This window comes from Streptomyces sp. NPDC058371, from assembly GCF_042723265.1.
Classification (GTDB): Bacteria; Actinomycetota; Actinomycetes; order Streptomycetales; family Streptomycetaceae; genus Streptomyces.
On sequence record NZ_JBHXJC010000001.1, the window covers coordinates 1229886 to 1455918 of the forward strand.

Below are 226033 nucleotides of genomic sequence, written 5' to 3' on the forward strand. Positions count from 1 at the left end.
GGGGATGGGGGAGAAAAGGGGGAGGGCGAACACCTGCTAGGGGGGACAGGGCTCGAAGGGCTCCCGTCGCCCCCAGGCCTCCTCCCCCCCCCCCTCTCCCCCTCCCCGCTACGACGCGTACGGCGGCGGCCGTGGTCACGCCCTCTGTGCCGCGGCAGGGTCAGCCAGCAGGGCTCCGGAGATCAGCCCGCGCAGCGTGCCCGACCAGGTGACCACCCAGAGCAGGACGAGCAGTGTGAACAGGCCCACCGCGAGCCACTGGAAGGCGTCCAGCCCGGTGTGCCGGGCCAGCCCGGCCGTGGCCGTGACACAGGTGCCGATCGGGAAGGTGAACGCCCACCACGACATCGAGAACGGCATTCCGCGTCGCAGCGCCCGCACCGCGAGCAGCACGGACAGGGCCAGCCACAGCAGCGCGAACCCCATCACCGGTACGCCGTACACCACCGCGAAGGCACTCAGGGCGCGTGTGTAGGAATGGCCGACGGCCGTGTGCGCCACGTCCGCGAGCTGGCCCACCGCCGTGGTCGACTGGCCCAGCGGGCCCAGCACGATGAAGACCGCCGGCGTCAGGGCGAGCGGCAGCAGACCGTGCAGCATCAGCCGGCCGAAGATCAGCGGCAGCAGGGTGAGGGTGGCGAGCAGGCTCAGTCCGAACATCGCGTAGCAGCCGAGGAGCAGGGCCTCGCGCGGCTGCCCCGCGGGCAGATACGGAACCAGCGCGGGACCGACCGCCGACGCGACCATGGGCGGGATCACCGTCAGCACCCAGGCCGGCGAGGCGTCGGCCGGCTCCAGCCGGTGCCGTACGAGCATCAGATACAGGATCGTCGCGGTGACGGTCAGGCCGATCGCCGTGCCGGCGCTGAAGAGCACCGCGTCCACGACGACGGCGATGTGCTCGCCGAGAACATCGCGGCCCACCGAGAGCGTCGCGCCGCCGACCGACAGCAAGGCCATCGGGAAGCACCCGTAGTAGGGCGCGACTCCGGGGTCGAGGAGGTGGGCGCGCGCCTGGTCGCGGTGGTGCACCCAGTGCGCCACCCGGGCGGTGACCACGCCGGCGAGCATCACCGCCGACAGGGCCCACACCACCGTCAGGCCCGTCCGCAGACCCGGGATCCGGGGCAGCGTCGCCCCCGCGCTCGCGACGATCGCCGTCCCCATCACGGCCCCGTACCAGTTCGGCCCCAGATGTCTCAGCGGAGACGGCCAAGCGGTGGCGGTACGCATCACGTGTGGGGCGCGAGACGTGCTGGAGCGCGTAAGGATGACCATGGCACCATACTGGATTCCGTATACAACTCTCGACAGTCCCCTTGTTTCTATCGAGTCATCAGCACCGCTTATCAAAAGACGTCCCGGCGCTGAGCGACAACAACGAGGGGGGCGCGGCAGCTGTGGGTTCGCCCCACGTGCGGCCAACTGGTTACGGGCACGTTCCGATGGCCGCAAGGGCGATGGGCGGGCCGCGGCGACGGTGCGCCCTCGCGCCGAGTACGGAGCGAGGCCGGCTCCGGGAGACGAGGAGCCGCGTGTGACGATGATCTCGAAGGTCACGTGGGGGACGTGGACCTCGACGAGGATTCCGTGCACGTGGAGAGGCAGCAGAGATCATGACCGCCGTACAGGGCACAGCCGTTGACATCCCCACCCGGGACGGCACCGCGGACGCCTACCTGGTCCATCCCGGCGACGGAGTTCCCCGTCCCGCGGTGCTGCTCTACATGGACGCCTTCGGTCTGCGTCCCCATCTCAGGTCGATGGCCGACCGCCTCGCGGCGGCCGGTTACACCGTCCTGGTGCCGAACGTCTTCTACCGCCACGGGCGCGCACCCGTCGTGGAGCTGCCCGAGTTCATCGACCCGGCGGCCCGCCCCAAGATCTTCGAGAGCATCGGCCCGATCATCCGGGAACTGACATCGGACTTGGCGATGCGGGACGCCGCCGCCTATCTGGACTGGCTGGCCGCCTCCCCGTTCACCGCCGACGGTCCCGTCGCGCTCACCGGCTACTGCATGGGCGCCCGTCTGGCCGTCCTCACCGCCGGCACCTATCCGGACCGCGTCGCGGCCGCGGCCGGCTTCCACGGCGGACGCCTGGCCACGGAGACCCCCGACAGCCCGCACCTGCTCGCCGAACACATCACCGCGGAGCTGTACTTCGGCCACGCGGACCAGGATCAGTCCCTGCCCGAAGAGCAGATCAAGCGCCTCGACGAAGCACTCACCGCGGCGGGCGTCCGGCACCGCAGCGAGGTCTACACCGGCGCGCACCACGGTTTCACGCAGGCCGACACGGCCGCGTACGACAGTGCGGCCGACGAACGTCACTGGCAGGCGCTGCTCGCGCTGTTGGGCCGTACGTTCTGACGGGCGGGGCTTCACGGGCGGCCGTGGACTGTCCTGAGCGGTGAGGTGCGGCGCCCGTGAGGCAGCCGCGCCCGCTGCCCGGGTTCGCTACGGCGCCCGCCTCAACCCGACTGCGGCGCCGCGGCCTCCTGCACATGGCGCTCCTCGATGCTCGCGAGGACGCGCTGTCGCGCCAGCGTGCGCGCCGAGCGCAACTTGGCCTCGGCCGCGAGTAGCGGGATCCACAGCGACCAGCCCCAGAGGCTGAACGTGACCACTCCGGTCACCACCAGAAGGTTGTTCGTGGCGAGGGCCAGCGCGCAGGTCACCACGTACGCGGTAGTGCGGTGGGCCAGCAGGAAGCGCAGTGGCGCGTTGCGCCGGCCCTGCAACAGCGCGACCGCGGCCGCGAGTTCGGCGGCGCGCAGGTCGTCCCCGCCTGCCGCCGCCGGATCCACGCCGTCACCGCCGCGCCGCAGCGCGTCCGTGACCTGCTCGCTCAACTCGGCGGATTCGGCCCGTCGGGCCGCCCCTTGGCCGGCGGCGGCCCGGAAGTCGTCCCAGTAACCGCGGCCGGCCCAGGCGAGCGCCGCGTCGACCCGTGCGCGGGACGGCGACCCGGGCGGCGCCAGTTCGTCGACGCGGGCCCGCAACTCGACAGCACGCTTCGCGCGGCCCGGGTATTCGAAGGCGTCCGCGCGCAGGCAGAGTTCGAGATAGCAGGTGAGCAGTCCGAGGTCGTCCGGAGCAAGGGCGAGTCCCTTGCGGTACGCACTCTCCGCCTCGGCGTCGTGGTCGTCCTCGTCCTCGGCGGCGTGCGCCTGACCGAGCAGGCAATAGAGCACCGGTGAAGGCCCCACGTCGTCGAGTCCCGCCAGCGCCGTGCGTCGTACGGCCGCATGGCCGCCCGCCGCGAACAGCTCCGCGCACCGCTCCGCATACTGCTGCAGTTCCACGTCCCCACCCCTGATGTCCGGACCAGCACCCTGCGCGACGGCGGCGGCCGCTGTCAACGGTGCGAGGATCACGATTCACGCACGTCAGACGGGTGATGGGTCGCTCTGGAGGCCTCGGTGGAGGGCGCTCGCCCAGGAGGGGCGATGCGGGGGCGCCCGCGGGGACCCGCCGTACTCGTGGAGTTGGACTCTCGCCGCCAAGTCCCGCGCATGTGCGGCACATTGGGCCCCTGCGATCTTGAGGACGTAGGTTGACGGAATGCTGGAGGGGACGAAAGACATGGGGGAGACCCGGACATCGGGGCGGCGGGGGAGCGAGCGGCGCGCTGCCGGGCGGACGACGCCGGCCGGGGGAGGGCTGGCCCGGTCGTCCCTGCTGATGGCGATGGGTACGGTGGTTTCGCGGGCGACGGGACTGATCCGTCAGGTGCTGCAGGCGACCGCCCTGGGCACCGGCTTGCTGGCCAGTACGTACAACACGGCCAACACGGTGCCGACGAGCCTGTACACGCTGCTGATAGGCGGTGCGCTCAACGCCGTGCTCGTACCGCAGTTGGTGCGGGCCAGGGCCACCCGGCCCGACGGCGGACGGGCCTACGAACAGCGCCTGGTGACCCTCGTGGTGTGCGTGCTGGGAGTGGGCACGGCACTGGCCGTAGCGGCGGCTCCACAGATCGTGAGCCTGTACATGCGGGACACTCGCGGCAGCCACGAGGCGTTCGAGCTGACCGTGGTGTTCGCCCGGTTCCTGTTGCCGCAGATCTTCTTCTACGGCGTGTTCAGCATCTTCGGCCAAGTGCTGAACGCCCGCGAGAAGTTCGGCGCCATGATGTGGACCCCGGTCCTCAACAACGCTGTGCTGATCGGCATGTTCGGCGCCTACCCGGCACTGATGACCCTCCCCGGGCGCGTCGAGGACATCACGGCTGCCCAGGTCCGACTGCTGGGCATCGGGACGACTGCGGGCATCGCCGTGCAGGCCCTGGCACTGATCCCGTTCGCCAAGGCCGCCGGATTCCGGTTCCGGCCGCGGTTCGACTGGCGGGGCACCGGACTGGGCGCGAGCGTCCACGCGGCCAAGTGGACCCTGCTGTTCGTCCTCGCCAACCAGGTCGCCCTGACGGTGGTCACCAACTACGCCAACGCCGTGGACGCGAAGCTGCCGGACACCGGTGCCGGCTACACCGCCTACACCTATGCGCAGACCGTCTGGATGCTGCCCCAGTCCATCGTCACCGTCTCCCTGGTGACGGCGCTGCTGCCCCGTATGAGCAAGGCAGCCGCCGAAGGCCGCGTCGCGGACCTGCGAACGGATCTCTCCCGTGCGTTGCGGATCAGCGGTGTCGTCATCGTGCCGACCGGGTTCCTCTTCCTCACGCTGGGGCCGCTGATCGCCGTTCTGCTGTTCGCCCACGGCGCCGCCGATGCCGCTTCGGTCCAGCCGCTCGGGCACATGCTGCAGGCGTTCGGCCTCGGGCTCGTCCCGTTCTCCGCCCAGTACCTGCTCCTGCGCGGTTTCTACGCCTTCGAGGACACCCGCACCCCGTTCCTCATGGCCGCCTGCATCGCCGCGGTGAACATCGCGCTGGCCACCGGCTGCCATCTCCTGCTGCCCGTGCGCTGGTCCGTCACCGGGATGGCCGGCGCCTACACCCTCGCGTACTCGGTGGGCCTCCTCCTCACGGTGCGGCTGCTGCGCAGCAGGCTCGGCGGCCGTATCGGCGACGGGACCCTGCGCCGTACCTTCAGCAAGCTGGTGGCCGCCGCCGCACCGGCGGCGGCACTGGGCTGGGCCGCCGCCCACGCCTGTGCCGGCGCCCTGGGCACCGGCACCTGGTCCAACGCGATCGCGTTGACCGCCGGAACGCTCGTATTGGCCCTCGGGTATCTCCTCCTCGCCCGTCTGCTGAGGATCAGCGAGCTGCGACGCCTCCCCGGGCTGAAGTGAGAGATGCGATGAGTACGCGGCCGGCCGGGACGACGCCGGCCCGGGGGACGCGACCGATTGACTTGAAGCATCCCGAGGTGGAGCTGGAGCGGGACTCCTGGCTTCTCTTCGGCGGCGGCCGACTGATCGGATACGGCCTGGTGTGGGACGACTTTAGTGGCGAGCGGATCGACATGGACCTGCCGCCTGCCCCCTGTCTCTTGGTGCCTGACAGATCGGCGCGGGCAGAGGACACCCAGGCAGCCCCCTGAGTCCATCGACATCGGCCCCCATAGGCTGAACCCGCCGCATCCGAAACGACCCCACCGGGCCACATGACCAGCGGAAGGTTCCCCGCACCACACATGGACATCACTGTCACGCGCGACGTTCCCTGCATCGATCGGGCGGAGGCCACCCCGCAGCTTCTGGACGTCTACCAGCCGCGCACCGAGGGACCAGCCCCCGTCGCCCTGCTCTGGCACGGCAGCACCCCGGACGAGAAGGACGTGCTGGCCCCGCTGGCCGAAGAGGTGGCCCGCCACGGACTCGTCGTCTTCGTCCCGAACTGGAATCCCGCCGCTCCCGACCGCGGCCAATCCCAGCTCCTCGCCTCCCTCCGTCACCTGCGGAGCCGGGCCGCGCACTACAACGGAGACATCGACCGGTCAGTGGTGGCCGGCTGGTCCGCCGGAGCCGGTGCTGCCGTCGGTCTCGCCCTGGCACCCCGACCGGCCGACGACTGGAGCCCGTCGGCGGTCGTCGGACTCGCGGGACGCTACGACGTACCGGCGCGCAGCACCGGAATGGTGCCGCTCGACGATGTGAAGGGGCCGGCCTCCCCTGCGACGCCCGTGCACTTGGTGCACGGGACGATGGACGTCACGCTCTCCGGCGGGTACTCGCGGCACCTGCTGGAGGCGCTGGAGCACGTCGGCCGGCCGGTCACGCTCGCAGAGCCGGACACCGACCACGCGGGCGTCGTGATGACCGAGTTCGACCCGGCACTCGGCCGCTGCCGGCGCACCCGGTCCGAGCACGCTGTCCGCGCAGGACGGCAGACGGCACGCATCCTCGCGCAGGCGGTCTCGGCCACGTTCTGAACAACGCTGTCCTGCCTCGGCACACCCGTGTCCGTCCGCGCGGCGAGCGCCTGGGCGTCCCCGCGCGGACGCCGGGGTACGGCCTAGTTGTCCAGCAGGGCCAAGTTCACCGCGTTCGCGATGGCTTGGAGACCCGCCTCGTTCGGGTGCAGATGGTCTCCCGCGTCATACGCGGGCAGATAGCGCGTGGGGTGGGCCGGGTCGTGGGTGGCGGTGTCCTGGTCGACCACACCGTCACAGCCGCTGTCGGCGCTCCGGACGAACGCGTTGACGGCCTGTCTGCCGTTCTCGCCGTTCTGCGTCCAGTAGTTGGCGCCTTCGTAGGGGGTGAGGGTGGAGCAGAGGATGCGTATCCCGGCCTGGTGCGAGCGGGAGACCAACTGCTTCAGGCCGTCGATCAGTTGCGCGGCCGAGGGCGGATTGGCGTTGCCCAGATCGTTGATCGGGTCGTCGGAGAAGATCACCCAGCGGACGCCGGCCTGGCCCAGGACATCGCGGTCGAAGCGGTTGAGTGCGCTCTGCCCCGCACCGTCGGCGAGCAGCCGGTTGCCGCTGATGCCCTGATTGAGCACACCGACCGTGCGACCGCTGTCGGAAAGCCGCTTGGCCAGATCGTTGGGCCAACGGCGGTTGGAATCCTGTGCGGAGGCCACCCCGTCGGTGATCGAGGCGCCGAGTGCGACGACGGCGCCCGTCGCCGCCGGATTCTGGACGTCGAGGCCGGTCAGGAAGGCGTAACTGCCGGTCGTCGCCGCGCCGGGCAGGGTGGCGTCGTCACTGGCGTCACCGGCCACCACGTAGTTCGTCTGGGTGCCCTGCTGGTGATACGTCGCAGGACCGGTGTCCTCGGGCAGGTAGACGCTCACCGCGACATCCGAGAGCGCGCCGACCGCGAAGGCGGCCGAGTCACTGACCGCGGTCCCGCCGACCGGGACGGTCACCGCCGTCCGGCCACCGAACGTGACGACACGGTCGGTGGCGGTGTCCACACCGGAGCCCGAAGTGCGCTTGGCGATATGGACGTTGCCGATGACCAGAGGCTTGGTGCCGAAGACATTGGACAGCCGTACGCGGACGGCGCTGCCACTGATACTCGTGCGGGCCGTCTGCCGCAGCGTCTGCTGCTTGTAGCCGGGCCCACCGCTCTGCGGGGACACGGACCAGGTCCCGGTCCATGCGCCGTCGGCCTGCCCCGTGACATCACGAGCGGGGCTCACGCTCCTGGGCGTCGGCGTATCGGCGGCTGAGGTCGTCGGGTTGAGTGAGGGGATGAGCGCGCCGGTCGCCAAGGTGACCGTGAGCGCGGCGAGGCGGAGTATCGGGCGAGGCGCGCGAAGGCTGCTTCTCATGGGGGATCCTCAGATGTGGGGGGTCTGAGCGGCTCGGGGATCTCATCGGTGGGGTGATGGGATCGGGCGACAAATACCCAGGGAGACGCGGATCAACCCGGCGCGCCCGGCCGGTTGATGGCGGTGAGCAGAACTCCGCTGTTCGGCTGCCCGCGGCATTCCGCGTTCGTTCTTCCACGGTGCAGCGGAGAAACAGGACGATGCCCGCACAAGACGTCCAAAGGCGCCCGGCACAGCGTTCACACAGAAATGGCCCGCCGCCGGGGATTCCTGGCGGCGGACCATTGCCGTCGTTGTCAGTTGACCGGAGCGAGGTCCGTGATCTTGCGGGTCTGCAGGTCCGACTGGACCTTGACCTTGGTGACCTCGGCGGTGCTGCCGTCACCCCACGTCAGCGTGACCAGCGAGGTGGCGTGGCCCGCTCCTGAGCCGGTGTACTCGACCTTCCACTTCACGGGCACGTTCTGCGCGAAGAGGATCCCGTCGGCATGCTCCTTCGCCTCGAAATCGGCTACCTTCTTCTGCTCGGCGGCGCTCAGGTAGAACTTGCGCAGCGCCTTGGCGTTGGCGGCCGCCGTCGGGTCCTCGAGGTCCCAGACGGAGTCGATGTAGGAGCCGTAGAAGTCGGAGACGCGGGTCGTGACGGCGCGGGGGTCGCCCTGCACGGCGGTGGCGGCTGCAGTGCTCTTGGCGCTGGTGTGGGGAGTGGTGCCGGCCAGGGCGGGGGTGATCGCGGCCAGCGAGAGAGCGGCGGCGATACCGGTGGCGGCAAACAGCGTGGTGCGGGTACGAGAGTGCATTGCGAACGAACCTTCCCCGTAACGGCTTTCGCGGTCATTCCGCGAGTCATTGGTCACCGCATAAGAGCGCCGGGGCAGCGAAACAGTTGCGTTATTTCCCCGCTAATTCTGCGAACACACCAATGGCGTAATGGTTGTAGAGGGAAAAGGAAAGTAACGGCAAAGAGTTGTGTGCGCCGGGCGGACCGACGCCTTGCCCGAGCGCCGGGGGCGGCGCGCGCGACCGACGTGAACTCGGACCGGCGTTCGCCCGTGGCCGGCGCAGCGGCTGCGGGTCAGCCGTTGACGGCCTGGACGACGTCCTGCGGGTCAAGACCGGTGAGCTGCGCGATGCGCGGTGCCGGAATCCCCGCGGTGAGCGCACGGTGGATGAGGGCCTGCCAGTCCTGGGTGGTGGCCCGGAAGTTGATGAGTTCGCTCTCCATGTCCGTCACGGACTGCGGCGCGCACACCTGCTCCACCCGCACCGTCTCCTCCTCGGTGAGCGGGACGGGCAGTCGCTCGGCGTCCTCGGGAATGAGGATCTCGGCTCCGGCGGGGACGATCCTGACGCGCTCGGAGGACGCCGGAATCCCGTGCGCCTGGAGCCATCCGAGCACCGCGGGCGTCTCGGTGCACCCCAGTTCTCCGACCGCGGCCAGGGGCGCTCCCAGGCGCGGGTGACGGTCGGGGAGTACGAAGAGCAAGGCGTCGTCGGCCATCGTGGTGAGGTCACTTTCGTGGAGAAGCGGGGGGAGCAGGGACCCGATGCTAATCCCCCCGCGGGACGCACCGGGCCGGCACGAACCCACAACCCACCGATCGAGGCGGTGTTCGACTCCGCCCGTATGACTCCGTGACAAGACAGGGCGCTACGAGGCATGCGGTGGACGTTCCGGTCCCGCCGACGTCCGCTCGGGCTCGGGGCTCTCACGCGTCCTCGCCGTCCCGCGGGTGCTGCTGTTGCGGCACCGGCGCTGAGGGCGCGCCGCCGGAGTGCTCCCCGCCGTGGAGCGGAGGTGGAGGCCAGGCCGGGCGGTGCTCCGCCGGCAGGGCCAGCAGGGCCTGGCCGACCGTCGGTCGGGTGGGCAGCAACTCCGTGCTTCCTGTCTGCACCAGCAGATCCGTCAGGCGCCGCCCGGTTCCGGCCAGCATGAGCTGTCCGTCCCGCCGCTCCAGCAGCCACCGGACGGCAAGGAGGGCGTTGAGTCCCCGGGAGTCGCAGAAGACAAGGGCCGTCACGTCCAGCACCAGATGCCGATGACCGGCGTCCACACTGGCACCGAGCGTGGCCAGGAAGAGCGCCTCGCAGCTGTGGTCCAGTTCACCGCTGACCCGCAGGACCGCGCATTCGTCGCAGCTGGTGAGCTCGGTGATGGTCAGGCGGTCGGTCTGCGTGGACATCGCACCTCCTCCGTCCGGTCCTCGGGCGGGCCGCTCCGGCCGGCTCCGCGTACGGCGGCACCCCGGCGAGCCGAGGCAACACCCCGGCCATCCTCCCGAGGCCCTCGTGCGCGGATCGCCGTCCGCTTTCGGCGCTGTCGGATTCGGTACCCGTACGGGTGCGTGTGCCCCGCATCGCGGCGGGCAGCGGGGCAGGACACGATTTCTCGTCGGCCCGGCACGTGGGACGCAAGATCATCGCACCCGTGGAACAGGGCTGCGGCGTCGCCCGGCCGGTGGCGGTTCAACGGGCGCCGGCCGACGACGCGGCCGCCTCCGCAGCTCCCCTGTTCAGGCGTGAGTGCACGGCCGGACGGCGGATCGGCGCCTGCTTTCGGATGACCTCACAGCCTGTCGCCCGGGCCGACCGGTTCGGCGTACTCGACGATCGCAGTCGGCCCGGGGCACCTCTGCCCGCTCCGGCCCCTCGTCCGTCCGGAGGCAGCGGTGCACATCCTGCTCGTGGCCAGCGCGTTCAACAGCCTTACCCAGCGAGTCCACACCGCGTTGCGGGACCGCGGTCACACCGTCGCCGTGGAACTCGCCCTGCCCGGCGGGTCGTTGGAAGACGCCGTCCGGCGACACGCTCCGCGGCTGATCCTGGCGCCGATGCTGAAGACGGCGATCCCCCGGGAGGTCTGGTCGGCGCACACCTGCCTCATCGTCCATCCGGGACCCGTCGGCGACCGCGGGCCGTCCTCCCTCGACTGGGCGATCCACGAGGGCGTCGACCAGTGGGGAGTGACGGTGCTCCAGGCCGACGAGGAAATGGACGCCGGTGCCGTGTGGGCGTCCGTCCCGTGCCGGGTGCCACCGGTGGCGAAGAGCGACCTGTACCGCAACGAAGTCGGCGACGCCGCGCTCGCGGCCGTTCTGCTCGCCGTGGAGCGTTTTGCGGACGGCACCTATGTGCCCGTCGAACAGCAGGCGCAGGGTGCGGACGGCACCCCGCTGCGTACCCGGCCGTATCTCGACCAGAGCGTCCGGCGGATCGACTGGGCCGAGGACTCCACGGACACCGTCGTACGCAAGCTGCGTGCCGCGGACTCGCAGCCCGGTGTGCTGGACGTGCTCCTCGGAGGCGAGTGGTATCTCCACGGAGGCCACCCCGAGGACGAGCTGCGCGGCCGCCCGGGGGAGCTGCTCGCCACCAGGGCCGGCGCGATCTGCCGGGCGACGCAGGACGGCGCCGTGTGGATCCCCGAGCTGAGGCCCCGGCGTGGGCCGGGACAGCCGCCGACCTTCAAACTGCCCGCGGTGCGGGCCCTGGGCGACCGGCTGCCCCCCGTGCCCGAGCACACCGTGCCGCTGTACCCCGGCCCGCGGCACCGCACCTGGACGGACATCCGCTACCGGGAGAACGGGAACGTGGGCTTCCTGTCGTTCTCCTTCCCCGGTGGCGCGATGAGCACCGAGCAGTGCCGGCGTCTGCTGGACGCCTACCGGGAAGTGTGCGCACGCCCCACATCCGTGCTGGTACTGGGCGGCGAGCGCGACTTCTTCTCCAACGGGATCCACCTCAACGTGATCGAGGCCGCTGAGGATCCAGGGGCGGAGTCCTGGGCGAACATCAACGCCATCGACGACCTGGTCGAGGCGGTCCTGACGACGACGGACCGCCTGGTGGTCGCGGCCGTGTCGGGCAACGCCGCCGCAGGCGGGGTCATGCTCGCCCTGGCGGCCGACGAGGTGTGGTGCCGCGCGGGCGCAGTACTGAACCCGCACTACCGGCTGATGGGCCTGTACGGCTCCGAGTACTGGACGTACACCCTGCCGCGCCGGGTGGGTCCCGAGGCCGCCGAGCGGCTCATGCGTGAAGCCCTGCCGGTGAGCTCGTCGAGCGCCGGCCGCCTCGGCCTCGTAGACGAGGTGATCGAGTGCGGTCCTCAGGAGTTCGCCGCGGAGGTCGACCGGATGGCCGGCCGGATGGCGTCACTCACGGGAACAGAGGCCCGGATCGCCGCGAAGAAGGCGGAACTGGACCGGCAGACGGACATCGCCCCGCCGGCCGTCTTCCGGGCGCAGGAGCTGGCCCGGATGAGCCGGACATTCCGCGATCCGGACGCTTCGTACCACGCCCTGCGCCGTGCGTTCGTCCGGAAGGAAAGCCCGGCGGGCACACCGTCCCACCTCGACCTGGACGCGGCGGCAACGTCATCTCCGGTTGCGCGTGACGGCTCGGTGCCCACTGCCGATCTCGTCACTGAAACGGCCCTCGATGGTGTCTCACCGGGGCCGGATGGCTGGTACCAAGAAAAGTGATGGTCGAAATGGCATGCTTCGCCCCCACTCCTCCCTAGGAGGCGGTCCCATGACTGCGTCAACGCCGGACACGGTCGGCGCCGCGGACGCCGGAGATGCGCCCGCCGAAGAGACTCCCACGATCCACATCCTCTGGATCAACGCAGGCCTGAGCTGTGACGGCGACTCCGTCGCCCTGACAGCCGCCATGCAGCCGAGCATCGAGGAGATCGTGCTCGGTGTGCTGCCGGGCCTGCCGAAGATCGCCGTGCACTGGCCGCTCATCGACTTCGAGTGCGGTCCGGTCGGTGGCGCGGACACGTTCATCGAGTGGTTCTTCAAGGGGGAGCGGGGCGAGATCGATCCGTTCGTGCTGGTCGTCGAGGGGTCCATCCCCAACGAGGCGATCAAGCCGGAGGGCTACTGGAGCGGCTTCGGTGACAACCCGGAGACCGGCCAGCCGATCACGACCAGCGAATGGATCGACCGGCTCGCGCCCAAGGCGCTGGCCGTCGTCGCCATCGGCACCTGCGCCACGTACGGCGGAATCCACGCCATGGCCGGCAACCCGACCGGTGCGATGGGCGTGCCCGACTATCTGGGCTGGGACTGGAAGTCGCACGCCGGCATCCCCATCGTGTGCGTCCCTGGCTGTCCGATCCAGCCGGACAACTTCTCCGAGACGCTCACGTATCTGCTCTACCAGGCGGCCGGCGCCGCTCCGATGATCCCGCTGGACGACAAGCTCCGTCCGACCTGGCTCTTCGGTGCCACCGTGCACGAGGGGTGTGACCGGGCGGGCTACTACGAGCAGGGCCAGTTCGCGCTGACGTACGACTCGCCGAAGTGCCTGGTCAAGCTGGGCTGCTGGGGTCCCGTCGTCAAGTGCAACGTGCCCAAGCGCGGCTGGATGAACGGCATCGGTGGCTGCCCGAACGTCGGCGGCATCTGCATCGCCTGCACGATGCCCGGCTTCCCCGACAAGTTCATGCCGTTCATGGACGAGCCTCCCGGCGGAAAGGTGTCGAGCGCCGCCAGCGGTGCCTACGGCGCCGTGGTCCGCAAGCTGCGGTCCATCACGGCACGGACCGTGGACAAGGAGCCCAAGTGGCGCCACACCGGAGACCGGATCACCACCGGCTACCAGCCGCCCTGGTGACGCTCCGCCGCACGTAATTCCCTTCTGCACCCGTCCGACCCCGCACACCTCCTCCCGCGCAACGAAGGGCACGGCACACACGATGGCACCGACGACGAAGGCGGCCGGCGACGGCAGTGGCCTGGTGGAGATGGCCTGGGACCCGATCACGCGGATCGTGGGCAGTCTGGGCATCCACACCAAGATCGACTTCAAGCAGAAGCGGGTCGCCGAGTGCTACAGCACCTCGTCGGTCTTCCGCGGCTACAGCGTCTTCATGCGCGGCAAGGACCCCCGCGACGCCCACTTCATCACCAGCCGTATCTGCGGCATCTGCGGTGACAACCACGCCACTTGTTCCGTGTACGCGCAGAACATGGCCTATGGCGTGAAGCCCCCGCACCTGGGTGAGTGGATCATCAACCTGGGCGAGTCGGCGGAGTACATGTTCGACCACAACATCTTCCAGGAGAACCTGGTAGGGGTCGACTACTGCGAAAAGATGGTCAAGGAGACCAACCCCGGGGTCCTCGAACTGGCCGAGCGCACTGAGGCCCCGCACGCCGGCGAGCACGGCTACCGCACCATCGCCGACATCATGCGGTCGCTGAACCCCATCGAGGGCGAGTTCTACCGCGAGGCCCTCCAGGTGAGCCGGTACACGCGGGAGATGTTCTGCCTCATGGAAGGGCGCCATGTGCACCCCTCCACGCTCTACCCGGGCGGTGTCGGCACGATCGCGTCCGTGCAGCTCTTCACCGACTACCTCAGCCGGCTGATGCGGTACGTGGAGTTCATGAAGCGCGTCGTGCCCCTGCACGACGACCTGTTCGACTTCTTCTACGAGGCCCTGCCCGGGTACGAAGAGGTGGGCCGGCGCCGCGTCCTGCTCGGCTGCTGGGGAGCGCTCAACGACCCCGAGTACTGCGACTTCACCTACGCGAACATGACGGACTGGGGCCGGCGGATGTTCGTCACCCCCGGAATCGTCGTCGACGGCAAGCTCGTCACCAACGACCTCACCGAGATCAACCTCGGTATCCGCATCCTGCTGGGCAGCTCGTACTACGACGACTGGCAGGGCCAGGAGCAGTTCGTCACGCACGACCCGCTCGGCAACCCGGTGGACCCGCGGCACCCCTGGAACCAGCACACCATCCCCGCCCCGCAGAAGCGGAACTTCGACGACAAGTACAGCTGGGTCATGTCGCCGCGGTGGTTCGACGGCAAGGACCACCTCGCGCTCGACACCGGCGGCGGCCCGATCGCCCGGCTGTGGTCCACCGCCCTGTCCGGACTCGTCGACACCGGCTACGTGAAGGCCACCGGGCACAGCGTCGTCATCAACCTGCCCCGCACGATGACCAGGCCCGAGACCAGCTTCGAGTGGAAGATCCCGAAGTGGAGCAACGCGCTGGAACGCAACCGCGCGCGCACCTACTTCCAGGCCTACACCGCCGCCATCGCGCTGCACTTCGCGGAGAAGGGGCTGGAGGAGGTCCGCGCCGGACGCACCCAGACCTGGGAGAAGTTCGAGGTGCCGGACGAGAGCATCGGCGTCGGATTCACCGAGGCGGTCCGCGGTGTCCTCTCCCACCACATGGTGATCCGCGACGGCAAGATCGCCAACTACCACCCGTACCCGCCCACCCCCTGGAACGCCAGCACCCGGGACACCTTCGGCACGCCCGGCCCGTACGAGGACGCCGTGCAGAACACGCCGATCTTCGAGGAGAACACGCCGGAGAACTTCAAGGGCATCGACATCATGCGTGCCGTGCGCAGCTTCGACCCCTGTCTGCCCTGCGGCGTGCACATGTACGTCGGCGGCGGCAAGACCGTGCAGAAGATGCACGTGCCCACCGGCCTGAGCGGACTGGGCGGATGACCGCGCCGACGCACCCGGTGAACGCGGAGCAGACCGGCCGCCGTATCGAGGACGTCCTGGACCGACTGGCCACCCACGGGGACCCGGCGGCCGCCGCGGCGGCGGAGGAACTCGTCCGCTCCCTGATGGATTTCTACGGCTCCGGGCTGGCCCGCATCCTCCAGCTGCTGTCCGGTCCCGGCGGCCGGCGGACAGCGGGCGAACCTCTGTCTGCGCTGCTCGGCGACGAACTGGTCGCGAGCCTGCTCGTTCTGCACGATCTGCACCCCGAGGACCGCGACACCCGTATCGCCCGGGCCCTCGACACCGTCCGCGACCACGCCCTCGAACTCGTCGACTTCGACGAGCACACGGGGACCCTGCGGTTGCGGTCGGCGGGTGAGGGATGCGGATGCGCCGCCACCGGTACGGCCTCCCAGCAGGCCGTCGAGGACGCGCTCGCCTGCTTCGCACCGGAGGTCAAGACCGTCGACGTACAGGCCGCGCCCCCACAGGCCCCCCTGCTGCAGATCGGCACCGGCCCGCAGTCCGGCGCCGCCGTCGGCCCGACCGCGGCACGGACCCCGTGAGCGCCTCCCCGGCAGCTGTCCGGGCGCCCGGATCCGAGCGCACCCCGGGCCTGCGCAGGTTCCTGACGGAGCGTCCGCCCCAGCCCGAGCGATGCGAGCTGTGCGCCGTGGCGGTGGCCGAGGAGGACCACCGCCACCTGGTGGACATCGAGAAGCGCGCGCTCGTCTGCGCCTGTGTCCCCTGCGCCCTGCTCATGGAGCAGCCCGGCGCCGCCGCGGGCCGCTTCCGCACAGTGCCCTCCCGCTACCTCACCGACCCCGCCCACCGCCTCGACGACCGTGCGTGGGAGTCGCTGCAGATCCCCGTCGGCGTCGCCTTCTTCTTCCGAAACGCCGCGCTCGACCGGCTGGTGGCCCAGTATCCGAGCCCCGCCGGAGCCACCGAGAGCGAACTCGAACCGGCCACCTGGGACGAGGTCCTCGGTGCCAACCGGCTCGCCGAGCTGCTCGAACCCGACGTCGAGGCGTTGCTGCTGCGCCGTACCGACGGGCGCTGCGAGTGCTACCTCGTACCGATCGACATCTGCTACGAACTGGTGGGCCGTATGCGCCTGTTGTGGCAGGGCTTCGACGGCGGAGCCGAAGCGCGCGCCGCCCTCGACGCGTTCTTCGACAACGTGGTGCGACGCGCGCGGCCCGTGCCCGAGGCGGGCGTGTCGTGACGGAGTTCTCCTTCGCGTGCACGGGAGTTCGCGCCGACCGGTTCGCCGCCGGACCGACCCTCGTGTTCCGGCTGCGCGTCACCGCGGCCGGCGGGGCCCGGGTGCACGCGCTCGCGCTGCGCTGCCAGATCCGCATCGAGCCCGCCCGGCGCGGTTACGAGTCCGCCGAGGCCGAGGGGCTGGCGGATCTCTTCGGCGAGCGGTCGCGCTGGGGCAGCACCCTCCAGCCGGTGCAGTTCGCCCAGGTCCCGCTGATGGTCCCCGGCTTCACCGGCGAGACCGAGACCGACCTCGTCGTGCCCTGCACGTACGACATGGACATCGCCGCCACCCGCTATCTGGCCGCGCTCGACGGCGGTGAGGTTCCGCTGCTGATGCTGTTCTCGGGCACGGCGTTCACCGGAGCGGGCGGCTTCCGGGTGGAGCCGGTCCCGTGGGACCGGGAGGCGTCCTTCCGGATGCCGGTCACCGCCTGGCGGGAGATGGTCGAGCAGCACTTCCCGGGGTGCGGCTGGATCCGGCTGCCCCGCGACACCATGGACGCCCTGCTCGCCTACCGCTCCCGACGGGCGCTGCCCTCCTGGGAGGCCACTGTGCGGGCTCTCCTCGATGAGGAGACAGCCCCCGTGGAGGAGCCCCGCACCGATCCGTATCTCACCCTCACCACCGGAAGGACGGATTCGTGAGCGTGACCACGTTCGCCCCGGAGACGGAGGCCAGGTTCGCCCTGGCCCGGCAGGTGGCCGACGCCGTTCTCTTCGAGGGCTACGTGCTCTACCCGTACCGTGCCTCGGCGGCCAAGAACCGGTTGCGCTGGCAGTTCGGGGTGCTCGTCCCGCCCGACTGGGGAGCGGACAGCGAGGAACACGACTTCCAGCACACCGAATGCCTGATGGAACCGAAGGCCGGCGCGACCCTGTCCATCGAGCTGCGGTTCCTGCACGCCCGGCGGCGCACCGTGCAGCAGGCCCGGCCGGACGGCGGGTTCGACACGGTGCCCGAACTCCGCCTGGAGGACCGGGTCCTGGTGCCCTGGGACGAAGGCGGCGAGGAGCGCGTCGAGGTGGTCGCTGCGGTCGACGAACTGCTCGGTGACGGCGTCACGTTCCCCTTCGGGCGCCCCGCCCGGGAGGAGGCCGAGCCGGTCGTGGATGCGACGGGCCGGCCCGTCGGCCGACTGGTCCGGCGGTCCGAGGAGATCAGCGGTGTCGTACGGTTGTCCGCCCGCGAACTCGACGGCCCCTACCGGACCCTGCGGCTGACCGCCGTGGTCGAGAACACCACCGCCTGGACACCCGAGGACGGTCGCGGCGCCGACCGGGACGCCGCGCTGCCGCGGTCCCTGGTCGCCGCGCATCTCCTCATGGCGCTCAGCGCCGGGTCGTTCCTGTCGATGACCGATCCCCCGGAGTGGGCGAAGGGCGCGATCGCGTCCTGTCGCAACCTGCACACCTGGCCCGTCCTCGCCGGCGAGCCGGGCCGCGCCGACCTGGTGCTGTCCTCGCCGATCATCCTGGAGGACCACCCGGCGATCGCGCCGGAGAGCCCGGGCGCGCTCTACGACGCCACCGAGATCGACGAGATCCTCGCGCTGCGGACCGCGGCCCTCACCGACGAGGAGAAGCGCGAGGCCCGGGGCACCGACGAGCGGGCGGCCGCCGTCATCGACCTCGCGGACTCCATGCCCGCCGAGGTGCTGGAGCGGCTGCACGGGGCGGTGCGGAGTCTGCGCGAGATGACCGGCCCAGGTTCGGCTGCCACCGCTCCCGTGACCGAGGGCTTCCCCGACGAGTACGGGGTGCAGCGGCCGGACACCCCCTGGTGGGACCCCGCGAGCGACGCCGGCTTCGACCCGGCTCAGGACCGGGTCGTCGTGGACGGCCGGTCGCTCGGCGCGGGAAGCCGCGTGCTGCTGCGGCCCGGTCTGCGGCGGTCGGACGCGCAGGACCTGTTCCTCCAGGGGCGCAGCGCGAAGGTCGAGGCGGTCCTGCACGACGTGGACGGCGGGGTGCATCTGGCGGTCACGGTCGAGGGCGACCCCGGCGCCGACATCCGCCGGGAGCAGGGCCGGTTCCTCTACTTCCAGCCGGACGAGATCACGCCGCTGGAGGACGACGCATGAACGCTCCCCACCCGACGGGCCCCAGGACCCTGGTTGCCGGTATCGGAAACATCTTCCTCGGTGACGACGGCTTCGGCGTCGAGACCGTGCGCAGGCTCACCGAACGGCTGCTGCCCGCACACATCGAGGTCGAGGACATCGGCGTACGCGGTGTGCACCTCGCGTACCAGCTCCTGGACGGCTACGACACGCTCGTCCTCGTCGACGCCACCGCCCGCGGCGAGGCCCCCGGCACGCTCTACGTGATCGAGCACGACAGCCCCCTCGACGGAGGACCGCCGGCCGCCACTGCGCTCGACGGCCACCGGATGACGCCCGACACGGTTCTGGCGTTGCTGAACACGCTGTGCGCGGGGACCGGCGGGCAGCCGCCGCGGCGGATCCTGATCGTCGGATGTGAACCCGCCTCGGTGGACGAGGGCATCGGTCTCAGTCCGCCGGTGGCCGACGCCGTACCCCGGGCCGTTCGGCTGATCGAAGAGTTGCTGCCGGACGGTGAGCCGGCGTCGCGGGCCACGGCCGGCGAGGCCGCGAAGTGAGGAGAGACGGGATGAAGAAGACCATCATCGGCGGCGCGGCCGTGGCCGCCGTGGCCGCCCTTGTCCGGCAGGTGCTTCCTGACCTCAGGCGCTATCTGCGGATGCGCAGGATGTGAGGCGGGGCACCCGCCGGGGCGTTGGGTCGAACGGCGTACGCCACCGGCGGCCGGCGGCGTGCCTGGCCTTCGAAGCAGGCCCCCTCGCCTCTAATGAAGGCCGCCGGCCCACGCCTTCCCGTGCGGGCCGGGCGGCCGAAACCGGCCGCGGTGGCGGTCGGCGCAGGCCGGCCTCCTGGGAGGACAGAGACCGATGCACGAGATGTCCATCGCGCTGGCGGTGATCGGCCAGGTCGAGGAGGCCGCGCAGCGGGCCGGGGACGTGACGGCCGTGCGGTCGGTACGGCTTCATGTGGGCGAACTGGCCGGCGTCGTACCCGACTCCCTCACCTTCTGCTTCGAACTGGCCTGCGCCGGAACCCTCCTGGAGGGCGCCGGTCTGGTCACCGAGACCGTGCCGGGGCGGGCCCGCTGCGCCCCATGCGCGTTCGAATGGGCCGTCGGTATGCCACCCCGGCTGAGCTGCCCCGAGTGCGGCGGGGCGACCACCGACCTGCTCTCGGGCCGGGAACTGCAGATCCTCAGCGTGCACTGGGAGGACGGCCGGACGCACGCTCCAGCCCGCGAACCGATCTCCGAGGAGCGCTGAACCATGTGCCGTGTGGTCGACCTGCGTCAGGCCGTACTCGCCAAGAACGACGCGACCGCGCACACGCTGCGCGCCGAGCTGGCCGCCCGCGGCACCGCCGTCGTCAATCTGCTCTCCAGCCCCGGCAGCGGCAAGACCGCGCTGCTGGAACGTGAACTGCTGCTCGCACGGGAGCGGTCGGTTCCTGTCGCGGCGCTGACCGCCGACCTCGCCACCGAGAACGACGCGGCGCGCCTCGCCCGTTCGGGCGTTCCGGTCAAGCAGGTGCTCACCGACGGGCTGTGCCATCTGGAGGCGGACATGCTCGGCGGCCACCTCGACGGCTGGCTGCCCGACGACACGCGCCTGCTGTTCGTGGAGAACGTGGGCAATCTCGTCTGTCCGGCCTCCTACGACCTCGGGGAGACGCTGAGGGTCGTCCTCGCCTCCGTGACCGAGGGGGAGGACAAGCCGCTGAAGTACCCGACGGCCTTCGGCCTCGCCCACCTGGTCGTGGTCACCAAGACCGACATCGCCGAGGCCGTCGAATTCGACGAGGCCGCCTTTCGGGCGAACGTGCAGCAGGTCAACCCCGGAGTCGAGGTGGTCCTCACCTCGGCGCGCAAGGACCGAGGGCTCGGTGCGCTGCTCGACAGGGCGATCGCGGCCGCGGACGGAGCGCCCGTCCACTCACCCGTCATGGCCCGTCAGCAGGACGGCCACGGTCACACACACGCACACGGTCACGCACACGGCGATCACGCCGACCATGACGACGGCCATCCGCACGCCCACCCGGACGGCACCGGCGCGATGGCCCAGACCCGCTCGTGAGCAGTACGCCGCCTTCGACCGTCGTCGCCGGTGACACGCCGCGGCGCCGCCGGGTCACCGTCCGGGGCGTCGTACAGGGCGTCGGCTTCCGGCCGTACCTCTACGGCCTCGCCACCGAGCTGGCGCTGTCCGGTCACGTGACCAACACCCCGGACGGCGTTGTCGCCGAAGTCGAGGGCGCCGCCTCGGCCGTCGCGCAGTTCTGCGACCGGATCGCCGCGCACGCCCCGCCGCTGGCCCGTGTGGAGTCCGTCGACCACCGGGAGCTGCCCGCCACGGGTGGCAGCGTGTTCACGATCATCGCCTCCCGGACGGACGGACCGGCTCGCACGCTGGTCTCGCCGGACATGGCCACGTGCGGCGACTGTCTCGGGGAACTGGCCGATCCGTCCGATCGACGGCACCGTCACCCCTTCATCAACTGCACGCACTGCGGCCCGCGGTTCACGATCGTCACCGGAGTGCCGTACGACCGGGCGCACACGACCATGGCGGGTTTCGCGATGTGTCCCGACTGCGCCCGGGAGTACACGGATCCGGCCGACCGCCGCTTCCACGCACAGCCGGTCGCCTGCCCCGCCTGCGGACCGCGACTGCGTCTGCTCGTCGCGCAGCGGTCGTCCGGCGAGCCGCCGCGGAGTGCCGGGGCGGGGGACCCGGTCGCCGGGGCCCGCGCGCTCCTGGCACGGGGTGCGATCGTCGCGGTCAAGGGCCTGGGCGGCTACCACCTGGCCTGCGACGCCTCCCATGCCGCCGCGGTCGCCCTGCTGCGCCGCCGCAAGGCCCGGGGGGACAAGCCGTTCGCCGTCATGGTCAGGAGCGCGGCCGATCTCGAGGACCTCGTCCGGCTGAGTCCGGAGGAGCGCGCACTGCTGGAGGGCGGGACCAGGCCGATCGTGCTGCTGCGCCGGCGTACGGACCTGGCGCATGCGACGGGGTCGCCCGGGCCGGCGGAGGCCGTCGCGCCCCACAGCCCCGATCTCGGCGTGATGTTGCCGTACACGCCCCTGCACCATCTGCTGCTCGGTCTGCCCGGTGACGCCGACGGGCCCCGGATGCTGGTCATGACCAGTGGCAATGTGGCCGGTGAGCCGATCGTCACCGACGACGAGGAGGCGTTGGAGCGGCTGGCGCCCCTGGCCGACGCCTGGCTCACGCACGACCGCCCGATCCATGTGCCGTGCGACGACTCCGTGCTGCGCGTCTGCGACGGGGAGGCGCTGATGGTCCGCCGCGCCCGCGGCTACGCGCCGCTGCCCGTGGACCTCCCGGTGACCGTGCACCCGGCCCTCGCCGCCGGCGGAGACCTCAAGAACGCGTTCTGTCTCGGGGAGGGGCGCCGGGCCTGGCTGTCCGCGCACATCGGCGACATGGACGACCTCGGCACCCAGCGGGCCTTCGAGCGCGCCGAGACACAGCTGGAGTCCATCACGGGCGTACGGCCCCGGATGCTGGTGGCCGACCGGCACCCCGGCTATCGCTCCGCCCAGTGGGCCGGGCGGAACGCGTCAGGACGACCCGTCGTACGCGTCCAGCACCATCACGCCCATGTCGCCGCCGCGATGGCCGAACACGGGCTGGACGGCGGCCGACCGGTGATCGGCGTCGCCTTCGACGGGACGGGGCACGGCGACGACGGCGCGGTGTGGGGCGGCGAGATCCTGCTCGCGGACTACGAGGGCTTCGTCCGGTTCGGGCACCTCGCCTACGTCCCGCTGCCCGGTGGCGACGCCGCGGTGCGCCGGCCGTACCGGATGGCCCTGGCGCATCTGCGCGCGGCGGGGATCGACTGGTCGGACGCCCTGCCCTGCGCGGCCGCCTGTCCGGCCGACGAACGACGGGTGCTGGAACGGCAGTTGGAGCGCGACCTGAACTGCGTCCCCACCTCCAGCATGGGCCGGCTCTTCGACGCCGTCTCCTCGCTCGCCGGCGTGTGTCACCGCGCCGATTTCGAGGCCCAGGCGGCCGTCGAGCTGGAGAGCGCGGCGCTGCACGCGCCGGCCGACGACACCACCTCGTACGCGTTCGCCCTGCGGACAGCGCCGCCTGAGTCCGATGACCCGGTACGGGCCGACCCGGCACCCGTCCTCGCGGCGATCGTCGGTGATCTGCGGACGGGCACGGACCCGGCGCTGATCGCCGCCCGCTTCCACCGCGCGGTCACCGGCCTGGTGCACCGGATGTGCGTACGGGCGCGGACTCGGCACGGGCTGGACACGGTCGCCCTGACCGGGGGCGTGTTCGCCAACACCCTGCTCTCCTCGGCCTGCGCCGCGGCTCTGCGCGAGGACGGGTTCACCGTGCTGCGCCACCACCTGGTCCCGCCCAACGACGGCGGCCTCGCCCTCGGCCAGCTCGTGGTGGCCGCCCGTGCGGAGGACCGGACCGCAGTGCACGAGTGAGGAACTGTCCCGGCAGCACCGGGTGACGCACGATCCACAGCAAGGAGAGGCCCATGTGCCTGGCGGTACCCGGCAGAGTGCTGGACATCGAGGAACGGGACGGTACCCGTATGGCCACCGTCGATTTCGGCGGAGTGGTCAAGGAGGTGTGCCTGGAGTACCTGCCCGACCTCCAGGTCGGCGAGTACGCCATCGTCCATGTCGGGTTCGCCCTGCAACGTCTGGACGAGGAGTCGGCGAAGCAGACGCTCGAACTCTTCGCCCAGCTCGGCATGTTGCAGGAGGAGTTCGGCGACCCCTGGGAACTGGCCGCGCAAGCAGGCGGAACCACCCCGTTCCCGGACGAGGACGTCATCGAGGAGGCGCGGAAGTGAAGTACATGGACGAATTCCAGGACCCGGAACTGGCGCGGCGGCTCCTCGACGACATCCACGCCACCGTGACCAGGCCGTGGGCCCTGATGGAGGTCTGCGGAGGACAGACGCACACCATCATCCGCCACGGCATCGACCAACTCCTCCCCGATCAGGTCGAATTGATCCACGGTCCGGGCTGTCCCGTCTGCGTGACCCCGCTCGAAGTCATCGACAAGGCGCTGGAGATCGCCTCCCGGCCGGACGTGATCTTCTGCTCGTTCGGTGACATGCTCCGCGTCCCCGGCACCGGCCGGGACCTGTTCCAGGTGCGCAGCGAAGGGGGCGACGTACGCGTCGTCTACTCGCCGCTCGACGCCCTGCGGGTCGCGCAGCAGAACCCGGACCGCGAGGTGGTGTTCTTCGGCATCGGGTTCGAGACGACGGCGCCGCCGAACGCGATGACGGTCCATCAGGCACGCAAGCTCGGCATCCCGAACTTCAGCCTGCTGGTGTCCCACGTCCGGGTACCCCCCGCGATCGAGGCGATCATGAGTGCGCCGAACTGCCGGGTCCAGGGCTTCCTCGCCGCCGGGCACGTCTGCAGCGTGATGGGCGTGGGGGAGTACCCGGAGCTGGCCGAACGGTTCAAGGTCCCGATCGTCGTGACCGGGTTCGAACCGCTCGACATCCTGGAAGGCGTACGCCGGACCGTCCACCAGCTGGAACGCGGCGAGCACACCGTCGACAACGCCTACGCCCGGGCCGTCAGGCCGGAGGGCAACCCGGCTGCCCAGGCCATGCTGGAGGACGTCTTCGAGGTCACCGACCGTGCCTGGCGCGGTATCGGTGTGATCCCGGACAGCGGCTGGCGGCTGTCGCGCAAGTACCGCGACTTCGACGCCGAGCACCGCTTCTCGGTCGAAGGCATCCAGACGCGGGAGCCGGCCGAATGCCGCAGCGGTGAGGTCCTCCAGGGGATGCTCAAGCCGCACGAGTGCGAGGCCTTCGGCACCCTCTGCACCCCCCGCACCCCGCTCGGCGCCACCATGGTCTCCAGCGAGGGCGCCTGCGCCGCGTACTACCTCTACCGGCGTCTTGAGATCACCCCCGTGGCCCGGGAGGCGAGCCCCGTTGTCTGACACCACCGATCTCCGCGTGCCCGCGCCGGACCCCGAGGCCTGGACGTGTCCGGCGCCGCTGCGCGACCGGCCCCGCATCGTCATGGGCCACGGCGGTGGCGGCGCGCTCTCCGCCGAACTGGTCGAGCACGTCTTCGCGCCCGCCTTCGGGGGAGAGGTGCTCGCCCAGCTCGGCGACGCCGCCGCGCTCTCGCTCGGCGGGGTCCGACTGGCGTTCTCCACCGACTCGTTCGTGGTGCGGCCGCTGTTCTTCCCCGGCGGCAGCATCGGGGACCTCGCCGTCAACGGCACGGTCAACGACCTCGCCATGAGCGGGGCCCGGGCCGCCTACCTCTCCTGCGGCTTCATCCTGGAGGAGGGCGTCGAACTGGAGGTGGTCGCCCGGATCGCCGAGGCGCTGGGGACGGCGGCGCGTGCGGCGGGCGTCGAGGTGGCCACCGGCGACACCAAGGTGGTGGAGTCGGGTCACGGCGACGGGGTCTACATCAACACGGCGGGCATCGGGCTCATCCCGGCGGGTGTCGACCTGCGCGCGCAGCGGGTGGTACCCGGTGACGTCGTGATCGTCAGCGGCGCGATCGGCGTACACGGTGTGGCGATCATGAGCGTCCGCGAAGGCCTGGAATTCGGTGTGGAGATCGAGAGCGACTGTGCGGCGCTCGGCGGCCTGGTCGACGCCATGCTGGCCGTCACCCGGGATCTGCACGTGCTGCGCGATCCCACGCGCGGCGGGCTGGCCGCGGCTCTGAACGAGATCGCGTCGGCCTCCGGTGCCGGGGTGGTCATCCGTGAACGCGATGTGCCCGTCCCGCCGCCCGTGGCCAACGCCTGCGCGATTCTGGGACTGGACCCCATGTACGTCGCCAACGAGGGCAAGTTGGTGGCCTTCGTCCCGCGTGAGCATGCCGACGCCGTCCTGGAGGCGATGCGGGCCCATCCGCTGGGCCGGGACTCCGTGATCATCGGCGAGACCGTCGACGCGCACCCGGGCATGGTGGTGGCCCGCACCGGGCTGGGTGGAACGCGCGTGGTCGACCTGCCGATCGGGGAGCAACTGCCGCGGATCTGCTGAGTGTTGCCGCGGCCGACAAGACAGACGGGGCCGGTGCCGGGTGGACCGGTGCCGGCGGGTTTGGTCGTCGGTCGGGGTGCTAGCCCGGTCGTCGACCGGACGGCGGGTCCTGCGGGTCCACGCCCGTGGTCGCGGAGGCGTCCTTGGTCCCGCTGGGGCGCTGCGAGCGGCCCCTGCGACCGGTGTCCCGCATGCCCTTCTCGTCGTCGCCGGCGTACTCCTCGCCGCGCGCACCGGTGCTCTTGCTCGTGTCGCCCGGTACGGACTTGGTCTCCTCCTTGGACCTCGTCCGGCCGGGGCCGCTGTCTCCGGCGTGCTCGCCAGGGTGGAAGGAGCGGTGGGCGCTCGGGTTGTCCTGCTGGCGCGTCTCGTCCACATCGGGCGACCAGCCGTGCTGACCGGTGCCCTGGTGGCGGCTCGGGCCCTCTCCGTGCGAGGGCTCGGACGGACGTGGTTTCTTCGGCATGGGCTGACCTGCCTCTCGGTGAGAGGGCGCTGGTTGCGCATCTCCGGGATAGTCGAATTCTCCCACTTTGTGACAGGTGGGGCGCGCTGCCTCATGGCCCCGGTCTGCCGGTGCGGCTGTGCGCGAGCCGGACGGCGCTCGTCCCGTACCGCATAGGAAGGTGTGATCCCGTGGGTGGGCGGCATGGGTTTGCGGGAATGCGGCGCACGGTCGTATCGTTGTACATAGCAACAAGTTGTATTTGCCAACTAACTGGACTCTTTCATGGTCGTGGCTCGGGAGCGCCCCCGGCAGCTCGGGAAAGCTCCTGGCAGCTCACGAGAAAGAAAGGCGAGCCCGATGCGTGCTGAAGACGTCGTCAAGTCGCTGACCACCCCTCTCAACGCCCCCGCGTTCCCCGCGGGCCCGTACCGCTTCACCAGTCGCGAATACCTGAACATCACCTACCGCACGGACCCCGAGGCGCTCGCCGCCGTCGTACCGGAACCGCTGCGTGTCCCCGAACCCCTGGTGCGTTTCGAGATCATGCGGATGCCCGATGTGACAGGGCTGGGCGACTACACCGAGTCCGGCCAGGTCGTGGCCGTCGAGCACGAGGGCGAGCGGGGCGAGTACAGCCTCGCCATGTACGTCGACAGCCACCCCGCCATCGCCAGCGGCCGTGAGATCAGCGCCTTCCCCAAGAAGCTGGGGGCGCCCCGGCTGTACGTGGACTCCGACACCCTGGTCGGCACCCTCGACTACGGCACTCTGCGCGTCGCCACCGCCACCATGGGCTACAAGCACCGGGCCCTGGACTCCGCGCAGGCCCGCGCCGAAGTCACCCTGCCGACCTTCATGCTGAAGAAGCTGCCGGGGTACGACGCCAAGCCCCGCATCTGCGAACTGGTCCGCGCCCAGATCTCCGACGTGACCATCAAGGGCGCCTGGAGCGGGCCGGCCCGCCTGGAACTGTTCGCCCACGCCCTCGCCCCGCTGTCCGACCTGCCCGTACGCGAAGTGGTCGCGGCGAGCCACATCGTGGCCGACCTCACGCTGGGCCGCACGGAACTCGTGCACGACTACCTCGCTTGAGCCCCCTCAGTTCGCGTCCCACGGATCGCCCGAGCCGTCGTGCCCGGTCGGCCGCATCAGGAAGACCACCCGTATCTCGGAGAGGACCACCCCCATGACCGAACCCACCGAAGCCGCCGGAATCCGTCGTGTCACGGTCGTCGGCGCAGGCGTGATCGGCGCCTCCTGGTCCGCGCTCTTCCTCGCCCACGGACTCGAGGTCACCGTCAGCGATCCGCAACCCGGTGTCGACACGCATGTGCGTGAACTGATCGACGGCACGCTGCCGGTGCTCGAGGGCCTGGGGCTGCCGACAGCGGACCTCACCGAGCGCCTCCGCTTCGAGCCGGACCTGGCCACCGCCGTGCGCGAGGCCGACCTTGTGCAGGAGAACGGCCCCGAGCGGCTGGAGGTCAAGCACCAGATGTGGCGGACGATCGAGGAGAACGCACCGGCCGCCGCCCTGTTCGCCACCTCGACCTCCGGCATCCCCGCCACCGACATCGCCACCGCGCTGGACAGCCCGGAACGTCTGGTGGTGGGCCACCCGTTCAACCCGCCGCACCTGGTGCCGCTCGTCGAGATCGTGCCCGGCGAGCGTACGAGCGAGGAGACCGTCGAGCGCGCCCGTGCCTTCTACACCGCCCTGGGCAAGAGCCCCCAGGTGCTCCGCAAGGAGGTTCCCGGGTTCGTCGCCAACCGGCTGCAGTCGGCGCTCTTCCGCGAATGCGTCCACCTGGTCGCCGAGGGAGTCGTCACGGAGCAGGAGCTGGACGCCATCGTCACCTCCTCCATCGGCCTGCGCTGGGCGGTCGCCGGGCCGTTCCAGACGTTTCACCTCGGCGGCGGCGAAGGTGGCCTGCCGCACTTCGTCACGCATCTGGGCCCCGGCATGGAGAAGCGCTGGGATCAGATGGCCCGCGAACACGTCGCGTTCGACGACGCCACCGTGAGCACCCTGAACGAACAGGCGCGTGACTTCGGGGCCGGCATCGACCAACTGGCCGCCGAGCGCGACCGCAGGCAGGTCGCCCTGATGCGGGCCCTCGCCGAAACCCCCGACGCGCAGCGGGGATAGCCCCGCGACCGTGCGTTGCGTGCCCGGCGCGCGGCACGGTACTCGCCCCCGCCCCACCCACCCGTTCTCCCCTGGCGAAGGTCTCACCATGAACTCGCTGACCGAAAAGATCTCCCGGGCCGTGGCCCATCCGCTCACCGGCGACGACGACTTCGACATCCACCACGCACTGCACGACGTCCTGGCCGAGATCGGCATGCGTCCCGAGGACAGTGGCGGGCGGATCACCTTCCTCGGGGCGGACCCGATCGTCCCCTCCGTCATCCGGCTGGGAGCGGTACCTGCGCTGGGCATGACCGCCAAGTCGGTGGCGCTCGCAGCCCTTTGGCGCCACCGCGGAGGCGAAGGCCAGGACATCACCATGGACCTGCGCAAGGCCCCGCACCGCCTGTGCCCCTTCTACGACAGGAAGTGGGAGAAGCTCAACGGGTTCAGCCCCGGCCGCCCGCACGACCCCGACAACCCGTTCAGTCTGCGGTTCTACGAGACACGCGACAGCCGCTGGGTGATGCCGCTCAACCTGTATCCGAAGATCAAGGACGCCACGCTCCGGCTGCTGAGGACCACCCCCGACGAAGCCGCCGCCGCGGACGCCATCCGCACCTGGGACGCGGCCGACCTGGAACAGGCCGGTACCGAGGCCGGGATCGTGATGCCGATGCTGCGCACGACCGAGGAGTTCCTCGCCGAGCCGCAGTACCGGGACCACCTCGCCCACGAACCACTGATCAAGATCGAGAAGATCGGCGACAGCGAGCCCGAGCCCCTGCCCGCGGGTGTCTCCCAACCCCTCGACGGGCTGCGCGCGTTGGGCATGGGCCATGTGATCGCGGGCGCCGGCATCGGTCGTGACCTCGCTCAGCACGGCGCCGACGTGCTGAACCTGTGGCGGCCCACCGAGTGGGAGAACGACGTCACCTACTACACCGCCAACGTCGGATCCCGCTCCGCCACCGTCGATCCCTACTCGCCCGAGGGCCAGAGCCGCGTCCGCGGTCTGCTGCGTGAAGCCGACGTCTTCTTCGCCAACCGCCGGCCCGGCTTCCTGGAGAAGATCGGGTTGTCACCGGAGGAGGCCGCCGCCGTACGTCCCGGACTCGTCTACGCCACCGTCAGCCTGCACGGTGACAGCGGGCCCTGGGCCGACCGCGTCGGATTCGACCAGACCGCCGGCTGCGTCAGCGGCGTCATGCTCCGCGAGGGAACGGACGGACGCCCGGCCCTGCCGCCCATCGGCGTCGTCAACGACTACGTTCTGTCCTGGCTGGCCACCACGGGGATCATCCGCGCCCTGCTCCTGCGCGCCACCCAGGGCGGAAGCTACAAGGTCAGCCTCAGCCTCACCCGGGTTTCCGCCTGGATCCTCAGTCTCGGGCTCTTCGACCGTGACTACGCCCACGAGGTCGCCGGCACGGGCGGCCCCGACTCCGAGCATGCCTACCTCGACCCCGACCAGTTCTCCGCCCAGACCCCTTGCGGCCACTACACCGGAGTCACGGACCAGGTCGTCATGTCCGCCACGCCGGGCCGTTTCCGGACGATTCTGGTTCCCCGCGGCAGCGGTGCGCCGGTCTGGCTGCCCCGGGCCTGACGCGGCGGGCGTGACCGGCCGTAGGCGCCCGGTTTCCGGTCGCCAACTCGTGCGCTGAGGTGTCTCCGGCCGCCCGGTGCGCCTCAGGCCCCTGCCGTACCGCGGTCACGCCCTTGGCCGGCCGGGGCCCAGGACGGCGTACTACTCCGGCTTGCCCAAGGACCAGCCCGAGACATCCGTGAGCCGGCCCCGCCACAACGGCATCAGGACCTGCTTGCCCGCGCCGGTGACGGTGGCGGCGTCGCGCAGATGGATCCACTGCGGCAGCCGTTGCGCGATGTGCCCCTGCTTCTCGGCGACCGCCTGGTCCACCTGCTCCGGAAAGCGCTCCAGCAGCTTCGCCCCGGGACCGTCCGCGTCGCGGAGGCTGCGGGCCCAGTCGGACTTCCACGCCTCGTGTGCGATCAGATCCCCGTGGAGCAGACCGCCGGCGATGATCAGCGTCACCGGGAGCCGCGCCTCCGGTTCCTGCTCCACCAGCCGCACCAGCATCTGCAGCTGGAGGTCCGGCACTTGCTCCGTCACCACCGGATCGGCCGACTGTCGGATCTGGCCCTCGGCTTCGCTCACTGGCTTGTCTTCTCCTTCTTGAACCTGCGGACTTGAACCTGCGGATCGTCTACGCAACCGGACCTGGAACCGGAACCGGTCTCACACGGCGAGGAGCCCGGTCCGGAGCTTGGTGAGAGTGCGGCTGAGCAGGCGGGAGATGTGCATCTGCGACAGATTCAGCCGACTGCCTATCTCCGCCTGGGTCATCTCCTGCCCGAAGCGCATTTCGATGATGGTCCGCTCCCGGTCGTCGAGTTCCTGGAGCAGCGGACCGAGCGCGTGCAGATCCTCGAACAGGTCCATGGCGGGGTCGACATCGCCCAGGACGTCGGCGTACTTCGGCCCGCTGTCACCTGACTGATCGTCACCGGCCGCGGTGTCGATGGAACCGGCGACATAGCCGTTGGCCGCCACCAGGCCCTCGATGATCTCGTCCTCGGTGAGTTCCAGGTGCACGGCGAGTTCCTTGACCGTGGGCTCGCGGCCGAGGCGGGTGGCGAGCGCCTCCCTGCTCTTGGCGAGGGCGACCCGCAGTTCCTGGAGGCGGCGCGGAACGTGGACGGCCCAGGTGGTGTCGCGGAAGAAGCGCTTGATCTCGCCGACGATGTAAGGGATCGCGAAGGAGGTGAACTCGACCTCGCGGGACAGGTCGAACCGGTCGATGGCCTTGATCAGCCCGACGGTGCCGACCTGGATGACGTCCTCCATGTCACCGCTGCCCCGGTTACGGAAGCGCCGGGCGGCGAACCGGACCAGGGACAGGTTCATCTCGATCAGTGTGTTCCGCGCGTACTGGTACTCCCGCGTGCCCTCCTCCAGGACCTGCAACCGGTCCAGGAACAGCTTCGAAAGGGCCCGTGCGTCCTTCGGAGCGACCTTGCCCCCGTCCTCGACCCAGGGCAGGTCGGCCGTGTGCTCCGGCGATCCCGTGCCGAGCCGGACGGATGCTTCCTGGGCGTTCACGGAGGTAGTCACAGGGTCGCCTTAAATAGAAAGCAGGGTGACGGACGACTGCCCTCGTTGGCGGCATGCATGTGTCGGTCCGCCGGCCCACTTCTCCTCTTGTCCGATTGCCGACGGTCGAAGGCCGGTGAACGAGCGGGAGTTCACGGCCCGACGGCCCGCTCGCCGCCTCTCCGGAAGCGGCCTGACGAGCGGGCCGTACCGGGGGCGGTCAGCTCCCGGGAAGCAGGGCCGGAACTGAGCCTCGCGGGGTGGGCCGGGCGGGTGGCGCCACCGGGTCTGTCCGTCGTCGGTACGTCCGTGCTGCTCAGGCCTGGAACTCGGTGAGGTCGATGGCGTACACGTGCAGCGGGTAGCCGTACACCGGGTGTTCCGTCTCGAGCTCCGGCTCCATGCCGAGCTTGCGGATGACGTTCTCGGAGGCGTCGTTGCCCATCCGGTCGATGCAGATGACACGGTCCAGGCCACGATCCTGGAGCGCGAACTCCAGGGTGGCGTGGGCGGCTTCGGACGCGTAGCCCTGGCCCCAGAACTGCGAACCGAGCCGCCAGCTGATGGCGACGGCGGGCAGCACCTCCGGCAGGAACTCCGGTACGGACAGACCCGTGAAACCGGCCAGTTCGCCCGAGGCCAGCAGCTCGACGGCGAAGAGCCCGAAGCCCTCCTCGTCCCATTCCTCTTCCCACTGCTCGATGGCCTCCGCAGTGTGCTCCAGGTCGCGCACCGAGCCGTCGTCGATCCAGCGCATGACCTGGGAGTCCGCGTTGATGTCCGCCATGGGCACGAGGTCGTCGTCGTGCCAGCGACGGAGGATGAGACGGGGTGTACGGATCTCGATCATGGCGCCCATCCTGCCGAAGGGACGGCCGCATGGGTAATCGGCGCCGGATTCCCGTGCGGAGCACGCCGGTGCTGTCCAGTTTCTGGTGCGTTCGCGATATGGCGTGGGCCAGCCGTACGCTTTAATGGACAACTGTCAGTTTGTGATGTCGTTCCCTCGGCTGCGCCCCGCGCGCCGGACAGGGAACGGGCGTGATGATGTGCTGCCGCAGTCCAAATCCCCCCGGGTAGGTCAGATGTCTGTCGGTCAACGCAGCCCCTCGACGACGATCCTGTGGGTCGTCGTCACCGTCGCGGCGCTGGGGGAGGCGCTCAACTCGGTCATTCCTCATCCGGTCGGGGCGCTGGCCTCGTTCGTCACCATGATCTTCCCGTTGCTGCACGGGGCGCGGCGCTACGGCTGGCGGGCCATGGGCGTCTACCTGGTGCTGGTCCTGTTGGTCAGCAATGCTCTGGAAAACCTGAGCATCGCCACGGGATTCCCGTTCGGGAACTACCACTACACCGGCTCGGGCAAGATCTTCGAAGTGCCGTGGATCATTGGATTCGCCTACGCGGCCTACGGCTATCTCGCCTGGATCATCGGCAACGTGCTGTTCGCGGAAGTGCGCCGGGGGTCGTCCTGGCTGACCACGATCGGTACGCCGGTCGTCGCGTCGTTCGCCATGGTCGACTGGGACCTGTCCATGGATCCCAGCGCGTCGACGATCCACCACAACTGGATCTGGGAGGACAGCGGCGGCTTCTTCGGCGTACCGCTGGCCAACTTCCTGGGCTGGTCGCTGACCGTCTACCTCTTCTTCCAGATCTTCGCCCTCTACCTGCGCCGGAGCGGCCCACAGGCCGGCGAACGGCCCGCCAGCAGCGACGTACAGCCAGTGCTGCTGTACGCGGCGATCGCGGTGAACTTCTTCGCCGAGTACGCCCACGGGGACCGCAAGATCGTCACCGATGCCCTGGGACACACGTGGCGCACCGGCGACATCTACCAGACGTCCGCCCTCACCACGGTCTACGGCATGGTCTTCGTCGCCGTCATGGCGTTTCTGCGTATCGCGCAACGCCGGGCCACGGCAGCGGAGACGGCCCCCGCGACCACCAGCCGCGAGCGAGTGGACGTATAAGAAGCTCATCTCTCGGTTTTCGTGCCGCGGGGATTTCACAGCACAAGGTGCCCGCCTCCTGCGCAGGAGGCGGGCACCTTGTGAAAAATCAGGGACGAGCGTCGAGGCAAACCGCGTGGGCTGGGGCGCTGGACCTCACCGCCGCGGTTGCCGTCCCGCGGACAACGTCAGCACGTGCGGTTGACGTAGTGGGCACCCTGGATCCGGCTGGCCTTCCCCAGCCACGTGTCCCCGGGAACCACGCAGCGCTCGTAGTTGGGGCCGAAGACCTCGACCTCGATCACGATGTGTGAGCCGTCCCGGGTGCAGTGGTTGTAGAAGGCGTCGGAGCCGGTCTCGTAGAACCCGCACGGGTTCATCACCGCCGAACCGTGCCCGGAAGTGGCAGTCGCCGAGGGAGCAAGCCCCAGGGCGAGCGCGGCGGCGGTGGCAACGGCCAGCAGTGAATGACGAACGCGCATGGCGGTCTCCTCGTTGATCACGGTGTCCAGGCGGGCATGCAGCCAGGCACTTGATGATCACCGGGTTCGTCGGCGTGGCCGGCGGGATTGCCCCGTACAGCCGAGTGATTGCAATCAATCGGGGGATGGACGGGGGAGGGGCGTGAGACGCCCCCGGTGGTACGGACGCGCCCTAGGGGGACGACCGGCCTGCGAAGTCTTCGCGCCGGCTGTTGGTGAGGGCGATGAGTGCGGTGGTGCGCTTGCCCACCGGCTCCGGGTGTACGGCGTACTCGTGGCAGACCGCGAGGACGATTTCCAGGCCGTGCTGGCCGATGCGGGCGGGATCGGGCTCGCGCGGAGCGGGAAGGGCCGGCCCGGTGTCCCAGACGGTGACCTCCACGCTGTCGTCGACGATGCGCAGGTCGAGCCGGGACGGGCCCGGGGCATAGCGACAGGCGTTGGTGATCAGCTCGCTCACGACGAGCTGCGTCACGCTCAACGCCCGGTCGGACAACGGCACATGGTGGTCGGCGTGGACGCGGGTGAGGTAAGCGGTGGCGAAGCGGCGCGCGGCGGAGATGCACGTCGTGTCCCCGTTGTAGGCCGCGCACGCTGCCGGTGCGGAATGCGCGCCGGGAGCCGTCTGCTCACCGTCCTGCGCGATGTGGTTCATTGGTCCGCCTCGCGTCGCCTGGTCACCTGGCCCCGTAGCACACGTACCCCTGAAGTGCGCCTCCACGTGACCGCCCGGCCGGTCTGCGTCCGGGCGAATATGGCCGCAGATCAGTAAGGCGGATGTTGAGATTACCAAGCCGTCGGTTGACACCGACGCGATCAGTCCGTTTGCGTGGACCCAGCGTCAGCGGATCCCCCGCTGCCGGGCGCTGAAGGAGATGGCATGAGTGCCGCCCGCTTGGTCGTCTCCCGCCATGTCACTCCGGACGGCGTCAGCGTTCTGAAGCTGGCCGGCGAGATCGACTTCAACACGGCCGTCGGCTTTCGCGAGGCTCTCGCGGACCGGGACGGCGCTCCGGGGCATCGCACCGTCGTGGACTTCCGCGAGGTCACGTTCATGGACTCCAGCGGGATCAACGTCCTGGTGGCCGCCAACCGTGCCGCGGGTGAGGGCGGGGGCTGGGTCCGGCTGTCGAGCCTGCCGACCGCGGTCCACGACGTCCTGCGCATCGTCGGCCTCGACGAAGTGCTCTGCCTGTATCCGACGCTCGATCACGCCCTGGAGAGCCCTGCGCCACCCTCCTGATCAGCAGAACCGGGGTGCCGCGGAGTCCATCCCCGGCTCAACTCCCCGCGGCAGCTCACAACTTGGACACTCCTCGCCAGGTCCATCCTGCCGTGACGACCGCGTTCTGCAAGGGGCTGCGCATGTGCCGCGAGTCGAAGCGGAATTCGTCGACCCATCGCCGACGGCCGTCGGGCCCCCGCTCGTAGTGCCCACGCCAGGAAACCGTGATGATCCGGGGCCCGCGGCCCCACTGTCGCGACATGATCCGCCCTGGCGGCCTGCCGACCCGCGTCAACTCCAACTGCTCGTCGCAGACCCGTACTTCGTGCTGCGACGGTCCCAGACACATCCGCGTCTTGAAGGTGCGTTCGACTTGACTACGGGAGCGCCCGGAACCGACGGCAGGTTCCAGGACCCGCCATTCGGCCACCAAGTCGGCCTTCTCGGCGGGCAAGGCGTTCCGCACGCGGTAGGGCCTGTCCGGACCGTTGACCGCGAGCAACGCGGCCCGCACGTCCGCAACCGACAACGGGACGACCCCGCTCTCGGGGTACTTGGTGCCTGTCCGCCAGTCCCGAAAACGAGCCCAGCCGTCCCGAAGCCCACCCACTGCTGCCCCCACCCGAAAACTCCGGCACACCGTGCGCCCGAGACCCAGAGAGTCTTCCAGAACGATGTTGAGGAGGCGTTGGGGTGGTGGTCGGGGCGGGTGTGATCAGCGTGAGTTCGGGCCGATCACTGCGCGACCGGCATGACCCTGAAGGCTGTCCCGTTGTGGGTCTCCTCGACGGTGTAACCGAGTTGGTCGAGGAGGGCGGAGACGGCTGCCTGGACGATGGCGCGCATGCTGCCGTTGGTTCCTGATCCGTCCGCGCCGTCGGAGCCGCGGGACTGGTCGGCGAGTGCCTCGAAGCCGTGGGAGGCGGTCCAGCCGACCAGCACGCCGGATTCGTCCTCGCTCACGCGCAGGCCCGGTGAGTTCCTCTCGGTCTCGCCGACCACGGTGAAGCCCGCCGCGGTCAGGGCGCGGCGGATTTGCTCAGCGAGTGCGGTGGTTTGCGGTGGCACGGCGGGCGCCTTCCCCGTTTCGGTCAAATGATGCCCCGCAATTCGGCCCACGGCCCGCTGGGCCTGGATCCGACCCGTCGGACGGCGAAGTCTCCAGGTCAGGCTGACTACGGCTGAGATCCGTGGCGAAGGTCGGGGTCCGGGAGCCAGGCCTCTCGCCTCGGGCCCGCTGATGCCGCGGTTGCCTGCTGGGCGGGGTCGCGGTGATCACGACGACGGTGGGCAGGCTCCAAGGCGAGCGCGGCCGTGACCGCGCCCGTGGGGTCCGATGCGCTTGGCTACTCCCGCTGGAGGATGCTCGCGGCCGCTACTCCCGAGGGATCTGCTGCTCGAACCAGACCACCTTGCCCGTGCTCAGCCGCGTCGCTCCCCAGCGCCAGGCGAGTTGATCGACCAGGAACAGGCCGCGGCCGCCCTCGTCACCCGGTGCGGCCCGCCGCATTCTGGGCACCTGGGGCGAGTCGTCGGTGACCTCGCAGCGGAGTACGTCGGTGCGGAGCAGCCGCAGTGAGATGGGCCGGGTGGCGAAGCGAACGGCGTTGGTCACGACCTCGCTGACCATGAGTTCCGTGGAATCGACCAGGGATTCGAGGCCCCAGCGGTGCAGGGCTCTGCGGGTCACCCGGCGTGCTCGTCCCGCGGTCATCGGGTGGGGGTCCAGGAACCAGTACCCGACGCTCTCCGTGGGGAAGCCGTCGAACCGGGCGATGAGCAGCGCGATGTCGTCGTCCCTCGTGCCCGGGAGGACCGTACCCAGCACTTCGTCGCACAGCAGCTCCAGCGAGGGAGTCGTGTGCCCCTGCGCTCCGGCCTGGAGACGGGCGCGCAGGGCCTCGACGCCCGTTCCCACGTCCGTGACGCGGGACTCGACGAGGCCGTCGGTGTACAGCAGCAGGGTCGCCCCGGTGGGCGCGGGCATCTCCACGGACTCGAAGGCGACACCGCCGACGCCGATCGGAGCGCCCGGCGGGACGCTGAGGACCTCCCCGCGGCCGTCCGGGTGCAGCAGCACCGCGGGCGGGTGGCCGGCGTTCGCCATGAGCAGCCGATGGGATATCGGGTCGTAGATCGCGTACAGGCAGGTCGCGATGTGGTCGCTGCCGAGGCGCTGGGCCTGTTCGTCGAGGTGGTGCAGCACCTCGTCCGGAGGCAGGTCGAGGCCCGCGAGGGTCTGCACGATGGTGCGCAGCTGACCCATGATCGCGGCGGAGGTCATGGAGTGGCCCATGACGTCGCCGACGATCAGCGCGACGCGGTTGCCGGGCAGCGGGATCGCGTCGTACCAGTCGCCGCCGACCTGCGCCGTCTTCGAGGCGGGCAGATACCGGCTGGCCAGCCGGACGCCGGTGGGCTCGGGCAGCGACGTCGGGAGCATCGTGTGCTGCAGCGTGTCCGCTATGGACGCCTCGTGGCCGTACATCACCGCCTTCTGCACGCCCAGCGCGGTGTGTGTCGCGAGCTGGGAGGCGACGAGCAGGTCGTCCTCGGTGAAGGCGGGCCGGCCGGACTGACGCAGGAGTACGACGACGCCCATGACGTGATGGCGGCCGTGCAACGGAGCGATGATCACCCTTCGGCCCGCCGGCAGGGTTCCCGGCTCACTGGCGGCGGGGCCGAGCAGCTCCGCCACCGCGGACGCCGTCCCCGGTGCGTCGCCGAACGCCGGGCGGCCGGTCTGCACCAGCTCCGCGAGTCGCCCGGTGGCCTTCAGATGCACGCGCTCGGCGACGTTCGCGTGCGTGGGAAAGGGCTTCCGGGGCTGCTGACGGGCCCACTCGGCGTTCGGTGCGTCCGGCGTCCGGTCGATGCTGTGCAGGTGGAGGATCACGGGCGCGGAGGAATTCTCGTCGCCGACCGGCAACGGATCCGGCAGATGGACGATGATCGCGTCGGCGAAGGCGGGGACGGCCGCCCGGCGCAGTTCCCGGAGCGTCTCGTCCAGGTCCATCCCGCGGGCGATCCGCCGGGTGGCCACGTCGAGATACCGAAGCCGGTCCGTCTGGGGCCCGGGACTGTCCGCCACTGTGTCCCGGGAGTGCTGCGTGTCCCGGGAGTGCTCCGTCTCAGGGCCGTCGTCGGCCGACGCGCGCCGGCCTTGCGGCGGGGTCGGCCGGGCTGCCCGCGCGGTCCGCCGGCCCTGGGGCGGGGAAGGTGCGTCCTGCGCGGGGGCTGCGTCCTGCGCGGAGGGTGCGTCCGGCACCGGGGCTGCGTCCGGTGCGGAGGGTGCGTCCGGCCCCACCTCGCTCACCGGCCGTCGGGCAGCCTCGGCGGAGCCTTCGTGGGGGGTGTGGTGCTCCGTCACGCGTTTCGTCCCGTCCAATGGGTTCCGCGATCCGCGGTGATGACCCGTGCGTTCTCAGCCACGCCGCCTGCAGCAGAGGAAGACCTGCTCCTCGGGTGGGACGTCGGCGATCGCCGGGGCGTAGGTGTACGAGGACTCCTTGACGATCTCGAAACCCGCCGCCTCGATGACATGCCGCAGGTCCTCGTGCAGATAGCCGGAGACCCGGATCGTGTTGCCGAGGAACGGGATCGAGAAGTCGTCCACGTCGGCTTCGACCATCGAAAGGGCGAACAGGCCGTCAGGTGCCAGTAGGTGACGGATGGTCTGCAGCGCGTGGGGAATCTCGGCGCGCGGCAGCATCAGCAACGAGAAAAAGGCCGCGACGGCGTCGAATCGGCCGAGGTCGAGCCCACCGCCCGGTCGCAGGTCGGCGATGTCCGCCTGGTGGAACGTCGCCTCCGGAGCGTACTCCCGGGCAAGCTTCACCATCTCGCCCGACAGGTCGACCCCCACGGTCTCGAGGCCCGCGTCCGCCAGCTGGCGCGCGGTCGGCACCCCCGTTCCACAGCCCAGGTCCAGGACGCGGGAGCCCGCCTCCAGGGATTCGATCAGCCACTCGCCGGCGGAAACCTGGCCCTCCTTGTGCGGAAAGGCCTCGTCGTAACGGTCGCCGATGGCGTCGAAGGCCTCGGCCTGACCGCTGCGGTCAGGCCGGATGCTCTCGTAATCAGTCCCCTGGTTATCACTGTTGATCACGAAAGTAACCTTTCTTCGGGCAAATTGGATTATTCCACAATTGAGGGAACGGGGATTGTGCGGGAAGGTCGGGCCCGCCCTGCCCCCTGTGGACCGGCGTCGGCGGCCCGGTCGGCGACCCGGCCGGGGGGCGGCTCGGCTGCCGGACGAGGCCGGGAGTGCCCGGAGGGCGAACACGGGGAGTGACATCGGGGGCACGGTCCGCATCAGTGGGCCGGCCGCGAGCCGGATCGCCTGGGACCGATCAGTGAGGATGTCCGCTCACTCGATCGCCGCTGCCGGGGACGGGCCTGGCGGATTTTCCTGGGTATGTGCCCGAGTCGTAGCGGGTGACGTCATGCGTCCGCGCTGCCGCGTATGCGACTCGTTCCACGAGCACCGCTTCGGTGCCGACCTTGTCACTCGATGTGCTCTGTCCGCTTGCGTCGCATCACGCAAGTCGGCTTGCCGTTCCATGCGAAGCATCCAATACCAACATCGCGGCCTCGTGTGGGTGGTTTCAGGAAAGATTCAACTCGAAGCTTCTTTGGACCTGCTAAGGGCTGGGCAGCCCGAGAGACGCTCTGACGCCGATCCGCTGTGGGGTTCGTACGGCATCGGGGCGCCCGGGAACCTCCAGGTGCGGGCGGGGGTCGCGCGAGGCTCCGTGATCCGCGTTCCGCGCCGCCGTCCTTCAATGGCTCACAGGCGTGGCGGCGCGTGTCAGCGTTGCCAGAGGAACGCCGCCTCGCCGCAGGGCAGGCAGTGGAAGACGTAACCGCGCCCGCCGCCCCCGAAGTTCGCCGACGCGGCGGATGCGTAGCCCTCTTCGAGTTCGACCGTGAACGTCATGCGGGTGCCGCAGGAAGGGCAGTGGGGACTTCCCTGTCGTGGACCAGCAGCATGGTGACAGCCTGAGAAGTTGATGGCGAGTTGTGGGCGGCGGTCGAGCCGGTGATGCCCAAGGCCGAGCATCGGACCCGGCACCGCCGGTGCGGGACCTGTCTGCCGGCGGCGTCCGCACATTCTGCCGAGCGACGCCCTGAACCAGCGCCGCGTCAGGCGACGTTGGCGCTGTTCCGGTGTGACGCATGTCTTCCGTAAAGGCCGCTCAGGCTCGTGGTGCGATCTCTTCGAGGTCGTTGACGGTGCCGGACATGATGACCCGGATGTGTGCGGTGAGGTGTTCTGCGGGCCAGTCCCACCAGGCGAGGTCGAGCAGGCGGGCGATGTCGTCGTCGTTGTAGCGGGTGCGGATGACTCTGGCGGGGTTGCCGCCGATGATCGCGTAGTCGGGGACGTCGTCGACCACGACGCTGCCGGAGGCGACGATCGCGCCGTGCCCGATGCGCACTCCGGGCATCACCATGGTGTTGTATCCGAACCAGACGTCGTTGCCGACGACCGTGTCGCCCCTGCCCGGCAGGCCGGTGATCAGGTCGAAGTGCTCGGCCCAGGAGCCGCCCATGATGGGAAAGGGGAACGTGGAGGGGCCGTCCATGCGGTGGTTGGCGCCGTTCATGATGAACCGCACTCCGGTTCCCAGCGCGCAGAACTTCCCGATGACCAGTTTTTCCGGGCCGTAGTGGTAGAGCACGTTGCGGGTTTCGAACGCGGTCGGATGTTCCGGGTCGTCGTAGTAGGAGTAGTCCCCGACCTCGATCAGCGGTGAGGTCACCAGCGGCTTCAGCAGGACCACGCGCGGCTGGTCGGGAAACGGGTGAAGCATCGTCGGGTCCGCGGGAAGGTCGCTCATGGCAGTCGCTTTCGGTATCGGCAGTGACCTGCGAATGTTCCCATGCAGGCTTGGCCGACTGGCCGAAGCCCGAGGGCCGTTCGCCGGCGGAACCGCGCCGCGGCCGGTGCCTGGCCTGGCCGCGTCTTTCCGGGATGGTGTGCCGGATCCGGCGGCGCCGCGGGCAGCAGCGGGACGCGTCGGGAGGAGCAGGTGCGGTAGGCAAGGAGCAGGTGCGGTGCGGTAGGGAAGGAGTAGGCGCGGTGGGCAAGGATACGGTCGGTGCGTCTCAACAAGCGCAAATCCGGGGCGAGTCGGGAATGAAGCCGCAGCCGCTGCCTGTTGACCACCGCTGAGCGACTCTCCTCCACCGGGAAGAAAGCAGGCCCATGACGTCTTCGCCGACCACTATGCGCGCCGTCCAGCTCTCCGCCCCCGGTCCCGTGGACAATCTGCGGCTGACCACCCTCCCGCTCCCGTCCGAAAGGGACGGCTGGGTGCGCATCCGGGTCGAGGCGTTCGGCCTCAACCGCTCGGAGCTGAAGCTTCGGCTGGGTCTGAGCGTGGGCGTCAGCTTTCCCCGGGTGCCGGGTATCGAGGCCGCCGGCACCGTCGACGCTGCCCCGGCCGGCAGCGGCTTGGCTCCCGGGCAGAAGGTCGTCGCCATGATGGGGGACATGGGGCGCACCTACGACGGTGGCTATGCCGAGTACACGTCGGTGCCGCTGTCGCAGGTCATCCCCGTCGACACCGACCTGCCCTGGGAGGTGCTGGGTGCCCTGCCGGAGATGGTGCAGACCGCCAACGGCTCGCTCACCGTCGGCCTGGACCTGAAGCCCGGTCAGTCCTTGCTGATCCGCGGCGGCACCTCCTCGGTAGGGCTGGCCGCCGCCGCCCTGGCCGCATGGCGCGGCGCCACGGTGCTGTCCACCACCCGGCGGGCCGACCGCCTCGCTTCCCTGAAGGAGCACGGTGTCGACCACCCTCTGCTCGACACCGGCGAGGTCGCGCCCGCCGTGCGCGAGCTGTACCCGGACGGCGTCGACGCCGCCCTTGATCTCGTCGGCACGCCGACCCTGCCGGACACTCTGCGCGCAGTGCGCGTGCACGGCACGGCCTGCTTCGGCGGCAGCCTCTCCAACCAGTGGACGGTGCGGGACTTCTCCCCGAACGAGTACCTGCCGAAGGGTGTGCGCCTGGCGGGCTACTTCGGCGACGCCGCCGACCTGCCTCGGGAGGCTTTCCAGGAGATCCTCGACGCGGTCGCGGCCGGTCGGCTGGCCTTTCCCGTGGACCGCGTCTACGACGGACTGGAGCAGGTGCCGCAGGCCCACGACGACATGGAGCACGACCGCGCCACCGGCAAACTCGTCGTCCGCGTCCGGCCCCAGGCGTATTGACCCGCAGGGTTGTTGACGCGGGTGATGGCGGCCGGCCGCTGAGTGCGGTGCGGCACCCGTGCGTCCGCCGCCCTGGGCAACCCTGACGTACTGATCCGGCAGGGCGACACCCATCGCCCCCGCCGTCAGTCCCAGAGTGGATAGACGACCGTCTGCTCGAACCCGCTCGGCCTGCTGCCGGAGTAGACGAGGCTCATCTGCGCGTAGCGCTGCACTCGCGGGTGCTTCTTCCAGGACTGCGCGTGGTCGAGACGCACGGTGACGGGATACGCGTGGAACTTGCCCGCGGCGCAGTACGGCTTGCAGTCGTTCACCACGTTGACACCGCTGGCCACGGCGGAGTCCGGGCCCCACTGCGACCAGTGGAGCGTGGTGAGGCGGCTGTTGCCGTCACCGCAGGCCAGCATGAAGTCGCCGGGCCGTACGTGGGACTTCCAGAGGCAGTCGACGATCACCGGCTGCCCGGGCTGCTGTCCCGAAGCGGCGGGCGCGGACGAGGGCGTGCCCGTGGCGACGGACGCCGATCCCATGGCAGCTGTGAGTGCTACGACGGCACCGACCGTGGCCGCCGTCCTGACCGAATGTGTCCGCATGTCCGCTCCCGGGCCGCATCTCGAGGACCCACCCGAGCCCGTTTCTCCGCGCCTGCTCCGCTCGTCCCCGAAGCCCGCACGCGGAGCGCATCGACCGCTGCCGTCACCTGCCGGCGGGTGTCTCCTGTATCGACGCTACGACCGTGCAGGAGGAAATACCACTCGCCGGCGCCGACGCCGAGCGATTCGTACGGCGGCTGCCGTGGATCACGGCTCGCGGCGCAGCTCGGAAAGGACGCGGTCCGCGGTGAGCACCGTGTCGTCGCCGGACGGCGCCGCCGTCACGCTGGGCGGCAGCGGTGTAGTACCGAGGACGCCCGTGGTCAGGGCGGCGGTGAGCCGATGCCATGCCCGGGCGTCGCGGAGCATCGCGTGTCTGCCCCTGGGCATGGAGATGCCGCAGGTACGGGCACCCGCTTCCCGGGATCTGCGCAGGAACTCCCAGGAGCCCTGGGCGTCGGTGACGGGGTCCTGCTCGTCGTGGAGGAAGATCACGTCTCTGTCCCTCAGCTGCGTCACGGGTTCTCCCGGCGGACACCAGGGGGCGAGGGCGACGACTCCGCGGACGTGCCGGTGGCCGGCCGCTCGCAGCGCAGCGCGTGCGCCCATGGAGTGCCCGACGAGGACGACCGGCACGGACGGGGCCAGGAGCTCCAGCTCGTCGAGCGCCGTGAATGCGTCGTGCACGGGGTCGGTGCGCGATCCGTTCCAGCCGCGGTAGCGGTAGTGCACGGTCGCGAGCAGCGTGTCCTGTCCGGCTGTCGTGCGCAGGATCGCGCTGCCGAACGGTCGCATGCGGGCGCGGGGCAGGTTGAGCAGTGGCGGTGGAGTCAGCGCCTCCGATCGGCCGCCGTGGAGAAGCAGGACCGCTCCTCGGGGCTCCGCGGGGACGAAACGAGTGCGGAGTGCGTGAGGGGGTTCGACGCCTTTCGCGCCGTTCTGGCCGGCCAGTGCCGCGCATGGGCGCGACGACGACAGGCCGGTCCGTCCGTTGCCCACAGTGCCTCCGGAGTTCTCGGGAACCGGCCCCCTGTCGGTCGGCGGGACGGTCACCGGGTATCCGGCGCGAACCGGGTCGGCGGATTGGTCGAGACGGCAGCACGAGTCGCTCCGACCATGGGGGTACGAACTCCACATACTCCGTGTACCCGCTGTCCGATACTCCGCGTACCCGGTGCCCGCGTTCAAAAATGAACGGCTTATCCGTTGCCGAGGGCTTCAGGGATTGGTGTCTTCGGAGACTTGATTCTTTCGAGTGAGGCACCAATCCCGTAGGCGCCGGGGACCGGATTCCCCACGTGACGAAAGAACGGAAAGACCGGGAAACGCCCGCTCGTTGGGCACGACTCCTGCTGGGCGCGCTCAGCGGATTGCTGGCCGGGTTCGCCGCTCTCGCCGTTGCGGAATTGGTGTCCGCCGCGGTTCGGCCGCAGGCCGGCCCTGTCATCGCGGTGGGCGGCGCCGCGATCGATCGCACGCCCGCCGGTGTGAAGGACTGGGCGATCCGCCACTTCGGCACCGACGACAAACTCGTCCTCCAACTCGGCATCGTCGCCGTCCTGGCCCTGCTCGCGCTGCTGCTCGGTGTCGTGGCGACGCGGCACCGCCGCTCGGGGGCGGCCGGGGTGCTGCTCTTCGGTGTCGTCGGCGCGGTCGCGGCCACCAGCCGGCCCGACTCCACCGGACTCAGCGACGGGCTGCCTTCGGTCCTCGGCGCAATCGCGGGTGCGCTGCTGCTCCACGTACTCGTGGGAAGGCTGCGCGCTCCCGCGAGGGACGCGGCCACTGCCGCGGACGCCGGTCCAGCGGACGTCAGCTCGGATGACGCCGTGGCGCGGAGCCTGCGTCCCGGGGAGGACTCCGGTGGACGGCAGGGCTGGGACCGCCGGGGGTTCGTCATGGCGGCGACCGCCGCCGCGGCCGCGTCCGCCGGCGCGGGGCTGCTGGGCCGCTCGCTCAACGGGAGGGGAGGCGAGCAGGCGGTTGCCTCACGCCGCCGCGTGACCCTGCCCGCCGCCGCCTCGACGGCCGCACCGATCCCGAAGGGCGCACAACTTCGCGTCCCCGGTGTCAGCCGGTTCGTCACGCCCAACTCGGCCTTCTACCGCGTGGACACCGCGCTGGTGGTGCCCAAGGTCGATGCCACCACCTGGCGGCTGCGCATCCACGGCAAGGGCGTGGCCCGCCCGATGACCGTCAGCTTCGACGATCTGCTCCGCCGGGAGCTCATCGAACGGGACATCACGCTGACCTGTGTGTCGAACGAGGTCGGCGGCCCCTATGTGGGCAACGCCCGCTGGACCGGCGTACGCCTGGCCGACCTGCTCGCCGAATGCGGGGTCGAGCCACCGGCGCGGGGCGGTCCGGCCGATCAGCTGGTGGCGCGCTCCGTCGACGGGATGACGATCGGTACGCCGGTCGACGACGTGATGGACGGCCGCGACGCGATGCTCGCGGTCGGCATGAACGGCGAACCGCTGCCGCTCGACCACGGGTTCCCCGTCCGCATGGTGGTGCCCGGCCTGTACGGCTATGTGTCCGCGTGCAAGTGGATCAAGGACATCGAGCTGACGACGTTCGATGCGTACGACTCCTACTGGGTCAAGCGCAAGTGGGCCCGCAGGGCGCCCATCAAGACCGGGTCCCGGATCGACACGCCGAAGCCCTTCGCCCGGCCGGCGGCGGGCACGGTCATAGTCGCCGGCGTCGCCTGGGCGCAGCACCGCGGCATCGAGCGGGTCGAAGTACGGGTGGACGACGGGCCTTGGCAGACCGCCGACCTCGCGGCGAAGGACACCCGTGACACCTGGCGCCAGTGGTCCTTCCCGTGGCCGGCCGCCAAGGGCGGGCACAGCCTGACCGTGCGCGCAACGGACCGTACGGGCCGCACGCAGACCGAAAAGCGCACCCGGACCATTCCGGACGGGGCGAGCGGCCGGCATTCGGTGGTGGTCACCGTCGACTGACCAGGCGAATTCCCCGCCCGCGCATCACCTTTCACCTTTCACCTTTCCCCTTTCCTACCCCTTCCCCGGATCGAACACGACGTTCGCATCTCGCGTCTGACAGGAGAACCACCATGAACACTCGTATCCGCCGTACCGCTCTCGTCGTTGCCGCGGCCGCCATGCTGCCCCTGGCGCTCACCGCCTGCTCGGACGGCAGCAAGGACAGCGCCTCGTCGGACTCCAGCAAGGCGTCGGCAACCGCCGGCGACAAGGCGACCGACAGCTCGGGCGACATGGGCAGCATGGATCAGCCGTTCGGTCCGGGCTGTTCGACGGTGCCCAAGGACGGAGCGGGCTCCTTCGACGGTATGGCCAAGGACCCGGTCGCCACGGCCGCGTCCAACAACCCGGCCCTGTCCACCCTCGTCACCGCGGTGAAGAAGGCCGGCCTCGTCGACACCCTCAACAGCGCCGAGAACATCACGGTGTTCGCGCCCAGCAACGACGCCTTCGCCAGGATTCCCAAGGCCGACCTGGACAAGGTCCTCAACGACAAGGCCCAGCTGACCAAGATCCTCACGTACCACGTCGTGGGACAGAAGCTGGCCCCCAAGGATCTGGGGAACGGCTCCTACACCACGCTGGAGAAGAGCAAGCTCACCACCAGTGGTTCCGGCGAGTCCTACACCGTCAACGACTCCGCCAAGGTCGTCTGCGGCAACGTCAAGACCGCCAACGCCAACGTCTACATCATCGACACCGTGCTGATGCCCAAGAGCTGACAGCCGGCCCGCGCTCGGGGCAGCCGGAGCGCGAAGCGGTGAACCAGGTCTCCCGTGACGGGGAGCAAGGGGCGGCCAGGACAGGACAACGTCCCGGCCGCCTCACTCAATCGGGGCCAATCTGGGCGCGTATCGGAAGGCCACCGGTATCGAGCTCCCGGGGGACTCCTTCAGCACGTCGTCGAAAGTCGCACCAGTCCGAAGAGCGCTCGGCAACGGATTCCTTGGGACAGGGAGCAGGAGGGAGCCGTTCCCGGGCAAGGCCGGGGCCGCTTGGTTCGGCGATGATGACGGCATGGGCAAAGCAGTGTTCATCGGTCGCAATCCGGCGGACGAACCGGATCTTGCGACATTGATGAAGCGGGTCGCCGGTGGGGACGAGGCCGCGTTCGAGGGGCTCTACGACGCGGTGGCGGGGCGTGTCTTCGCCGTGGTGAGGGCGGTCCTGCGGGATGTGGCGCAGAGGAAGTGACGCAGGAGGTTCTGGTGGAGGTGTGGCGTCGTGCCGCCCGCTACCGGCCGGAACGGGGCAGCGCGATGAACTGGGTACTGACGGTGGCCCATCAGAGGGCGGTCGACCGCGTGCGCTCGGCTTCCGGGTCGCTGCGGCGCGAGGAGGCGGCCGCGTTCCGGGAGCGGATGCCGGAGTTCGACGTCACCGAGGCGGAGGTCGAGGCCCGGCTGGAGCGCGAGGACGTGGTGCGCTGTCTTGAGGCGCTGACCGTGATCCAGCGTGAGTCCGTCACGCCGGCGTATTACGGGGGTCTGACCTACCGCGAGGTGGCGGAGCACCTGTCCGCTTCCGTGGGCACGATCAAGACACGGATGCGCGACGGCCCGTTCCGGCTGCGCGACTGCTTGGGAGTGAGCGCATGAACTCCGCAGACCTGCACACCCTCGCGGGTGCCTACGCACTGGACGCGCTGGATCCGGACGAGCGTGCCGCGTTCGAGGCCCACCTCGACTCGTGCGCGGAATGCCGTCAGGAAGTCGACGAGTTCGCCGCCACCGCGGTCCGGCTCGCGCTCGCCACCAGCGTCACGCCGCCGCCCGCGCTCAAGGGGGCCGTCCTGCGCCGGATCACCGAGGTCCGCCAGGAGCCGCCCCGGGCCACCACACCCCGGACGCGCGGCTCAGGGCTCAGGTACTCGACGCGTGGGGCGGGTCGCTGGGCGCTGGCCGCCTGTCTGGCCGCTGCCGCGCTCGGCGGAGTCGCCACCTGGCAGCACCAGGAGGCCCGGCAGGCGCGCCAGGAGGTGGGCCGGGCCCAGGCCGAGGCGGAGCGACTGGCCGCCGTCCTCACCGCGCCGGACGCCCGCACCCACACCGCGCGGCTGCCCGACGGCGCCCGCGGCACCGTCGTGGTGTCCAAGAGCCTCAACCGTGCGGTGTTCACCGCGTCCGGCCTCGCGTCGCTTCCCGAGGGCAAGACGTACGAACTGTGGTTCAGCGAACGGGGAAGCATGCGGCCGGCCGGGCTCCTCGACGCACACCGCGCCGATCAGGCGGTCGTCATGGACGGTCCGGTCGGCGGGGCCGGCGGGATGGGCATCACCGTCGAGCCCGCCGGTGGCTCCGCGACCCCCAGCCTCCCTCCGGTCGGCCTGATCAGCTTCGCGGCATGAGGCCCGGCGTCTCCGCGCCGGCAACCACGGCGTCGGTCGTCCGCTCTGCGCCGCGTAGGGCCCGTAAGGCCCACGTGGGCAGCCGGGCAACCTCCTTGCAGCACCCTCGCCCGTCATCAACACCCGTGCAATGATGACGAGTTATGACTGAGGGGGAGGATGTGGCCACCCGTGCGATCCGGGTTCGCCTCGACGGGACCGCGAGCCAGGGCGACATAGGCGCTCTGAAGAAGTGGCTGGAGCGGGAGAAGCCACTTCAGGAGCTGGTCAGGGACGGCGATCTGCGGATCCAGGAGCGCGCCGGGACGGACGAGCAGGGGACGGACGAGCACGGCAGGCCCATGGGCGCCGGCATCGAGATCCTCCTGCTGCTCTCCGGAGCCGCCGCCCAATCCGCGTTCGACAGCGTGTACAAGCAGGTGGGGAGGGGCGTCAAAGCCTGGTACGAGAACCGCCGTTCCGTAGAGAGCGGTGATCCGCCCGATTACGACGTCGACCCGGTGGACCTCGACGAGAGGTAGTCCGGTGCACCGCTTCGACCCGCGTGGCGAGGTGAACCGGGCACTCCTGATCGGCGTGTCCGCGTACGACTCCACGCGGCCGAAGGATCTGCACGGGGTGCCCGGCGAACTGGCCGCCGTGGAGCACAACCTCTCCCTGCTGGAGGGGGCGTTGCTGCGCGGCGGCGTCTTCCGGAAGGGCGAGGTCGTCGTCTCCGGGTCGCCGTACCTGGACGCGTTCAGTGAGTCGCTGCGCACCGCCGCCGACGAGGCCGAGGGACTGCTCCTCTTCTACTTCGCCGGCCACGGAGCCGTGCCCAGCGCGGGCGACGAACTCTGGCTCCAGATGCGCAACGCGCGCGTCGTGCCCGGCAGTCGGGCGGTGTTCCCGGGCGCCGACCCGTTCTCGAGCGTGCTGACCGTGCTCGCCACCAGCCGGGCGCGGCACGTGGTCGTCGTCCTCGACTGCTGCAACGCGGGCAACGCCGCCCAGGTGTGCGAGGCACTCGCCGACCGACGGCGCTTCTCCGTGCTGATGAGCGTGCAGGCCAACAACCGGATCGACGCGGGGGACGACACGACGCCCACGCCGTTCACGGCCCGGGTCGTGCGGTTCCTGAAGGACGGCATCGACGGGGACGGCGGTGACGTGACCTTCCAGGACCTGTCGGAGGCACTCACCGCGCACATGTCCGCCCACCACACAACTCTGCGCAACGAGCCGTGGGAGCCGCAGCGATGGGGTGACGCGGACATTCTCCTCGCTAGCCCCGCCGCGACGCCGACGTCCACATCCACCTCTGCCGAGTCGGCCACGACCGCGCCTGTGCTGCCACCGGCGCCGCCGTCGGACCCGCACCGGCCCGCCGACAGTACGAGAGTGCCCGGCGAGGAACTCCACGTGCCACGGCGCCTGTTCACCCGTCTGCGCGACTCGTCCCTCGTCGTGGCGTCCCTGGCCGGGCTCAACCAGGTGCTGGGCCGGCTGCGGCGCAGCCCGGCCCGCGCGGTGGGCGCCGCGGCCGTCCTCGCGGCCGGGGCCGTCGGCGGCTATCTCGCCTTCTCGGGGTCCGGCCCCGACCAGTCGGCCTGCGGCCCGTCCCTGGAGCTGCGTCTGCTCACCGACCCGGACATCGAGTCCACCGTCCGCAAGGCCGCGGACACCTATCTCATGTCCGCGGCGAACTCGGCCTCCGGGGGCTGCCGGCGCAGCGGCATCACGGTGTACAGCGCGGGGACGGCGGACGCCGTGACCGGCTTTCGCGACCAGTCCGACCCCTGGCAGCGTCCCCTCGGCGAGGACCTCGACCCGCAGCGCGACATCGGGCCGCAGCCGGACATCTGGATACCGGCGACGTCCGCGAGTGTGGCCCGCGCGCAACCGGTGGAGCCGCCCCGCACGTACGTGACGCTGGAGCCGGACGGCGACCCGCTCGCGTACTCCCCGATGGTGCTGTCCGTACCGCAGAACATCGCCGAGGCCTCGATGGGCGACCGCACCGGCGGCTCGCTCGCCACGCTCAGGAAGAAGCTCACCGGGCAGCAGAACGACGCCGGCGTGCGGCGCACGGATCCCGAGTACACGGACTCGGCGCTGCTGGCCACCGTCGGGCTGTACGGCGCCGGTGCGGGCGTGAGCAAGGCCGAGGGAAGTGTCGCCCAGCCGGGGCCGCCCTCGCTCACGGGCTCCGACCTGTTGTGCGCGCTGCCCGACGACCGGCGTGTCGACGACCGCACCGCCGCACTCGTACCAGAGTTCCTGATGGTGAGCGGTACCGGCTGCGACCGGACGACGCGTACTCCGCGGATGGCCGAGTACCCCGCCGACGTACCGGCCCTGGACCCGACCTTCGTTCGGGTCCGCTGGGACGACGCCGAACGTGACAAGGCCGCACGGGACGAGGCCGTCCGGCGCTTCCACGACTGGCTCGTCAGCAAGGGCGGCGAAGGCGGCAGGAGCGAGACGTACCGCGGCGGTCTCGACGTCTTCGGCGGGGACGGTTTCCGCTCCGCGTCCGGCGCCCACGACTTCCTCGTCACCCCCGGCACCGACGCCGGAACCCTCGCCCTCCCGCGGCCGCTCCCGGGACCGGCGGACGCCGACGCCATGACGGCGGCCCTCAAGCAGTACCGCAACGCCAACGGCCCGGGCAGAGTCCTCTTCCTCCTGGACAGTTCCGGTTCGATGGGAGACCTCTGGGAGGGGCCGGGCGGTGCGCCGGGCATCCTGGAACAGTCCCTCGGCGGGCTCGGCGAACGGGACGAGTACGGCGTCTGGGCCGTGGCGTCCCGCAACGGCGGCCCGTACGGCGTCCTGCTGCCCTTCGACCGCCACCGGCGCGCGGACGCGGAGAAGACCATCGACCGTGAAGCGGTGGTCCACGACGTCGAGGCCGATCCGTACGGCGCGTTGAAGGCGGCGCTGGTGGACATGGCCGGGCGGGGCCGGGACGAGCGGCCCCAACTGATCGTGTACGTCACCGACGACGAGGACAACAACCGTCTCACCGCCGGCGGAAGGCTGGACGACCTTCTCAAGTCGGCCGAGGACAAGGGAGTTCCGGTGGTGATGGCGGCCCTCGACAGCGGTGGGTGCGACCGGGGCAAGCCCGACGCCCGCGTCACCGAGGCGAGCGGCGGCCGCTGTCTGGACACCAAGACCGACCTTGCCGCAGGCCTGCGCGACGAGGTGGCACGCACCGGAACGGGGGACGAGTGAGGCGACTGGGCACACCCGGAAGGCAGTTGGTCCTCGCCGCGCTGCTGACGGCCTGCGCCGCCTGCACCGACGGCGGCCCGTCCGCGCAGCCCGGTGCCACGCCCCCGCCGGGCGCCACGGGGGACATCATCGTGGCCAGCGGACGGGACGTGACCGGCAACGGAGGCGTCCGCCGGCAGCTCATCGACGCATGGAACGCGGAACAGGACCGACGGCACACCGGCCGGCACGCCCGCATCGTGGAACTCCCGGGATCCGCCGACGAACAGCGCAGCCAGCTGCTCGGTGCGCTCCAGTCCGACAGTGCGCAGTACGACGTGGTCAACCTCGATGTGACATGGGTGCCGGAGTTCGCCGCCGCGCGGCTGATCCGCCCGTTGCCCGGGAAACTCGTCGACGACGACATCATCAAGTCCGTCGCCGGTACGGCACGTTGGGGCGGCGAGGTGTTCGCGGTGCCGTTCAACAGCGATGTCGGACTGCTCTACTACCGGCGTGACTACCTGGACCGGGCGGGCGTCCAGAACTCCGACCTGAGCAAGGGGCTCAGCTGGGGACGGCTGCAGGAGCTGATGGAGACCCTCGGCGAGAAGACGGGCAAGGACCGGCCGGACGGCTATGAGAAGGGCTGGACCGCGCAGTTCGGCGCCTACGAGGGCCGTACGGTCAACGCCGTCGAGGCGTTCGCGTCGGCTCCGGAGGGCGTCCCGCTCACCGACGGCGACGGCCGCTACACCGCCTCCGTACAGGACCTGGAGAACGGTCTCGCGGAACTGCGCAACCGGACCCAGACCTCGTACCTCCTCAAGGACGCCCTGCACTCCGACGAAGCGGAGACGCTCACGGACTTCGCGGACGGCCGGACGGCGTTCCTGCGCCACTGGCCCTACGCGTACGGCACTCTGCATCAGTCCCTGAGCGGCGCCCGGCTCGGCGTGGCTCCGCTGCCCGGCAGCGCGGTGCTCGGCGGGCAGAACCTCGCGCTCACCCGGTCCTCCGGCCGGCAGGACGCGGCACAGGATCTGATCGAGTTCCTGACTGGGAAGGAGAGCGAACGGTGCCTGCTCGACGCGGGGTTCGCGGCCACCCGGGTCTCCGCGTACGCGGACGACGACGTGACCTGCCGGTCGGCGAAGTCGCCCGGCGCCGTGACGTCCTCCGGCACCCCCTCGGCGTCGGCGTCGGGGGAGAGCGCCGACCGTATGCCACGCGACAAGTACGGCCGCCCCGCGTACGCCCACGACATCCTGCTCCTCGCGCTCACCCGAGCCGTGTCGCGCCCCCGTACCCCGCTCTACGGCGCCTTCACCCAGACCTTCACCACCGAACTCGGCAAGCTCTTCACCGACGATCCGCCGAGCGACGCGGCACTGGCCCGGGACCTGGACAAGGCCCTTCGGGGCGTGCTGCCCGACGGCTGATCGGGTCGGGCGTGCGGGTACCGACAGAGGCGTGACTCCCTGCGATCATCGGGACATGGAGAAACTCGGCACTCAGGAGATCCTCGCGGCGATCACGGCCGGACTCGGCGAGTGGCGCAGGCTCGCTCAGCCTCTCGCCACCCGCTACCGCGTCGCCGGCCTCCGCGAGGGGGCCGCTTTCGTGGCGGCGGTCACGGACGCGGCGGTCGGCGCCGGCCAGGACCCGGAGCTCCGGCTGGGGCGCGGGTTCGTCGACGTGGCCGTGTCCACCGTCGACGAAGCCGGTGGGCGGTGGGTCACCGCACAGGATCTCGAACTGGCCCGCACCATCAGCGGACTTGCCCGGGAGCACGGTCTGACCGCCGCGCCCGGAGAGGTCGTACAACTGGAGCTGGCGCTCGACACCGCCGACTACACGGCGGTGGCCCCGTTCTGGTCGGCGCTGCTCACCGGCGAGCCCGGCCACGTGGTCGGCGACACGGTCCTCGACCCGACGAACCGGGTGCCCAGTCTGTGGTTCCAGGGGACGGACGCGCACGAGGTCCCGCGGCAGCGGTGGCACTTCGACCTGTGGCTGGCTCCGGAGGTGGCCGACGAGCGCATCGTGGCAGCCGTCGCCGCCGGAGGGACCATCGTGGACGATTCCGACGCGCCGTCGTTCACCGTGCTCGCCGACCCCGACGGCAACAAGGTCTGCGTGTGCACCGCCCTCACTCGCGACTGAGGGACGCGTTCGGCCGTGAGCTGAGAAGTCCGGCGACGTTGGCCCGGTGCCGGTGCCGGTGCCGGTGCCGGCACCGGCGGCGGATCCTCCTCTAACGGAAGGATCGTTTTCGTTTAGGCTGGGCGTATGCCCCGTCTGAGCGAAGCGCGCCGCGAAGAGCGGCGCCGTCACATCCTGACCAGTGCCTGGAGTTGCTTCTCACGCAACGGCTTCCACGTCACGTCGATGGACGACGTCATCGCCGCGACCGGGATGTCCTCCAGTGCGGTGTACCGGTACTTCCGGAGCAAGGACGAGATCATCGACGCGGCGGCCGATGAGGCGCTGGCCCTGGTACGGGACCTGTTCGCCCGGCTGCTGGAGCGGCAGCCCAGTCCTTCGCCGGCCGAGGTGGTGACGGCGATGGTCGCCGAGGTCGATGAGCGCAGCTCCCATCCGGACTACGACCTGACGCGGATCGCCATCCAGGCGTGGGGCGAGGCGCTGCGCAGTCCCGAGCTGGAAGCCCGCACCCGTACCTTCTATTCGGCCGTGCACGACCACGTCTTGGAGCTCGCCCGACGGTGGCGCGACGAGGACCGGATGCCGCCGGAGGCCGACGAGGCGCAGATCGCGACGGCCCTGATCACCCTCATGCCCGGCATCCTGGTCGGCCGGCACCTCGTGGCGCCGGTCTCTGCCGACCAGCTGATCCGTGGGCTCTCCGCCCTCGGCGCCCTCTCCTGGGACGCCTGACGGGGCGAGGCGATGACCCCTGTTCCGCGGTGTGCCGCGAAGGCGTTCGCGTGAACTGACGGCGGTCGGCGGGGGTGACGAGGCGCCGCGGTCGTGGCGGGCGCAGGCCGGTCAGGTGAACGGACGGGCATGCCACTCGTCCGGAAGGCCCGTCACCCGCAGCACTCGCGTCGGCCCGGACTCCTCGGTGCGCAACGCGGCCAGCGCGTCGAGGTCGTCGTCGACGTCCAAGTAGGCGCCGGACAGCACGTCGTAATGGCCCTCCGCCAACTCGGCGATCATCCGGGCGGCGGCCTCCGGCGGGTGCGGGAACCGCTCCCGTGGAACCAAGCCCCGGTTGATCTGCTCCTCGACCAGGGCACTGACGACCCCGCCGGGATGCAGGCTGAACACGGCGACGCCGGTACCGCGGGTCTCGGCGGCGATGTTCTCGCTCAACCTGACGGCTGCGGTCTTGGCCACCACGTAGTCGGCCGCTCCGGGAATCGCCGCCGTACCCGCCCTGCTGGCGACCGTGATGATGCGGCCCTGCTTGCGGCGCAGCATCGAGGGCAGGACGGCGCGTGCGAACAGATAGGGCCCGTAGGTGTCGGTGAGCAGGGTGTGAAGCCAGGCCTCCGGGTCGCTGTCGGCCACGGAGGTGGTGACGGACGAGGCTCCGCCGGCGTTGTTCACCAGGATCGTCACGGGGCCGAGCGTGTCGCTCGCCCGGGCGACCGCGTCGTCGACGTGGGCCGGATCGGTGACGTCACCTACCGCCACTTCGACCCGGGTCCCTCGCTCACGCAGCTTCCCGGCCACGTCGTCGAGTACGTCCTTGCGGCGCCCGGTGAGCAGGAGGGCGGCTCCCCGCGCACCGAGTTCGGCTGCGATGGCCCGGCCGATCGTGCCGGTCGCGCCCGTCACCAGCGCTACCTGGCTGCTTGACATGTGTTTCCTTCCCCAGCGCCCGGTCCGGACGATGCCCGGCGCGCCCGAGTGTGCCGGTCGGCGCATCCGGTCGTACGAGCTCTTCCAGGCCGTGCCGTCTGCAGTGGCCCGTCGTATGAAAACGAACGTTCCCGTTATCCGAGGCTAGCAGCGGCCGAGGCACTTCCAAAGAGGAACGATCGTTTGCGCTTGCGTCGATGGCCGTGCTACGTTCCAAAGAGAAACGAACGTTTCTATTTGGAGGTGACCGCACCGTCGTCGCTGCCGTACGCGGCAGGCCCACGGTGTACGTCATCGCCGTACATCACCGACCTGGAGGAGGCGCAATGGCGTCGGCACCAGATATTCCGGACCCCCTGCCGACTCGGACCGACGTGCTCATCGTCGGCGCCGGACCTGCGGGGCTGACACTGGCGGCGGGCCTCAGTCAGCTGGGTGTGGACCATGTGCTGATCGACCGCGGCAGCATGGTCCGGCCCGGGAGCAAGGCGGCCGCCGTACAGCCCCGCACCCTGGAATATCTCGAGCGGATCGGCGTCAGCGCCCGTCTGGTCCAAGCGGGCGCTCAAGGCCGGGGCTTTCGTCTGCACGACTGCGAAGACACCCTGCTCACCGCCACATACGAGGGCCTGGACACGCCCTATCCCTACGTGCTGCTGATCTCGCAGCAGACAACGGAAGAGCATCTGGCCCGACGCCTGGGGGAGTTGGGCGGTGTGGTCCACCGTGACCACACGTTCCTCGAGATGGCCCCCGACTTCCCCGGTGTCACAGCCACCATCGCCGGCCCGGACGGCGTGCTGCGCGCGCTCTCCGCCCGCTACGTGGTCGGTTGCGACGGCGTGCACAGCGCGGTCCGCACGGCTGCCGGGATCGGGTTCCCCGGCCAGGCGCACGAGCAGCTGTTCGCCATCGCCGACGTGCGGCTGGGCCCGGGCACGGACGCCGTACCCAAGGAGGACACCACGTTCTTCCTGTCACCGGACGGCATGTTGCTCGTATCGCCGCTGGCCGGCGGTCAACACCGCATCGTCGGCCGGGCGTCGGGTCCTGCCGCGCCCACGGCCGACGACGTGGAGATGATGCTCGCCGACCGGGGGCCGCGCACCGGCGACATCCGGGTCAAGGAGGTGGTGACGGCCTCGACGTACCGCGTGCAGGAACGGGTCGCCGAGCGTTTCCGTGACGGCCCGGTCTTCCTGGTGGGCGACGCCGCGCACACCCACAGCCCGGCCGGCGGCCAGGGCATGAACGCCGGCATCCAGGACGCGGGCAATCTGGCCTGGAAGCTGCATGCCGTGCTGACCGGCCTCGCGCCGTGCGAGCTGCTGGACAGCTACCACCGTGAACGGCACCCGATCGCGGCCGGACTGGTCGCCTTCACCAGTCAGTTCGCCAAGCTGGCCAACGTGCGCGACCCCCTGGCCGGTGGGCTCCGCAACCGCGTCCTCGCGGCGGCGGGAGCCGTCCCCGGGTTCGCCGGCTGGATCACCGCCAAGCTCTCCCAACTCGATCTCGGCTACAGCCAGGAGCCGGACCACGGGGCGCCCCGCGTCGGGGGACGTGTTCCGCCGCGGCTCGTGCCCTCGGCCGGGCTGCGCTGGACGCTGGCCCTGCCGGGCGGAGAGGTGCCGGAGCCGCCGACCGAGCACGGCGTACTGGCCGTACGACATGTCCCCGGGCTGGGGACACCGCTGCTGGTCCGTCCCGACGGCTACCTGGCCGCGCACGGCGTACCCGCCGCTTCCGCCGTGGTGCTCGATCGCCTCTCGCAGTACCTGCCGCTGAACCCCACTCGATGACCGTCTCTCCACTGGAGACAGAGACATCCGGAGACACAGACATGTCGACAACAACTCTCATCCGCAACGTCGCCGTATTCGACGGCACCCGCCTCAATCCGCCGCAGGACGTCCTGATCGACGGTGCCGTGATCGCCGCGGTCGGCGCCGGGACGGACGTACCGGCGGACGCCACCGTCGTGGACGGGACGGGGCAGACCCTGCTCCCCGGTCTCATCGACTCCCACACCCACACCACGAGCGCCGCTCAGCTGCGCCAGGCACTCGTCTTCGGCGTGACCACCGAACTCGACATGGGCGGCGACCCCGAGACCTCCCGTCAGGTGCGTGCCGTGGCCCACAGCCGCGATGACGTGGCCGACCTGCGGATCGCCACCACCGGCGCCACCGCGCCCGGCGGCCACCCCGGGCAGCTGATCGAGCACGGTCTCCTGGCCCCCTTCCCCACGGTCGCGGGACCGGAGCAGGCCGATGCCTTCGTGGCCGAACGGATCGCCGACGGCGCGGACCATCTCAAGATCTTCATCGAGGACGGCACGGTGGTCGGCAAGCCGATGCCCACGATGTCCGCGGAGACGGTCGTCGCGCTGGTGGAGGCCGCGCACGCACGGGGGCTGCGTACTGCCGCGCACACCTGGACCCGGAGCGCGGCGCGCCAGGCGATCGCCTGCGGGGTCGACATCCTGGCCCACTCGCCGTCCGACGGCCACTCCGACCGCGAACTGGTGGAAGCGGCGGCCGCCGCACGGAAGTTCGTGGTGCCGACCCTGACCACGCTGGCCGGCATGAGCCTGACTCCCGCGGAGTTCGAGCTCGCCGCGGACCCGAGGCTACGGCCCTTCGCGGACCCGGACTGGCTGAAGGACCTGGAGCGCATCCGCACCACCGACCCCGGCGAGCGGCTGGGGCCGAGGGCCGTGGAGACCCAGCACGGCGCGGACGCCGCCGTACGGATGTTCCGGCTCGGTGTCCCGCTGCTGGCCGGAACGGACGGCACGGGCGCGCCGGGCCATCCGACCACGCACGGCATCAGCTACCACGGCGAACTTGCCCTGCTGGTGGCCGCCGGGCTCACCCCGGCCGAGGCGCTGACCGCGGCCACCGCCAACCCCGCCGACGCCTTCGCCCTCCACGACCGCGGCCGTATCGCACCGGGTCTGCGCGCCGACCTGCTGCTCGTCAGCGGCAACCCCCTCAACGACATCACCGCGTTGCGCGACATCACCGCGATCTGGCGGCGCGGTGTCCGCGTTGACCGATCCGCCCACCTGCCCGCAGAGGAGTTGGTCTGACCATGCATACCCCAACCACCCCCGAAAACCCGGCACATGACGGCATTCACCACGTCAAGCTGCCGGTCAGCGACCTGGAGCGCAGCACCGACTGGTACTGCACCGTGCTGGGGGCGCGGCGGGTGACCGAGCTGGATCATCGTCGCCCCGACGGCACTCTGTTCGCGGTGATCCTCGACGTCCCCGGTCTGCCCGCTCGCCTTGAACTGCGGCTGGACCCGAGGACGGCCGGGGCGCTCAAGGACTACGACTTCCTGACGCTGTCCGTCGCCGACCGAGGCGTGCTCGACGCCTGGGCCGCCCGGCTCGATGCCCGCGGCATCCGCCACTCCCCGCCGGTCGTCGCGATGGTGGGCTGGCTGCTGGTGGTCCCCGACCCCGACGGGCTGCGGCTCCGCTTCTACACCACGCAGCCGCACGGACTCGGCGAGTCGGCCGTCGAGTTCGCATCGCCGTGGCTCGGCACCGGACCCGTGGCCGAGGCCGCCGAGGACGGGAGCAACTCCACCGTTTCCACTGTCTGTGCCGTGGCCAGGCTGAGCGCGCTGCCCGGCCAGGAGGACGAAGTGCGGTCCCTGATGGGGTCGGTGGCGGAGGCCACCCGTCAGGAAGACGGCTGCCTGGAGTACCGGGTGCACCGAGCCAAGGAGGCTCCCAGGACGTTCGTGGTCTACGAGTCGTGGAGCAGCCCGGAGGCCCTGGCCGCGCACCACAAGACGGCCCACATGGACCGGTTCAAGAAGTCGGCCGCCGCCCTCGTGGACTGGCCCCCGCAAGCGGAACTGCTCACGCCTGAAGCCTGATCGCTCAGCTGAAGCCCGGCCGGGGCCGCGGCGGCCCCGGCCGGGTGCGGCTCCCCGAACGCCGTCTCGCGGTGGCCACCGCAGTCCATGAGCGCACGGTAGAGGGCCGGCGGGTGGGGAGGTACGTCGTGGGCAGTGTGTCCGCTACGGCTTTGAGCGGGGAACGTACATCGCGTACGGCGCTGTTGACCTGGTGTCAGGAGCGCTGACGAGGCCGCCGAGGTGCACGATGGCCTCTCACCCACCGCGCACTACAAGGTCTTTGGCGACGTCGGGTGGGGGTTGGAGCACGGGCGCACTTGCTGTGCCGGGTGGGAAGGCTGGTCGCCCGGTCCTCCTCGGCGACTGAGCGATTCGCTACTGGTTGTCGCGCGTGGCGGACCGTTCGGTGATCCTGGTCTTGATCGTCTCGCGCAGCTCGTCCGGCGTGAAGCCGAGGTTGCGCAGGATCTGAGCGGCTGGGCTCTCCTCGGTACGGATCAGGCCCAGCAGTGTGTGTTCCGTACCGACCCAGTCGTTGCCGAGGTCGGCAGACGCGCGGCGTGCCTGCTCGATGGCCTCCTTGCTCTCCGGCCGGAACGCGATGTGACCGCGCAGCGCCTTCTCCCCGGCCGGCGCCATCGCTTCCTCGATCGCGTCGCGGATGCGTTGCTCCGACTCGGTCTTCGCGATCAGCACCTCGTATGCCAGTCCCTGCGGTTCGCCGAGCAGGCCGAGCAGGAGGTGTTCGGTGCCGATGAAGTCGTGCTTGTGCGTTCGGGCGGCTTCCTGTGCCAGCACGATGCTGTGCCGGTTCCGGTTGGTGTACCGCTCGAAAGGGCCGGGTGCATGGCGTTGCTGGGCGGCCTGTTTGGACACCCCGATGGCGTCGCCGATCTCGGTCCACGACGCGCCGGTTCGCTTGGCCTTGCTGACGTAGTGGTCGATGAGCTGGTCACCGAGGTCGGACAGGGTCTGGGCGCGCAGTCGCGCCTCGCTGATGCGGGCCAGTTCGTTGGCGTCGGGGAGTTCCTCGTCGAGGCGGGCGATCAGGTCGGCGAGACTGATGTCGAGTGGACTCATGCGTCAATCTTAAGTTGACGATCGAGGATCGTCAACTTGTAATTGACGCTGACTTTCGGGCTGCTTCCGGAGTGTCGTGCGAGGGTCCGGTCCAGCAGTCGGGCTCGGTCGCACTGGTGGCGGGGTCGCTGAGTGCGGGGCGGCGTAACGGAGTTCGCGGCGGCGTCACCGAGGTGGCGGCGGATCGCCGGCGCAGATCACCCCCGCGTTGCAGGCATGCCGATGGGAATCCTCGTAGGTGCGCTCGCCGGCTGCCTTCGCGCAGAACAGGATTCCGCAGACGACGATCAACAGCACGGCCTGACCGACCGCGACCGGGCGCACACGCCGGATCCCGGCCACGACCGCGGCGATCAACGCGGTGACCGGCACCACCGCGGCCTTCTCCAAGTAGGGGCCCGGCGGTTCACCGTAGTGCTGCGGGTCCCACGACCAGTAAGTCGAAGCCCAGGCCAGGCCGATGAAGGCAAGGACCACCAACTCGATGACGGCCAGGGCCACGGCCATGCCCCTGCCGGAGCGCTCAGCGTTCACAACACCGACCCTCGCCCGGACCGACGCGCCGAGTCCTGAGTAGCCGTACTCAGACCGGCCGCGCGAGGACACCGGCCTTCGCGGAGCCGGTGAGGCCGGCCGAAGTCCGGCAGTCACGCTTCCGGCGTGGACGGGGAGGGGCGCCGACCGCCGGTGTGCGTGGCGCGGACCGGTCACCTGCGGTGAAAGCGCATCCCCGCTTCGGCGGATAAGAAACACATAAACTTCCCATGCATGGCGGGGTGTTGCCGGGGCACTCGATGCTTCGGAGGTTGATAACTATGGTTCCCCTGCTTCTCGTTCTTCTGCTCGCTCTGGTTCTCTTCGGTGCCGGCTTCGCACTGAAGGCTCTGTGGATCGTCGCCGTGATCGTGCTGGCTGTCTGGCTGCTCGGTTTCGTCATGCGTTCCGCCGGAGCCGGTGGTAGCCGTGGCCGTTGGTACCGCTGGTAGAGATCAGTAGTCCCGTCCCCCTGACGCCGGGCGGCCCCAGACATCAAGGTCTGGGGCCGCCCGGCGTTCGTGTGCCTCTTGCGTGAACATATGGCGACCGGCGCTCGGGCGGCGCGGGGGTGGGGCAGGAGCACGGTGTGGCCGGGAGGCCTGTTGATCGCGCAGGGAACCGCGCACCTCCAACTCGGCGGGCTTCCCGGGCACGCCCAGGCACGGCCGCCGGACCCGTTTCGACCGCGATCACCTCGTCCCGCGCGCGTGTGGCGCCGGGTGCTGTGTCCGGGGGCCCGTATTGCCGCTGGTCCGCCGACTGCGTCGAGGCGCGGGACGTACGGCCGGCCGGTTCGGGGGTCGGCTGCCGTACGTCCCGCCGCTCCGGGCGCGCCGGCAAGATGAGCGCGCCCGGGTACACGGACCGGCTGCCCGGCAGCCCGGGCGGCATGCTCGGCCGAACGGCTGACGTCTGCCGTGGACGACCCGGGGAGGTGAGCCGGGTCCGCGCGCTGACGTGTTCCTACAGAAATCAGAGTTGACGCCCCGGTCACCGTCGGATCTCCTGCACCGATGTCTGACCTTCGCCTCGAGCAGCCGGACGCCGAGACCACCCTCAGGGACCTGCCCGGAGACACCATCCCTTGGATCGACTTGCGCCTGTCCGCAGCCGCAAGGTGATCCCTGGGAGTCCCGAGCGCCGCGACCAGCGGGTGGCAGCGCCACGGGGGTGTGCAGGTGTCAGGCCCCTGCCCGGCCTGACACAGGGAGGTGATCACGGATCGCCGCAGCGGAAACCACCGCCCCGGATGAGTGACACCCGAGGGTTGCAGCAGCACGTCAACGCACTTCACCGACAGTGACCGGATACGGGAGAGGCGGCGGGCGGGTCGTCCCTGGGAACGGCCGGCGTCCTCGGCCGTGGAATGGCGTACCAAGGGAGGCTTCCCCGGATGGCACCAACTAGGTACCATCACGGTATGCCATCACTGAACGTGTCCTTCACGGACGAGGAGCTCGAAGGGGTCCGGGCAGCAGCCGCGGCCGACGGGAAGAGCCTGAAGCAGTATCTGCACGACCTTGGCGTCCGTGAGATGCAGCGCAGGCAGTTCGTCGCCGGCGCCAGTGCGTGGGCCGACCGGCTGCGCGGCGAGTTCGACGACGCGTTCCCCGACGAGGTGCCGCCCTCGGAGCGGCGTGACGGGGCCGCGGCCGCCTGATGCACCTCACGGTTGATGTCGCCTGGCTGCTCGACGTCCAGGAGGCCGCCCTCCTCAGCGACGACATGTCGGTCTCGGACTACTCGGCGCTCGTGGCGGCCGTCGCCCGGCACAGGACCAAGCTGCCGACCCTGGCCGCGGCCGACCCGGACGCCGCCTGGCGGGCGGCCGCGCTGATGCACACCATCGTGCACCTGGAGCCGCTCCCGCACCGCAACAGTCTGTTCGCGGCGTTCGTCGCCGCCCAGTACATGGATCAGGCCGGCGAGGGCATCGACCCGCCCTACGGGGGCCTGTCCGACCTCGTCCGCAAGATCCACGAGACCGGGCTCGGCGTCCTCGTCGTCGCCGATCAGTTGCGCTCCTGGAAGGTCTGATCCGGCGGCCTCAGGTCAGAGACTTCTCCGAGGCGACAACGACCCCGTAGAGGTCGCCGATCGTCGCGAGTGCGCTGTGATGGATCTGGGAGGCGGGCAGGTCGATGCCCGCCGACGGCAGCGGCCGCGTCGCGCAGGCGTCGGCGACCACCGTGGGCCGGTTTCCGCGCAGGAACGCACCCTCCGCCGTGAACGTCACGCACATGTGCGTCATGAAGCCGACGACAATGACGTCCTTGTGGCCGGCGGCGTCGACGTACTGGCCCAACTCGGTGTCCACGAAGGCGTTGGGAACCTTCTTGACGACAACGGGCTCACCCTCGACGGGCGCCACCCTCGGATGGATCCGGCCGATCTCCGCCCGGATGTCGTACGGGGTGCCTTCGCCGCCGTCGTTGATGACGTGGATGACCTTCGCCCCCGCCTCGCGGGCCCTGCCCAGCAGCGCGGCGGCGGAGTCGAGCGCATCCTGCCAGCCCGCCAGCTCCATCACGCCACCGACGTAGGTGTTCTGGTAGTCGACCAGGATCAGGGTCGATTCGGCAAGCGTCGGGGGCGTCTCGTCGAAGCCGTTGAGTTCGCGCAGCGTCGTCGTGGTCGTTGTCATGGGAGTACCGCCTCAAGTCCGTTGCTCGGTAGCGCAGTTCACGCCGTGGTGAGCCGCGCTTCGAAGCTACGGCGCGCCAAGGCGTGTCGGCAATGTCGTCTAACATGCAGATCCGGACATCACTGTTGCCGACCGGGCGGAGACCCCGTGAGCACCGTCGAACGACTCGTCGTCGTCGTCCTCTTCGAAGGCGTCGACCTGCTCGACGTCACCGGACCACCGGAAGTGTTCTCCCTCGTGCAGCGCGAGACGGACGGCGCGGCGGGCTATCACGTCGTCCTCGCCGCCGAGACGCTGGACCCCGTCGCCACCTCCGCCGGCGTACGGATCCTTCCCGATGTCACCTTCCGCGAGGTGTCCGCGCGAAGCATCGACACCCTCCTGGTCCCCGGCTCCGTCGAAGTGGACAGCCAACGCCGTGTCCGGGCCCTCACCGACGCCTCGGTGGTCGGCCGGGTGAGAACACTCGCCGGCAGGTCGCGAAGGGTTACGTCCGTCTGCGTCGGGGCGCACATCCTCGCCGCCGCCGGACTGCTCGACGGCAAGCGCGCCACCACTCACTGGTCGACCGCACAACAACTCGCCGCCGATCACCCGGAGATCGAGGTCGACGCCGAACCGATCTTCATTCGTGAAGGCGATCTGTGGACGGGTGCGGGCATCAGCGCCTGCCTGGACCTGTCACTCGCGCTCGTGGCCGACGACTTCGGCGAGACCGTCGCGCTGCGCGTCGCCCGGCAACTCGTGATGTATCTGAAACGGCCGAGCGGACAGAGTCAGTTCAGCGTTCCCCTCGAACCTGTTTCCACGACTCGGCGCATCGAAGATCTCCGTCACCACATCATGCGCAACATCACCGAACAGCTCACCGTCGCGGATCTCGCCGCATTCGCGCACGTCGGCGAGCGGCAACTCACCCGTATCTTCAAGGCCGAACTCGGAACAACACCGAGCGCGTACATTGAATCGGCCCGCGTAGAAATGGCGCGCAACCAACTCGAATCCACCGATGCAACGCTCGAACGCATCGTGTCCACCTGCGGGTTCGGCACGACCGACACACTCATCCGGGCATTCCGCCGGAAACTCAACACCACGCCGACGGAATATCGCCTCCGATTTCGAACCGGCCCCGGCTGAGCAGGAAGACCAAACCCGGGACGGGGACGCCATTCGGTCAAGGCATACCCAGTACCCTTGCGGCGTGACCATGCACAAGGCTGTCGGCGTGAGTGTCGACGCGATGATCGAGGACCTCAGGACACTCGTGGAAGTCGAGTCTCCATCACGCCATCCGGACGCGTTGAGGGCATCGGCCAAAGCCGTCGCCGCCGTCATCGAGAGCCGCCTGGGCGGTCAGGCCACACTCGTCGAGAGCGAAGCCGGGCCGCACGTTCACTGGTCGGGCGGCGGCGATCCCCACGTGCTGATCCTCGGTCACCATGACACGGTGTTTCCCCTGGGCACCCTGGAGCGTCGTCCGTTCAAGGTCGCGGACGGGCACGCGACCGGCCCCGGCGTCTTCGACATGCTCGGCGGTGTGGTGCAGGCCGTCCACGGTCTGGCGACGCTCGACGACCGCTCCGGCGTCGAGATCCTGATGACCGCCGACGAAGAAGTCGGCTCCCTCTCCTCACGCGCGCTCCTCGAAGACCGAGCCCTTGCCTGCGGCGCTGTCCTGGTACTCGAAGGCGCCGCTGACGGCGGAGGCCTGAAGACCGGCCGCAAGGGCTGCGGCACGTTCCAGGTCACCGTCGCGGGCAGGGCGTCACACGCCGGCCTGGAGCCCGCGGCCGGGGTCAACGCCCTGATCGAAGCGGCACACCAGGTACTGGACATCGCAGGGCTGGGGCGACCGGAGATCGGCACGACCGTCACCCCGACCGTCGCCTCCGCGGGCACCCTGGACAACGTCGTCCCCGCCGAGGCCACCATCGTCGTCGACGTCCGGGTCGAGTCGACCGAAGAGAAGGAGCGCATCGAATCCGCGTTCGCGGCACTGGCTCCGCATCTCGCCGAGGCCGAGATCTCGATTCAGGGCGCGGTCAGCCGGCCCCCGATGCCCGAGTCGGCGTCGACCGAGCTCTTCGCCGTGGCCAAGCGGCTGCTCCCCGACCTCGAAGGCAAGGCAGTCGGCGGCGGAAGTGACGGCAACTTCACGGCCGCACTGGGCGTGCCGACGCTCGACGGACTGGGAGCAGTCGGCGGCGGCGCTCACGCCGACCACGAGTACCTGGTGATCGACTCCATGGCCGAGCGGGCCAATCTTGTGGCCGGACTGGTGAACGCGTTGCGCAACGCCTAGGAAGGCGGGGTGGAGGCACGACGGGGTCGCGCAGTCGCCGTTGCGGGCCGCTCATGGTCCGCCGTCAGAAGTCGTCGGCCGGCCGGCGCGGTCCCGGAATGCTTCGGCGGACGACCTGACGCGGATCCGCTTCACGGAGCCGGGACCGTTCGTCCTGCGGGGTGTTGGGCCGCTGCGCGCGTCGCCAGTCCGGCGTCGAAGAGCACGCGTCGCACCACTCGTCACGCCCTTCGTCCGCCAACTCCCCGCAGTTCTTCCCCGTGTGATGGATCGTCAACGCCAAGAAGGCGCTGCAGTACCGCCCCAGGGTGTATTCAAGTCCGATGAGGAATTTCATCCCTCTGTAGTGCTCGCCAGAGCGCGGGGCACACGCACCCAAACGGGTGCAAGACCGGGAAGGAACGCATAATCACATCGCATCCCCGCGCCACCTTCGAGATTTCCGGCCGGTCTACTCCTCGACAGCCATCTCGCCCAGCAGCGACCAGTCGTCCTGGGGGATCTTCATGTTCACGATGCGGGGTGTCGCGGCCAGGTGGCGCGGCAGGGTCTGCTGTGCGGTCTTGAAGTGGGCGGACTGGACATGGGCCGCGCCGGCCTCGTCGTCGCGGAAGGCTTCGACGAGGACGTACTCCGTCGGGTCCTCGATACTGCGGGACCAGTCGAAGGACAGACAGCCGGGCTCGGCGCGGGTGGCCGCCGTGAAGTCGGCGGCGATCTCCGGCCACTGGTCCGCGAACTCGGGGCGGACGAGGAACTTGGCGGCGATAAAGATCATGAGAACTCCCTGTGTACGTGTCGAGTCATTCTGCAACGCCCGTACGTCACCGGGTGCGGCGGAACGCCGAACGACGTGTGCCCGGGTGGAGTCCGCGATCACCCGATGTCGACCACGCGTGCCCACGCGGGCGGCGAGTCCGGGACGTAATCGGGGTCGTCCTCGTCCCACGACCCGTTCCCGTACTGCCGTGGGAAAAGTCCCACCACCGTCCGGCACGGTGGCTGCGTGGCCGGCCACGGTGTCTGGCCGTCGGTGAGGACCACGACGACGTCGGGGCGGGGCCGCGCGCGGAGGGACTTGGCGAAGCCCGCGCGCAGATCCGTACCCCCTCCGCCCATCAGCTGGATTCCCTCGGCACGGCACAAGGGCTGGGTGACCCGGGCCGCCGCATCGCACGACACCACGGTGACCAGGTCGCGACGGCCGCCCACGGCGCGGGAGATCGCGGCAACCTCCAGGAGCGCGCTGCCGAGTTCGGTGTCACTGACCGAGCCGGACGTGTCGATGACGACGGAGACCCGGGGCGGCCTGCGCCGCAGGCTGGGCAGTACCGCGCCGGGTACCCCGGCGGAACGTCGCGACGGCCGGCCGTAGGTGTAGTCCTCGCCGACGCCGGGACCGGAGGCGGCCGAGCGGATCGCCGCGCCCAGCAGCGCCCGCCACGGTTGCGGCGGGTGGAACGCCTCGTCCGCCCACCGCTTCCACCCCTTCGGTGTGTGTCCAGGGCGGGCGGTGATGCCTTGCGCCACCAGGAACCGGACCGCGTCCCGTTCCTGCTCGCTGAGGCCGTGCGCGCCGTCCGGCCCCAGCTCCCACTCCCGTGCCAGTCCGTCCGCGCCGCTGCCACAGTCCAGCCAGGCCATGGCCCGCGTCCGCGGCCCGAGCCCGAACCGGCGCAGGTAGTCCTCCATGAGCTGCCCCGCCGGCAGCCCCAAGGACTGCGGCTCGACGGCGCCTTCGGGCCGGAGCAACCCGTCTCCGAAGGCGTCGTCATTGATCTCGAAGTCCGCGGCGATGTTCATCCGCAGCCGTTCCCCGGGCCCGGTCAGCCCGCGCTCCCGCGCGACCCGGTCGCTGCGACCGTGGTGATCGCGCAGCAGGTGCGACACCTCGTGCACCCACACACCGGCCAGGTCCTCCACCGGCATCCGGTCCACGAACGCCGGTGAGACGTAGCACCGCCAGTGCCGGTCGACGGACATCGTCGGTACCCGCCGTGACTCGACGGTGTGCAGGGCGAACAGTGCCGTTGCCAAGTAGGGGCGGGCCCGGGCGGCGTGCAGTCGGGCGGCGAACAGCTTGTCGAGGTCCAGGGTCCCCGGCGCGTCGGTCATCGGCCGGCCTTCGCGGCGACGGCGGTTCGGGCGGCCGCCTGGTCCGCTCGCCGGGACAGCGACACCGCTCCGGCGAGTTTGTCGATCGACTCCGGGACGTCCCAGTCCTCCTGGCGAAGCGTGGCGAGGGTGTTCGCGGGGACGACCACCAGATCGGGGGCGCCGGTCTCCACCGCCCGGACCAGGACCGCCCATGCCGCGTCCCAGCGGGACTTCTCGGGGTTCTTGCGGACCGCCTCCACCACGCCGTCGAGCACGGCCTGGCGCAGATCCCCGCGTTGGGGCAGTTCGGCCGCCGCGGGGTCGGCGAGCAGCACCTCGGGGTCCGGCAGGTCCATACGATCCAGGCTCGCCAGTAGTTCGAACCCGGGACCGTCTCCCACCGTGCCCCTGACCAGCTGGGACAGTACGTCTCTGGAGGACCCGGCCGCGGTCGCGAAGGCGATCAGGCAGAGTGTCATCTCCCAGCTTCGGGGTGACGGCCAGGGACCGCCCCGGCGGGTCTCCGTGGTGGGCAGCTGGTGTACGAGCTTGGGGCGGGCGGCCAGGAGCCCGCACACCGCGCGGCGGGCGAAGCCCACGGCCTCAGAGAGCCTCCCCGGGTCGAGCATCGGCAGCGTGGCGCGGGGCCAGGTGCCGCCGAGTCCGCGTACGACGACGTCGTGGTCGTGGGTCCACTGGAGATGGACGAACCGGTTGGCCAGCGGTGGGCTCAACTCCCAGCCGTCGGCAGCCGAGGACCGCGGGTTGGCGGCGGCCACGATCCTTACCCCGGGCGGGAGTTGGAGGGCGCCGATCCGCCGTTCGAGGACGACGCGGAGCAGGGCGGCCTGAACGGCCGGTGCCGCGGTGGACAGTTCGTCCAGGAACAGCAGTCCCCGGCCGGCTCGAACCAGGCGTACGGCCCAGTCCGGCGGGGCCATCGGGACACCCTGTTCGGCTGGATCGTCGCCGACGATGGGCAGCCCCGAGAAGTCGGACGGTTCGTGCACACTCGCGATCACTGTGGTCAGCGGGAGGTCCAGGGCCGCGGCGAGCTGTGTCAGGGCCGCGGTCTTGCCGATCCCCGGCTCACCCCACAGGAGGACGGGCAGGTCGGCGGCCACGGCCAGCGTCAGGGCTTCGAGTTGGGTGTCGGGGCGCGGTTCGGTGGTCGCGTCGCGCAACAGGGTCAACAGGTCGCTGGCGACGTCGAGTTGGGACCCGTGTGTCGGGTCGGAGAGGGCGGCGGCAGGAGCGAGCGGGGCGTATGTGGGCATGTGTGATCACCTTTGGGTTCGTCGTGAGGTGCATAAGTGCATAAGTGCGTGAGTGCATGAGGGCGTACGTGCGAAAGTGCCGGCGGGCGCCGGAGGCGAGGGAGGCGAGGGAGGCGCGGGCCCGCCGCGTGCGGGACGCGGACCTCTTGGGTCGGTGCGCGATTGCGTGGGGCGGAGATGAACGGTCGCGGGAGGCAAGTCCCTTGGGTCAGCGCGTGATTGAAGGGGGCGGAGGTGAACGGTCGCGGGACGCAGGCCCCTTGGGTCAGCGGGCGATCGCGTGGCGCGGATGTGAGCGTTGGGTACGGGGACGGCGCCGGTCCAGGTGGGTCCGGTCAGGTCCGTTTCCGGTCAGTCCCGACCTGTACAGGCCGTAGGTGATCCGCCGAAGCGCGGCCGCCTCCAGTTCGTCCCGCAGCGCGCCGGTGCGCAGTAGCGCGTCGGGGCCGAGCAGGCCTTCGACGACGGCGAATGCCCCGGCGGTGTCGCCGTGGTCCAGGCGTTCGCGGACACCCGTGAGGCAGTCCGGACGGCGATGCGCCTCGTCGATGGCCCGCAGACAGGGGAGCGGGGTACCGGTCAGCGCGGCCAGCAGCTCCTCCCGGCGGACTTCGGCCGGGTCATGGTCCAGCGGGGCCAGTACCCCGTCGACCAGGCCGATCCGGTGCGCGGCTCCCCGGCACTCCACCAGGTGTGGCTGTCCCGCCCGCCCTGCTGTCCGGGACCGGCCGACGGCTGTACGGCCCCCGGCGCCGGCTGATTGATCCGGTACGAGTGCCGAGGCCACCAGCGGATGCAGCCGATCCGCCTCGATCGAACCGCTGCGGAGCAGTTCCAGGTCGGGCAGCACCCACGTCGCCGCATCCGGCAGGACGGGCAGCCTGACCGCTCCGCCGTCTGGGGGAGCCGCCGCGATCCGCAGGGTCGGCGGTCCTGCGCCGTCCCGGCCCCGATCAGGGTCGAGGTCCAGGGTCAGCCGGTGCCGCGCTCCGGCCCGCACGGCGACGGTACCCGCACGACGCCCGCCGGCGCGGAGGACAATCGCCGCCTCGGCCGCCCAGCGGTCAACGGCGCAGAGATGCCCCCACGGCGCCGATCCCAGCAACTCGGCATTCAGCAAAGGGTGTTCGTCGTCGGGCGGCCGATCGGCCCCTGACCGGTTCCGCAGCTCATCGGTCCTGCGCGCGTCCCACAGGTGCCGGTGCAGGTCGAGCCGGAACCGCCGGCTGGGGCGGGGGTGCGGGTGACGCGCGGCACCGGCCCAGGAGCCGGTTCCGTCCCACAGCGCGAGGCTGATCCGCTGACCGGCGTCCGCCCAGGCCGGCGGAGTCCGGACCACGAGCCACAGCGGACTTGCGCCCTCGGGCTCCCCGGCCTCGTACCGGGCCAGGGCGATGGTCAGTCCGGGGCGCAACAGCCCGTCGGGGCCGATCCTCGGCATGTGCCAGCGCAGCAGGTCGGGTGCCAACTGGCGTAGATCGGCCCGGAGTCGGGATGCCAGGGCCTGGCCATGAGTACGGGCCACGGCACGAAGGTTGAGATCGACGTCGACGCCTGCGGCGGCGCACGCCCCCGCCCAGTCCCCGGCACAACGGCGGGCGGTCGCGGTCTCGATCGTGGAGGGCGGCACGGCGAACTCTCGCACGCGCAGCCAGAAGGAAAGGCGGGAATCCCCATGCGCGGTCTCAGTGAGCATCAGCACTCACCTTGCGCGGACGGGACCCCCGATCTGTCAACAGAATGAGTCGTCATCGCGGCGAGCATAGCGTTCGGTCTCTTGGACTGCCAGAGGTTTCCGATCGAAGCGCCGATCACCCAACTCCGCGGCTCCGAGGGGACGTACGGAGTGAAGTTGCCTCTCGTCGTCGGCATGGGGCCCGGCGGCCGTAGATCGCCGCGCAAGTCGGGATCCGTCACGCCGTGGCACTACTCAACCACCTGGACGGCTCCCGCTTCGACGAGGAGGGCGACGGTCTCGGGATGGGGGCCGGCGGCCGCCCATTTCAGGGGCGAGAGGCCCGTGCCGTGATCTTCACGAAGGTCCGGATCGGCGCCGTACGCGAGGAGTACGCGAACCGTCTCGGTGTGTCCCCAGCATGCGGCCGCGCACAGCGGGGTGCCCTGGTCGCCGTGTCCGCTCTCCGTGTCCGGGCCTGCCCCGGCCGCGAGGAGCAGGCGGGCGATCTCGGCCGCTCCGTGCACGGATGCGGAATACAGCGGAGTGGTGCCTTCGCCGTCCGCTCGCTGGGGGTCGGCCCCGGCCCGCAGCAGCGCCTTCACACGAGTGATGTCACCCAGCAGTGCTGCGGTGACGAGGGCCCGGGAGAGCTTCTTGCGCTGCCGTTGGTTCATGGGTGTGGAGGTTAGCCATGGGGTGAGCGGCCGGACCAGCCATTTCCGCTTGGCGGGGGCTCAGGAGAGTCACAGGAGGCGTACAGCGATCTCACATGAACGGCTCGCACTCTTGAGTCAGCTGCCTGAGTGAGAGGTGTTCCCGACATGAACGACCACGACGTCACAGGCCCTGACGAGCCCACTCCGGCTCGCCCCGACGCCCCCGCGACGACAGGGCCGGCGGCCGCTGGAAGTCCAGCCGCCGCGAAGGTACGGCGATTGCTGCCGAACACGCGAAGGGGACGGGTCGCGGCCGCTGCGATGCTGTGTGCGGTGATCGGACTCTCCGCCGCCTGCTCCTCCACGTCGGCAACGGCCACATCGCCCTCGTCGTCCGCCACGTCGCCCTCGGCGACCAGCAGCGCGCCCGCCGGCGGCCCCAAAGCCGGCGGCGGGGGCTCCAACGCCCGGTCCGGACCGGCTGCCGGGGGAGCGGTCGGCACGGTCGACAGCGTCTCCACGTCGGGCTTCACCCTGTCGACGGCAACGGGTCAGAAGGTGACCGTCAAGGAGGCGTCCTCGACGACCTACAAGAACGGCACGAGCTCGACCACGGCGAGTGCGGTCAAGGCAGGCGACAGCGTCCTCGTGCTGGGGACGACCGACTCGACCACGATCACGGCCACGCAGGTCACCGTGCAGCCCAAGGGCGACGGCGGAGCCGCGACGTCCTCGGCGGCAGGGGTGGTCCCCTTCAAGCAGGGTTCGGCGTCCCAGTCCAAGCAGGTCGGTCAGATCCCGGCGAACTACAGCGAGGGCGACGGGACGGTCGTCAGCGGTACGGAGGCGAACAAGGCGACGGAAGCCGCCCTCGCCGCCTACCCGGGAGGCGTCGTCGACCGGGTCGTCAAGCTCAGCAACGGCGAGTACGAGGTCCACAACATCGGCGTCAACTGGCCCCACCACGTCTTCGTCGACCAGGACTTCAAGGTCGTCGGCGCCTACTAGCCGTGGGCTGGAGGTCGGCCCCAGGGGAGTAGCCGGCGTACCCGGTCGGCGAAGGGTGCCCGTAGGGACCTGCGTCACCTCACCGGCGTAACCGAGGCCGGTGAGGCGCCCGGCATCGGTCCCCGCTCCACGGTCCGATCGGCGGGCGCCGCCGTCCCCGGAAGGTCCGGCCCCCGGAGCTGACCGGGGCCTCCCGGACTACTGTGCTGAGGCATGAGGACCTGGTTGCCCCTCGATGCCGTGCCCCGCCTCATCGGCGCGGTGCTCCTCGGGGCCGCGGTCGGCGTGGCCGTCGGGGTGACGACCGACGTGGATCTGGGCGTGCTGGCCGGGATTGCCGTGACGGAACTGTTCTTCGTCGTGGCGGGCTGGACGGTGCTGTGGCCGATGGACGCCACGGCCACCCACCGCAACACGCGGCGGGAGGACTTCCGGCCCGTGACCGAGGAAATCGTCGTGGTCGCGCTGGCTCTGTGCGGGCTGTTCGCCATCGTGCTGCTGCTCCTGCGCAACGAGTCCGACAACGACCACGTCGCGGCCGCGACCGCCTTGTGCGGGGTCTTCATGGCCTGGGCCGCGTTGCACCTGATGTACGCCGCCCGCTACGCCTACGTGTACTACGAGATCGAGGGCGGGATCGACTTCAATTCGCACCACCCTCCGGCGTACCGCGACTTCTTCTACTTCAGCTACAACCTCGGCATGACGTATCAGGTGTCCGACACCGACGTCTCGAGTTCCACGATCCGCGCGATCGTGCTCCGGCACGCCCTGCTGTCCTACGTCTTCGGCACCAGCATTCTCGCCACGGCCATCAACCTCGTCGTGGGCATCGTCAGCGGCTGACGACACTCGGCAGTCCCCGCCCCTTTCCGGGGCTGGCGCTCCGGCACCGTCCTGCCTCGTTCTCGCGCGGTTCCCCACGGGACGCAGCAGGATGGGACGAGGACACCGGCGGCGGTCCTGCGCACGACAGACGCGGCGGCGCGGTCGGCTACAGCCCTGTCGGACACATCCGCGTCTCGTGAGGAGGCCGACTCGTGGTCGAGTCACAGACGGTGATCGCCCCACCGGCCAGGGCCACCATCTTCCTCGTGGTCACCGTCACGCCGGGTCACGAGGACACGGTCCGGGACCTGCTGGAGGACGTCTCGGGCCTGCGCCGTTCCGTCGCCTTCCGTGCACCTGGCGACGAGCTCAGCTGCGTCGTGGGCATCGGATCGGCTGCCTGGGACCGGCTGTTCAGCGGGCCGCGGCCACGGGAACTGCACCCGTTCGTGGAGCTGGCGGGTGAGCGCCACCGGGCACCGGCCACGCCGGGAGACCTCCTGTTCCACGTGCGGGCCCGCCGTATGGACCTCTGTTTCGAGCTCACCCGGCTGCTCGCCGAACGGCTGGGCGGCGCGGTCACGGTGGTCGACGAGGTCCAGGCGTTCAAGTACTTCGACGAGCGTGACCTGCTCGGATTCGTGGACGGCAGCGAGAACCCCGAAGGGCAGCTCGCGAGCGAGGCCGTGTACATCGGCCACGAGGACCCCGGCTTCGAGGGCGGCAGCTACGTGATCGTCCAGAAGTACCTGCACGACATGGCGGCGTGGAACGCCCTGCCGTCGGGCGAACAGGAGAACGTCATCGGGCGGACGAAGCCGGCCAACGTGGAACTCCCCGACGACGTCAAGCCCGCCGACTCCCATGTCGCCCTCAACACGATTACCGACGAGGACGGCAACGAACGGAAGATCATGCGCGAGAACATGCCGTTCGGCAGCATCGGCGAGGGGGAGTTCGGCACGTACTTCATCGGGTACGCCCGCACCCCGGACGTGACCGAGCACATGCTGAGGAACATGTTCCTGGGCGACGGCGAGGCCGCGTACGACCGCATTCTCGACTTCTCGACCGCGATGACCGGATGCCTGTTCCACGTGCCGACCGTCAACTTCCTGGACGACCTGCCCGCGGCTCCCCATGGGGCGAACGCGGCGGACGGCTCTCCTGCCGCTTGAGCAAGCAGCCCTCGGATTCAGCCGCGACGACGGTGATCGTTCGACGCGGACCACGCCGAATCGCGTGGCTCTGTGATGTGTGGAAGCGTGGATGGCCAGAGTCACCCTTGCTGCTCCATGTCCTGTATGCACGGGAGGTTGCCATGTCCTCGAAGCGACGCCGGAAGAAGAAGGCCCGCCGCAAGCACGCCGCGAACCACGGCCGACGGCCCCAGTCCTAGGTCCGCTCCCCAGTGCGCTCGTAGTCCAGCTTCCCAGGTCAAGAGGGTGGGTGCCTTGAACGCCTCCCACAACGTCTCCCCTGACGAGCAGGCCGGGCGGGAGCCCCGAGTGGGGCCCGACCCCAAGGGCGAACCCGACTTCCATCCGTACCGACACCCGGCCGCGGGCTGGGGCGCGGCCAAGAGCGTGAGCCGGGTTCTGGTGCGCGAAGGCGCCCTCGTGGACGGGCCGCGGTCGATCATGCGGATGAACCACGAGGGCCGTGGCTTCGACTGCCCGGGATGTGCCTGGCCCGACGACATCAAGGGCCTGCACCTGGACATCTGCGAGAACGGCATCAAGCACGTCACCTGGGAGATGACGCGCAAGCGGGTCGGCCGCGAGTTCTTCGCCGCCCACTCGGTCACGGAGCTGTTCGGTTGGAGCGACTTCGCCCTGGAGGACCAGGGCCGGCTCACCGAGCCGATGGTCTACGACCCGGAGTCCGATCACTACGTTCCGATCGGCTGGCACGACGCGTTCGAGCTGGCCGGCCGTGCGCTGCGCGAACTCGACCAGCCGAACCAGGCGTCCTTCTACACTTCCGGCCGCCTCGGCAACGAGGCCACCTTCCTCTATCAGCTGATGGCCCGTGAACTGGGCACGAACAACCTGCCCGACTGCTCGAACATGTGCCACGAGGCCAGCGGTCGCGCGCTGCACGCGTCCCTGGGAACGGGCAAGGGGACCGTCGACCTCAAGGACTGGGAGGCCACCGACGCCCTCTTCATCATGGGCGTCAACGCCGCCTCCAACGCGCCCAGGATGCTCACCGCGCTCGCCGAGGCCTACCGGCGAGGCGCGCAGGTCGTGCACATCAACCCGCTCGTCGAGGCGGCCGCCACCCGCACCATCGTGCCGCACGACTTCACGGACATGGCCCTCCTCAAGGCGACCCGGACCAGCACCCTGAACCTGCAACCCCGCATCGGCGGGGACATGGCGCTGGTGCGCGGTATGGCCAAGGCCGTACTGGAACAGGCGAAGACCGATCCCAAGGCCGTGGACCGGGAGTTCATCGACCGTCACACGGCGTACTTCGACGAGTACCGGGCGGTGTGCGAGGCCACGTCCTGGGTGGAGATCGAGCGGCAGTCCGGTGTCGGCCGCGACGACATCCTCAAGGTGGCGCGGGTGTACCGCGACGCCGACCGCAGCATCGTCAGCTGGTGCCTGGGCGTCAGTCAGCACGAACACGGCGTCGACACCGTGCGGGAGATCGTCAACCTCCTTCTGCTGCGCGGCAATCTGGGCCGGGAGGGCGCCGGGCCGTCGCCGGTGCGAGGGCACAGCAACGTGCAGGGCAACCGGACGTGCGGCATCGACCACCGGCCCGCCGAGGAGTTCCTGGACCGTCTGGCCGACGTCTGCGGGATCGACCCGCCCCGCGAACACGGTCTGGACACGGTCGGCACCATCCAGGCGATGCAGCGCGGCGAGGTGAAGGTGTTCGTCGGCATGGGCGGCAACTTCGCCCTGGCCGCGCCCGACACCCCGTACACCTACGAGGCGCTGCGCAGGTGCGACCTCACCGTCCAGGTGAGCACCAAGCTGAACCGCAGCCACCTCGTCCACGGCCGCCGGGCGCTCATCCTGCCGTGCCTGGGCCGGACCGAGAAGGACCATCAGCGCGGCGGCATCCAGAGCACCTCGGTGGAGGACTCGATGAGCATGGTCCACCTGTCCGTCGGCATGAAGCGCCCCGCCTCGAAGCACCTGCTGTCCGAGCCCGCCATCATCGCCTGTCTCGCCCGCGCCGCCCTCCCGGACAGCGCCACCCCGTGGGAGTGGTACGTCGAGGACTACGACCGGGTCCGCGACACCATGGCCCAGGTTCTCGACGGGTTCGAGGACTGCAATCGCCGGGTGCGCCTGCCGCTCGGCTTCCGTATCAAGCAGCCCGCCCGCGAGCTGGTCTTCCTCACCCCGTCGGGACGCGCCGAGTTCTCCACGGCGCCGCTGCCCGACGTGGTTCCGGCCCCGGGCACGCTGGCCCTGGGCACCATGCGCTCCCACGACCAGTGGAACACGACCATCTACTCCGACAACGACCGCTACCGGGGCATCAAGAACCTGCGCACGCTCGTCTTCATGAACCAGGACGACATGCGCGAACGCGGTCTCTCCGAGTTCGACCCGGTCGACATCACCAGCACGGCGAAGGACGGCAGCCGGCGCCACCTCGACGGCTACCTCGCCATCCCGTACGACATCCCGCGCGGCTGCGCGGCCGGCTACATGCCGGAGATGAACGTGCTGTGTGCGATCGGCGACTACAGCACCCAGAGCGACCAGCCACTGATGAAGCACGTCAAGGTCACGATCACCCCTGCCGCCTGAGCGGCCCCGCGGCTGCGGAGCCCCCGGAAGAGGGCGGTGACCAGGGAGTTTGCCGCCGCGCGCGGTGTCACAGGGCGTTCGGCCACCCGCCTGGCCGGGTGCGGCTCCGAGGTGTCCCGTACAGACGGCACCCCCTGCATGATCAAAAAGACGAGGGCGTTAACATCTGAGCACCGCCTAGCTCGAAAGATAAACCTGTGACTGTCAACGATGACTCGTTCACCAACTGGAAGAACCGCGAAGAAATCGCGGAGTCGATGATCCCCATCATCGGGAAGCTGCACCGTGAGCGGGACGTCACGGTCCTGTTGCACAGCCGTTCCTTGGTGAACAAGTCGGTGGTCAGCATCCTCAAGACCCACCGATTCGCCCGGCAGATGGCCGGTGAGGAGCTCTCGGTCACCGAGACGCTGCCGTTCCTGCAGACCCTCACCACGCTCGACCTCGGCCCCTCCCAGATCGACATCGGGATGCTCGCCGCGACGTACAAGGCCGACGACCGCGGTCTCTCGGTGGCGGAGTTCACCGCCGAGGCCGTCATCGGCGCCACGGGTGAGAACAAGATCGAGCGCCGTGAGCCGCGTGACGTCGTCCTCTACGGGTTCGGCCGCATCGGCCGCCTCCTCGCCCGTCTGCTGATCGAGAAGGCCGGCTCCGGCAACGGGCTGCGGCTGCGCGCCATCGTCGTCCGCAAGGGCGGTGGCCAGGACATAGTCAAGCGTGCCTCGCTGCTGCGCCGCGACTCCATCCACGGCCAGTTCCAGGGCACGATCACCGTCGACGAGGCGAACAGCAAGATCATCGCCAATGGCAACGAGATCAAGGTGATCTACTCCGACGACCCGACGGCGGTGGACTACACGTCGTACGGCATCAAGGACGCCATCCTGATCGACAACACCGGCAGGTGGCGCGACCGCGAGGGGCTGTCGAAGCATCTCCGTCCCGGTATCGCCAAGGTCGTCCTGACCGCGCCGGGCAAAGGCGACGTCCCCAACATCGTCCACGGCGTCAACCACGACATGATCAAGCCGGACGAGCAGATCCTGTCCTGCGCCTCGTGCACCACCAACGCGATCGTTCCGCCGCTGAAGGCCATGGCGGACGAGTACGGCGTCCTGCGCGGTCATGTGGAGACCGTCCACTCGTTCACCAACGACCAGAACCTGCTGGACAATTACCACGATTCCGACCGGCGCGGCCGCTCGGCGCCGCTCAACATGGTGATCACCGAGACCGGCGCCGCCTCCGCCGTGGCCAAGGCGCTGCCCGACCTCAAGGCCAAGATCACCGGCAGTTCGATCCGTGTCCCGGTGCCGAACGTCTCGATCGCGATCCTCAATCTGCGGCTCGCGCGCGAGACCACGCGTGAGGAGGTCCTCGACTACCTCCGCAACGTGTCGCTGACCTCGCCGCTCAAGCGCCAGATCGACTTCATCAGCGCTCCCGACGCGGTTTCGAGCGACTTCATCGGCTCGCGCCACTCCTCGATCATCGACGCCGGTGCACTCAAGGCCGAGGGCGACGACGCGATCCTCTACCTGTGGTACGACAACGAGTTCGGCTACTCCTGCCAGGTCATCCGCGTGGTCCAGCACGTCTCCGGGGTCGAGTACCCGACGTACCCGGTGCCCGTGGCCTGATTTTCGCCTCTCCGTCGTACGACTGCCGCTCCCGAGCTCGGCGGCCGCCGCGGTGCCTGCCCTGGTCGAGGGCGGGCACCGCGGCTTCGTCGTTTGCCGAGCGATTGCGGGCGACAGGGCGCCCTCGACTCGCTCCCGACGTCTGAGACCTCGTCCAGGTTGTACGCGAATAAGCGGATTGCGTGCTGTGTGGTGGTGCGCTTGTATCGCGGTGGGGCTCGGTGCGGGCCGGGGCGACAGGTTCTGGGGGAATCCATCGAGGGCTTCGGTCGCCAGGCCAACCGGGGCGCGTTGACAGGCGGTTCGGGCACCGCCGGCCTCGTACCGGACAGCTCGAACGGCGCACCGACGTCTCTCCCGCACGCTTCACACCGAGCCGAAACGGGGATCCACCATGCGCACCAAGCAGAGAGTCCTGACCGGGCTGTTCCTGTCCACCGCCCTGGGCGTGACGGGGTCGCTCCCGGCCCACGCGGAGGCGGACCCGGAGCTGCCCGTCACCGAGCGGGTCAGCACGACCTACGACGGCGCGCAGCTGGACTGGCCGTCCCACGACCCGGAGATGGGGGAGGGCCGGGTCACCTCCTTCACCTCCGACGAACCCGCCGGACCGAACGGCGCCGACACGAAGTCCGGCGTGTTCATCAACGCCGAGAGCCTCGGCGAGGTCAGCTACGGCGGGGACGGCCCGTCGTACGACGGTGCGCCCTGCTCCAGCGGCCGTATGGTCGGCTTCGTGTCCGAGTCCACGACGCTGGACTCCCGCCCGCACCCCGACCACCGGCCGCGCGTCTACATCCGCAACCGTTCGGTCGGCAAGCTGACGGGTCTGCACAGCTACCAGGGTGTGGAGTTCACGTCGATGGGCCGGCCCATGGTGGATCCCAGCTGCCAGTGGATCACCTTCACCGCCACACTGGCCGCCACCGACGCCGTCCCGGCACCACAACCCCGCGTCTACCGCTTCAAGTTCAACGGCGGCACGACCGACCTGGTGAGCGCGGCCTCGGACGAGCCGGCGGACAACGCGTCGATCAGCTACAACGGGCGGTACGTCGCCTATGAGCAGGGCGGCGACATCTACGTCCGCGACCTGGACACCGGCGGGCTGGAGAAGGTCAGTGTGGCCCGCAACGGCGGCTCGGCCAATGGTGACTCGTCGGCGCCCTCGCTCAGTGCCGACGGACGGCGCGTCGCGTTCGATTCGCAGGCCTCCAACCTCGCGCCCGGCGACAGGAACCGCGCCACCAACGTCTTCGTCCGTGACCTCGACTCGGGCACGACGACCCTGGTCAAGGGCGCACACAAGAAGGACTACACCGCGCAGGCGGCCCTCTCCGGTGACGGTACCCATGTCGCATTCACCTCGGGGAGGATCTCGCACAAGGGACCCGCGCCTGCCGTGTATCTGCGCGAACTGGCCACCGGTACTACCCAGTTGATCAGCGCCGACCGCAGTGGCCGACGCAACGATCTCGCCGCCGGGGAACCCTCGGTCAACGCGGACGGCACCGTCGTCGCGTTCGCGTCCGCGTCACCCGACCTGGTCGAGGGTGACAGCAACGGAGTGTCGGACATCTTCCTGCGGACGGTTCGGTAACAGGGCAACGGGGGCGGAACGCCGGAGACCGAACCGGCCAGGACGTCGGCCCGCGCGTGGGCCGACGCCCTGGCCGGCAGGCGTCTGCGTACCGTGCGGCAGCGGCTGAAAAGCGCCTGCGGGCGGGACGAACGTCCAGCAAGCAAGAGTCAATTCGAGCCGTTGTGTTGTTGCATCCATGACAAGGCGGCCTCCGTGCTGTCAGTCTGATCTTCGCGTGTTCACCCTTCCTTCACCCCCACCTCGTGCGTTGCCGAGTTCGGACGCCTCTCGGGCGCCGCTCGGGGCAGCGCTCCTTCTTGCTCAGCGCCCTCCTCCTGATCCCGCGCCCCTTCCTCGCCCCGTCGTCGGCGCGCCCCCTGGCCTGCACCACAGGCCTTCTGTCGTAGAAGGAGAAGCCCTTGCTCCCCCCTCACCGCTCCTCGCACCGGCGCAGATACACGGCAGCGCTGGCCCTCACCGCGGCCGGCACCCTGCTCGCAGCCGGCTTCCAGACCGGGGCCGCCTCCGCGGCTCCCAAGGGCCGTGACAACGCCAAGATCGTTGCCAAGCCCCGGGCCGGTGCGGCCCCGGCGAAGCTGTCCGCGGCCAAGCACGCCGCGCTGCTGAAGAGCGCGACCGCCGCGGTCGGCACCACCGCGAAGAGCCTCGACCTCGGCTCCAAAGAGAAGCTGATCGTCAAGGACGTGTCGAAGGACGCGGACGGCACCACGCACACCCGCTACGAGCGCACCTACGCGGGTCTGCCTGTCCTCGGCGGTGACCTGGTCGTCCACGTCAAGGACGGCCGCAGCACGGTCTCCGAGGCCGCCAAGGCCACCATCAAGGTGCCGACCACCTCGCCCGAGATCACCTCGAAGACCGCCGCGCGCAAGGCGGTTGACACCGCCGAGCGAGCCGAGGCGAAGCGTCCCGCCGTCGACGGCGCCCCACGCCTCGTCGTCTGGGCCGGCGGAACCAAGCCGGTGCTGGCCTGGGAGGCGGTGGTCGAGGGCACGCAGCACGACGGCACCCCGAGCGAGCTGCACGTCATCACCGACGCCACCTCGGGCAAGCACATCTTCGACTTCGAGGATGTGCGCACGGGATCGGGCACGGGTCAGTACAGCGGGACGGTGCCGGTCGGCTCGACGCTCTCCGGCGACACGTACCAGCTGGTGGACGGCGACCGGGCGGGCCACCGCACCTACGACCTGAACCAGGGCACCTCCGGCACCGGCACCCTCTTCACGGATGACAACGATGTCTGGGGAGACGGGACCACGAGCAACCGGCAGACGGCCGGCGTGGACGTCGCCTTCGGCGCCGCGGCCACCTGGGACTACTACAAGGACGTCTTCGGCCGCAACGGCATCCGCAACGACGGCGTGGCCGCCTACAGCCGGGCGCACTACGGCAACGCGTACGTCAACGCCTTCTGGTCCGACTCCTGCTTCTGCATGACCTACGGCGACGGCGCGAGCAACACCCATCCGCTGACGTCGCTGGACGTCGCCGCGCACGAGATGAGCCACGGCGTCACCGCCGCCACGGCCGGTCTCGTCTACTCGGGCGAGTCCGGTGGCCTGAACGAGGCGACCTCGGACATCTTCGCCTCCGCGGTGGAGTTCCACGCCAACCTGGCCGCCGACGTGCCCGACTACCTCGTCGGCGAGAAGATCGACATCCGCGGCAACGGCACCCCGCTGCGCTACATGGACAAGCCCTCCAAGGACGGAGCGTCCCGCGACAACTGGGACGCCTCCCTCGGCGGCATCGACGTCCACTACTCGTCCGGGCCGGCCAACCACTTCTTCTACCTGCTGTCCGAGGGCAGCGGCGCCAAGACCGTCAACGGGGTCTCCTACGACAGCCCGACCTCCGACGGCACGGCCGTGACCGGCATCGGCATCGAGAACGCCCAGCAGATCTGGTACCGGGCACTCACCACGTACATGACGTCCACCACCAACTACGCCGGTGCACGGACCGCGACCCTGCAGGCCGCCTCCGACCTCTTCGGCGCGTACAGCGACACCTACCTCGCCGTCGCCGCCGCCTGGGCCGGGATCAACGTCGGCGACCGGATCGCGCTCGGCGTCAACGTCGCCCCGATCGCCGACCAGACCAGTGGCGTCGGCCAGGACGTGTCGCTGCAGACCAACGCGTACACCACCAACTCCGGTGCCACGCTGACGTATGAGGCGACCGGCCTGCCGGACGGCCTGACCATCGGCGACACCGGCCGGATCTCCGGCGTTCCGACCACCGCCGGGACCAGCGAGGTGACCGTGAAGGTCACCGACAGCACCGGTGCGGCCGTCTCGGAGAGCTTCAACTGGCGCATCGCGTACATCTACGCCAACAGCACGCGCGTCGACATCCCCGACGCCGGTGCCGCGGTGGAGTCGCCGGTCGTCATCACCGGGCAGACGGGCAACGCCTCGGCCACCACCGAGGTCTACGTGAAGATCATCCACACCTACCGCGGTGACCTGACGGTCGACCTCGTGGGTCCGGACGGCACGGTCTACTCGCTGCTCAACCACAGTGGCGGCTCGGCCGACAACGTCGACCAGACCTTCAAGGTCGACGCCTCCGCGCAGCCCATCAACGGAACCTGGAAACTGAGGGTCCGTGACACCGCGTCCATCGACGTCGGCTACATCCAGCAGTGGCAGCTCACCCCCTGACCAATTGCTGAGCCGCTCCGCCCGTCCGGGTCACTTCCGTGGCCCGGACGGGCGAACCTGTCACCCGTACCAGCGGGTTCGGTGAGCGCGAACGAGGACGTCCGGCCAGGGCGTGACAGGCGTCCGGCTCAACCGACCTTCGCCTGAGCGGAAATGCCGCCGTCGACCGGCATCGCCACGCCCGTGACGAAGGACGCGCGGGGGCTGCACAGCCAGGCCGCCGCTTCCGCGATCTCCCGCGGCGCCGCCATCCGCTTCTGGATCTGCGGGGCGATGAACGCCTGCTCCAGGTGCGGGAACTGCCGTACGGCCTCGTCGATCATCTCGCTGCGCGTGGTGCCGACCACGAGCGCGTTCACCCGGATGCCCTTGTCGCCGTACTCGGCCGCCGACGCGCGCGTGATGCCGAGGATCGCGTGCTTGGCGGCGACGTACGGGACGGACGCGCCCGTCGCGTAACGGCCCGCAGTACTGCTGGTGTTGACGATGGAACCGCCCTTGCCCGAGGCCAGCATCACCGGCAGCTGGTGCTTCATGCAGTTCCAGACACCGCGGACGTTGACGTCCATGGTGCGGTCGTAGATTTCGTCGTCGGTCTCGTGGAGCGAGGGCTCGACGGTCGCGTAACCGGCGTTGTTGAAGGCGCAGTCCAGGCCCCCGAACCGCTCCACGGCCGCCTCGACCACCCGGCGGACATCACCGGTCCGCGTGACATCGCCCGGGACGGCCAGTGCCTGCCCGCCCGCGTCGTTGATCTCCTCGGCCAGCGCCCGCAGCCGGTCCGCACGGCGCGCCATCAGGACGACCTCGGCCCCCTCCTCCGCGAACAGCCGTGCAGCGGCCTCACCGATCCCGCTGGACGCCCCCGTGATCATCGCCACCTGCCCGGCCAGCAGGCCCTGGTGGCTCCCCTGTGTGATCTTCTGTTCGGTCATCGGGCGAGCATACGACGTGAGGTCACACGGCATGCCGGCCCGACCGCGAGGCCGGCTGTCGAGTGCGCGCTCTCGGAGAGCTGTCAACGCTCCTGCCGCAGAAGCGAGTTCACGATGACGTATCCGTCGCCATGAATCCGTGGGCGGTGATGGGTGAAAGCCGGGGTCCCAGCAATGTCTCAGGCCGCGGGCGCATGGGTCGGCGCCGAACAGTTCGGGCGGTTCGTGCGCATGTGCGCTGTTTTGGCCCGTTGTTTAGGCGCAGGTCGGACACAGTCCGCGGTAGGTGACCTCGACGCCGGACACCGTGAAGCCGAAGCGCTCCTCGGAGGGGAGGTCGGCCAGCGGATTGCCCGTCGGGTGTACGTCGCGGATGGTGCCGCACCTGGAGCACACCAGGTGCTGGTGGGCGTGGTGCGCGTTGGGGTCGTACCGCTTGGCGCGGCCGTCGGTGGAGACCTCCGTGACCTCGCCGAGGGAGAGCATCTCGCCCAGGGCGTTGTAGACGGTCGCCCGGGAGATCTCGGGCAGTTTCGCGACAGCACGGGCGTGCACCTCGTCGGCCGTGAGATGCACGTGGTCGCCGTCGAGGACCTCTGCAACGACACGCCGCTGGGAGGTCATCCGCCAGCCACGCCCTCGCAGTCGCTCCAGCAGGTCACTCATGTCGGTTCACCTATTCAAGTGGGTGGGAACGCGAAGTTTACCGGGAGAACATCCGGGTTCTGATTGGATATGGGTTTGGCGCTCTTCTTGACTTGGACTCTGTCCATCGTAGGATCGAGTTCGGCGCAAGCCAAGGGACAGGAAGACCCCAGTACGGCAGGAGACACAGACGTTATGGGACCACCGACGCGGAACTGCGCGGGGCCGGCCTGCGGATGACGGCCACCCACGCAGTGCCGCTCGAGACCGTCCGGGACCGTTACCGCCCGGGCGTCGAGGCGAGGGCCTCACGTCACCCGCGCGGCCCGCTGCTCGTTCCTGGCGGCGCGTCTCGTACGCAGTACCGCACCGGGCGTCGACCCCGCCCGGTGCCCGAGACACGTCGTGTCATCGCCCGCGTCTCCCGCGCGGTCGGCGAGGCCCATTGCCCGACCGCGTCCGGTGGCCACGGCCCCTGGACAGACGAGGCCGAGGTCGTCAACCGGGGCCCGCGTCCCACCTGTTCCACCACTCGCAGTTCCTGAGCACCGAGAATCGCCCCGTCCGGAAGGATTCCCATGTCCGAGAACCACGACGCAATCGTCACAGACCCGAAGACGGAGGGCGGAGGTGGCTGCCCGGTCGCGCACGAACGCGCCCCCCACCCGACGCAGGGCGGCGGCAACCGCCAGTGGTGGCCGGAGCGGCTCAACCTGAAGATCCTCGCCAAGAACCCCGCCGTGGCCAACCCCCTCGGCGAGCAGTTCGACTACGCCGAGGCCTTCAAGGGCCTTGACCTTCCGGCCGTGAAACAGGACATCGCGGAGGTGCTGACGACCTCCCAGGAATGGTGGCCCGCCGACTTCGGTCACTACGGCCCGTTCATCATCCGGATGGCCTGGCACAGCGCGGGCACCTACCGCATCAGCGACGGCCGCGGCGGCGCCGGCGCCGGCCAGCAGCGCTTCGCCCCGCTCAACAGCTGGCCGGACAACGCCAACCTCGACAAGGCCCGCCGTCTGCTGTGGCCGGTGAAGAAGAAGTACGGCCAGAGCCTCTCGTGGGCCGACCTCATGATCCTCGCCGGTAACGTCGCCCTGGAGTCGATGGGCTTCGAGACCTTCGGTTACGGCGGCGGCCGCGCCGACGTCTGGGAGCCCGACGAGGACATCTACTGGGGTCCCGAGACCACCTGGCTCGACGACCAGCGTTACACCGGTGACCGCGAGCTGGAAAGCCCCCTCGGCGCGGTCCAGATGGGCCTCATCTACGTCAACCCGGAGGGCCCGAACGGCAACCCGGACCCGCTGGCTGCGGCTCGCGACATCCGCGAGACGTTCCGCAGGATGGCGATGAACGACGAGGAGACGGTCGCCCTGGTCGCGGGCGGTCACACCTTCGGCAAGACCCACGGCGCGGGCCCGGCGGACAGCGTCGGCGACGACCCCGAGGCCGCCTCGCTCGAGGAGCAGGGCCTGGGCTGGAACAACACCTTCGGCACCGGCAAGGGGGGCGACACGATCACCAGTGGTCTCGAAGGCACGTGGACGAACACCCCGGTGACGTGGGACAACAGCTTCTTCGAGATCCTGTTCGGCTACGAGTGGGAGCTGTTCAAGAGCCCCGCCGGCGCGCACCAGTGGCGGCCGAAGGCCGGCGCCGGAGCGGGCACCGTGCCCGACGCCCATGACGCGTCGAAGAGCCACGCCCCGACGATGCTGACGACCGACCTCGCGCTCCGCATCGACCCGGCCTACGAGCAGATCTCGCGGCGCTTCCTCGAGAACCCGGCCGAGTTCGCCGACGCCTTCGCCCGGGCCTGGTTCAAGCTGACCCACCGCGACATGGGCCCGATCGTGCGCTACCTCGGCCCCGAGGTTCCCAGCGAGACGCTGATCTGGCAGGACCCGCTGCCGGAGTCGACGCACGAGCTCGTGGACGCCGGGGACATCGCCGCACTCAAGGGCCAGATCCTCGCCTCGGGCCTGTCGGTCTCCCAGCTGGTGTCCACCGCGTGGGCGTCGGCCTCGTCCTTCCGCGGCAGCGACAAGCGCGGCGGCGCCAACGGTGCGCGCATCCGCCTCCAGCCGCAGAGCGGGTGGGAGGTCAACGACCCCGACGAGCTGGCGTCGGTGCTGCGCACCCTGGAGGGCGTCCAGGAGTCCTTCAACTCCGGTGGCAAGCGGGTCTCGCTCGCCGACCTGATCGTGCTCGCGGGTGCCGTGGGTGTCGAGAAGGCCGCGAAGGACGCCGGCTTCGACGTCGAGGTCCCCTTCACACCGGGCCGCGTGGACGCGTCGCAGGAGCAGACCGACGTGGAGTCGTTCGTCGCGCTGGAGCCGACGGCCGACGGGTTCCGCAACTACCTGGGCAAGGGCAACCGGCTGCCGGCCGAGTACCTGCTGCTCGACCGTGCCAACCTGCTCAACCTGAGCGCGCCCGAGCTGACGGTCCTCGTCGGTGGCCTGCGCGTCCTGGGTGCCAACCACCAGCAGTCGCAGCACGGCGTGCTGACCACGGCTCCCGGGACTCTGACCAACGACTTCTTCGTCAACCTGCTCGACCTGGGTACGAAGTGGAAGGCGACGTCCGAGGACCAGAACACCTTCGAGGGCCGTGACACCGCCACCGGCGAGGTCAAGTGGACCGGCACCCGTGCCGACCTCGTCTTCGGATCGAACTCCGAGCTGCGCGCCCTCGCCGAGGTGTACGCGAGCGACGACGCCAAGGCGAAGTTCGTCAAGGACTTCGTCGCGGCCTGGGACAAGGTCATGAACCTGGACCGGTTCGACCTCGTCTGATGCGGCGGACGTCCCGGTCGACCCGCGAGGGTCGGCCGGGACGTTTCTGTTTCACAGGGGGCCTGTTGTGCGCCGGTGAACCCGTAGCGGAACCAACCGAGTTGGAGTTGTCCGCCCACTGCCCTGTGCGGAACAGCGCCCGCTGAGGGCGGTCAGAACAGACCGTGCTGGCCCTCGACATCGTCCGGCTTGGGGGCCGGGCGGCGACGCGGCGCAGCCGGCCGGGGATTTTCACCGAACAGAGCCGGGGTGCCGCAGGCGTCGGGTGTGGCGAGGATCCGCCTTGGCCCGGCGGATACGGCCAGCGTGTTGGGTGCGGCCGAGTCGAACTCGGCCAGTGACATCGCTGTCCACTGCGGCCGGCTGCTGTTCTCGTTCATCTCCTACTTCTGCCCCACTCAGGTCCGATACATAACAGACGCCGCCTCGGGGAGCTGGGACGAGTCCGTGTGCGCGATCCCGTCGAGCAGTCGCGCTTCTGAACCGGTCGGTGCCCCCGCCGCGAAGCTGCGGGCCCCTATTGCACGTAGACACGTGGACAGCCTCGACTTCGGACAGATCTCGGCAGTCGGACGTCCGTGCTACTCAGCCGGCGTGAAGGATCCGAAAGCGATCGGGTTCCGCCGGGTCTCGATCAACGACTTGGACGGGCGTCCAGGTCCATTGCCAGACGCTGATGCCTGGCGTGCGGGAGAACTGGATCTGCCCGCGGGTGCCTTCGACTGCGACGCGCGGCCACGATGCGGCGGTGCGCGCTCGGTCCGTGCCGTGAGAACGCAGTACATCGGCGAGGACGGCGACGGTGTCGTATCCCTCGAAGGCGACGAAGGAGGGCGCTTCGGCCAGCCGCTCGCGCAGGGCCGTCTCGACTCGTGCACCGAGTGGGCTGAGGCGCTCGGGCAGGTAGCGCAAGAACGGGATCGCGGCGCCGTCCTCGCCCAGCAGCGTCGCCCATTCGGCGAACTCCGGTTGCCCGGCCGGTGCGCCGATCATGATGTCGGCGAGGCGCTGGTCGCGGCGGACGGATTTGACGATCGACACTGCCGGTTCCGGGTGGCCGACCAGCAGGAGGAGGGCTGTCGCGCGATGGTCGACGAGTGCGTCGCACACCGCCGCGGGGGCGAGTGCGCGCATGTCGAGTTCGATGACGGTGCCGCCGCGCGGAGCGAAATACTCCCGCAGAATGCGGGCACCGGATGCCCAGTAGACACTCGGGTCGACCGCTACGGCGATTCGGCTGTGGCCCGCGCTGAGCAGGAAGTCTGCGTAGATCCGCCAGCCGTGGGACTGCGCCGGGGCGAGGCGCGCCACCCATTCCGTCGGCTGTTCGGTGAGTGCGTCGAGCACCGCTGACGAGCAGAGGAACGGCAGGCCGAGGGCGTCGGCCCGGGTGGCGGCGGCGCGAGCGACGACGCTGTGATATTCGCCCGCCAAGGCAGCCACGCCCAGCCGAGCCAGCTCGTCCACGGCCGCCGCGGCCCTCTGCGGATCAGCAGCGGTGTCTCGGACCACCAGCTCGAGCGGTCTTCCGACGATCCCGCCGGCGTCGTTGACTTCGCGAACGCCAAGCTCAAGTCCGGCGAGCAGGTGGTGGCCTGCCTCGACCCAGCCGGGCCGAGTCAGCGGAACGAGAGCGCCGATCCGGACGGACGATCCGTCGGTCCGCTCCGCTCCAGCTGACGATGGCGGCGTATTCATGTGTTGGCGTCTCCCGTGCGACGACTCGGTTGTGCATGGCCCGCACCGCAGAGTGGCGAGACCCGGTGGTACGCGTTCGACTCATCTCGCCGTGGCGGGCGCACCTGGGTGATCATGCCGGACATTGCATCCACCACCATCGCCGACGGGCAACCGACTTTCTGTTCGGCGAGCCGGCGGGCGCCGTGGGTCAGTGCTGGGAGACCGGGCCTGGCACCCGCCCAGGCCTGTGAACGTTGTCCAGTCCCTTGACATGGACCCGACCGAAGGAACACGCTCCCGAGAGCGCTCTCACGTCCACCCGCAGGGTCGCCGCCTGACGGAGCATCGGCATGTGGTCGCCCCTCGCCCCCCACGAGGGGAAGGAGTACGGATGTCCATCAACGGCATGCGCGTGCACTTATTCAGGCGTCGAAGAGGCAGGCGTCGTACGGGAGTTGGCCTGCTCGCGGCGGTATCGGCCGTTGCGACGGTCGCGTTGGCCGGTGCGCCGGCCGCTCAGGGAGCGACCGCGCAGGCCCCGGTGAAGGCTGTCGCGGCGCAGTCCGCCGCCGCAGCCGCCCCCACGGCCGTACCGACCGCTCCCGCCGGTTTCAGCACGACCTGGAGCGACGACTTCTCCGGCGCCGCCAACACCGGTCTGGACACCGGGACATGGCGCTACGACGTGGGCGAGGGCTGGACCTTCGGCACCGGTGAAGTCGAGACGATGACCGACAGCACCGCCAACGTCTACCAGGACGGCAACGGCCATCTGGTGCTCAAGGCCCTGCACTCGGGCTCCGACCCGGTCGCCGGCTGGACGTCGGGCCGGGTCGAGACACAGGCCGACGGCTTCGGCGCGCTGCCCGGCGGCGTCGTACGGATGCAGGCCTCCATCCAGCAGCCGAACGTCAACACGTCGAACGGGCTCGGATACTGGCCCGCGTTCTGGATGCTGGGCGCTCCGCTGCGGGTCGGCAAGGTCTGGCCCGGCTCCGGCGAGATCGACATCATGGAGGACATCAACGGCCGCAGCTCGACGTTCGGCACCCTGCACTGCGGGACCGCTCCAGGCGGGCCGTGCAACGAGAACACCGGCGTCGGCAGCGGCGAACGCGCCTGCTCCGGCTGCCAGACCGGGTATCACACCTACGCGGTGGAGCTCGACCGCTCGACCTCTCCCGAGCAGATCCGCTGGTACCTCGACGGCACCCTGTCCTACACGCTCAGCGCCAACCAGGTCGACGCCACCGCCTGGTCCAACGCGGTCGATCACAGCTTCTTCATCATCTTCGACCTGGCCATCGGCGGCGCTTTCCCGGCCGCGTACGGCGGCGGCCCCACCGCGGCCACCGTGTCCGGCGGTTCGCTGAACATCGACTACGTCGCCGTCTACAACAAGCCGCCGCCCGGCACCACGGGCACCAACATCGCCCAGGGCAAGCCCACGACGGCCTCGTCGGCGGAGAGCGCCTCGTTCCCGGCGTCCAACGCCACCGACGGCAACATCACCACCCGCTGGTCGAGCGCCTTCAGCGACCCGCAGTGGCTGCAGGTCGACCTCGGCACCACCTACAACCTCACCCACGCGTCGGTGATTTGGGAGGCGGCCGCCGCATCGGCCTACCAGCTACAGACCTCCGCGAACGGCAGTACGTGGACAACCGTCTACACCAACAACAACAGTCCACAGGACATCCAGGACACCGCCCTCTCGGCCTCGGCCAGATACGTCCGGGTCTACGTCACCGGCAGGGTCTCGACCTACGGAGCCTCGCTCTACGAGTTGAGACTCTACGGTTCGACCGGTTCCGGCGGGAACCCCGCGACGCTCCTGTCGCAGGGCAAGACGGCCACCGCCTCGTCCTCGGAGAACACCAGCTTCACCGCTCCGATGGCGGTCGACGGCAACACCGGCACGCGCTGGTCCAGCGCGTTCAGTGATCCGCAGTGGCTGCAGGTGGACCTGGGCGCCACCCACGCCATCAGCTCGGTGGGGCTCAACTGGGAGGGCGCCTACGGCACGGCGTACCAGATCCAGACGTCTGCCAACGGGACGACCTGGACCACCATCTATACGACCACGGCCGGCAGCGGTGGCAACCAGACACTGAACGTCACCGGTTCCGGGCGGTACGTGCGGTTGTACGGCACCGCGCGCTCGACCCAGTACGGCTATTCGCTCTGGGAGTTCCAGGTCTTCGGTACCTGATCGCACCCACTCGGTAGCTCTCGTCCCTTGGCCGCCCTGGTGCGCAGTCGGCGCACCGGGGCGGCCGCTCGTTGAGCGCGCCTTTGCCATGCGCTGCCCAGGTGAACAGGCAGCCCTCCAATTGCCGCACCGTCGGAAGATCCGCGGGCAACGAGCCCGCTCCGGCCCACGGCCACGGCTGAGATCGCGGAAGCACGGCTGCCGACCACTACTTATTCTCTCGGGGCTGCCGTGGGTCAAAGTTCCTCTCATGAGCCCCACCTGACCGGCTGTCACCATCCGTCACATCCCGGGGGCGTCTCCGCACGCCTGTGATCAGGCCGGACACCTGAAATGGGCAGCCGGAGGATCCGGCGGGCCAGAATAAAGGACCGGCGTTAGAACGTCAGTCCAGAACGAACAATCCATTGACCGCAGCTCAAGAGGGCGAGACCTTTCCAGGGAGCAGATGCTGCGCCCGGCCATGCGTCGGGTGGCTGACGCATCCGATGTGAGGGGGATCAGGCGAAGGCCTCACCTATGCCTCGCCGCCACAGCGATGCGCCCCGGCCCGAAGCTTCGGGCGGTGACGGAGATCGCCAACGTCCTCACCGGGTTCGCCTGTTGGCGACACGGCTGACACGGCCACTGCCGCACCTGCTTTTCGTTGGAATTGAGGGGGTGTTCGGTCATACCCGATAACGTTCTCCATTACGTAAATTCGCCCGGGTATGCGGACGATTTTCGGGCTGTCCGCGATATTTGGACATCGCCTCGAATGCTGGGGGGCGCGGGAATATTCATATTCGCCACATATGCCACTCTTCCGTCGCTGACCAGCGTGGGATCGGTTGACGCGAGCGGGGAAGCGCTGATGTTACGAAGAGCCGTCGGTGAGGGGCGGGAGAAAAGGACTCTGATACGCCTTCTCGGCATCGGTGATGACGCCGAACTGGCTGGCGGCCTCGCGAACCCCACGGTCCGTCGGATGCTGGCCGAACTCGGTGACCGCCATCGCAGTCTGCGCGGTATGAGAGCCGAGTACCTGGACTTCTTCGCCGGCGTGATCGCCCTCTCATGCATACGAATGAACGCCGTTCTGGGAACGGGGCTCGAAACCCGTGAGTGCCGCCGCTACTGGAGATACATGCGTCACTCTCTGGCCCTGCTCGGGGCTGAACTGGGTGACCAGGCGGAAGTTTCCGATTCGTGCGCGCATTTCGTCTCGTGTCACACCGGGGCCGGTCCGCGGACCAAGACCTACCTCGCGCAGCTGTTTGACGCCTATCCGGAACACATGTTGGCCTGTTCGAAAGCCTTGTTCCCGGAGACCAGGCGGGTCGTCGCCCATACTCTGGGCCTGGGCCCGGCGCTCCCTTCCGGATGGTCCGCCGCATGACGGCGCTACCACGAACGGGCGGCCGGACGCGTACGGCGCTCCGGCTGCTTCCCCTCTACGGGCGGCACCTGGCGTTCCATCCGTACCGGACGGGGCTCCCGCACCTTCCGGGCGGGAGAGCGCGCGAGATCGGCGCGTACGACGTTTTTCTCCATCTCCTGCTGTCGGGCTTCGCGGAGATCACGGGCCGGTCCGTCCGGCAAGGAACGGCGCAGTTGCTCATCCTGCTCAACCGCATCGCCTTCTTGATGGATGACGAATTCGAGCGTCGCGTCCGCAGGGAATCCGTGATCTTCGATGACCTCGCGGCGACGAAGGGCCTCAGCCGCGCGATCTCGGATATGCGAAAGCATCTGGACGCAACCTGCGATCCGGCGCGTAGTGACGGGATCCGGCAGGCCCTTCGCGCCACCGTCGAGACCGAATACCGCGGCTACGCCACGGCGGTCGAAAGCCGGCGGGCCGTGCCATCGGTCAGCGATCTGCTCCAGGACGCGTCCGTTGACTGCGGCGCCGTGATGCGACAGATGGCCCAGGTTGCCGCCTTGTACCAGGGGTTCGCCGCACCGCAGGCCGCTCTGGACGATTTCTATGCGCTCGGCCTCGCCTGCAGGTTCGCGGACGACTTGAGGGACTGGCACTGCGACAGGGAGACAGGAGCCGGAAACGTTCTCCTCTCGATTCTCACCCAGCACCCCGAGGAGGAACGGCGACTCACGGATGCGCACAGGTCAGGAACCCGGATGAACGAGAAGCAATGGCATCGGCTGTGCTCAGCGGGGTTCGGTGAGTTCACGGATCTGTACAGCGAGCATTACGCGCGAATACGCGCGAAAAGCCTGCGGATCGCCGCCGACTTGATGATGGAGACGGGACGGATCGGTCATGTTCCGAAGACCGGTCAACGAACTGCCGCACGGTCCTAGAGGGGGTTGCGTGGAGAGGCATTCGGCTGCGTTACCGGTGACCGTGGCGCTCACCGACGACCTGGCGACCGATCCCACGGTCAGCGGGCGTAAAGCGGCTACTCTGGCACGCTTGCTGAAGGCGGGCTTCCCCTGCGCCGGCGGCATGGTCATACCGGTCCGGTTGCACGAACACTTCCTGGCTCGGGACCCGGACGTGTCCGAACGGGACGACATACCGCCGCACCTCGAACGTGCCCTGGACGAGATCACGGACGTCTACCGGTCGGATCAGCTCGCCGTTCGGTCCTCGGGCGTCGCGGAGGACACGTCGGAAGCGTCCTGCGCCGGCCTCTACGCGAGCGTGCTGGACGTGCACGGCGTCGACGCACTGAGAACCGCCGTGCTGCAGTGCTGGCGCTCGGCCGCCACCATGGCCTGCTCGCAGAGCGGGGGCGCCGCCGATGTCCCGGCCATGGCCGTCCTCGTACAGCGCTTGCTCGCACCCGACGCGGCGGGCGCTGCGTTCGCCACCGACCCGATGGGCGGTGTCACCGATGCCGTGTCCATCTCCGCGGTGCGCGGGCGGGCGGACAGACTGATGCAGGGCGAGACGGGCGCCGACGAGTGGACCGTGACGTCCACCGCCGCCACCTGTATCCGGAGCCCGTACGACGCGATCACGAGTGACCAGGCCGTTGCGATCGCCGACCTGACCCGACGGGTGTCGACTCATCTGTCGTGTCCCGCCGAGGTCGAGTGGGCCCTGCTGGGCGGCGAGATCACCTTGCTGCAGGCCCGGCCGATGACCGCTGTCCCCGACCGGGAGCTCGTGTGGCCGAGGCCGGCACGCGGCGAGTGGCGGAGGGACATCCGCCTGGGCGAATGGCTGCCGGAACCGGTTACCCCGCTGTTCGCGACCTGGTTCCTGCCGACGATCGACCGCCGGTTCCGACGGGCACAGTGGCAACGCAGTGGAGTTCTGGTGTCAAAACCGTCCTACCAGCTCATCCATGGCTGGTACTACCACTCCCCGTTGGGCGACCGCCGCTCCTCCGTGCTCCTCCGCGGAATGCTGGCACGTCCCGGCTTCGCCTGCGCCATGCTGGCGGGCCGACGCCGGCCGTCGATCACGAACAGCTTCGTGGTGGACAAGGAGATCGCCGCCCTCGAGAAGTACACGTCGGGTATCGACGGTGCACTCCTCGCCACCGTCGACAAGGGCCTCGACTCGTTGTCCGAAGGGGCGTTGGTCGCATTCGTCAGTCACCTGGTCGACTTGGTCAGCGACTACGTCTGGCCGATGTTGCTCGTCGGCGGCGCAGCATGGCGGGCGGAACACGCGTTGGCCCGCTACTACCGGAGGATGCTTCTCCCCGACCTGGGACTGCCGCATCACGGCTTGTTGACGGCCCGGCAGCAGGCCGACGACATCGCTTCCCACGCAGTCTCCACTCTCGACTGGTGCCGCCCGACCCTCGGTGAAGTGTGGGACGGACCTCGCCCGGAGCCACAGCCCGATCCGCGCCCCGACGAGGCGGGCCGGCTCGAGGAGCTGTGCCTTTCGGCTCTCGCCCGACGGAAAGTGGACTCGGCACGGTTCACTCGCCTGTTGACGCTGACCCGGCAGAGCGCCCGTCTTCGGCGGCAGTACACGATGAACCTGACCCGGCCATGGCCGGCCTTCCGGCAGGCGTTGTATCGACTGGGTGCCGCGCTCACGGACAGGGGAGTGATCGGCCAACCGGAGGACGTGTACTTCCTGACCCACGGGGAGCTGCTCGAGTCATTGTCGGAACACCGTCCCACCCGGAGACACAGTCAGGTCTCCGCGAGAACGCAGGAGTGGAAACACCGGTGCACCCTCCGGCCGCCGCTGGCGCTCGGTACCCCGGCGTGCTTGTTGCCGCTCCTGCTCACCCGCCCCGCTGCGGAGGCCGCCGGGCGACATCCTGACGGTGCGTTGGTCGGGGTGGGGGTGAGCCCGGGGAGGGCAACCGGCCGGGTGCGTCTCGTCGATCACCTGTCGCGGGCGGAAGTGACAGTCGGCGAGGTTCTTGTCGTCCGTTCATTCGTCCCGGCACTGGCTCCGATGATCAGAAATGCAGGGGCGGTCGCAGCCGATATGGGCAGTGTGGCCGCGCACATGTCGGTCATCGCACGGGAGTGCGGCGTACCGGCCGTCGTTGCCCTGCATTCGATCACCGGAGCAGTCCGAGACGGCGACCTCATCACAGTGGACGGCACAACGGGCCACGTCTTTCCGAACGGACGAGCGCTGTAGCACAGCGGACCAGGAACGGAACTTCCTTCATGTTGGACAGCGCTTCGCCGTACGGCACAGGTTCGCGGATCGTGGCCACCTGCACGGTCGTGCGGCCGATCACGTGCTTGCTGGCCGCCCTGTCCGCCGCGTGCGGTGGCTTCCTGGCGTCGGACCTGTCCCGTCTCGCATCGGTGCGAGGTGTGCTGTCGATGCTGTGCATGGCGGGGTTGATGGGTGTGGCGAACGCCGTGAACGACATCGTCGACCTCCCCGCCGACCGCATCAGCAAGCCTCAACGCCCCATCGCTTCGGGGCGGGTGCCCGTATATACCGCCTGGTCCGTTGTCACGGCGCTGGCGATTCTCACCCTGGCGACTGCCGCCGCGCTGGGCCTCGCGGAGACACTCCTCGCCTCGGCGCTGCTGTTCCTGGCCTTCGCCTATTCCTACCGTTTCAAAGACACCGTGTTCGTCGGCAATGTCACTGTGGGCATTGTCTGTTGCGGCACCCTGGTATTCGGTTCGTTGACATCCGGACGGCTGACGCCGAGTTCAGGTGTCGCCGCAGCGGTCATCCTGCTGTTCGTGGTCGCCTATGAGATCGTCAAGACCCTGCAGGATCGCGAGGCGGACAGCGCAGCCGGCTTGCGCACACTCGCCACCGCATACGAACCCGGTGTGAGTGTCGCCGCCTTTACGGCCGTGGCCGCGGTCCTCTGCGTCACCGCACTCGGGGTGGGGTCGCCGTTCAGCTCGGAGCCGGTGCCCTGTCTCGTCCTGCTTCTTCTCTTCCTGATCGCGCCTGTGGGCCTGTGTGCCCACATCCTCCGGACATGGCCGGACCGGGCAGGCTCTACGGCACGATCACTGCTCATCCTGCGGTTGGCCTGGTTTCCGGGGCTGCTGTCTCTCACATTGTTGAAATGAGGCTTGTGGTGGGTGCCAGATGAATACCAGTCAACTCGTGCCGGGGACAGGGCTTGTCCTCGTGAGCTACTTCATCGGATGTATCTCGCCCAGCTACTACGCAACGAAGATTCGCATAGCTCAGGACATTCGTGACGTCGGTAGCGGGAACGCCGGCGCACAGAACGTCGGCAAGGTCCTCGGCCGTCACTGGTTCGTGATCATCCTGCTGCTCGACATGATGAAGGGGTACGCCGTCGTCTCCGGGGGCGTCGCCCTCGGCGTGGGAGACGTCGCCCTCACCCTCGCGATCGTGGCGGTCGTCTCCGGGCACATCTGGCCGGTGCAATTGGGCTTCCGCGGCGGGATGGGCATCGCCACGTCGCTCGGCGCCGTCCTCGCGTTCCATTGGCTCGTCATGGCCGGCATCGTGGCGGTCTTCGCCGTGACCTACTTCCCGCAGGTGTGGACAGGGCGGAGAGTGGCACGCAAGGCTGCGGCAGCCAGCGCGGTCGCCTCCATCAACCTGACCGCACTGTCGCTGGTCCTGCTGAAGCAGCCGTTGATGAGCTGGCTCTCACTGATCATTCTCGGTTTCGTCCACTACGCGGGGTACCGGTCACGGTTGGCCAGGGGCTGGCCGCGACCGGTCCAGAACAAGGCGGCGGCATGAGTGGCCTGCACGACCATTTCGCGGATGAACTCAGCGGTATCGGTGACCAGATGCGCGCCGGCTTCGAGTTCTGGCCCTGGGAGCACCGTGACCGAATGCGACTCCTGGTGGAACGGCAACTGGACCGGAAGGGCAAACGGCTCCGCTCGGTGTTCGCGCTGTTGTGCAGCGAACTCCTGGGAGGCGACACGAGGCGAGTGCAGCCATTGGCGGCTGCTGTCGAGCTGTACCATTCCGCGTCGCTGGTCCTGGACGACGTCCAGGACAACTCGACGTTCCGCGGCCGCGATCAGGCCGTCTACGTCAGCGAGAACGTGAGCAACGCGATCAATCTGGCGTGCATCGTGCGATCCTTCTCGCACTTTCCGATCCACTGCTCCGATCTCACGCCGGCCGAGAAGGACGGCGTGCGCCGCCAGTTGGACATGATGGCGACACTGGTGCCGCTCGGGCAGAGCATGGACATCGGCTGGCATCAGGGTTGGTACGACTTCACATCCGTTCCCTACCAAGAGACGATGCGATTGAAGACCGGCGCGCCTTTTGCGTGCGTAGCCTCCGGGGCCGCGGTGACCTGCGACGTGGAGAGCGAAATCCAAGAGCGAATGAAAAGCCTCGGCTACCGGGTCGGTGTTCTCTATCAACTGGTCGACGACTACAACGACATGTTCGTCAACGACCAGGGTGCCGTGCCCGCTGACCTCAGTGAGGGAAAGTTCACCCGGCCAGTTGAAATCCTCATCAAACTGCTGTGCGCGGACGGTCGAGAGGAACTCGCAGGACGTGTTGCCTCCCGGCTCAGGAACCCGGACGGTGTTGGCGGTGTGGAGTGGATCCTGGACCTCATGCTGGCCCATTCCGTCGCCCCCATCCTCGATGAGGAGATCTTTCTCGGCGCAGCCGACCTCGAACGGGACGTCGCGGCCCTGGCGTTCGGCGGCAGCGCGGCGGCAGACCGTATGGTGCAGTTCATTTACTCGCTTGCCGGAATGACGGGCAAGCAGCTCCAACAAGGGGCAGTCCCGGCCGGTCGTAGACCAGACGCTCCACATAACGAGCCAACGGCAGACTTCTCCGGACCTCCAGGCCGTTCCCGAGAATCCTCTTGGCCCACATAGGCACGAGGACGGCGACGGCAGCCAGGGGCAGAGCGGCACGGCGCTCCCGGGAGAGCAAGGCAACGGGTAGCAGCAGCAGTTGGGAAGCGAAGGAGCCCAACCCGGTCTCCCGGCAGAGGTAACCGACGGCCGGGCCGCCCAGGATCACCGCGGCTCCCCGCCAGTTGACGCCGAGCAGTGCGCCGGTCGCCGGCGTGATTCCGCGGCCGCCCGCTCCTCGCAGGAAGGGCGACCAGTTGTGTCCCGCGACAACCAGCCCGGCATTCAGGGCAACTGTGGGCCGGTGCTGACCGGCCAGCGTGACGGCGGCGTATCCCTTCGCCACGTCCAGTGCCGATGTGACCAGGAACGGTGCCAGTCCGGCCACGCGGTACACCCCGGTCGCCGACACGGATTCCGGATGGGCCACGCGCAGGTCCACCCCGCCGGTGAGCTTCGCGACGAGGTGCGCGGAGGGCAGCGCTCCTATGAGATACGAACACCCGGCCCGGCACAGCTCCCTGCCGACCGCCGCGACCCGCATCGCCTCACCTCGAGTTCGGGAATCCCGCTCCGCACTCCGACGCACGACAGCCAACTACAGTGGCACGACTTGCGCCACGGTGCCTGACATACCCGATGCAGGACACACGCCTGACGCAAGGCGAGCCGGTGCCATCGAAAATGAGGAATCCTCGTCAGTGGACCAATTCACAGTGCACCGCGAGGACTTATCAGTCGGCCACGACAGCGGTACCCTTCAACTGAAATCAGCAATCGCACCGTCTGGCGCGGCTCGCCTGAATTTCGTACGGGGGTCTGATGGCCAGATTACGCATCTTGGCTTGGCCTCTTGTTGTCCTGTTCCTTGGATACGGAGCGCTATTGGCCTTCTGGTCAAGGGGCACGTACACGTCTGCCATCCCCGGCCTGTTCGATTTCCGCAGTGCGACGTGGGGTGACGGTCTTCTCCTGCCGTTGTTGGCGCTTTGTCTGCGCGTCTCGACGCGGCGGCTGGCCGCGCAGTACACGCCGTCCCACCGGTGGCGCGCCGTCGTCATCGGTGCCCTCATGGGAGTTGCGGTGGGCGCCGCGGTGATCGTGGCATGGGCGCGGGACGAGCATCCGGTGGTGAACTGGACGATCCCGAGAGCCGGAGAGTTGACCGCCGCCGGCATCTGGCACGCGGCGTTCCTGGTGTCCGCGTGTGGCTGCTTCGCCGGGCTGGGCACTGACGTGGTGAAGCATCTGCGCGTCGCCGACGCGGCGGTCGTCCAGAAGACGTTGACGTCGTCGTGGGCGTGCGTGGCATTCGCGTGCATGGCAGGCTACGCGTGGCTGGCCGTCGCGGACGCGGAACGTGCGGACGCCACCGTCGGCGGGAGGGCCTCCCTGGTCGCCGTGACCATCGGCGCGGTCCTGGTGGCAGCGGCATTGGTGCGACTGCGGGTATGGCGTCATCTCGCGTACCTCAGCACCCTCGCCGTCTCCTCGGTGCTGACGCTGTTCACCGTGGTCTTCGTCGACGCACACCCAGACATGAACAGCCTTGCCTACGCCTCCCTGACCAGCGTGACGGCATCCGGCCTCGGGCTGGCGGCGACGACGAGAGAGGGCAGCCCTCTGTCGGTGGTGGAAGCACTGGGGGCTTGCGGTCTGTTCGGCACCGTTACGGTGTATGCCTCCACCTCACGCCCGGACCACCTCGGGATCACCTTGGCGTTACCGCTCCTGGCTGTTGCCGGTGCAGTGTCCTTGCGCTGGCTGAGAGGCCGCCTCCACATGCCCGGGCAGTCTCCCATCACCGGAGAGTACGGAGTGTCGGCCGGCATGTCGGCTTGCCTCCTGGTCGCCTCCCTGTTTGCGACGACCCTTGTCGGAAGGAAGGACGAGTACATCACCGGCGGCTTCATCCTCACCATCGCCGGTGCGGTTCTGGGCGGCGTCCTCTTCCAGTACTTCAAAGCCGACTACGTCGATCTCATGGCCATGGAGGGAGATGCGGCGCGCCGTTCGCCCGACGGCCGTCCCAGCAGGGCGCAGCGACGGGCGGCCACCAGGGTGTGGACACGGATGGCGAGCTACAGCGTCGCGGCCTTCTCAGCCATCCTGACGCTCACGATCGCCCTGGCCCCGTCCCTGAAGTGGAGCCCCGGTTCGGCGCAGGTCCCCTGGGAGATCCTGCTGTGCGTGGGCGGAGTCACTGCGGCCTTGGTGCCGGCCACAGGGAGAACTGTCGTCATCGCCTGGGCCACGGCAGACGTGTCCGTCCCCTCCGCTCCCGAGCGCTCTGCATGGCCGGCGTGGATCTGCGCCGGTGGTGCGACGGTCATCTCCATCGTCCTGCTCGTGGTGCTGGTGCGCGACGGTGCGCTGAACATCCTGGCGCTCCTCCAGGCTCTCGTGATGATGTTGTTCGCCTCGGAGGGCATCGCGGGCAACGGGGTGTGGCTGCACGCCAAGCGGCTGACGAAGACGTCGACGGCGACCCTTGTCTCCGTCGCCGTCGCGACGGGGCTCATCACCTACTGGTCCATGTCCAGTCTCGTCCGGCCCGAGGGGCGGTCGGCCAACGTCGGCTGGTCACTGCTCGCCTGGGCCTGCTGTGCGCTGGCAGTCCTCCTGCTCATGGTCACCGCGACCGCGACGGTCTACCGAGCCGGTGGTCGTCGCTACCGGACGGACTACCCACCCGTCAAAGGCGTGATGCAGGACGCCTTCCTCCTCACCATCCTCTGGATGGTTCTGGGCTGGCTGCCGCAAACCGTGCTGGCACATGTGCCTGCGTCGGTCGACGAACGGTGGGCCGCGATCGGAACCCTCCTGGCCGGGTTCATGCTCACGTTCTGTCCACCATTCCTGTGGACGCTCGAAAACAACGACACCCATGTCTGCCGACAGCGGGAGGTTCGCCACGCTACGGCGCCCACCCACGGGCCCTTCTTCGAAGAGTCCTCCTCGCATCGGATCAGCGCGCTGCCCGATCGCATCGCCCGCTACTCGCATGTCGTCGCGGCCGAGGAAGGAGAGGATACGGAGGAGCTGTCTGCCGGCGACTTCATGGACAGACTCAGCGGCCACACAGCGGTGCAGAACGCACTGGCCCTCGTCCTCGTCGTCATTTCCGTGGTCGGCGCAGTCGGCGTGTTGTCCGCCTTCTCCGGCCCGGGCGAACCACCAGCACCACCGCCGTCCTGAGCCACCGGAACCTCCTGTGCCCGGGCGGACTCGGCAGCGACGCTCCGCGCGCCATCAGGGACACCGCCGGACCACCGCACTCGGTGCACGAGGCGTAACGCGCGGCGGTCACGGCAGCGGCCCGCACCAGCGGTGCATGTCACCTCGAGGGCAACGGTCCCGCGCCCGTCACCCCTTGCCCCCGCCGCCGGCGGCCACCGTCCGCAGGTACGCGCCCAGGCGGGCGATGGCCGACGGGTTGCGGGGACTCTCGACCAGGTCGGCGTAGTCGAGGGTGAAGATCCGCCGGTGCTTGACGGCGGAGACGTTGCGCAGCGGAGCGTAGGAGAGGAGGAACTTCTTCTTCTGCTCGGCGCTGACGTCCCCGTAGTCGCAGATCACGATGACGTCCGGGTCCCGCTCGACGACGCTCTCCCAGCCGACGGTCGTCCACGAGTCGGCGACATCGTGCATGAGGTTGGTGCCGCCGGCCTCGGTGATGATCTGCTCGGGCGCCGCGTAGCGACCGGAAGTAAAGGGCTGGTCCTGGCCACTGTCGTACAGGAAGACGGTCGGCCGGTCCTCGCCGCGGGGCGCCTTCGCGCGCACGCCGGCGATCTGCTTCTTGAAATCGGCGATCAGCGCGGCCGCGCGCTGTTCGACGCCGAACAGTTTCCCGAGGTTGGTGAGGTCGGCGTACAGGGCGTCCAGCGGCGGCATGATGCCCCGCGAGGTCTTCGTGCGGCCGTTGCGGCAGGACTCGGTGAGGACGTACGAGGGGATGCCGAGCTTCTTCAGGGCGTCGGGAGTGAAGCCGCTGTCGTCGCGGAATCCGTAGTTCCAGCCGGCGAAGACGAGGTCGGCACGGGCGTCGAGGACGTTCTCCCTGGTGAGTTGGTCCTTCGACAGCCACTTCACCTTGTTGTAGCCGTCCTTCCAGGGCACGCCGCTCAGATCGCCCTTGTCGTCCGGCATCGCGAACCCGGCCATGCGGTCCTCGAGTCCGAGCGCGAACATCAGCTCGGTGATGCCGACGTCGTTGGTGACCACGCGTCGCGGGACTTTGTCGTAGGTGACCTTGTGGTCGCAGTTGCTGAGGGTGATCGCGGAGGATTTCGAGTCCGCCGGCGGCTCGACGGTGGCCCCGCAACCGGTGGCCGTGACGGTCGTGGCGAGGCAGAGGGCTGCGGTGAGCAGCTTGCGCATGGGAGTCCTTAGGCGGAGGGCGGGAGTCGGTCGAAGAGGATGTGGAGGGCGCCGGTCTCCGGATGCCGTACGGGATGCGCGCGGACCCCGAACACCTCGGCGAGCAGGCCCGACCGGAGGACGTCGTGCGGTGGCCCCGAGGCCACGATCCGGCCGTCCGCGATCACGTACAGGACGTCGCAGTGGGCGGCGGCCAGATTGAGGTCGTGCAGAGCGGCCAGCACGGTCAGACCGCTCTCGCGGACCAGGGACAGCACGTCCAACTGGTGCGCGATGTCGAGGTGGTTGGTGGGTTCGTCGAGCACGAGCACCCGGGGCTGCTGGGCGAGCGCACGGGCGACGAGCACCCGCTGCTTCTCGCCGCCGGACAGGGCCAGGAACCCCCGGTCGGCGAGGTGGCCGACACCGGTTCGGGCCATGGCCTGTGCGCAGATCGCGCGGTCCGCCGCGGCGGTCCGGTCGCGGTGGGGCAGGCGTCCCATGGCGACCACCTCGGCGACGGTGAAGTCGAACTCGGCCGACGACTCCTGCGGCAGCGCGGCCAGTACGCGAGCCGCCGCCCTGGCCGGCATGGTGTGCACGTCCTGTCCGTCGAGCCGCACCACACCGCCGGCCGGGCGCAGCGCCCGGTACACCGTGCGCAGCAGCGTCGACTTGCCGCTTCCGTTGGGTCCGACGAGACCGACGAAGGCTCCGCTGTCCGCCGTGAGCCGGATGTCGTCGACGAGCCGGGCCCCGCCGGCCTCGACCGTGATGCCCTCCAGATCAAGCCGCACGACTGCCGTCCTTTCCGTCCCCGGCCGTCATCAGTGGCCGCCGAACGCGTAGCCGCCGCGCCGCATGAGCAGCAGGAAGGCCGGCACTCCGACGACCGCGGTGATCACCCCGACGGGCAGTTCGGCGGGCGCGAGCAGCAGCCGGGAGAGCAGGTCCGCCCACACGAGCAGGACGGCACCCGCGAGGGGAGCGACAGCGAGCACCCGCCGGTGATCGGCGCCGACCAGCATGCGCACGACATGCGGCACCATCAGCCCGACGAACCCGATGGCCCCGCTGACCGCGACCACCGTCCCGGTCACGGCGGCGGTGACGAGGAACAGCTCCCGGCGCAGCCGGCTCGGCGGGACGCCGAGCGCCGCGGAGGTCTCGTCCCCCATGGCAAGGGCGTTGAGCGCCTCGGCCCGCAGGCGCAGCCACACCCACCCGGCCGCCACCGTGGCCGCCGCGAGCGGCACCTGCGCCCAGGTCGCGCCCCCCAGACTCCCCAGCAGCCACATCATCGCCGACCTCGCGGCCTCACCCCGTGCGGCCCCGAACACCATGACGGTGGTGACGGCCTCGAAGCCGTACGCCAGCGCCGTCCCGGTCAGGATCAGCCGCAGTGGAGTGAGCCCGTGCGGTGAGCGGGCCACGGCGTACACCAGCGCCATCGCGACGAGCGCGGACGCGAACGCCGACACCGACAGGGCCCACACCCCCAGCCCCGCGAACGCGCCGAGGAGGATCACCGCGTTGGCGCCCACCGCGGCGCCCGAGGAGATGCCCAGCACGAAGGGGTCGGCGAGCGCGTTGCGGACCATGGCCTGCACCGCCACGCCGACGGCCGCGAGTCCCGCCCCGACGACGGCGCCGAGCACGACACGCGGCAGCCGGATCTCCCAGACGATGGTGTACGAGGCGACATCACGGGTGTGCACGGTCCCGCCGGTGAACCCGGCCCACAGGAACCGCAGGACGTCCCCCGGCCCGATCCCCGCGGCTCCCAGGCCCACGCCGCACAGAAGTGACAGGAACAGCACGAGCAACAGCCCGAGGACCAGGGGAAGGAGAGGTGTCCGGGAGGTCCCGGACGGTGTCGAACTCCTGGCTCGACCGGGACTCTGGCCCGGGCTTCGGGTCGGACTTCGGCGCACGGTCAGGGCAGTCCTTGGCCTGGGGCCGCCTGATGAACGTCGAGCGAGGAGACAGCCCGTACGGCGGAACGGCCGCGCGGTCCCCTCTCGCAGTCCACGGCGAGCAGTCAACGGGTCGCAGGCCACCTACGGGTAATCGGACTCGCGCGGTGGACCCCTGGTCCCCACGCACACCGTTGCGGGTCAGCGCCGGAATCTCACCGGACTTCCCCCGCGGGAGGCTCCGGGAGCCTAACAAACGCGCCGGCACGCCCCTGACCTTGGGGCAGCACCGCCCGTGGTGGAGCCCGCCGCGTCTTCCGCCAGGATTATGATCATGCGACCGATTCGTGACGGACAGGAGGTCCAACGCCCATGACGGACAAGCGCGTTGTCATTGTTTCCGGTGGAGGTACGGGCATCGGTGCGGCCACCGCACGGGTGCTCCGGGCGGCCGGGCACGACGTCGTCATCTCCGGACGACGGCCGGAACCGCTGCACCGGGTCGCCGAGGAGACCGGCGCGCTGCCCTGCCCGGCGGACACCACCGACGCGGACGCCGTCCGTCACCTCGTCGACGTCGCGGTGGAGCGCTACGGCCGGCTCGACGGCCTGGTCCTCAACGCGGGAATCGGGCGCAGTGGTGCCGTGGGTGAACTGTCCGACGAGGACTGGGACTTGGTGCTGCGGACAAATCTCACCGGGCCCTTCCTGCTGATGCGGGCGGCCCTGCCGCACCTCCTGGAGGCCGGCGGCTCGGTCGTCGCGGTCGCCTCGGTCGCCGCACTCCGCAACGGAGTGGCCAACGCCGCGTACGCCACGTCCAAGGCGGCGCTGCTCCAGCTGTGCAGTTCGCTGGCCGTCGACTACGGGCCGCAGGGTCTGCGGGCCAACACCGTGTGCCCCAGCTGGGTGCGCACGGAGATGGCGGACGGCCGTATGGCCCGGTTCGCCGAGGAGGCGGGGCTGGCGGGCGGGGCCGAGGCGGCCTACCAAGAGGCGACCCGGCTGCTCCCGGCGCGCCGTCCCGGCGAGCCCTCGGAGGTTGCCGAGGCCATCGCCTGGCTGCTGTCGCCGGCGGCCTCGTTCGTCAACGGCGCGGCGCTGACCGTGGACGGAGGTGTGACGGCACTGGACCCGGGGACCCTTCCGTTCAACTTCCGGATCACCCCGCGCGACGGCGTGCGCTGACCCGGCGGAGGCTTCTGTGGAAGCCGGCGAGCTCGGCGCCCAGGGTTCGGGGCACTCCCCGAGGTCGCGGGCGTGGGGGCGTTCGAGGGCCGCCATGCGAATTGCCGAGTCCACCGGGAGCGCGGAGATAACCTCAGCACGCGAATCGTCCGACGGGGAGGGGCAGGACATGCCGGGGCAGGACTGGATAGACCGTGCGGGAGAGTTGTTCGAGGCGGCGATGTTCGGCGGGGACACGTCCGCGCTGGAGCGGTCCGACGACGCGCTGGACGCGATCGAGGCGCCACTCGCCATGGCACGGGGAAAGATATTGCACGTCCGCTTCCTGAACGACCGGGAAGAGAACAGCCAGGAGCTGGCGCTGTTCGAGCGCGCGGCCGAGTTGTACCAGCGTCTCGGGGACGCGTCGGGTGAGGCGGACGCCCTGTTCTGGGTCGGCTGCTGGCATCAGGTGGTGAAGAGTGACGGCGCCACCGGCAGGCCGTACTTCGAGCGGTCGTACGCGCTGGCGAAGTCCGTTGGCGACCGGATGACGATGTCCTACGCGATACGCCATCTCGGCTTTGCCGACAAGGACGCGGGCCGATTCGAGCCGGCCCGCGAGCGGTTGACCGAATCGGTGACGCTGCGCCGGGAAATCGGCTTCAGGCCCGGTGAAGCGGCCGGCCTGGTGGCGCTGGCCTACCTCTCGGCCGAGACCGGCGACCGATCGGCGGCGCTCGACCACCTCGATGAGGCCGAATCGGTCGCCGAGGAGTGCGGCGCCAAGGCCGTGTCGGCGTGGATCGTGCAGGCCCGCACGTTCATCCGCCCCTGAGGCCTGTGGACCATGCCGGTCACAGCCACTCGGTGAGGACTGCCACCGGCACGGTCGCCTCGTGGCGGACGGCAAGCTCGTCGTACCGCGGCGGCCGGCCCGGGAGCCCAGTTCTGGCGGCTGGCGGCAGGGGCAGCGCACGAGCGCGTACGCAAACTGCGCGAGCAGGGGGTCATCCGGTCCACGACCGTCGACGTCGACCCCATGGCGCTCGACCGCGGGGTCCTCGCCTTCGTACTGGTCGACTCGACGGCCTGGATGGGCGACCGGGCCGAGGACTTCGCCGCGGTGCCGGAGATCCAGGAGGCGCACGTCATCGCGGGCAGCGCGGCCGTCCTGGTGAAGGTGCGCACCGCGACCACCGGGCGGCTCCAGGACGTGCTGCGCCGCCTGTACGCGATCGACGGCGTGAGCGGGACGCAGGCAACGGTCGTACTGGAGACCTTCTTCGAAAGGCCGCTGGACGCCGGTTGGGCAGGCCACCCTCAGGGACGGCGGACGCGTCCGTTCCGTGCGCTCCGGGTCGAGTGAGCCGGTTCCGTGCGGCCGTTCGGCTCTGCCGTACCGGTGGCGCGCCGGGCATGGCGCACGCTGGGGGCGTCGCGCGGCGCTTACGGTCGGCGGCATGGACGGTGATCGCCGAGGGTGGCTCCAGTGTTTGCTCTGCGGGGCGGTGTTCGCCGTGTGCATGGCCGGCACCACACTGCCGACCCCTCTCTATGGCTTGTATCAGGAGAAGTTCGGCTTCTCCGAGCTGACGGTGACGGTCGTGTACGCCGTGTACGCCTTCGGGGTCATCGGCATGCTGCTGCTGGCGGGCAACGCGTCGGACGCCGTGGGCCGTCGGCCGGTGCTGTTCGCGGGCCTCGGATTCGCGGCGCTCAGCGCCGTCTGCTTCCTGTGTGCCACCGGGCTGGGCTGGCTGTATGCGGGGCGGCTGCTGTCGGGACTGTCCGCGGGCCTGTTCACCGGGGCCGCCACGGCGTACGTGATGGATCTGGCCCCGCGCGGCGGCTCGTCCCGGGCCACGTTCGTGGCGACGGCCACCAATATGGGCGGGCTCGGCTGCGGCCCGCTGCTCGCCGGCCTGCTCGCGCAGTACGCCGCCTGGCCGCTGCACCTGCCGTTCATCGTGCACCTCGTCCTGCTGGCCGGCTCGGTTGCCGTCCTGCTGCGCCTGCCGGAGACCGTGGCGGAGCGGCGGCCGCTGAGCACCGTACGGCCGCAGCGGCCCGGACTGCCCAGGCAGGTACGGGCCGTGTTCGCGCCCGCGGCGATCGCCTCGTTCGTGGGGTTCGCCATGTTCGGCGTGTTCACGGCCGTCAGCCCGACGTTCCTCGAGGAGTCCCTGAACGTGGACAACCACGCCGTGAGCGGGCTGGTGGTCGCGCTCGGTTTCTTCGCCTCGACCGCCGGGCAATGGGCGGCCGGCCGCGTCGGGCCGGAGCGGTCACTGCCGCTGGGGTGCGCCGCGCTCTTCGCCGGACTGGTGCTGCTCGCGGGCGCGCTGCGCTGGGACCTGCTGGTGCTGGTGATCCTCAGCGCGATCGTCGCCGGTGTCGGACAGGGGCTGGCGTTCCGCGGGGCGCTGTCCGCGGTGGCCGCCGCGTCCCCCGCCCACGGGCGCGCGGCGGTGATCTCGACGCTCTTCGTGGTGGCGTACGCGGGAATCTCGGTGCCGGTGATCGGTGTGGGCGTTCTGGCGCGTCCGCTCGGCCTGGAGGGCGCAGGGCTGACGTTCATCGCGTGCATGGCCGTCCTGGTCACGTCCGCGGGCGTCTACCTGGTCCGGCGGCCGGTGGGGGCGAGCACCTAGGACGGATGTACGTCGGTCGGCAGCCTCGGCGGCCCGCAGGCGTCTCGTTCTGCTCGCCTGCAACCAATACACTGCGGCGGCGCGTCCGTTCCACAGAATGACATCGGGGGAGAGACCGAGATGAGTGCCTGGAATCCGCAGGGGCCGCCGCAGCCGCCGCACCACCCTCACGGTAACCCTGTGCCGCCGCAGCCGTATCCGTACAACGTTCCTCCTCAACAGGGTGGCTACCCGCCGCAGGCTCCCTACCCCTACCAGCCGGGGTATCCGCAGCCGGTGCCACGCCGCGTCGGACTGTTCCGCCGGCTGTGGCGTTCCGTCGGCCCGACCGCCACCGCCCGCAAGGTGTTCAGGCCCTCCCGGCCGGGCCGGGTGGAGGACGAGGTGGTCGCCCGGATCCAGAAGATCCGGACGTACGTGGGCCTGGGCGCGATCGCCTGGGTGACGTTCTCCTACAAGCTGGTCGACTCCGCGAGCGACGTCGCCAGCGACCGACTCAACGACTCATGGATCAACGTCCTCGTCCTCTCCGTGACGTTCCCGGTCATCATCGGTGTGCTCGTCGCACTGGCGCGTCCGCCGGCCCGGCAGCAACTGCTGCGGCGTGCGGCCAAGCCGTTCGGCTCCGTGGTGGCGATCATCGGCGGTGTCGCCGTGTTCCCCGCCGCCATCATCAGCGGCCTCATCGACGGACGGCTCGCCACCAATCCCGCGATGTCCGTGGTCACTTGGCTGATCACGGTGTTGATCCTCGTGTGGGTCCTGCCGTTCATCCTCTACGGGATGGGGCTGTCCCTGGTCCACGTGTTCCGTACCGTGGACATCCACGAAACCGTGCCGCCCCTGCTCACGATGACACTGGTGTGGGAGATGGCAATCATCGGTCTGTTCACCGGCGCCTACGGAAACCTGCCGGGTGTCGTCCGCGTCGTCTTCATCCTCGGAGCTCCCCTGTCGGTCACCGCGGTGGCGCTGTGGGAACTGCGCCGACTGCGCGTGAACTACGGCCTCACACTGCGCGGCGCGCTGATGCGCTGACCCGTGCCGGGCGCCGCTCGCTCTCGACGTCCCGGCCTCGGCTGCGCTCCGCCGTCAGCCGGCGTAGTCCCGGATGACCTGGTGAGCCACGCGTTTGCGGGGAGCGGCCAGCTCCGCGGCGACTTCGGTGAGAGCATTGTCGTCGAAGCGGACCAGCGCGGGCCGATGCTTGCCCTCGCTCACGCATTGGCGCCGCGCGTGGGTCGGCGGATGGGTCGCATCCACGCTGTGTCCGCGCGCGGTGCTCGCCCGTCGCAGCCGTTCGTATTCACGCTCCGGTACGGATCCGACGTGGTCGGCGAGACGCTCCCACAGGCCCTGCCCCGCGTCACTGCGTGACCTCCCGCCGATGCCCGTCTGAGCCAGCACCGATTCCCGGCGCAGTTCCATGTCGACCGAGTCGAGGAGGAGGAGCCGGTCCAGCAGTTCGGTGGCTGCCTCGGTGGAACCGACCCGGGCGGCCGCGCGGTCGGCGAGATACTCAGCCCGCTGCGATGCCTGCATGGTCAGGCGGTCGAGCAGCATCAACACGCCGTGGGCGAGGGCTCGGGGGAGGAGCAGCAGCACGTTGGCGAGGCGCTCCAGGAATGTGGGTGACTGTGCGGGCGCCAGCACGTAGCACCACAGGGCGAGCGAACGCAGGGCACTGCCGACGATCTTCGCGTGACGCAGGTCCCCATGGGCGTAGTGGCCGAGTTCATGACCCAGGAGTGCCACGCGCTGCTGGGGCGTGAGGACTTCCCACAGTGCCAGGCCCAGGTACAGCACCCGCCGCTGGCGGACCCCCACCAGACCCACGCTCGCGTTGGACTCCGGTCCGATCACCACCGCATGCACTCCTGTCGTGCCGACAGCCGCCGCGACCTCGTCGACCAGCGCGAACAGCCGTGGTGCATCGGTCTTGTGCAGGACGGGCGCGTTGTCCGGCAGGGAGGCGAACCGTGGCCGCAGGGCGATGGCGAGGAGGATCAGCACGACACCGATCACGGGCTGACTCACCGTGCTCCAGCCCAGTACCACCAGCAGCGCTCCACCCACCGCGAGCGCCACCGTCGAACCGTGCACCGCCAAGGCGAGCGTGTGCGCGAGGACGCTGGACGCGTCGCGCCGCGGCGGGGCCGCTTCGTCCTTCGTCATCTCCGCGAGCAGCTGCTGCCCGTGCCGACGGGCCAAACGCCGGCGCAGAGCGTCGATCCTTCCGGGTTCCGGCTCCGCCGTCCCGGGATCGACGTTCCAGCCGCACTCGGCGCACCAAGCGCCGAAACGCGGATCCACCGGTACGTCCTCACGGCAGTCCGGACACGTCTGTGCCCGGCCCGCAGAAATCTGCGACCCCATATCCCCTGTCCCCACCCCTGTAGATCCTCAGCAACAGCCCACCGATCGCGCCGGCAGGGCGGGAGGGGACGTGCCTGCGCAGCGTAAGGGACAGCGGGCTCGAACGCCACGTCCAATGCTCCTCATGAGCGCCGCGCTCGCGCTCCACGGCGGAGCCGGCTACTCGGCCCGCCGGCCGACTCGGAATGCCTGGCGGTAGGCGGTGGGGGAGACCCCGATCGTGTGGGCCAGGTGCTGCCGGAGCGAGGCCGCGGTGCCGAAGCCCGCGTGGGCGGCCACCTGGTCGACCGGCAGGTCGGTGGTCTCCAGGAGCAGACGTGCGTGTTCCACTCTGCGCTGCGCGAGCCACTGGCCGGGCGGCATGCCCACTTCCTCGACGAACCGCCGGCAGAACGTCCGCACACTCATCCCGGCGTGCGCGGCCAGCTCGGCCAGGGTGAGCGGACGGTGCAGCTGCTGCTGGGCCCAACTACGGGTGGCGGACGTGGTGGCGGCGGTCGCCTCCGGGACCGGGCGGGCGATGTACTGGGCCTGGCCGCCCTCCCGCCACGGGGGTACGACGCAGAGGCGGGCCACCCTGTTGGCGGTCTCGCTGCCGTGGTCGCGGCGCACCAGATGCAGACAGAGGTCGACTCCGGCGGCGACGCCGGCTGCGGTGAGGACCTGGCCGTTGTCGATGAACAGCACGTTCGCGTCGACCTGCACCTGCGGGAAGGCGCGCTGGAAGTGCCCTGCCTCGTTCCAGTGTGTGGTGGCGGGACGGCCGTCGAGGAGGCCCGCGGCGGCCAGTACGTAGGAGGCCGTGCAGATCGAGACGATGCGGGCGTCGGCCGGCAGGAGGGCGAGGGCGCCGGCCAGTTCGTCGGGCAGCCAGTCCCGTGGCTCCTCGGGCCCGCAGGTGAACGGCGGGATGACGAGGGTGTCGGCCGTCCGCAACGCGTCACTTCCGTGGGCCACGGTGATGGCGAAGTCGGCGCTCGTGGTGACCGGACTGCCGTCCAGGCTGCACGTGATGACCTCGTACAGCGGCTCGCCCTCCTGCCCGGCGGCGGTGCCGAAGATCCTTACCGGGATGCTGAGTTCGAAGGGATAGACCCCTTCGAGGGCCAGGACGACAACGCGATGCATGGCAAGATCCTTGCACATGCTGGCAACCTTGCCACTCGTTCTCGCTCCTTGAATCCGAGAACCTTGATCCAAGCGGGCCGCAGGAGCCCGACAGGAACTGGGGGAGTTGTCATGCGTGCTATCGGCCAGGACGAGTTCGGCGGGCCCGAGGTGCTCAAGGTGATCGAGGTGGCACGCCCGGTGCCCGGACCCGCCGAGGTGCTGGTGCGGGTGCACGCGGCGGGCGTCAACCCGACCGACTCGTGGCACCGCGCCACCGGTGGGCTGGCCGGCGCCGTGATCCCGCTGGGCTGGGACGTCTCCGGTGTGGTCGAGGAGGTCGGCGCGGGCGTGACCACCCTCGCGCCGGGCGACGAGGTGTTCGGCATGCCGCGTCACCCGATCCCCGCGGGCACGTACGCCGAGTACGTGACCTCCTCCGCCCGCCACCTGGCTCGCAAGCCCGCCCGGCTCAGCCATCAACAGGCCGCCGCACTGCCGCTGGCCGGGCTGACCGCGTGGCAGGCGCTCGTGGAAACCGCGGACATCCGTCCAGGCCAACGCGTACTGATCCACGCGGCAGCCGGCGGCGTCGGCCACCTCGCCGTGCAGATCGCCAAGGCGCGCGGCGCCCACGTCATCGGCACCGCCCGTTCGGCCAAGCACGACTTCCTGCGCAGCCTCGGCGCGGACGAACTCATCGACTACACCGAGGCCGAGTTCGAGAACGCCATCGACCCGGTCGACGTGGTGCTCGACGCGATCGGCGGAGCCTACGGCCCGCGTTCCCTGCGCACCCTGCGCCCAGGCGGTGTCCTGGTTGCGCTCGCCTCCCCGGCCGAGGCATACCTGGCCGAGCAGGCGCGCCCGCTCGGACTGCGCGCCGGCTTCATGATCGTGGAAGCCGATCATGCGGGCATGCGGGAGATCGCGGCCCTGGCCGAGGCGGGGCTGCTCAGGGCCGAACTCGACACGGTGCTCCCCCTCGAACAGGCGGCCAAAGCGCACGAACTCGCGGACAGCCGGCGTACTACTGGAAAGATCGTTCTCTCCGTCGCCGACTGACCGACCGGTTGGGGAACGTCACGATGACGACCTTCGTCCTCGTATCCGGTGCCTGGCACGGCGCGTGGGCCTGCGAACCCGGTGCCGGCCGATGTCCGCGAGCCGGGTGTACGCGACCAGGTCGAAGGCCGAGCAGTGCCGGCTGAGGGTGCGGGCGAGTTCCCGTAGCCGGCTGCCGTCCGCGGTGCCGCGGGCCTACCCGTTGACCTTGACCGGGCGGGGGAGCGCCGGCACCTGCTGACCGCCTCCGTCAGCCTCGACGCCCACGTTGCCGATGGCGGCAACTTCCAGCTGCAGGAGCCTCGGCCGTGACGGGCCCCTTCCACTTGGCCGGCCGCGGGTGTCAGCCCAGCCCCAGCCGGGGGATCTCCCGTCCCGCTGAGCGGTCCATCACCATCCGCAGTCCGGCTTCACGCGTCCTGTCGTAGGCGGCCTCGTCCACGATCCCCAGCTGGAACCAGACCGCCTTGGCGCCGAGCGTCACGGCCTGGTCGGCGATGTCGCCGGCCAGCGCGGAGTTGACGAACACGTTCACCACATCCACCGGGAAGGGGATCTCCGCGAGCGAGGCGTAGCCCTGTTCACCGTGCACCGCCTCGGCCCTCGGGTGCACGGGCACGACCTTCTTGCCGATGCGTTGCAGCTTCAGGGCCACACGGTAGGCGGCCCGTTCCGGGTTGTCGGACAGGCCTACCACCGCCCAGGTGTCCCCGGTGTTGGTGAAGATCTCTCTTATCGTCGCGTCATCGCCATAGACCGTCATGCACGGTTCAACGCTGCCGAGGCCCCGCCAGTGGCCGCTCGCACCAGGAGACTGCGGCGGGGCACGGACGTCGCGTTGCGGAGAAGGCCGACGAGGAGGTCGGTCTGGAACATCCATTACGACTGCCACCGGCCGCACAGCGCCGCCGGAAACCGTCCGCCGGCATCACTCCTCCGCGCGAGCGTCACCAACGAGCACGTCACCAACGAGCACGTCACCAACGAGTGCGTCACCAGCGACATGGCCGGCAGCAACTAGGGGCGCGCGTAGGGCCGCGTCATGATCTCCATGTTGTGGCCGTCGGGGTCGTCGAAGTACGCGCCCTGTCCGCCGAACAGGCGGTTGATCCGGCCGGGTTCGGTGCGGCGGGGGTCGGCGTAGTAGGTGACACCGACCGCTTCCAGGCGGGCGATCATCGTGGGGAATTGCGCCTCTGGCACCAGGAACGCGTAGTGCTGCGACTGGATGGGCTCGTCCCGCTTCTCGTAGTAGTCGAGGGTTACGCCGTTGCCGAGGTCCACGGGGAGGAACGGCCCGAACGGAGCGCCGACCTTCAGCCCAAGAATGGCGGCGATGAACTCGGCCGACAGATGCCGGTCGCTGGCGTAGACGGCGGTGTGGTTGAGCTGGACGGCATTCGCCGCGAGCTCGGATTCGTGCGCGTGCGGCTGGTCGTACGACATCGGTGGTGTGTCTCCGGGTTTTTGGGATCCGCTGGGTGGGGGCGCCACACGGGGGCGCCGACGCGAAGTCGCGGAGGAGAGGGCGGCCCTCTGGCCCGCCTCGGGCTCACGCCGAGGCCGGGAGCCCCACTCGTGCATGGCCCATGGCCGACCCGGCAGTCACCCCACAGAGCCTAGTGTCCGGTCAGGGGACGGGCAACGTAGTTCCCGCGTGATCGGGTGGTCGGGTGGGTCGGGCGATCGGGGGCCGAGTCGGCGAAGGCCCCGGCGTACGCGCCGACCTTCGTGCCGATCGCGTAGGAGCCCCAAGAGGCCGGGGACCGGCGGCCTGCCACCCGCGGAGGCGTCACCGCCCGTGTCGGTTCCTGTGTGAATGGCGTTCTTCGTTGACGTGCACGGAACAGCGGAGGTATATACCAAGCACCCTCGTGAGAGCGCTCTCTGAAGGCATTCGGCGCCGAGCGAGGCATGCCAGGCACGTCAACATCCGCAGGTTCCCCACCCTGTTCAGGAGACACCATGCCGAGCAAGCCCCTCGCGTCGGCGCACATACGGCCAACGCTGCACCGACGCAAACCGCTCCCCGTTCTCGCGCTGCTGGTCGCCTTGCTGGCGGCCCTCGTTCTCGCGGTCGACCAGCCCTCCGCCCACGCGGCCGACGCCCTGCTCTCGCAGGGCAAACCGGCCACCGCCTCCTCGGTCGAGGCGGCGGGCACCCCCGCCTCGGCGGCCGTGGACGGCTCCACGACCACCAGATGGTCCAGCGCGTTCAGTGATCCCCAGTGGCTCCAGGTCGACCTCGGTGCCACGGCCCAGATCAGCCAGGTCGTGCTGCGCTGGGAGGCCGCCTACGGGACCGCCTTCCAGATCCAGACCTCCGCCAACGGCACCAGCTGGACCTCGATCTACTCCACCACCGCGGGCCCCGGCGGCGTACAGACGCTCAACGTCACCGGCTCCGGCCGGTACGTCCGTCTGTACGGCACCGCCCGGGCCACCCCGTACGGCTTCTCGCTGTGGGAATTCCAGGTCTACGGCACCGGCGGCACCACCCCGCCGCCCACCGGCGACTTCTGGGGTGACACCACCAAGATCCCGCCGGCCAAGAACGCCGTGGAGGTGGCGATCCTCAACCGGACCAACGGCGCCTACCCGGACAGCCAGGTGTACTGGAGCTTCAACGGCCAGACGCACTCCATCGCGGAGCAGCCCTACCTGGACATGCCCGCCAACTCCTCCGGCCGCATGTACTTCTACGTCGGCTCGCCGACCAGTCAGTACTACGACTTCATCGAATTCACCGTCGGCGGGGGCGTGTTCAACGGCAACACCACGCGCGTGGACGCCTACGGCCTGCCCCTCGCGATGCGGCTGCACTCCTCCGACGGCTACGACGTCCAGGTCGGGGAGACCCAGGCCTTCTTCAGCAAGTCCCGCACCCAGGTCTTCCAGGACTTCATCAACGCCGTCCCGCAGCAGTTCAAGGTGCTGGCACAGAGCCAGGCCCCGTACCGGATCATCGCCCCGGGCAGCGACGCGAGCTTCAAGCCGGGCGGCGTGAACGCGAACTACTTCACCTCGTACGCCCAGTCGGTCGGCGTCAACGAGACCACCCAGTACATCTTCGGCTGCGCCGGGAGCATGGCCGGCAACCCCAACATGTGCGCGGCGCTCAACCGGCACGTCGCCACGCTGCCGTCCTCGGGCCAGTCGGACCCGAGCCAGTTCTACAAGTCCGCACCCGCCAACTACTACGCCAAGTTCTGGCACGACAACAGCATCAACAACCTCGCCTACGGCTTCCCCTACGACGACGTCGCGGGCCAGTCCTCCTTCATCTCCCATGCCAACCCCCAGTGGCTGGCCGTGGCCGTCGGCTTCTGACCGAAGCAGGCACGTTCCGGTCCGTATGCCGGGCTGACCAGTCGGGCACCCCGTCACCCCCAGTGGGGCGGCGGGCGCCCGCCGCATCGGGGCCTCGGGTACGGCGCCGTCGGTGCACGTCACGAATCAGGGGGGTGAATGACGCAGAGGTCCGACGACTCGGTGGGCGCCGTCGACCGCTCGTGGGGGAGTGCGGGGAGGGCGACGCGGTAGAAAGGGGTCATGGCTGAGCGCGAGGTCTCCTCGGGGGGCGTGGACGATGTGGATGCGGTGGCCCGTGCGGTCCTGACAGCGTCCCGGCTGCTGGTCGCCGTGTCCGCGCGGTCGCTGGCCGAGGTCGAGGAGCGCGTGACGCTGCCGCAGATGCGGATGCTGGTGGTGCTGTCGGCGCACGGCGCCAGCAAGCTGGTCTCCCTCGCCGAGCAGCTCCAGGTCGCGCCGTCGACGGCCATGCGGATGGTGGACCGGCTGATCGCCAACGGTCTGGTGGACCGGCAGACCAACCCGGGCAACCGCCGCGAGACGATGCTGAAGCTCACCGAGGACGGCCGCCGGTCCGTCGAGGAGGTCATGGCGCGACGGCGCGCGGAGATCGCGGCGATCGTCGAGAGGCTCGCCCCGGATCAGCGGCTGGCGCTGATCGACGCGCTGAACGCCTTCAACGAGGCCGGCGGAGAGCCGCCCGCCCCGGAGGCGGATGATCTGGAACCGCATCCGCTGGGGTGAACGGCATCTCCTCGGCGTACAGGGCGGTGGCCCGTAGGCCCTGCAGCCGCCTTCCGGGGCAGGAACGTTGGTCAGCCCACCGTCGGGGTGGTGGTCGGGGAAGCCGAGGGAGCGCCGGGGGACGGGGTGAGGACGAGGATCGGCTCCCCGGGCGGCGGCGGGGGCGGGGTGAGGTCACTGGCAGGCAGCTTCGGCGGAGTCGTCTCCTTGAAGAGGACCGTGCCGAAGTCCACAAGACCGGTCTTCTCCATCACGGTGATGTGGTCGAGGACGGTGTCGTTGGCCTGGTCGGCCAGGGCTCGGACCAGGCTGTTCTCGGTGGTGGCGCGAATCTTGGCGACCGTCGAGAAGATCTGGCCGTGGGTGACGCGCAGGATGTTGGCGAAGTCGGTGTCGAACTGCTTCCCGCTGTCCGAGGACAGCGTGGATACGAAGCCCTGTTGCTGAGGGGACGCCAGATTGGGCAGGGTGACGCCCAGTTGGGGCGCGATCTTGCGGCAGGTGGCGTCGAGTCCGGAGTGGCCGTCGACCAGATGCTGGCCTGCGGACCGGACCGCCGCGGTGGTGCCCTTCTTCAGTGCCAGCTGGCCCACGGGGTACTCCCAGAGCCCGGCCGCGCGCACCTTGACGACGAAGTCACGGTCGGCCTCGGTCAGCGGGCCGGAAGGGGTGTTGGCGATGACGCGCGACGGGGAACTGGTCGTGTTCTGTACGCCGAGCATGGCCGGGTAGACGAGTGCGCCGAGGGTCAGGGCGACTCCGCCGCCGACGAAGAGGGTGCCGGCCTTGTTCCGCCAAATGCCCATGATGCCTCCCGGCTTGAGCCGTCGCCCGGAGCGGAACGCGCCCTGCGGCGAACGGCCTTGTCAGCTTGCTGTGATGAGTTACGACAGCCGGGAATACGGAGGCGCCGCCCGGGCAAACCTTTGCTGTAGGCAAAATATGCACCATCATTGAGACATCACGGTGGCGTGGTGCATCGGAGCCATCGCGTTGCGTGACGACTTGGGCCCCGGCGACCGCATGGGCGTGAACGAAAGGAGCGCGGGTGAGCCAATGATCAGCATCGAGAGCTACGGCCACCCGCTGCCGGTCCCTGGCGCGAGGATCCTCGTCGAACGGACGCTGCCCGAGGCGCCGATCGTCGGCGCAGCCCACCCGAGCGAGTGGATGCCGGTGCTCGCTCCCTCCGCCGCGCTCTCTCGCTGGTACGGCGACGAGCGGGCGAAGTTCGCCGACTTCGAATGCCGTTACAGGGCGGAGCTCGGGGAGCTCGATCGCGCCCAAGCCCTGCAGCGCCTTGTTCGGCTGGCGGCAGAGGGGCCGCTCGTCCTGCAGGTGGCTGTTCGCGACGCCCGAGGAGGCCATGAGGACATCCTGGCGCAGGAGTTGCGACGGGCGGTGGTCCGTGTGAGGCGGGAGACGGAAGGGGGCGACGCCGCTTGCTGGATGGAACGGGTGTGCCCCGAGTGCGGACGGTTCGCCGACACGGCGCCTCCGGTCACCTGTCTGGGCTGTGGCAGCCCCATCGCGGGCTGACGTGCTCCCCATCGTGGCCGACGTGCCGGCAGCCGGCCGGCGTGCTCGTCGCACGCGGCTGAGGGTCGGGCCGCAAGGCGTGGTCGACTCTGCACTTTGTGGAACCCCTCGCTCCGGCCCACTATTTATCTTTGCATCATGCAATGTTAAGCTAGGGCAATTGACGCTGGATGTGATGGTCATGAACGTGCGAGAGGGCAGTCCGAGTGTCCGCTCACGCTGTGCTCACGCCTGGGAAGGGGCAGGGAATTCGTCACCCCGCGGACCCGAAGGACAGGCGCGGCGCCCCGCGTCACGCTGGAGCGGTACGGCAGGTCCCCCTGTCGCTGACGCGCACGACGCAGCCGCTCCGCAGCCGCACGGCACGTCGGAGCCCGCGCTCCGCCCGGCCCGTGTCGGCGCCTCCTCACTCCGGCTGATCAGAAGACCCCCCGCCCCGGGGGCAGTTGTCGCTCAGCCGCCCTCCGCCCCGAGGGCGGCTGAACGGCACGGGGGCGCCAAGCCCCTGCCCCCTCACTGCGGTCGGCGCCATCCCCGGACCGGCTCGCGGGTGCCGGCTGCGGCGACTGCCATCGCCGAGCGCCGCGCGACTGCCATGATGAGGCCCCTTCCCGACAGCGGGAGTTCGTCAGCGAGGTGTCTGCGAGAAGGGGTCCGGCCATGAGTACGAGCGTGCGGTTCTGGCGCTGGCGCCGAAACCCCCTCCGGCGCGGCAGCGACCGTGTCCAGGCCTGGACTTTCCTCCTCTCGATCCTGCTGCTGGCGATCGGTGCACCCGTGGTCGGCGTGGTCACGGGAATGAGCGTCGCGGCGTCCGCATCCCGACCTCCCGCCGGCTGGCACTCCGTCTCCGCCACCCTCACTGCGAAAGCGCCGCCGCCCACAACTCCCTCGGAAACGAACAACGTCAACCGGGTGGAGGCCGCTGTTCAGTGGCATGACGCCGACGGACACCGGCACAGTGGATTCGCCTGGGTGAGGCCCAACAGCCCGTCCGGCAGTCGCACCACCGTCTGGCTCGACGAGAAGGGCGACCTGCGCAAGGACTTCATGCAGCCGGTCCAGACGCAGTCCCGAGCCCTGACCCTCGGCGCCCTGGCGGCCACGGGAACCGCGGTGCTGGTCGTCACCTTCTATGCACTCGTCCGCGTCCGCCTGGCCAGGCGCCGGGCATGGCAGCTGGACCTTGAGTGGAGCAGCATCGCGTGATTCCCGGGCAAACCAAGGGATGAGGACGGACTGACCGGGGGGTCACCGTTCCTTGAACTCCTCGATGGCTGCCCGGACCGTCTCCTGCATCGCCTCGCTACCGGCGTGCCCGGAGTCCTCGAAGATGTGGAGTCGTGCGTCCGGCCATGCCTTCGCCAGTTCCCATGCCGTCTGTACCGGGCTGCCCATGTCGTGGCGGCCGTGGATCAGCACGGCTGGGATTCCGGCCAGCTTGTGGGCGTCGCGCAGCAGTTGGTCCTTCTCCAGCCACGCCCCGTTGCTGAAGAAGTGGGCGCAGATCCGTACGAACGCGATCTGTGCGTCGACCTCGCGATCGCTGTACATGCCGGGCACGCCGTTGGGCTCGTCCGAGATGACCGCGTCTTCCCAGGCGAGCCAGGTGGCCGCTGCCTTCTCCCGGATCGTCCGGTCAGGGTTCTCCATCAGCCGTGCGTAGGCCGCGAGGAGGTCGCCGTCCCGCTCGTCCTCGGGGACGCCGTCGCGGAACCGGTCCCATGCTTCGGGGTAGAACCTCCCGGCGCCCCGGTAGAGCCAGTCGCTCTCGGTGCGGCGGGTCGTGGTCACCGCCTGGATGACGATCTCGCTGACCCGCTCGGGGTGCTGTTGCGCGTAGGCCAGGGCGAGCGTCGAGCCCCAGGAGACGCCGTTCAGCAACCACCTCTCGATACCGAGGTGTTGGCGCAGCCGTTCCATGTCGTCGATCAGGTGTTGCGTCGTGTTCAGGCTCATGTCCGTCGCCGGGTCGCCGGCGTGCGGGGTGCTGCGACCGCAGTTGCGCTGGTCGAAGCGGATGACGCGGTAGCACTCGGGGTCCCAGGCCCTCGTCGGCCGCCGTGGTGCGCCCGACCCCGGGCCGCCGTGGACATGGAGAGCGGGCTTGCCTTCAGGACTGCCGAGCTGCTCGTAGTAGATGCGGTTGCCGTCTCCGGCGTCGAGAAATCCGGAGTCGTAGGGACCGGTCGGAGGGTAGAGATCAACCATGACCGTCGATTCTACGGAGTGACCGTGGTGGAGCTCCGTGAGATGTGAGCCCAACACACGGGCAGGTCAGGCTGGTTGACGGGTGCGACCGGCGTCGACCCGCCTGCGGGCGGAGGCGGACGCGCGCTGGTTGCGGCCGCGCTTGGTCGGTCCCCAGGGCTTGAGGACCGAGATCACCGTCATGAAGACGTAGGCGGACAGCGAGACGATCGGCGCGAAAAGGATGTCGCCGGTGTCGGGGAGTGACTCGCCCGCGGCGACGGCCGCGACCGCGGCGTTCACCCCCTGGCGCAACGCGAAGACCGTGGCGGTCGTCGTGGCCAGCGTCAGCCAGAACTTCGTGTAGACCCAGCGATACCTCGCCAGTCCCCACGGGGTGCCCAGGGACAGCACCATGCCGCTGACGAACGTGGCGAACGCGACGGGAAGCAGGAGCCAGTCGGCGAAGAGCTTCATGGCTCGGACGGAGGCCTCCACGGTCACCGCGGACCCGGTGGTGGCCGCGGTGACGCCGAGCGCGAGCAGTCCGAGTGTGAGCCCGAGCCAGGCCGCCGAGGCGGATACATGAACGACGAGGGAGGCCCGGCGGGCGGGACGGCTCAGTTTCATACGAGACACCGTGCCGGGCGGGAGCGGCGAGGTCGTCTGACACCGGGAGTAACACCGACTACTCGCCTCGGCGTACACGGCGCTCACCCGGCACGATGTGGACCAACCCCTCCGTGTCCTGATCCCGCGGCGAGTTCTCGCGGGTACGTTTCGAAGGCGTTCGAAACGTGGTGCGCCGGTCTCGCACGCCGTCCACACTCTGCCTCAGCACGCCGATGACACCGGCCGACAGAGGGGATGTCGCCATGGACGGACCGGACCCGCGTTGGGTCCTCGCGTTCGACGGGTCGTGTGCGACCTGTCGCAAGATCTCCAGCGCAGTTTTTCATGCCTGCGACGGCAAGCTCGAAGTGCTGCCGCTGGACGACGAACGGGTGTGGGGCTGGCGGGAGTCGGCACTCGGGACGGACGCTCCCTGGACTCCGACGCTGCTCCGCATGGACGCCGGTCAGGTGCGGGCCTGGGCCGGCGCCGCGATGACGGTGCCGCTCGTGCGGCGCCTCGGCCCCCGCTCCACCATCCGGGTCCTGCGCGCCCTCGGCGAACTCCGCAGGGCGGACGCCGGCCACCATCAGGGCCGGCCGGCCACCGGACGGACGCTCGGGCGGGCGCAGTTCCTGCGCGCGTGCGCGGGGCTGTCGGTCGCCGCCGGTCTGATCATCCGCGGCAGCACCCCGGCCTTCGCCGAGAACGAGCACGAGGCCGCGAGCCGTTGGGTGCTCACGCATCGCGCCGAACTCCCCACGACCTACGACGACGTGGTGGCGTACCCGCTGAGCTACCGGCGGGCCATCCACGAAGCGCTGCCGGCGAAGACCCGCAGCGGCCTGTGGGCCGAACATCTGCGGCGCTTCAAGAGCAGCAGGCCGGAACTGACCGCGGCACAACACCGCGTCGTGGACCGGGCGTTGGACCTCGCCGCGGACCCGGCGACGTTCGAGGGCGAGCCGCCCGCCGAGCTCACGGAACTCGGCCGGACCGCGCGCGAGACGTTCGGAGTCGACGAAGCACGGGCGATGCTGGCCGTCCTCGGCCCCGCGGCGGACGCCTGGGCGCCGGCGCCCAACTGCGAGTGCAACAAGGTCGACGTGTACTGCGGCTGGTCCGGTGACTGCGTCGACGACGGCTGCCACCACACCAGTACCGGCTGCGGAAGCCTCTACATCTACCCGTGCAACGGCCTCTGTTACGACTGATGACGGCGACCGCGCCGCCGAGCCGCGACGCGGAGGACAGGAGTGTTCGCCATGGACAATTCCCGGGTGCGCTGGATGCTGGCCTTCGACAGCTCCTGCGGCGCGTGTCGCACCATCTCGTCGATCGTCTTCGGGGCGTGCGACGGCAAGCTGGAAGTGGTCCCGCTCGGACGCCAGGACGTACGCGACTGGCGGGAACGGGCTCTGGGCCGGGACGCGCCCTGGGCGCCGACGCTGCTGGCCGTGCGTCGCGCCGAGGGCGGCAGGAGCAAGGGGGACGATGCTCGGGTCAAGGCCTGGACGGGGGCCGGAATCGCCCTGCCGCTCGCCCGACGGCTGGGACCGCGCTCCACGCTGGCGGTACTGCGAGCCCTCGGGCAGGCGCGCGCCGAGGGTGCGAAGGCGAGTACGGGTGGCCGAGCCCTGATGGGGCGCGCGCAGTTCCTGCGGCTGGGCGGAGGCGTTGCGGTGGCCGCCGCCGTCCTGCTGAAGGGGACGACGCCGGCCTTCGCACAGGGCAAGGACCAGGCGACGGCGCGTGAGTGGGTGCGCGCGCACGCCGACAGGCTGCCGACCCGCTACGGCGATGTGGCCGCGCTGCCGCTCGCTCACCGCCGGGCGGTTTTCGCGGCGTTGCCCGCGAAGGCGCGCAGTGCCCTCTGGGTCGAGCACATCGAGCGGTTCCGTGCCGATCACCAAGGCCTCACGCCCGGGCAGGCCTCCGTCGTGGAACAGGCACACGCGCTCGCGTCGAAGGTGTCGACGTTCGAGTTCGAGCGCGGACGGCGGGGCGCCGAGGAGGCGCCCGACCTCGACGCCCGCGCCGTTGCCGCCTTCGGCGCCACCTCGGCACGGGCGCTGCTCGCCACACTGGGCCCGGCCGAGGCTCTGGCCCTGCCCGACTGCGAGTGCAACGTCTTCAGCGACTACTGCATCAACAGCGGCTGCGTCTACGTACAGAACACCTGCGAGTACGACTCCAGCGGCTGCGGAAAGCTCTGGACCTGGGCCTGCGACGGACTCTGCTACGGGTGAGGTCCGGGACGGGCCGGGACCAGGACGTCCCCGGTCCGTCCCCTGTTCGCCGCGGGCTGCTGCTCCCTGGACAGCAGCCCGCGGTCCCGGTTCGGCGGCTGCCGCTGCTTGGCGCGCGGTTCAGTGCTGGGAGGTGGCTTCCACCCAACTGCGCCGGATCGCCTGGGCCTTGGCCGGTGTCGTCGGCGTCATGCATGGCAACACCCAGAGCGTGCGCCGGTCGGTGGGGCCGTAGTCGGCACCTGTCGAACGACGGCTGCGCCGACCGACCTTCAGGGACCCGGGGGCCTCTCGCCCGCGGGGCCCTCACCGGGTCCCCGGCCGGGGCCGGGCCTGCGGAACGCCGGTCCCGGGGGCAGCGGGTCCGCGCCCTCCGGCTGTGTGCGCATCCCGTCCAGCAGCAGCCGCAGGTAGCGCCGCCACAGGTCGGGCTCGCCGGTGCGGTCGGTGACCGCTGCCACCATCAGCTGGATCATCGGGAGGTCCACGGGCTCCGCGTCGGCTCGTAGCGTTCCCTGCTCCTTGGCTCGGGCGACCAGCTGATCGACCAAGGGCTTGACCCGACGCCCGACGAGGGCGTGTCGCTGTGCGGCCTTGCCGGTGCCGAGCATGACCTCGCGCAACCCCCGGTCGTGCGCCTGGAGTTCGCACACCTTCTCCAGGCTGGTGGCCAGCCCGTGCCACGGGTCGGGGTCGGTGACGGCTTCCCGGGCGGACGCCTCGACGCGGTCGATCATGTCCTCGAAGACGGCGTCGACGAGCTCTTCCTTGTTGGCGAAGCGCCGGTAGGCCGTCCCCACACCGAGCCCCGCGTGGCGGGCGACGTCGTCGAGGGTCGCGCCCAGACCTCGGTCGCGGAACACCTCGCGGCCGGCGGCGATCAGGCGGCTTCGGTTCAGGTCGGCATCGCGCCGCAGCGGCGCCCTGCCGGGCTCAGCGGGCTCCGCCATGCCTATCGTCCCGCCTTCCGGAAGATGTCGGATCGTCCAGCGCATGCTACTGCCGGGAGATGCGGGGCCCTTGATCGGGTTCGGGCCCCGGCACGGTGATCTGCGTACCGGCGTCGGCCACGGCGTCCTGCCCGCCACCTGCAACACCGCGGCCGCCCGGCAGTGCTGACACATCGTCACCCCGAGGCGCCGGACGGTTTTCGCCGGCTTCGAGACTGCGGAACGGCTTCCGGTCCACAGGAAGCGGAGATACAGTCTCCGCGCGGAGACGCGGTCTCCGCAGTCAGGTGAATGCCGGTGGCCTGCCTCGCCACCGGCATGTTCAAGGCGTCCTCAGCAAGCCCGACGCCCCCTCCAACACCCCCCGGAGCACTCAGAGATGCCCACCTCCCTGCCGACTTTCCTACGGAGAACGGTCCTGCTCGCCGCGACCATCGCCTTAGGAGCGGCGACGCTCATGGCCTCGGGCGCAGAGGCGAGTCCCATCGCCGGAGCGAGCCTGCCGACCCCCGAAGCCACCTCGACCACGGCGGCCGGTATCGGCTACGGCACCTACTCCGACCTCGCCTATGTCGCGGGCGGCAACAGTCAGCAGGTCCTCGACCTGTATGTGCCGAAGAAGACCTCCCGTCCGACGCCCCTGGTCGTGTACGTGCACGGGGGCGGCTGGTCCGGCGGGAACAAGAGTGAACTGACGTCCCAGAAGGGCTGGGACACCCTGCTGTCCGAGGGCTTCGCGGTGGCGAGCATCAACTACACCCTGACCGGCACCGCGGTCTTCCCGCAGCAGATCTACGACGTGAACGCGGCCGTCCGGTATCTGCGTTCGGTCAAGGGCAAGTACCGCCTCAGCGGGAACATCGGCCTGATGGGCGAGTCCGCCGGCGGTCAGCTCGCTGCGCTGGCCGGCGCGACCTGCGGGGTGAGCTCGCTGCAGAACACCGCGGGGGTGACCAAGGGATCCAGCTGTGTGCAGGCGGTCTTCGACGGGATGGGCCCGACGGACTTCCTGGAGATGGACTCCCACCTCTACGACGACAAGTCCTCGAAGCACGATCCTCCGTCGTCGGGCGAGTCGCGCTACCTCGGCTGCACCCAGGGCCTGAGCGCGTGCCCGGCATCCACGGTCGAGCGGGCGAACCCGATCACGTACATCACCTCGGCCGGCAAACTGCCGCCGTACTACATAGTGCACGGTGACGCCGACACGGCCGTGCCGCACTACGAGAGCGAAATCCTCGTCGACGCCCTGACGTCGGTGTGCGCGGATGTCACCTTCGACACCATGCACGGGCAGAACCACTTCCTGTTCCTCGCCGGCGCGCTGGACCCCCCGTACCCGGCGCAGACCATCCAGTCGTCGAAGAACTGCTCACCCGTCACCTCGACCGACGACACGTCCCTGACCTGGTCCGGGATCACCTCATACTTCCGCAGTCACGTGCACTGACCCGGGGGCCGGACCGACAGAACCGGGCTGACGGACTCCTCGCTCCGTGACCCGCTGCCGAGGAGCCCCGAGGGTGGGCCCGTCGCGGGCAGGGCCCGGCCGATCCGTGTGCCGGATCGGTCAGGCCCACGGCCGTTCACCTCGACTCCCCGACGGAGAAGGGACGCTCCCCGCCCGCGCCCGTCACGCTCCGGAGGCCGCCTCCGACCAGGGTCGTCCGGCGTCGCCAGTCGCTACCCTCCAGGGCATGACCCCAAGGAGTGCACGGCCTGTGGAGATCGGTTCGGCGCACGTGGTCGTGACCGGAGGGTCCAGTGGCATAGGTCTTGCCACGGCCCGGCTACTGGCCGGGCGGGGCGCGAAGGTGTCGCTGATAGCGCGGGGGCGGGCGCGTCTGGAGGCGGCGGCCAAGGACGTGTCGGCCGCCGCCCGGGTGGCCGACGTGGCCGATCGCGCAGCCGTCACCCGCGCCATCGCGGAGCTGGAGGAGGAGCGGGAGCAGCCCTGCGACATCCTGATCACCTCGGCGGGGCTGGCCCGGCCCGGGCATTTCCTGGAGCTGCCCGACGAGATCTTCCGGCAGATGATCGAGGTCGACTACTTCGGGACGCTGTACGCCCTGCGGGCCGTCGTGCCGGGCATGGTGGAGCGCGGGCGGGGCAGTGTGGTCGCGGTGTCGTCCGCCGCCGCGCTGCTCGGGATTTTCGGCTACAGCGCTTACGGGCCGGCAAAGTTCGCGGTACGGGGGCTGATGGAGTCGGTGCGGGCGGAACTCGTACCGCACGGGGTGCATGTCGGTGTGGTCTTCCCGCCGGACGTGGACACCCCGCAGCTCGCCGAGGAGAACCAGTGGAAGCCGGCGCAGACCCGGGCGATCGGCGGCACCATCAAGCCGCTGACCGCGGAGAAGGTCGCGGCCGCGGTCGTGGCCGGCATCGAGCGGCGGCGCTTCGTGATCTGCCCCGACACGGGCACACGGGTGCTGGCGCGGTTCGGGAGTGTGCTGATGCCGCTGCTCAACCGGGAGTTCGACCGCAGGGTGAGGGCGATCGGGAAGGTGACCAAGTAGGTGCTGCACCGTTCATGAGGTCCGCGACGAGGTGCAGTCACCGCCGCCCGACGGTCAGAGTCGCTGGAAGAGCAGCGGAATCAGGGCGGGGATCGCAGGGACCAGCAGGTAGAGGGTGATTCCGGTCATCGCCTTGCGTGTCGTGACGGGCAGCACCGGATCGGCCCAGACCTGTGCTGTCGCCGCGTCGCACTCGTCGCGGGGGAGTCGTTGGTGCAGCTCTTTGACGTAGTCCTTTTTCACGGTGAGCGCGGAGTGATAGCCGATCGAGGAGGGATAGACGATGACGAACATGTCCACCACCATCACGCCCAGCACGATGAACACCATCCACGATGCGGCCGGCAGCCAGACCGTGAACAGGATCAGCAGGCCGGTCATGTGTGCCAGCGCCGAGCCGTAGGTCCACAACATGAACTGGCGCAGCGGGCGCAGCCCGTGGAAGCCGTCGCTGTCGAACTCCATGTCCGGTGTCACTCCGAAGCCGAGCGCTTCGGACCGGTAGAGGTAGACGGTGAAGACGACGCCCATGATCAGTTGCTTGGCGAGGAAGTAGAAGGCGTACGTGCCGGCGGTGCACAAGGCGATCGCCAGCCGGGGATGGGTGTGCCAGTTGGCCCACCAGCCGGCGTAGACCTCCGAACGCCAGACGGAGTCGGGAAGCTCGGTCGGGTTCCAAGTCTCCAGGAGACCATGGGTGTTGACGAAGGCGTACAGCGAGGTCGTGCCGATGGCCATGGCCACCATGATGCCGGCGGACACGGTCTTGAGGCCGAGCACGCGAAACCAGCTGTTGGCTCCGGAGATCAGGCGATTGAGCCGGCGTATCTGGTGCCGAGTCAGCTGGTGCGCGCCTCTGTTGCGCTCGTTCATCGACACGAAGTCGGCGATGGCCTGCACCTGCTGGCAACAGAAGACGGGCGTGATGAAGACGACCGCCAGCACGACCAGTCCGGCCAGGTCCTGGAGGAGGGTGAGACTGACGCCGCTCAGTTCGGTGTTGTCGGAGAACAGGTAGTCCAGTGCCCACCGTTTGTCCGCGTCGGCCGGTGCGCCCAGTACTCCATCCGCCTGGGCCAGCCCCAGTAACGTGACCGAGAACGCGAGGCTGACCAGCAGAATCTTGGTCTTGGCGGTCAGCGGCCAGTAGATCAGTCGGATCAGCAGGCGCGCCGCGCCCCGACGACGCTCCGGCAGCCGACGTACACGTCGCATCGCCCCGCGGTAGTTGAGGGGTTCGGTGGGACGGAACGCGGCACCCATCCGCTTCGGCTCCAGAGCCTTGAGCTGCTCCATCTCCACCCCCCCGATGGTGACATCACGCAATGTCTTTATAGCCATTGCGACCGGGAGCTGAACCTCGCTGGGCAGCGGCAGCCGCCGATGGGCGAGCCGCCGCTGGTCAGTCCTGCCGTCATCGCTACGAACGGGCCACCACCCGCGGCACGTTGTGGCCCTCGACCCGTAGCCCGGGCCTGCCCGAAGGGAGAGCCTCGGCCGGCCAGGAGAGGGTGACCTCGCGTGACTCGTCAGGGAGCAGCCACAGATAGTTGTCGCCGTACAGCGTCGGCAGCACCCGGTCGCCGCTCTTGCCGTCGCGCAGGGACAGCCGCACCATCGCCGCGACGGCGGAGCCGCGGTTGTGGATCCTCGCGGTAGCCGTGCGGCGCGTTCCCTGGCGCCGCACCGGGCCGATGTCGGCGGAGACCTTCACGGACCTGGCCGTGTTGAGAGCCTTCATGTCGGAGGCCTGCCGATAGCGCCAGTACGTGTTCTCCGACAGAAGTACGCCCCGGCTGTCCTTCAGGCTGAGGCGCAGCAGGTGGAAGTCCGGCAGCGAGTCCGTGAACGCGGCGGTGAACGCCTCCTCGGTGGTGGAGGAGGCGACGTCCACCGTGGTGCGCCGCGTGGAGCCGAGCTGCTTCCCGCCCAGGTCGTACGCGCGCGCGGTGACCGTCACGGCCTTGAGCGCTCGCGGGGTGTGGTTGACCGCGATGACCCGCCAGTTCTGCGCGTCGGCCTGGACGTGCACGGGTTCGCACGCCGCACGGGACCCGTAGTACATGCCGTTGACGTCGAAGTCGTAGTCGTAGGTCTGCCACACGGTGCTGTGCCACGCCGGGTGGGACATCCAGAGCATGAGGCCGCTGGCGTCCTTCCACAGGTGCTGGTTCCACGCCTCGAACATGGCGCGGGCGTTCTCATAGTTGACGAACTGCGCCTTGCGCGTGAAGTCGTCGAGGTCCTTGGCGGTGCCGAGCCGGGTCTCGATGGCGGCCCGGTAGTTCTGGGGAGCCTGGTTACCCCGCGTGCTCCAGTCGTGGTAGAGCCAGGCGCCGCCGATCGGCCACTCCGGCTCGTCGCCGACCAGGTTGCGCATGCTCTCCGCCGTGGACACCACGGGCATGCCGATCTCTGTGTGGAAGCCGAAGTTGCCGCTCCCGTAGGTGGAAGCGGAGAAGTATCGGTCGGGCTCCGTCCAGCCGTAGGGCCCGCCGCCGGTGACGATGCCGCCCGCAGAGTTGTTCTGGTAGAAGACGTCGGGTGCCTCGGCCCGGACCGCCTCGCCCATACCGGTGTTGATCGCCTCGGGCGGATTGCCCTCGTTGGCCCCGCACCAGATGACGACGCTGGGATGGATGCGATAGCGCCGTACGGTGTCCCGGGCCAGGTCGTTGTACGCCTTGTGGTCCGGCGGGTCCATCGCCCAGGCGTTGGGGAAGTCGTTCCACACCAGCAGGCCGTGCTCGTCGCAACTGGCGAAGAACTCCTCCCGGTTGCTGGACGCCACCCAGTTACGGATCATGGTGAAGTTCATGTCGCGGTGCATCCGCACCGCCGCGTCCATCCGGGCGGCCGGCATCCGGCGCAGCAGCTCGTCCCAGCCCCAGTTGCCGCCGCGGCAGAAGACGCGGACGCCGTTGACGCTGATCTTCAGCGGTTCCGGAGTGTTGTCCACCGACTTCACATCGGTCCAGGTGTCGCCGTCGTCGGACACCTGGATGACGTACGTCTTCGGGTACGCCTGCTCCCAGACGACCGCGACCCGGTCGAAGGAGACGGACGAGCCCAGGTCCACCCGGATCCACTGGTCGTCCTGATACTCCGAGGACCAACGGGAGTTGGGGTTGCCGTCGGTGGCATGGGAGGCGGGGTTCCCGGAATCCTGCGTGGAGGCGGTGGCCGTCTTGTGCAGGGCCAGGTCGGTACCGGGGGAGGAGCTGTCGACCACCGAAAGGGTCCACAGTGAGGTGCCCCAACTGGTGGCCCGGGCACCGCAGTTGAGCCGTACGTACCGGGCGGTGCGGGCAGTGAAGTCCACCGTCTGCAGGCTCGCGGCACCGCTGTTGAACGGCAGCGGAACCGCGCCGTTGTCCACCGTCCCGGTGTCGGTCCAGGCCGAGCCGTCACTGGAGACCTGCACGACGAACGTCTTGGCGTACGCCTGCTCCCAGGTCAGGTCGACCCGGTCGAAGGAGACGACGGACCCGAGGTCCACCTGGATCCACTGGTCGTCCTCGAAGGCGGAGGACCAACGGGACCCGGCGTCGCCGTCGGTGGCCTTGGCCGCGCTGTTCGAGGAGTCCTCGGTGGAGGCGGTGGCCGTCTTGTGCAGGGCCAGGTCCGTACCCGCCGAGGTGCTGTCGACCACCGCGAGGCTCCACAACGAGAACCCCCAATCCGTGGCCCTGGTCCGGCACTTGACGCGCACATACCGCGCCTTCTGTGCACCGAGGGGCACCGGCTGCGTGTACCGGTCACTGCTCCCGCCGAACGGCAGCGGCACCGCGTACTCGTAGCCGAACTGCCTGATCCCGAAGCGCGTGGTGCGGCGATCGCTCTCCTGGCCCTCGACCGAGGCGGTCAGCGTGAGGTCGTGCAGGTCAGGCCTGCCGTAGCCGTTGGGCCACCACAACTTGGGGTCGCGCAGCCGCAACGAGGCATATGTGGACGGCGCGAAGGTGACGTCGACGTTCTCGCCGCCGGCGATCGTGACCGTCCGGGAGACCCGTACGCCGTCGAAGGCCGCCGAGACGGTGACGCGTCTGCTCGCCGAGTCGGCGTTGCGCACCGGCACCACGATCGTCACCTCGGCGCTGGAGGTGTCCGGCAGATCGGGGAGCTTCGTGTCCACCCGGGGGTCGCCGATCACCGCGTGGCCGGTCGAGCGCAGCCGCACGTGGTTCCAGATGCCGGAGACGCGGTCGCGCACCGCCGGCATCCAGTCCCAGCCGGAAGCGGCCAGATACGTCGGCGAGTTCTGGTTCATCATGGTGGCGCCGGCGTCCACGAAGGCGAGCCCGGCCGGGCCCTTGTCGCCCGGGCTGCCGGGGAAGGGCATGGGGGTGATCCTGACGGCCAGGGCCTGCTCGCCGCTGCTGGTGAGCACCTTCGTCACGTCGTGGGAGGAACGAGCGAAGGGGTACGTCAGACCGCCCACCTTCTGCCCGTTGAGCCAGATCTCCGCGGTGTGGTTGACGCCGTCGAACTCCAGCCAGACGTGCCGGCCCGCACCCGTCCGCAGACCGCGCGGCAGCGCGAAACCGCGCCGGTACCACCACGAGTGCCGGGACAGAGCCTCCGGAATGTGCAGGTTGTTGAGCCCGGCGACGGGGTCCGGCAGATGGCCCTGGTCCACCAGGGAGGCCAGTACCGTCCCCGGGACGGTCGCCGGCAGCCAGCGGCTCGTGTCCACGTCCGGCCGGGACAGCTGCGCGCCTTCCCCGCCGGCCCAGTCGTCCATGGTCAGCGTCCAGCCGGACTCCAGCGGGACCGTGCCGTCGGCGGCCGTCCTGAGCGCGGGCGCCCGGTGGTCGTGGGTGCCCCAGTCGGTCCAGCCGGTGGCCGACGGGCGATGTCCCGGTGCGGAGCCGTAGACCTCGAAGCCGTTGAGGCCCAGCGGGTTGGCGTTGGAGCGCTTGGTCACCGTCATCCGCACCCAGCGCGCCGTGACCGGTTCGTCCAGAGTGATCTCCACGACGCCGCCCTTGCCGGACGTGGTCCGGTGGACGGTGATCCACGCGTGGTGATCCCGGGAGGTCTCGACGACGAAGTCCACCGCGCAACTGGACAGGATCTCCTGCCCTGTTGTGCGGTCCCGGGGATTGCCGCCGGTGGACGGCACGAAGACCGGGTCGTCCAACTTCGCCTCGAAGGTGAGCCGTACGGAGTCGACCGTACAGTCGGCTTGAAGATCCACCGCGATCCACTGCGGATCACCGTCGGCGGCACGCCAGCCGGTGCCCTTCACGCCCACGGAGCTGACCTTGTCCACGACGAACTCGCCCGGCGTGGGCGCGTAGTCGGTGGACGACACGGATATCGGGCGGTAGGCGGCGAGTTCACCCCGTGCGCCGGTGGACCCCGACTCTGTGGCCGCGTAGCTGCTCAGGGGGAGCGTGACGCCGAGTCCGAAACCTGCCAGCAGAGTTGAACCGCCGGTCAGGACCAGGCGACGGGAAGGGCGGGGCGGCTGAGTCGACATGTGCGGTGGGTCCAATCCAGACCAGAGGGGATGAAGTGACCTCTGAGATTGATGGGATGACAACGTTGCCAAAGGCTGCTGTCTCCTCTGGCCCCTGTCAAGGTTTCCGGCACGGTTCGCCTGAGCCGACCACGTGTTGACGGCTGGGAGCAGGTGCGTCGGACCCGGCGCCCCCGTCCTGACCTGTAACCCCGGCGGGTGCCTGGACCCCGCCGCCCGCTCCCTTCCCGGGCGAACCGGGCCGGTCGGCAGGGGCGGCTCAGGAGGGCCGGCTCAGCCGACCGGCCCGGGAAGCGTGGTTCAGGAGGCGGTTGCCGTGCTGCGCGCGCGATGGCGGCGGACCGCGTCACGGTTCGCGCAGAGTTGGGAGCAGTAGCGCTGTCGCCCCGTGCGGGAGGTGTCGGCGAAGATCGTGGTGCACTCGGTCACGGCGCAACGCCGGAGGCGGTGCATTCCGCGGCCCGCGAGGTGCAGCGCCGTGCCTACGGAGATCAGCGAGAACAGCACGGCGGCGAGCGGTTTCCGGTCGTCGCGGTAGTGGAGGTGCCAGCCGCTGCCGGAGTGGTTGGTCATCCGCGGGAAGGCGGCGGCCTCCGCCAGCATCCGGTTGAGCAACTCGGCGCGCTCGTGTTCGTCGGCGGCGTCGACGACCTTTTCCCATGCCTCCAGCGCGTCCAGGGTGCGAGCGAGGTCCCCCGAGGTGACCGGCCGCTCCAGCACGAGTCCGGCGGCACGGCAGCGGTCCGCGAGTTCCTCGGCGTCGACAGGGGGCCGGTTGGCCAGGTCCGCGGCCAGGTTCACGGCATCCGCGCCGTAAGGGTTGAGGTGCACAAGGTCATTACATCAGCCTGGTCGGCATGCAACAACGCATTGGAAACCCATCCCCCGTGCGGCAGGCGGTGGAGTACGACCTCGTGGAGCTCGTACGGCTGCGGGCGCTGCTGTTCGACGACCTCGGCGGTGACTTCTTCAACCCCGCGTCGACGGAGGACGACTGGCTGGACACCCTGGCCGTGGTGCTCAGGAAACAGCTGACCGAGGACGGCGTGCGCATCCTCGTCGTGGACGGCGACCACGACGACTGCCTCGCCGCCTGTGGCATCGGCACGATCGAGCAACGGCTGCCCGGCCCCCACCTGCGCAACGGCCGGATCGGGCACGTGATCGGCGTGGTCACCGACCCCGCGTACCGGCGGCGCGGTCACAGCCGCTCGATCATGCGGGGCCTGCTCGACTGGTTCGGGGACAGCGACGTCGCCCGAGTGGACCTGTATGCCTCCGCGGAAGGCGAGGGCCTGTATCGCGAACTCGGTTTCACCGACCACCCCGACCCCTCGCTGTACTGGCGTCCCTGATCGGTCGAGGCGCCGACGCGCCCGTAGCAGGTGGATCGTGGAAGGGACGGCCGGGCGGTGGTGTTCCCCCCGCCCGGCGGCCGGCCTCAGACCGTCGACGGCTGCGCGGGCAGCATGTGGTCGCCGATCTTGTCGGTGCTCAGGCACAGGGAGCAGATGACCGAGCCGTGGGTCTGGCAGGCGGCCAGGTCGGGGCGCTCGTACGGCTGGTGGCAGACGTGGCAGTCGTACGTCGTCGCGCTCGGGTTGCCCTCCGCGTCGAGCAGCGGCTCATCGATGCCGTCGTCGGTGCGGCGCAGGTAGTACTTGCCCTTGGTGACGATCGCCATCACCGGGGTGAGGACGAAGGCGATGGCAGCCGCGGCGACGGGGGAGTACGGCTGCAGGGTGTCGCCCAGGGCGTGGAAGTACATGGCGATGGACAGGCCGGAGGCGGCGACGAAGGCGACGACGCCGACCGGGTTGACCGCGTGGAGCATCCCGCGACGGAACTCGGGGACCAGCGGGGAGAGCTTCAGCAGGTACTTGTTGACGCCGATGTCGGTGGCGACGGTGACGACCCAGGCGATGGCGCAGTTCGAGTAGAAGCCCAGGATGCTGTTGAGGAAGCTGAACATGTCGGCTTCCATCAGGACCAGCGCGAAGCCCAGGTTGACCAGGACGAACACCATGCGGCCGGGGTAGGTCCTGGTGACGCGTGTGAAGGAGTTGGTCCACGCGAGCGAGCCGGAGTACGCGTTCGTCACGTTGATCTTGATCTGGCTGATCACGACGAGTGCCACGGCCAGGGGGATGACCATCCAGGACGGCATCATCGTGTCGAAGGCCCCACGGAACTGCTGGATGGGCTCGGTGGCCGAGTCCGGTCCGACCTTGGCCAGGATGTACACGGCGAGGAAGACGCCGATCGCCTGCTTGAGCGCGCCGAGTACGACCCAGCCGGGGCCGGCCATGACCACCGCGGTCCACCAACTGCGCTTGTTCGCCTCGGTCTTGGGCGGCATGAAGCGCAAGTAGTCGATCTGTTCCCCGATCTGCGCGATGAGGGAGAGACAGACGCCGGCACCGAGGAGGACGGAGGCGGTGTTGACGCCGCCGTCGCCGTCCGTGCCGGCGTAGGCGAGGAAGCGGTCGACGGTGCCGGGGTCGTCGGAGATGAGGTAGACCAGCGGGGCGACCATCAGAAGCAGCCAGACCGGGGTCGTCCACACCTGGAGTTTGCTCAGCGCCTTCATCCCGTAGATGACCAGCGGGATCACCATCAGTGTGGAGACGGCGTAGCCCAGCCACAGGGGGAGTCCGAGGCCGAGCTTGAGGCCCTGGGCCATGATCGAGCCCTCGAGGGCGAAGAAGATGAACGTGAAGCTGGCGAAGATGACGCTGGTGAGGACCGAGCCGTAGTAGCCGAAGCCCGAGCCGCGGGTGATCAGGTCCAGGTCGATGTTGTAGCGGGCGCCGTAGAACGCCAGCGGGAAGCCGGTGACGAAAATGACGACCGCGGCCACGGCGATCGCCACGAGCGCGTTGCCGGTGCCGTGGGCCAGACCGATGCCGGCGCCGATGGAGAAGTCGGCCATGTAGGCGATGCCGCCGAGCGCGGTGGTCGCCACGATCATCGGGGTCCAGCGGCGGTAACTGCGCGGCGCGAAGCGGAGGGTGTAGTCCTCCAGCGTCTCCTTGGTCGCCTGGCTGGTCGGGGAGTTGGGCTCTACGGCCGTCTGCGGTGACTGTGTGGCGCTCATGGTCAGCCCTTCGGGGGTGCGGGATGCGAGGCGCTGAGTGCGATGCGGTGAGCGGTGGGCATCCCCCGGTGGCGTCGTCGGCAGCCGGGGAGTCGTGATCCGGGGAGTCGCGGGGCGGGGATTCGTGATCCGGGGAGTCGTGGGGCGGGCGTCGTGGGGCGGGGCGGAGTCCCGGGGTTTCAGCGGCGGTTGGGGTGCGGGGCCTTCTGCGTCAGGGCATGCCGGGCGCGTCCCGGCGCTACGGCCATCGAGTCGCCGAGGCGGGCGTGCGGGGCGGCCGGGCAGCCGTCGTCGAGGCCGCGGCCGCGGACCGGTTGCAGGATCTCGATGCGCTCGGTGACGGCCGTCTCGCCCCGGCCCTGGGCGAGGAAGTCATTCACGCGGTCCGAACTCGCCGTCGAGGTCGAGCACGGCGGCACGCGGCCCGACGGCACGCAGCACGGCGCACGGAGTCCCGCGCAGGGAGGGCGCAGGCGGCGACTCCGGTGCGGCGGCTCTGTCCGGCTGCGTATACAACTTCGAATCCATGGGCGGCCACGGTAGAAACCGCGTGTTTCCCGGATGTCTCTTGCGTGGTGAACGGCTCGTTTCCGGGATCTCACCCTGGTCCGGGGCTGTGGGGGGTGAACCGAAGCGACCCGGAAGAGGCGCGGCTGGAGGGCGGTTGGGGTCCGGCCACCTGGTCCCGGCCCGGTCGGCGCGGGCACGCCGCCGGAGAAGGAGCGCATGGCGGCCTTCGCCGACAAGCGGTCGCCCGAGTTCCGCCGCCGGTAACCGGAGAGTGGCAGGTGATCCGGGCCACCCGGCGTGCGAGAGCGGGATCACGCCAGGTGACGCGGTATTGGCCATGCACCCGGCACACGGTACGGTCACTCTGATATCGACGACGGAGCCACGGAAGCCGGTGAGAATCCGGCACGGTCGCGCCACTGTGGACGGTGCCCCCCGGAAGGGGGCGCACCGCGAGTCAGACCCGGGGCCGTCGTCCTGTGCACCACCGAGATGGGACGCGAACTCCCAGAGGAGGCCCTGCCATGGCGCAGCATGTCGCCCAGCCGACAGCGAACACGCCGGTCATTCCCGCCAAGCTGCCGATCAGCGCGATCGCCCCCTGGGCGGTCTTCTTCGGCATCCTGATGCTGGTCCTGCTCTACTTCGTCGGCGCCGAGCAGGGCGCCACCTCGGTCGTCTCCGGCGAGAACGTCCACGAGTGGGTCCACGACGCCCGCCACCTCCTCGGCTTCCCCTGCCACTGACCTGAGGGACGCCGCACACCCCATGAACTCCGCAACAGTGAGAAACCTGCTCGTTCGGGGCATGCTCGCCGGTCTCGGCGCCGGCGTGCTCGCCCTGATCGTCGCCTACTTCCTCGGCGAACCGAACGTCGACAGCGCGATCGGCTTCGAGGAGGCCCACGCCCCCGCCCACGAGCACGAGGTCGAACTCGTCTCGCGCAGCCTGCAGTCCACCGCCGGCCTCGCCACCGGTGTCCTGATCTACGGGGTGGCGTTCGGCGGCATCGCAGCCCTCGCCTTCTGCTTCGCGCTCGGCCGCGTGGGCCGCTTCGGTCCACGGGCCACGGCACTGCTCCTGTCGGGAACAGCGCTGCTCGCCGTGTACGTCGTGCCGTTCCTGAAGTACCCGGCCAATCCGCCCGCGGTCGGCGACCCCGACACCATCGGCAAGCGGACCACGCTCTACCTCCTGATGATGCTGTTGAGCGTGCTCCTCGCGATCGCCGCGGTGATCGCGGGCAAGCGGCTCGCGCCGAAGCTGGGCACCTGGTACGCCACCGTCGTCGCCGTCCTCGGCTTCGCCGTCGTGATCGGCCTCGCGTACGAGTTCCTGCCCGCCGTCAACGAGGTGCCGAGCGACTTCCCGGCCACCTTGCTGTGGCGGTTCCGGCTGTCCGCCCTCGCCATGCAGATCACCCTGTGGGGAGGCTTCGGCCTCGTCTTCGGCGATCTGGCCGAACGGCTGCTGCACCCGAAGCCGGCCACGGTGACCGCGGGCACGGCGGTGGCCGCCCCGCAGTGACACGACCGGCACGGCGAGAGGGCCCACGGAACCATCCGCGGGCCCTCTCGCCGTGCGCGGGTTCACCGCCCAGGGGCACGCGACAGTGCGCGACGCCTCCTGAAGCCCAAGGGCACGTGCGGCACGGCGATCCGGACGACCTCCGAGCCGAACGCGCCCTTCCCGGTCCAACGGTCGCCGTGTCAGGACGCGGAGAGTTCCTCGCGGACGGTGCGGGCCGCGGTGACCAGGTTCTCCAGTGACGCGCGGGTCTCGGGCCAGCCGCGGGTCTTCAGGCCGCAGTCGGGGTTGACCCACAGCCGCTCGGCGGGGATGGCCGCAAGGCCCTTGCGGAGCAGTTCGGCCGCCTCCTCGGAGCTCGGGACGCGCGGGGAGTGGATGTCGTACACGCCGGGTCCGGCCTCGCGCGGGTAGCTGTGGGCGGCCAGTTCGCGGGCGACCTGCATGTGGGAGCGGGCGGCCTCCAGGCTGATGACGTCGGCGTCGAGGTCGTCGATGGCCTGCACGATGTCACCGAACTCGGCGTAGCACATGTGGGTGTGGATCTGCGTGTCCGGGCGCACGCCGCTCGTGCTGAGCCGGAAGGCCTCCGTGGCCCACGCAAGGTAAGCCGGGTGGTCGGCCGCTCGCAGCGGGAGCGTCTCGCGCAGCGCGGGCTCGTCGACCTGGATCACGGAACTCCCGGCCGCCTCAAGGTCGTTCACCTCGTCGCGCAGCGCGAGGGCGACCTGGCGGGCGGTGTCGCCGAGGGGCTGGTCGTCGCGGACGAAGGACCAGGCGAGCATGGTGACGGGACCGGTGAGCATGCCCTTGACGGGGCGTGAGGTGAGGGACTGGGCGTACGTCGTCCAGCGCACCGTCATCGGCTCGGGGCGGGAGATGTCCCCGACCAGGACCGGCGGACGGACGTAACGGGTGCCGTAGGACTGCACCCACCCCTGCTGGGTGGCGAGGTAGCCGGTGAGCTGTTCGGCGAAGTACTGGACCATGTCGTTGCGTTCGGCCTCGCCGTGCACGAGGACGTCCAGGCCGGTCTTCTCCTGGAAGGAGATCACTTCCTGGATCTCCGCCTTGATCCGCTCCTCGTAGCCCGCCGTGTCGATCCGGTGTGCGCGGAGATCGGCGCGGGCGGTACGCAGTTCGCCGGTCTGGGGGAAGGAGCCGATGGTGGTGGTCGGCAGCAGGGGCAGGCCGAGGTGAGCGCGCTGGGCCGCGGTCCGCTCGGCGTACGGCTGGGAGCGGCGCCCCTCGGCCTCCGTGACGGCGGCCGCGCGGGCCCGCACGGCAGGGTCGCGGGTGATCGGCGAGCTCGCGCGGGAGGCCAAGGCCGCGCGGTTGGCGGCGAGTTCGGTGGTGATCGGCTCGGTGCCCTCAGCGAGGCCCTTGGCGAGGGTGACGATCTCGGCCGTCTTCTGGCGGGCGAAGGCGAGCCAGCTCAGCACCTGCGGGTCGATGTCCCGCTCCAGGGCGGAGTCGAGCGGCACGTGGAGGAGGGAGCAGGAGGCCGCCACGTCGACCCGTTCCGCCAGTCCGAGCAGGGTGGCGAGGGTGGCCAGCGACCTCTCCAGGTCGTTCACCCAGATGTTGCGGCCGTTGACCACTCCCGCGACGAGGCGCTTGCCGGGGAGGCCGCCCACCGCGGCCAGGGCGTCCAGGTTGCCGGCGGCGGCCTCGGTGAAGTCGAGGGCGAGACCGTCGACCGGAGCCTTGGCCAGCACCGGGAGCGCGTCACCGAGCCGGTCGAAGTACGAGGCGACCAGCAGCTTCGGCCGGTCGGTGAGGGCACCGAGGTCGCGGTAGGCACGCGCGGCGGCGTTCAGCTCGCCCGGGGTGCGGTCCTGGACGAGGGCGGGCTCGTCCAGCTGTACCCACCGCGCGCCCGCGGCGCTCAGGTCGGCGAGGACCTCGGCGTACACCGGCAGCAGTCGGTCGAGAAGGGCGAGCGGGTCGAAGTCCGCGGGCACGCCCGGGGCGGGCTTGGCGAGCAGGAGATAGGTGACCGGGCCGACCAGGACGGGCCGGGCGGTCAGGCCAAGGGCGAGGGCCTCGCTCAGCTCCGCGACCTGCTTGGTCGAGTCGGTCGTGAACACCGTGTCCGGACCCAACTCGGGCACGAGGTAGTGGTAGTTCGTGTCGAACCACTTCGTCATCTCCAGCGGCGCCACGTCCTGGGTGCCGCGGGCCATGGCGAAGTAGCCGTCCAGGGCGTCCGCCTCGACGGCGGCGCGGTGGCGCGCGGGGACGGCTCCCACCATGACGGTGGTGTCGAGGACGTGGTCGTAGTACGAGAAGTCGCCGGTGGGCACCTCGTGGATGCCGGCCTCGTCCAGCTGCTGCCAGTTCGTGCTGCGCAGTTCGGCGGCGGTCGCGCGGAGGGTGTCGGCGCTGACGCGGCCCTTCCAGTAGCCCTCGATCGCCTTCTTCAGTTCCCGGTTCGGGCCCTGGCGGGGGTAGCCGTACACGGTGGCCTGTGCTGCCGCGGCTGCGGTCCTGGTGGTCACGGAGATCTCCTTCGCGAGATGGATCCCTGAGATCCCGGCGACAGGACGCGAGCGCGAAGGGGTGACGAACCCGACGGAGACAACCCCGCGCGGCAAGGCGCGGTCGTCCGTCTGAGATGTACGCCGACCCGCCCACGAGGTCACCGGGATGTCCGCGTACGCATCGTTCGTACGTGGGCAGTTGGCAGGTCTTCGGACTCGTGGGCGCGTCTCGTCGTACAGGACACCTACTGGCCGTCGCTTCCCAGACCCTGTTCGTCGGAGTCCAGTGCGTATGACGGCGGTCGTTCCCACTCACCGCTGCGGGGCAGTCCCGGATTCCCACCAGGTTCCCTCTTGCGACGCGTCCCGCCTGGCGGACGGGGCGAACCAGCTGCACCAGCCAGCCTAGAGGGTGGGGCAATCCGGCGCCTCACGGAGTCCAGGATCCGGATGGTGAGCTGGACCACGGAAGGCGCAGCCGCCACCGGGCGGGAAGCGCCGCACGCGCGCCCTCACCGTCACCCCGATCGGCAAGGGGTGCCGCCTCTGCGAACGCCTCGACCGCCCCGGCGCGCGGTGCCACCCCTCGGCCGCCCGCTGCGGATCGCCCCCAACAGCGGCGCGTTCGTGCCGTATCCGGTAGAGGTCCCGGCAACTGCGTGACGCGGTCCGGAACGGACCGCCGCCCCTGGGTGCCGGGGCGCCCGCTCCGGAGCGACTGCTCGCCTTCCTCGACGGGCTCGGCGCGATCGCCGAAGGCAACGCCGCCCTGCTGTCCGCGCACGGGCAGGCCTGCGCCGAAGGCAAGTACGCCGATCCCAGTTACCAGTTCTGGCACCGCCACCTCAGCGGCCTGTTCGCCGACGGTCGCCCCGATCTCGACGCCGACTTCCTGGCTCACGCCGTACTCGCCGTTTTCGAGGGCGACCTGATCCGCCACATGACACCGCCCGGCGACCCGCGGCGCTTCACCCGTTCCCTCCAGCGGATGGCCATGGTGCTGCTCGGCCGCGACTGACCGTCGGGGCGTTCGCGCGCCGCGCGCCGGTCTCTCCTCGTGATGTGGCTGCCCGGTTCGCGAAGGTCGCGGGCCTGGATGTGATCGGCGCACCCGCGTCCGGGCTGGTCATCGAGAGGAGGAGTAAGTTAGGTTAGGCAAACCTAAGTGTCCGTCTGTCATGGAGGGCCCGGATGCGACGTAACCCCACACGTCCCAGCGCGCCGACAGCAGTTGAGCGCGTCCGCTCGATCCTTGCCGCCGCTCATTCGCTGACAGTGGTGAGCGATGGCCGGCACACTGAAGTCCGCCGTCTCGAAGACACCGGGACCATGGGGCACTTCCACCTGCACGCTCCGTTCGAAGGCGCCGGCGCGCCGTCGGGCGAGCGGATCCCCGTCCGCTTGGAACTCACCGACATTGCCCCCACGCCCGTACGCGACCGGCTGCGCGCCCGGGTCACCCTGACCGGCCTGCTGGCGGCGCCGTACGACCCCGAGGCCGAGGAGAGCACGTGCGTGGAGTTCGGGCAGGGGGTGCTGGAGGACGCCGAGGGGCGCGCGTACGTGACCCTCCACGAACTGGAGGCGACCGAACTCGACCCGCTGGCCACGGTCGAGGCCGGCATGCTGAGCCATCTCATCGACGAACACGGCGAACTCGTACCGCTGCTTCTGCGTCTCGCCCGTCCGGTCCCGGACATCGGCGTGCAGCGTGTGCTTCCGGTGGGCATCGACCGCTACGGCCTGACCCTGCGTCTCGAATACCGGCACACCCACCGCGACGCCCGGCTGCCGTTCAAGACGCCCGTGGACCACATCGATCACGTCGGTCCCCAGATCCACGCCCTCCTGGCCGCGGCACGCCGCCTCTCCCACACGGGTCACCTGCTGACCTGAGCCGAGAAAGGCCGAAGTCCATGACGCAGTCCCGTATCGCCCCGTACCCCATGCCCACCGCGGCGTCGCTGCCCGCCGACGGTCCCTCGTGGAGCATCGACCCGCGTCGGTCGGCGATCCTGGTGCAGCACGTGCAGAAATACCTCCTGCGCTCCCTGCGTGAGAATGCGCCCATCGGTGAACTCCTCTCCAACGCAGGCCGGTTGACGCGATCCGCCCGGTGCGCGGGTGTGCCCGTCGTGTACGCGGTGGGGGCTCCGGGGCAGCGGGCCGGCGGAGCGGGTCACGTCGTTCTGGAGCCGCCCGCCGAGACCGAGGCCCGTGCCGTCGCGGACGTCGTTGAGCCGCAGGCCGGTGACAGCGTGCTCACCGCCAAGCGGTACAGCACGTTCGTCGGCACCCGGCTGCGGGCGCGTCTGAAGGAGCTGGGGCGGGACCAACTCGTGGTCGTCGGCGTGGGCGCGCGGACGGAGGTGCTGCTCACCGCGGCGGACGCCTGGATGCAGGACCTGGAGCCCTTCGTCGTCGGCGACGCCGTGGTCGACAGGACGGCCGCCGATCACGCGATGGCCTTGCAGTGGCTGGCCGCCACCTGCGCGGCGGTCGCGGTCACCGACTCCGTGGTGGAGGCGTTCCGCGGGCAGCGCGTCGATGCCGAGGCGGTCTGAGCGGAGACCGCGGGCTGCCGGCGAACGGCGTGCGCGAGTGTCGGCGGCCGGTTGTCGGCCCCCGGGGGTGATCGGCACAGCCGTGATCGAGGGACCTACTGGTGCGCCAGCCCGTGGCGGTCGGCCCAGGCGTTGATCGCTGCGGCCAGCTCCTCGGGTCGGTCCTCCGGCGAGTGGTGGCCGGCCAGACCATGGCGGGAGACCTCCAAACCCGCAATGTGCTCCTCGCACCAGGCCGCGGCCCCTCGGTCGGTCATCGCTCCCGGGCCGGGCTCGAACGCGGCGAGCAGTTTGGGGACTTCGGGGCTGGCGGCCAGCCAGGCGTCGTAGCGTTCGACGCGGGCCACGACGTCGGCGGGCTCGCCGTCCAGCGGCATCATGCGCGTCCACGCCAGCACCGGACGGCGGCTCCGTGGAGTCGGGAAGGGGCGGCGGTACACCTCCAGGTCGGCAGGGTCGAGCGCAGTGGCGAGTGTGCCCGGGAGCCCCTCTATGAACAGCGACTTCTCAAGGATCATCTCCTCGCCCACCCCGGGAGTGCGGAGCAGGGTGAACAACTCCCTTCCGGCTGCCGGGAATTCGTCGCCGACCAGCGGCTTGATGATCGTCTCGGTGAAGGCGAGGCCGCGGACGCGGCCCGGGAGGCGGGCGGAGCGGTCGAAGGCCAGCGCGCCGCCCCAGTCGTGGCCGACGAGGACGGCGTCGACAAGCCCGAGGGCGTCGAACCAGGCGTCGAGGTAGCGGGCGTGGTCGTCGAAGGAGTAGGCGAGGTCGGGCTTGCCGGAGTCGCCCATGCCGATGAGATCGGGGGCCAGCAGGCGGCGGCCGGGCGCGACCACCCCCGGCAGAACGTTCCGCCACAGATGGGAGGAGGTGGGGTTGCCATGGAGGAAGACGAACGGCACCCCATCGGGATCGCCGGACTCGCGGTAGTGGATGGTGGAGTCGAGGACGGAGACGGTCGGCACGGTGGTCTCACTTCGCTTTCGGTACGGGGATTCAGAGGTTGAGGCTCAGGACGCGGTCGACGGTGATCTCGACGACGACCAGGTCCCGTGGGGCAGGCGGGGCCGCGCGGTAGCGGACGGAGTAGCGGCGGACCGCCTCGGCCAGGCGTGCGGGATCATCGGTCACCGTGGCCCGGCCTTCGAGGGTGACCCAGCGGAAGCCGTCCGCCTGACAGAGCGCGACACGGGCTGTCGGGCCGCCCGTCGCCACGTTCCGGGCCTTGCGGGTCCCCGCCCGGGTGGTCACCCGGGCCAGGCCGGTGGCCGTGTCGTAGGTGAAGCGGACGGGGGTGACGTGCGGAGTGCCGTCGGGGCGGAGGGTGGTGAGGGTGGCCGGGTGGGGCCGGGTGAGGAACGCCCGCGTGGTGGAAGGGAGTTCGACGGTCGCCCGTCTCACTTCTTCATCACGCCCTCGTTCCAGATCAGTTTGGCGATGTTCGGCTTCTCGGCCGTGGTGATGACGCCCATGGCCGTGCGGACGTACCGCTGCTCTTCCAGTTCGTGCAGCATGCTCGCGGCGAGGTCGGCACGGGCGGTGAAGACGCCGTCGGCGCTGGTTTCGGCGGTGTGGTAGTCCGTGACGACGGAGTGCTCGAAGAGGCCCGAGGGCCGTACGAGGGTCCAGTCGAGGTCCGTGTGACGGATCACGGCCTCCATACGGCGCATGTCCTCATGGAGGGTGCGGCCCAGGCGTCGGTTCACCAGCGGGTCGAGGACCCAGTTGAAGAAGTGGGCGCCGGTGGGGCGCCAGTTCGGGTCGGCGATGCTGGAGCTGACGGCGAGCAGTCGCTTGATGCCGTGGTTGGCCATGGCCTCGGTGATGACCGTGGCGCTCGCCGAGTACGTGGTGACGGCCTCCTTGCTGAAGCGCGCGCCCAGCGCGGAGAGGACGGCGTCCGTCCCGCCGATCGCGGCGTCGACCGCGGCCGGATCGGTGGCGTCGGCGACGGCCACGGCGAGGCCGGGCCGCGCGGAGAGGGAGCCGGGGCGGCGGGTCACGGCGACGACCTCGTGGCCGGCTGCGAGGGCCTGGTCGGTGAGGTGGCGGCCGGTCGGTCCGTTGGCGCCGAAGACTGCGATACGCATGATGTCGGGGCATCCCTTTGGTGTGGTTTCCGGAACGCCCTTGACTGTGCCGATCATCGAACCCAGGCTCAACGCTGATGAATAACGCCGCTCCTGCCCCCGTCCGCACCCGGGGCCGCCCCCGCGGCAACCCGCCGACCCGCGAGTCGATCGTCTCGGTGGCCCGTGCGCTGTTCCTGGAGCGCGGCTACCGGCGCACCACCTTGCGCGCGGTGGCCGGGGCCGCCGGGGTCGACCCGGCACTGATCGCCTACCACTTCGGCTCGAAGAAGGGCCTGTTCGCGGATGTGATGCAGTTCCAGTGCGCCAATGCACTGACGGTGGAGGACGTCCTCGGCGGCGATCCGGCCACCCTCCCCGACCGCCTGATCGACGCGGTGACGAACCTGTGGGAGGACGCCGACTTCCGCCGGCTCACCGCCGGCGGCGACGAGGCCGCCGAAGTGATCCGCGAGTACCTGGAACGCGAGCTGCTGGACCGGCTTGTTGAATTTCTCGGCGGCCGGGACGCGACCGCCCGCGCCACGGCCGTGGTGACGGTTCTCGGCGGCCTCATCTACACCCGCTACCTCAACCCCCTCCCCACCCCCGCCGCCCTCACCCCGTCCGAGATCCGCCGCATCCTCACCCCGGCGCTGCGCGCGGCGCTGGCCCCGAGACCGCGCGCCACGGCAGCCACCAGGGCGGGCGTGATCGCTGACGGAAGGCACGCCTAAGGTGAGTTCGAGCGGGCGGTCGGCTGCCGGAGGTGTGTCTCGGCCTGCCCTCTGGCGGGGCGAGGAGGTCGTCGCGCGGCACCGACCGGCCCGCCCGGCATGGCAAGCTCCTGCCCGGCATCGCAAGGTCCTGCCCGACCGGCCGGTCGCTTCGGGCAGCGCCGGTCTGCAGGCTGTGTGGCCGAACTCAGCCCGTCTCGCCCTCGTCCGCCGTGGTGACCATCCCACCGGGCTGTTCCGGGAACACGAATCCCACGAAGTGCTGTCCGCGCTTTCCGAGGTGCCGGCCGAGGTGGCTACGGCCGGGTCGCGGATGCCTGTCATGCCGCCGCCGCGCGGAGAGTCACCGGTGTCGTCGACTTCCGGTACGGCGACGAGGTCGGGGACCGGGAGCGACGCGCGGCGGCGTTCCGGCCGGCCGTGCGGGTGGCGGCCGCCGTCCATCCGAGCAACCTGGACGCGGCCGTGTAGCGCGGGGCCTGCGCACGGGTGCCGCGGTCGGTGCCGGGGGCGCATGGTGCGGGCGGGCGCAAGGCGCGCGTGGGTCCGCTGACGCTCATCCCTTCCTGGGGCCTGCGGTACACGCGCATGTGCCGCGGGCGGCAACAGGCGTGAGGCTCAGTGGTCCGGTCCGGTCCGGTCCGGTCCGGTGCGTTCCGGTTCGGTCCGTTCCGGTCTGTTCCGGTCCGGTCGGGCCGGACGCGGGCTCGACGACACCCTTCCTCCGCCTGCAAGTTGATGGGCTGCGGTCAGCAACTCGTAGGCCTCGAAAATCCGCGAGCCTTTCACCCAGAGCCCAGGCAGGATGCCCTCTGTGAACCACGTCCTGTGCGGGCTCGCCGCCAACGCGGCCCTGCCGTCCGAGCTGGTCGACCGGCTGATCGCGGTCGCGGACGACGATGTCGCCGAGGGCGTCGCCGGTCGCGCGGACCTCAGCCATGCGCAGGCAGCGGCCGCCAACCCGTCGCTGCCGCTTGCCGTGATGACGATCTGGTGCCCTGACCCCGGGCCCGGTGACGGGAACCCGCAGGGAGCGAATCCGGTCAGGTAGTCCCCGCTACCCGAACCGGCCGGCGCGCGTCGCCGACGCGGCGGGTGTCGGCCGGGCAGCGCAGGCTGCTATGGATCGGCCCCGGGTTGCGCAGGTCGTCCTCAGGACACGAGGCCCTGGGCGAAGGCGAGGGAGTGGGTGAAGACTTCCTCCACGCGGGAATCGGGCAGGCCGTGCCAGCCGTGGTCGGCTCCCTTCACCGTGCACAGCTCCACCGGGGAGGGGGCCGTCTCCAGCGCCTCGGCGAGGGACTGGCTGTGCGAGCGGGCCACCATGGTGTCTTCGTCGCCGTGGACCAGGAGGAACGGCGGCGCGCCCGGGCGGACTTGGGCGAGGGGGCTGGCAGCGCGGGCGCGCTCCGGGACGGTGGCCGGGGCCGCACCGAGCAGGAGGGCCTCGGGACTGTCCGCGTCGTCGGGAGCGAAGGGACCGCGTGCGGTGGTGAGGTCGCTGGGCGCGTACCAGATGACCGCACCGGCCAGTGGCGGTTCGGCGTGGGTCAGGGCGAGGAGGGAGGCGAGATGGCCGCCGGCCGACTCTCCCCAGACCACCGTCCGTTGGGTGTCGATGCCGAGCTCTGCGGAGCGGCGGCCGAGCCAGTGCAGCGCAGCACGCAGATCGTCGAGCGGTGCCGGGAAGGTGGCCTCGCCGCTGAGCCGGTAGTCGACGCAGGCGACGGCGAAGCCTGCGGCCGCGATGCGCGCGAAGGGCGGAGGACTCCAGTCCCGCGTGCGCGGACCCATGTCGCCGCGCCGCCCCCGGCGCCAGGCGCCGCCGTGCACGAACAGCAACAGGGGGCGGAGTACGTCTCGGCCGGCATCGGGCAACCACAGGTCGAGTTCGAGTGGACGGCTGCCCTCGACGTCGGCGTAGGGGACTCCGCGTAGTTCGCGGACGCCGGACTCGTGCCGGGCGCCGGCCGGCAGGGGGCGCGGTCGGGGTGAGGTGCGGCGATCAACTCGCGAAGCGACGGCGCCCGGTCCGTCATCGGATGCGCCACTCGTGGTCGGGCAGGAAGCGCACGTCGTACTGCTCGGGGACACCGGCGAACTTCTGTGGCTCGGGGACGACAGGCCGCTGCGGCAGGCCGAGTTGCTCCGTGGGAGCGCCGAGGCTCTCGAAGAACCGCTCGAAGGTGCCGCTGGGGCCGGCGGCGACGCCGACCACCTGGCTGTGGTGGCGTTCCATGCGGTAGGCGTGCCGGCAGTTCTTGGGTACGAAGCCGAAATCGCCCGGCGTGAGCAGCCTTTCCTGCTGGTCCCCTTCGGTGTCCTCGACGAACAGGCGGACGGCGCCCTGGGTGACGTAGAAGACCTCGTGGGTGTCCGTGTGCAGGTGGGCCGGGATGAGGTCTCCCTTGGGGCCTTCGACGGTGAAGAAGTTGAAGGTGTTCTCGGTCTGCTCGCCGCCGGCGTAGATGGTGATCAGGTCGCCGAAGAGACGGGCGCGGTCACCTTCGCCCTTCTCGATGAAGTAGGGCTTGCCGGGGTCGGCGGGTATGCGTGAGGCCTGCCGGTAGCGGGTGGCGTACTCGATGGTCATGCGCGGTCCTCTGCTCGGCCTCCACCAGGAATGTCAGGTAGCCTGACATGAGACGCTGTCGGCAAGCAAGCGTCGGCCCGGCGCTCGGCCCTCTCGTGAGGAACAGATGCAGTCCAGCCGCCGTAATCTCCCTCAGTTGCTCGGTGACGCCCGGCGCTGGTTCGACGAGGGGTTGTCGGCGGCCATGGCGGCGGCCGGAGGCGCGCCGGTGTCCCCGACGCAGGTGCAGCTCTTCGCCGTGCTGGACCACGAGGGCACGACGGTCTCCGAGCTCGCCCGCCGCATGGGAGTCACCCGGCAGACCGCGCACCAGGCCGTGCACGGCCTGGTGTCCGCCGGTCTCCTCGAACAGGTCCCGGACCCCTCCTCCGCCCGCCAACGACTGATCCGCCGTACGCAGCAGGGGGAGCGCGCGCATCGCCGGGCGGGCGCCGTCCTGGAACGACTGGAAGCGCGGCTCGCCGAACGCATCGGCCAGGAGGCGGTCGACGACTTGCGGGCGACGCTGGAGGCGCCATGGGGCCGGCCGCCCGCACCGGACGCGGAGTGAGGCCCACGCCATGGCCGGCCCCGGCGGAGTCATCACTTCGGGGAAGCCGGCGTCCCGCGACACCTGCGCAGCGGGCCGAGAGCCGGTCCGCACCCTCCACCGGAGTGGAGCGGGTGAGCCGAACCGTCAGCGGGAGGGGATGAGCGGCAGGGCGTCCTTGTACGCGTTCCACGGTTTGGGGACCTTCTCGACCGTACGAACGTCGAGTGCGACCGGGGCGGACCTCGTGCCCAGGGTTCCGCCGGGATGCCAGGTTCCCGTGACGGACACCCAGGTGTCGGCGGCCGGCGCCGGGGTGCCGTGGACGCGCACCTGTACGGACTGGGCGTCCGCCGCGCAGCAGGTGAAGATGATCCGCGTCAGGTACCAGCCGTCACCCCGCTTGTCGGGCGTGACAAAGCCCGTCATCTGGATACTGCGCCCCTTGATGACCTGCCTGCGGTCCTGCTGTACGCGGGTGGTGAAGTCGGTGAGGGTCATCGGGAGCGGCGAGGCCGCGGGCAGCGGGTCGAAGTGCCGCTGCTGCGCCACGGCCTTCGGCGGCTGTCGGGAGGCGGTGTAGGCGCCGAGGGCCGGAGGGGCCCAGAAGAGGAGACTCAGCGCGGGGAGGAACAACAGCCAGGCGACCCGGGGTACGGCGGAGTGGTCGTGACCGTCATGGCTGTCGTCGTCGGGTGATGCCTGGTGTTCCGCGTGCTCGTCGGTCCCGTCCGAGCCGTGATGCGACCACGCCTCCGCCACGGCGAGTACGAGCAGCAGCGCCCCCGAGACGATCAGCAGGGGCCGCATCCCCGGCTTCACGTAGCGCAGGCACAGGTCGGTGAAGAGCGAGGAGTGCAGCAGGCCGAGGCCGCTGAGCGCGAGAAGGATGACCTGGAGTGGGCGCTTCACAGCAGGACGCCTCCGATCAGCACGCTGCACAGGACCGCGACGAGGGTGGTGGCCGAAGAGAAGCGAACGGCGAAGGCCCGCCCGAAGGTGCCCGCCTGAAGGGCGATCAGCTTCAGGTCGACCATCGGCCCGACCACCATGAAGGTCAGCCGGGCGAGGGGCGAGAAACCGGTGAGGGAGGCCGCGACGAACGCGTCCGCCTCGGAGCACACCGCGAGCAGGATGGCGAGCCCGGCCAGGAACAGCACCGAGAGCCACGGCGAGCCGGAGAACGTGTCGAGTACGGAGCGCGGGACCGTCACGTTGAAGGTGGCCGCGGCCATCGCCCCCAGGACGAGGAAACCGCCGGCGTGCAGAAAGTCGTGCTGGAAGCCGCGCCGGAACTCCGTCAGGCGGCTGTGCCCGGGCCGGTGTCCGGTGTGCCGCACGGCAGGCCGCAGCCATTCGTCGCGGCCCAGGAAGAGCCAGAGCCAGCCCATCACCGCGGCGGTGGCGAGCGAGGCCAGCAGCCGGGCCAGCACCATGGCGGGACTGCCGGGGAAGGCGATGGCCGTGGCGGTCAGCACGACCGGGTTGACCGCGGGCGCCGACAGCAGGAAGGCGAAGGCGGCGGCCGGGGGGACACCTCGGCCGATCAGGCTGTTGGCGACGGGCACCGAGGCACATTCGCAGCCGGGCAGGACGACTCCGGCGATTCCGGCGACCGGCACGGCGAGCGCGGGACGCCGGGGCAGGATCCGGCTGAACACCTGTGCCGGCACGAACGCGTTGATCGCGCCGGACAGGGCCGTTCCGAGGAGCAGGAAGGGGAGTGCCTGGATGGTGACGGCGAGGCAGACGGTCCGCCAGGCCAGTACGGCGGGTTCGTCCGACCAGGGGCCGAGGACGAAAAGCGCCGTACCGACGGCGGCGGCCGCTCCCAGCGGCAGCAGCGGCCAGGGCCTCGCCCGGCCGGGTGACGGGGGATCCTCGGCTGTCGCGGGGATCGCGACGGCCGTGTCCACCCTCTCGGCCAGTTCATCTGTCTTCTGCATGCGGCTCCGCTCGTCCGATCTTCCGGACGAAAGATAGCGGGCGCTGGGGCCTCATCTTCCGGAGGGCATGCCTGAAGGGCGGGAAGTCCGGTGGCTCTTCCCGCCCTTCGCGTCCTTTCCGTCCTTCAGAGGCCGAGTTCCGGAGGAACGGCCCCTCAGCACTGCCGGATCAGCGACTTCCAGGTGCCCGGGCCGCCGGTGTCCAGGTACCAGTCGTTCACATAGCCGCTGGCGCTGCCGGTGGAGACCTGCATCCAGTAGCGGTAGTTGTGGCCGTCCGCGTCCGGATCACCGGTGGTCCAGCAGTCGACCTCCAGCCACTGTCCGTTGCCGAAGCGGGCCACGGCTCCGGCGCTGTACCGCGGTGCGGTGCGCATCACCAAGGACGAGCCCGCGTTGATGCCGACGACTTGGGCGCAGCGGGCCGGATCACCTGCTCCGGAGCCGGGACACGGGCGCGGTGCGGCCTGGGCGGCGGTGCCCGCCAGGGTCAGCCCGCTCAGGGCCAGCGATGCGGCACCGATGACGGACATACGTACCAGATTCTTCAAGTGGTCCCCCAGGTAAAAGACTTCACGTGCCGACGAGAGCGCAGGTGCGCCCCGCACCCCGAGCCGAAGGCTGGCGCCAGTGTGCGCGGACGGCGGCCGAGACGGAAACATTTCAACGCTGTCCAAAGTGTGGGGACCGCGGCCGAACATCCGTCGATGTACAGAAGGCCTTTGATCCGGTTGGCCCAGTAAGTCGCCGGGAGGCGCTGCGGCGCGCTGATCGTGCCGTTGCCGCTGACTGACAGGGTCCGGCCGCTCGGTCACCCGACGGGCTTCGCGTGCCTGCGTCGAGAGACCGGCAGCCGCCGACGGGACGGGCAGGCCGGCGGTGACGGGCAGACGGGGTGGGTGTGGCTGGTTCTGCGTTCGCTGGTCGGCGAACAGCCCGGCAGCCCGGCCGTCAGACCGTGGGTTTCAGGGCCCGTGGGTCAGAGGTCGCGCGGCCCGTCCGCCGGCTCCGACGTCACGGTGCTGATACGGCGGTAGGCGGCGCGGGCCTGGATGCACCGAGCCATCGCCGTCCCGATGAGGGCCGCGGTACACAGACAGGCGAGCCAGAAGGTGTCGCGGTGGCCGGCCCAGGTGAGGGTGCCCGCGGGCGGGACGGCGAAGGCGTTGAGGATCAGCCAGCACAGCACGGCCGTTCCGGGGGCCGCCGTGAAGCGTGCGCACAGTCCCGACAGGGCGGCCAGCAGAGACAGGGCCGTCAGTGCGAGGCCGGGCCGGCCGGGCCCCGCGAGGGCGTTGAGGAGTGCCACGAGCGACAGGGCGCCGCCGAAGGCAGCGCCCCACACCAGCGGCGTAGCGACGGGCCGGGGAACAGGCCTGGCCCCGGCACTGACAGTCACCCACTCGATCACGCTGACGGTTTCCTTTCGGTCCTGCTCGGCGCCCGGCGAAGAGGAGCGTGAGACGTCGCCGCGCTCGTCGCGCGATGTCTCACGCTCGGGATCGTGATCGCCTTGCTCGGTCCGCGCAGCAGCGCCGTGGGCCGATCTCGGGCGCTCGTCAGAGTGCCACCAACAGGTGTTCGAGGAACATATCCAAATCAGACAGGGAGCGACCCTGGCCGTACTGTGCCGGACCAGGTAGAGGGAGGGCTCGCAGCCCACCCCGCACACCCCATCAAGCAAGATCGCAACCCGAGGGCGCTCCAGGTGCGGATGGAGGGTGTTGCGGTGAGAGTGGGAAGAGACGTCTTCCGTAGACAGGAGTCCTCATGTCCATGCTCGACAAGCTCAAGGGAATGCTCAAGGGGCACCCCGACCAGGCCCGCCAAGGCGTGGAAAAGGCGGGAGACGCCTTCGACGCGAGGACGGGGAACAAGTACCAAAGCCAGGTCGACACGGCGCAGGACAAGCTCAACCAGCAGATCGGCGAGCCGCCAGCTCGTGGCGACCAGAACCCGCCGCAGAGCTGAACGAGCGGCCCAGCGCCCCTGTGTGGACGGTCGGCGGGCTCGGCAGGTGCCGGGCCCGCCGACCGGCGTTCTTCACCGCATGCGCAGAACGTGACGAACCCCGGAGCACCGATCAGCCGAGGACGAGCGGCAGTTTCGCGGCCAGCTCACCCAGGTCGTCCTTTTCCGCTTCGTTCGGTGCACGCCGTCCGGTGCCGATCAGCAGTGCGTCCCTGTCGGAGAACGACGGGGGGAACGCCGCACCGGCGATCTTCTCCAGGAGCTCTCGCGACCGGGCGAGCGCCTCGGCCGGCGGTTCCGCCGCCTCCGTGAGGTGGGCGATCAGGTCGAGGTGGTGCAGCGTCCATTCCAGGACGTAGGCGGTGAGGTAGTCCTCCACGGTGAGCACCTCGTCCTGGGTGCCGACCCGCAGCGCGGGATCCGCGAGCTGAGCGGCGCGACCGGCCGCGGAACCGACGTCGTCGAGGTGGAACTTGAGCAGCCCCGGGTCTTCGTAGGCCGCGGCCAGCCGGACGATCAGCGCGTCGAGCGGGTCCTCGCCGGTCGGCGGCCGGTCGTCGACGTTCCAATACGTGACCGCGTCGACGGTCGGTTCCGCGTCGGCGGGGGTGACGAGGGTGATCAGGACGTCCTGAGCGTCGATGATCAGGTGACACACCAGGTCCTGCACCAGCCAGCCGGAGCAGCCGGACGGCCGCGTGAATTCCTCGTCCGGGAGTTCGGCGACCGCTGTGCGCAACGCTGTCCACGAGCGCGAGAAGAGATCCACTGCCGCAAGCTAACAGCGCGAGGTCTCCGCTGCGAGCGAATTCCCCTGCCGGCCACCGGAGAACTCGCTCTCGTGCAGCGGGAACCCGGGGGTCGGCACGGGCGCGGGCGATGGCGAAGCCGGGGATGCTCCAGGGCGGAGGCCGACGTCGGCCTGATCGCCGCGCGGCATAGAGTCGGGAAAGCGACGGCCCACCGCCCTCCGCCTTTGTCACCACGACCGATCAGAAGGAGCAGCCGTGACCGACCCGGCGTCCGACACCCTGCAGCAGGAGATAGCCCGGGATCTCCAGGTGTCCGAGAGTTTCGACCCGGAGCTGGAGATCGAGCGCCGGGTGGCCTTCCTCGCCGAGCAGCTGACCTCGGTGGGGCTGCGGTCGCTGGTGCTCGGCATCAGCGGTGGTGTGGACTCCACGACCACGGGGCGGCTGTGCCAACTCGCGGTGGAGCGGGCCCGTGCCGCCGGACACGACGCGACCTTCTACGCCATGCGCCTGCCGTACGGGGTCCAGGCGGACGAGAAGGACGCCCAGCTCGCCGTGGGGTTCATCAACGCCGATCAGGTCCTGACCGTGGACGTGAAGTCCGCCAGCGATGCCGCAATGGCCGCCCTGCTGGCCGGCGGAGTGACCTTCCGGGACGCGCACCACCAGGACTTCGTCCAGGGCAACATCAAGGCCCGGCAGCGGATGATCGCCCAGTACGCGGTGGCGGGCGCGCACCACGGTCTGGTCGTGGGCACCGACCACGCGGCCGAGGCGGTCTCGGGGTTCTTCACCAAGTACGGAGACGGCGCGGCCGACGTCGTACCGCTGACGGGGCTCACGAAGCGCCGGGTGCGGGCCCTGGCACAGACGCTGGGTGCCCCGGCGGAACTCGTGTGGAAGACGCCGACCGCGGACCTGGAGACGCTGGATCCGGGCAAGCCCGACGAGGACGCCCTCGGAGTGACGTACGACGCGATCGACGACTTCCTGGAGGGCAAGCCCGTGGGCGAGCAGGCCTACGAGTCGATCACCCGCCGCTATCGCCTCACCGAGCACAAGCGCCAGTTGCCTGTCGCGCCCTGAGTCCCGTCGCCAGGAGATCTACTTGCCGGCGGTCGCGATGAGCGCCCGTATCGGCCGTCGTGTGTGCGTGCCGCACCGGCTGGGCCCGTGAGGTCAGGTAGGCCCAGCCGGTACGCCCCGGACGGGGACAGAACACGGTGCTACAGGCCGATGTCCCGGCGGCTGATGTCGTCCAGCGACTCCCGGCGTACGACAACCCGAGCGATCCCGCCGGCCACCGCGACCACCGGAGGCCGGCCCACCAGGTTGTAGCCGGACGCCATGGACAGGTGGTAGGCGCCGGCCGCGGGAACGGCGAGGAGGTCGCCGGCCCGTACGTCACCCGGCAGTGCCACCTCGTCCGCGAGAACGTCGCCCGCCTCGCAGTGCCGGCCCACGACCGTGACCAGGCGGGGCGGCTCCGTCGACGGGCGGCCGATGAGGCGAGGCGCGTACCGCACCCCGTACAGCGCGGGCCTGGGGTTGTCGCTCATGCCGCCGTCGACGGCGACGAAGACGCGCCGCCCGGTGCGCTTCACGGCGAGGACCCTGTAGACGACGACGCCCGCCGGTCCGACGATCGCCCGGCCCGGCTCCAGGGTCAGCCGGGGCACGGGCAGGCCGGTAAGTGCGCAGCCGTCCTCCAGTTCGGCACGTACCCGGCCGGCGAGCACGCCCACGTCGAGGCTCTCGTCACCGGGCCGGTAGGCGATGGCGTGGCCCCCGCCGATGTTCAGCTGGGGGAGGACGACGCCGTGCTGGTCCCGGATCAGGGCCAGCAGTCCGACCATGCGCCGCACCGCGGTGACGTAGGGCTTCACGGAGTCGATCTGTGAACCGATGTGGCAGTGCAGGCCGAGGAGTTCCAGGTGCGGCTGGTCGAGTATCCGGGTGACCGCGTGCTGTGCGGAGCCGTCCGCGAGCGACAGGCCGAACTTCTGGTCGTCCGTGCCGGTGCGCACCTTCGCGTGTGCTCCGGCCGCGACGCCCGGCACCACGCGCACCATGACCCCCTGGCGGGTGCCGGAAGGCGTGAGCGCGGCGATGCGGGCGATCTCCGAAGTGCTGTCCACGACGATGCGGCCGACTCCGAGGCGCAGCGCGGTGCTCAGGTCCTCGGGGCTCTTGGCATTGCCGTGCATGACGATCCTCTCCGGCGGAAAGCCGGCGGACACGGCGAACAGCAACTCCCCGGCGGAGCACACGTCAAGCCCCAGGCCCTCCTCCTGGACCCAGCGCGCCATCGCCCGGCACAGGAACGCCTTGGCGGCGTAGACGACGTCGGCCTCGGGGAACGCCGTGCGGTATGTACGGCAGCGCTCCCGGACCTCCTGCTCGTCGAGGACGTACACGGGGGTGCCGAAGCGGTCGGCGGCCTCGGTGACGGAGACCCCGCCGACGGAGACGTCGCCGTCGGGCTCGGGGCGCGCCGAGCGGGGCCAGACGGACAGGCCGTCGGTGCCTGCGAGAAGCCGGGACAGCGCCTGGGGATCCGACGGCAGGGAGGACGGCGGGGACGAAGGAAGGGAAACGGTCATGGCAGGCGCCTCCTCAGCCGATCAGCAGGTGCGAACGGGCGGTGACGGCAGCGCCGCCGGTCGCCGGCTCGGGACGCCGTCCCTGCCGCGAACGCTCGCGTTCGCTTTCCGCGGCGAGCGCGGAGGAGACCGATGGGGCGGCGGACACGGACGCGGTTCGGAGAGCGGAGAGCTCCGGGTCGACGGTGAGGGTGGTGACGCCGAGGAGTGCGGCGAGCGCACGCAGCGCGGGTTCGGAGAGCCTGATACTCGCCTGGTCCGCGCCCAGGGTGGCGGTGAGCTTCGCTGCCGACGTGAATCCGATGGCCGTACGGCCGCCCAGGGGTGTGCGGAAGAACCGGGCCGCACAGACCGCGGGCCCCGACCGGACAGGGATGTGGAGAAGTCCGGCCGGGAAACGTTCGGAAGGCTCGGGATCCTCGGAGTGGTCGATCGCAGACATGCTGCTGCTCCTCGCAGAAGACGGCGTGCGCTGCCCGACCGGACCGGCCGGGCAGCGCCTTGAGGTTATGCCCCCGGCCGGGGGCCGGTCCCCCCACTGACGGATGCTTGACGAGAACCCCCCACCCGTAACGCGACGCTTACGGGGTGCCGTGTCAGCTGCGCAGGACCGTCACCTCCAGGGCCGGGTCGGCCGCGATCTCGGCTTTCGCGAAGCGTTCGATGACCCACTGTTTGCGGGAGAAGAGGCGGGTCTGGTCCGTGAAGTGGGGTGAGGCCGGGTTCGCCGACTGGCCGTAGGTGAGGAGCGTGTGGGTGCGGGGGCCGTCGGGGGTCAGTTCGACGGCCATGAGGAAGCTGGTGCCGAAGGCGCCGGCGGTCGGCGTCCCGGTGCCCGAGACGGGGCTCGCGTCCACGACGTCGAAGCAGCCCTTGTCGCCGCTGCAGCCGGGGAGTGGAATTCCGGCCCACTTCTGTACGGCGCCCAGCTCGGTGTCGACCGGGAGGTCACGGGCGGCGAAGTCCTGGACGGCGTCGGCAAGGGCGCGTTGGACCCGTACGTCGTCGCCCTTGATGCCGCGCGGTGTGGTGACGGGCTGGGCCGGGTCGTAGGGGACGCGGCGCCAGCCGTCGTCGGGCCCGGAGCGGAGGAGATGGTCGAAGAAGGCGACCCAGAGCGCGGCTCCCCGGCTGTCGGTGTCGGCGCGGGTGTCCCAACGGGCGAGGGTCGCGCAGGCTTGCCGTACGTCGACCTGCTCGCCGTCCGTGGTCTCCAGGCGTGGGTTGGCACGGCACATGGCGACCACGTCGTCGCGGCCCGTCTCGGCCGACAGGACGCGGTTGCCCAGCATCGACGCGCGCAGGGTGCTCTCGGTGAAGCCCGGAGCGCCGAGTCCGTCGGTGCCGTCCACCCGTTCCGCGATCATGCGCAGTCCGAGCTGGGCGCGCGGGCCGAGACCGGAACTGCTGTCGTACGCGGCCGGAAAGCCGGTCAGAGGTGCCGCGGGATTGGTGTGCCGGGGCCCGTTGTTGGAGTTGGCGACGTAGTCGGAGCGGCTCAGCTTCGGCTGGTGGGACGGCCCGTAGATGCCCTTCACGAGTGCGTCGGGATCGCTGCCCCAGGCGCACGCCGATGTGGAACCGTCCAGGGTGTCGGGGGCCTCCCCGCTCTCCGGGAGCGTGCAGCTCTTGAGTTGGTCATCGCTGAGGTGGGCGACGACCGAGGAGTCGGTGAAGTACGTGCCACCGCTGGTGTCGGCCGCGAGGGTGTAGGTCCACGGGATGCCCTGATAGGTGTCCTGCGCGGCGCGCAGCTGGTCGAGGTTCCGGGCCTTGCCCATGGCCAGCCAGGTGTTCATGGAACGCAGGTTGTCGGCGTTGGCGTCACGGACGGCGTAGGCGGTCTCCGTGGTCCAGCCGTTCGAGAGGACGGGGCCGAAGCGTGAGGTGTAGAGGGTGCGGTCGACGGTCGACAGCTTGCCGTTCTTGTCGCGGACGGTGACCGGGACCGTACGGCGTTTCATCTGCTCGGTCCTGCCGTCGACGACGTAGCCGGTCGGGTCGCCGGGGGTGAGCTTCAGGGCGTAGAAGGAGGCGTGCTGTGCGTCGCTCGCGGTGTGTGTCCAGGCGAGGTTCCGGTTGTGGCCGATCAGGACCAGGGGCGTGCCGTACAGACCGGCGCCCGACACGTCGAGGGTGCCGGGGATCGTCAACTGGACCTGGTAGAAGCGCAAGTTGCCCCCGGTCCACGGCAGGTGCGGGTTGGCGAGGACCATCGCGTTGTCCGTACGGGTGGCGTCCTGGCCCAACGCCCAGCCGTTGCTGCCGAAGTCGGCGGTGGGAGGGCTGTGCTTGCTTGGGGCGAAGGGCGTTGTGGTTGTCTTGCCGGAGGTTCCGGGGCCCATCGTGCTGGTGCTGGTGCTGGTGCTGGTGCTGGTGCTGGTGCTGGTGCTGGTGCTGGTGACGGCGCCGGTGCCGCTGTTGCCACCGGCCGCCGGAGGCTTCGCGTCGCCGATCTCCGGCGCCAGCGAGGCGGCCCCGGTCACGCCGTTGACCTCGTACACGACGCTCCACAGATCGAGGGCGGTGACCGGCCGCACCCAGGGTTTGCCCTTGCAGCGCGGGTCGGGCAGCTTCTCGACGCCGGTGTCCCGCAGATAGCGGTTGTACCCGGCGGCGTACCCCTCGACCATGCGCCGCAGTTCCGCCGTCGGACCCAACGGCGCCTTTCGGTCGAGCAGCCGTTGGACCGTGCCCGCCCGCTGCAGCCCGCTGTAGTACGTGTCGCTCGCCAGGTTGGCGCCGTCGCCACCCTCACCACCCTCGCCGGGCTCGCCGTCGGGCCCGAAGAACAGGGACCGCTGGCCCCGCAACGTCACCACCTGGTCGGCGAGTTCACAGACGTTGTCCTGCGCGAACGCGTAGCCGTAGCCGTATCCGAGCCCGTCGAAGTCCCGCGCCAGGATGTGCGGGATGCCGTACTCGGTCCGGCTGATCCGGGCCGAGAGGCCGCCCTCGGCCATCGTCTCGCCGTCCGGCGCGGTCGCGGCGGACGAGGGCGCGGGGACCAGGGCCACGGCGGCCGAGGTGAGGCAGAGGGCGGCCGCGACCGCGGTCAACTTGCCTAATACGGAAGTTCTATGACGCTTCGTCACCAATCCGGATTGACTCATGGCCCCACCTTGCAGGGCCGACCGACGGGCGGCATCGGGCCCTCGGCGGATATACGAGAGGGGTGTCAGTCCGGGGGCGTACGCCGGGAGGTCCATCGCGGCTACCCGAGTTCGGCGATGTCCTCCGGGCTCAACTTCACCGCACCAGCGGCGATGTTCTCCTCGAGGTGGTCCGGTGAGCCGGTGCCAGGGATGAGGAGGATGTTCGGCGAACGGGCCAGCAGCCAGGCCAGGGCCACCTGCGGCACGGTCGCGCCGTGGCGGGCGGCGACAGCGTCCAGCTGCTCGGCCACGATGGGCTGGAAACCGCCGACCGGGAAGAAGGGGACGTACGCGATGCCGGCGTCGGCGCAGGCGTCGATGAGCGGGTCGTCGTCGCGTCGGGCGAGGTTGTAGAGGTTCTGGACGCACGCGATCGGGGCGATCTTACGAGCCTCGTCGAAATCGGCGGCTGTGATGTTGGAGATGCCGATATGGCGGATCAGGCCCTCCTCCCGCAGTGCGAGCAGGGTTTCCAGTGGCGCGGTCAGGGACGTGTCGGCCGGGTCGAGGTCGCCCATCCGAAGATTCACCACGTCCAGTCGGTCCACACCGAGCGAGCGCAGGTTCGCCTCGATGCCACGGCGCAGGTTGTCGGGGGAGAGGCCGGTCTTCTCCACGTCCGGCAGGGCGATGTCGGAGCCCTCGACCAGCGCGCCCACCTTGGTCACGATCACCAGGTCGTCCGGATAGGGGTGCAGTGCCTCTCGGATCAGTTCATTGGCGGCCACCCCGTCACGCGAGTAGTAGTGCGAGGTGTCGATGTGGTTCACGCCGAGCTCCACGGCCCGGCGCAGGACCGCCAGCGCCGTCCCCCGGTCGGGCCGGTCGCCTTTCGGCCAGCCGGTCAGCTTCATCGCGCCGTACCCGATTCGCGCGACGCTCAAGTCGCCGCCCAATGACCATCGTTGTGTTGTCACGGTTCATCACCTTACTGCTTTGTGTCCCCAGGTGATCTTGTTCGTGACGCCTGGGCAGGGGTGGGGACGGGAACCGGTATGGGACGGCCTTCTTCGAGGAGCAGGTGGCCATCTCGCGGGAAATCACCGCAGGCCTGGCGCTGGAAGCTCCGTGCGGGCGCCCCGACCTCGCGGACCGGAATCTGCGATGGGTCCTGCTCCACATGATCGAGGAGACTGCCCGGCACGCCGGTCACGCGGACATCATTCGAGAGGGCATCGACGGTAGTACCGGTATCTACTAGTGTTCCGCCGCAAGACTTGATCTTGCCCCAGGGGCCGCCTGGCGATTGCGCCTGGTCCGCGCGGGTCCCGGTCCAAGAACGGCGTCCTGGTCGAGCAAGAGGAGACAGCCGCGTGAGCGAGGCCCTTGGCCCCGGCAGCCGTCGTCACAGCGTGGAACTGCAGATTGACCGGGTCATCGTCGCGTCCTTCGAAAAGGCCGCTGTCACCGTGCGCTGCCTGCGAGGGCCGGTCCGTCGCGGTGCCCGCTTCAACTGGCTCAGCGGTTCAGCACACGCGATTGACCTGACGCTGACACAGGCCGTTGTCTACGGGCATCGGGTGGCAGAACTCGACACTGGTCTCACCGCCTTCGTGTCTCTCCGAGGGGATGGCGTCCCACGTCTCATGTCGGGCACCTTGGCCTCCGGATGGCAGGTAATCCAAGGCGCCAACCCGTTGCGCTGACCCAGCGATCCGCTGGAATTGGCAATCGCTCCAAGCGAGGATCACAAGCGAGGCCCGCTACGGCCATTACTGGTGTCCGGTGTCGGAGCCGGCCGCCACCAGCGAGAGCATGCTCAGGCCGCCCTACCGACACCACCGCTACGGCCAAGGCACCTCATTGCGTTGGCCGTTGTCAGCCGGAATGCGTCACCACCCTTGAAGGGCAACGGTGCAGTCGCAGATCTGCCAGCCCGTTCTCGATGAGAGCTGCTGGACTGATCGCGAAGCACGCTGCCTTTCACAGGACGGAACGCCATGCCGGCAAGCACCACCACTTCAGTCAACCTCTTAGCCTCTCGATCCCCGCTGATGGGGTGGCTGGCCGTGGTCTCGGTGATGCTGGGAATCTTCGTCATCGTCACCACTGAGATCCTGCCGATCGGTCTGCTGACGTCGATCGGATCCAGTTTCACCGTCTCGGACGGGATGGCTGGGCTGATGATGACCATGCCGGGCTTCCTGGCTGCCATCTCCGCACCACTGGTCACCGCGGCCACGAGACGCTTCGACCGCCGACTGATGCTGTGCGTCTTCATGTTCCTGCTGGCACTGGCGAACTTCCTTGCCGCCGCGGCACCCAACTACTGGCTCGTACTGACGTCCCGGATCATGGTCGGGATCACGATCGGCGGCTTCTGGTCGATCGGAGCCGGGCTGGCGGAACGACTGGTGCCGCCGGCCTCGGTCGGGAGGGCAACTGCTGTGATCTTCTCCGCCGTCCCGCTGGGATCCGTCCTCGGCGTGCCGACGGGCACCCTCATCGGACATCTCACTGGATGGCGAACGGCCTTCATCATCATGGGAGCTCTGACGGTCGGCGTCCTGGCCATGGTGTTCTTGCTCGTGCCGCCGCTTCCTCCGGTCCACGCCACGCGGCTGGGCGACCTCAACGGCATGCTCCGCAACGTAAACACTCGCTTCGCACTCCTGCTGACTTTCCTTGTCGTGCTGGCCCACTTCGGCACCTACACCTACGTGACACCGTTCCTGGAACAGGTCACCCACGCCGGCGGTGGTCTGATCACTGCATTCCTGCTGCTCTACGGTGCCGCCGGCATCCTCGGCAACTTCCTGGGCGGCGCCTGGGTGGCCCGGTATCCGCGGACCGTCATCGGGCTCGCGGCCGCCCTGATCTCCGCGGTGACCCTCCTGCTTCCAGCATTGGGCCGCTGGGAGACCGGCGCGGTGATACTGCTGGTCGTGTGGGGCATCGCGTACGGCGCCGTACCAGTCGCGTCGCAGGCGTGGTTCTCCATCGCGGCACCGCATGCCCCGGAAGCGGCGTCGGTCTTGTTCACCGCCTCCTTTCAGGCAACGATCTCGATTGGTGCACTCGTAGGGGGAGTCATCCTGGACCGCACCTCTCCCTCCACGGTCATGCTGCTGGGCGGTTGCACCGCGCTTCTCATGGTCCTAGTGGGGGCACGCTTCGCCGAGAGCCCCGCCGGACCGGACTGCAACGAGCGGTCCTGAACGCACAGAGACTCGCCCCCAATATTCTGCCCAACGCTCGCCGCGTCGCCCCTCGACCTGACTGCCGCTTGGTCGGCCACTGACCACCCGGATCATCGTGTCAGCCGTTGTCAGTGGTGCCAGGGGAGTCGGACCGGCTGAGCCGGGATGCGTCCGACCACCAGGTCAGCGACCAACTCGGCCAGACCGGACGGATGGACCGTGTCGTTGGTCGCAGCGAGCTCCGCCGGAGTCCACCAGTGGTGGCCCGCATGGTATTTGAGCTCGTCCGCTCCCTGCCCGCTGATATCGACCTGATGGGACGTGACCCGGTAGTAGAAGAAGGTGTCCTGGAACACACCCGCTGCCCAGCCGAGGTCGGCGTACCCGGATGTCTGGGCGATGCTTGAGCCAAGGGCGCCCGCATCGAGCGACAGACCGGTTTCCTCGCGCAGCTCCCGGGCCGCCGCCTCGGCCGGCGTCTCGCCTTCCTCCACGCCCCCGCCTGGGGTGCACCAGCCGTGTTCGCCCCCCGGGTCCTCGGGGTCAATGTGGAACTTGAGCAGCAACACTCGGTCCGCCTCGTCGACCAGCACTACCCGGGCGGACCGGCGGCTGTAATCCCCTTGATCAGGCATCCCGTCAGGCTAGCGGAGGGCCGAGAGCGTCCGGTGCTCCACCAACCCCCGGAGCTGGTCGGGAAGTTCACCGACGTGATCGGGCGTTGCCTGCATCCGCTGGAGTGCGCGAACTTCAATCGCGGCGCACTAGCGAGCCCGAGTCCTCACGGACGAACATGAACCGCATGAGTGACCAACCCGAACGATGGAGCCGGGCAACCGTCTACCCCGACATGTGGGCCGACCCGGACGACGACCCCCGCAACAGCGAAGGTGTCAGTCCGGACGGCGAACTTGCGACGCTGCTGGACTTCCTGACGAACTACCGCATCACCCTGCGGATGAAGTGCGAAGGTCTGGACGCGGAGCAACTGGCCCGTCGGTCGGTTCCGCCGTCGACGATGTCGCTGCTCGGTCTCCTTCGGCACCTCGTCGAGGTGGAACGGGACTGGCGCAACTGGATCAGTGACGGTGATCCGGTGCCGAAGCTGTACGGCGAGGGCGGCGCGGACTTCGACGGAGCTGTCGCCGAGCAGGCCGAGGTCGACGCCGCGTACCACGACCTGGAGCGCGAGCAGGCCGCGACCGACGCCGCGCTGGCCGAACACCCGGATCTGGGCGAGCGTCTGGGGAAGGACGGGGTCGCGGTTCGGGAGCTGATGGTGCACCGGGTCGAGGAGTACGCCCGGCACTGCGGGCACGCCGACCTGTTGCGCGAGTGCATCGACGGAAGGGTGGGCCAGTAAGGACGGTCGGCGGTTACCTCCGCGGTCGGGCCCCGGATCCTGGGGATCGCGGGGCGCCCGGCTGCGGTTCTTCGATCCAGGATGCCGGCTCCAACCGGACACCCGGCCGCAAGCCGCAAGCCGCAAGCCGCAAGCCGCAAGCCGCAAGCCGCAAGCCGCAAGCCGCAAGCCGCACCCCGCACGGCTCCACGGTCGTACGACCGCACGGCCCCGGTCAGGAGAACGTCGCCCCGCTCCTTCCCACTCGGCGCAGTACGGCGAGGAGGTCCTGGTTGCTGGCGCCTTTGAGTACGTACTCGGAAGCGCCGGCACGCTTCATCTCCTCGACCGAGCCCTTGTCGTCGTATGCGGAGAACGCCACGATGCCGCTGTCCGGCGAGCACCGTGCGATCTCCCTGGCGAGGGTGTGGCCGCCGCCGGGGAAGCGGACGTCCAGGACGACCAGGTCCGGCTGATGACGGCGAACGAGGCGAATCGCCTGCTCGGCGTTGGACGCGGTGCCGAGGACCTCCAGGTCGGGCTGCGCCTGCACGACATCGCGCAAGGCGTCCAGGAGCATCGCGTTGTCATCGCACAGGATGACACCCAGCGGCGTATCGGCGCAGTCGTCGCCCGCCGCCGACGTGGTCACGACGGACCGCCCGGCGACGGCGATGGCAATGGCGATGACGCAGGCGCAGGCGATGAAGGCATCGCCTCCGGGTTCGGCACCCAGAACTCGACCGTCGTCCCCTTCCCGGAGTCGCTGCGCATGGACCACCAGCCCGCCGCTGTCTCGGCCCGCTCCCGCATCTCGATGATTCCGAAGTGATCGTGCAGGCCGTCCTTGGACATCGGCTCGCCGGTGCCGTCGTCGATGACCTGCGTCAGGATGCCTCTGTCCGCCGAATGGACACGGAGTGCGACGGTGGTCGCGCGTGCGTGCTTGTGGACGTTCAGCAGAGCCTCTTGGACGATTCGGAAGATGGTGGTGGCCGTCTCGGGCGTCGGCTCACGGTCCAGGTGGTGCTCGAACGAGTAGGTCATCTCCCAGGGGCCCACGACATCAGCCAGATGGTTGGCGAGCGCATCGACCAGCCCGTGCCGGTCGATGCCCGGGGGATGAAGGCGGAACGTGAGGTTGCGGAGCCGGCTGATCGCCGCGCGCACCGTGGTGTCGAGGCTCTCCAGTTCCGCTGAGCACGCTTCCGGCACTCGTTCGGCCAGCAGTTGGAGCCGCATTCCGACGGCGACCATGGCCTGGATGGAGTCGTCATGGACGTCCCACGCGATGCGGCGACGCTCCGTTTCCTGGGCCTGGACCAGATGGTCGAAGAGCCGCCGTCGTTCGCTGAGCGCATGCTGCGCGGCCCGCTGTTCGGACATGTCGCGGGTGACCTTGCCGAAACCGCGCAGCCGGCCCTCGTCGTCCCACAAGGCGGTGATGACGACGTTGGCCCAGAACCGGGAGCCGTCCTTGCGGATGCGCCAGCCCTCGTCCTCGAGCCGGCCTTCGGCCACGGCGGTTTCCAGCTCCCACTGCGGTTTGCCGGACACCTTGTCCTCGGTGGGGTAGAAGACCGAGAAGTGCCGTCCGACGATCTCCGCCGCGCTGTATCCCTTGATCCGCGCCGCTCCCGCGTTCCAGCTGATCACGTTGCCCTGCGGATCGAGCATGAAGATGCCGTAGTCCAGCACGCCCTGGACGAGGAGTGTGAAGGCCGCCTCGGACAGCGGGGCAGTCTCGATCCGGGGGGGCTCCTCGTCTTCCGGGTTCCCGGTCACTTGATGAGCCCTTCGCGTCGGGCGATGGTCACTGCCTCCAGCTGGGATCTGGCTCCCAGCTTCTCCAGTACCCGCTGCACGTGATTGCGGCCGGTGTTGAGGGCGACCCCGAGCCGGTCGCTGATTTCCGTGGTGGTCAAGCCCTCGCCCAGCAGATCGAGGGCCTCCCGCTCCCGTGGAGTCAGCTTGGCACCGGGCACCGGTGTCCTGCCGGTCAGCTGGTCCAGTACGCCACCCAGCAGACTCCGGCTGACCACCACCTCGCCCGCGGCCACCCGCCGTACGGCGTCCTCCAGCTCGTCCAGACCGCTGGCCTTGAGGATCAAGCCGGCTCCACCGGCCTCCGCAACACGTGCTGCGATCGATGCGTTGCCCTCACCGGCCAGGATGAGTACGCGCGCGTCCGGTACGAGCGCCTCCAGGGCGGCGATGGCAGAGATCCCGTCGCCGTCGGGCAGCCGCCTGTCCATCAGCACGACATCCGGTTTGTACCGTCCTGCGTCGGACAGTGCCGTGGCAACGGTGGCCGAGCGCCCCACGATCTCCAGACCGGGTGAGCGCTGCAGGGCGAGGCAGATCGCTTCGGCCACCATGTCGTGGTCCTCGACCACCAGGACGCGGACCGGTCGACTGTGCGTGGTCGATGAAGACATCGGGGCATCCTTGCTGGTGGCGGCTGCACGATCATGCCAGAAGGGCTGCACGGAGCGGTGGGCCCGCAAGGGGCTGGTGTTCCTCATTCGCGGCGAACCGGCACCGTGTCCGTCCCCACGCGTCCCTCGGTCAGGATGTCCGTGGCCCCGATCAGCTCGATCAGCCGGGCCAACTGCGGTCCGATGCCTTCGACGACGAGCTCGACGCCCGCGAGAAGGACGGACATCCGCGCGCCGAGCAGGGCATTGAGACCGGCGCAGTCGCAGAATCCGACGCCGGTGAGATCGAGGCACAGGCGCTTCGGCCGGTCCGCCAGGCAGGTGGCCATCGCCTTCTGCACGTGAGGGGCACTGTCCACGTCGAGTTCGCCGACGAGCGTCACCCGGGCGACGCCCGAGTGCACGACGGCGTGAGAGACGAACGGTCGAACGGTCACGGCGCCCCGCACCTCCCCGCGACCACGCGCTCCGCACAGCAGCACAGCTTCATTCCGCGAGCCTCCTGGGGACGGGCCCCCTCTTGCGCGCATCCCTGGAGATAGTGCGAGGACACCAGCACCCGTCTAGTGAATCTGCACTAGATGTGGAAGTCAACCTGTGCCAGTCGCCGCGCCGCCGGGGCCGAACGGATCTCGGCGGTCAGCCCGTTGCCACGTGCAGGCGCAGGGTGAGTCCGTCCTCGGCCGCACGGATTTCCACCAGGTCGCACAGCTGGTGCATCATCCACAGACCTCGGCCTCCGTTGGCCGACGCGGGATGCGGGCGGGACCGTCCGGCCAACGGGTTCACGAGTCTTCCGCTGTCCCGGACCTCGGCGACGACACCGCGGTCCTCCGACGTCCACAGCCGGAGTGTGCCCCTGCCGCCGCCGTGCGCGATGGAATTCGCGATCGCCTCGCCGACCGCGAGCACGAGGTCCCCACGGCGGGCGGCGCTCAGCGGAGTGTCCCGTGCCCAGTTCTCCGTGAACTGCCGAGCGTTCGCGGTCTGGCCCGAGGTGAACTCGAGGGCAGATGTCGCCGCGGTGGGTTCGGGCAGCGGCAGGTCGCAGTCGGCGTACACGGAAAGCGGATCGGTGTATGCACCGCTGACGGAGACCTCACCGTCGACGACCAGCCGAGCATGCGTACGCCTGGCCTGCGTCAACACGTCGGAGGGCAGCGCTTCGGCATCGTACGGACACAGAAGGGTCACCGGGGAGCCGGCGAAAGCCGTGTTCGTCAGCGCCTCGTGGCGGGTGGCTTCCAGCATCTCGGCCGCTGAACGGCCGGCCCACATCGACTCCTGGACCACACGAATCGCGCGGCCCGCATGCCGTTCGGCGAAACTCAGCAGTGCGGCGAGAATGCGGCCCGGGTTACGGCCCAACTCCCTCATGTCTGCCCAGGAGTCGTGCGGGAGGTCCCGACCCAGGGCCTGGCGCAGAGCGTCGAGGCGCTGGCCCGGCACGGCGACGAACACCGGCTCGTCGTGCTTGAGCGCGGTATGGACGAAGCCGACCACCCCTGACAAGTACTGCACCGAGTCGCGGTAGAGGAAGGCGGAGTGGGCGAACTCCGCGGACTGCGTCGCAGCGCTGCTCCCGGTCATGCAGCGACCTGCGGCACGCGGTGCTCCTAGGGACGTCAGGGGTCCAGAACCGCCAAAATCATAACTCCGTCCTGCCTCGGCGCTTCCAGAGCTCGACCCGCGGCTCTGGAGGGGTGCCCTCAACTGCGCCTTCCAGTCTCCCGTTTGGGCTCGTCCGGGCGGCCCCACCCGGTCAGCCGGCCCAGGGTCCTGACACACCGCGTCGAGCGCGAGACACGTGCCGCGGCGGGCCGAGCCGGTGCTTCACCGCCTCCTGCGGGCCACGCCAGAATCGGTGCCTCACCGAACCTTGCGGGCCACGCCTCCGTAGAAACCGATCTCGCCGGACCGCTCCGGCGGCGGGGTGTCCGGGCGCCAGAACGGGACCTGGGCCAGGCCGGGATCGACCAGTTCGAATCCGTCGAAGAACCGCTCGACCGCGGCGCGCGGGCGCAGGTTCAGCGTGGCGGTGGCGTTGGTGTAGACGGCCTCGGCGGCACTGCGGTCGGCGAAGTCGTCCGTGGCGTGCGAGAGCACGAGGAAGCTGCCGGCCGGCAGGGCATCGCGCAGCGTGGCGACGACCTGTTCGGGCTTCTCCGCGTCGGTGAGGAAGTGGAGGACGGCGACGAGGAGCAGGGCCACGGGCTCGCCGAAGTCGATGACGCGGCGGACGTCGGGGTGATCCACGACGGCCCGCGGCTCGCGCACGTCACCCAGCACGATGCTGGTCGTGCCGGAGCGGCTGAGCAGGGCGTCGGCGTGCGTCTTCACGATCGGATCGTTGTCGACGTACGCGACGCGCACGTCGGGAGCCACTTCGTGGGCGGTCTCGTGCACGTTCGGGGAGGTCGGCAAACCGGTGCCGATGTCGAGGATCTGGCGGACCCCGCTGCGGACCGCGAAACGGACGGCGCGCTGCAGGAAGGCGCGGTTGGCCCGCACGCCGATCCGCACTTCGGGTGCCGCGGCGGCGAGTGCGTCGCCGGCCTGCTGGTCCACCTGGTAGTTGTCCTTGCCGCCCAGCAGGTAGTCGTAGATCCGCGCGGGGTGCGGCCTGCTGGTGTCTATCTCCTCGGCGCGGAAGCCACCCTCTCTCACCCTGCACTCCTCTCGATGACCACCGCGGCCCCATTGCCCGCGACCGGCCGACGACAGCTTCCCATATCAACTGTTGCGCTCATGCGGGCAGTTGCCCGGGCCGGCCGGCCCGCTGTCAGCCGGAGGCACGCGCAGGGACGGGCCCGGGACAGCCCACGACGCCTGCCACCCGCTTTCCCAGGGCTTTGGCCAGCTCAGCGCGCTTTTTGACGTCTTTGGGGCGCTGGAGCGAGACATTGAGCAGAGCGCTCTTGCAGGTCCACCACGCTTCCGCGCCGTCGTCGTTGAGGTTCTCGTCGACCATGCCCGTGCCCCCGGCGACAGCGAACCGGTTCTTCGCCGGTCGCTCGGCGATCTGGCCGGCGGCGTTCATGACCTTGTCGGCGGTGGCGACCTCGGCCCGGAAGCTTCCGACTCTCTTCCCTCCCGAGGACACGGAGCAGACCGCGGTGTGGGTGGAGTACTCGCTCTGGTCGGGGTTCGTGAGCGGCAGTCCGTCGCCGGTGAGTTTGCCCGACAGATCGTTCGCGCCCGTGGCGTCGTACCACCAGCTCGCCATGGTGACGCCGCAGAGCTTGGCGCCGGGAGGCGGCGGCTCGGCCTTCTCGTTGCTGCAGGCGGTCGAGGCCAGGAGCAGGGGAAGAGCCGCGAGCGGCGCAGCGAGTCGGCTGAGTTGACGCATGTGATGATCCCCCGTGGTCCCACGTTCCGGCTGATGCCCGTCGCCCGCCCGGCGGCGACGTGGAGAGGCGACTCCGACGCGAGGACGGGAAACTGCACTGTAGGTCAGATCGGCCCGTAGGTCGCTTCCCGGCCGCAGGGCAGCGAGACGGTGAAGACCGTGGCCCCCGCCTCACCGCTCAGCCCGATCGTGCCGCCGTGCGCCCGGACCAGCGATCGGGCGACCGCGAGGCCGAGGCCGCTGCCGCCGCGATCGCGGCTGCGGGCCTTGTCGACGCGGTAGAAGCGGTCGAAGACCCGCTCCCGGTCGGCGGCCGGGATGCCGGGTCCCGCGTCGGTGACCCGTATCAGCGCGCGGTCGTCCGCGACGGACACGGCCACCGACACGTCCGTGCCGGACGGGGTGTGCACGGCCGCGTTGGTCAGCAGGTTGTCGAGCACCTGCCGGATGCGCTGCGGGTCCAGCCGCAGTTTCAGCGTGTCCGGGCCGTCCGCGACCGTCAGCGGATGGTCGCGGTGGCTCACGCGGAACGCGTCGGCGGCCTCCTGGACCAGCTCGACCAGGTCCGCGTCCGCCGGGCGCAACGGCGTGTCCACCTCGGCCGCGTCCAGCCGGGCCAGCAACAGCAGGTCGTCGAGCAGGAAGCCCATCCGCGCGGCCTCGGCACGCAGCCGGGCGAGGTGCTTGTCCCGTTCCTCGGGGACATTCGCGGCCGCGTACTGGAAGAGGTCTGCGTAGCCCCGTACCGACATCAACGGTGTGCGCAGCTCGTGCGAGGCGTCCGCGACGAAGCGGCGCAGTCGCTGTTCGGCCTTCGCGCGGACGGCGAGGGAGTCGTCGATGTGCTCCAGCATGGTGTTGAACGCCGTGCGCAGTTCCGCCACTTCCGGGCCGCCGTCCCGACCGTCGGCGCGCAGGGGCAGCCGGGCCGCGGACTCGGTCAGGTCGTGCGAGGCGATCCCGTGCGCGGTGAGTGCCATGTCGCTCAGCGGTTTCAGACCGCGCCGCAGCATCTTCCGGCCGAACACCACCAGGGCGAGCACCGCGAGGACGAAGGCGACGACCTGCACGGTGATCAGCTGCCGCATGATGGCGTTGATGCTCTCCATGGGAGCGGCGCTGACCAGGACGACGCCCGGTTCGACCTCGCAGGCCCGCAGCTTGTAAGTGCCCTTGCCGTCGATCGTCACCGTGCGAGTGATCTCGGTGGTCGAGGCCGCCATGGTCCGGGCGAGCGCGGTGAGCGCCTGGGTGTCGGACGGTACTTCGGCGGGGGTGCGCAGGGCGGCCGAGCCGTCCGAGACGTCGTACACCGCCGTGTACCAGCCGTAGTACGGCTGCCGGGTCACCGTGCCGTGCGCCTCGGCGTCCTTGGACTGCACGACCTGGACGAGCTGGAGCTGGTCGACCAGCTGGGTGTCCAGGTAGCCGCGCATGTACATCGTCAGCGCCGCGCCGACGATGGCGAACACACCCAGGGAGAGCGCGCCGAGGCCGAGGGCGAGCCGGGTGCCCAGGCGCAGCCGCCGGTACGTCTCCCGGAACCGGCGGATCATTCGGCGGCCTGCCGGACCACATATCCGAAGCCCCGCACCGTGTGGATCAGGGGTGCGCCCGACTCGTCGAGCTTGCGGCGCAGCCGGCTGACGGCAAGTTCGACGACGTTGGAGCGGCCGCCGAAGCCGTACTCCCAGACGTGGTCGAGGATCTGCGCCTTGGTCAGCACGGTGGGGGACTTGCGCATCAGGTAGCGCAGCACCTCGTACTCGGTCGGGGTGAGCGTCAGCAGCCGCTCGCCGCGGCGCACCTCATGGGTGTCCTCGTCCATCGTCAGGTCCGCCACCCGCAGCACGGAGCGCTGGAAGCCGGGCCCGGCGCTGCGCCGCAGCACGGTCCGCAGGCGGGCCATCAGTTCCTCCACCGCGAACGGTTTGACCAGGTAGTCGTCGCCGCCCCGGGTCAGCCCCGCCACCCGGTCGGCGACGGTGTCCCGCGCGGTGAGGAACACCACGGGCACCATCGTCCCCGAGCGGCGCAGCCGGTCCAGGACACCGAAGCCGTCCACGTCGGGCAGCATCAGGTCGAGCACCACGATGTCCGGGTGGAACTCGGCGGCCAGCCGCAGCGCCTCCTCACCGGAGTTCGCGGTGGCGGCTTCCCAGCCCTCGTAGCGGGCGACGGTCGCGACGAGGTCGGCGATGGGCGGATCGTCGTCCACGACGAGGAGGCGTACTTTTTCCACCCGCTCATAGTGCTTCACGCGCCCGGTGACACCAGAGCCGGCCACCGGCCGCGACCACATCGATAAGCACTTGAAAGATGAACGACAGCAATTCGACAGCTCCCGCCAGCGAAGCTCGGGTACCCAGGACCCGATCAAGGAGCTGCCGTCCGTGACGACCCTCCAATCGCCACCCACGCCCCCCACGGCGATACGGCCCAGGGTGGTGGCCCGCACCGGGCTGTACGCCGTACTGGCCGCGAACGCGGTCGTGGTGGCCTTCTTCTTCGTCGAGGCCGGGTTCGCGTCGAACACCCTCATCGTGCTCGGCCGCCTCGCCGGCCTGTACGCAGCCCTCCTGATGGCCTTCCAGCTCTTGCTGGTGGCCCGGCTGCCGTGGCTGGACCGCCGCATCGGCATGGACCGGCTGACTTCCTGGCACCGCCGGACCGGCTTCGGCATCCTGTGGACGCTGCTCGCCCACGCCGTCTTCATCACCTTCGGCTACGCCGAATCGTCCTCGCTCGACCCGCTCAACCAGCTGGTGGACCTCGCCGAGACCGTCGAGGGCGTGCTGCGCGCGATCGTCGCGCTGGCCGTCATCATCGTCGTGGGCGCCGTCTCGGGCCGCTCCGCGCGGCGCCGACTCGCCTACGAGACCTGGCACTTCATCCACCTCTACACCTACGTCGCCGTACTGCTGGCGTTCACCCACCAGGTCGCGGCCGGTACGACGTTCACCTCGTCGTCCGCCGCCACGACGTACTGGTACGCCGTATGGGGCGTCGCGCTCGGCGCGGTGCTCGTCGGCCGGCTGGTGCTGCCGCTGTGGCGGAACTGGCGCCACCAGCTCCGTGTCACGGCCGTCGTCCCCGAGTCCGACAACGTCGTCTCCATCTACATGACCGGGCGCGACCTCGACCGGCTGCCCGCGCGGGCAGGCCAGTTCTTCCTGTGGCGCTTCCTGACCAGGGACCGCTGGTGGCAGGCCAACCCGTTCTCGCTGTCGGCCGCACCCGACGGCCGCACGCTGCGCCTCACCGCCAAGACGGCCGGCGACGGCACCGCGGCCCTGCGGCACGTGCAGGTCGGCACGCGCGTCTTCGCCGAGGGACCCTACGGCGCCTTCACCGCGATGCACCGCACCCGGCCCGAGGCGCTGCTCATCGCCGGCGGTGTCGGCGTCACACCCATCCGCGCACTGCTGGAGGAGCTGCACGGCCACGCGGTCGTCCTGTACCGGGTTGCCGCCGACCGCGACGCCGTCCTCTACGACGAACTGCGCGACCTCGCCCACGCCAAGGGCGCCGAGCTGCACCTGGTCACCGGCCCGGTCAGCCCCGACAGACTGGCGCCGGGCGCGCTCGCCCGCCTGGTGCCGGACATCGCGGACCGGGACGTCTTCCTGTGCGGACCGCCGCCCATGATGAACGCGGTGCTGCGCAGCCTGCGCGAGCTGGACGTGCCCAAGCAGCAGATCCACTTCGAGCGCTTCAGCCTGGCGGGATGAGGGAGACGAGGAAATCCCAGTGAAACGAGCACTGCCTGTCCTGGTCCTGAGCGTCGCGGGTCTGATTCCGCTGTGGCGCTACGCACCGTCGAGCGATACGACGTCCACCGCCCAGGTGGCCCCAAGTCCGTCTCCGTCCTCCTCTTCGTCCTCCTTGTCGTCGGGAAACGCCGAGCAGGTCGTCGCCGGATCGACGGTGAAGACCGAAAAGGGCCCTGTGCAGGTCGAGTTGACCTTCCAGGGCGAGAAGATCAGCTCGGTCCGGATGCTTCAGCAACCGAACCATCCGCAGACGACGGCCGCCGTACCGAAGCTGGTCGCGGAGACGCTGGAGGCGCAGAGCGCGGACATCGACACGGTGTCCGGTGCGACGATCACCAGCGACGGTTACAAGGAGTCCCTGCAGGCCGCCTTGGATGCCAAGGGCGCCTGAAATGCGGCGCGTCGAACACGTGATGGGGTTCCCGGTCTCGCTGCGCATCGATGACGAGGGGGACGTGGTGGACCTCGACGCGGCCGCCGACTCCGTCTTCGCCTGGCTGCGTGACGTGGACGCGCGGTTCAGCCCCTTCAAACCCGACAGCGAGGTGTCGCGGCTGGACCGGGGTGAGGTGGACGGGGTGAGCGCGGATCTCGCCGAGATCCTCGCCCTCTGCGAGCACTACCGGAAGGCGACCGGCGGCGCCTTCGACGTACGGCTGCCGGGTCGGGGCCTCGACCCCTGCGCCGTGGTGAAGGGCTGGTCCGTGCAGCGGGCCGCGCAACTGCTGACGGCGTCCGGGACGCGGAGTTTCTGTCTGAACGCCGGCGGCGACGTGGTCGTCGCCGGCGGGCCTTGGCGCGTGGGCGTACGGCATCCCGAACACGCCGACCGGCTGTGCGCGGTGCTGGACCTCACCGACGGCGCGGTCGCGACCTCCGCCCGCTACGAGCGCGGCGACCACATCATCGACGGCCGCACCGGCCATCCGGCGACCGGACTGCTGAGCCTCACCGTCGTGGCACCGACACTCACCGAAGCCGACTCCGTCGCCACAGCGGCCTTCGCGATGGGCACAGAGGGCGTCGAGTGGGCCGCCGGCCTGACGGGCTGCGAGGTCTTCGCGGTGGGCGCCGATCGAGGGGTGCTGCGTACGGCGGGGTTTCCTGTGGCGGGGGAGCGGACGGTTCCGCCTGTATCGAGGGCCTTGTAGAAGCCGACGAGCCGCGGGCCATCGCCGGGGACGACGAGGGCGGCCCCGACCCAACGCCTGCCCCGTTGCCCGCCTTTGGGCAACGGGATCCTTGTGCTCCGCCGAGTAGCACAGGTGCCGAGAAGCACGGTTGCCGAGGAGTGCAGGTGAGGGCAAAACACCTTCACATGGTGCAACTCAAGAGCAATTCCCCAGCGACGGCACATCTTTGTCATGCGCGGAATCGCACAGGAGCCCTAACGTGAGTCTCGTTCCAACTATGCTTGGTTATAACTGAGTTACCGTAGGTGATCACTCCAGCAAGGTGATCCGCACAGAGAGTCATATGTGCAGACCGGCCGGGTTTCAGGAGCGCATCGCAGGGGGCAGGCAGGCGTCGTCAGCCCCCTGTGGCGGCACTAGGGGGGAGGCATCGTGACGCGCCACGCACACCCGAGTGCGCACTCTGCTGTTCCCGCTCGGGAGCCGGCCGCTGCGGCTCTCGGACCGAGCGCCGGGATCGGTGAGTTGGGGCGCGAGGACACAAGGGTCACCTCGCTCGATCTGAGCGTCAGTCCGTCGAAGGCGTCGGCGTGACCTGGATCCCCGGAGCGTGTCCATGGCGCCCGCGATTCATGCGCGGAGGCCCTCTCCCGCCTAGCGGTTGACCCCGTCGGTCACATCACTGCCGGCCCAGAAAGCCATCCACCCCCCACCGTTTTGAGGCGCCCCATGTCCCGCTTAGGAATCAACAACAGACATGCCCCAGGCACCGCGGCCTGCCGTCTCTCGTCACCACCGGGGCATACCGATGGCGAGAAGTGACATAGCGCTGGTCGTTCACATAGCGGGGCGGGACGAGGCTCTGCGCTACGCCGTCGAAGACCTCCGCATGGACCGATGGCGTACCGCGCAGCAACTTCTGCACGACTCCTACGGCGACTGGGCGTTGCGTACGTTCCGCAGCCAGGTCATGGGCGCTGTGGCAGCGCAGAGTGGGGCGATCAACGCCTGGTGCTCTGAAACACCTGACGATCCGGACGCGTTGATGATGCGGGCGAGGGTCCTGACGGAGCGCGCGGTCGCTGCCGGCCGCCGCGGACTGTTCGGGGCGGAACTCATCGACTCGATCCGTGTCGCGCGGGTGGCGTGCCACGCCGGCGCGCAACGGTGGCCCGCGGACCCCGTGCCGTGGGTGTGCCTGCTGACTCTTGCGCGGCTCGACATCGACCAACGCGCCCCGCACGACTCGTCCCATTGGGCCGCCGCCCCGGAACCCATGCTGCCTCCTGGACCGTGGCCCCTGCTGGACAGCGTGAACAAGCGGCACCCGCGCAATCGCGAGGCGCACATCCGTATGCTGCAGGTTTTCGAAGCCCGCGGCCGCGGAGGCATCGACTTCGCGCGGGCCGTCGCGGCCGCCGCCCAACCGGGATCGCCGCTGCTGCTCCTGCCGCTCTACGCGTACGTCGAGTCGTACCGGCTCCAGCTCAAGAACCAGTCCGGTGGCGTCATCGCGTTCTGGAGCACCGCGGACAAGGCCCACTACGTCGAGACCGCCCTCTATGGGTGGTTCGCGCACCATCCCGACCCCGCCAGGACATGCTCGCCGCTCGACCTGAACTACCTGGCCTACGTGCTGACCGTGACGGGCGTGGGGAAGGCCGCGGACGTGTTCGAGGCGATCGGCCCCTACGCCACGCCGGCGCCGTGGTCTCTCGTCAACCACGACCGCAATCACTGGCAGGACGACTTCCATGTGGCGCGCCGACGCGCTCTGGGCAAGAGGAGCCGGAGATGAGCGAACGGGCGCCCCCGCCGCACGTGTTCCTTCCGCTGTCGCTCATCCACTTCGATCCAAGGACTTACGTTGTATCCGCAAACCGCTCCGCCCATCGACGATGACGCTGCTCTGAGAGCGCACGGCTACAAGCCCGAACTCGCCCGCCGCATGGGTGGGTTCGGCAACTTCGCGATCAGCTTCAGCGTCATCTGCATCCTCGCCGGCGGGATGACGCTGTTCGGCTACGGCCTGAACACAGGTGGGCCCGCCGTGATGATGTGGGGCTGGGTCGGCATCGGCTTCATGACCCTGATGCTCGGCATGTGCCTCGCAGAGGTCACCAGCGCCTATCCCACCTCCGGCGGCCTCTACTACATGGCCGACCGCCTCGGCGGTCCCCGCTGGGGCTGGGTGACCGGTTGGCTCAACCTGCTCGGGCTGCTGGGGGCCATCGCCGGTATCGACTACGGAGCCGCGCTGTTCGTCGGCGCCTTCGCCAACCTCCAGTGGGGCTTCGTTCCGACGCCCCAAAACACCATGGTCATCTTCGCGGGCATCCTGCTGCTGCACGGCACGCTCAACGCCCTCGGCGTACGTCTGGCCAACGTCCTGAACAGCATCTCCGTGTGGTGGCAATTCCTCGGCGTCCTGCTGATCGTCGGCTCCCTCACGCTCGCCCCGACCGAGCACCAGAGCGTCAGCTTCGTGTTCGGGCACTTCAACAACGGGACCGGTTTCTCCAACCCCGTGTACGTGTGTGCGCTCGGCTGCCTGCTCGCCGCGTACACCTTCTGCGGCTACGACGCCTCCTCGCACCTGTCCGAGGAGACCACCCAGGCGCAGACAGCGGCGCCCCTCGGCATCGTCCGCGCCATCGCCTGGTCATGGGCCGCCGGCTTCGTCCTTCTGGCCGGTCTCCTCTTCGCCCTCCAGAACTACGCGGACACGCAGGGGAGCAGCACCGGTGTCCCGCCCGCGCAGATCTTCATCGACGTCCTGGGCGTCGGCATGGCCAAGCTTCTGCTGCTCGTGGTGATCGTGGCGCAGTTGTTCTGCGGCAACGCCGAGACGGCCGCCGCCTCCCGCATGGTCTACGCCTTCTCGCGTGACGGGGCGCTGCCGTTCTCGTCCACCTGGCGGCGGGTCAGCCGCCGGACCCGTACCCCCATACCGGCCGTCTGGCTGTCCGTGGGCGCTGCCCTGGTCCTCGCGCTGCCCAGCCTGTACTCGCCCACCGCATACGCCGCCGTGACCGCCATCAACGTCATCGGGATCACGCCCGCCTACGCCATCCCCGTCTACCTCCGCCTGCGGGCCGGCAAGGACTTCCAGCCGGGACCGTGGAACCTGGGGCGTTGGAGCCGTCCGCTGGCCATCATCTCCGTTGCCTATGTGGCCGTCCTGACCGTGGTGTTCTGTCTGCCGCAAGCCTCGCCGATCACCGCCGAGTCCTTCAACTACGCGGGCGTCGCCCTGGCAGTCGTCCTCGTCCTCGCGTGGGCCATGTGGATCACGAAGGGGCGGCGCACGTACCGCATCCCTCCGCTCGGAAGCGCGGCCGAGAACGATGTCCTGGCCGAGGGCGTGATCTGATGACCGCTACGGGCATTGACCAGTCCGCTGCGGATCGGGAGCGCCCCGCCGGGCTCATCTCCCTCGACGAGCTCCGCAACGCGGTGAAGCACGAGCGCATCGCCGTAGTGATGCCTGCCGTCCCGGACATGATGGGCCGCCTGCAGGGCAAGCGCATCGCCGCCCGCCACTTCCTCGACCGCGTCGACTCCGGTGCCGCGGCGTCGGAGGCCTGCGCCTACATCCTCGCCACCGATGTGGACATGGCGCCGTTGGACCGGTTCGAACTCACGGGCTGGAAGGACGGCTTCCAGGACATAGGTGTCGTCGCCGACCTCGACACCATCCGTGTCCTTCCCTACCTGCCCGGTACCGCCCTCGTGCACAGTGACGCCGTATACCGCGACAACGTTGCCGTCGAGGTCGCACCGCGGCGCATGCTCCAACGGCAGCTCGACAGTCTCGAAGAGCTCGGCCTGGAGGTACGTGTCGGTCTGGAGAGCGAGTTCGTGCTGTGCCGCGGCGAGGAGCCCGTCTCGAATCACAACCTGGACTACTCCCTCAACCATCCGCCCGCGATGGCGGACTTCTTCCGCGATCTGGAGGAGGTCCTCCAGGGTAGCGGAACCCCTGCCGAGGCAGTGAAGACGGAAGGGGCCGCGGGCCAGATCGAGGTGACGTTCCCGTACGGTCCTGCCCTGGCGGCCTGTGACTCGTACACCGTGTACAAGCACGCCACGAAACACCTGGCCGAGCGGCGCGACATGGTCGCGACGTTCATGGCCGCACCGTTCACCGGGGTCGGCAGCGGTCTGCACCTGCACCTGTCCCTGTGGCGGGACGGTGAACCGGCCTTCGCGACCCGAGCCGGCGAAGCGGCGCCGGAGACAATGCTGCACGCCATCGGCGGCCTGATCGCCGGCCTGCCGCACCTCGGCCCGCTGTACGCACCCCACGTCAACTCGTACCGGCGGTACGCCACTTCGCATGCCTTCGCTCCGCAGCGCATGAACTGGGGGTACGACAACCGCGGATGCGCGGTACGGGTCACCGGCCACGGCGACGGCACCCACCTGGAGGTACGCCTGCCCGGTGCCGACGCCAACCCGTATCTGGTCGTCACCGCCGCGTGCGCCGCCATCGTCCACGGTCTCACCCACAAGCTCACACCGAGTGAGCCCACCGTCGGTGACCCCTACGCGGATCGCGAAGCCGTGCCCGTCCACCGCGACCTCACGGAGGCTCTCGCCCATTTCGAAAGGAACGACTTCGCGGAGGATGCGCTGGGCGCCGACCTGGTACGCCACTACGCCCACGCGGCCCACGCCGAAGTCGACTTCCACCGCCGCGAGGTCACGGATGTGGACCGGCGGCGGGGGTTCGATCGTGCCTAGCCGTTCCCTGCGGGACGCCGGAGCGTCCGCGCGTTTCACAAGACGGGCGAATTTCCGTGGGTGAGCGTCGTCCGGCTCCTCCCAGAGGCTTGATGCCTCTGTCGGACGGGACTTCGCAACGGCCGGCTCCAGGTCGTGGGCTGTGGACGGCAGTCGTGGGTGGTGATCTCTGCAGTGAGGTTCCTGTTACTGCTTCAGTGAGTCCGCGCTGACGGTCCGGGTGGTGCCGTCGCTGAAGGTGATGGTGAGGGTGCTGGACTGCGCGGTCGGGGAGCCCTCGCTGGGCCACCAGGCGGTCCACCGGCCGTACGGCAGTGAGCGGATTTGCCGCACCGTGGCGTGGACGGTGCGTCCGTGGTCGTACACGGTGATTGCTTCCACGTCGGCGCCCATCGACCCGACGGCGTAGCTGAATCGAGCTGAGCCGCTGCCAACGGCACCACGCGCGTCCAGCGTGATGCCGTCCGCCGCTACGTCGACCTTCGCCACCGGGTCGATGGGAATCGTGACGCCGGAGCCGTCCGAACCGGCGAGGCAGTACATGGTCCGTTCGTGCCGAGTGATGATCATGGAGGCGATGGTTCCGCGACTGTCCGCATTACTGAGCGTGCCGGGACCCCCTTCTCCGGAGGCCTCCTTCGTCGCTCTGACACACCACACCAGAGGGGAATGCTGCACGTTGCCGGCATCGGTCAAGGCACCGGGAGTGCCGGTCCAGGTGGCCACCTGCGCCGATGACAGGGGTCCCGAGCCGCCCGGCTTGGGCGGATCGGCCGTTACGGTCACCAGAGCGGCGCCCGCGGCCAGGACGCCGACCACCGTGAATGCCGCGCGTCGCACGAGCGGACGGCGGAATGAGGTGAGGACCGGGCGACTGGGCTGCTCCGTGTCGCTCAGCACGGTCCGCAGCAGCTGCTCCTCGCGGTCCAGTTCGGCGGCGGAGGGCTCGGTACGCGGTGCGGCGTCGAGCGCGGCAAGACGGGAGAGGAGGTCGTTGTTCATGAGGGCTCCTGTCAGTGCGTCAGGGAGAGAACGGACGATGCGGGGGCAGTGGGGCTGAGACGGCCGGCCAGGCGCCGTTTGGCGCGGGTCAGACGCATGGCGTAGGCGGCGCGGGTGCAGCCGAGGACCGTTGCCGCGTCGCGGGCGTCGAGTTCCTCCCAGACGTGCAGCGCGAGGACTTCCTGATCGGCCGGGGGGAGCGACCGCCAGGCGGCGACGAGGTCGATCCGGCTGTCCACTTCGGCCGTGGCATCGACCGCCGGGTCGTCCACGTCGGCTGTTGCGGCCGCCTGCTGGATGTGCACCACGAGGGCGGCCTGCCTCCGCATGCCGCGGTTCGCGTTCAGCATCACGTTGCGGGCCGCACCGAACAGCCACGGCCGCGGGTTCTCGGGAAGCTCGCGCCGACGGCGCCACGCAGCGAGAAAGGTCTCTCCCACGATGTCATCGACGTTCATCGGGTGCGCACGACGACGTACGAACCGCAGCACGTCCTCGTAATGAGCCCGGTACACGTCGGTGAACTGGGCCTCGGTATCGATGGGCATGGCTTCCTTCCGTAGCGCCTGCTCCTACATGTCCACCACAGGCGCGCGTGCAACAGGCCCAAGGACGCGGACTTTCCCACCGCTTGTGATTCTCGGAGGGGCTGAGCCCGCCGACTGTCGGGTCACTCGGCGGTGGAGCTCTCCGGTGCGCCGGTGCTCAGGGCAAGCAAGGCTCGGATCGCCGGCGCCGGGGCGCGGGCCAGGTCGGCGCCGGTCCGCAGGTTGTCGGAGAGGGAGACATCGGCGAGTTGCGTCGGAGTCGAAGCCACATCGGTCGTACATGGGCCCGGAGAAGGATGCCGGCGATGGTCGCCGATCAACTGTGCCGGCCGCGCCTCGGTCTCCCGATTCATCACCTGTCGGCGTCCGGGGACACCGCGGGTAGTTCCACAGTGATGCGGAGCCCGCCGGCGGAGCGCGCGGCGAGGGTGAGGGTTCCGTCGTGTGCCTGGGTGATGGTTTTGACGATGGCCAGGCCCAGGCCGACGCCTGCCTGTTCGGTGTGGATGCGCTCGGTGCCGCGCTGGAAGGGTTCGGTGAGGGTCGAGACCAGCCGTGGGGTCAGCTGCTCGCCGGTGTTTTCGACCGAGAGCACCACGGTGTTGGGGCGGACGCTGGTGTGGACCCATACGTTGCCGTGTTCGGACAGGTTGTGCACGATCGCGTTCTGTACGAGATTCGTGGTCAGTTGGAGCAGGAGCGCCGGTGATCCGAGCGTCCGGGCGATGTCGCCGCTGGTTTCGAGGGTGACGCCGTGCATTTCCGCGAGGGGGAGGAGTGACTCGGTGGCTTCTTCGGCCATGAGCGACAGGTCGACGTGTTCTCGCGTAAAGGACCTCCGCTCGGCGCGGCTGAGCAGGAGCAGTGCCTCGGTGAGGTCGATGGCTCGGGTGTTGACGGCGTGGAGGCGGCGGATGAGTTCGTCGGTGTCGTGGTTCGGATCCGCGCGGGCCACGTCGAGAAGTGACTTCGAGATGGCCAGCGGGGTGCGCAGCTCGTGAGAGGCGTTGGCTGCGAATCTCTGCTGTTCGGCGACGTGTGCTTCGAGCTGGACGAGCATCGTGTCGAAGGCGTCGGCGAGTTCGCGGAACTCATCTCTGCGGCCCGGTAGCCGGATCCGGTGGGCGAGTGATCCATTCGTGGCCATGCGTGTGGCGCTGGTGATCCGGGTCAGGGGGGCGAGCATGCGGCCGGCGAGGATCCATCCTCCTACGAGGCCGAACACCAGCAGGAACGCCAGTACTGCGGCTGCCCTCGGAGCGAAGACGTTCAGGAGGACGGACCGGATGGGAAAAACACCATTCGTGGGCCCGTCATCGGGATTGATGAGCATCGCACGGTCGGGGACATAACGGAGGAGGAACACCCACACCGCCGCGAGCAGCAAGGCACCGGCGACCATGAGGAACCCGGCGTAGCTGAGGGTGAGTTTGAGGCGAACGCTCACCCCAGGTGACCTATCCACGCTCGTCTCCCTCGTGTCCGGCCACTGGTTGCGTGTCGATGCGGTAGCCGACGCCTGGCACGGTGGCGATGAGCCAGGGTTCGCCGAGGCGCTTGCGCAGGGCCGAGACCGTGATGCGTACGGCGTTGGTGAACGGGTCGGCGTTCTCGTCCCACGCGCGTTCCAGGAGTTCTTCGGCGCTGACGACACCGCCTTCGGCGGCGACGAGGACTTCGAGCACGGCGAACTGTTTCCTGGTCAGTGCGACGTAGCGGTCGTCGCGGTAGACCTCGCGGCGGAAGGGGTCCAGGCGCAGGCCCGCGATCTCTCGTACGGGGGGCCTGCTGTGGGCGCGTCTGCGGTCGAGGGCTCTCAGCCTGAGCGCGAGTTCCTGGAGCGCGAAGGGTTTGGTGAGGTAGTCGTCGGCGCCGAGCTCGAACCCGGAGGCCTTGTCGTCGAGACGGTCGGCGGCGGTGAGCATGAGGATCGGCATGCCGCTGCCTGAGGCGACGATGCGTTTGGCGATCTCGTCGCCGGAGGGGCCGGGGATGTCGCGGTCGAGGACGGCGATGTCGTAGGTGTTGATGCCGAGCAGTTCCAGAGCGGTGTCGCCGTCACCGGCGATGTCGGCCGCGATCGCTTCCAGGCGTAGGCCATCGCGGATGGCTTCTGCCAGATAGGGCTCGTCCTCGACGATCAAGACACGCATGCTCTTCAGGCTACGAGTCGGAACATATCGTCGGTGTATCGAAAACGGCATACGTGCCGGCAACATCACGTTGTTTTCACTGGTGGCATGACCCGAGACCCAGCATCAGCACGAACAACGCCCCTCAGGCTGTGATGGCTGCCGCGGACGGCGAAGTCGATTTCCACGTCAACAGTGGCCGGCGTTCCCCGGAATACCCGAATCAGCTTCTTCGCGATGCGGTCCCCAAGAACGGGTCCGAACGCGAGGCCGCCTGACGGTGGCCACCGCGACGACGTCTCCTCACGTGCCGGGGGAGACGGTCGGACGCTCTGACGCGACGGCGTGGCTGCACAGGCACGGTGCCGAGTACGGGCTGTGCCGGAGCTGCGGGAACGGCCCCTGGCATGACGAATTCCGCACCCATGCGATCGACCGCGGCTGCCCCCGGATGTGTGCCGACTCCGCACAGGACCCCGAGGACGCAGCAGTGAACGGCAGCGAGAGACCAGTGAACAGCAGTGAGCGAGGACAGACGATGACGCAGGTGGACACGGTGGATACCGGGCAGGGCAGCCCGGCGGATACCGGTGCGCCAGGTGCCGGAGCCGATGCGCCGGAGCCCGGGGCCGACGGGACTTGGCGTGCACGCATTGATCAGGCGATCCGCGCCCTCTCCGGGCCGGGGCCATGGAAACGTGGCCTGGTGCTCGCGGCGCCGGCGCTCTTGCTGGGCCTGCTCATGCTCTTGCACGCGCAGATCACCGACCATGGTGGCCTCGGCAGTCTGGTGGAGACCTTCCTGCCGTGGTTCGGCCTGTGCATCCCGGTGCTGCTCGCCGCCGCGCTGTGGCGCCGCTCCGCCTCCGCGGTGGTCGCGCTGCTGCTGCCGGCCTTGGTATGGCTGAGCCTCTTCGGCGGGCTGCTCGGCGACAAGTCCCAGTCGGGCGGTGACCTCACCGTGGTCAGCCACAATGTCGGCGCCGAGAATCGCGACCCGGCCGGTACCGCCCGTGACCTGGCCGCGTCCGGGGCGGAGGTGCTGGCCCTGGAGGAGCTGACCGACGAGGCCACGGGAACGTACGAGAAGGGGCTGGCGAAGGCGTACCCGTACCACACGGTGCAGGGCACGGTCGGGCTGTGGAGCAAGCTTCCGCTGTCCGACACCCGGCCGGTCGACACCCAGCAGGACGTCGGGCCGCTGGGGGACACCAAGCCGGCCGAGGTCAGGATGGCCGACAACCGGGCGCTGCGCACCACGGTGGCCACGGACCAGGGGCCGCTGGCGGTGTATGTGGCCCACCTCGGGTCCGTACGAGTAAATCCCAGGACAGGCTTCTGGACGGACTCGCGGGACAGAAACGCGCGGGCGCTCGGCGAGGCGGTCGCCGCCGAGCAGAACGAGCGGGTGGTGCTGCTCGGTGACCTGAACGGCACGACGGACGACCGTGCGTTCGACGGCATCACCTCGCAACTGAGCTCGGTCCAGGACGCGGCCGGGGACGGCTTCGGCTTCAGCTGGCCGGCGAAGTTCCCGGTGGCGCGGATCGACCAGATCCTGGTCCGCGGCGTAGAGCCGGAGAGTTCGTGGCTGCTGCCGGAGACCGGCAGCGATCACCTGCCGGTGGCGGCCGGGATCAGCTGGTGAACACCAGGACAGGTACAGAGCTGGCCCACTCCGGGCAGGTACGCAGCTGGTGAACTCCGGGGCAGGTGCGCAGCTAATGAACTCCGGTGCACAGCTGGTGAACGCCGGTACATATCGTCGGCATATCGAAAACCACATACGCGCGGACAACACCACGCCGCCTTGACTGAAGGCATGTCCTCCAGCGAACCAGCACGAACAGCCGGCGTGAGCCTGACCGTCGAACCGATCAGCGCCGCCGAGCACTTGGCATTCGTGCGGACACAGCGGTCGGTCAGCTTCCTGCAGACCCCGGCATGGGCCCGCGTCAAGACCGAGTGGCGCAGCGTGTCCCTCGGTTGGTTCGACGGCCGGCGCCTGGTCGGTGCCGGGCTCGTCCTGCACCGCCCGGTGCCGCGGTTCGAGCGCTTCACGCTGGCCTATCTGCCGGAGGGCCCGGTCATCGACTGGACCGGCGAGATCGACGCGTGGCTCGATCCGCTTGCGGCGTATCTCAAGGCACACGGCGCGTTCGCGATCCGGCTCGGCCCGCCGGTGTACACGAACATCTGGAGCGCCGCCCAGGTCAAGGAGGGCATCGCCGATCGGGGCATCAAGCGGCTCACCGAGATGCCAGGGCAATGGGACGACTCGGTCGGCGCCCGCGTGACCAGCCGCCTCAGGGACGCCGGCTGGCTGCCGCAGAACCCGGAGGACGGCTTCGGGGTCGGGCATCCGCAGTTCAAATACGAGGTTGCGCTGGCCGGCAGGACCGAGGAGGACCTGCTCAGGGGGATGAACCAGCAGTGGCGCCGCAACATCAAGAAGGCGGCCAAGGAGGGAGTCGAGGTCACGGTCGGCGAGGACGTGAAGGCGTTTCACGACCTCTACGTCCACACCGCCGAGCGCGACCTCTTCACGCCCCGGCCGCTGCACTACTTCGAGACCATGTTCGCGGCGCTGCGTGCCGAGGATCCCGAGCGGATCAAGGTCTACCTGGCCCACCATCAGGGCGACTTGGTCGCCGCCACCATCCTGGTCCGCGTCGGCGCTCACGCGGTGTACGCCTACGGTGCCTCCTCCACCGAGAAGCGCGAGGTGCGCGGCTCCAACTCCTGCCAGTGGGCGATGATCCGCGACTCCCTTGCGGCCGGCTGCGACGTCTACGACCTGCGCGGTATCACCCCGACCCTCGACGCCGACGACTCGCACGTCGGACTGATCCGGTTCAAGGTCGGCACCGGCGGCCAGGCGGTGCGGTACGTCGGGGAGTGGGACCTGCCGCTGCGGCCGAGGATCTACCGGGCTTTCGACCTCTACATGAGGCGGCGCCGGCGCTGAGTCTCGAGGTGGACTTCGGCCTGGCCGGCTACGCGAGCGCGGCGGCGACCTCGTCGAGACGCGCCCCGCGGGAGGCTTTGACGAGCACCACGTCGCCGGCGGTGAGGTGGCCGCGCAGCCAGTCGACGGCCGCGTCCCTATCGGCCGGCGCCACCGACTGCGCGCCCGCGCCGTCGGCGATCGGCCGGGCGGCCTCGCCGACCGCGACCACCACGTCGGCCCGGGAGGCGGCGTACGCCCCGACAGCACGGTGCTCGGCCTCACTGTCGTCACCGAGCTCGAGCATCTCGCCGAGGACGGCGATGCGGCGCCCGCCCTCGATCGCCGCCAGCGCGTCCAGGGCAGCGCGGGCCGAGTCAGGGTTGGCGTTGTAGGAGTCGTTGAGCAGCGTCGCGCCGCAGGCGAGGTCACGCAGCTCCAGGCGCCACTTCGACAGCGAAGCGGTGGCCAGCAACGCCGTGGCCACGCCGAGGGGTACGCCGGCCGCCAGCCCCGCCGCTGCGGCGGCCGACGCGTTGAGCGCCTGGTGGGCGCCCACGAGCGGCAGTGCGACGGGAACCGAGGCGTCGAGGGTCCGCAGCGTGAACGACGGCCGGCCGAGCCGGTCAAGCGCCAGGCCGAGCGCCCGCACGTCGGCGTGCTCTGCCCGGCCGAAGGTCAGCACCGGACCGTCGGTGAGCGAGCGCATCGCGACCACCCGGGGATCGTCGCCGTTGAGGACGGCGGTGCCGCCGGGCGCCAGCCCCTGCACCAACTCGCCCTTGGCCTTGGCGATGGCCGCGCGCGACCCGAACTCGCCGAGGTGGGCCTGGCCGACGCTGAGTACGACGGCGATGTCGGGCGCGACCAAGCCCGTGAGCTCGGCAATGTCGCCGATGTGGCGGGCCCCCATCTCAAGAACGAGGAACCGGGTGGCCGCGTCGGCGCGCAGCATGGTGAGCGGCACGCCGAGCTCGTTGTTGAGCGAGCCGATCGTGGCGACCGTCGGCGCGGTGCTCGAAAGCACGGCCGCCAACAGGTCTTTGGTGCTGGTCTTGCCTTGGGATCCGGTCAGCCCGACGACGGTCAGTCCGTCGCGCAGCAGGGCCACGACGTGGGCCGCGAGCGCCTGCAGGCCTGCCTGGGCGTCCTCGACGACGACGGTGGGCAGCAGCGTGGGCCGGGAGCCGAGCACGGCCACCGCGCCGGCCCGGCCGGCCTGGCCGGCGTAGTCGTGGCCGTCCACCTGCTCACCGGCGAAGGCGACGAAGAGGCCACCCGGCTCGGCCAGCCGGCCGTCGAGCACGGCCGGCGCGGTCACGGTCACGGAGCCGTCGCCCTCGACCTTCCCGCCGACGACCTCGGCGATTTCGGTGAGGCTGAGCGGGATCATGCTGTTTCCCTGGAGGTCATGCCCTCAGTGAAGGCGCCGCGGTGTATCGCCGGCATATCGAAAAGCGCATACGTTCCGACAACACCACGCCGCCTTGACTGTAGGCATGACCCACAGCGAAGCGCCCCGGATCACCATCTATGGGTGCGGCCCGGATGAGGCCTTCTTGTTTCGAGAGCTGGCGCATCGCTTCGGCGTGACGCCGACCCTCACGGACGCACCGGTATCCGAGGCCAATATTGAGCTGGCATCCGGAAGTCGATGCATCAGTGTCGGCCACAAGGCTCCCATCACCAACACCACCCTTCTTGCGCTTGGTCAAGCCGGCGTGGCGTATATCTCCACGCGAAGCATCGGGTACAACCATATCGATGTGGAATACGCCGACAGCGTCGGCATTTCGGTTGGAAACGTCGACTATTCGCCGGACAGCGTGGCCGACTACACGCTGATGATGATGTTGATGGCAGTGCGAGATGCGAAATCCATCATCCGTCGTGCGGAAGTTCACAATTACAGTCTGAGTGATGCGCGAGGAAAAGAGCTGCGCGATCTGACCGTCGGGGTGATCGGAACCGGTCGCATCGGCACTGCGGTCATCGACAGGTTGCGGGGTTTCGGCTGTCGAATACTCGCCCATGACAGTCGTCCCAAGGCCGCTGTCGACTACCTTCCGCTCGGTGAACTGCTGCGGCAGAGCGACATTGTCACGCTCCACGCACCGCTTACAGCGGATACACGCCATCTGCTGAATAGGCGGCGCATGGAACGGATGAAGCCCGGTGCGCTCATCGTCAACACGGGACGTGGCGCGCTCATCGACACTGAGGCCCTTGTTTCCGCGTTGGAAAGCGGCAGGCTGGGCGGTGCGGCGCTGGATGTCCTCGAAGGCGAGGAAGGCATCTTCTACGCCGACTGCCGAAACAGGCCCATTGAAAGCAAAGTGCTCCTGCGGTTGCAAGAGCTGCCGAATGTTTTCATCAGTCCGCACACCGCCTACTACACGGACCACGCCCTGAGTGACATGGTCGAAAACTCCATCACCAACTGCCTGAAATTCGAAAGCGGGAAGCGACATGGATAGGCTGAAGGTCGGGATGATATTCGGGGGCCGTTCCGAAGAGCACCCCATATCCGTCAAGTCTGCGCAAGAGGTCGCCAGGAACCTCGATGTCGAGAAGTACGCACCGTTCTATATCGGCATTACGAGGGACGGCGCCTGGAAGCTCTGTGACGGCCCTGAAGCGGATTGGGAGGACGGAAATTGCCGTCCGGCTGTGCTTTCGCCAGACAGCACTGTGCGCGGACTACTTGTCCAGGGGCAGGGGCAGGGGCGGTATGAATCGATCCCTCTGGACGTCGTACTCCCCGTGCTGCACGGCAGGCTCGGGGAGGATGGTGCGATGCAGGGGTTGCTGGAGCTCTCCGGCATCCCCTACGTGGGCTGCGATGTGCAGAGTTCCGCTCTGTGCATGGACAAATCCCTTGCCTACATCGTCGCCGGCAGCGCAGGAATCGCTACGCCGAATTTCTGGACCGTCGCGGCGGACGAGAAAATTGACCCCGACCCGCTCACCTATCCGGTCTTCGTGAAGCCGGCTCGTTCGGGGTCATCTTTCGGCGTCACCAAGGTATCCCGCGAAGCGGATCTGCCGAGCGCGGTGGAAACCGCAAGACAGTACGACTCGAAGGTGCTGATCGAAGAGGCTGTCGCCGGCAGCGAGATCGGATGCGCCATCCTGGGTGACGAACTGGACCTTATGGCGGGCGAGGTGGATCGAATCGCGCTCTCCCACGGCTTCTTCCGAATCCATCAGGAGGATGAGCCTGAAGCCGGTTCCGACAACTCAGCGGCAATCGTACCCGCCGACATTCCGGCCGAGTCCCGTTTGCTCGTTCAGGATACTGCCATGGCCGTATACCGCGCCTTGGGGTGCCGGGGACTGGCACGGGTGGACCTGTTCCTCAAGGAGGATGGAGCAGTGGTCCTCAACGAGGTGAATACGTTTCCCGGTATGACGTCATACAGTCGCTATCCGAGGATGATGGCCGCCGCAGGGGTGCCGCTAGGCGAAGTGATCGACCGGATGGTGTCGCTGGCATTGACAGGAAAAAAGCGATGAAGGAGGACTTCGTCTTTGTGGACGAGCTGGCATCCGGAATACGCTGGGACGCCAAGTACGCCACGTGGGACAACTTCACCGGCAAGCCGGTGGACGGATATCAGGCCAATCGAATCGTCGGCACGAGGGCCCTGTGCACCGCCCTGGATCGAGCGGTAGAGAAAGCCGAAGCTCTCGGCTTCGGTTTGCTGCTCTGGGACGGATATCGCCCACAGCGCGCTGTCGACTGTTTTCTGCGCTGGTCGGAACAGCCGGAGGACGGCAGGACGAAGTCACGGCACTATCCGAACATCGGCAGAGCCGATATGTTCGAAATGGGATACGTGGCCGCCAGGTCGGGCCACAGCCGGGGCAGCACCGTTGACCTGACACTCTACGACTTGGCCACGGGTGAGCTCGTCCCCATGGGCGGCGACCACGACCTGATGGATTCCATCTCGCATCATGGAGCAAAAGGTGTCACGCAATTCGAAGCGCAGAACCGTCAATACCTTCAGTCCATCATGGAGACGTGCGGTTTCAGCGCGTACGATTGCGAGTGGTGGCATTACACTCTCAAAGGCGAACCCTATCCGGACACCTATTTCGATTTTCCCGTCACATAGTTGAGCCGGCCAAAAATGGCTCGTGGGGCGATGGAATTACTGCCTCCGGTGTGGACACGCTGTCCGAGCGGACGTTCGCCTGGATCACCATGCGCCGCCTGGCCTGCGACTACGAACGCGACCGCGCACACTCCGAAACCATGATCCGCTGGGCCATGGCCGACGTGACAATCCGCCGACTCACCCGAGGCCGCCCCGCGACCCGCCAAGGACCCCGACCCGTACGGAAAACCACCCCGTAGCCCGATCGAAGACACGCTCTCAGGTACCGCTCGGCTGGATCATTTTCCGGCCCGTGGTGCTTCCGCCGTCCACGGTGACCGACGCACCCGTCATATATGGGAAGTCGTCGGACGCGAGCCCGAGCACTGCCCGCGCGATCTCCTCGGCGTCGGCCATCCGTTCGAGACCGTCGACGTTGAGCGGCCCCCATGCCTGCTTGTACTTGGCCCATTCCGCGTCCGGGATTCCCGGCGGTCGGACGAAGGGGGTGTCGGTGGTGCCGGGCAGCAGGGCGTTGAGTCTGATTCCCTTGGGCCCGTACGCGAGCGCCGCGGACTTCACTATGCCCTGCACCGCCCGCTTGCTTGCCGTGTAGGCGGCGCCGTTCGGCCGCGCCTGTTCGGCCGCTGACGACGAGGTACAGATGATGACGCCGCGCTGCGCCCTGAGCATGTGCGGGATCTCGTACTTGATCGCGAGGAACACGCCTCGGGCGTTGGTGGCCTGGACGTCATCCCATTCCTCGACGCTCATCTCATGGGGCAGTTTGCCGCCGCCGATGCCGGCGTTGTTGAAGGCCGCGTCGATGCCGCCGTAACGGCTCGCGACCCCGTCCACGAAGCTCTGCACCTGGGCGGCTATCCGGACATCGGCCTGGATGTACGTGGCTTCGCCGCCCGCGTCCCGTATCTCCCGTTCCACCTGGCGCCCCAAGTCGGCGCGCCTGCCACAGAATCCGACATGGGCACCCTCCCCGGCAAACGCCTTCGCCGCCGCCCTGCCGATACCCGATGTGGCACCCGTGATGAGCACCGACTTTCCCTGGAAGCGGCCGGCCTTGGTGCGGGACCCGGGCGCCGACCGCATGGGCGGTGGTGCCGAAGGCCGCGCTCGCCAGGCCCAGGGCGGCAGCACCACCGAGGAGGGACCGCCGCCCCGTGGCCGCGGAATCCGCAGTCGTGTTGGCGCTCGTGTCCGTGTTCGCATTCGTATCCATGACGAGCACACTGGCAGCCCGCCCCGGGTACGCGACTCCATCCTCGGGCCGGAGATCGCGGCCGGTAGGAGGAGTGGCCCTCCTCCCATGGCAGGACCCCAGGCGCACGGGCGTCCGCCTATCGTGGGCCGCGTGAACCGATCTTGGATCGAGCTTGCGTTCGACAGGAGATTCGCCGTCATACGGGTCTTTGCGCTCGCCGGCGTCCTGATCGGCGATTTCCTGCTGCTGCAGCGGCCGTCCGGAGCACAGGACTGGGTCTTTGCCGCAGCGGGGCTCGTGCTGTGCCTGGCAGTGGGTAAGTGGGCGTTCGGCGCACTCCTGGCGCAGTCGGTCCTGCTCGTTGTCGCACACGCGCTGGGCGCCAGCACCGTTTCTTCGTTGAAGGTGCTGGCCGCTGTGACTCTCTTCGAACTGGCGGTTCGGCAGTGCGGGCGCCGCCTGGCCGCTGGGACGACGGCACTGGCGCTTGCCGTCGCTGTGAACCGTCTTGAGGACCTGCCCGGCGACCTTCTCCCGGTGCTCTACAAGATGGGCATCGTCGCAGGCCTGCCACTGCTCCTGGGCGCGTACGTACGCGTGACCCGCGACGCCGCAGTGCAGGCCCGTCAGCACACAGAACAGCAGGAACTCCGTGCCGAACAACAGCTGCTGGCCGCCCGGGCAGCGGAGCGCACCAACATCGCGCGCGAGTTGCATGACCTTGTGGCCCACCATGTCTCCTCCATGGTGCTGCGCGTTGGTGTCGCCCGGCATGTCATCGCCGCCACCAGCACCACCGACCCGCGGATCACCGACGTCCTCGACGACCTGCACTCCAGTGCCGGCGCGGCACTGACTGATCTGCGGCGCCTGGTGGCAGTACTGCGCGCCCCGGACCGTACCGGTCCCGACACCGGTTCTCTGGTCTCGCCCGGGGCGCTGTCGGCGGCATTGGTGTCGGCGGTGGAACACAGCCGCCAGACCGGCCTGGCTGTAACCGCTTCCGTGGATCCCCGTGTCGCACGACTCGACGCGGTACGTGGCCTCGCGGTCCTCCGCCTGGCCCAGGAGGGCTTGGCCAACGCGGCCAAGCACGGCGGGCCCGGCGCACACGCGGAGTTGGCCGTGCGCGTGGCCGATGACGCCGTACACGTGACGATCCACGACGACGGGGCCGGACGAACCCGGCCGTCGGCCCCGGGCCCACCCGGACACGGCTTGATCGGCATGCGCGAACGCGTGCACCTGCTCGGCGGCTGGCTGGATGCGGGCCCCGCGGCTCGGGGCTGGCGGCTCACGGCCGAACTGCCCGCCCTCGCGACCGGCATGGAGCCTCAACTGTGATCCGCATCCTCGTCGTCGACGACCAGCAGCTCGTCCGCATGGGGCTGCGCATGCTCTTCGAGCAGGCTCAGGACATCGAGATCCAGGGCGAGGCGGACAACGGAGCGGAGGCGGTACGACTGGCTGAACGCCTCAATCCCGACGTCGTCCTCATGGACCTGAGAATGCCCGGCATGGACGGCATCACGGCCACCCGCCGCATCCAGGCAGCGCGCCCTGCCACCCGGATCGTCGCCCTCACCACGTTCGACGACGACGACCATCTGTATCCGGTGCTCGCGGCTGGAGCCTGCGGTTTCCTCGTCAAGGACACCCCACCGACCGAACTCCTGGACGCTGTACGCCGGGCCGCCAACGGAGAGGCCCCCTTCAGCCGGGACATCCTTGACCGCCTCGTCGCCCAGGCTCTCCACGCCCGTCCCTCCTCCGACACCCCTACGGACCTCCCGATACCGGCCATCACCCCGCGCGAGCGGGAGGTACTCGGCCTGCTCGGCGTGGGCCTGTCCAACAAGGAGATCGCCGAGCGGCTGCATCTCGGGGTCACCACGGTGAAGACGCACGTGGCGAGCCTGATGGCGAAGACGGGCCGAGACAACCGCATCCGTCTCGCCGTTCTCGCTGTCCTCACCGGCATCACTCCGGACTGACCCGCCCCTGCTCGGAGAGAGCAGCCGCGCTGAGAGCGCGTCTGCGATCCGCCGACGCGGGTGCTTCTCCCGCCGCCCGTTCCTGCACCCCGCCCTCGGAGCAGGCAGCAACGGCTCCACCAACGCCCACTGCTCATCGCTCAGATCCGACGGTTAGCCATCCAGCAGCACTCGCACACCACTCAACGACTCACCCGTACAGCCGATACACCAGATCTCAGACACGCTCTCAGATGTGGCGTGGCAGAACGAAACAGTTTCCCGTCGGTGGTGCGGGCGGTCCGTACTCCTGTCTCGCGACCACGTGATTGCTTGCGTTGAAGCGGCGAGCGATCCCTGACTCGGAGTAGCGCCGTGCGGGCTACTCCAACACGGCCTTGGCAGGCGGCGCTTGAGCGCCTCGCACATCGTGCCGGCGAGCGGGACTGGTCCATGATCTGAGCGAGGGGGGGCTCGCTCGAGCATGTGGTGCCCACTTGCCTTGCGGCGGCCCAAAGGAGCCTGCTTACAGCTCGGCGAACGGTGTTCGGATCTGTGATGCGGCTGTGACCCGGAACTGTGGCCTCCACCACGGTCGCGTGTGGGGGGCGCTGATCAGCTGGCCCGATGCGCAGAGCCGCCGTCCTCATCCTTGTCCTCGCCTCGGGCCTCACGCTCGCGGCGTGTGAGCAGCAGACCGACCCGACCGCGTCCCACGAGCCGCCCCTCTCGTCGGACGACCCGGCATTCCTGCCCCTCGACGCGTACGACATGCCGGACGACGACGTCCGTACGGTCGGCACGGCCCGGTGGACGCTTGCCAAGGAGTGCATGGACCGTCTCGGATTCGACGGCCTGAAGGACCTCGTCACCGACCCCCCACCGGCCTGGCCCCAACGCCCCGCCGGTACGGGCGTAGTACTGACCGTCCTGTACTCGGACGACTTCCGCTACGGCGTCCAGGACCCCCAACAGGCCGCGCGATACGGCTATCAGGCCGCGCAGGCCGAGTACGAACGCCGCTCCCCGAAGGGGAAGTGGACTCTCCCCGAATACCTCGCGCTCACGGGCCAGTTCGCCGGGGATGATCCGAAGACCGTCCACGGGCACCTGATCCCGAAGCGCGGCTGTCTCGGCGAAGCGGACCGAACGATCTTCGGCGGGTACCGCCAGGACCGGAAGGATCCGGTCCTGGACCTGGAGACCCAGAGCCTCCGGCAGGGGATGGAGGACCCCGCCTGGCACAAGGCGGACAAGGCCTGGTCGGCCTGCATGCGGAAAGCGGGTTACCACTACGCCACCCACAAGGACGCCGAGACCGGCAGCGACCGGCAGCGCGAGGAGCTGGAGCAAAGACTGAAAGAGCCACGACGCGACCACACCGAGCCGTCCGCTCCGGAGAAGAAGACCGCCACCGCCGACGCCCGCTGCAAGCAGCGGACCGACTACGTCCGCACCGTGCACGCCATCGACGTACGCATACAGAACCAGCTCATTGCCAAGAACCGGACGAAGCTGGAGGGACAGCGTGACTGGAACCGCGACGCGGCCCGTAAGGCCCAAGACATCCTCGAGGACCGGTCATGACGACCGGCATGGCCATCTGGAGGACGGGTCGAGTTGGGTGGCCGGTTGTAGGTGGAGGCTAGAGGCGGCGCAGACCGCTGGTGATGCGGTTCCATCGGGAGCGAGTGGCGCCGAAGCCGGTCTCGTGCGTCCAGACGTGCCGGCACGAGGGGCACTGCAGATGGAGCAGGCTGCCGGTGTGGGAGAGCAGGTAGCGCCAATGATCGGAGCACGACCGGCGCTGCGCGCATGGCGTGCAGTCCTGGCTGTCGGCGCAGCTCGGGCAGGCCACCCAGGCGCGGCGTCCGATTTCGGCCTGCGGATCAAGAGGCAGCACGGCCGCTCCCTCGTTCGGGGAGCACGCCCGCTTTGACCAGGTTCTCGTAGAGTCGCTGCTGCTCCTCGTCGAGCCCGGAATACAGCAGGTCGTACGCCGCTTCCTCGCCGCTCAGCACTTCGATCGGGTCCCAGTCCTGCCCGAGGGCTTCCAGGATGTGGGCCCGTCGTCTCACCTCGTGATCGGCGAGATCGACGGCGAACTCGACCAGCGCGGGGTCGGTCTCGTGACCGGGGTCTGCCGGACGCTTGGATGGCGGCCCGTCTGGTCCGCTGGAGGGATTCGAGTGGTGCGGGGACATGGGACCGAACTTAGGCAACCCTTTCTTCTTGAGGCAAGAGGAGGTGGGTGAAGTCACAGCAGGTCACACGATGTCGGGGTGGGGCGTGTCCGGGCGGCGGGGGAGGGGATCGCTCTGGCTGGCAGGAACGAGGGATCTCGACCTTTCTTCGCAAAACTGAGCAAAAGGTACGCCGGCGCTTGTGTCTGGTGTCTGGTGTCTGGCGTTTGGTGTCGACGCGTCCAAGCGGAAGGCTGACCGCGGAGGGGGCGCTCGGGGGCTGTGTTTGAGGGTCTCGCCTTCGTCAAGATCGATGCCGTCGGACCGGGCTGTGTGGCCGTCGAACCTTGCCGCATCGCCGTCGGACCGGCCTGCATGGCTGTCGGACCGGCCGGCATGATGCTGGGGCCCCGGGCGGTTGGCCGCGTTGCGTCAGTGGCGGCCTGGCGCGGCGGAAACTGGCACTGAGCACGTCTGACGCGTCGTCAGTAGACGGACAGTTCGTAGGTGTTCAGCACTTCCTGGATCGGCTGGTAGTAACTGGTCCCTCCCGAGGTGCAGTTCCCGGAGCCGCCGGAGAGGATGCCGATGACCTTGTCTCCTGCGTAGAGCGGGCCGCCGCTGTCGCCCGGCTCGGCGCAGATGTTGGTCTGGATCAACCCGTTGACCGCGGTTCCGCCTGCGTAGTTGACGGTCACGTTCAACGCGGTGACTACGCCGCATCGGATGCCGGTGGTCGCTCCCCGGCGGCAGACACTCTGGCCGACGTAGGCGGTCGCGGTCCCGGTGACGTCGACGGTTCCGATGGTGCCGGGGTGTGGCACCGCCGGGTTGGAGTACCGGACGACACCGAAGTCGTCGCCGGGGAAGCTGGTGCCCGTGGTGGGACCGACCGCGGTGGTCATGGCGGAACTGGTGTACCAGGTCGGCATGCTGGTGGTGCAGTGGCCGGCGGTGACGAAGTAGTAGGTCGAGCCGCTTTGCACGTTGACCCCTGCCGAGCAGCGCCCGGCGGGGGCGTAAATGCCGTCGCCGCCCGACATCAGAGTGCGCAGCCGGCCGTCGAGCCGTCCAAGGGTGAGGGCGCCGGGAGTACGCGCGGTGGCTCGGCGGAGTCTGACCAGGTCCGCGTCCGCGACCGAGGAGTCGGCGAGAACCCGCAGCTTCCCGGTGTGTTCGTCCACGGCCGAGGTCGTCCCGGCGATCCCCAGGGCCTCGACGGCTGAGGCCGCGCTGGACAACGAGGAGGCCGATGGCGCGACGCCGGCCGAAGTCGCTGCGGCCGCGCTGGTTCCCGAGCCCGCGAGGGCGGCCACGACGAGCATGCTCAACGCGGAGGCGATCAGCCGGGAACGTTTGATGCCGGCACAGCGCGCTCTAATCACCGAAGTCTCCCCGTGGACGGTCGGTCAGGTTCGGGAACGCCCGACTGGTCACCGGGCGGCCGTGCTTCCGTGCTTCCGTGCCGAGCTTCCGTGCCGTGTTTTCGTGGTGCTGGTGCTGGTGCTGGTGCTGGTTCGGTGCGCTACGAGACGTGCGCCCGTGCCCCGGCGTTCCTACGGCCGACACGCGATGGCCCGACTACGGCGGGACACGCCCACGACCTGGCCCGCGACGCCCGATGGACGCTCGCCAACACCTCAGTGTGCCCGGCCGTGCCCGGCGAGGATAGGCCGCCTCCCGCAAGGGACTGACCCGCGCAGCGTCCAGGTCGGCGTCGGTGTACGGACGCGACGAAGCCACGTGCAACTGCCCTTCATCAGCGCAGGGTCCGCGAGCGGATTCCTGACGCCGGCCCGCCCAGGCCCTTCGCCGCCGCCGCACGCCGCACCGGATCCGCTCCGCCCAACTCCCGTAAGAGGAAGGCGATGTGACGCTCCGCCGTCATGGCGGCCCCCCCCCGGAACGGAGACACCCGAACGGCACGAAGGTTGCCCTCCACCTGCCGAGAGGCTCCATCCTGGAGCACACACGGTCGGCCGGAATGCGAGACGACGGGACCGGGCCCGGCGGTCGACCGGTGTGGGGTCAGGCGGACGGGGCGGCGAAGTAGTGGCCCTTGTCGAGGTCGTCGATGAGGCCGGGCGAAGCCGGCTGCCACCCCAGCAGTTCGCGGGTGTACGCGCTGGAGGCGGCACTGTCGACGCCGAGGAAGCCGGCCAGCCAGGTGAAGTGCGCGGTCGCGTCGTCGGGGTGGACCGAGGTCACGGGGAGGCCGAGGTGCCGCCCGATCACTTCTGCGACCGTGCGGATCGGCACACCTTCGTCCGCGACCGCGTGCAGCGTGGAGCCGGCCGGAGCGCTCTCCAGGGCGAGGCGGAAGAGATGCGCGGCGTCGGACCGATGCACGGCGGGCCAGCGGTTGGCGCCGTCGCCGATGTAGCCGGAGACGCCCTTCTCGCGGGCGATGGCGACCAGGGTGGCCATGAAGCCGTGGTCCCCGTCGCCGTGCACGGTGGGAGGGAGCCGGACCACCGACGAACGCACGCCGCGGTCCGCGAGGGAGGCCGTCGCGTGCGCGTTGGCCAGCCGCTTGACCAGGCCGCCGGACGCGCGGGGGGCGGTGGCCGAGCCGGACGCCTGTCCGTCCCGCTCGGTCGCCACCTGCCCCGGTGCCAGCCCGAGCGTCCCGGAGGCGATGAGGAACGGACGGTCGGAGCCGGCGAGCGCCTCGCCGAACGTGTCGATGGCACGTCGGTCCGCGTCGGCGGCGGCGCCGAAGCCGCCGCTGAACGCGATGTCGTGCTTGAAGGCGAGGTGGATCACGCCGTCGGATTCGGCGGCCGCTGTGTGCAGGGTGTCGAGATCGTCCAGCGTGCCGCGGCGGACCTCGGCGCCTGCCTCGGTGAGAGCGGCGGCCGCGGCGTCCGAGCGGGCGAGCCCGACGACCTGGTGGCCGGCGCCGATGAGCTCCGGAACGACGGCTGAACCGATCCAGCCGGAAGCGCCGGTGATGAACACACGCATGAGGAGGACCTCCGGGTATGTCGACCGTCCGCGCCCCGAGCAGCAGGTGTCGTATGTGACGGTCGAACCGATGTCAGTAACTGTCATCAACCGTAGCACCTGATGTCAGTCCCTGTCATCGCGTAGGATCGGGGCCATGGGTCGATGGGAACCGAACGCGCGCGGGCGTCTCGAGCAGGCGGCGCTGGACCTCTACAGCGAGCGTGGGTTCGAGCAGACCACCGCCGCGCAGATCGCCGAACGCGCCGGGCTCACGGAGCGCACGTTCTTCCGTCACTACGCCGACAAGCGCGAGGTGCTGTTCGGGAACGCCCATGCGCTGGAGGAGGCCTTCGTGGAGACCCTCGCCGGCACCCCGGACACGGCCGCGCCGCTCGACGCGATGGCCTCGACGCTGGAGACCATCGCCGCCTACTTCCTGGAGCGCCACGAGTTCGCCCGGCAGCGCCAGGCCGTCATCATGGCGAACGCGGAACTGCGCGAGCGCGAGCTGATCAAACTGGCGTCGCTGTCCTCGGCGCTCGCCGCCACGCTGCGCCTGCGCGGCGTCAGGGAACCGGCCGCGAGCCTCACCGCGGAGGCGGGCATCGCCGTGTTCAAGGTCGGGTTCGAGCGCTGGGTCGGTGAGGGCGGGGAGCGCACTCTGGCCGACTTCCTGCGGGAGTCCGTCGACGAGCTCAGAGCGGTGGCTGCCGGCGAGTGAGCGCGGGGCGAGCCGGGGGCCGTCGCCCCTCGAGGGTGGTTGGTCAACCACCCTCCGCCCAGGAGTGGTTGACACACGCACACGCCCCGCCTCCGGTGGGGCGGCTCCATGTCGAGGGGTGGCTCAGGCAGTCGGGCGGCGCAAGGCAGGCCGACTGCCGCCGGGGCGGCGGGGCGGCGGTGAGCGTGGCGGCGTTCGATCGTCGAGCGGCGGGAGGCGATCCTGTCCGGCCCGCGCGAATACTGCGACGACATCGCCTTCAAGGCCTCGGCAGCGACATCACCCTCAAGGCCCCGACTGATGCGCCTACTTCAGCCAGTCGGTGTAGTGGGTGGGGGCGATGCGGGCGCCGTTCTTGGGGGTGAGGACGTCGCCCTGGACGGCGGCGAACATGCCGGCGGTGTCATCGGTGGTCACCGACCGCTTGTCGCCCTTGAAGGAGAGGGTGATCCGGCCCAGTTCGTCGAGCGGGTAGGCGTCGGGACCCGCGACGTCGAGGGTGCCGTCGAGCGGCGCCCCGGCCGCGATGTCGGCGACGGCGGCGGCCACGTCGGCCGCGGCGATCGGCTGGAGCCGAGTGCGGGGCAGGCGGACCGTGTTGTCGTCGGCGGTCCAGGAGAGGACGGCCTCGATGAACTCCATGAACTGCGTGGCGCGGACGATGGAGTAGGGGAGGGACCCGGCCTTGAGGAGGTCTTCCTGGAGGGTCTTGGCCCGGTAGTAGTCGAGCTCCGGTACCTGGTCCACGCCGACGATGGACAGGATGACGAAGTGCCCGACTCCCGCCCGCTGGGCGGCGGACAGGAGGTTGTCCATCGAGGTCTGGAAGAACGCGGGGGACGCCTCGTCGAAAGTCGGCGAGTTGGTCAGGTTGACGACCACGTCGGTGTTGGCGAGTGCCGCGTCGAGCCCCTGACCGGTGAGGACGTCGATCCCGGTGGACAGCGCGTGCGGCGTCGCCTCGTGCCCGGCCGCGTTCAGGTTCTCCACGACCTTTGAGCCGATCAGTCCCGTGCCGCCGATGACTGCGAACTTCATGGCATGTCCTGCCCTTCTTGAATGATCTGTGCCCGCTGTGGGTGCCGTTGCGTGTTTTGGGTGCACGCCGATCCAACTCGGATACTTCTTATCCGAGATAATACTCGGACATCGCATGTCCGAGTCAAGGGGAGGGTGGATTAGAGTGGAGAAGTGAAGATGTCAGGAGGGGTCGAGTGGGCGTTGCACTGCTGTGTCGTGCTGACGGCGGTGGACGAACCGGTGCCGGCCGCGCGGCTGGCGGAGCTGCACGACGTCTCGCCCAGCTATCTCGCCAAGCAGCTCCAGGCTCTCTCGCGCGCCGGACTCGTACGGTCGGTCCAGGGCAAGGCGGGGGGCTACGTCCTCACCCGCTCCGCCGAGCTGATCACGGTGCTGGACGTCGTAGAGGCTGTCGACGGGCCCGGCCCGGCCTTCGTCTGCACCGAGATCCGCCAGCGGGGACCGATGGCCACCCCGCCGGAGTCCTGCACCGCACCCTGCGCCATCACGCGCGCCATGGCCGGCGCCGAGAGCGCATGGCGCGACGCCCTGCGATCGACATCAGTGGCCGACTTGGCCCGCGGCGTCAAATCCGACTACGGTCCTGGCGCGCTGGCCGGCATCAGCACATGGTTGAGCGCGACCGAGGCATAGGCCCCTCATCGCGCCGACGTCCACGCACGCGAAGCCAGTCGCTCCTTCGAGCAAGTGAGTCTCGAGGAGCTCTGTGAGGCGGCGACATCGTCGCAACCCGCCCCGGTGCCGGCTAGGCCGCGGACGGGAGACGGTTGGCGAGGCGGCCACGGCAGATAGTCGCCGACTTCCACCGCGCGGGGGTCAAGGTCCTGCTTCCGGTCCACCCGTGGGACGTCGGCACCCGTGACCCGGATCAGCCCTGGTCGGCGGTACTACCCAAGAGCATGGCCGGGATCGGCGCCGACGGCCTCAACGGTGACGCCATGGATGCGGTCGGCACGACGTGCCGCACTGTGAAGATCCTTCAGGACCTGGGGCAGGCATGGGCCGGCCGGCGTCAGGAACCGAGTGCCCGGCCGGCGTCCGAAATCGCGTGCCCGGCCGCGACGGCCGAAGCGCCAGACCGCGAGAACGCCCGTCTGAAGGCGGCACGGGCAGTGGCAGGGCAGGGAGCCGCGGTCGCAGGCAGGAGTACGGGAGACCGACGGGCGGCGTAGTCTGGGATTACGGCAATGTGCACCTCGGCGTAGTACCGACATGAACAGACCCATCGAGGACTACGCACTTCTGAGCGACCTGGAAACCGCCGCCATGATCGGCAGGGACGGTTCCGTCGACTGGCTGTGTCTGCCGCGCTTCGACTCCCCTTCCTGTCTGGCCGCTTTGCTGGGCGGGTCGGACAACGGGTTCTGGCGTGTCGCTCCCGCAGGTGGCAGGACATGCACGCGCCGGAGGTACCGCAAGGACACGCTGGTCCTGGACTCGGAGTGGGAGACCGGTACGGGGACGGTGCGTGTCACAGACTTCATGCCTCCTCGCACAAAGCTTCCGTGCCTGGTGCGCATGGTCGAATGCCTGTCCGGCGTCGTGTCTCTGCGCAGCGAACTCAGGCTGCGTTTCCACCACGGGCGGGTCGTTCCCTGGACCCGTCTCACCGACGGCTGCACCGTCGCGGTAGCCGGACCGGACGCCGTCTGGCTGAGCGCCGACGGTCCGGTCGAGCTTCTCGACGACGAGATGTCGACGGTCGTCGACTTCACCCTCACGGCAGGTCGTCGGCTGTCCCTGACACTGGTCTGGGCGCCCTCGCACAGAGACGGCCTGCCCGCTCCGCTCTGCGTGCCTGCGGAAACGGCGCTGAAGGAGACCGGAGACTTCTGGCGGCACTGGAGCGCCAAGTGCCGTTATCAAGGTCCGTGGCGCGAGGCCGTGGTGCGCTCCCTGATCACGCTCAAAGCGCTCACCTACGCGCCCACAGGCGGCATCATCGCCGCCCCCACCACCTCGCTGCCCGGACACATCGGCGGAGAGCGCAACTGGGACCACCGCTTCTGCTGGCTGCGCGATTCCACCCTCACTCTGTCCTGCCTGCTGCGCAGCGGCTACCACGAGGAGGCGGCTGCCTGGCTCGAATGGCTCGTCCGCGCCATCGCGGGTGACCCCGCCGAACTGCAGGCTGTGTACGGTGTCGCCGGGCAACGGCTCCTCCCGGAGACGGAGGCCCCCTGGCTGCCCGGTTACGAGGGGTCGCGGCCTGTGCGGTTCGGGAATGCCGCGATGGGTCAGTTCCAGCTCGACGTGTACGGCGAGGTCCTGGACGCCCTGTGGCTGTCCCTGCGGGCGGGGATCGAGCTGCCGGCGCATGTGTGGAGCCTGGTGAGATCCCTCATGCGCTTCCTCCAGGTCCACTGGCGCGATCCCGACCAGGGGCTGTGGCAAGTACGTGGCCCTGCTCGGCAGTTCGTCCATTCCAAGGTCATGGCGTGGGTCGCCGCCGACCGTGCGCTGCGCCTCGGTGGGCTGCTCGGCGTCGAGGTGCCGGACGTCTGGTGGGCCATGCGCGACGCGGTGGGGCGCCAGGTGTGCCGGGACGGATGGGACCCGCGACAGCGCTCGTTCGTCCAGGTCTACGGTTCACCGGACCTCGACGCGTCGGCCCTGCTGATGCCCGGGCTCGGCTTCCTGCCCGCGGACGACACACGGGTGCGCGACACCGTACGGGCCATGCGGACGCTGATGCGCGGCGGGTTCGTGCGCCGCTACGCGGGGGACGGTGTGCCCGGCGCCGAAGGCGCGTTCGTGTCGTGTTCGCTGTGGTACGCCAACGCCCTGGCGGCCACCGGCGAGACCGGGGAGGCGTACGACGTCTTCGAGAGGGTCCTCTCGATCCGCAACGATGTCGGCCTGCTTTCCGAGCAGTGGGACCCGGACCAGCGCCGCCAACTGGGCAACGCCCCACAGGCGTTCAGTCATATCGCCCTGGTGGAGACGGCGCTCGCACTTCAGGCGCGCGGCGCCGAGACCGCCGAGAGCAGGACCATTCCGGAGTCGCCGTAGTCCGGCAGGGTGGGGTCGGTGTCGATGCGCGTGACCGTGAGGTGCTGGGTGAGAGGGGTGAACACCGCCTCGACGAGGTCCGGGTCGACCGGGCAGCCCGGCCACCGTGACGCGGGGCCGATGCGGTAGGTCGGCATGTTCTCCATGAAGGCGGCAACCAGGTACCCGCCCGGCACCACGGAGCCCACGAAGAGCCGGCAGAAGTCCGTGAACTCAGCGAAGTCCTCCGTGATTCCTTCGGCGACGAAGTTCATGGAGGCGAGGTCGTAGGTACCCGGGGCCAGCAGGCGGACGTCGCCGTGGATGACGTGCACGGGTGAGAGTGCCTTCGACATGGGCGCGACAACCATCGGGTTGAAGTGTCGGGACAGTGCGTGAAAGGGCTCCCAGCCCTCGTCGGGCCCCTCGTCGAGCTGCCTCTTCAGGTAGGCGATGTTCGCCGCTCCTGCCTCGACCGCGTCGATGTGGCGGCTCGCGGCGGACGCCAGCATCAGCGGGTAGAGGTTGGGGCCGGCGCCGAACTCCACGGAGCGGCCGATGCTTCCCGGTGTGAACCGGCGGTAGACCGCGGAGTGGTGGGCGATGACAGCCGCGTCACAGGGGTGCAACTCGCGGTAGTTCTCCGCGAGGTAGTCATCGACGGGCCAACAGTCCCAATCGACATCGTCGTTGAGGATCGGCATACGGGCTCAGTCCCTGGATCGCAGCAGGTGGCGCTCGGAGAGCAGGGTCAGGGTGTCGGCGAGCCGGCTGATGTCGGCGTCGGAGTTGAGCGCGGTGATCTGGACACGGAACCCGACCTGTTCGCGGGGCACGAGGGGATGGGCTGCCAGCGTCACATAGATGCCCTGCTCCCACAGGAGTGCGGCGACCGCGTCGAGGTGGGCCGCATGGGCCAGGGGGATCTCCACGATCGGCAGGCAGTCCGTGTTGAGCGTCTGTGCGCCGAGGCCGTGCAGGTGATCGAGCACGCGGGTGGTCTTGCGGTGCAGCTCGGCCCGGATGGCGTCGCCGCGCCGGTCGTTGACTTCGAGGCCGGCCGAAGCCGTGGCGAGTGAGGCCGTCGGCGACGGACCCGAGTAGAGGTAGGGCGCCGCAGCCGTCTTGAGACGGTCCTTGAGATCGGAGGGCAGCGCGAGGAAGGCCAGCAGCGATGAGTACGCCTTGGAGAAGCCACCGACGAGCACGATTCCGTCGTACGTCTCTCCCGTGTGCCGGACGACGCTGTTGCCGCGCACACCATAAGGACACGGCTCCTGCGGAGTACGCTCCCCGATGACACCGAAACCGTGGCAGTCGTCGACGTACAACGTCGCACCCCGGCGGCGGCAGATCCCTGCCAGCGTCGGCAGGTCGGGAACGTTCCCGCTCATGCTGTTGACACCGTCGACACAGACCAGACGGGGTGCGCACCCCGGCGCGCCGCGCAGCATGGCGTCCAGTTGGTCGGGCCGCTCGGCACGGAAGCTGCGCAGTGTCGCACCCTGTCCGCGGGCCACCGCACAGCCGTCGTACACGGTCCGGTGGGCGGTCGCCTCGATGAAGACATGGCCCTGGTCGGCCAGGACGGGGATCACCGAGGCGTGGATGAGGGTCGCCGTGGGGAGCAGCAGCGTGTCCGGCGCGCCGAGCAGGGTGGCGAGCCGCTCCTCGATGTCGGGGTACAGGCGCTGGCTGCCGAGCAGTCTGGACCAGCTCGGGTGCGTACCCCACTGGCGTACGGCGGGCTCGATCGCGTCGATGATCTCGGGATCGCAGTCGAAGCCCAGGTAGTTGCAGGAGGCGAAGTCGATCAGCCAGTGGTCTCCGCTGCGGATGTGGCGGCCACGCACCTCGTCGAGGACAGCGTCGCTCATGGGGCTGGTCCGCCTGAGGTGTTCGAGGTCGACCGAGCGCCGTTCGCGCCGAGCCCGCGGGGTTTCGCGCTCGGCCCTGGGTGAGGACGGACGCTCCTGCCGCAGGACGGAGGGAGGCACCTGCGCCAGGCGGGCGTTCCGATCCCCGCCCACCGGCGTGCCGTTCGTCCGGTGCGGGGCTCGTTCCTCCTTCGGCTGCCGCAGCAGCAACCCGCTCTGTTCCACCGTCATCGGCCGCGCGAACAGAAAGCCCTGGCCGAACCGGCACCCCATCCCGGCCAGCAGGTCCCGCTGTGCGTAGTCTTCGACTCCCTCGGCGATCACTCCCAGGCCGAGTGTGCCGGCCAGGTTGACGATGCCCTCGACGAGCGCTTCCTGCCGACGGTCCCATGCGATGTCGTCGATGAACGTCTTGTCGATCTTCAGCACGTCGACCGGGAACTCCCGCAGATAGCGCAGCGAGGAGAAGCCGGTGCCGAAGTCGTCGACCGCGATGTGCACACCCAATTCCTTCAGAGCCCACATTGCCGACTGGACCTGCGGGTCCTGGCGCATCAACACCGTCTCGGTGAGCTCCAGCTGCAGCGACCCCGGGGCGAGGCCGGGCGTCCCCAGTACTTTGCGCACCTCGTCCAGGAAGCCCTTGTCCCCGAACTGATGGGCGGACACGTTGACGCTGACGTACGGCGGATCGCCCTGCCCCGCCAGGCGTTGCAGGCCCGCGATGTCGGAGGCGGCGTTCTCCATGATCCAGGCGCCCAGGGGTGTGATGTGTCCCGTCTCCTCGGCCAACGCGATGAACCGCTCCGGCGGGACCGACGCGTGCCGGGGCTGTGGCCAGCGGGCCAGTGCCTCGAAGCCGACGATCTCACCCGCGGTGATGTCCACGACGGGCTGGTAGCGCAGCGCGAACTCCGCGCCGGCGACGGCGTTGTCGAGGCGGGCCTGCATGTCGTGCCGCTCCACCATCCGTACTCGCAGCCTGGGCTGGAAACCGCGCCACTGGCGTTTGCCGGCCGCCTTCGCCGAATAGAGGGCCAGGTCGGCATGGCTGAGCAGTTCCTCCGCGTCCGTGCTGTCCCTGGCGGTGGCCACGCCCACACTGGCGGAGACGCTCATGGAGCCCCCCGGCAGGCTGAAGGGCCTGCCCAGTGTCTGGATCACCTGCGCTGCCAGCAGTTCCGCGTCGACCGGTGCCTTTGCGTCCTCCATGAGAACGGCGAACTCGTCACCGCCGAGCCGGGCCGCCGTGTCGCTGCGGCGCAGCGCTCCCGACAGGCGCTCGCCGACGGCCGTCAAGAGATGGTCCCCGGTCGTGTGCCCCATCGTGTCGTTGACCATCTTGAAGTCGTCCAGGTCGATGAAGAGCAGACACGTGAGCGCCGACGCACGACGGCCGCGAAGCAACGCGCGCTCGATGCGTTCGAGCAGCAGAACCCGGTTGGGCAGTCCCGTCAACGGGTCGTGGAAGGCCCGCTCCGTCAGTTCGTGTTCCAGGCGGCGCTGCTCGGTCACGTCCCGCAGAGTGACGACCAGACCCCGCACCGTGGGATCGTCGCGCAGATCGCTGCAGCGCACCTCGACCTCGATGCGACCGTCGCCGCGCAGCACCCACCAGTGGTCAAGGGTCTTGGGCGACCCGCCGATCCGGATCGTCGAAAGTGCTCCGGCCACTCGGTGCCGTTCCGGGAAGTCGACCAGATCCGGCAGCACCGTGCCGGCCAGCGGAGCCTCGCCGAACACGGCTTGTGCGGACGGGCTCGCGTACCGCACTGTGTCGTCGTCGTCGACGATGAGGATGACGTCGGAGGCATTGCGCACCAGAGTGCGGAAGTACGCCTCGCTCTCCTTCCGGATGACCTCCTCGCGCAGTGCTGTGCGGTCCATGGCGAGTCCCGCGTGTGAGGCCAGGATCTCCAGCGAGCCGCGCATCTCGCCGAGTTGCTGCTCCGGGCCGGCCGCCAACAGCACGCCCGGCAGCTTCGCGGCGGGCCGGTCGGGCGGGATCATGGGGCACACCATGACGAACGGCAGACCGCCGAGAACGTTGGGGATGTCCGGTCCGAGCTCCGCGGTGGGCACCAGACGCGTTCGGCGTGTCGCCAGGTCGTGCGCACGCTCCGTCGGCAGCAGCAGGGTGCCGTGCGGGACCTTCGGCCCGAACAGCGTGCTGACCGCCCTGTCGCACGACTCGGCGATGTCCTGCGGCCGGACCGCTTCCACCATCGAGGCAGCCGCTGTCCGCAACGCCAGCTCCCGCGCCACGGCCCTGCGGTGGGCCACGACCATGCCCGTGAGCCTGAGGATCACGAGCAGGAACAGCACACCGGAGAAGCCGGCGATCGCGGCCGCGTCCTCGGCGTTGCCCGTCAGCCCCTCGTACAGCAGTATTCCCGGCGCGACCAGGGTGGCCACGGCAAGCAGCAACAGCCGGCTCGGATGCGGGAGCAGGGACTCCCGCTGGGGTACGGACGCGGTGAGCTCCACCATGGACGGTTGGAGTGCGGCCAGTCCCCAGGCCGTGTAGAAGACGATCCAGCCGGAATCGAGCAGTGTTCCGGCCTGCCATGTCCCGTTGAGCTGCAGGACCCCGTAGGCGATGTCGAAGCCGAGCAGGGTGAGGGTGCCGAGGACGAGGAGCTGCACAGCGCGGTTACGCCCTGACACCGGGCTGGGCGCGAGCAGTCGGACGAGCAGAGCGAGCACCAGCACGTCGCCCAGGGGGTAGGCGATGCTGATGGCGCGCTCCTGCCAGGACAGGCCATCCACCTGGGTCAGCGGCTGGACCAGGAAGACCCACACAGGCAGCGCGAGTCCCGCGGTGAAGATCAGCGCATCGAGCAGGCTCGGCAGATCGCGGCCGGCCCATCGGTACCGGACGAGGCCGAACAGCCCGGAGGCGAGGAGCGGGTACGTCGCGAGGTAGCAGGCGTCCGCCGGGGAGGGGAACGGGTTGGACGCGTGAAAGTACGCTTCCATGACGTTGTAGTACGTGTCGCCCGTGGCCGAGGCCAGCAGCCCGGCGGCAAGCAGCAGCCAGGGCCACCGGTGTGCGGGGCGATGGACGCCTGTGCCGGTGAGGATTGCAGTGACACCGCCGAGGCCGATGAGGGCCCACAGAGGAGTACGTGTCGCCTCGACGGTCATGTAGACGCTCGTGGCGGCCACGACCAGCACGAGGTAGACGGCCATCAGACGATGTGCCCGCAGCAATGGCAAACGCCTCCCTGCGTCGCAGGACGCCGGGCCCTCCGCCTGGCTCTGGGGCTCCTTCGATCGTAGGCACGGGCGGCGGCCCGGTGCACCTTGTGGGCGGGCTCAGGGCTGGACCGCCCCGACGTTGGGCAGATCTCCGACGTCCCGGCCGAAGTAGTCGACGGTGCCCGGGTCGATGCCGAGCGCCCGCAGGTCGAGGCCGTCGAGTGAGCAGCCGGGGGTGACCAGGTGCGCGTCTTGGGGTGAACCCAGCTCGGGCAGCCGGTCTCCCTCGAAGCAGGGATCTGCCGTCAGACCGGTCGCCTCCTGGCCCACGCGCTCCTGCCCGGTGCCGGCCCGCCAGGTCGGCAGATCCGTATAGGAGCGGCCGCCCCAGTTCACGGTCCACCTTCCCTTGGGCGCGTAGTAGTCATTGCCCTGCAAGGAGACCTTGCTCGCGGCCAGTTCGGAATCCGCTGAGACGAAGGGCTCACCGTCGGTGACCAGGAGGTTGTTGCGGATCCTCACGCCGGTGTTGCCGTCTCGCAGGAGCACCGCGGGGCCGCGGCCGGCGGGGGAATGGGACAGGACCACCGTGTTCTGGTAGACGTCCAGGTCCCGGACAGCCTGGCCGTAAACGGTCAGTGCACCGTGGCGCGGCAGTTTGCGGGCGTCGTCGACACTGATGTTGTAACGGATCGTGTTGCCGGTGTGGGCGCCGTTCCGGTAGCGCGTGAAGACGTAGTAGCCCGAACCGTCGTTCTGGAACGACAGGTTGTACTGAACCCTCGAGTCCGAGACATTCGAGTCGAGGCCGAAGCCGGCGCCGTCCACGCCGGATCCGGTGTGGTTGCGGTAGGACGCGCTGTGCTCGATCAGCACGTCAGTGGAGTCGTAGGTCCACAGGCCCACCGGCCCGGCCGTCGCGTTGGTCGCGGAGCGGTCCCCGTTGTCGTGGGCGCTGGAGTCGCGCAGGGTGGCGTGGCGCACGCCGCCCAGGATGATTCCGTTGCCGGTGTGACGGTCGTGCGCCGCCGGGTCACCGTGGTTGTCGTACGCCTCGACGCCCTTGATGTCGATGTTCTCGTGGGGATAGGTGCGTCGCGCGGGGTCGAAGTCTGGGCCGTAGGTCAGCAGTCCGACGTCTTTGTTGTCGTGCAGTACGGCCTGTCGGATCGTCACGTCCTTGAATCCGGCGGTGCCGGTCGTGGAGCCGACCGCGATGCCCACGCGGAACCCGGAGACGTCCACATCCGAGACGGTCACGTGATCCTGCCTGCCGCCGGCCGGAAGGTCGTTGTAGAGGTTGACGCCCGCTTCGTCGGTCCGGGCGGCGCCCTGTCCCGTCAGGGTGAGGTCCCGGATTTCCACGCCGGCCGTGTCGTGCACGGAGATGCCGGGGGTGTCCGTGGCGTCGATGGTGGCGTGTCCGGAGCCGTACGACCCGATGACCACCGGACGGTTCGCGTCGCCCGCCTCCTTGCTGTCTACGGTCACATTTCCGGGGATCCGGGTACCGCCCTCCAGCAGCAGCCGGTCGCCCGGGTGCAGTGTCACTCGCTCGGCGCGGGCCAGGGACCGCCAGGCCTCGTCGGCCGAGGAGCCGCTTGCGCCGTCATCACCATGGGGGCTGACGTAGTACGTGGCGGCGGCTGGGGCGTAGTGCGGGGTGGCGGCGCAGGCGCCGCCGACGGCCACGAGGAACGTCACGGTGACGGCGACAAGGGTTGTGCGCGGCATCGGAATCAAGCCTCCAAGGGCTGCCCGAGGGTGCGGTGTGCCGGGTGCGGCTGAGCCATGAACCAGTCCACCGTTTTGCGCAGGCCCACGTCGAGGGGGACCCGTGCGGTCCAGCCGAGAAGGTCACGAGCGCGGGTGACGACCGGCCGGCGGCGGCCCGGATCGTCCACGGGCAGCGGACCGAATGCGATGGTCGAGGGGGAGTCCGTCGCCTCGATCACGAGCCGGGCCAGTTCCCGGACCGTGCACTCGGCCGGATTGCCCAGGTTCACCGGCCCGCTGTGGCCGCTGTCGAGCATCGCGAGAAGACCGCGGACGAGATCATCGACGTAGCAGAAGCTGCGTGTCTGACTGCCGTCCCCGTAGAGCGTCAGCGGGCTGCCCTCCAGCGCCTGCCGTACGAAGGTGGACACCACCCGGCCGTCGTGGGGACGCATCCGGGGGCCGTACGTGTTGAAGATCCTTACGATGCCCGTGTTGACGCCGATGCTGCGACGGTAGGCCATGGTGAGCGCCTCCGCGTACCGCTTGGCCTCGTCGTAGACGCTGCGCGGTCCCACCGGATTGACGTTCCCCCAGTACTCCTCGGGCTGAGGGTGCAGCGCCGGGTCGCCGTAGACCTCGCTGGTGGAGGCCAGGAGGAAGCGGGCGCCGCGCCGCATTGCCAGTTGGAGGGCGTTCTCCGTGCCCCGGCTGCCCACCGACAGGGTTTCGAGCGGCAGCCTTCCGTAGTCGGGGGGCGATGCGGGGCTCGCGAGGTGGGCCACCGCATCCAAGGGGCCGGGTACTTCGAACGCCGTGGTCACGTCGGCGCGGACGAGCCGGAAGCGGGGGTGGCCGCGGAGGGGGGCCACATTGAGGGATTCACCGGTGCAGTAGTTGTCCAGGCACCAGACCGTGTCGCCCCTGCCCACCAAGGCTTCGCACAGATGGGAGCCCAGGAACCCGCTGCCGCCGGTCACCACGACCCTCATGACGCACCTCCGCTGGCGAGCTCGGGCGTGCGGCGCATCGGGCGGCCCAGGGCGTGCACTGTCCACCCGGCCGCTCGCCAGGATGGTTCGTCGAGGCCGGTGCGGGCGTCCAGAAGCAGCGGTTCCCGCACGACGGCGGCCAGGGCCACGGGGTCGATCCGCCGGTACTCGGGCCAGGACGTGAGGTGGAGCACCAGGTCCGCGTCCTCGCATGCCTTGGGGATGTCGAGGGCGTACGCGAGCTCGGGGCAGGCGGCACGCGCGTTGTCCAGGGCCTCCGGGTCGTGCACGCGCACGAACGCGCCCTGCTCCTGGAGGGCCATCGCGACGGCGAGGGCCGGCGAGTCGCGTACGTCGTCGCTGCCGGGCTTGAAGGCGGCACCCAGCACGCCGATCCGGCGGGCCATGACAGAGCCGCCGAGAAGTCGTCTCGACGTCTCGACCGTGCGCAGCCGCTGGCGGGTGTTGATCCGGTCCACCTCATGAAGGAACACCACCGCCGCACCGGCCCCGAGCTCTTCGGCCCGGGCAGCGAAGGCGCGGATGTCCTTGGGGAAGCAGCTTCCGCCGAAGCCGAGACCTGGTTCCAGGAAGAGGGGGCCGATCCGGGAGTCCGCGCCGATGGCCCGGGCGAGAACCGTCGCGTCGGCCCCGGCTGCCTCGCACACCTCGGACATGGCGTTGATGAACGAGATCTTGGTCGCGAGGAAGGAGTTCGCCGCCACCTTCACCAGTTCCGCCGTGGCCGGATCGGTGCTGACGTACGGAACTCCCGCCCGCAGCATGGGCTCGTACACCTCTCGCAGCACCGCGTCGGCCCGCTCGGAGGTGACGCCCACGACGAGTCGCTCGGGGTGCATGGTGTCCTGAACCGCCGAACCCTCGCGCAGGAACTCGGGGTTCCACGCGACCTCGGCGCCCGTGGCCGCGCCGGCAAGTCGCCGGGCGAGGCGTTCCGCCGTACCCACCGGCACCGTGGACTTCCCCACGACCAGACTGCCGTGACGCAGATGCGGCGCAAGCCCGTCGATGACGGCGTCGACGAAACGCAGGTCGGCTGCATCGCTGTCGGAACGCTGCGGTGTGCCCACGCACACGAAGTGCGTGGTGGCGAACAGGGCGCCCGCCGCGAGTGACGTGGAGAACCGCAGCCGTCCCGATGCGACGGTCCGGGCGAGCAGTTCGCTCAGACCTGCCTCGTGGATGGGGGCACGACCGGCTGACAGGGACGCGATCCGTTCGGCGTCGATATCGATGCCGAGGACCTCGTGGCCGATGTCCGCCATACAGGCTGCGTGCACTGTTCCCACGTATCCGGTGCCGATGACTGTCAACCGCATGACGTCACTCCTTCGTGCCCGGCCGCCGGGCGGAGCCGGCGTACCCATGGGGATTGAGCTGCTGGAAGTGCCAGGCGTCCCGGCACATCGCGGCGAGGTCCCGGGTGGGGTGCCAATCCCAGGCGCGGGCCACCGCACGCGCATCGGCGACGAGCTCGGGCACATCGCCCGACCGGCGCCCGACGACGTCGTACGGAATGGGTCTGCCGCACGCCGCACTGAACGCGGCGATCACTTCGAGGACCGAACTTCCCTTTCCCGCGCCGAGGTTGAAGACCCGCATACCCGGCCCGTCGGCGAGATGGTCGAGGGCGACGCGGTGCGCCTCGACGGTGTCCATGACGTGGAGGTAGTCGCGGATCGCAGTTCCGTCGGGCGTCGGGTAGTCGTCGCCGAAGACCCGCAGCCGTTCCTGGCGGCCGATGGCCACCTGCGCCACGTACGGCATCAGGTTGTCCGGGGTGCCGCAGGGGTCCTCGCCCAGCAGGCCGCTGGGGTGCGCACCGGCCGGGTTGAAGTAGCGCAGGCAGAGCACCGTGAAATCCGGCCGGCGGTGGCAGACGTCGGAGAGGATCTGCTCGCAGAGCCACTTGGAGTTGGCGTACGGATTGGTGGGCGCCACGGGAGTCGCCTCGTCCAGCGGACCGTGGCCTGCATCGCCGTAAAGGGAACAGGATGATGAGAACACCAGCTGGTGCACGCCGTGGGCATGCATGGCAGACAGCAGCGCGGTCGTTCCGCCGACGTTGATGTCGTAGTAGTCGATGGGCATCCGTGTCGACTCGCCCACGGCCTTGTGCGCGGCAAAGTGCACGACGGCGTCCACAGAGTGTCGGTCGAAGACGGCCGAGAGGGCGGGCCGATCACGGATGTCCAGTTCATAGACGGCACCGACGAAGCGTCCGGCGATTCTTTCCATCCGGGAGAACACTTGCGGGGTGCTGTTGGAGTGGTCGTCGACCACGATCACCTCGTAGCCGTGGTCGAGGAGTTCGACGCAGGCATGGCTGCCGATGAAGCCCGCCCCACCGGTGACGAGGACCGTCGACGGGGCGCTCGTCGGCTTGGCCACTCGCTCTGCCGGCCGCGTGTTCACCGTACTCACCAGCCCAGCACGGCGGCGGCGTACGCCGGATAGAACAAGACCGCCACGGCGACCGGCAGGGACGAGAGCAGGCCGATGGCCAACGGGAGGCGCGCGGAGGACAGGGCGAAGGAGAAGCGCAGACCGGTGGCGCGGGCCGTCTCGTGGATGTGCAGCAGAGGTATGGCGACGGCGACCACCGCGTAGGTCACCGCGGCGAGCAGGCACAGGAAGACATATCCGGCCGAAGGACTGGTGAGTTCGCCCAGCAGGGCGATGGAGGCGAGGGCGGCAGCGAGTACCGCGAACGGGACGATCAGCCTGCACTGCAGCGGCCGCCGCCGGTCGGAACTCTTGGGGGTGACCTTGAACGTGACCTGGCGGTGGTTCACCTTCTGGGCTGCCGCGCCGAACAGACCCAAGATCACAAAAGGCCAGCGGGACAGTGCGAACAGCCAGGTCTCCCAGCTGACGAGCGGTGCTGCTCGCGGGCGCAGCAGTCCGCGTCTGCGCATCAGCAGGAGGGTCAGCACCAGCCAGACGGGCATGGCCCAGAAGTGGAGGAGGAAGTCGAAGTAGTTGACGTTCATCCACGGCAGCCCGGTGAGCACCGCCACCGGTGGGAGCGTCAGGCCCCCGACGATCATCAGGCCCAGGAGGGGGTAGTACCCCAGCGCGTAGGTGAACCGGAGCCGCAGCACGAAGGGCAGTCGCCGCAGGTGGCGCGGCAGCAGGCCAAGCATCATGGTGGTCAGGCTCCTGGACCACTGATACTCCTGCGTCACCATGTCGGCGAACGTCAGCGGTCCGTCGCCGTGCGCCTCGGCGTCGATGGCGAACGCGCCGCGCCAGCCCGCGGAGTTGAGCAGGTACGTGGTGGAGAAGTCCTCGGCCAGTTCGGGCCCGAGGCCTCCGATGTCCCGCAGGGCGCGGGTGCGTACGGCGTAGTGCGACCCGATGCACATCGGTGCCAGGCCGTCGCTGTGACCGAGCTGGACGGCACCGTGCCACACCGCCTCACGATGCAGCCGACCTCGGGCCGCCCATGAGGAGGCGCCGTTCGCGTCACACACGCTGGGGGCGGCGACATAGCCGATCGCAGGGTCGGCGAAGGGCCGGACCATCTCGGTCAGGTAGCCGGCGGCAGGTACGTGATCGCAGTCGAGCTGTGAAACCACCGCATAGTCCGCGTAGCCCCAATGGTCGTAGAAATAGGCGAGGTTGCCTTCCTTGCAGCGCGTACGGCGCGGCCAGTCGGCTCGCTGGTACGCGGTGTCGCCCCACCGTGAGGACGTCCGGACGCGGTGGGTGCGGCACCAGAGCGTGGCCTCTTCGGTGGGGACCTCCTCGCACAGCCAGACGTCGTACGGGTGGGGGAAGTCCTGGGCGAGCATCGCTTGAAGCGTGCGCCGGACGGTCGCCCAGGGCTCCGACGGTGCGCGGGTCACGGCGAAGGCGACCGGCAGCAAGGGGATCGCCAGCGTCGGATCGACCCGGCGCAGTCTGAGGGCCGCGACGAAGAAGTAGGCGGGCAGGACCGTGAGGTAGAGCAGCAGAGCGCTGTTGACGATCAGGCCCGCCCAGCCGGCCCGGTGTTCCGGCTGCAGCCACCAGGACCAGAACCAGACGAAGCTCGCCGCCCAACCCAGGGCAATGGCCACGAGCAGGGCCCGATACCGGCGGGGCAGCACGTGAACAAACGTGGTGGGGCGGACAGCGCGGGCCGGGCTCCGGGGGCCGAATTCAGGACCGCCGGCGGTCACCCGGATGACGTTGCCGTCCGAGATCCTCGCGAGGTGGCGTTCCACCTGGATCCGGTCCGCTTGGGCCGAAGCCTGCTCGCTGTGCGCCATGGGATGACGCCTCCACCCTGAGATACAGCTGAATGCTGTACGCTGACGTCGTACGTTTACGACGTATATATACGACCTTGCGCCTATTGTTTCCTTACGTCAAGGCGGGCCGGCTGAGCGAGGTGACGGCAAACATGCCGAGTGAGTCCGAAGGCACCGGAGGACGCCGGGCCAGTGACCGCGGCCGGTACGGCAGGCTGAGCAGGGAGCGCGTACTGGCCTCCGCACTGGAGGTGGTCGACCGCGACGGGCTGTCCGGGCTGAGCATGCGCAAGCTCGGGGCGGAACTGGGGGTCGAGGCGATGGCCCTCTATCGGTACGCCCGCGGGAAGGGCGCCCTGCTGGACGGACTGGTCGAGGCGTTCTGTCTGGAACTGGAAGGGGACCTGGCGGTGGCCTCCGGGAAGGGGGCGACGGACGACTGGGCGCAGGAACTGCACCGCGTCGCCCTTGCCACCTACCAGGTCGCGCTGCGTCACCCGCACGTGGTGCCGCTGCTGGCTACCCGGCTGCTGTCCACACCGCTGGCCCGCCGTCCCGCGGCCGTGCTGCGCAGCGATGAACGCGTGTTGGCCCTGCTGCACGACGCGGGGTTCGAGAACGGCCGCACAGTGGCCGTGCACCGCGCGTTCACCGCCTGGCTGCTCGGGTACCTCCTGGTGGAACTGCGGGCCATGGACGACGAGCCCGACGAGCCGGACCCGGCGTTCCGGCTGGGGCTGCACCGCATCTCCGCCCAGGAACTGCCCCGACTCCGGACCGTCGCCCCCTCCATGGCCGAGCGGGGCGGCCCCGCAGGACTCTCCGCCGGCCTGGAGGCCCTCCTCGACGACTACCGCTGAAAAAGCACCCGGAGCCGGACCGGCCGATCAGCTGCCGGTCTCGGCACCGTGTTCAGGAGGACGGTCCCCAGTCGTCACGGCTCGGAGTGGCCGAACTGGGCGCCGTCAGCGGCAGGTTGACGAATGACGCTGCCTGTGGGGAGCGTTCGATGGTGTAGATGCCACCGGCCAGGTCGGCCCGTTGCTGCGGGGTGGGGGCGACGGGGAAATGGAAGTTGGCCGGCGGCTGGCTGTTGACGGTGATCTGGAGCCTGTAACCGGCCGGGATCTTGGTGAAGTTGGACAGCAGGGAGATGTCGTACCGGGTGGTCTGGCCAGGTGTCACCGAGTGCTGTGACGCCTGGGTGAAGGGGTGACTGGGCTTGAGCAGGGCAGTGTTCCCGCCGTACCAGCTCTCCTTGGTGTCCACGGCGCGTTGGCTGCCCAGGAGGATTCCGTCGGCTTGCTTGGTCACCGTCCCGTCCGGGGCCACGATGTTCAGCGTGGCGGTCAGTTCGGCCTCCGTGGTCGTCGACTTGGCGTAGAGGGTGACGTCGGTCGGCCCGTCGAGCAGGGCCGCGTTGGTGAGTGGGGCGGTGGTGTACGTCAGTGTGTTCGCCGCGGTCGCCGTACTCCAGGAGAGAGTGTCGCTTCCTTGATCTGCCGGTTTGGCGGAGGTGAGGGAGCCGTTGCCGAGGTAGTAGGTCCGGGCGTCCGAGGACAGCGGCCATGCGGCGCTGTCGGCCCAGGCGTTCGCGCCGTTCTCGAACAGGTGCAGCGGTGCTTTCGTGGCGGCCATGCCGGTCGGCGCGTTCTTGAGCCAGGTGTCGAACCACTCCAGGCGGATGGCCTGCAGCGTTGCCTCGTCGACATGCTCTCCGTGCGTCCAGGGCCCGACGATCGCCTGGTACCGGCCGGTGACGGGTTCACCCGCAGTGATCGGAGCGGTCAGCGGCCGGTGGAAGTAGGAGTTCTGCGCAGCCAGGTAGGCGCCGAGGTTTCCGCCGGGAAAGAGATCGTTCCAGCCGGCCTCGGTCAGCGCGGGAATGTCGTTGTTCACGATCCGCGGCATGAGCTTCTGGACGTTCAGGGACTGCCAGTACGCATCGTTGTACAAGCGTGAACCGCCCGAGGCCTGCTGGGCGATGGTCACGGACTGCGGGTCGGTGGCAGGGTCGTCCTCGGGGCCACGCGGCTCGGCCTGGGCGATGTTGGCCACGAAGGTGGTGGGGATGCCGCCATTGGCGGTGAGGTCGTTGTAGAAGTCCGAGTCGGTGCAGAACGGCGCGATGGCTTTCAGCGCGGAGTTCCTTTCCACGGCCGCCGCGGTGAACCACTGGTTCACCCCGAGGTAGGAACAACCCTCGAGCCCCACCTTGCCGTTGGACCCGGACAGAGTGCGCGCCGCCCAGTCGACGAGGTCGGCTCCGTCCTTGCCCTGCCGGTCGCCGAACCAGTCGACCTGGCCCCCGGATTCACCGGTGCCGCGGACCGCGGAGGCCACGTAGATGTAGCCGCGCTGCACGAAGTACGTGCCATTGTCGGCAGGGTCGGAGCGCCCCGTGCCGTAGGGACTCTGCGTCACGAGCACGGGGAAGGTGCCCGGTGCGCGCGCGCCGGTGCTCGGATCGGTCGGATAGACGACTTCGACGGCGATCTTCACGCCGTCATCCATGACGACGGTGGTGTGGACAGGCCGGCTCGGCGCGTAGGAGGCCGTCGGCGGCTGCCAGGTGGTGGCTCCTGCGGGGAGGGCCGTGCTTGTCGTCTGTCCTGCGGCCACGAGCAGGAGCACGGCGGAAGCGCTGCTCAGTACGGAGGCCGTGTGGGGCAGTCTGAAGCGGGCTCTGGTCTTGGGCTTCTTCATGCGGGTTCCTTGAGGTTGGTGACGGTTTCGCGTCACGCTGCGTGAGGAACAGGACCGGTCTGCTGGGCGCGGTTCAGGGCGAAGAGCGGGAACACCGTGCGTCCGCGCACCTCGTTGGTCAGCTCCGCCATGACCAGATAGAAGGCGACAGCGGCCAGCAGGATCTCGATGTAGCCCGCGGTGTGCAGCACCGACTCGCTCGGAACACCCCCGCTCGAAGCGCCCAGATAGGCGATCACCAGCAGAACGATCGTCAGCGTCAGCAAGGCGAACGCAGTCACGGTCACCGCGTTCGTGCCCAGACTGGCGACGGCGAAGACCACCGTGACGACGAGCCACGCGACGAGGAACAGCCCCAGTGACTGCATCACCGCATGTCCGCCCTGAGCCGCCGCGGCCTCCGCTGACGCTCCGCCGGCCTTTGCCGCGGCCGCCGCAGCTCCTGCGATGTGGGGTGCTGCCCAGAACTCGATGACGGTGTAGCCGAGCCAGAACGCCCCGTAGGCCGTCAGGAAGGCGGCCGCGAACGTCGCGCCGGCGGCCAGGGCGAAGAAGCCCGCGACGAGTTGGACGATGCCGCCGTAGAAGAAGGTGCCGGCCAGCACGATCGTGCCGTCGGCCGCGTCGACGATGCCGGCGGTGTGCAGGCCCAGGATGAGCGAGCACCAGGCGAACCCAGCTGCTCCTACCGCTGTTGCGTGACCGATATGGGACGTGGTGCCAGTCGCGACCGGCAGTTTTTGGGCGTCGGAAAGCGTCACTTCAGTCACAGTGATCACCCTTCAGAAATGTCGACAGCGGGTGCATCCGGCCCCTTTGGTCAACCGAATGGTCGGTAGTTTGTGGAGGGCGGTTAGGGCTGTCAAGGGATCGAACCGAAGTGGAAAACGGGGTTGATGCCGCCTCGACCCAGGCCGTCGACGGCCGAGTGGCGGGGAGGGGAAGGGCTTCTACGCCGGCCCCCTGGATGCGGATCTATGGGCATCGTCCCTGGTGGGGCGGGGTTCCGCCGTCCCGGCCGGAGTGGCGAAGCGGACGATGGCCCGGCCGCCCGGGAGAGCGGTGTCGCAGGGCTTCACGCGCGGCAGAAACTGGAGATATATTCTCCATAACGGGGGGCGGTGGTGTCCTCGGGAGCCGCCGCCGACGCTCATCCACTGCCGCCGACGCTCACTCACCGCGGAGAACGCCCACCGCCCGGGACGACTCTGCGCTGGGAGCCGGTGACGTATGCGGTGTCCGCCGTTCGTGCGCTCGGTCGGCCCTGGGTTCTTCAACGGGTCACGTCACGCGGCTGCCCCGCTGGCCGTCCAGCTATTGGGCAACCGCGACTGACGGTGCACGCGAGAGCGCGTCACCGTACTTCCGGCGTTCGTCTGCTGCGCACCGAGGCAGCAGGGCATCGGGGTGCGCCCCGGTGGGGTCGAAGGGGGAGTGGTCCGGTCAGCGCGGCGAACGGTCACGCAACCCGTCGAACACCACCGCGGTCAGCGCGTCCGCCAGCGCGGCAGCCGGCAGTCCGCCCTCGGGCCGGTACCACTCGATGAGCGAGTTGACCGTGCCGAACAGCAGACGACTGGCCAGGTGTGGATCGATGTCGCTGCGCACACCGCCCTCGGCGGCGGCCTGAGCCACGAGTTCGGCCACCCGGTGGTCCAGCTCGCGGCGGCGCTCCAGCGCCCGCTGTTCGACTGCGCTGTTGCCGCGCACGCGCAGCAGGAGGGTGACGAACGGCAGCTCGGCCACCAGGACCTCGACGCTGCGGTGCACGATGTGCTCGAGGCGTGCGGTGGCGGTGAGCGCGGGGGAGCGGTCCTCGTCGTCGAGGGTGGCGAACAGGGCGTCCAGCGCACGGCCCACCGCGAGATCGAGCAACTCGTCCTTGCCCGAGACGTGGTGATAGATGCTGGACTTGCTCAGACCCAGGCGCTTGGCCAGCTCTTCCATGCTGGTGCCGTCGTAACCGCGCTCATTGAAGACGGTGACAGCGACCTGTAGTACGGAGTCACGGTCATAGGCAGGGCGGCTACGAGGCCCAGTGGAGCGCTGCACGGATGTTCTACTCATGCCTCCATTCTGACAAGGTCTGCATTCACAGGCGGCGAAGATCCCTCACCCGCTGAATCTTGCCCACGGAGCGCTCCAGGGTTTCCGGGTCGACGATCATCACGTCGACGGTCACGCCGACGCCGTCCTTGACCCCTTGTGCGATCGACCGGGCGGCGTTCTCCCGCTGCACCACGTCGGTGCCAGGACGCGCCTCGACGCGGACGGTCATGTGGTCCATCCGGCCACGCTTGGCCAGCTCGATCTGGAAGTGCGGAGCGACGCCCGGGATCCGCAGCACGATTTCCTCGATCTGGCTGGGGAAGATGTTCACCCCGCGCAGAATGATCATGTCGTCGCAGCGGCCGGTGATCTTCTGGATACGGCGGAAGGCGGGCCGTGCCGTACCGGGCAGCAACCGTGTGAGGTCGCGGGTGCGGTAGCGGATGATCGGCAGCGCTTCCTTGGTCAGGGAGGTGAACACCAGCTCACCTTCATCTCCCGGGGCCATCACGGTGTCCGTGAGCGGGTCGACGACCTCGGGGTAGAAGTGGTCCTCCCACACATGCAGCCCGTCCTTGGTCTCGACACATTCCTGTGCCACGCCCGGGCCGATCACTTCGGACAGGCCGTAGATGTCGACCGCGTGCAGGTCCATGCGCTCCTCGAGCTCGCGGCGCATCGCCTCCGTCCACGGTTCCGCTCCGAAGATCCCCACCTTCAGTGACGTGGAGCGCGGATCGATGCCCTGCTTCTCGAAGTCGTCGAGGAGGGTGAGCATGTACGACGGTGTGACCATGATGATCTCCGGCTTGAAGTCCTGGATGATCTGGACCTGCCGTGCCGTCATGCCGCCCGAAGCCGGAACGACCGTGCATCCCGCCCGCTCGGCACCGTAGTGCGCACCGAGTCCGCCGGTGAACAGGCCGTAGCCGTAGGAGATGTGCACCTTGTGCCCGGGGCGGCCGCCGGCGGCCCGTATCGACCGGGCGACCACGTCGGCCCACATCGACAGGTCGTTCTCGGTGTACCCCACCACCGTGGGCCGGCCGGTGGTGCCGCTGGAGGCGTGGATGCGCCGGACGTCCGCCATCGGGACCGCGAACATGCCGAACGGATACGTCTCGCGCAGATCCGCCTTGGTGGTGAAAGGGAACCGGACCAGGTCCTCGAGCGAACGGCAGTCGTCGGGCCGTACGCCGGCCTCGTCGAACTTCCGCCGGTAGAGCTCCACTTGGGCGTACGCATGGTGGAGCGTGGCCCGCAGGCGGTCCAGTTGGAGTTCCTTGAGCTGCTTGGAGTCGAGTTGCTCACCGTCGTCCAGCAGTTCCTGGGGGAGCGGCTGCCCCCTGCGGGAACCCATGGCCACGCCGGCCGTCGGCTCGCTGCTCATTGCGACTCCTTCGTCGTCGTTGGGCTGCTGAGGCTGAGCCCGCGATGTGCCACGCACGACGGCTCTTCCGGGCTCATGGCTGTTGAACGCACAGACCAAGGCACGGTCCGCACGCGTGCATGTATCCGAGGGGCGATTCGATGTCCGTTGACCTTTGTGGGGCACGGTCACCCGGAGCGCGCCGGTGCTGCAACGTTTTCGCGCAGCTGGACTGCGAGCCCCTGAGGCGCCTGGACGGCGGTGAACAACAACTCCACCGTCACGCCGAAGTTCTGCGTCAGTCGTCACCGCCCGTGTACTGACCGAACATTCGGTTAGCGTGCGGCCAAGTAACCCAGCATCACCAGCGCCTGTCAAGAGGGGCCGCGGATGCTCCGCACCGCCATGCGGGCGGGGGTCCGCCATGGCAGGAGGGGCCTCGGATGCCGCATCAAGTACCCGTACGGGAGCTGTCGATTGCGCGAGGCTTTCCCGGCCCTTTAAATGGAGGTAAGTTCTCCACTAGAGGGGTGGCGCGCCCGAATCGGTGATCCGTCCGCCCGCGCGCTCGCCGTCTGGGCAGTCACTCCTACCTGCTGCACACCCCTGCACCGAGACGACGCTGCCTTGGCCACTGTCCCCTCGGGGCTCATCACTTGAGGCGCAACTGCTGCCCCGCCGCTCGGGCCTCCGCGTCCGTCGCCAAGCCGTCTGTTCACGAGGGCCGTGGGGCGAAGGTGGCCTTCCTGCGCGAACACCTCGTGCTGCTGCCGCGGAAGACCCTGATCCTGCACGTCACCATCGGCGCGAACATCGCCTGCGGCTGACTCGGCGTGATGTCGGTGGTGTGGTGGGAAGGCGGGACTCTGTTGTTGGCCTGCTGGGAGACCCCGGCTGGCTACTCCGGCCCCGGCTCGGGCCTGACCAGTCCCATCAGCTGCTCGACGTTCTCGTTGCTCAGGCTCGGCGTCGTCAGCGGCGGATTGTCGGGGCGTTCACGCAGACCGTTGAGAAGGACCTCGATGTAGCGCCGCCAGATTTCCGGACGCGTCCCCCGGGTGAACTGCGCCGCGCTGCTGAGCATGTGCTGGATCACCGGGATGTCGGAAGCCGTGACTTCCGGCCGCAGTTGGCCGCTTTCCTGTGCTCGCCGGACCAGCGCCTCAAGGAAGGGGATCATTCCGGCGCGGGTCGTCTCGATGGGGCCCGAGCTGTGACTGCCGAGCATGACCGCTTCGTGCAGTCCCCGGTTCTCGGCCAGGTCAGCGGACATTTCCATGAGGAAGTCGACGAGCCCCTGCCATGGATCGGGGTGGGTGAGAGCCCGTTGCGCGGACTCCATGCGCCCCTCCGCGTCCTGCTCGAAGACGGCACGGATCAGAGCTTCCTTGGTGGGGAAGCGGCGATACAGGGTGCCGACGCCGACCCCGGCATGCCGGGCCACATCGTCGAGGGTGACATTCAGCCCCCGCTCGCCGAAGACCTCACGTGCCGCACGCAGTACGCGCTCCCGGTTGAGAGCGGCATCGCGCCTCAACGGGCGTCCACCCTCCGCCGCGCTCTCAGCCCGCGAACTCTCGGTCATGACCATATGGTAACCCTGTTGATCATGACTAATGGCTCCTGATCCACCGCGCTCCGTGGCCTCCCGCGCGGCTGCGCCGCGGGATCGGTCCGGCTCGGTGTGCACGTGGGCCGCAGTTCGGAAGGTCAGCCGACCGGGTCGGCCTCGTCGTGGCGGCCCTGGCCCCGGAGTACGCCGGCCGGCGTGTCCCAACTGTCGACGGAGTCGGGGTGGTCCGGGCGCCGCCGACTTGAACCGTGCTCGCCGTGTTCGCCGTGGTCGTCGGAAGATGCCACTCCGCGGTGTCCCGCGCCCGTGCCCGGGCGGTGAACCGGGCACGGGCCGGGGACCGGGGCGGGGTCAGCTGCTGGCCGTGGCGGGCGGGGGCTTGGGGCCGCCGAAGCCGTGTTCCGAGAGGTCGAACCAGTTGCCCTCGGGGTCCATGGCCCGGTATTCGGCGAAGGGACGGTTGGTGAAGCGTTCGGCCGGCTTCGGGGTGCCCGCAGCGACCAGGGACTCCGATGTGGCCGCCGTATCGGCGATGTGGAAGCCGAAGTGGTTCATGCCCACCGGGGTGTCGCCGTCGAGCTGATGCTTGATCAGGGCGAGGGAGAGGTAGCCGTCGGAGAGGAAGCAACTGCCGTCGGGGTCACGGTGGAAGAGTTCCATCGCGAAGACCGAGGTGTAGAAGTCGGCCAGTTTCTCGGGGTCTCGGGCGACTATCGCCAGGTGGCGCAGGGCGGGGCGGGCCGGCTCGGGCGTGGTGGGCTCCGGCACGTCGGCGCTCTCCTTCGGGATGGCCGGGATCATGTTGTGGAACGCGGTGATCCGCCAGTCGCCGGTGTCGGTCCGTTCCACCACCGCCAGGGCATGCGTCGTGGCCAGAGTCGCGCCGTCGGGGGTCCGGATCGTCGACGTCGCCTCGACCGTCGCGAGGCCGGGACGCAGGTGACGGACGGCAACGACCTGGGCGTCCAGGCGAGTTGACGCGTACAGGGTGCGGAACAGGCGGTCGTGGCCCGCCTCGATGCCCGCGCGTCCCGGCGGCTTGTCTCCTCGTACGGTCGTGAAGTCGCAGTCGGGGGAGAAGTTCGAGGCGAAAAGGGCGGCGTCGCCCGCCGCCCACGCGCGGGACATCGTCGCCCACAGGGCGCGGAGGGCGGCGTCATCGGTCGTCGTCATGCCGGTCACACCCCCGCCGTGGTTCTGGTGCGGACGCGCAGGGGGAGTTCGGTGCAGGGACTTCCGGGGGACGCCGCACGGGGTGGGGCCCATGCCGCCAGTGAGTGGTAGTAGGCGTCGGCCCTGCGTTCCAGGTAGCAGATGATGTTGATCGGCCAGGTCGTGTTGCCGAACATGTGGTGGTCCATGGGGGTCGGGCGCTCGCTGAGGACGAAGTCGCGTTCGTGCGGGGGGCCTATGCGGTGCCAGTCGGGGTGCATATGGATGGAGCCCAGCAGGTCCAGGCCGAGGGCGTCGGCTTCCCTTGAGGCCGTGAGGAGGTCGCGCGAGTCGATCCACCAGGCCCGGTGCTCGTTCTCGTAGGCCGGTCCGAAGCGGGGCACGATCGTCTCGCTGAACTCGACGCGGGCCGCCGGATCCGTGGTGCGGGCGTTACGGCCGAAGGCGACGCGCTCGACGTGCAGCGTGCTGCGGTCGGCGCTGCCCATGAGCAGCGCGAAGCAGGGGAGGGGGGCCTCAGGGGTGATGAGCTGATACTCACCGACCGCCGCGGTGAGGAACGCGTCGAGCGCCTGATGGTCCATCAGAACTGTTGGGGGAGCGCAACAGTGCTCGTCCGATAAGTTCGAAAAGTCGACTGAGGGCGACATGTTGACCTGGCTCCAATGCTCGTGGGGGGTACGAGAGGGGAGCGTAGGGCAAATACTTGAAGTCTTCAGTACTTTGTTCGGAACGTGGGGATATCCCTATCCGGGAGGAGCCGCTGACCTGGTGATTTCGGGTCGGATGCTGCTCCTTGAACGGTTCGCGTACGCCGCGCAGGGTGCCGGCGAACTGCTGGCGGGCCGCCCCGCTGTCGCCTGTCCTGCCGTGCTCAGCCGTGAGCCCGACCTCGACATGCCCCGTGCTCAGCCCTGAGCCCGACCTCGACGTCCCCTCGCTGCGCGCTGCCGTGGCCGGTGGCATCCCGCACGTCAGCGCGCTCGGTTCACGACGTACCCAGGCCCGCCGCGCCTCGGCCCTGGTGCAGGCGGGGCTCGACGAGGCGGAACTGGGGCGTATTCACGGCCCGATCGGACTCGACCTCGACGCCCGCACCCGGTAGAGACGGCCCTGACCATCTGCGCCGAGAACCTCGCCGCGCTCGACCGGCGCCCGGCCGCCACGCTCCGCGAAGGCGACGGGCCGATCAACGCCTGACGTACGCGGCGACAGGGAGAAGTGCAGTCCCGTCGTGCGGGACTGCACTCGTGCCGTGCGGGTCGGGCCCGCATGGTCGGGTCAGACGGCCGCGAGGGAGACCTCGGTCGACTTGATCAGGGCCACGACGGAAGAACCGGTGGTCAGGCCGAGGTCGGTGACGGCGTCCTTCGTGATCGCGGACGTCAGTTCGCCGCCCGGGATGGTGACCTTGACGGAGGCCATGGCGCCGCCGGTGGCGATGTCGCTGACGGTGCCGGGGAGCTGGTTGCGGATGGACAGGCCCTTGACCGCGGCGGTGGCGAGCGAGATCTCGGTCGACTTGACCAGGGCGCGGACGGCGGAGCCCTCGGCGAGGCCGAGTTCCTTGACGGCTTCCAGCGTGATGGCCGCGGTGATGTCCTGACCGCCGTCGAGTCGGACCTTGACGGTCGCCATGACCTCGCCCGGCGTGACGGAGGTGACGGTGCCGGGGATCTGGTTACGGATGCTCAAGCTCATGACGTACGGCCTCACTGGGAAAGTTGCGGATTGTCTAGATTTGGGCCTGCTGTGCGGCCTACCGTAGCCCGACAGGTCGCAGCCGTTTCGCGACCTGCCGCATCCGCCAGGCGCGGGGGCGGGGGGAGCTCGCAGTTACGGGCTGCCCGAAGGCCACGAGTCCTTCGGCCCCCGTGGCCCTGAAAGTTGGGACCTCTGGCCTCGTCAGGAACCCGGCACCGCGGACGTTGCCCCACAAGGCCACTTCTCCTTCGCGAGGTGAGTCCCTCGGCGGAAGCCGGCCGGCCCCTGGGGTGGCATCTGCGGATCGAGAGGAGCCCGGTGGTGGCCGTTCTGGTCGTGCAGCACGTGCCGACGGAGGGTCCGTGCGCGATCGGCGTGGCGCTGGAGGCGGCCGGGCTGGAGCTGCGGGTGTACCGAGTGTGGGCGGGCGACGTGCTGCCGCGTGACCTGTCCGGGGTCGAGGCGCTGGTGGTGCCGGGCGGGCCGATGTCGGCGTACAGCGACGACGGTTTCCCCACCCGGCAGGCGGAGTTGGGACTGCTGCGAACGGACCACGCACTACTGGCACAAGCGGATCGTGCGGTCGGGCCAAACGCCTTGCTGCCCTACCGG

The 226033-nt window shown here is 69.6% G+C and carries 208 protein-coding genes, 6 pseudogenes and 3 riboswitches (1 of these 217 running past the window's edge); of the genes and pseudogenes, 109 read left to right on the forward strand and 105 right to left on the reverse strand.

What is annotated here, in order from left to right:
- Window positions 1-135: 135 nt before the first annotated feature.
- Window positions 136-1233, reverse strand: coding sequence for a TDT family transporter (locus ACFWM2_RS05325; RefSeq protein ID WP_383274189.1), 1098 nt, complete (start codon window positions 1231-1233; stop codon window positions 136-138).
- A 383-nt stretch (window positions 1234-1616) separates the two neighbouring features.
- On the opposite strand from ACFWM2_RS05325, the gene ACFWM2_RS05330 reads away from it, so the two are divergent.
- Window positions 1617-2372 (forward strand): dienelactone hydrolase family protein, encoded by a 756-nt coding sequence (locus ACFWM2_RS05330; RefSeq protein ID WP_383273191.1) that lies wholly within the window; start codon window positions 1617-1619, stop codon window positions 2370-2372.
- A gap of 101 nt (window positions 2373-2473) precedes the next feature.
- Here ACFWM2_RS05330 and ACFWM2_RS05335 read toward each other — a convergent pair whose 3' ends face one another.
- Window positions 2474-3307: a hypothetical protein gene (locus ACFWM2_RS05335; protein WP_383273193.1), complete on the reverse strand. Its 834-nt coding sequence runs from the start codon at window positions 3305-3307 to the stop codon at window positions 2474-2476.
- Between the two features lie 280 nt (window positions 3308-3587).
- On the opposite strand from ACFWM2_RS05335, the gene murJ reads away from it, so the two are divergent.
- The 3 genes from murJ to ACFWM2_RS05350 all read left to right on the forward strand — a co-directional run bounded on the left by murJ (window position 3588) and on the right by ACFWM2_RS05350 (window position 6337).
- Window positions 3588-5255, forward strand: coding sequence for a murein biosynthesis integral membrane protein MurJ (gene murJ / locus ACFWM2_RS05340; protein ID WP_383273195.1), 1668 nt, complete (start codon window positions 3588-3590; stop codon window positions 5253-5255).
- 62 nt (window positions 5256-5317) lie between these two features.
- Window positions 5318-5506, forward strand: a complete 189-nt coding sequence (locus tag ACFWM2_RS05345) for a hypothetical protein (protein ID WP_383273197.1) — start codon at window positions 5318-5320, stop codon at window positions 5504-5506.
- A gap of 93 nt (window positions 5507-5599) precedes the next feature.
- Complete coding sequence (locus ACFWM2_RS05350; RefSeq protein WP_383273199.1) at window positions 5600-6337, forward strand: alpha/beta hydrolase; 738 nt, start codon at window positions 5600-5602, stop codon at window positions 6335-6337.
- Between the two features lie 83 nt (window positions 6338-6420).
- On the opposite strand, the gene ACFWM2_RS05355 is transcribed toward ACFWM2_RS05350, so the two are convergent.
- From ACFWM2_RS05355 to ACFWM2_RS05370, 4 genes are all read right to left on the reverse strand, one after another.
- Window positions 6421-7686 (reverse strand): SGNH/GDSL hydrolase family protein, encoded by a 1266-nt coding sequence (locus ACFWM2_RS05355; RefSeq protein WP_383273201.1) that lies wholly within the window; start codon window positions 7684-7686, stop codon window positions 6421-6423.
- Window positions 7687-7982: 296 nt separating this feature from the next.
- Window positions 7983-8486: a hypothetical protein gene (locus ACFWM2_RS05360; RefSeq protein WP_383273203.1), complete on the reverse strand. Its 504-nt coding sequence runs from the start codon at window positions 8484-8486 to the stop codon at window positions 7983-7985.
- A gap of 275 nt (window positions 8487-8761) precedes the next feature.
- Window positions 8762-9187 carry a DUF6003 family protein gene (locus tag ACFWM2_RS05365; RefSeq protein ID WP_383273205.1) on the reverse strand — a complete coding sequence of 142 codons (426 nt, stop codon included), beginning with the start codon at window positions 9185-9187 and terminating at the stop codon, window positions 8762-8764.
- Window positions 9188-9395: 208 nt separating this feature from the next.
- A complete protein-coding gene (locus ACFWM2_RS05370; RefSeq protein ID WP_383273207.1) occupies window positions 9396-9869 on the reverse strand; it encodes an STAS domain-containing protein in 474 nt (157 codons plus the stop codon).
- Window positions 9870-10355: 486 nt separating this feature from the next.
- Between ACFWM2_RS05370 and ACFWM2_RS05375 the strand changes: the two genes are divergently transcribed.
- The 15 genes from ACFWM2_RS05375 (at window position 10356) to hypE (ending at window position 25554) form a co-directional block, all read left to right on the forward strand.
- The gene (locus ACFWM2_RS05375) at window positions 10356-12170 is read left to right on the forward strand and encodes a hydrogenase maturation protein (protein ID WP_383273209.1); all 1815 of its coding nucleotides are present in this window, start codon (window positions 10356-10358) and stop codon (window positions 12168-12170) included.
- A gap of 49 nt (window positions 12171-12219) precedes the next feature.
- Window positions 12220-13308, forward strand: coding sequence for a hydrogenase expression protein HypE (locus ACFWM2_RS05380; protein WP_383273211.1), 1089 nt, complete (start codon window positions 12220-12222; stop codon window positions 13306-13308).
- An 82-nt stretch (window positions 13309-13390) separates the two neighbouring features.
- The gene (locus ACFWM2_RS05385; protein WP_383273213.1) at window positions 13391-15175 is read left to right on the forward strand and encodes a nickel-dependent hydrogenase large subunit; all 1785 of its coding nucleotides are present in this window, start codon (window positions 13391-13393) and stop codon (window positions 15173-15175) included.
- Entirely contained in the window at window positions 15172-15744 is a 573-nt protein-coding gene (locus ACFWM2_RS05390) for a hypothetical protein (RefSeq protein ID WP_383273215.1), read from the forward strand. Before ACFWM2_RS05385 ends, ACFWM2_RS05390 begins: the two co-directional genes overlap by 4 nt.
- On the forward strand, window positions 15741-16406 hold the full coding sequence (locus tag ACFWM2_RS05395; RefSeq protein ID WP_383273217.1) for a DUF5947 family protein: 666 nt from the start codon (window positions 15741-15743) through the stop codon (window positions 16404-16406). The genes ACFWM2_RS05390 and ACFWM2_RS05395 overlap by 4 nt, the downstream gene beginning before the upstream one ends.
- Entirely contained in the window at window positions 16403-17092 is a 690-nt protein-coding gene (locus ACFWM2_RS05400) for a DUF6084 family protein (RefSeq protein WP_383273219.1), read from the forward strand. Before ACFWM2_RS05395 ends, ACFWM2_RS05400 begins: the two co-directional genes overlap by 4 nt.
- The gene (locus ACFWM2_RS05405) at window positions 17089-18528 is read left to right on the forward strand and encodes a hypothetical protein (protein ID WP_383273221.1); all 1440 of its coding nucleotides are present in this window, start codon (window positions 17089-17091) and stop codon (window positions 18526-18528) included. Before ACFWM2_RS05400 ends, ACFWM2_RS05405 begins: the two co-directional genes overlap by 4 nt.
- Complete coding sequence (locus ACFWM2_RS05410; RefSeq protein WP_383273223.1) at window positions 18525-19067, forward strand: hydrogenase maturation protease; 543 nt, start codon at window positions 18525-18527, stop codon at window positions 19065-19067. The genes ACFWM2_RS05405 and ACFWM2_RS05410 overlap by 4 nt, the downstream gene beginning before the upstream one ends.
- An 11-nt stretch (window positions 19068-19078) precedes the next feature.
- Window positions 19079-19183, forward strand: a complete 105-nt coding sequence (locus ACFWM2_RS05415; RefSeq protein WP_383273225.1) for a DUF6893 family small protein — start codon at window positions 19079-19081, stop codon at window positions 19181-19183.
- Window positions 19184-19376: 193 nt separating this feature from the next.
- Complete coding sequence (locus ACFWM2_RS05420; RefSeq protein ID WP_383273226.1) at window positions 19377-19772, forward strand: hydrogenase maturation nickel metallochaperone HypA; 396 nt, start codon at window positions 19377-19379, stop codon at window positions 19770-19772.
- Window positions 19773-19775: 3 nt separating this feature from the next.
- Window positions 19776-20585, forward strand: coding sequence for a hydrogenase nickel incorporation protein HypB (gene hypB / locus ACFWM2_RS05425; protein ID WP_383273228.1), 810 nt, complete (start codon window positions 19776-19778; stop codon window positions 20583-20585).
- Window positions 20582-22987, forward strand: coding sequence for a carbamoyltransferase HypF (hypF, locus tag ACFWM2_RS05430; protein ID WP_383273231.1), 2406 nt, complete (start codon window positions 20582-20584; stop codon window positions 22985-22987). The genes hypB and hypF overlap by 4 nt, the downstream gene beginning before the upstream one ends.
- 53 nt (window positions 22988-23040) lie before the next feature.
- Window positions 23041-23361: a HypC/HybG/HupF family hydrogenase formation chaperone gene (locus tag ACFWM2_RS05435; RefSeq protein ID WP_383273233.1), complete on the forward strand. Its 321-nt coding sequence runs from the start codon at window positions 23041-23043 to the stop codon at window positions 23359-23361.
- The gene (gene hypD, locus ACFWM2_RS05440; RefSeq protein ID WP_383273235.1) at window positions 23358-24482 is read left to right on the forward strand and encodes a hydrogenase formation protein HypD; all 1125 of its coding nucleotides are present in this window, start codon (window positions 23358-23360) and stop codon (window positions 24480-24482) included. The genes ACFWM2_RS05435 and hypD overlap by 4 nt, the downstream gene beginning before the upstream one ends.
- Window positions 24475-25554, forward strand: coding sequence for a hydrogenase expression/formation protein HypE (hypE, locus tag ACFWM2_RS05445; RefSeq protein WP_383273237.1), 1080 nt, complete (start codon window positions 24475-24477; stop codon window positions 25552-25554). Before hypD ends, hypE begins: the two co-directional genes overlap by 8 nt.
- Before the next feature lie 79 nt (window positions 25555-25633).
- Here hypE and ACFWM2_RS05450 read toward each other — a convergent pair whose 3' ends face one another.
- On the reverse strand, window positions 25634-26020 hold the full coding sequence (locus ACFWM2_RS05450) for a hypothetical protein (protein WP_383273239.1): 387 nt from the start codon (window positions 26018-26020) through the stop codon (window positions 25634-25636).
- A gap of 339 nt (window positions 26021-26359) precedes the next feature.
- Here ACFWM2_RS05450 and ACFWM2_RS05455 point away from each other — a divergent pair, with 339 nt between their 5' ends.
- The 3 genes from ACFWM2_RS05455 (at window position 26360) to ACFWM2_RS05465 (ending at window position 29742) form a co-directional block, all read left to right on the forward strand.
- The gene (locus tag ACFWM2_RS05455; RefSeq protein WP_383273241.1) at window positions 26360-27094 is read left to right on the forward strand and encodes an acetoacetate decarboxylase; all 735 of its coding nucleotides are present in this window, start codon (window positions 26360-26362) and stop codon (window positions 27092-27094) included.
- 94 nt (window positions 27095-27188) lie between these two features.
- Window positions 27189-28151, forward strand: coding sequence for a 3-hydroxyacyl-CoA dehydrogenase NAD-binding domain-containing protein (locus ACFWM2_RS05460; protein WP_383273243.1), 963 nt, complete (start codon window positions 27189-27191; stop codon window positions 28149-28151).
- Between the two features lie 88 nt (window positions 28152-28239).
- On the forward strand, window positions 28240-29742 hold the full coding sequence (locus ACFWM2_RS05465) for a CoA transferase (protein WP_383273245.1): 1503 nt from the start codon (window positions 28240-28242) through the stop codon (window positions 29740-29742).
- A 141-nt stretch (window positions 29743-29883) separates the two neighbouring features.
- Here the strand turns inward: ACFWM2_RS05465 and ACFWM2_RS05470 are convergent, their stop codons facing one another.
- From ACFWM2_RS05470 to ACFWM2_RS05480, 3 genes are all read right to left on the reverse strand, one after another.
- Window positions 29884-30234 carry a hypothetical protein gene (locus tag ACFWM2_RS05470; protein ID WP_383274192.1) on the reverse strand — a complete coding sequence of 117 codons (351 nt, stop codon included), beginning with the start codon at window positions 30232-30234 and terminating at the stop codon, window positions 29884-29886.
- A gap of 159 nt (window positions 30235-30393) precedes the next feature.
- On the reverse strand, window positions 30394-31269 hold the full coding sequence (locus ACFWM2_RS05475; protein WP_383273247.1) for a SigB/SigF/SigG family RNA polymerase sigma factor: 876 nt from the start codon (window positions 31267-31269) through the stop codon (window positions 30394-30396).
- Window positions 31270-31564: 295 nt separating this feature from the next.
- On the reverse strand, window positions 31565-32098 hold the full coding sequence (locus ACFWM2_RS05480; protein WP_383273249.1) for a GNAT family N-acetyltransferase: 534 nt from the start codon (window positions 32096-32098) through the stop codon (window positions 31565-31567).
- Between the two features lie 235 nt (window positions 32099-32333).
- On the opposite strand from ACFWM2_RS05480, the gene ACFWM2_RS05485 reads away from it, so the two are divergent.
- Window positions 32334-33221 carry a carotenoid biosynthesis protein gene (locus ACFWM2_RS05485; RefSeq protein ID WP_383273251.1) on the forward strand — a complete coding sequence of 296 codons (888 nt, stop codon included), beginning with the start codon at window positions 32334-32336 and terminating at the stop codon, window positions 33219-33221.
- A gap of 167 nt (window positions 33222-33388) precedes the next feature.
- On the opposite strand, the gene ACFWM2_RS05490 is transcribed toward ACFWM2_RS05485, so the two are convergent.
- Together ACFWM2_RS05490 and ACFWM2_RS05495 are read right to left on the reverse strand one after the other, a co-directional pair.
- Entirely contained in the window at window positions 33389-33682 is a 294-nt protein-coding gene (locus ACFWM2_RS05490; protein WP_383273253.1) for a DUF6355 family natural product biosynthesis protein, read from the reverse strand.
- 172 nt (window positions 33683-33854) lie between these two features.
- The gene (locus ACFWM2_RS05495) at window positions 33855-34337 is read right to left on the reverse strand and encodes an ATP-binding protein (protein WP_383273255.1); all 483 of its coding nucleotides are present in this window, start codon (window positions 34335-34337) and stop codon (window positions 33855-33857) included.
- Between the two features lie 225 nt (window positions 34338-34562).
- Here ACFWM2_RS05495 and ACFWM2_RS05500 point away from each other — a divergent pair, with 225 nt between their 5' ends.
- The gene (locus ACFWM2_RS05500) at window positions 34563-34925 is read left to right on the forward strand and encodes an STAS domain-containing protein (RefSeq protein WP_383273257.1); all 363 of its coding nucleotides are present in this window, start codon (window positions 34563-34565) and stop codon (window positions 34923-34925) included.
- A 55-nt stretch (window positions 34926-34980) separates the two neighbouring features.
- On the opposite strand, the gene ACFWM2_RS05505 is transcribed toward ACFWM2_RS05500, so the two are convergent.
- From ACFWM2_RS05505 to ACFWM2_RS05530, 6 genes are all read right to left on the reverse strand, one after another.
- A complete protein-coding gene (locus ACFWM2_RS05505) occupies window positions 34981-35373 on the reverse strand; it encodes a hypothetical protein (RefSeq protein ID WP_383273259.1) in 393 nt (130 codons plus the stop codon).
- Window positions 35374-35642: 269 nt separating this feature from the next.
- Window positions 35643-35975 (reverse strand): hypothetical protein, encoded by a 333-nt coding sequence (locus tag ACFWM2_RS05510; protein WP_383273261.1) that lies wholly within the window; start codon window positions 35973-35975, stop codon window positions 35643-35645.
- Window positions 35976-36282: 307 nt separating this feature from the next.
- A complete protein-coding gene (locus ACFWM2_RS05515) occupies window positions 36283-38277 on the reverse strand; it encodes a SpoIIE family protein phosphatase (RefSeq protein WP_383273263.1) in 1995 nt (664 codons plus the stop codon).
- 54 nt (window positions 38278-38331) lie between these two features.
- Window positions 38332-39015: a class I SAM-dependent DNA methyltransferase gene (locus tag ACFWM2_RS05520; RefSeq protein WP_383273265.1), complete on the reverse strand. Its 684-nt coding sequence runs from the start codon at window positions 39013-39015 to the stop codon at window positions 38332-38334.
- A 702-nt stretch (window positions 39016-39717) separates the two neighbouring features.
- Window positions 39718-39846 carry a hypothetical protein gene (locus ACFWM2_RS05525; RefSeq protein ID WP_383273267.1) on the reverse strand — a complete coding sequence of 43 codons (129 nt, stop codon included), beginning with the start codon at window positions 39844-39846 and terminating at the stop codon, window positions 39718-39720.
- A gap of 259 nt (window positions 39847-40105) precedes the next feature.
- Window positions 40106-40750 (reverse strand): CatB-related O-acetyltransferase, encoded by a 645-nt coding sequence (locus ACFWM2_RS05530; protein WP_383273269.1) that lies wholly within the window; start codon window positions 40748-40750, stop codon window positions 40106-40108.
- Between the two features lie 368 nt (window positions 40751-41118).
- Between ACFWM2_RS05530 and ACFWM2_RS05535 the strand changes: the two genes are divergently transcribed.
- Window positions 41119-42129: a zinc-binding dehydrogenase gene (locus tag ACFWM2_RS05535; protein ID WP_383273271.1), complete on the forward strand. Its 1011-nt coding sequence runs from the start codon at window positions 41119-41121 to the stop codon at window positions 42127-42129.
- A gap of 125 nt (window positions 42130-42254) precedes the next feature.
- Here the strand turns inward: ACFWM2_RS05535 and ACFWM2_RS05540 are convergent, their stop codons facing one another.
- Together ACFWM2_RS05540 and ACFWM2_RS05545 are read right to left on the reverse strand one after the other, a co-directional pair.
- Complete coding sequence (locus ACFWM2_RS05540; RefSeq protein WP_383273273.1) at window positions 42255-42722, reverse strand: hypothetical protein; 468 nt, start codon at window positions 42720-42722, stop codon at window positions 42255-42257.
- 207 nt (window positions 42723-42929) lie between these two features.
- Window positions 42930-43673, reverse strand: a complete 744-nt coding sequence (locus tag ACFWM2_RS05545; RefSeq protein WP_383274195.1) for an alpha/beta fold hydrolase — start codon at window positions 43671-43673, stop codon at window positions 42930-42932.
- A 347-nt stretch (window positions 43674-44020) separates the two neighbouring features.
- On the opposite strand from ACFWM2_RS05545, the gene ACFWM2_RS05550 reads away from it, so the two are divergent.
- The 9 genes and pseudogenes from ACFWM2_RS05550 (at window position 44021) to ACFWM2_RS05590 (ending at window position 54176) form a co-directional block, all read left to right on the forward strand.
- The gene (locus ACFWM2_RS05550; RefSeq protein ID WP_383273275.1) at window positions 44021-45688 is read left to right on the forward strand and encodes a sulfite oxidase; all 1668 of its coding nucleotides are present in this window, start codon (window positions 44021-44023) and stop codon (window positions 45686-45688) included.
- Between the two features lie 113 nt (window positions 45689-45801).
- Window positions 45802-46452 (forward strand): fasciclin domain-containing protein, encoded by a 651-nt coding sequence (locus tag ACFWM2_RS05555; protein ID WP_383273277.1) that lies wholly within the window; start codon window positions 45802-45804, stop codon window positions 46450-46452.
- A gap of 295 nt (window positions 46453-46747) precedes the next feature.
- Window positions 46748-47328: pseudogene (gene sigK, locus ACFWM2_RS05560) on the forward strand (ECF RNA polymerase sigma factor SigK).
- Window positions 47325-48077 carry an anti-sigma factor domain-containing protein gene (locus ACFWM2_RS05565; RefSeq protein ID WP_383273279.1) on the forward strand — a complete coding sequence of 251 codons (753 nt, stop codon included), beginning with the start codon at window positions 47325-47327 and terminating at the stop codon, window positions 48075-48077. Before sigK ends, ACFWM2_RS05565 begins: the two are co-directional and overlap by 4 nt.
- A gap of 143 nt (window positions 48078-48220) precedes the next feature.
- Entirely contained in the window at window positions 48221-48598 is a 378-nt protein-coding gene (locus ACFWM2_RS05570; RefSeq protein ID WP_383273281.1) for a hypothetical protein, read from the forward strand.
- A 4-nt stretch (window positions 48599-48602) separates the two neighbouring features.
- Window positions 48603-51296: a VWA domain-containing protein gene (locus ACFWM2_RS05575; protein ID WP_383273283.1), complete on the forward strand. Its 2694-nt coding sequence runs from the start codon at window positions 48603-48605 to the stop codon at window positions 51294-51296.
- Complete coding sequence (locus ACFWM2_RS05580; protein WP_383273285.1) at window positions 51293-52717, forward strand: extracellular solute-binding protein; 1425 nt, start codon at window positions 51293-51295, stop codon at window positions 52715-52717. Before ACFWM2_RS05575 ends, ACFWM2_RS05580 begins: the two co-directional genes overlap by 4 nt.
- 55 nt (window positions 52718-52772) lie before the next feature.
- Entirely contained in the window at window positions 52773-53441 is a 669-nt protein-coding gene (locus ACFWM2_RS05585; protein ID WP_383273287.1) for a VOC family protein, read from the forward strand.
- Between the two features lie 126 nt (window positions 53442-53567).
- Window positions 53568-54176 carry a TetR/AcrR family transcriptional regulator gene (locus tag ACFWM2_RS05590; RefSeq protein ID WP_383273289.1) on the forward strand — a complete coding sequence of 203 codons (609 nt, stop codon included), beginning with the start codon at window positions 53568-53570 and terminating at the stop codon, window positions 54174-54176.
- A gap of 111 nt (window positions 54177-54287) precedes the next feature.
- Here ACFWM2_RS05590 and ACFWM2_RS05595 read toward each other — a convergent pair whose 3' ends face one another.
- Window positions 54288-55106, reverse strand: coding sequence for an SDR family NAD(P)-dependent oxidoreductase (locus tag ACFWM2_RS05595; RefSeq protein WP_383273291.1), 819 nt, complete (start codon window positions 55104-55106; stop codon window positions 54288-54290).
- 326 nt (window positions 55107-55432) lie between these two features.
- Between ACFWM2_RS05595 and ACFWM2_RS05600 the strand changes: the two genes are divergently transcribed.
- From ACFWM2_RS05600 to ACFWM2_RS05610, 3 genes are read left to right on the forward strand one after another with little or no spacing between them, the layout of a single operon-like run.
- On the forward strand, window positions 55433-56908 hold the full coding sequence (locus ACFWM2_RS05600) for an FAD-dependent monooxygenase (protein WP_383273293.1): 1476 nt from the start codon (window positions 55433-55435) through the stop codon (window positions 56906-56908).
- Window positions 56909-56949: 41 nt separating this feature from the next.
- On the forward strand, window positions 56950-58200 hold the full coding sequence (locus ACFWM2_RS05605) for an amidohydrolase family protein (RefSeq protein ID WP_383273295.1): 1251 nt from the start codon (window positions 56950-56952) through the stop codon (window positions 58198-58200).
- A 2-nt stretch (window positions 58201-58202) separates the two neighbouring features.
- Window positions 58203-59003 (forward strand): antibiotic biosynthesis monooxygenase, encoded by an 801-nt coding sequence (locus tag ACFWM2_RS05610; protein WP_383273297.1) that lies wholly within the window; start codon window positions 58203-58205, stop codon window positions 59001-59003.
- A gap of 357 nt (window positions 59004-59360) precedes the next feature.
- Here the strand turns inward: ACFWM2_RS05610 and ACFWM2_RS05615 are convergent, their stop codons facing one another.
- The gene (locus ACFWM2_RS05615) at window positions 59361-60065 is read right to left on the reverse strand and encodes a Clp protease N-terminal domain-containing protein (RefSeq protein WP_383273299.1); all 705 of its coding nucleotides are present in this window, start codon (window positions 60063-60065) and stop codon (window positions 59361-59363) included.
- A gap of 165 nt (window positions 60066-60230) precedes the next feature.
- Complete coding sequence (locus ACFWM2_RS05620; protein ID WP_383273301.1) at window positions 60231-60599, reverse strand: DUF6234 family protein; 369 nt, start codon at window positions 60597-60599, stop codon at window positions 60231-60233.
- 281 nt (window positions 60600-60880) lie between these two features.
- On the opposite strand from ACFWM2_RS05620, the gene ACFWM2_RS05625 reads away from it, so the two are divergent.
- From ACFWM2_RS05625 to ACFWM2_RS05635, 3 genes are all read left to right on the forward strand, one after another.
- The gene (locus ACFWM2_RS05625; RefSeq protein ID WP_351429451.1) at window positions 60881-61051 is read left to right on the forward strand and encodes a hydrophobic protein; all 171 of its coding nucleotides are present in this window, start codon (window positions 60881-60883) and stop codon (window positions 61049-61051) included.
- A gap of 971 nt (window positions 61052-62022) precedes the next feature.
- Complete coding sequence (locus tag ACFWM2_RS05630; RefSeq protein ID WP_383273303.1) at window positions 62023-62262, forward strand: hypothetical protein; 240 nt, start codon at window positions 62023-62025, stop codon at window positions 62260-62262.
- The gene (locus ACFWM2_RS05635; RefSeq protein WP_383273305.1) at window positions 62262-62639 is read left to right on the forward strand and encodes a toxin Doc; all 378 of its coding nucleotides are present in this window, start codon (window positions 62262-62264) and stop codon (window positions 62637-62639) included. Before ACFWM2_RS05630 ends, ACFWM2_RS05635 begins: the two co-directional genes overlap by 1 nt.
- A gap of 10 nt (window positions 62640-62649) precedes the next feature.
- On the opposite strand, the gene ACFWM2_RS05640 is transcribed toward ACFWM2_RS05635, so the two are convergent.
- On the reverse strand, window positions 62650-63246 hold the full coding sequence (locus ACFWM2_RS05640; RefSeq protein WP_383273307.1) for a cysteine hydrolase family protein: 597 nt from the start codon (window positions 63244-63246) through the stop codon (window positions 62650-62652).
- A gap of 147 nt (window positions 63247-63393) precedes the next feature.
- On the opposite strand from ACFWM2_RS05640, the gene ACFWM2_RS05645 reads away from it, so the two are divergent.
- Window positions 63394-64386: a GlxA family transcriptional regulator gene (locus tag ACFWM2_RS05645; RefSeq protein WP_383274198.1), complete on the forward strand. Its 993-nt coding sequence runs from the start codon at window positions 63394-63396 to the stop codon at window positions 64384-64386.
- Between the two features lie 70 nt (window positions 64387-64456).
- Window positions 64457-65551, forward strand: a complete 1095-nt coding sequence (locus ACFWM2_RS05650; RefSeq protein ID WP_383274201.1) for a M20 family metallopeptidase — start codon at window positions 64457-64459, stop codon at window positions 65549-65551.
- A gap of 451 nt (window positions 65552-66002) precedes the next feature.
- Here ACFWM2_RS05650 and ACFWM2_RS05655 read toward each other — a convergent pair whose 3' ends face one another.
- The 5 genes from ACFWM2_RS05655 to ACFWM2_RS05675 all read right to left on the reverse strand — a co-directional run bounded on the left by ACFWM2_RS05655 (window position 66003) and on the right by ACFWM2_RS05675 (window position 71277).
- The gene (locus ACFWM2_RS05655) at window positions 66003-66329 is read right to left on the reverse strand and encodes a putative quinol monooxygenase (RefSeq protein WP_383273309.1); all 327 of its coding nucleotides are present in this window, start codon (window positions 66327-66329) and stop codon (window positions 66003-66005) included.
- Window positions 66330-66427: 98 nt separating this feature from the next.
- The gene (locus ACFWM2_RS05660) at window positions 66428-67666 is read right to left on the reverse strand and encodes a VWA-like domain-containing protein (RefSeq protein ID WP_383273311.1); all 1239 of its coding nucleotides are present in this window, start codon (window positions 67664-67666) and stop codon (window positions 66428-66430) included.
- Window positions 67663-68925 carry an AAA family ATPase gene (locus ACFWM2_RS05665; RefSeq protein WP_383273314.1) on the reverse strand — a complete coding sequence of 421 codons (1263 nt, stop codon included), beginning with the start codon at window positions 68923-68925 and terminating at the stop codon, window positions 67663-67665. Before ACFWM2_RS05665 ends, ACFWM2_RS05660 begins: the two co-directional genes overlap by 4 nt.
- Window positions 68926-69190: 265 nt before the next feature.
- Window positions 69191-70621, reverse strand: a complete 1431-nt coding sequence (locus tag ACFWM2_RS05670) for a hypothetical protein (protein ID WP_383273316.1) — start codon at window positions 70619-70621, stop codon at window positions 69191-69193.
- Between the two features lie 230 nt (window positions 70622-70851).
- Window positions 70852-71277, reverse strand: coding sequence for an ankyrin repeat domain-containing protein (locus tag ACFWM2_RS05675; protein ID WP_383273318.1), 426 nt, complete (start codon window positions 71275-71277; stop codon window positions 70852-70854).
- A gap of 315 nt (window positions 71278-71592) precedes the next feature.
- Between ACFWM2_RS05675 and ACFWM2_RS05680 the strand changes: the two genes are divergently transcribed.
- The 7 genes from ACFWM2_RS05680 (at window position 71593) to ACFWM2_RS05710 (ending at window position 82789) form a co-directional block, all read left to right on the forward strand.
- Window positions 71593-72267, forward strand: a complete 675-nt coding sequence (locus ACFWM2_RS05680; RefSeq protein WP_383273320.1) for a hypothetical protein — start codon at window positions 71593-71595, stop codon at window positions 72265-72267.
- Window positions 72268-72480: 213 nt separating this feature from the next.
- Window positions 72481-73113 (forward strand): DUF1345 domain-containing protein, encoded by a 633-nt coding sequence (locus tag ACFWM2_RS05685; protein WP_383273322.1) that lies wholly within the window; start codon window positions 72481-72483, stop codon window positions 73111-73113.
- Between the two features lie 194 nt (window positions 73114-73307).
- Window positions 73308-74273 carry a Dyp-type peroxidase gene (locus tag ACFWM2_RS05690; protein ID WP_383273324.1) on the forward strand — a complete coding sequence of 322 codons (966 nt, stop codon included), beginning with the start codon at window positions 73308-73310 and terminating at the stop codon, window positions 74271-74273.
- A 276-nt stretch (window positions 74274-74549) separates the two neighbouring features.
- The gene (locus ACFWM2_RS05695) at window positions 74550-76874 is read left to right on the forward strand and encodes an FdhF/YdeP family oxidoreductase (protein ID WP_383273326.1); all 2325 of its coding nucleotides are present in this window, start codon (window positions 74550-74552) and stop codon (window positions 76872-76874) included.
- Window positions 76875-77071: 197 nt separating this feature from the next.
- Complete coding sequence (locus ACFWM2_RS05700) at window positions 77072-78517, forward strand: glyceraldehyde-3-phosphate dehydrogenase (RefSeq protein WP_383273328.1); 1446 nt, start codon at window positions 77072-77074, stop codon at window positions 78515-78517.
- A gap of 394 nt (window positions 78518-78911) precedes the next feature.
- Window positions 78912-80117, forward strand: coding sequence for a TolB family protein (locus ACFWM2_RS05705; protein ID WP_383273330.1), 1206 nt, complete (start codon window positions 78912-78914; stop codon window positions 80115-80117).
- Between the two features lie 401 nt (window positions 80118-80518).
- Window positions 80519-82789: a M4 family metallopeptidase gene (locus tag ACFWM2_RS05710; protein WP_383273332.1), complete on the forward strand. Its 2271-nt coding sequence runs from the start codon at window positions 80519-80521 to the stop codon at window positions 82787-82789.
- A 128-nt stretch (window positions 82790-82917) separates the two neighbouring features.
- On the opposite strand, the gene ACFWM2_RS05715 is transcribed toward ACFWM2_RS05710, so the two are convergent.
- Both ACFWM2_RS05715 and ACFWM2_RS05720 read right to left on the reverse strand, forming a co-directional pair.
- Entirely contained in the window at window positions 82918-83724 is an 807-nt protein-coding gene (locus ACFWM2_RS05715) for an SDR family NAD(P)-dependent oxidoreductase (RefSeq protein WP_383273334.1), read from the reverse strand.
- Window positions 83725-83979: 255 nt separating this feature from the next.
- On the reverse strand, window positions 83980-84390 hold the full coding sequence (locus ACFWM2_RS05720; RefSeq protein WP_383273336.1) for a Fur family transcriptional regulator: 411 nt from the start codon (window positions 84388-84390) through the stop codon (window positions 83980-83982).
- A 557-nt stretch (window positions 84391-84947) separates the two neighbouring features.
- Here ACFWM2_RS05720 and katG point away from each other — a divergent pair.
- Window positions 84948-87170 carry a catalase/peroxidase HPI gene (katG, locus tag ACFWM2_RS05725; RefSeq protein WP_383273338.1) on the forward strand — a complete coding sequence of 741 codons (2223 nt, stop codon included), beginning with the start codon at window positions 84948-84950 and terminating at the stop codon, window positions 87168-87170.
- Between the two features lie 152 nt (window positions 87171-87322).
- Here the strand turns inward: katG and ACFWM2_RS05730 are convergent, their stop codons facing one another.
- On the reverse strand, window positions 87323-87550 hold the full coding sequence (locus ACFWM2_RS05730) for a hypothetical protein (protein WP_383273340.1): 228 nt from the start codon (window positions 87548-87550) through the stop codon (window positions 87323-87325).
- A gap of 205 nt (window positions 87551-87755) precedes the next feature.
- A complete protein-coding gene (locus tag ACFWM2_RS05735) occupies window positions 87756-88868 on the reverse strand; it encodes an ABC transporter substrate-binding protein (protein WP_383273342.1) in 1113 nt (370 codons plus the stop codon).
- Between the two features lie 523 nt (window positions 88869-89391).
- On the opposite strand from ACFWM2_RS05735, the gene ACFWM2_RS05740 reads away from it, so the two are divergent.
- The 7 genes from ACFWM2_RS05740 to ACFWM2_RS05770 all read left to right on the forward strand — a co-directional run bounded on the left by ACFWM2_RS05740 (window position 89392) and on the right by ACFWM2_RS05770 (window position 98307).
- Entirely contained in the window at window positions 89392-91062 is a 1671-nt protein-coding gene (locus tag ACFWM2_RS05740; protein ID WP_383273344.1) for a discoidin domain-containing protein, read from the forward strand.
- A gap of 967 nt (window positions 91063-92029) precedes the next feature.
- On the forward strand, window positions 92030-92440 hold the full coding sequence (locus ACFWM2_RS05745) for a hypothetical protein (protein WP_383273346.1): 411 nt from the start codon (window positions 92030-92032) through the stop codon (window positions 92438-92440).
- Window positions 92437-93366 carry a class 1 isoprenoid biosynthesis enzyme gene (locus tag ACFWM2_RS05750; protein ID WP_383273348.1) on the forward strand — a complete coding sequence of 310 codons (930 nt, stop codon included), beginning with the start codon at window positions 92437-92439 and terminating at the stop codon, window positions 93364-93366. Before ACFWM2_RS05745 ends, ACFWM2_RS05750 begins: the two co-directional genes overlap by 4 nt.
- Window positions 93326-95629 carry a PEP/pyruvate-binding domain-containing protein gene (locus tag ACFWM2_RS05755; RefSeq protein ID WP_383273350.1) on the forward strand — a complete coding sequence of 768 codons (2304 nt, stop codon included), beginning with the start codon at window positions 93326-93328 and terminating at the stop codon, window positions 95627-95629. Before ACFWM2_RS05750 ends, ACFWM2_RS05755 begins: the two co-directional genes overlap by 41 nt.
- A 29-nt stretch (window positions 95630-95658) precedes the next feature.
- Entirely contained in the window at window positions 95659-96537 is an 879-nt protein-coding gene (locus ACFWM2_RS05760) for a UbiA family prenyltransferase (RefSeq protein ID WP_383273352.1), read from the forward strand.
- 19 nt (window positions 96538-96556) lie between these two features.
- Window positions 96557-97189, forward strand: coding sequence for a glycerol-3-phosphate acyltransferase (locus tag ACFWM2_RS05765; RefSeq protein WP_383273354.1), 633 nt, complete (start codon window positions 96557-96559; stop codon window positions 97187-97189).
- On the forward strand, window positions 97186-98307 hold the full coding sequence (locus ACFWM2_RS05770; protein WP_383273356.1) for a polyprenyl synthetase family protein: 1122 nt from the start codon (window positions 97186-97188) through the stop codon (window positions 98305-98307). Before ACFWM2_RS05765 ends, ACFWM2_RS05770 begins: the two co-directional genes overlap by 4 nt.
- Before the next feature lie 13 nt (window positions 98308-98320).
- Here ACFWM2_RS05770 and ACFWM2_RS05775 read toward each other — a convergent pair.
- Window positions 98321-98830 (reverse strand): annotated as a pseudogene (locus tag ACFWM2_RS05775) (glycerol-3-phosphate acyltransferase); the annotation flags it as partial.
- A 341-nt stretch (window positions 98831-99171) separates the two neighbouring features.
- Between ACFWM2_RS05775 and ACFWM2_RS05780 the strand changes: the two are divergent.
- The gene (locus tag ACFWM2_RS05780) at window positions 99172-101484 is read left to right on the forward strand and encodes a hypothetical protein (protein ID WP_383273358.1); all 2313 of its coding nucleotides are present in this window, start codon (window positions 99172-99174) and stop codon (window positions 101482-101484) included.
- A gap of 168 nt (window positions 101485-101652) precedes the next feature.
- Here ACFWM2_RS05780 and ACFWM2_RS05785 read toward each other — a convergent pair whose 3' ends face one another.
- The 3 genes from ACFWM2_RS05785 to ACFWM2_RS05795 are packed head-to-tail and all read right to left on the reverse strand — an operon-like array spanning window position 101653 to window position 104489.
- The gene (locus tag ACFWM2_RS05785; RefSeq protein ID WP_383273360.1) at window positions 101653-102669 is read right to left on the reverse strand and encodes an ABC transporter substrate-binding protein; all 1017 of its coding nucleotides are present in this window, start codon (window positions 102667-102669) and stop codon (window positions 101653-101655) included.
- 8 nt (window positions 102670-102677) lie between these two features.
- Window positions 102678-103445, reverse strand: a complete 768-nt coding sequence (locus ACFWM2_RS05790; protein ID WP_383273362.1) for an ABC transporter ATP-binding protein — start codon at window positions 103443-103445, stop codon at window positions 102678-102680.
- Between the two features lie 30 nt (window positions 103446-103475).
- Window positions 103476-104489 (reverse strand): FecCD family ABC transporter permease, encoded by a 1014-nt coding sequence (locus ACFWM2_RS05795; protein WP_383274204.1) that lies wholly within the window; start codon window positions 104487-104489, stop codon window positions 103476-103478.
- Between the two features lie 223 nt (window positions 104490-104712).
- A riboswitch (cobalamin riboswitch) is annotated at window positions 104713-104794 on the reverse strand.
- A 142-nt stretch (window positions 104795-104936) separates the two neighbouring features.
- Between ACFWM2_RS05795 and ACFWM2_RS05800 the strand changes: the two genes are divergently transcribed.
- From ACFWM2_RS05800 to ACFWM2_RS05820, 5 genes and pseudogenes are all read left to right on the forward strand, one after another.
- The gene (locus tag ACFWM2_RS05800) at window positions 104937-105752 is read left to right on the forward strand and encodes an SDR family NAD(P)-dependent oxidoreductase (RefSeq protein ID WP_383273364.1); all 816 of its coding nucleotides are present in this window, start codon (window positions 104937-104939) and stop codon (window positions 105750-105752) included.
- 169 nt (window positions 105753-105921) lie between these two features.
- Window positions 105922-106569, forward strand: a complete 648-nt coding sequence (locus ACFWM2_RS05805; RefSeq protein WP_383273366.1) for a tetratricopeptide repeat protein — start codon at window positions 105922-105924, stop codon at window positions 106567-106569.
- Between the two features lie 120 nt (window positions 106570-106689).
- Window positions 106690-107100, forward strand: a pseudogene (locus tag ACFWM2_RS05810) (Lrp/AsnC family transcriptional regulator); the annotation flags it as partial.
- A gap of 94 nt (window positions 107101-107194) precedes the next feature.
- A complete protein-coding gene (locus ACFWM2_RS05815) occupies window positions 107195-108385 on the forward strand; it encodes an MFS transporter (protein WP_383273368.1) in 1191 nt (396 codons plus the stop codon).
- 180 nt (window positions 108386-108565) lie between these two features.
- Complete coding sequence (locus ACFWM2_RS05820) at window positions 108566-109423, forward strand: hypothetical protein (RefSeq protein ID WP_383273370.1); 858 nt, start codon at window positions 108566-108568, stop codon at window positions 109421-109423.
- A gap of 54 nt (window positions 109424-109477) precedes the next feature.
- On the opposite strand, the gene ACFWM2_RS05825 is transcribed toward ACFWM2_RS05820, so the two are convergent.
- The gene (locus tag ACFWM2_RS05825; protein WP_383273372.1) at window positions 109478-110698 is read right to left on the reverse strand and encodes a M48 family metallopeptidase; all 1221 of its coding nucleotides are present in this window, start codon (window positions 110696-110698) and stop codon (window positions 109478-109480) included.
- Window positions 110699-110920: 222 nt separating this feature from the next.
- The gene (locus tag ACFWM2_RS05830; protein WP_383273374.1) at window positions 110921-111889 is read right to left on the reverse strand and encodes a GlxA family transcriptional regulator; all 969 of its coding nucleotides are present in this window, start codon (window positions 111887-111889) and stop codon (window positions 110921-110923) included.
- A gap of 111 nt (window positions 111890-112000) precedes the next feature.
- Here ACFWM2_RS05830 and ACFWM2_RS05835 point away from each other — a divergent pair, with 111 nt between their 5' ends.
- Window positions 112001-112933 (forward strand): NADP-dependent oxidoreductase, encoded by a 933-nt coding sequence (locus tag ACFWM2_RS05835; protein ID WP_383273376.1) that lies wholly within the window; start codon window positions 112001-112003, stop codon window positions 112931-112933.
- A 343-nt stretch (window positions 112934-113276) separates the two neighbouring features.
- Here ACFWM2_RS05835 and ACFWM2_RS05840 read toward each other — a convergent pair whose 3' ends face one another.
- Window positions 113277-113696, reverse strand: coding sequence for a CoA-binding protein (locus ACFWM2_RS05840; RefSeq protein ID WP_383273378.1), 420 nt, complete (start codon window positions 113694-113696; stop codon window positions 113277-113279).
- A gap of 75 nt (window positions 113697-113771) precedes the next feature.
- Between ACFWM2_RS05840 and ACFWM2_RS05845 the strand changes: the two genes are divergently transcribed.
- Window positions 113772-113954: a hypothetical protein gene (locus tag ACFWM2_RS05845; RefSeq protein ID WP_383274250.1), complete on the forward strand. Its 183-nt coding sequence runs from the start codon at window positions 113772-113774 to the stop codon at window positions 113952-113954.
- Here the strand turns inward: ACFWM2_RS05845 and ACFWM2_RS05850 are convergent.
- A complete protein-coding gene (locus ACFWM2_RS05850; RefSeq protein ID WP_383273380.1) occupies window positions 113951-114379 on the reverse strand; it encodes a VOC family protein in 429 nt (142 codons plus the stop codon). The two genes, ACFWM2_RS05845 and ACFWM2_RS05850, sit on opposite strands and share 4 nt — an antisense overlap.
- A 519-nt stretch (window positions 114380-114898) precedes the next feature.
- On the opposite strand from ACFWM2_RS05850, the gene ACFWM2_RS05855 reads away from it, so the two are divergent.
- Window positions 114899-116263 (forward strand): beta-1,3-glucanase family protein, encoded by a 1365-nt coding sequence (locus ACFWM2_RS05855; RefSeq protein ID WP_383273383.1) that lies wholly within the window; start codon window positions 114899-114901, stop codon window positions 116261-116263.
- A 222-nt stretch (window positions 116264-116485) separates the two neighbouring features.
- Window positions 116486-116989 (forward strand): MarR family winged helix-turn-helix transcriptional regulator, encoded by a 504-nt coding sequence (locus tag ACFWM2_RS05860; protein WP_383273385.1) that lies wholly within the window; start codon window positions 116486-116488, stop codon window positions 116987-116989.
- Window positions 116990-117060: 71 nt separating this feature from the next.
- Here ACFWM2_RS05860 and ACFWM2_RS05865 read toward each other — a convergent pair whose 3' ends face one another.
- Window positions 117061-117795: a DUF4142 domain-containing protein gene (locus tag ACFWM2_RS05865; protein WP_383273387.1), complete on the reverse strand. Its 735-nt coding sequence runs from the start codon at window positions 117793-117795 to the stop codon at window positions 117061-117063.
- Between the two features lie 250 nt (window positions 117796-118045).
- Here ACFWM2_RS05865 and ACFWM2_RS05870 point away from each other — a divergent pair, with 250 nt between their 5' ends.
- On the forward strand, window positions 118046-118528 hold the full coding sequence (locus tag ACFWM2_RS05870) for a DUF488 domain-containing protein (RefSeq protein ID WP_383273389.1): 483 nt from the start codon (window positions 118046-118048) through the stop codon (window positions 118526-118528).
- A 660-nt stretch (window positions 118529-119188) separates the two neighbouring features.
- Window positions 119189-119737 carry a hypothetical protein gene (locus ACFWM2_RS05875; RefSeq protein WP_383273391.1) on the forward strand — a complete coding sequence of 183 codons (549 nt, stop codon included), beginning with the start codon at window positions 119189-119191 and terminating at the stop codon, window positions 119735-119737.
- Between the two features lie 42 nt (window positions 119738-119779).
- Here ACFWM2_RS05875 and pip read toward each other — a convergent pair whose 3' ends face one another.
- Entirely contained in the window at window positions 119780-120739 is a 960-nt protein-coding gene (gene pip / locus ACFWM2_RS05880) for a prolyl aminopeptidase (RefSeq protein ID WP_383273393.1), read from the reverse strand.
- A 66-nt stretch (window positions 120740-120805) separates the two neighbouring features.
- Window positions 120806-121348, reverse strand: a complete 543-nt coding sequence (locus ACFWM2_RS05885; protein ID WP_383273395.1) for a DUF2269 domain-containing protein — start codon at window positions 121346-121348, stop codon at window positions 120806-120808.
- Window positions 121349-121593: 245 nt separating this feature from the next.
- On the opposite strand from ACFWM2_RS05885, the gene ACFWM2_RS05890 reads away from it, so the two are divergent.
- Both ACFWM2_RS05890 and ACFWM2_RS05895 read left to right on the forward strand, forming a co-directional pair.
- A complete protein-coding gene (locus ACFWM2_RS05890) occupies window positions 121594-122544 on the forward strand; it encodes a bacteriocin fulvocin C-related protein (RefSeq protein ID WP_383273397.1) in 951 nt (316 codons plus the stop codon).
- A gap of 51 nt (window positions 122545-122595) precedes the next feature.
- The gene (locus ACFWM2_RS05895; RefSeq protein WP_383273399.1) at window positions 122596-123579 is read left to right on the forward strand and encodes a bacteriocin fulvocin C-related protein; all 984 of its coding nucleotides are present in this window, start codon (window positions 122596-122598) and stop codon (window positions 123577-123579) included.
- A gap of 272 nt (window positions 123580-123851) precedes the next feature.
- Here the strand turns inward: ACFWM2_RS05895 and ACFWM2_RS05900 are convergent, their stop codons facing one another.
- On the reverse strand, window positions 123852-124529 hold the full coding sequence (locus ACFWM2_RS05900; RefSeq protein ID WP_383273401.1) for a TetR/AcrR family transcriptional regulator: 678 nt from the start codon (window positions 124527-124529) through the stop codon (window positions 123852-123854).
- Window positions 124530-124572: 43 nt separating this feature from the next.
- On the opposite strand from ACFWM2_RS05900, the gene ACFWM2_RS05905 reads away from it, so the two are divergent.
- From ACFWM2_RS05905 to ACFWM2_RS05915, 3 genes are all read left to right on the forward strand, one after another.
- Window positions 124573-124698: a hypothetical protein gene (locus ACFWM2_RS05905; protein ID WP_383273403.1), complete on the forward strand. Its 126-nt coding sequence runs from the start codon at window positions 124573-124575 to the stop codon at window positions 124696-124698.
- 288 nt (window positions 124699-124986) lie between these two features.
- The gene (locus ACFWM2_RS05910; protein ID WP_383273405.1) at window positions 124987-125979 is read left to right on the forward strand and encodes an alpha/beta hydrolase fold domain-containing protein; all 993 of its coding nucleotides are present in this window, start codon (window positions 124987-124989) and stop codon (window positions 125977-125979) included.
- A gap of 247 nt (window positions 125980-126226) precedes the next feature.
- A complete protein-coding gene (locus ACFWM2_RS05915; RefSeq protein WP_383273407.1) occupies window positions 126227-127048 on the forward strand; it encodes an SDR family NAD(P)-dependent oxidoreductase in 822 nt (273 codons plus the stop codon).
- Window positions 127049-127102: 54 nt separating this feature from the next.
- Here ACFWM2_RS05915 and ACFWM2_RS05920 read toward each other — a convergent pair whose 3' ends face one another.
- From ACFWM2_RS05920 to ACFWM2_RS05930, 3 genes are all read right to left on the reverse strand, one after another.
- On the reverse strand, window positions 127103-128350 hold the full coding sequence (locus tag ACFWM2_RS05920) for a hypothetical protein (RefSeq protein WP_383273409.1): 1248 nt from the start codon (window positions 128348-128350) through the stop codon (window positions 127103-127105).
- A 118-nt stretch (window positions 128351-128468) separates the two neighbouring features.
- Entirely contained in the window at window positions 128469-132533 is a 4065-nt protein-coding gene (locus ACFWM2_RS05925) for a discoidin domain-containing protein (protein WP_383273411.1), read from the reverse strand.
- A 300-nt stretch (window positions 132534-132833) separates the two neighbouring features.
- Window positions 132834-133364, reverse strand: a complete 531-nt coding sequence (locus tag ACFWM2_RS05930) for a CGNR zinc finger domain-containing protein (RefSeq protein ID WP_383273413.1) — start codon at window positions 133362-133364, stop codon at window positions 132834-132836.
- 56 nt (window positions 133365-133420) lie between these two features.
- On the opposite strand from ACFWM2_RS05930, the gene ACFWM2_RS05935 reads away from it, so the two are divergent.
- A complete protein-coding gene (locus ACFWM2_RS05935; protein ID WP_383273415.1) occupies window positions 133421-133888 on the forward strand; it encodes a GNAT family N-acetyltransferase in 468 nt (155 codons plus the stop codon).
- A gap of 86 nt (window positions 133889-133974) precedes the next feature.
- Here the strand turns inward: ACFWM2_RS05935 and ACFWM2_RS05940 are convergent, their stop codons facing one another.
- From ACFWM2_RS05940 to ACFWM2_RS05950, 3 genes are all read right to left on the reverse strand, one after another.
- Window positions 133975-135630 carry an allantoin permease gene (locus tag ACFWM2_RS05940; protein ID WP_383273417.1) on the reverse strand — a complete coding sequence of 552 codons (1656 nt, stop codon included), beginning with the start codon at window positions 135628-135630 and terminating at the stop codon, window positions 133975-133977.
- Between the two features lie 179 nt (window positions 135631-135809).
- Window positions 135810-136010 carry a hypothetical protein gene (locus tag ACFWM2_RS05945; RefSeq protein ID WP_383273419.1) on the reverse strand — a complete coding sequence of 67 codons (201 nt, stop codon included), beginning with the start codon at window positions 136008-136010 and terminating at the stop codon, window positions 135810-135812.
- On the reverse strand, window positions 136003-136158 hold the full coding sequence (locus ACFWM2_RS05950; RefSeq protein ID WP_383273421.1) for a hypothetical protein: 156 nt from the start codon (window positions 136156-136158) through the stop codon (window positions 136003-136005). Before ACFWM2_RS05950 ends, ACFWM2_RS05945 begins: the two co-directional genes overlap by 8 nt.
- A 368-nt stretch (window positions 136159-136526) precedes the next feature.
- Window positions 136527-136603: riboswitch (cobalamin riboswitch) on the forward strand.
- Between the two features lie 61 nt (window positions 136604-136664).
- Here ACFWM2_RS05950 and ACFWM2_RS05955 point away from each other — a divergent pair.
- Both ACFWM2_RS05955 and ACFWM2_RS05960 read left to right on the forward strand, forming a co-directional pair.
- Complete coding sequence (locus ACFWM2_RS05955) at window positions 136665-136886, forward strand: CbtB-domain containing protein (protein WP_383273423.1); 222 nt, start codon at window positions 136665-136667, stop codon at window positions 136884-136886.
- A 22-nt stretch (window positions 136887-136908) separates the two neighbouring features.
- Window positions 136909-137667 (forward strand): CbtA family protein, encoded by a 759-nt coding sequence (locus tag ACFWM2_RS05960; protein WP_383273425.1) that lies wholly within the window; start codon window positions 136909-136911, stop codon window positions 137665-137667.
- Between the two features lie 182 nt (window positions 137668-137849).
- Here ACFWM2_RS05960 and metE read toward each other — a convergent pair whose 3' ends face one another.
- Window positions 137850-140168: a 5-methyltetrahydropteroyltriglutamate--homocysteine S-methyltransferase gene (gene metE, locus ACFWM2_RS05965; RefSeq protein ID WP_383273427.1), complete on the reverse strand. Its 2319-nt coding sequence runs from the start codon at window positions 140166-140168 to the stop codon at window positions 137850-137852.
- Between the two features lie 165 nt (window positions 140169-140333).
- Window positions 140334-140557: riboswitch (cobalamin riboswitch) on the reverse strand.
- A 784-nt stretch (window positions 140558-141341) separates the two neighbouring features.
- Here metE and ACFWM2_RS05970 point away from each other — a divergent pair.
- Together ACFWM2_RS05970 and ACFWM2_RS05975 are read left to right on the forward strand one after the other, a co-directional pair.
- Window positions 141342-142046: a DUF2470 domain-containing protein gene (locus ACFWM2_RS05970; RefSeq protein ID WP_383273429.1), complete on the forward strand. Its 705-nt coding sequence runs from the start codon at window positions 141342-141344 to the stop codon at window positions 142044-142046.
- A 20-nt stretch (window positions 142047-142066) separates the two neighbouring features.
- On the forward strand, window positions 142067-142714 hold the full coding sequence (locus tag ACFWM2_RS05975) for an isochorismatase family protein (RefSeq protein ID WP_383273431.1): 648 nt from the start codon (window positions 142067-142069) through the stop codon (window positions 142712-142714).
- Window positions 142715-142809: 95 nt separating this feature from the next.
- Here ACFWM2_RS05975 and ACFWM2_RS05980 read toward each other — a convergent pair.
- The 3 genes and pseudogenes from ACFWM2_RS05980 to ACFWM2_RS05990 form a co-directional block, all read right to left on the reverse strand.
- Window positions 142810-143688, reverse strand: a pseudogene (locus tag ACFWM2_RS05980) (haloalkane dehalogenase); the annotation flags it as partial.
- 25 nt (window positions 143689-143713) lie between these two features.
- A complete protein-coding gene (locus tag ACFWM2_RS05985) occupies window positions 143714-144118 on the reverse strand; it encodes a pyridoxamine 5'-phosphate oxidase family protein (protein WP_383273433.1) in 405 nt (134 codons plus the stop codon).
- A complete protein-coding gene (locus ACFWM2_RS05990; RefSeq protein WP_383273435.1) occupies window positions 144115-144807 on the reverse strand; it encodes an NAD(P)-dependent oxidoreductase in 693 nt (230 codons plus the stop codon). The genes ACFWM2_RS05985 and ACFWM2_RS05990 overlap by 4 nt, the downstream gene beginning before the upstream one ends.
- Before the next feature lie 77 nt (window positions 144808-144884).
- Between ACFWM2_RS05990 and ACFWM2_RS05995 the strand changes: the two genes are divergently transcribed.
- Together ACFWM2_RS05995 and ACFWM2_RS06000 are read left to right on the forward strand one after the other, a co-directional pair.
- Window positions 144885-145523 carry a TetR family transcriptional regulator gene (locus ACFWM2_RS05995; protein WP_383273437.1) on the forward strand — a complete coding sequence of 213 codons (639 nt, stop codon included), beginning with the start codon at window positions 144885-144887 and terminating at the stop codon, window positions 145521-145523.
- A gap of 814 nt (window positions 145524-146337) precedes the next feature.
- A complete protein-coding gene (locus ACFWM2_RS06000; protein ID WP_383274253.1) occupies window positions 146338-146574 on the forward strand; it encodes a hypothetical protein in 237 nt (78 codons plus the stop codon).
- Window positions 146575-146675: 101 nt separating this feature from the next.
- On the opposite strand, the gene ACFWM2_RS06005 is transcribed toward ACFWM2_RS06000, so the two are convergent.
- Window positions 146676-147500: an alpha/beta hydrolase fold domain-containing protein gene (locus ACFWM2_RS06005; RefSeq protein WP_383274207.1), complete on the reverse strand. Its 825-nt coding sequence runs from the start codon at window positions 147498-147500 to the stop codon at window positions 146676-146678.
- Window positions 147501-147558: 58 nt separating this feature from the next.
- Complete coding sequence (locus ACFWM2_RS06010; protein WP_383273439.1) at window positions 147559-148116, reverse strand: quercetin 2,3-dioxygenase; 558 nt, start codon at window positions 148114-148116, stop codon at window positions 147559-147561.
- A gap of 106 nt (window positions 148117-148222) precedes the next feature.
- Here ACFWM2_RS06010 and ACFWM2_RS06015 point away from each other — a divergent pair, with 106 nt between their 5' ends.
- Window positions 148223-148666 (forward strand): MarR family winged helix-turn-helix transcriptional regulator, encoded by a 444-nt coding sequence (locus ACFWM2_RS06015; RefSeq protein ID WP_383273441.1) that lies wholly within the window; start codon window positions 148223-148225, stop codon window positions 148664-148666.
- A gap of 126 nt (window positions 148667-148792) precedes the next feature.
- Here the strand turns inward: ACFWM2_RS06015 and ACFWM2_RS06020 are convergent, their stop codons facing one another.
- The 4 genes from ACFWM2_RS06020 to ACFWM2_RS06035 all read right to left on the reverse strand — a co-directional run bounded on the left by ACFWM2_RS06020 (window position 148793) and on the right by ACFWM2_RS06035 (window position 152002).
- Complete coding sequence (locus ACFWM2_RS06020) at window positions 148793-149557, reverse strand: TIGR03943 family putative permease subunit (protein ID WP_383273443.1); 765 nt, start codon at window positions 149555-149557, stop codon at window positions 148793-148795.
- Window positions 149554-150591 carry a permease gene (locus tag ACFWM2_RS06025; protein WP_383273445.1) on the reverse strand — a complete coding sequence of 346 codons (1038 nt, stop codon included), beginning with the start codon at window positions 150589-150591 and terminating at the stop codon, window positions 149554-149556. The genes ACFWM2_RS06020 and ACFWM2_RS06025 overlap by 4 nt, the downstream gene beginning before the upstream one ends.
- A gap of 155 nt (window positions 150592-150746) precedes the next feature.
- A complete protein-coding gene (locus ACFWM2_RS06030) occupies window positions 150747-151124 on the reverse strand; it encodes a hypothetical protein (RefSeq protein WP_383273447.1) in 378 nt (125 codons plus the stop codon).
- A gap of 446 nt (window positions 151125-151570) precedes the next feature.
- Window positions 151571-152002: a hypothetical protein gene (locus ACFWM2_RS06035; RefSeq protein ID WP_383273449.1), complete on the reverse strand. Its 432-nt coding sequence runs from the start codon at window positions 152000-152002 to the stop codon at window positions 151571-151573.
- A 359-nt stretch (window positions 152003-152361) separates the two neighbouring features.
- On the opposite strand from ACFWM2_RS06035, the gene ACFWM2_RS06040 reads away from it, so the two are divergent.
- Window positions 152362-152562 (forward strand): antitoxin, encoded by a 201-nt coding sequence (locus ACFWM2_RS06040; RefSeq protein WP_383273451.1) that lies wholly within the window; start codon window positions 152362-152364, stop codon window positions 152560-152562.
- A gap of 112 nt (window positions 152563-152674) precedes the next feature.
- Here ACFWM2_RS06040 and ACFWM2_RS06045 read toward each other — a convergent pair whose 3' ends face one another.
- The gene (locus ACFWM2_RS06045; protein WP_383273453.1) at window positions 152675-153331 is read right to left on the reverse strand and encodes a maleylpyruvate isomerase N-terminal domain-containing protein; all 657 of its coding nucleotides are present in this window, start codon (window positions 153329-153331) and stop codon (window positions 152675-152677) included.
- A 238-nt stretch (window positions 153332-153569) separates the two neighbouring features.
- Here ACFWM2_RS06045 and nadE point away from each other — a divergent pair, with 238 nt between their 5' ends.
- Complete coding sequence (gene nadE, locus ACFWM2_RS06050) at window positions 153570-154400, forward strand: ammonia-dependent NAD(+) synthetase (RefSeq protein WP_383273455.1); 831 nt, start codon at window positions 153570-153572, stop codon at window positions 154398-154400.
- 140 nt (window positions 154401-154540) lie between these two features.
- On the opposite strand, the gene lysA is transcribed toward nadE, so the two are convergent.
- The 4 genes from lysA to ACFWM2_RS06070 all read right to left on the reverse strand — a co-directional run bounded on the left by lysA (window position 154541) and on the right by ACFWM2_RS06070 (window position 159989).
- On the reverse strand, window positions 154541-155917 hold the full coding sequence (lysA, locus tag ACFWM2_RS06055) for a diaminopimelate decarboxylase (protein ID WP_383273457.1): 1377 nt from the start codon (window positions 155915-155917) through the stop codon (window positions 154541-154543).
- A 13-nt stretch (window positions 155918-155930) separates the two neighbouring features.
- On the reverse strand, window positions 155931-156359 hold the full coding sequence (locus ACFWM2_RS06060) for an SAV_915 family protein (RefSeq protein WP_383273459.1): 429 nt from the start codon (window positions 156357-156359) through the stop codon (window positions 155931-155933).
- A 154-nt stretch (window positions 156360-156513) separates the two neighbouring features.
- Window positions 156514-158976, reverse strand: a complete 2463-nt coding sequence (locus ACFWM2_RS06065) for a penicillin acylase family protein (protein WP_383273461.1) — start codon at window positions 158974-158976, stop codon at window positions 156514-156516.
- A 155-nt stretch (window positions 158977-159131) separates the two neighbouring features.
- Window positions 159132-159989: an oxidoreductase gene (locus ACFWM2_RS06070; protein WP_383273463.1), complete on the reverse strand. Its 858-nt coding sequence runs from the start codon at window positions 159987-159989 to the stop codon at window positions 159132-159134.
- A gap of 50 nt (window positions 159990-160039) precedes the next feature.
- Between ACFWM2_RS06070 and ACFWM2_RS06075 the strand changes: the two genes are divergently transcribed.
- The 3 genes from ACFWM2_RS06075 to ACFWM2_RS06085 all read left to right on the forward strand — a co-directional run bounded on the left by ACFWM2_RS06075 (window position 160040) and on the right by ACFWM2_RS06085 (window position 162230).
- Window positions 160040-160273 (forward strand): DUF664 domain-containing protein, encoded by a 234-nt coding sequence (locus tag ACFWM2_RS06075; protein ID WP_383274210.1) that lies wholly within the window; start codon window positions 160040-160042, stop codon window positions 160271-160273.
- A 112-nt stretch (window positions 160274-160385) separates the two neighbouring features.
- Window positions 160386-160718, forward strand: coding sequence for a hypothetical protein (locus tag ACFWM2_RS06080; protein WP_383273465.1), 333 nt, complete (start codon window positions 160386-160388; stop codon window positions 160716-160718).
- A gap of 294 nt (window positions 160719-161012) precedes the next feature.
- Entirely contained in the window at window positions 161013-162230 is a 1218-nt protein-coding gene (locus ACFWM2_RS06085) for an MFS transporter (protein ID WP_383273467.1), read from the forward strand.
- 110 nt (window positions 162231-162340) lie between these two features.
- Here ACFWM2_RS06085 and ACFWM2_RS06090 read toward each other — a convergent pair whose 3' ends face one another.
- A complete protein-coding gene (locus ACFWM2_RS06090) occupies window positions 162341-162847 on the reverse strand; it encodes an NUDIX hydrolase (RefSeq protein WP_383273469.1) in 507 nt (168 codons plus the stop codon).
- Between the two features lie 158 nt (window positions 162848-163005).
- Between ACFWM2_RS06090 and ACFWM2_RS06095 the strand changes: the two genes are divergently transcribed.
- On the forward strand, window positions 163006-163575 hold the full coding sequence (locus ACFWM2_RS06095) for a DinB family protein (RefSeq protein WP_383273471.1): 570 nt from the start codon (window positions 163006-163008) through the stop codon (window positions 163573-163575).
- Between the two features lie 214 nt (window positions 163576-163789).
- Here ACFWM2_RS06095 and ACFWM2_RS06100 read toward each other — a convergent pair whose 3' ends face one another.
- The 9 genes from ACFWM2_RS06100 to ACFWM2_RS06140 all read right to left on the reverse strand — a co-directional run bounded on the left by ACFWM2_RS06100 (window position 163790) and on the right by ACFWM2_RS06140 (window position 171583).
- Window positions 163790-164206 carry a response regulator transcription factor gene (locus ACFWM2_RS06100; protein ID WP_383273473.1) on the reverse strand — a complete coding sequence of 139 codons (417 nt, stop codon included), beginning with the start codon at window positions 164204-164206 and terminating at the stop codon, window positions 163790-163792.
- Entirely contained in the window at window positions 164203-165339 is a 1137-nt protein-coding gene (locus ACFWM2_RS06105; RefSeq protein ID WP_383273475.1) for a PAS domain S-box protein, read from the reverse strand. The genes ACFWM2_RS06100 and ACFWM2_RS06105 overlap by 4 nt, the downstream gene beginning before the upstream one ends.
- Complete coding sequence (locus tag ACFWM2_RS06110) at window positions 165336-165992, reverse strand: response regulator (RefSeq protein WP_383273477.1); 657 nt, start codon at window positions 165990-165992, stop codon at window positions 165336-165338. Before ACFWM2_RS06110 ends, ACFWM2_RS06105 begins: the two co-directional genes overlap by 4 nt.
- A gap of 83 nt (window positions 165993-166075) precedes the next feature.
- Complete coding sequence (locus ACFWM2_RS06115; protein WP_383273480.1) at window positions 166076-166429, reverse strand: STAS domain-containing protein; 354 nt, start codon at window positions 166427-166429, stop codon at window positions 166076-166078.
- Between the two features lie 202 nt (window positions 166430-166631).
- Window positions 166632-167582: an anti-sigma factor RsbA family regulatory protein gene (locus tag ACFWM2_RS06120; RefSeq protein ID WP_383273482.1), complete on the reverse strand. Its 951-nt coding sequence runs from the start codon at window positions 167580-167582 to the stop codon at window positions 166632-166634.
- A 279-nt stretch (window positions 167583-167861) separates the two neighbouring features.
- Complete coding sequence (locus ACFWM2_RS06125; protein ID WP_383273484.1) at window positions 167862-168659, reverse strand: SAM-dependent methyltransferase; 798 nt, start codon at window positions 168657-168659, stop codon at window positions 167862-167864.
- Between the two features lie 115 nt (window positions 168660-168774).
- On the reverse strand, window positions 168775-169341 hold the full coding sequence (locus tag ACFWM2_RS06130) for a hypothetical protein (protein ID WP_383273486.1): 567 nt from the start codon (window positions 169339-169341) through the stop codon (window positions 168775-168777).
- A gap of 104 nt (window positions 169342-169445) precedes the next feature.
- Window positions 169446-170897, reverse strand: a complete 1452-nt coding sequence (locus ACFWM2_RS06135) for a sensor histidine kinase (RefSeq protein ID WP_383273488.1) — start codon at window positions 170895-170897, stop codon at window positions 169446-169448.
- Entirely contained in the window at window positions 170894-171583 is a 690-nt protein-coding gene (locus ACFWM2_RS06140) for a response regulator transcription factor (RefSeq protein ID WP_383273490.1), read from the reverse strand. Before ACFWM2_RS06140 ends, ACFWM2_RS06135 begins: the two co-directional genes overlap by 4 nt.
- A 151-nt stretch (window positions 171584-171734) precedes the next feature.
- Here ACFWM2_RS06140 and ACFWM2_RS06145 point away from each other — a divergent pair, with 151 nt between their 5' ends.
- From ACFWM2_RS06145 to ACFWM2_RS06170, 6 genes are all read left to right on the forward strand, one after another.
- Window positions 171735-173072: a ferric reductase-like transmembrane domain-containing protein gene (locus tag ACFWM2_RS06145; RefSeq protein WP_383273492.1), complete on the forward strand. Its 1338-nt coding sequence runs from the start codon at window positions 171735-171737 to the stop codon at window positions 173070-173072.
- A 19-nt stretch (window positions 173073-173091) separates the two neighbouring features.
- Window positions 173092-173505, forward strand: coding sequence for an FMN-binding protein (locus tag ACFWM2_RS06150; RefSeq protein WP_383273494.1), 414 nt, complete (start codon window positions 173092-173094; stop codon window positions 173503-173505).
- A gap of 1 nt (window position 173506) precedes the next feature.
- The gene (locus ACFWM2_RS06155; RefSeq protein WP_383273496.1) at window positions 173507-174265 is read left to right on the forward strand and encodes an FAD:protein FMN transferase; all 759 of its coding nucleotides are present in this window, start codon (window positions 173507-173509) and stop codon (window positions 174263-174265) included.
- Window positions 174266-175055: 790 nt separating this feature from the next.
- The gene (locus tag ACFWM2_RS06160; protein ID WP_383273498.1) at window positions 175056-176045 is read left to right on the forward strand and encodes a hypothetical protein; all 990 of its coding nucleotides are present in this window, start codon (window positions 175056-175058) and stop codon (window positions 176043-176045) included.
- A gap of 69 nt (window positions 176046-176114) precedes the next feature.
- Complete coding sequence (locus ACFWM2_RS06165) at window positions 176115-177620, forward strand: amino acid permease (RefSeq protein ID WP_383273500.1); 1506 nt, start codon at window positions 176115-176117, stop codon at window positions 177618-177620.
- The gene (locus tag ACFWM2_RS06170) at window positions 177620-178993 is read left to right on the forward strand and encodes a glutamine synthetase family protein (protein WP_383273502.1); all 1374 of its coding nucleotides are present in this window, start codon (window positions 177620-177622) and stop codon (window positions 178991-178993) included. The genes ACFWM2_RS06165 and ACFWM2_RS06170 overlap by 1 nt, the downstream gene beginning before the upstream one ends.
- A 186-nt stretch (window positions 178994-179179) precedes the next feature.
- On the opposite strand, the gene ACFWM2_RS06175 is transcribed toward ACFWM2_RS06170, so the two are convergent.
- The 5 genes from ACFWM2_RS06175 to ACFWM2_RS06195 all read right to left on the reverse strand — a co-directional run bounded on the left by ACFWM2_RS06175 (window position 179180) and on the right by ACFWM2_RS06195 (window position 182696).
- Complete coding sequence (locus tag ACFWM2_RS06175; RefSeq protein WP_383273504.1) at window positions 179180-179995, reverse strand: hypothetical protein; 816 nt, start codon at window positions 179993-179995, stop codon at window positions 179180-179182.
- Between the two features lie 11 nt (window positions 179996-180006).
- A complete protein-coding gene (locus ACFWM2_RS06180) occupies window positions 180007-180543 on the reverse strand; it encodes an RNA polymerase sigma factor (RefSeq protein ID WP_383273506.1) in 537 nt (178 codons plus the stop codon).
- A gap of 122 nt (window positions 180544-180665) precedes the next feature.
- A complete protein-coding gene (locus tag ACFWM2_RS06185) occupies window positions 180666-180812 on the reverse strand; it encodes a hypothetical protein (RefSeq protein ID WP_383273508.1) in 147 nt (48 codons plus the stop codon).
- 83 nt (window positions 180813-180895) lie between these two features.
- Window positions 180896-181990: a sensor histidine kinase gene (locus ACFWM2_RS06190; protein WP_383273510.1), complete on the reverse strand. Its 1095-nt coding sequence runs from the start codon at window positions 181988-181990 to the stop codon at window positions 180896-180898.
- A gap of 10 nt (window positions 181991-182000) precedes the next feature.
- Window positions 182001-182696 carry a response regulator transcription factor gene (locus ACFWM2_RS06195; RefSeq protein ID WP_383273512.1) on the reverse strand — a complete coding sequence of 232 codons (696 nt, stop codon included), beginning with the start codon at window positions 182694-182696 and terminating at the stop codon, window positions 182001-182003.
- Between the two features lie 517 nt (window positions 182697-183213).
- On the opposite strand from ACFWM2_RS06195, the gene ACFWM2_RS06200 reads away from it, so the two are divergent.
- Window positions 183214-184323, forward strand: a complete 1110-nt coding sequence (locus tag ACFWM2_RS06200) for an endonuclease/exonuclease/phosphatase family protein (RefSeq protein WP_383273514.1) — start codon at window positions 183214-183216, stop codon at window positions 184321-184323.
- 174 nt (window positions 184324-184497) lie between these two features.
- On the forward strand, window positions 184498-185643 hold the full coding sequence (locus ACFWM2_RS06205; RefSeq protein WP_383273516.1) for a lipid II:glycine glycyltransferase FemX: 1146 nt from the start codon (window positions 184498-184500) through the stop codon (window positions 185641-185643).
- 28 nt (window positions 185644-185671) lie between these two features.
- On the opposite strand, the gene murF is transcribed toward ACFWM2_RS06205, so the two are convergent.
- Window positions 185672-187015: a UDP-N-acetylmuramoyl-tripeptide--D-alanyl-D-alanine ligase gene (gene murF / locus ACFWM2_RS06210; protein WP_383273518.1), complete on the reverse strand. Its 1344-nt coding sequence runs from the start codon at window positions 187013-187015 to the stop codon at window positions 185672-185674.
- A 106-nt stretch (window positions 187016-187121) separates the two neighbouring features.
- Here murF and vanH point away from each other — a divergent pair, with 106 nt between their 5' ends.
- The 3 genes from vanH to vanX are packed head-to-tail and all read left to right on the forward strand — an operon-like array spanning window position 187122 to window position 189743.
- Entirely contained in the window at window positions 187122-188099 is a 978-nt protein-coding gene (gene vanH / locus ACFWM2_RS06215; protein ID WP_383273520.1) for a D-lactate dehydrogenase VanH, read from the forward strand.
- Window positions 188092-189138 carry a D-alanine--(R)-lactate ligase gene (vanA, locus tag ACFWM2_RS06220; protein WP_383273522.1) on the forward strand — a complete coding sequence of 349 codons (1047 nt, stop codon included), beginning with the start codon at window positions 188092-188094 and terminating at the stop codon, window positions 189136-189138. The genes vanH and vanA overlap by 8 nt, the downstream gene beginning before the upstream one ends.
- On the forward strand, window positions 189135-189743 hold the full coding sequence (gene vanX, locus ACFWM2_RS06225; protein ID WP_383273524.1) for a D-Ala-D-Ala dipeptidase VanX: 609 nt from the start codon (window positions 189135-189137) through the stop codon (window positions 189741-189743). Before vanA ends, vanX begins: the two co-directional genes overlap by 4 nt.
- Before the next feature lie 261 nt (window positions 189744-190004).
- Here vanX and ACFWM2_RS06230 read toward each other — a convergent pair whose 3' ends face one another.
- On the reverse strand, window positions 190005-190832 hold the full coding sequence (locus tag ACFWM2_RS06230) for an SDR family NAD(P)-dependent oxidoreductase (RefSeq protein ID WP_383273526.1): 828 nt from the start codon (window positions 190830-190832) through the stop codon (window positions 190005-190007).
- 262 nt (window positions 190833-191094) lie between these two features.
- On the opposite strand from ACFWM2_RS06230, the gene ACFWM2_RS06235 reads away from it, so the two are divergent.
- Window positions 191095-192288, forward strand: a complete 1194-nt coding sequence (locus tag ACFWM2_RS06235) for a sensor histidine kinase (RefSeq protein ID WP_383273528.1) — start codon at window positions 191095-191097, stop codon at window positions 192286-192288.
- Window positions 192285-192938, forward strand: a complete 654-nt coding sequence (locus ACFWM2_RS06240) for a response regulator (RefSeq protein WP_383273530.1) — start codon at window positions 192285-192287, stop codon at window positions 192936-192938. The genes ACFWM2_RS06235 and ACFWM2_RS06240 overlap by 4 nt, the downstream gene beginning before the upstream one ends.
- A 33-nt stretch (window positions 192939-192971) precedes the next feature.
- Here the strand turns inward: ACFWM2_RS06240 and ACFWM2_RS06245 are convergent.
- Window positions 192972-193082 (reverse strand): annotated as a pseudogene (locus ACFWM2_RS06245) (transposase); the annotation flags it as partial.
- A 462-nt stretch (window positions 193083-193544) separates the two neighbouring features.
- Between ACFWM2_RS06245 and ACFWM2_RS06250 the strand changes: the two are divergent.
- Window positions 193545-194504 (forward strand): hypothetical protein, encoded by a 960-nt coding sequence (locus ACFWM2_RS06250; protein ID WP_383273532.1) that lies wholly within the window; start codon window positions 193545-193547, stop codon window positions 194502-194504.
- Between the two features lie 58 nt (window positions 194505-194562).
- Here the strand turns inward: ACFWM2_RS06250 and ACFWM2_RS06255 are convergent, their stop codons facing one another.
- The 4 genes from ACFWM2_RS06255 to ACFWM2_RS06270 form a co-directional block, all read right to left on the reverse strand.
- Window positions 194563-194820, reverse strand: coding sequence for a hypothetical protein (locus tag ACFWM2_RS06255; RefSeq protein ID WP_383273534.1), 258 nt, complete (start codon window positions 194818-194820; stop codon window positions 194563-194565).
- The gene (locus tag ACFWM2_RS06260; protein ID WP_383273536.1) at window positions 194807-195121 is read right to left on the reverse strand and encodes a DUF6400 family protein; all 315 of its coding nucleotides are present in this window, start codon (window positions 195119-195121) and stop codon (window positions 194807-194809) included. The genes ACFWM2_RS06255 and ACFWM2_RS06260 overlap by 14 nt, the downstream gene beginning before the upstream one ends.
- Window positions 195122-195585: 464 nt before the next feature.
- A complete protein-coding gene (locus ACFWM2_RS06265; protein WP_383274213.1) occupies window positions 195586-196425 on the reverse strand; it encodes a S1 family peptidase in 840 nt (279 codons plus the stop codon).
- A gap of 703 nt (window positions 196426-197128) precedes the next feature.
- On the reverse strand, window positions 197129-198067 hold the full coding sequence (locus tag ACFWM2_RS06270) for an SDR family oxidoreductase (RefSeq protein ID WP_383273538.1): 939 nt from the start codon (window positions 198065-198067) through the stop codon (window positions 197129-197131).
- 136 nt (window positions 198068-198203) lie between these two features.
- Between ACFWM2_RS06270 and ACFWM2_RS06275 the strand changes: the two genes are divergently transcribed.
- Window positions 198204-198770: a TetR family transcriptional regulator gene (locus ACFWM2_RS06275; protein WP_383273540.1), complete on the forward strand. Its 567-nt coding sequence runs from the start codon at window positions 198204-198206 to the stop codon at window positions 198768-198770.
- 306 nt (window positions 198771-199076) lie between these two features.
- Here the strand turns inward: ACFWM2_RS06275 and ACFWM2_RS06280 are convergent, their stop codons facing one another.
- Window positions 199077-199808 carry an SDR family oxidoreductase gene (locus ACFWM2_RS06280; RefSeq protein WP_383273542.1) on the reverse strand — a complete coding sequence of 244 codons (732 nt, stop codon included), beginning with the start codon at window positions 199806-199808 and terminating at the stop codon, window positions 199077-199079.
- A 159-nt stretch (window positions 199809-199967) separates the two neighbouring features.
- On the opposite strand from ACFWM2_RS06280, the gene ACFWM2_RS06285 reads away from it, so the two are divergent.
- Both ACFWM2_RS06285 and ACFWM2_RS06290 read left to right on the forward strand, forming a co-directional pair.
- Window positions 199968-200444: an RrF2 family transcriptional regulator gene (locus ACFWM2_RS06285; protein WP_383274216.1), complete on the forward strand. Its 477-nt coding sequence runs from the start codon at window positions 199968-199970 to the stop codon at window positions 200442-200444.
- A gap of 579 nt (window positions 200445-201023) precedes the next feature.
- Window positions 201024-202823 (forward strand): glycoside hydrolase family 15 protein, encoded by a 1800-nt coding sequence (locus ACFWM2_RS06290; protein WP_383273544.1) that lies wholly within the window; start codon window positions 201024-201026, stop codon window positions 202821-202823.
- Here the strand turns inward: ACFWM2_RS06290 and ACFWM2_RS06295 are convergent.
- The 7 genes from ACFWM2_RS06295 to ACFWM2_RS06325 form a co-directional block, all read right to left on the reverse strand.
- Entirely contained in the window at window positions 202769-203506 is a 738-nt protein-coding gene (locus ACFWM2_RS06295; RefSeq protein WP_383273546.1) for a class I SAM-dependent methyltransferase, read from the reverse strand. The two genes, ACFWM2_RS06290 and ACFWM2_RS06295, sit on opposite strands and share 55 nt — an antisense overlap.
- Window positions 203507-203512: 6 nt before the next feature.
- Complete coding sequence (locus ACFWM2_RS06300) at window positions 203513-207871, reverse strand: aminotransferase class I/II-fold pyridoxal phosphate-dependent enzyme (protein WP_383273548.1); 4359 nt, start codon at window positions 207869-207871, stop codon at window positions 203513-203515.
- A 126-nt stretch (window positions 207872-207997) separates the two neighbouring features.
- Window positions 207998-209614, reverse strand: a complete 1617-nt coding sequence (locus ACFWM2_RS06305) for a right-handed parallel beta-helix repeat-containing protein (RefSeq protein WP_383273550.1) — start codon at window positions 209612-209614, stop codon at window positions 207998-208000.
- 5 nt (window positions 209615-209619) lie between these two features.
- Window positions 209620-210588, reverse strand: coding sequence for a UDP-glucuronic acid decarboxylase family protein (locus tag ACFWM2_RS06310; protein ID WP_383273552.1), 969 nt, complete (start codon window positions 210586-210588; stop codon window positions 209620-209622).
- Entirely contained in the window at window positions 210585-211928 is a 1344-nt protein-coding gene (locus ACFWM2_RS06315) for a UDP-glucose dehydrogenase family protein (protein ID WP_383273554.1), read from the reverse strand. Before ACFWM2_RS06315 ends, ACFWM2_RS06310 begins: the two co-directional genes overlap by 4 nt.
- 4 nt (window positions 211929-211932) lie before the next feature.
- Window positions 211933-213024: a UDP-glucose 4-epimerase GalE gene (gene galE, locus ACFWM2_RS06320; RefSeq protein ID WP_383273556.1), complete on the reverse strand. Its 1092-nt coding sequence runs from the start codon at window positions 213022-213024 to the stop codon at window positions 211933-211935.
- A gap of 5 nt (window positions 213025-213029) precedes the next feature.
- Complete coding sequence (locus ACFWM2_RS06325; protein ID WP_383273558.1) at window positions 213030-214865, reverse strand: glycosyltransferase family 2 protein; 1836 nt, start codon at window positions 214863-214865, stop codon at window positions 213030-213032.
- 134 nt (window positions 214866-214999) lie between these two features.
- Here ACFWM2_RS06325 and ACFWM2_RS06330 point away from each other — a divergent pair, with 134 nt between their 5' ends.
- A complete protein-coding gene (locus ACFWM2_RS06330) occupies window positions 215000-215707 on the forward strand; it encodes a TetR/AcrR family transcriptional regulator (protein WP_383273560.1) in 708 nt (235 codons plus the stop codon).
- A gap of 52 nt (window positions 215708-215759) precedes the next feature.
- On the opposite strand, the gene ACFWM2_RS06335 is transcribed toward ACFWM2_RS06330, so the two are convergent.
- The 8 genes from ACFWM2_RS06335 to ACFWM2_RS06370 form a co-directional block, all read right to left on the reverse strand.
- Window positions 215760-217553 carry a CocE/NonD family hydrolase gene (locus tag ACFWM2_RS06335; RefSeq protein ID WP_383273562.1) on the reverse strand — a complete coding sequence of 598 codons (1794 nt, stop codon included), beginning with the start codon at window positions 217551-217553 and terminating at the stop codon, window positions 215760-215762.
- A 32-nt stretch (window positions 217554-217585) separates the two neighbouring features.
- Window positions 217586-218314 (reverse strand): acetate uptake transporter, encoded by a 729-nt coding sequence (locus ACFWM2_RS06340; protein ID WP_383273564.1) that lies wholly within the window; start codon window positions 218312-218314, stop codon window positions 217586-217588.
- Between the two features lie 682 nt (window positions 218315-218996).
- Window positions 218997-219620: a TetR/AcrR family transcriptional regulator gene (locus tag ACFWM2_RS06345; RefSeq protein ID WP_383273566.1), complete on the reverse strand. Its 624-nt coding sequence runs from the start codon at window positions 219618-219620 to the stop codon at window positions 218997-218999.
- Between the two features lie 25 nt (window positions 219621-219645).
- Entirely contained in the window at window positions 219646-220992 is a 1347-nt protein-coding gene (paaK, locus tag ACFWM2_RS06350; protein ID WP_383273568.1) for a phenylacetate--CoA ligase PaaK, read from the reverse strand.
- 877 nt (window positions 220993-221869) lie between these two features.
- Entirely contained in the window at window positions 221870-222556 is a 687-nt protein-coding gene (locus ACFWM2_RS06355; RefSeq protein WP_383273570.1) for a TetR/AcrR family transcriptional regulator, read from the reverse strand.
- Between the two features lie 125 nt (window positions 222557-222681).
- Window positions 222682-222831 (reverse strand): hypothetical protein, encoded by a 150-nt coding sequence (locus ACFWM2_RS06360; protein WP_383273572.1) that lies wholly within the window; start codon window positions 222829-222831, stop codon window positions 222682-222684.
- Between the two features lie 64 nt (window positions 222832-222895).
- The gene (locus ACFWM2_RS06365) at window positions 222896-223717 is read right to left on the reverse strand and encodes an SgcJ/EcaC family oxidoreductase (protein ID WP_383273574.1); all 822 of its coding nucleotides are present in this window, start codon (window positions 223715-223717) and stop codon (window positions 222896-222898) included.
- Between the two features lie 5 nt (window positions 223718-223722).
- Window positions 223723-224301: a hypothetical protein gene (locus tag ACFWM2_RS06370; protein WP_383273576.1), complete on the reverse strand. Its 579-nt coding sequence runs from the start codon at window positions 224299-224301 to the stop codon at window positions 223723-223725.
- A gap of 187 nt (window positions 224302-224488) precedes the next feature.
- Here ACFWM2_RS06370 and ACFWM2_RS06375 point away from each other — a divergent pair, with 187 nt between their 5' ends.
- Window positions 224489-224635 (forward strand): hypothetical protein, encoded by a 147-nt coding sequence (locus tag ACFWM2_RS06375; protein ID WP_383274256.1) that lies wholly within the window; start codon window positions 224489-224491, stop codon window positions 224633-224635.
- Window positions 224598-224822: an XdhC family protein gene (locus tag ACFWM2_RS06380; protein WP_383273578.1), complete on the forward strand. Its 225-nt coding sequence runs from the start codon at window positions 224598-224600 to the stop codon at window positions 224820-224822. Before ACFWM2_RS06375 ends, ACFWM2_RS06380 begins: the two co-directional genes overlap by 38 nt.
- A 176-nt stretch (window positions 224823-224998) precedes the next feature.
- On the opposite strand, the gene ACFWM2_RS06385 is transcribed toward ACFWM2_RS06380, so the two are convergent.
- Complete coding sequence (locus ACFWM2_RS06385) at window positions 224999-225418, reverse strand: molybdopterin-binding protein (protein WP_383273580.1); 420 nt, start codon at window positions 225416-225418, stop codon at window positions 224999-225001.
- 553 nt (window positions 225419-225971) lie between these two features.
- On the opposite strand from ACFWM2_RS06385, the pseudogene ACFWM2_RS06390 reads away from it, so the two are divergent.
- Window positions 225972-226033: pseudogene (locus ACFWM2_RS06390) on the forward strand (aminopeptidase); its annotated part runs 36 nt beyond the window's last position; the annotation flags it as partial.

What these genes read in the sequence shown, in the direction of transcription:
- ACFWM2_RS05325 (WP_383274189.1), bottom strand. Translation starts at nt 1,233, where the DNA reads ATGCGTACCGCCACCGCTTGGCCGTCTCCGCTGAGACATCTGGGGCCG.
- ACFWM2_RS05330 (WP_383273191.1), top strand. Translation starts at nt 1,617, where the DNA reads ATGACCGCCGTACAGGGCACAGCCGTTGACATCCCCACCCGGGACGGC.
- murJ (WP_383273195.1), top strand. Translation starts at nt 3,588, where the DNA reads ATGGGGGAGACCCGGACATCGGGGCGGCGGGGGAGCGAGCGGCGCGCT.
- ACFWM2_RS05350 (WP_383273199.1), top strand. Translation starts at nt 5,600, where the DNA reads ATGGACATCACTGTCACGCGCGACGTTCCCTGCATCGATCGGGCGGAG.
- ACFWM2_RS05355 (WP_383273201.1), bottom strand. Translation starts at nt 7,686, where the DNA reads ATGAGAAGCAGCCTTCGCGCGCCTCGCCCGATACTCCGCCTCGCCGCG.
- ACFWM2_RS05360 (WP_383273203.1), bottom strand. Translation starts at nt 8,486, where the DNA reads ATGCACTCTCGTACCCGCACCACGCTGTTTGCCGCCACCGGTATCGCC.
- ACFWM2_RS05365 (WP_383273205.1), bottom strand. Translation starts at nt 9,187, where the DNA reads ATGGCCGACGACGCCTTGCTCTTCGTACTCCCCGACCGTCACCCGCGC.
- ACFWM2_RS05370 (WP_383273207.1), bottom strand. Translation starts at nt 9,869, where the DNA reads ATGTCCACGCAGACCGACCGCCTGACCATCACCGAGCTCACCAGCTGC.
- ACFWM2_RS05380 (WP_383273211.1), top strand. Translation starts at nt 12,220, where the DNA reads ATGACTGCGTCAACGCCGGACACGGTCGGCGCCGCGGACGCCGGAGAT.
- ACFWM2_RS05385 (WP_383273213.1), top strand. Translation starts at nt 13,391, where the DNA reads ATGGCACCGACGACGAAGGCGGCCGGCGACGGCAGTGGCCTGGTGGAG.
- ACFWM2_RS05390 (WP_383273215.1), top strand. Translation starts at nt 15,172, where the DNA reads ATGACCGCGCCGACGCACCCGGTGAACGCGGAGCAGACCGGCCGCCGT.
- ACFWM2_RS05410 (WP_383273223.1), top strand. Translation starts at nt 18,525, where the DNA reads ATGAACGCTCCCCACCCGACGGGCCCCAGGACCCTGGTTGCCGGTATC.
- ACFWM2_RS05415 (WP_383273225.1), top strand. Translation starts at nt 19,079, where the DNA reads ATGAAGAAGACCATCATCGGCGGCGCGGCCGTGGCCGCCGTGGCCGCC.
- ACFWM2_RS05420 (WP_383273226.1), top strand. Translation starts at nt 19,377, where the DNA reads ATGCACGAGATGTCCATCGCGCTGGCGGTGATCGGCCAGGTCGAGGAG.
- hypB (WP_383273228.1), top strand. Translation starts at nt 19,776, where the DNA reads ATGTGCCGTGTGGTCGACCTGCGTCAGGCCGTACTCGCCAAGAACGAC.
- ACFWM2_RS05435 (WP_383273233.1), top strand. Translation starts at nt 23,041, where the DNA reads ATGTGCCTGGCGGTACCCGGCAGAGTGCTGGACATCGAGGAACGGGAC.
- ACFWM2_RS05450 (WP_383273239.1), bottom strand. Translation starts at nt 26,020, where the DNA reads ATGCCGAAGAAACCACGTCCGTCCGAGCCCTCGCACGGAGAGGGCCCG.
- ACFWM2_RS05455 (WP_383273241.1), top strand. Translation starts at nt 26,360, where the DNA reads ATGCGTGCTGAAGACGTCGTCAAGTCGCTGACCACCCCTCTCAACGCC.
- ACFWM2_RS05460 (WP_383273243.1), top strand. Translation starts at nt 27,189, where the DNA reads ATGACCGAACCCACCGAAGCCGCCGGAATCCGTCGTGTCACGGTCGTC.
- ACFWM2_RS05465 (WP_383273245.1), top strand. Translation starts at nt 28,240, where the DNA reads ATGAACTCGCTGACCGAAAAGATCTCCCGGGCCGTGGCCCATCCGCTC.
- ACFWM2_RS05470 (WP_383274192.1), bottom strand. Translation starts at nt 30,234, where the DNA reads ATGCTGGTGCGGCTGGTGGAGCAGGAACCGGAGGCGCGGCTCCCGGTG.
- ACFWM2_RS05480 (WP_383273249.1), bottom strand. Translation starts at nt 32,098, where the DNA reads ATGATCGAGATCCGTACACCCCGTCTCATCCTCCGTCGCTGGCACGAC.
- ACFWM2_RS05485 (WP_383273251.1), top strand. Translation starts at nt 32,334, where the DNA reads ATGTCTGTCGGTCAACGCAGCCCCTCGACGACGATCCTGTGGGTCGTC.
- ACFWM2_RS05490 (WP_383273253.1), bottom strand. Translation starts at nt 33,682, where the DNA reads ATGCGCGTTCGTCATTCACTGCTGGCCGTTGCCACCGCCGCCGCGCTC.
- ACFWM2_RS05495 (WP_383273255.1), bottom strand. Translation starts at nt 34,337, where the DNA reads ATGAACCACATCGCGCAGGACGGTGAGCAGACGGCTCCCGGCGCGCAT.
- ACFWM2_RS05500 (WP_383273257.1), top strand. Translation starts at nt 34,563, where the DNA reads ATGAGTGCCGCCCGCTTGGTCGTCTCCCGCCATGTCACTCCGGACGGC.
- ACFWM2_RS05525 (WP_383273267.1), bottom strand. Translation starts at nt 39,846, where the DNA reads ATGACGTTCACGGTCGAACTCGAAGAGGGCTACGCATCCGCCGCGTCG.
- ACFWM2_RS05530 (WP_383273269.1), bottom strand. Translation starts at nt 40,750, where the DNA reads ATGAGCGACCTTCCCGCGGACCCGACGATGCTTCACCCGTTTCCCGAC.
- ACFWM2_RS05535 (WP_383273271.1), top strand. Translation starts at nt 41,119, where the DNA reads ATGACGTCTTCGCCGACCACTATGCGCGCCGTCCAGCTCTCCGCCCCC.
- ACFWM2_RS05540 (WP_383273273.1), bottom strand. Translation starts at nt 42,722, where the DNA reads ATGCGGACACATTCGGTCAGGACGGCGGCCACGGTCGGTGCCGTCGTA.
- ACFWM2_RS05555 (WP_383273277.1), top strand. Translation starts at nt 45,802, where the DNA reads ATGAACACTCGTATCCGCCGTACCGCTCTCGTCGTTGCCGCGGCCGCC.
- ACFWM2_RS05565 (WP_383273279.1), top strand. Translation starts at nt 47,325, where the DNA reads ATGAACTCCGCAGACCTGCACACCCTCGCGGGTGCCTACGCACTGGAC.
- ACFWM2_RS05570 (WP_383273281.1), top strand. Translation starts at nt 48,221, where the DNA reads ATGACTGAGGGGGAGGATGTGGCCACCCGTGCGATCCGGGTTCGCCTC.
- ACFWM2_RS05585 (WP_383273287.1), top strand. Translation starts at nt 52,773, where the DNA reads ATGGAGAAACTCGGCACTCAGGAGATCCTCGCGGCGATCACGGCCGGA.
- ACFWM2_RS05590 (WP_383273289.1), top strand. Translation starts at nt 53,568, where the DNA reads ATGCCCCGTCTGAGCGAAGCGCGCCGCGAAGAGCGGCGCCGTCACATC.
- ACFWM2_RS05595 (WP_383273291.1), bottom strand. Translation starts at nt 55,106, where the DNA reads ATGTCAAGCAGCCAGGTAGCGCTGGTGACGGGCGCGACCGGCACGATC.
- ACFWM2_RS05600 (WP_383273293.1), top strand. Translation starts at nt 55,433, where the DNA reads ATGGCGTCGGCACCAGATATTCCGGACCCCCTGCCGACTCGGACCGAC.
- ACFWM2_RS05605 (WP_383273295.1), top strand. Translation starts at nt 56,950, where the DNA reads ATGTCGACAACAACTCTCATCCGCAACGTCGCCGTATTCGACGGCACC.
- ACFWM2_RS05610 (WP_383273297.1), top strand. Translation starts at nt 58,203, where the DNA reads ATGCATACCCCAACCACCCCCGAAAACCCGGCACATGACGGCATTCAC.
- ACFWM2_RS05615 (WP_383273299.1), bottom strand. Translation starts at nt 60,065, where the DNA reads ATGAGTCCACTCGACATCAGTCTCGCCGACCTGATCGCCCGCCTCGAC.
- ACFWM2_RS05625 (WP_351429451.1), top strand. Translation starts at nt 60,881, where the DNA reads ATGGTTCCCCTGCTTCTCGTTCTTCTGCTCGCTCTGGTTCTCTTCGGT.
- ACFWM2_RS05630 (WP_383273303.1), top strand. Translation starts at nt 62,023, where the DNA reads ATGCCATCACTGAACGTGTCCTTCACGGACGAGGAGCTCGAAGGGGTC.
- ACFWM2_RS05635 (WP_383273305.1), top strand. Translation starts at nt 62,262, where the DNA reads ATGCACCTCACGGTTGATGTCGCCTGGCTGCTCGACGTCCAGGAGGCC.
- ACFWM2_RS05640 (WP_383273307.1), bottom strand. Translation starts at nt 63,246, where the DNA reads ATGACAACGACCACGACGACGCTGCGCGAACTCAACGGCTTCGACGAG.
- ACFWM2_RS05650 (WP_383274201.1), top strand. Translation starts at nt 64,457, where the DNA reads ATGCACAAGGCTGTCGGCGTGAGTGTCGACGCGATGATCGAGGACCTC.
- ACFWM2_RS05655 (WP_383273309.1), bottom strand. Translation starts at nt 66,329, where the DNA reads ATGATCTTTATCGCCGCCAAGTTCCTCGTCCGCCCCGAGTTCGCGGAC.
- ACFWM2_RS05660 (WP_383273311.1), bottom strand. Translation starts at nt 67,666, where the DNA reads ATGACCGACGCGCCGGGGACCCTGGACCTCGACAAGCTGTTCGCCGCC.
- ACFWM2_RS05665 (WP_383273314.1), bottom strand. Translation starts at nt 68,925, where the DNA reads ATGCCCACATACGCCCCGCTCGCTCCTGCCGCCGCCCTCTCCGACCCG.
- ACFWM2_RS05670 (WP_383273316.1), bottom strand. Translation starts at nt 70,621, where the DNA reads ATGCTCACTGAGACCGCGCATGGGGATTCCCGCCTTTCCTTCTGGCTG.
- ACFWM2_RS05675 (WP_383273318.1), bottom strand. Translation starts at nt 71,277, where the DNA reads ATGAACCAACGGCAGCGCAAGAAGCTCTCCCGGGCCCTCGTCACCGCA.
- ACFWM2_RS05685 (WP_383273322.1), top strand. Translation starts at nt 72,481, where the DNA reads ATGAGGACCTGGTTGCCCCTCGATGCCGTGCCCCGCCTCATCGGCGCG.
- ACFWM2_RS05705 (WP_383273330.1), top strand. Translation starts at nt 78,912, where the DNA reads ATGCGCACCAAGCAGAGAGTCCTGACCGGGCTGTTCCTGTCCACCGCC.
- ACFWM2_RS05715 (WP_383273334.1), bottom strand. Translation starts at nt 83,724, where the DNA reads ATGACCGAACAGAAGATCACACAGGGGAGCCACCAGGGCCTGCTGGCC.
- ACFWM2_RS05720 (WP_383273336.1), bottom strand. Translation starts at nt 84,390, where the DNA reads ATGAGTGACCTGCTGGAGCGACTGCGAGGGCGTGGCTGGCGGATGACC.
- katG (WP_383273338.1), top strand. Translation starts at nt 84,948, where the DNA reads ATGTCCGAGAACCACGACGCAATCGTCACAGACCCGAAGACGGAGGGC.
- ACFWM2_RS05730 (WP_383273340.1), bottom strand. Translation starts at nt 87,550, where the DNA reads ATGAACGAGAACAGCAGCCGGCCGCAGTGGACAGCGATGTCACTGGCC.
- ACFWM2_RS05735 (WP_383273342.1), bottom strand. Translation starts at nt 88,868, where the DNA reads ATGAATACGCCGCCATCGTCAGCTGGAGCGGAGCGGACCGACGGATCG.
- ACFWM2_RS05745 (WP_383273346.1), top strand. Translation starts at nt 92,030, where the DNA reads ATGCTGGCCGAACTCGGTGACCGCCATCGCAGTCTGCGCGGTATGAGA.
- ACFWM2_RS05750 (WP_383273348.1), top strand. Translation starts at nt 92,437, where the DNA reads ATGACGGCGCTACCACGAACGGGCGGCCGGACGCGTACGGCGCTCCGG.
- ACFWM2_RS05755 (WP_383273350.1), top strand. Translation starts at nt 93,326, where the DNA reads ATGTTCCGAAGACCGGTCAACGAACTGCCGCACGGTCCTAGAGGGGGT.
- ACFWM2_RS05760 (WP_383273352.1), top strand. Translation starts at nt 95,659, where the DNA reads ATGTTGGACAGCGCTTCGCCGTACGGCACAGGTTCGCGGATCGTGGCC.
- ACFWM2_RS05765 (WP_383273354.1), top strand. Translation starts at nt 96,557, where the DNA reads ATGAATACCAGTCAACTCGTGCCGGGGACAGGGCTTGTCCTCGTGAGC.
- ACFWM2_RS05770 (WP_383273356.1), top strand. Translation starts at nt 97,186, where the DNA reads ATGAGTGGCCTGCACGACCATTTCGCGGATGAACTCAGCGGTATCGGT.
- ACFWM2_RS05785 (WP_383273360.1), bottom strand. Translation starts at nt 102,669, where the DNA reads ATGCGCAAGCTGCTCACCGCAGCCCTCTGCCTCGCCACGACCGTCACG.
- ACFWM2_RS05800 (WP_383273364.1), top strand. Translation starts at nt 104,937, where the DNA reads ATGACGGACAAGCGCGTTGTCATTGTTTCCGGTGGAGGTACGGGCATC.
- ACFWM2_RS05805 (WP_383273366.1), top strand. Translation starts at nt 105,922, where the DNA reads ATGCCGGGGCAGGACTGGATAGACCGTGCGGGAGAGTTGTTCGAGGCG.
- ACFWM2_RS05815 (WP_383273368.1), top strand. Translation starts at nt 107,195, where the DNA reads ATGGACGGTGATCGCCGAGGGTGGCTCCAGTGTTTGCTCTGCGGGGCG.
- ACFWM2_RS05830 (WP_383273374.1), bottom strand. Translation starts at nt 111,889, where the DNA reads ATGCATCGCGTTGTCGTCCTGGCCCTCGAAGGGGTCTATCCCTTCGAA.
- ACFWM2_RS05835 (WP_383273376.1), top strand. Translation starts at nt 112,001, where the DNA reads ATGCGTGCTATCGGCCAGGACGAGTTCGGCGGGCCCGAGGTGCTCAAG.
- ACFWM2_RS05840 (WP_383273378.1), bottom strand. Translation starts at nt 113,696, where the DNA reads ATGACGGTCTATGGCGATGACGCGACGATAAGAGAGATCTTCACCAAC.
- ACFWM2_RS05850 (WP_383273380.1), bottom strand. Translation starts at nt 114,379, where the DNA reads ATGTCGTACGACCAGCCGCACGCGCACGAATCCGAGCTCGCGGCGAAT.
- ACFWM2_RS05855 (WP_383273383.1), top strand. Translation starts at nt 114,899, where the DNA reads ATGCCGAGCAAGCCCCTCGCGTCGGCGCACATACGGCCAACGCTGCAC.
- ACFWM2_RS05860 (WP_383273385.1), top strand. Translation starts at nt 116,486, where the DNA reads ATGGCTGAGCGCGAGGTCTCCTCGGGGGGCGTGGACGATGTGGATGCG.
- ACFWM2_RS05865 (WP_383273387.1), bottom strand. Translation starts at nt 117,795, where the DNA reads ATGGGCATTTGGCGGAACAAGGCCGGCACCCTCTTCGTCGGCGGCGGA.
- ACFWM2_RS05870 (WP_383273389.1), top strand. Translation starts at nt 118,046, where the DNA reads ATGATCAGCATCGAGAGCTACGGCCACCCGCTGCCGGTCCCTGGCGCG.
- ACFWM2_RS05875 (WP_383273391.1), top strand. Translation starts at nt 119,189, where the DNA reads ATGAGTACGAGCGTGCGGTTCTGGCGCTGGCGCCGAAACCCCCTCCGG.
- pip (WP_383273393.1), bottom strand. Translation starts at nt 120,739, where the DNA reads ATGGTTGATCTCTACCCTCCGACCGGTCCCTACGACTCCGGATTTCTC.
- ACFWM2_RS05885 (WP_383273395.1), bottom strand. Translation starts at nt 121,348, where the DNA reads ATGAAACTGAGCCGTCCCGCCCGCCGGGCCTCCCTCGTCGTTCATGTA.
- ACFWM2_RS05890 (WP_383273397.1), top strand. Translation starts at nt 121,594, where the DNA reads ATGGACGGACCGGACCCGCGTTGGGTCCTCGCGTTCGACGGGTCGTGT.
- ACFWM2_RS05895 (WP_383273399.1), top strand. Translation starts at nt 122,596, where the DNA reads ATGGACAATTCCCGGGTGCGCTGGATGCTGGCCTTCGACAGCTCCTGC.
- ACFWM2_RS05900 (WP_383273401.1), bottom strand. Translation starts at nt 124,529, where the DNA reads ATGGCGGAGCCCGCTGAGCCCGGCAGGGCGCCGCTGCGGCGCGATGCC.
- ACFWM2_RS05905 (WP_383273403.1), top strand. Translation starts at nt 124,573, where the DNA reads ATGCTACTGCCGGGAGATGCGGGGCCCTTGATCGGGTTCGGGCCCCGG.
- ACFWM2_RS05910 (WP_383273405.1), top strand. Translation starts at nt 124,987, where the DNA reads ATGGCCTCGGGCGCAGAGGCGAGTCCCATCGCCGGAGCGAGCCTGCCG.
- ACFWM2_RS05915 (WP_383273407.1), top strand. Translation starts at nt 126,227, where the DNA reads ATGACCCCAAGGAGTGCACGGCCTGTGGAGATCGGTTCGGCGCACGTG.
- ACFWM2_RS05925 (WP_383273411.1), bottom strand. Translation starts at nt 132,533, where the DNA reads ATGTCGACTCAGCCGCCCCGCCCTTCCCGTCGCCTGGTCCTGACCGGC.
- ACFWM2_RS05940 (WP_383273417.1), bottom strand. Translation starts at nt 135,630, where the DNA reads ATGAGCGCCACACAGTCACCGCAGACGGCCGTAGAGCCCAACTCCCCG.
- ACFWM2_RS05950 (WP_383273421.1), bottom strand. Translation starts at nt 136,158, where the DNA reads ATGGATTCGAAGTTGTATACGCAGCCGGACAGAGCCGCCGCACCGGAG.
- ACFWM2_RS05955 (WP_383273423.1), top strand. Translation starts at nt 136,665, where the DNA reads ATGGCGCAGCATGTCGCCCAGCCGACAGCGAACACGCCGGTCATTCCC.
- ACFWM2_RS05960 (WP_383273425.1), top strand. Translation starts at nt 136,909, where the DNA reads ATGAACTCCGCAACAGTGAGAAACCTGCTCGTTCGGGGCATGCTCGCC.
- ACFWM2_RS05970 (WP_383273429.1), top strand. Translation starts at nt 141,342, where the DNA reads ATGCGACGTAACCCCACACGTCCCAGCGCGCCGACAGCAGTTGAGCGC.
- ACFWM2_RS05975 (WP_383273431.1), top strand. Translation starts at nt 142,067, where the DNA reads ATGACGCAGTCCCGTATCGCCCCGTACCCCATGCCCACCGCGGCGTCG.
- ACFWM2_RS05990 (WP_383273435.1), bottom strand. Translation starts at nt 144,807, where the DNA reads ATGCGTATCGCAGTCTTCGGCGCCAACGGACCGACCGGCCGCCACCTC.
- ACFWM2_RS05995 (WP_383273437.1), top strand. Translation starts at nt 144,885, where the DNA reads ATGAATAACGCCGCTCCTGCCCCCGTCCGCACCCGGGGCCGCCCCCGC.
- ACFWM2_RS06010 (WP_383273439.1), bottom strand. Translation starts at nt 148,116, where the DNA reads ATGACCATCGAGTACGCCACCCGCTACCGGCAGGCCTCACGCATACCC.
- ACFWM2_RS06015 (WP_383273441.1), top strand. Translation starts at nt 148,223, where the DNA reads ATGCAGTCCAGCCGCCGTAATCTCCCTCAGTTGCTCGGTGACGCCCGG.
- ACFWM2_RS06025 (WP_383273445.1), bottom strand. Translation starts at nt 150,591, where the DNA reads ATGCAGAAGACAGATGAACTGGCCGAGAGGGTGGACACGGCCGTCGCG.
- ACFWM2_RS06030 (WP_383273447.1), bottom strand. Translation starts at nt 151,124, where the DNA reads ATGTCCGTCATCGGTGCCGCATCGCTGGCCCTGAGCGGGCTGACCCTG.
- ACFWM2_RS06040 (WP_383273451.1), top strand. Translation starts at nt 152,362, where the DNA reads ATGTCCATGCTCGACAAGCTCAAGGGAATGCTCAAGGGGCACCCCGAC.
- lysA (WP_383273457.1), bottom strand. Translation starts at nt 155,917, where the DNA reads ATGACCGTTTCCCTTCCTTCGTCCCCGCCGTCCTCCCTGCCGTCGGAT.
- ACFWM2_RS06060 (WP_383273459.1), bottom strand. Translation starts at nt 156,359, where the DNA reads ATGTCTGCGATCGACCACTCCGAGGATCCCGAGCCTTCCGAACGTTTC.
- ACFWM2_RS06085 (WP_383273467.1), top strand. Translation starts at nt 161,013, where the DNA reads ATGCCGGCAAGCACCACCACTTCAGTCAACCTCTTAGCCTCTCGATCC.
- ACFWM2_RS06090 (WP_383273469.1), bottom strand. Translation starts at nt 162,847, where the DNA reads ATGCCTGATCAAGGGGATTACAGCCGCCGGTCCGCCCGGGTAGTGCTG.
- ACFWM2_RS06095 (WP_383273471.1), top strand. Translation starts at nt 163,006, where the DNA reads ATGAACCGCATGAGTGACCAACCCGAACGATGGAGCCGGGCAACCGTC.
- ACFWM2_RS06110 (WP_383273477.1), bottom strand. Translation starts at nt 165,992, where the DNA reads ATGTCTTCATCGACCACGCACAGTCGACCGGTCCGCGTCCTGGTGGTC.
- ACFWM2_RS06120 (WP_383273482.1), bottom strand. Translation starts at nt 167,582, where the DNA reads ATGACCGGGAGCAGCGCTGCGACGCAGTCCGCGGAGTTCGCCCACTCC.
- ACFWM2_RS06130 (WP_383273486.1), bottom strand. Translation starts at nt 169,341, where the DNA reads ATGCGTCAACTCAGCCGACTCGCTGCGCCGCTCGCGGCTCTTCCCCTG.
- ACFWM2_RS06135 (WP_383273488.1), bottom strand. Translation starts at nt 170,897, where the DNA reads ATGATCCGCCGGTTCCGGGAGACGTACCGGCGGCTGCGCCTGGGCACC.
- ACFWM2_RS06155 (WP_383273496.1), top strand. Translation starts at nt 173,507, where the DNA reads ATGCGGCGCGTCGAACACGTGATGGGGTTCCCGGTCTCGCTGCGCATC.
- ACFWM2_RS06160 (WP_383273498.1), top strand. Translation starts at nt 175,056, where the DNA reads ATGGCGAGAAGTGACATAGCGCTGGTCGTTCACATAGCGGGGCGGGAC.
- ACFWM2_RS06170 (WP_383273502.1), top strand. Translation starts at nt 177,620, where the DNA reads ATGACCGCTACGGGCATTGACCAGTCCGCTGCGGATCGGGAGCGCCCC.
- ACFWM2_RS06175 (WP_383273504.1), bottom strand. Translation starts at nt 179,995, where the DNA reads ATGAACAACGACCTCCTCTCCCGTCTTGCCGCGCTCGACGCCGCACCG.
- ACFWM2_RS06180 (WP_383273506.1), bottom strand. Translation starts at nt 180,543, where the DNA reads ATGCCCATCGATACCGAGGCCCAGTTCACCGACGTGTACCGGGCTCAT.
- ACFWM2_RS06195 (WP_383273512.1), bottom strand. Translation starts at nt 182,696, where the DNA reads ATGCGTGTCTTGATCGTCGAGGACGAGCCCTATCTGGCAGAAGCCATC.
- ACFWM2_RS06200 (WP_383273514.1), top strand. Translation starts at nt 183,214, where the DNA reads ATGACGCAGGTGGACACGGTGGATACCGGGCAGGGCAGCCCGGCGGAT.
- ACFWM2_RS06205 (WP_383273516.1), top strand. Translation starts at nt 184,498, where the DNA reads ATGTCCTCCAGCGAACCAGCACGAACAGCCGGCGTGAGCCTGACCGTC.
- murF (WP_383273518.1), bottom strand. Translation starts at nt 187,015, where the DNA reads ATGATCCCGCTCAGCCTCACCGAAATCGCCGAGGTCGTCGGCGGGAAG.
- vanH (WP_383273520.1), top strand. Translation starts at nt 187,122, where the DNA reads ATGACCCACAGCGAAGCGCCCCGGATCACCATCTATGGGTGCGGCCCG.
- vanA (WP_383273522.1), top strand. Translation starts at nt 188,092, where the DNA reads ATGGATAGGCTGAAGGTCGGGATGATATTCGGGGGCCGTTCCGAAGAG.
- vanX (WP_383273524.1), top strand. Translation starts at nt 189,135, where the DNA reads ATGAAGGAGGACTTCGTCTTTGTGGACGAGCTGGCATCCGGAATACGC.
- ACFWM2_RS06230 (WP_383273526.1), bottom strand. Translation starts at nt 190,832, where the DNA reads ATGCGGTCGGCGCCCGGGTCCCGCACCAAGGCCGGCCGCTTCCAGGGA.
- ACFWM2_RS06250 (WP_383273532.1), top strand. Translation starts at nt 193,545, where the DNA reads ATGCGCAGAGCCGCCGTCCTCATCCTTGTCCTCGCCTCGGGCCTCACG.
- ACFWM2_RS06260 (WP_383273536.1), bottom strand. Translation starts at nt 195,121, where the DNA reads ATGTCCCCGCACCACTCGAATCCCTCCAGCGGACCAGACGGGCCGCCA.
- ACFWM2_RS06265 (WP_383274213.1), bottom strand. Translation starts at nt 196,425, where the DNA reads ATGCTCGTCGTGGCCGCCCTCGCGGGCTCGGGAACCAGCGCGGCCGCA.
- ACFWM2_RS06270 (WP_383273538.1), bottom strand. Translation starts at nt 198,067, where the DNA reads ATGCGTGTGTTCATCACCGGCGCTTCCGGCTGGATCGGTTCAGCCGTC.
- ACFWM2_RS06275 (WP_383273540.1), top strand. Translation starts at nt 198,204, where the DNA reads ATGGGTCGATGGGAACCGAACGCGCGCGGGCGTCTCGAGCAGGCGGCG.
- ACFWM2_RS06280 (WP_383273542.1), bottom strand. Translation starts at nt 199,808, where the DNA reads ATGAAGTTCGCAGTCATCGGCGGCACGGGACTGATCGGCTCAAAGGTC.
- ACFWM2_RS06285 (WP_383274216.1), top strand. Translation starts at nt 199,968, where the DNA reads ATGTCAGGAGGGGTCGAGTGGGCGTTGCACTGCTGTGTCGTGCTGACG.
- ACFWM2_RS06290 (WP_383273544.1), top strand. Translation starts at nt 201,024, where the DNA reads ATGAACAGACCCATCGAGGACTACGCACTTCTGAGCGACCTGGAAACC.
- ACFWM2_RS06295 (WP_383273546.1), bottom strand. Translation starts at nt 203,506, where the DNA reads ATGCCGATCCTCAACGACGATGTCGATTGGGACTGTTGGCCCGTCGAT.
- ACFWM2_RS06300 (WP_383273548.1), bottom strand. Translation starts at nt 207,871, where the DNA reads ATGGCCGTCTACCTCGTGCTGGTCGTGGCCGCCACGAGCGTCTACATG.
- ACFWM2_RS06305 (WP_383273550.1), bottom strand. Translation starts at nt 209,614, where the DNA reads ATGCCGCGCACAACCCTTGTCGCCGTCACCGTGACGTTCCTCGTGGCC.
- ACFWM2_RS06310 (WP_383273552.1), bottom strand. Translation starts at nt 210,588, where the DNA reads ATGAGGGTCGTGGTGACCGGCGGCAGCGGGTTCCTGGGCTCCCATCTG.
- ACFWM2_RS06315 (WP_383273554.1), bottom strand. Translation starts at nt 211,928, where the DNA reads ATGCGGTTGACAGTCATCGGCACCGGATACGTGGGAACAGTGCACGCA.
- ACFWM2_RS06325 (WP_383273558.1), bottom strand. Translation starts at nt 214,865, where the DNA reads ATGGCGCACAGCGAGCAGGCTTCGGCCCAAGCGGACCGGATCCAGGTG.
- ACFWM2_RS06330 (WP_383273560.1), top strand. Translation starts at nt 215,000, where the DNA reads ATGCCGAGTGAGTCCGAAGGCACCGGAGGACGCCGGGCCAGTGACCGC.
- ACFWM2_RS06335 (WP_383273562.1), bottom strand. Translation starts at nt 217,553, where the DNA reads ATGAAGAAGCCCAAGACCAGAGCCCGCTTCAGACTGCCCCACACGGCC.
- ACFWM2_RS06345 (WP_383273566.1), bottom strand. Translation starts at nt 219,620, where the DNA reads ATGAGTAGAACATCCGTGCAGCGCTCCACTGGGCCTCGTAGCCGCCCT.
- paaK (WP_383273568.1), bottom strand. Translation starts at nt 220,992, where the DNA reads ATGAGCAGCGAGCCGACGGCCGGCGTGGCCATGGGTTCCCGCAGGGGG.
- ACFWM2_RS06355 (WP_383273570.1), bottom strand. Translation starts at nt 222,556, where the DNA reads ATGACCGAGAGTTCGCGGGCTGAGAGCGCGGCGGAGGGTGGACGCCCG.
- ACFWM2_RS06365 (WP_383273574.1), bottom strand. Translation starts at nt 223,717, where the DNA reads ATGACGACGACCGATGACGCCGCCCTCCGCGCCCTGTGGGCGACGATG.
- ACFWM2_RS06370 (WP_383273576.1), bottom strand. Translation starts at nt 224,301, where the DNA reads ATGGACCATCAGGCGCTCGACGCGTTCCTCACCGCGGCGGTCGGTGAG.
- ACFWM2_RS06385 (WP_383273580.1), bottom strand. Translation starts at nt 225,418, where the DNA reads ATGAGCTTGAGCATCCGTAACCAGATCCCCGGCACCGTCACCTCCGTC.